Source organism: Paraburkholderia sp. CI3 (assembly GCF_050436505.1).
In the GTDB taxonomy this organism is placed as follows: Bacteria; Pseudomonadota; Gammaproteobacteria; order Burkholderiales; family Burkholderiaceae; genus Paraburkholderia; species Paraburkholderia tuberum.
Window position 1 is genome coordinate 4,137,368 of sequence record NZ_JBNDMI010000004.1, and the last position, 171,040, is coordinate 4,308,407.

The window sequence follows — 171,040 nt, forward strand, 5'->3', positions numbered from 1 at the left end:
TCAGTTGGCGCGCCTCGAGAAGATCAAGATCGAGAAGGAACTGGCCGAGCTGCGCGACGAGAAGGCCAAGCTCGAAGAGCTGCTCGGCAGCGAACCGGCGATGAAGCGCCTGCTGATCAAGGAAATCGAAGCCGACGCGAAACAGTATGGCGACGAGCGCCGCACGCTGATCCAGCAGGAAAAGCGCGCGACGTTCGAAGCGCGCGTGGTCGACGAGCCGGTCACCGTCGTGGTGTCGCAGAAGGGCTGGGTGCGCGCGCTGAAGGGCCACGGGCTCGATACGGCCGGCTTCAGCTTCAAGGCCGGCGACGGCCTTTACGCGGCGTTCCAATGCCGCACGCCCGATACGCTGATCGCGTGGGGTAGCAACGGGCGCGTCTATTCGGTCGCGGTGGCTCTACTGCCGGGCGGACGCGGCGACGGCGTGCCGGTCACGTCGTTGATCGAGCTCGAATCGGGCAGTCATTTGATGCACTACTACGCGGCGTCGGCGGAACAGGCACTGCTGCTCGCGTCGAGCAACGGCTTCGGCTTCATCGCGAAGGTCGGCGATATGGTGAGCCGCGTGAAGGCCGGCAAGTCGTTCATGACGATCGACGCCGGCGCCGCGCCGCTCGCGCCGATGCCGATGCTGCCGGACGCGGCGCAGGTCGCGTGTCTGTCGTCGGGCGGGCGTCTGCTCGTGTTCGGCCTCGACGAGATGAAGACGCTGTCGGGCGGCGGCCGTGGCGTCACGCTGATGGCGCTCGACGACAACGAAACGCTCGTGCAGGCGCTCGCGATCAATCAAGCAGGCGTGATGCTGATCGGCACGCGTCGTGGCGGCCGCGTCGACGAGGAGAAGCTGGCCGGCGCCGAGCTTGCGGCGCATGTCGGCAAGCGTGCGCGCAAGGGACGCGCGCCCGCCAGCAAGCTGAAGCTCGACGGCATGCGTCCGGTGCTGCCGGCCTAGTGGAGTCGATTTAACGAAGTTTGACGCTGTAGAACCGTGGGCGCCTGCTAGCATGCGGGGCGCTCGCGGTCTGTCGCAGCAAAGTCCGTCGCGCGAAGGGCGTGGAAGCAAACGGGGCGCGGCCGCGTCGCGGCCAGATGAACGTGCCGCGATCACAACGACAAAACACGACGCAATAGACGTCGATACCCGGAACTGCCTGCATCACGTATGGTCGAACGCGCTCAGTTGGTGCTGAGCCGGATCGCGTGTCCTAAACGGTGTGGCGTCGTCGGGAGAGGAAAACTACATGAACAAGGCTATCGAAGTCGCGCTTTTTCTGCATCTGCTCGGGGTGGCGGTGTGGGTCGGCGGTATGGTGTTCGCGCATTTCTGCCTGCGTCCTGCGCTCGGCGATCTGTCGCCGCAACTGCGCCTGCCGCTGTGGGAGTCGGTATTTGGCCGCTTCTTCAACTGGGTCGGGGTGTCGGTGCTAGTGATCCTGATCAGCGGCGGCTTCCTGCTGATGCAATTCGGCGGCGCTCATGCTAGCTGGCCGCTGCATGCGATGGCCGGTCTCGGCATCGTGATGATGCTGATCTTCGGGCATATCCGCTTCGCCGTATATCCGCGCATTCGCCGCGCGGTGCAGGCGCAGAAGTGGCCCGATGGCGCGCAGGCGGTCGGCACGGTCCGCCGTCTCGTGCTGATCAATCTCGTGCTGGGCGTCGTGACGATCGGCTTCGCTGTGCTGTCGCGCGGGTTCTGATCGCCGGACCGCCGGACCGCCGGACCGCCGGACCGCCGGATCGCCGGACCGCCGGATCGCCAACGGCGCAGCAGGCTTCGTGCGGCCCGCGACGCATCACGTCGTGGCGCCGTACGCGAGCCACAAACCGCACGCCACCGCCACCGTTCCATACACGGCATACACCGGCACCTTCAGCTTCGCGAAGCACATCGCGGAGAACGTCGCGGTCAGCAGATAGATCGGCTCCAGCGGTACGTGCACGGCAATGCGCAGTACCGCGACCGCGAGAAACGCGGTCGTGACCGCGCGCAGAATCCTCATGCCGTGCTCGAAGCGCGGGTTCACCTTCAACTGATGCAGATGCGGATCGCGATGACTGTCGAGTCATCAGATGCCGCTGCGCGAGCACGACGAGGCAGCCTGACGGCACGAATAGCGCGAGCGTCGCGATCAGCGCGCCGAGCCAGCCATCGACGAGATAACCGAAGAACGGGACCACGTTCAGCAGGGGTCCCGGGGACAACGGCGACAGCGTAAACGCGAGCGTGAAGTCGTTATCGGACACGCCGACCACCGGCGTGACGAACAGCGTCTTCAGCACCGGCAACGCCGAGAAGCCGCCGCCGAACAGCGTCATGCCGGCGCCCGCGAGGCGCGGCCACAGCAGCGCGAGGTCATAGCGATGCGGCAGCGGCAGCGCAAACAGCACGAGCAGCACACCGAGCGCGGCCAGCAGCCGATAGTCGCCGCGCTGCAGCGACACGGCGAGTCGCGAGTCGCGCTCCCGACTCGCGAACCAGCCGGCGCCGAAGGCCGCGCCGAGCATCACCACATACACCGCGGCGCTGTGCGCATAGAGCAGCGCGATGCTGCCGAGCAGCGCCGCCGTCCATTCGAGCTTGCCCCGCACCAGCGCGCGGGTTTGCTTGTACCAGGTGACCGCGATCAGCGTCGCGAGCACGACGCTGAAGTGATGCAGCAGGGTTTGCGACGCGATCGTGTGCACGATGGGCGTGCGATAGAAGATCGCGAACAGCGTCATCAGCGTGAAGAAGGGCAGGACGCTCGCCACCCCGGCGACCCATGCGCCCGCGCGTCCGCGCAGCGCGTGCCCGAGCTGCACGGCGACGTTGCAGCCGACGGGTCCCGGCACCATCCACGCGAGCGCGATCAGGTCCGAGAACGCCACGCGCGAGAGCCGCCCCTCGCGTTCCACGTAATGATGCTCGAGCTGCGCCATCAACGCGAGACCGCCCCACGACAGCGCCGACAGGCCGCACACGACCCGGAACAGCGTCCATAGCGGTTCCCGTTGCCCGCGGCGGGCAGCCTCATCGCTCGTGATGGTCTGCATCGGCGCTGCACGGGCCCGCCGTGCGGGCGCCCGTCCTTTAATTGTTGCTCGATAGGCTGCTTGCGCTGTGGGCTTCGTGCGCGACGCGGCGGCCGCCGACGCTGTTCATGCCGCATACCCCGAAGCGCTCGAGCAGTGCCGGGATCGCCTCCACTGGCACCGGCCGCGAGAACAGGAAGCCCTGTGCCTCGATATGGCCGAGCGCGGCCAGCCACGCAATCTGCTCTTCGGTCTCCGTGCCTTCGACCACCACCGTGAGCCCGAGCGAGCGCGCGAGGTTGACGATCGCGGTGACCATTACGCAGACGCTGCGGTCGCCCGGAATCGCCTGGACGAACGAGCGGTCCACCTTCAGCGTATCGACGGCAAAGCGGTTGAGATAGGACAGCGAAGAGTAGCCGGTGCCGAAATCGTCGAGCGCGATGCGTACGCCGAGACGCTTCAGCGCGAAGATTTTTTCGGAGACCACTTCCGGAAATTCCATCATCGTCGTTTCGGTGATTTCGAGTTCGAGGCGACGCGCGGAGATGCCGGTTTCCTCGATCGCGCGCGAGACCGTTTCGAGCAGGTCGCCGCGCCAGAACTGCACCGCCGAAATGTTCACCGCGAGCGATAGCGTGTCGTAGCCCTGCTGCTGCCATTGCGCGAGCTGACGGCATGCGGTCTCGATCACGAAGTCGCCGATCGGCACGATCAGGCCGGTCGACTCGGCCACGGGGATGAACTCGTTGGCCGGGATCAGTCCGTGCTGCGGATGGTTCCAGCGCACGAGCGCTTCGAAGCCGGTGATGCAGCGGCGCTTCAGATCGATCTTCGGCTGATAGGCGAGGAACAGTTGCCCCTCGGCCAGCGCGACGCGCAACTGCTGTTCCCACTTCATCAGATGGTCCGCGCGATGCGACAGATGCGGCGAATAGAACTGGTAGCAGTTCTTGCCGGCGTCCTTCGCGCTGTACATCGCGAGGTCGGCTTTCTTCAGCAGGTCGATCTCGCTTTCGTTGGCGACCGAGTACAGCGCGATGCCGATGCTCGCATGCAGCACGAACGCGCTGCCGCGCACCTCGAACGGCTTCGAGAACGCTTCGCCGGCGGCTTCGGCGAGCGCGACCGCGCGCTTTTCGACATCGTCGCCCTTGATCACGACGACGAACTCGTCCCCGCCGATGCGGCTCAGCGCGCCGTCGTCGCCGACCGCGGTGGCGAGGCGCGAGGCTGTCATCTGCAGCACGATGTCGCCGGCGTTGTGGCCGAGCGTGTCGTTGACGGTCTTGAAGTTGTCGAGGTCGATAAAAAGAATCGCGAGGCGACCCAGGTTGAACGGCTGCGCGACGTCATGGCGCAGCGCCTGCAGCGTCGCGTAGCGATTGCGCAGGCCGGTCAACAGATCGTATTCGACGAGTTCCGTCATCTCGCGCTCGCGGCCCAGCAGTTTGCCTATCAGGCCGGTCGCGACCGCGAAGAAGCTGAGCATCGCGAGCGAGATGAAGCCCGCCATCAACAGATAGACGTTGCGCGTGTGGTTGTAATCGGCGAATTCTTCGCCCTGCGAAAGACCGACGAGCACGCCGAGCGGATAGCCGTCGATGTGCCGGTACGACACGATGCGCGTGACGTTGTCGATCGAATCGACGTAGGTGCCCGACACATGCTCCGAGGTCGGATACGTGCCGCTCGCGGTGAACGTGCTGCTCGTCCTGCTGGCGTTGCCGGTGCGGCGCGCGAGCACGGTGCCGCTGTCCGAGATCACCGCGATCACGCCTTCGCGGCCGATCGCCGCGTTGTTGTAGAAGTCCGACGTAAAGTAGCTCGGGTCTTCGGAGACCACGATGACGCCCGCGAACGAGCCGTCCGGATGATTGAGACGCCGCGTCATCTGCAGCGTCCAGTGACCCGACACGCGGCCGAGCACGGGCTTGCTGATGTACAGCTGGTCGTCGTTTTCGTGCTCGTGGACCTTGAAGTGCTCGCGGTCCGACAAGTCGATGTGAGCGGGGTTGAGTTCGGCCGTATTGGCGATCAGTCTGCCGTGCTCGTCGATTATCGACACCTGCACGAGCGTTTCGCTTTGCACGACGCCTTTTTCGACCGTGCTCGCGAGATCGAAATGATTGGGCGTCTTTTCGAACTCGTACTTGACGAAGCGCGTGATCTGATCGACCTGGTGAATCGCCTTGATGGTGTGCTGCTCGAGCGCCGCGGAAAGTATGGCGGAAGACGCCATCGCTTCGCGGTACGTCGCGTCCCTTTCTACCGACAGCCGCGCGAAGATCACGGTCCACAGCAGGATCAGTACGAGTACCCCGAGGGCGGGAATGACGAGCAATGCGCGCCGGCGCGTGACCAATGGATCACGTCGCGGCCTGGCTTCGCGCGGCTCGGAGAAGCGGGACTGAGTCATCGCGCGGGCCTTGGCTGGGTGCGGGCCACTTGCAAACGCATGGGCATCGACTGCGCGAAATAGATGGATGGCTGCATGGTGACCAAGATGCCAAAGCTGCTGCGCAGGAGGAGAGGGCGTGGCGCCGCGCCGGACCGTCCACAGGTCATCGGATACGGTTCGATATTACTGAATGCCACTGGATTAAGGAAGCTTCCGGGCATGGGGTATACGCTCGCGCGGCGGGCGCCCAGGTGCGGCTGTTCACGTGGCCTGCATCGCCGGTCCTATGACGCGGCCGGTCCGTGGTTTGTCGAAGACTTCATCGGCAACGGTGCCTGCCACTCGGCAGTTTCTGGCAGGGCTTTTGCAATCCGGCCACGATGAATTCGGAGAACCAGGTATGGCGACGCCATCGCGCTGCGGCTTTTTGTGGTGTGAAGCGGCGGCATGTGGCGTGTCGCCGCGGCGTGCGCGCGAAGCCGCAGCTCGCTTACGCGAGCCGGCACGTGCCGTCGACGATCGTCACCGAAGGCCCGCCGATCCAGATCTTGCCGCGCGCATCGTCGTAGTGGACCGACACGTGGCCCGCGCGCCCGAGCGCGGTGCCCTGACGCGCCGTGTAGCGCGCGGCGGGACGACGGTGCTGCAGGTTCAGCAGACCCGCGAGCGCGGCATTGGCGCTGCCCGTCACCGGGTCTTCGCCGACACCGAAGCCGCCGCCCGCCATCAGGCAACGGACCTCGAACGTCGCGGGGCCGTCGGCGTCGTGCGGTCCATACACGGCGACGCCGTGCGTGTCGACCGAATGCACGAGCTCGGCGAGCGCCGCCGCGTCGGGTTCGAGCGCGAGGCAGGCGCGTGCCGAATCAACCCGCACGACGAGCCACGGCGCACCGTTGTCGACCGCGCATGGCGGCGCGCTGAAGTCGATCGCCTGACTACGTAAAGCCGTAGACAGCGCTTCGTAACGATGCTCGGCGAGCGGTGTCACGCGCGCGGGCGGCGCGGCGAACGCCCATGCGCCGTGCATGTTGTCGCCGCCGTCGAGCGCTTCGAGTTCGACGAGACCCACGCCGCATTGCTGGATCAGCTTGCCGGCCTGCTTCGGCTGGTAGCCGCTTTCGCGCAAAGCATGCGCGGTGCCCAAGGTCGGATGACCCGCGAACGGCAACTCGCCCCCCGGCGTGAAGATGCGCACGCGATAGTCGGCGGCCGCGTCGATCGGCTTTAGCAGAAACGTGGTTTCGGACAGATTGGTCCAGCGCGCAATGGCCTGCATTTGCGCGGTATCGAGCGCGTCGGCATCGAACACGACGGCAAGCGGATTGCCCTTGAACGGTGTCGACGTAAACACGTCGACCTGTTTGAAACGAACGGTGTGAGCGGACATCGACAGGCCCCGGCGCAAAGGACGTTGAGGGAGTTCGCGGATTCTATCCGCCTGCGCGGCGGCGATCCACCGTCGCCATAAAACAAAAACGCGCCGCCCGTGCGTGACACCGGTCGGCGCGTTTGAATCGCAATGCGGCGTGAATCAGGTGCCGATCTCGCGCGACACCGCACGCATTGTCACATCGCGTCGATGCTATTGGACCTCGGCGATCAGCTCGATCTCCACGCACGCGCCGAGCGGAATCTGCGCGACGCCGAACGCCGAGCGCGCGTGCTTGCCGCGTTCGCCGAACACGTCGGCGATCAGTTCGGACGCACCGTTGGTGACCAGATGCTGCTCGGTGAACTCGAGCGTCGAGTTGACGAGGCTCATCAGCTTGACGACGCGCGTGACGCGGTTCAGGTCGCCGACGTGCGCATGCAAGGTGGCGAGCAGATCGATCGCGATCGAGCGCGCGGCGGCCTTGCCTTCCTCGGTGGAGAGCGTCGCGCCGAGCTTGCCGACCCACACCTTGCCGTCCTTCCTGGCGATGTGGCCCGACAGGTACACCGTGTTGCCGCTTTGCGCGCTCATCACATAGGCCGCTGCCGGCGCACCCGCCGCCGGCAATTCGATGCCGAGTTCCTTGAGCTTGTCGTACACATTCGATTGAGCCATGTCGTGTCCTCGTTTCGGTGAGATTGCATGAATGCGGGCGGGGCGAAGTCCGCACGCAACGCGCGTGCAAGCTTCGCCCCGATGGCAGTGCGGCTAACGCCGTTCAGATTTTCGCGCGCACGAGTGCGGCGAGACGCGCCACGCCTTCGTCGATTTTAGCCGGTGGCACCGTGACGAACGACAGACGCAGCGTGTTGTGCTGGGCTTCGCTCGCGAAGAACGGAGCGCCCGGCACGAACGCGACGTTCTGCGCGACCGCTTCCTCGAGCAGCTTCATGGTGTCGATGCCCGCCGGCAGATTGACCCAGATGAACATGCCGCCTTCCGGACGGTTCCAGCTGACGCCTTCGGGCATATAGCGCTCGAGCGCGGTGAGCATCGCGTCGCACTGGTTGCGGTATAGCTCGCGGATGGTCGGCACGTGCGTGTCGAGAAAGCCGTCCTTGACCACCTCGTGCACGATGCGCTGCGTGAAGCTCGGCGTGTGCAGGTCGGTGGCCTGCTTGGCCTGCACGAGTTTGAAGATCAGCTCCTCGGGCGCGATGATGAAACCGACCCGCAGACCCGGCGCGAGCACCTTCGAGAACGAGCCGAGATAGACGATGTGATCGGGCGCCATCGACAACATCGTCGGCAGCGGTTCGCCCGCGTAGTCGAGCGCGCCATAGGGATCGTCCTCGATCACCGGGAACGGCGCGGTCTTCGCGAACTCGGCGAGCGCGCGGCGGCGTTCGACCGGCAGACGGCGGCCCGTCGGATTCTGGAAATTCGGCTGCGCGTACAGCAGACGCGCGCCATTGGTCAGTTCCGGCTTCAGCCCCTCGGGGATCAGGCCCTGCTCGTCGGTCGGCACCTGCACGTAGTGCGGCTCGTACATCGAGAACGATTGCAGCGCGCCGAGGTAGGTCGGCGTTTCGACCAGCACCGGGCTATCGACGCAGATCAGCACCTTGCCGAGCAGGTCGAGCGCCTGTTGCGAGCCGGTCGTGATCAGCACCTGCGACGCACGGATCTGCGCGCCGTTGATCGAGTAGCGCTGCGCGACCCATTCGCGCAGCGGCAGATAACCTTCGGTCGCGCTGTACTGCAGCGCCGCGGCGGGCGTGTCGCGCAGGATGCGGTCGGACGCCTCGCGCATGCGCTCGGCCGGAAAGGTGGCCGGCGAGGGCAGGCCGCCGGCGAAGGAGATGACTTCGGGCCGTTCCGTGACCTTCAGGATCTCGCGGATCGCGGAGCTCGTGAGCTTGCGCGCGCGTTCGGACAATTGCCACGTCGGGGCTTTCAGGTCGCTTTGGTCCATGATCTCCTCTGCTGGTATTTCTGGAACCGGTCAAAATTTCAATTATCGCGCGACTGGCCAACCATTGCCGCTGGGGTGTCACCGGGGTTGCCACGGGGGTTGCACAATCACGCGCTGTTTATCCGAGGGTTCGAGAACCCTCGGGTGTTTCGAATTCGGCGACGAGCGCCGCCGCGCCGTCGGTCGGCTGTACGTCGAGCAGGTGCGCGGCGCCGAGCCAGCGCAGTTGCTCGCCAATCAGCTCTGGCCGCGGATGCACGGCTTTCAACGCTTTCAGCGCGAGGTTCGTCGGCGCCATCGACTGCGACGGATGCCGCGTCGAGTCCCACTGGATCAGCGAGGGCAGCACGCCGTCGCCGGCGCCTTGCCACGCCGGGAACGACCCGTCGTCGGGCACCGTCAGGCCCCACGTGAAATCGCCGCGCGTCATCGGCACGACCGGCGCGATGCGCTGCGGATACTGCGCTTGCCACGTCGCCAGATGCTTCGGCCGCTCGACGCGCGCGACCCAATGCGACAGATACGGCCCGTTTTCCAGTCGCGCCTGCGTCGCCGGGTCGTCGAGCGCGAACAGGCGCGGGCGCGGCGCGGTGCCATCGGTTGCGTCGGCCGCGGCGTGCGGATCGATTGCGATCACTTCCAGGTAGACCCCGCCCCACAGGCCGAGCAGGCGATTGTGGGTCCGCATCAGCGGATGCGCGCCGCCGCCGGCCGGCGCGACGCCGAGCGTATCGGCGACGTACTGGACGCCTTCGTCCAGGGTGCGCGCGGAGACGACGAGGTGATCGAGACTGAGCGATTGGGCTGTCAGGGTGGTCATGGCGGATCGACGGAAAACGCTGTTCTTCGCAAGGGCCAGTTGCGCGCCACGCTTGAAGGCTGCGCTGCCGGGGCCGTAAGCATAACCGTTTGCCGGATCGGCGGGCCATGCGGATGGATTTACATGGCGTCACCAGCCTCGCTGGATTCAAATGTAACGGCCGTGACCTGCACAGTAACGGTACAATCGGCGCGATACTATTCGGTACAGTTGGAGTCCGTCATGTCCGTCCCACTTACCCAGATTCCTGCCCCGCACGACACCGCGTCGTTGACGCTGGTCGAACAGCTCGTCCAATGGGCGCGGCGCCGCATCGAGGAGCGCGTGTTCCGCCCCGGCATGCGCATGCCGTCGATCCGCAAGCTCGCGCTCGACAAGGGCGTGTCGCGCTTCACGGTGGTCGAAGCGTACGAGCGGCTCGTCGCGCAGGGTTTTCTGGAGTCGCGGCGCGGCTCCGGCTTCTATGTGCGCGAACGCCAGGGCGGCGCGGCGAGCGTCACCGAGCTGCACCCGCGCGTCGAGACGCTGCCCGCGCCGGCCAATATCGACGTCGTCTGGCTGCTGCGCAACATGCTGCACACCGGCGCGCGGCCCGAGCGCAGCCCGGGCCTCGGCTATCTGCCGGCCCGCTGGCTCGACGGCGACCTGATCACCAACGCGCTGCGCACGCTCGGCCGGCAAAGCGGCATGCAGATGCTCGGCATCGGCACCGCGCAAGGTTTCCTGCCGCTGCGTCAGCAGTTGCAGACGCGGCTCGAGGAACTGGAGATCGGCGCGTCGCCCGAGCAGATCGTGATGGTGTCGGGCATCACCCAGGCGATCGACCTCATTTCGCGCATCTACGTGAAGCCGGGCGATGCGGTGATCGTCGGCGATCCGGCGTGGTTCCAGATGTTCGGCTGCTTTGCGTCGCAGGGCGCGCGGCTCGTCGGCATGCCGTACACGCCGGGCGGCCCCGATCTCGACGCGCTCGAAGCGCTGGTCCAGGAATGGCGCCCCAAAATGCTGGTGATCAACTCGGTGCTGCAGAACCCGACCGGCACCTCGCTGAGCGCCGCGCAGGCGTTCCGCATCCTGCGGCTTGCCGAGGCGTACGACTTCATCGTCGTCGAGGACGACATCTACGGCGACCTGTGCCCGCCCAGCTACGCGGGTACGCGGCTCGCGAGCCTCGATCAGCTAAAGCGCGTGATCTACCTCGGCAGTTTCTCGAAGACGCTTGCGCCGAATCTGCGCGTCGGTTTCATCGCATGCGCGGCAGAGGTCGCGATGGTGGTCGCCAATCAGAAGATGCTGGTCGGCATGACGAGCCCGGAGTTGAACGAGCGCGTGATCTACAAGATCCTGACCGAGGGCCACTACCGGCGGCACGTCGAGCGCATTCGCGCACGGCTCGACGGCGTGCGCGAGAAGGCCGTACGGATGATCGAGAAGACCGGCATGAAGCTGTTTCTGACGCCGACGGCCGGGATGTTCCTGTGGGCCGACACCGGCGTCGACGCAGGCGCGCTCGCCGCGGCCGGGCACGAAGCCGGCTATCTGCTGACGCCGGGCGGGCTGTTTTCGCCGCAGCAGTCGCCGAGCACGTGGATGCGCTTCAACATCGCCAATTGCGGCGATCCTGAATTACCGGCGTTCCTAAGCCGTTATCTCGACGGCGTCGCGCGCCGCGCCTCTTGAAACCGCGCCGGAGCGTCCCCATTTGCGCGGACGATCCGGCGGTCCGGCGCTCCGGCACGGCGGGCCCGAACCGCGGTTGGAATCCGCTTCGGCCGCCGCTCATCCCCCAATTCGCAACAGAGAGGAAGTCCGACCATGGCACAAGAAACCATGAGCTTTCAGGCAGAAGTGAAGCAACTTCTGCAACTGATGATCCATTCGCTGTACAGCAACAAGGAAATCTTTCTGCGCGAGCTGATTTCGAACGCGTCCGACGCGGCCGACAAGCTGCGCTTCGAGGCGATCGAAAACAGCGCGCTGTACGAGAACGATCCGAACCTGCGGATTCGGGTGTCGTTCGACAAGGCCGCGCGCACCGTCACGATCGACGACAACGGCATCGGCATGAGCCGCGACGAGACGATCGCGCACCTCGGCACGATCGCGCGTTCGGGCACCAGGGAATTCTTCGGCAAGCTGTCGGGCGACCAGCAGAAGGACGCGGCGCTGATCGGCCAGTTTGGCGTGGGCTTCTACTCGGGCTTCATCGTCGCGGACAAGATCACCGTCGAGACGCGCCGCGCCGGTTTGCCGGCCTCGGAAGGCGTGCGCTGGGAAAGCGCGGGCGAAGGCGATTTCGCGGTCGAGACGATCGAGCGCGCCGCGCGCGGCACGACCATCACGCTGCATCTGCGTGCCGATGAGGACGAACTGCTGTCGTCGTATCGGCTGAAGTCGATCATCCAGAAGTACTCGGACCACGTCGCGCTGCCGATCCTGATGAAGAAGGAAGAGTGGGACGCGGAAAAGAGCGAGATGGTCACGAAGGACGAGGACGAGACCGTCAACCAGGCGAGCGCGCTGTGGACCCGTCCGAAGAACGACATCACCGACGACCAATACAAGCAGTTCTACCAGCACATCTCGCACGATCATCAAGATCCGCTGACGTGGACGCATAACCGCGTCGAAGGCCGCAGCGAGTACACGCAACTGCTGTACGTGCCGGCGCACGCGCCGTTCGATCTGTGGAACCGCGAGCAGCGCGGCGGACTGAAGCTGTACGTGAAGCGCGTGTTCATCATGGACGACGCCGAGCAACTGCTCCCCACGTACCTGCGCTTCGTGAAGGGTGTGGTCGATTCGGCCGATCTGCCGCTCAACGTGTCGCGCGAAATCCTGCAGGAAAGCCGCGACGTGAAGGCGATCCGCGAAGGCGTGACGAAGCGCGCGCTGTCGATGCTGGAAGAACTGGCCAACGCGGACAACGACGCCGATAAGGAAAAGTACGCCGGCTTCTGGAAGGAATTCGGCCAGGTGCTGAAGGAAGGCATCGGCGAGGACTTCGCCAATCGCGAGCGCGTGGCGAAGCTCGTGCGCTTCGCGACGACGCATACGGGCTCGGCCGAGCAGACCGTGTCGCTGGCCGACTATGTCGCTCGCATGAAGCCCGAGCAGACGAAGATCTACTACGTGACCGCCGACACGTGGCAGGCCGCGTCGAACAGCCCGCATCTCGAAGTGTTCCGCAAGAAGGGCGTCGAAGTGCTGTTGCTGACCGATCGCGTCGATGAATGGATGCTGTCGTTCCTCAACGAATTCGACGGCAAGCCGCTGCAAAGCGTCGCGCGCGGCGACCTCGATCTCGGCGCGCTGAACGACGAGGAAAAAGAGGCGCAGGAGAAGATCGGCGAAGCGTTCAAGCCGCTCGTCGAGAAAATGAAGGAAGCGTTGAAGGACAAGGCGAAGGACGTGCGGCTGACGTTCCGCCTGACCGACTCGCCGTCGTGCCTCGTTGCCGACGACGGCGAAATGAGCGGTTACCTGCAGCGCATGCTGAAGGCCGCGGGCCAGCAGGCGCCTGAGTTCCATCCGATTCTCGAAGTGAATCCGGAGCACGCCCTCGTGAAGGGTCTGCATGCCGATAGCGCGAATTTCGATGACTGGTGCCATCTGCTGTTCGATCAGGCACTGCTCGCCGAAGGCGGCGCGCTGGAAGATCCGGCGAGCTTCGTGAAGCGGACCAATGCGTTGCTGCTGTCGCGCGCGGGTTGAGCGTGAGCCGAAAGCGTTGATGTCGTTGCTGGATTGACGCCCGGTAGTTGAGAAATGCGCTGCTTCGGCAGCGCATTTTTTTGCCTTCTGGTTTGCGTCGGCTGCCCTGGCTGAAGGAGCGCGCACGATCGCCGCGGTCGTTGCCGCGAAAAATTACCGTCGGAGCACGCCGCTATAATCCGACACCATGCCTATCCGTTTCGATCCCGCCGACGCCCACTGGCGCGTCGCGCCTTTGGCCACTTTCAGCGCCGCCCAGAAAGACTGGCTGACCCGCGGCGGTTCACTGACCGCGCACCTGCGAGCGCTCGGCGCGGTCGCGGTGCGCGTGACTCGCGAAGCCATCGCGCTGCCGTGGCCCGACGAAGCCGCCGCGCTCGGACTCGCGCCGCGCGCGCCGGTGTGGGTGCGCGAAGTGGTGCTGTCGGTCGATGGCGTGCCGTTCGTCGCCGCGCATAGCGTGACGCCGCGTGCCGCGAGCGTCGGCATCTGGCAGGCGACGCGCCGGCTGCGCACCCGGCCGCTCGCGGAGTTGCTGTATAGCGATAGTAGTGTCGCGCGTTCGTCGCTGGTGAGCCGCAGGGTGGGGCAGCGGCATCCGTTGTATCGGTTGGCCGCGCATGAAATCGACGGCGGCGATCGGCATGCGCCGCATGCGCTGGTGGCGCGTCGCTCGGTGTTCGAGCGGCATGGCGCGCCTTTGATGGTGACCGAATGCATGTTGCCGGCACTGTGGGAGCATTTGCGTGCGTTGGACGCGGCCGCTCGCGCGCACGCTGCCGCGTCAGGCACCGGCGCGGCGCATATCGCGCACGCGCGGGTGCGCGAGCACGGTCGTCCGCTCGATCACACCGCGTCGCGTGCGCACAGCGTGCCGCGCGGCGCCGACGAGCGGAGCCGCTGATGTCGTTCAAGCGTTGCTTTGCGCCTGTCGTCGACGCTGATACGCGGGTCTTGATCCTCGGTAGCTTGCCGGGCGAGGTGTCGTTGGCTCACGGCCAATACTACGCACACCCGCAGAACAAATTCTGGTTACTGGTCGGTGAAGCGATAGAACGGGATCTGGTTGGTATGGACTATTCGACGCGTCTCGAGACGTTGCTCGAACACCATATCGGACTATGGGACGTCGTTGCCGAGGCTCGTCGAGCAGGAAGCCTGGATAGCCGGATTCGCGACCATGCCAGCAACGATCTGATTGCTCTCATCGATACGCTGCCGAAACTGGCTACCATCGCCTTCAACGGGGGGACGGCGGCCAAAATCGGGATGAAAGCGTTGGGCGAGCGGGGAGTGCAATATCGGCTTGTCCGTTTGCCATCGAGCAGTCCCGCCCATGCCTCGGTTTCATACGCTCAAAAGCTGGACATATGGCGACGGCTCACCTGCGTCTGATCGACCGACAGGATGCCATTCGCGGTTCATAGATCGAGCGCAAGAAACCGTGTGCCTTCGACTGGATTCTCGTAGTAGGGCGCGGTTTCGACGAACCCTAACCGCTCGTAGATGAGCTGTGCAAAACGGGTTTGCGGAACCGAGTCGAGAACCAGCGTCGAGAATCCCAATGTCTTCGCTTTCCCGATCACCGATGTGACCAGCGTTTCGCCAAGCGACAACCCTCTGAATGCTTCACGAACATAGAGCCGTTTGATTTCCGCAGTCTCTGCCGTATGGCGCAGCAGCCCCGCGCAACCGGCGAGCTCGCCGCCGGCGTCGGCGACGAAGAACATGCCGGATGGCAGCGTATAAACGTGTTCGAACGCGTCCATTTCTGCATCGAATCCGCGGTACGACAGATCCATATCCAGCCAGCGGACATACTCGTGGATCACGGCGACGAGGTCGTGCGTATCGGCGGGGAAAACGGCTTCGCGAACGATCGGCCGCGGCGTTTGCATGGCGGCTCTCAGATCCATACGTCGTTTTCGGCCGTTCTTTCGTTGGTCGTATCGCCGGTATTGACGACGCCGCGCGGTTCGATGAGCAGCAGCTTCACCTCGGATTCGGCATACGGCTTGTGCTCGACTCCCTTTGGTACCACCGCCATTTCTCCGGGAAACAGTTCGATCGAACGGTCGCGGAAGTCGATGCGCAACCGGCCTGCGAGGACGATGAAGGTCTCGTCGGTATCGGCATGCCGATGCCAGACGAAATCGCCGACTATCTTTACGACCTTGAACTGATAGTCATTCATTTCAGCCACGACGCGCGGCTGCCAGTGGTCGTCGATCTGACTGATCTTGTCGAGCAGGTTGATGGTCTTGTATTGGCCGCGTTGCTCGGGTGTCGGCTGGGAATCGCTTTGCATGGTGGCTCCATTCGGGTGATACCTGGAACAGAGCATAGTCCCGCCGCCGGCGAGTGTCTTGAACGATCGTGCAAGCTTGCGTTAGCCGGCGCGCCGATCGCTCGTCATCGCGAGCCAACGTGCGGGCGGGATCCCGTATGCGTGGCGAAAATGTCGGGTCATGTGGCTCTGGTCGGCGAAGCCGGCTGCTGCCGCCGCGTCCACGAGGGAAACGCTGCGCAGCATCATCGCGCGCGCGGCTTCGAGCCGGCGCATGACCAGGTAGTGATAGGGGCTGGTGCCGTAAAAAGTTCGGAAATCGCGCGACAGGCTCCAGCGGTCCTGCCCGCTGACGACGGCAAGTTCATCGAGCGTGACGGTGTGCGTGCACGATGCGTGCAGATATTCGCGTGCTCGCTGCGCTGCCGCGAAATCCGCGGACTTGCGCGTCTGCCGCGCGCCCGAGGCGTTATCCAGCGCGAGCGCGAGACCGGCGAGCGCGTCGTCACGTTCGAGCGGCTCCGCGTCGCCACGCATCTGGCGCAGCGCTGTCTGCGTGGCTTCGAACAGGCGCGAATCGGTCGTGACGCCGCCTTCGACGAACGGCAGGGGGCGGCCGCCGAGGACTTCCTGGATTGCAGCGGGCTGCACGTAAATCATCTGATAACGAAATCCCTCGTTCGTGCCGGCCTGACCGTCGTGCACTTCGTCGGGATGCAGGACCATCGTCTGTCCAGGTAGGCTGGTGCGCAAACCGCGCCGGTAATGGAAGCATTGGACGCCGGCGAGGGTCAGGCCGATCGCGTAGGTGTCGTGCCGATGCATGGAGTACGCGTTGCCGTGGAAAAACGCTTCGATGCGTTCGACTCCGTGAGTGGATTCCGAACGGGAAATCCAGTCGGATTGGGCTTTCCGGGTATCGCCGTCCATCACACGCTCCGGCTTGGTTTGGCAGATCTGCGGGAACATCGATATCGGAGGATTGTACCGGTGCGAATGTTCGCACGCTTGGCATGCACGATGGCGCGACTGACGTCAGTGTCTCGACGCGGGTCCGGTCCTGAGCAATTGCCTACTCACTCAGTAACCGTTTTACTTCATCAAGGAGGGAATCCGTCGTGTAGCCCCACAAAACAGGATCGAACTGGCGGCCAAACCGCTCCTTGAACTCTGAGTCCAACGTCTCTGGATAGTCGGCTTTGAATGAATCTATGTCAGATATGAGCGCGTCAATGTCAGTCGTTGACATTTTCGTCTGTCCCGAGCAATTGCCTACTCACTCAGTAGCCGCTTCAATTCGTCAAGGAAGGAAGCAGTAGTGTAACCCCACAACTCCGGGCCGAACTGGGAGCCATACGCCTCTTCGAATGCATCGTCCAGATTGCTAAAGTTCTCTCTCTCTCGAAGTTTTCAATTTCAGCAAGTATGTTCTTTAAACTTTCTTGTGAACTATCTCTTCTGTAGCAACCTACGATCACTTTGATGGTGTTACCCCAGTACGAAAAATCCTCGTTAAGGTACACACCAAAGAGCTGGTTTAGTTCGGGGTACAGCGGATTTTCATTCATAACTGCGTCTGATAAGTCGATGAACGCCGTCAGGACGTAATAGGGCAATGCCTCGGTCAGCTTCGTCGTGCCCTGCTGGGTCAATGTGGCCGTGTCCTGGCCCGTCCAGACCTGACGCAAACCAGCCGCCGCCGTATCAGAACCATGTACGCCGAACACGACACACCCTGCCTCGGTGAGCATGGTCGGTTCCGGGATCACACACAACGCACTTGCGCCGACCATTTCCAGCACGCCGCCGACGATTTGCAACCCGCCCCATAGCCGGTTGGAAAGCATTTCGGTCTGGGTGATTGACTGCCTTGCCAATACCGCCGCCAATTGCGGCGCACTGAGCACCATGCGCACGCCGTCCGCATCCTGTTGATACGACGTTCCGAACTTCTCCGTGGCTGTCGGGACTGCCACGCTAGCAGGCGACAACAGGTAGAGGAATGGGCGACGGATGAAAATTCGGGATCTGATGTATTCAGGCGTACTGCAGGACTGTCCGCATTGCAGGAAGTGGATCGATCCGTGACATTCGAACAGGCGATCGTCGGCAAAACCGGCCTTCTGGAACTGACCATCCACATTGCTGGTGAACACGAACCCGCCGCTTCTTTTCGCCGATGCCCAGCGGCGCAAGATCTCGAAACCCGCGTGCGGGACGGTGCGCCGGTACAGGTTGAGCCGATGGCCGTAGAAACCCCATGCGCGGACCGGATCACGCAGGAAGGCTGTTCCATTGGCAATGTCATGGAAATTGATTCCGCCGGTCTTCAACGCCGGATAAGCCGCCCAGAATCCGTGATCGCCTCGAAAGTCGGGTAGTCCGGAATCGACGCCCATGCCTGCGCCCGCCGTGATCAGAATGCCGTCGGCTTCGCGTATCCAGTCAGCCGCGATCGTCATTTGCTCTGTTGTGTCCATGCGTGCTCCCGTTGTTCACATTCCGAATTCTCCTCGCAGCCCGAAAATGAGGCAGAATCCAACCGTGCGACCCGCTGCGCGACGCAGTCCGCCGTGTTCGCTTAATCGTTCCGCTTTGGCGTTCCAGGGCCCCGCGTCGCCATCCGCCACGCACAGCGTTTGTGTCCTAGCGTTGTCGTTTTCCTGATCGACGTTTGCGCATCCTGCCCATATCACGTGCGAGATGCCTCTCAACCGCCCGCCCAGAGCCTAGCAATGACGACCCAGCAACCGACCATCATCTACACCCTTACCGACGAGGCCCCGCTGCTTGCGACGGCCGCGTTCCTGCCGATCATCCGGACCTTCACCAGGCCGGCCGGCATCGAGGTCGAGACCAGCGACATCTCGGTCGCGGGCCGCATCCTCGGTGAGTTTCCCGAGTTTCTGACCGAAGCGCAGCGGGTGCCCGACAACCTCGCGGAACTCGGTCGCCTGACCTCGTTACCCGATACCAACATCATCAAGCTGCCCAACATCAGCGCATCGGTGCCGCAACTGACGAGCGCGATCAGGGAACTGCAGGCGAAGGGCTACAAGGTGCCCGACTATCCGGAAGATCCGAAGACCGACGAACAGAAGGCGATCCGTCAGCGCTACTCGAAGTGTCTCGGCAGCGCGGTGAACCCGGTGCTGCGCGAGGGCAACTCGGACCGTCGCGCGCCGGCCGCGGTGAAGAACTACGCCCGCAAGCACCCGCACAGCATGGCCGAATGGAGCATGGCGTCGCGCACGCACGTCGCGCACATGCGGCACGGCGACTTCTATCACGGCGAAAAATCGATGACGCTCGATCGCGCGCGCGACGTAAAGATGGAACTCGTCACGAAGAACGGCAAGACGATCGTGCTGAAGCCGAAGGTCGCGCTGCAGGACGGTGAGATCATCGACAGCATGTTCATGAGCAGGAAGGCGCTGCTAGCGTTCTATGAAGACCAGATGGAAGATGCGCGCAAGACCGGCATGATGCTGTCGCTGCACGTGAAGGCGACGATGATGAAGATCTCGCACCCGATCGTCTTCGGCCACGCGGTGAAAGTGTTCTACAAGGACGCGTTCGCGAAGCACGGCAAGCTGTTCGAGGAACTTGGCGTGAACGTCAACAACGGCCTCGTCAATCTGTACGAGAAGCTCGAGACGCTGCCGGAATCGCAGCGCGAGGAGGTGATCCGCGACCTGCACGCATGCCACGAGCATCGTCCGGAACTGGCGATGGTCGATTCGGCGAAGGGCATCTCGAACCTGCACGCGCCGAACGACGTGATCGTCGATGCGTCGATGCCGGCGATGATTCGCCTCGGCGGCAAGATGTGGGGCGCCGACGGTCGTCCGAAAGACACCAAGGCGGTGATCCCGGAGAGCACGTTCGCGCGCATCTACCAGGAGATCATCAACTTCTGCAAGACCAACGGCGCGTTCGATCCGGTCACGATGGGCACCGTGCCGAACGTCGGCCTGATGGCGCAGAAGGCGGAAGAATACGGCTCGCACGACAAGACCTTCGAAGTGCCGGAAGACGGCGAGGCGCGCATTGTCGATCTAGCCAGCGGCGAGGTGCTGCTCACGCAGAACGTCGAGCAGGGCGACATCTGGCGCATGTGCGAGGTGAAGGACGCGGCGATCCGCGATTGGGTCAAGCTCGCGGTCACGCGCGTGCGCAATTCCGGCATGCCCGCGGTGTTCTGGCTCGACCCGTATCGCCCGCACGAAGCGGAGCTGATCAGGAAGGTCGAGGCCTACCTGAAGGATTACGACACCACGGGCCTCGACATCCAGATCATGTCGCAGGTGCGCGCGATGCGTTACACGCTCGAGCGCGTCGTGCGCGGGCTCGATACGATCTCGGTCACCGGCAACATCCTGCGGGATTATCTGACCGACCTGTTCCCGATCATGGAGCTGGGCACGAGCGCGAAGATGCTGTCGATCGTGCCGTTGATGGCGGGCGGCGGCATGTACGAGACCGGCGCGGGTGGTTCGGCGCCGAAGCATGTGAAGCAGCTCGTCGAAGAGAACCATCTGCGTTGGGACTCGCTCGGCGAGTTCCTCGCGCTCGCGGCGTCGCTCGAAGAACTGGGCATCAAGACCGGCAACAACCGGGCGAAGATCCTCGCGAAGACGCTCGACACCGCAACCGGCAAGCTGCTCGACAACAATCGCAGCCCGAGCCCGAAGACGGGCGAGCTCGACAATCGCGGCAGCCAGTTCTATCTGGCGATGTACTGGGCGCAGGAGCTGGCCGCGCAAACGGACGACGCCGCGCTCGCCGCGCAGTTCGCGCCGCTCGCGACGCAGCTGACCGCCAACGAGCAGGTGATCGTGGCGGAGCTCGCGTCGGTGCAGGGCGCGCCGGCGGACATCGGCGGCTATTACAAGCCGGACTTCAACAAGCTCGAAGAGGTGATGCGGCCGAGCCGCACGCTGAACGAGGCGCTCGGGGCGGTACGCGTCGAATGACGTGATGCGTGAAGTGAGGTGATGTGAAGACGAGCCGCCGGCGGGCGGCCAATGCTACCGGCGAACGCGTTCAATACTGCACGACGATCGCGACCCGCCGGTTGGCCGCTCTTGCCGCCGCGTCATTGCCGGCGACCAGCGGAAAATTGTCCGCCCGTCCGATCGCGGCCAGCCGATGCGGCTCGATCCCGCGCTCGACCAGATACCTGACCACGGCCCCCGCGCGAGCCGACGACAGCTCCCAGTTGGACGCATACTTCGCGGTCGAAATCGGCACACTTTCGGTATGCCCTTCGACGAGCACATTCCCCGTCGCATCCTTTGGCAGTCCCTGCGCGATCTGATTGAGTACATCGAACGAATCGACGACCTTCTTGTCATCGTTTGCGCGTGGCGTAATGGCGCAGGTTGGTCGCGACCCAGCGGCCGCCAAAATTTTTGGTTCTTCGAGGATGCCGAACTAAATTCGGCTTCGTCGTGGGCGTGTTGTGAGTTCGTTGAAAGCAGTTTGTGAGCGGTCGATTTGAATGAGCGAACCGCAGCGAATGCTATGCTCTCGTTCGACCAAAAATATTGCGCCTGTCGCGCGACATCCCTACATGACGAATCTGATCAAGCGCGCTTCGGCCGAGGCGCGCGCTTTCCGTAACCGCGACGCCCAAGCCATCGGCGGAAAACAGAAAATGGCCCACAAAAAGGCGCCCAAATCCACGCGCAACGCGAGCGGCACCGTCGAGCACGACGCACACGACGCACACGACGCGCCGCAAATCGAAGCGCCGCGCAAGCCGCGCTTCGCACCGGTGACGTTCTCCGAAGAGGGCGGCGTGCGCTACCTGCATTTCGGTACGGAATGGGTGCAAGGCGCGATGCGTCTGCGCAAGCCCGATCACATCGAACTCGAATACGCGCAGCAGATGATGGCCTGGCTGCTATTCCTCGAAACGCCGAAGCGCATCGTGCAGCTCGGGCTCGGCGCCGCGTCGCTGACCAAGTTCGCGCACCGCTTCCTGACGAGCGCGAAGGTCGAGGCCGTCGAACTGAATCCGGCGGTCGTCGTGGCCGCGCGCACGATGTTCGAACTGCCGCCCGACGACGCGCGTCTGAGCGTGCATGAAAGCGACGCGTGGGACTTCGTCAACGAGAGCGCGAACCACGGCACCATCGGCGCGCTGCAGATCGACGTCTACGACGCGACCGCGCGCGGCCCAGTACTCGACAGCGTCGGCTTTTACCGTGCGGCACGTGCGTGTCTGACCGACGCGGGCATCGTCACGGTGAATCTGTTCGGCGATCATCCTAGCTTCGTGCGCAACATGAAGCGTCTGAACGAAGCCTTCGACGGTCGCGTCGTCGCGCTGCCCGAAGTGCACGACGGCAACCGTATCGCGATCGCCTTCTCGGGCCCCGCGCTCGACGTGCCGTTCACCGCGCTAGAGGCGCGCGCGAAGCTGATCGAAGCCGAGCTCGGCTTGCCGGCGCGCAAATGGATCAAGGGCCTGCGCGAATCGACGGGGCAGACGGACGCATCGTTTGCGATCTGATCAGCGCACGGAGAATGAAGCGGCCGTCCCGGCGTATCGGTCGGCACGGCCGCTTTGCTTCCGGTATTTTTTTCACGTCTACGCCGCAACGTCATCCAGCCTGCATCGTTGGCGCTTCCGTCGCGTTGTTGGACGCCGACGCGCCTCGGGTCGTCCCTGCTTGACCGGGAGTTCGCCACTCCTATACTCTTTCGAAGCTTTCGGGGAGCCCGTGGCTGACCGCGGGACGACCACCCGCTGAGTTCCACCTCCCGTCGACCGCGGGCAGATAAATTCTAAATAGGAAACAGGAGACGTCATGGCTCACGACGCCGACGTGAAGAAAGCCAGCAAGCACTGGCTCTGGCTATTGCTGCTACCGTGGATCGCGATGATCTGGGTGCCGTCCTACAACCGGATCGAGCCGCAGCTGTTCGATTTCCCGTTCTTCTACTGGTATCAGCTGATGTGGGTGCTGATCAGCGCGGTCATCACCGCGTTCGTCTATTCGAAGACCAGGTCCCGCTATACGGGTCGCACGAACGGGGGCGCGCAACGATGAACCCCATTGCAACTTTCGTCTTCGTTCTGTTTTTCATCGGCGTCACGATTCTCGGCTTCGTCGCGGCCCACTGGCGGCGCGGCGATCTCGCGCATATCGAAGAGTGGGGTCTCGGCGGCCGGCGCTTCGGCACGATCGTCACGTGGTTCCTGCTCGGCGGCGACCTGTACACCGCCTACACGTTCATCGCGGTGCCGGCGCTCGTGTTCGGTGCGGGCGCAACGGGCTTCTTCGCGCTGCCATACACGATCCTGATCTATCCGTTCGCGTTCGTCGTGTTCCCGAAGCTGTGGAGCGTCGCGAAGCGGCACGGCTACGTGACCTCGGCGGACTTCGTGTCGGCCCGCTACGGCAGCCGCATGCTCGCGCTCGCCGTCGCGGTGACCGGCATCGTCGCGACGATGCCGTACATCGCGCTGCAACTGGTCGGTATCGAAGTGGTGATCGGCGCGCTCGGTTTCGACACGACCGGCTTCGTCGGCGATCTGCCGCTGATCATTGCATTCGCGATCCTCGCGGCCTACACGTACACGTCGGGCCTGCGCGCGCCGGCCATGATCGCGGTCGTCAAGGACGTCCTGATCTACGTGACGATCTTCGCCGCGATCATCGTGATTCCGCCGCAGCTGGGCGGCTTCGGCCATATCTTCGGCGCGGTCCCGCCGGCCAAGCTGCTGCTGAAGTCGCCGGACGTGTCGAGCCTGAACGGCTATAGCGCGTACGCGACGCTCGCGGTGGGTTCGGCGCTCGCGCTGTTCCTGTATCCGCACTCGATCACCGCGGTGCTGTCGTCGAAGTCGGGCAACACGATCCGCCGCAACATGGCGTTGCTGCCGGCGTATTCGCTGGTGCTCGGCCTGCTCGCGCTGCTCGGCTTCATGGCGCTCGCGGCCGGCGTGAAGGACATGCCGGAGTTCGCGCCGTACTTCAAGGCCTTCGGCCCGAACTTCGCAGTGCCGGCGCTGTTCCTGCACTTCTTCCCGTCGTGGTTCGTCGGCGTCGCGTTCGCGGCGATCGGTATCGGCGCGCTGGTGCCGGCGGCGATCATGTCGATCGCGGCGGCGAATCTGTACACGCGCAACGTGCACAAGGAGTTCGTCAACCGCAACATGACGCACGAGCAGGAGACCAACGTTGCGAAGCTGGTGTCGCTGATCGTCAAGGTCGGCGCGGTGGCGTTCATTCTCGGTCTGCCGCTCACGTACGCGATCCAGTTGCAACTGCTCGGCGGGATCTGGATCATCCAGACGCTGCCGGCGATCGTGCTGGGTCTCTACACGCGCGTGCTCGACTACCGGGGTCTGTTGCTCGGCTGGGCGGCAGGTATCGCGACCGGCACGTGGATGGCGATTTCGTTGAACCTCGCGAGCTCGATCTTCACGATCCATCTGTTCGGCATGGCGATTCCGGGCTATGCGGCCGTGTGGTCGCTGGTCGTGAACCTCGTGGTGTCGGTCGTCGTGAGCCTGGTCGTGCGCGCGGTGGGCATGCAGCGCGCCGAGGACCGTACGCGTCCGGAGGACTACCTGGACATCGTCGAAGGCTGATTCCAGCTGCAAATCACGTTCTGAAACACGCAACGCCCGCCGAAGGAAGTTGGCGGGCGTTTGTGTTTACGGGGCACTCCAGGGCAGGATAGCGGAACCGTCCTTTCACGCGTTCGCCGCGCGCCGCCATGGCTGCTGCAGATACTCCCACCGTGATCTCCCGCCGCGCGGCACTCAGCCGGATGGTGCGCGCGGTCACGTCGCCGTATTACCGCTACCGGCACGCGAAGGTACTGCATAGCCTGCGCGTCGGCCTCGCGATGCTGGTGTCGATTCTCGCGACGACCGGCATCGATATTCCGCACGGCATCTGGTCGTCGGTGACGTTGCTGATCGTGATCGGCGGCTTGCAGCATCACGGCAATATCCGCAAGAAAGCGGCCGAACGCGCGGCCGGCACGCTGCTCGGCGCATCGATCGGGCTCGTGCTGATCGTGCAGCAAAACTTCATCGGCTCGCTGCCGCTCACCTATGTGCTGATGGCGATCGTCGCGTCGATCTGCGCGTGGTTCGCGATTGGCTCGTCCGGCTATATCGGGCTGTTGACCGCCATCACGATGTGCATCGTCGCGGGCCACGGCGACAATCTGATCGACGTCGGCCTGTGGCGCACGCTGAACGTGCTGATCGGTATCGTCATCGCGCTGGCGTTTTCGTTCGCGTTTCCGCTGCACGCGACGTATTCGTGGCGCTACGGCCTCGCCGCCAATCTGCGCGAATGCGCGGGCATCTACGCGCGGCTGCTCGACGGCGAAACGATCACCGAGGAGGAGCAGATCAAGCGCTTCCTGCGGATCAACAAGCGGCTCGTGCAACTGCGCTCGCTGATGCCGTCGGTCGCGAAGGAAATCGACGTGCCGCAGTCGAGGCTCGAGGAGATCCAGCGGCTGCATCGCTCGGTGCTCAGCTCGCTGGAACTGCTTGCCACGGGGCCGCTGATGAACGCCGATGCCGCCGCGCGCACCACCTATGCAGCGCATTGCGGCGCCGAGGTGCGCGCCGTGCGGGCGATCCTGTTGTCCACCGCGCGCGGGCTGCGTTTTGGCCGTCCGTCGCGCTTTGGCATTCCGGCCGCGGCGCCGCCCGCGAAGGGGTACGGCGACGTGGCCACCGCGTTGCCGCCCGACTGGCAAGGGCCGTACTGGCTCGGTCAGCGGCTCGCGGAGCAGGTAGACCGGTTGCGCGCGCTATTGCTGGAGACCGAGCCGAACTGGAACATCGAGCGGCACGAGCGGGCGACGCGTGGTAGGTAGGTGCTAGGGTCTGTTTACATATGGAACGCACGTGCGTTGCCGCGAGAAGGGCCGCTCGCAAGGATTGCGACGCCGCGAATACTCGACGTATTCGCAAGGAGCATGACGCAGCGAGCGGCCCTTCTCGCGGCAACCCCAGTTCTGAATTTCATTCCAGGGGAATGCCCGCTATCGGCCGCATGGCGGCGTCGCGCGTCGCTCACGTGGCGCGGCCACGCAGCGCTCCTTACTCCTTGCCCTGCGCCCCGAAGGAAGTCCCCTTGGGGGACGGCCGATAGCGGGCATTCGCACGTGCGTTCCATATGTAAACAGACCCTAGCGCTGGCCTGCCCCTAAGCCTCAAACCTGCGGCGGCAGCGTGACCATCCACATCATGCCGAAGCGGTCTATCACCATTCCGAAGCCCTTGCTCCAGAACGTTTGCTGGAACGGCATCACGACCTGGCCGCCATCGGCGAGCGCGTTGAAGCATTTTTCCGCCGACGCGCCGTCATCGACGGTCAGCGACAGACTGAAGCCATTGAACGGGCCGGCCGCCGGATCGCAGTTGCCGTCGGAAGCCATCCACGTGCTCGAGCCCAGCTGCACGCTCGCGTGCATGATCTTGTCGGCGAGTTCGGGGCGTGGCGGATTGTGCGCGTCCGGCGGCGCTTCCTTGAACAGCATCTTGAAGGTCACCTGGGCACCGAGCTTGTCGGTGTAGTAATCGAGCGCTTCCTGGCAACGGCCGTTGAAGAACACATAGGGCTGAACGTACATGATCGTCTCCATGGTCAGGCGTTGGGCGGGCGCCGTCGTTCCTCGCCAGCGGCGGTGGGGAGAGGCGTGGAGTCGATTGTAGTCGGTGGCGGCGCGTCGATTGTGACGCTATGTCGCCGGTGGCGATGCAGCGCAAACGAAAAGCGGCGCTGAACCGTGAGGTCCAGCGCCGTCCGTCATCGATTGCATTCGCGCGGAGCCGCGCGGCGAGCGTGAGCGTCACTCAGCCAGCCAGGCCCGCCGCCTCCGGCGCCTCAGCGCAGCGTGTCGATCAGCTTTTCCAGCTTCACCGCGTCCGCGGCGAACGTGCGGATGCCTTCGGAGAGCTTCTCGGTCGCCATCGCTTCGTCGTTGAGGAGGAAGCGGAACGACTTCTCGTCGACCGGCACGCGCTCGATGTCCGCGTCGTGCGATGTCTCCGGCGACAGCTTGCGTTCGACCTTGTCGGTGCTCTCGTGCAGTTTCTGCAGCAGGTCGGGGCTGATTGTCAGCAGATCGCAGCCGGCCAGTTCCAGAATCTGCGAGGTCGTGCGGAAGCTCGCGCCCATCACCTCGGTCTTGTAGCCGAACTTCTTGTAGTACGCGTAGATGCGGCGCACCGACTTGACGCCCGGATCGTTGGCGCCGCCGTCTTTCGCTTCGTCCCACGCGCTGCCGGCGTCCTTCTTGTACCAGTCGTAGATGCGGCCGACGAACGGCGAGATCAGCTGCGCGCCAGCTTCCGCGGCGGCGGCGGCCTGCACGAGCGAGAACAGCAGCGTCATGTTGCAGTGGATGCCTTCCTTCTGCAGCGCCTCGGCCGCGCGCACGCCTTCCCACGTCGACGCGAGCTTGATCAGCACGCGGTCGCGCTCGATGCCGTGTTCCTTGTACAGCGCGATCAGCTCGCGGCCTTTCGCGATCGAGCCTTCGACGTCGAACGACAGGCGCGCGTCGACTTCGGTCGACACCCGCCCCGGGATGATCTTCAGGATTTCGGTGCCGAAGGCGATCAGCAACTGGTCGATGATCGCGCCGGCCGGCTTCGACGCATGCGCCTTCACGGTCTTTTCGAGCAGCGGCCGGTAGTCGTCTTTCTGCACGGCCTTCAGAATCAGCGACGGATTGGTGGTCGCATCACGCGGCTTGTACTGCGCGAGCTGCTGGAAGTCGCCGGTGTCGGCCACCACGGTGGTGTATTGCTTGAGTTGGTCGAGTGCGGTTGTCATGTTCGGGCCTTCAGGGCGCGTGTGCGCCATGGTTCAGGAGAAGTGAGGACGCCGCCGCGCCGGCAGGGGGAATCAGCCGGCGCCGGCGGCCGCGGGTCAAGCCGCAGCGCGTCCCACGATGGCTTGGGAAACGCTGCCGGATACGTCTATTCTATGGCGGATCGCCGAGGACGGTATGAACACCGCGTGTGGACAGCCGGGCGGGGATATCCTTTCACGCGCGCCGCGCGTTCAGCACGACTTGCGTCACCACGCCCGCGACGAGCCCCCAGAACGCCGAGCCGATCGACAGCAGCGTGAGTCCCGACGCGGTCACCATGAACGTGACGAGCGCCGCCTCCCGCTGCCTCGTATCCTGCATCGCATTGGCGAGCCCGCTCATGATCGAGCCGAACAGCGCGAGCGCCGCGACCGACACGACCAACTCCTTCGGGAACGCCGCGAACAGCGCGGCGATCGTCGCGCCGAACACGCCCGCGAGCAGATAGAAAATGCCGCCCCATACGGCCGCTGTGTAGCGCCTGGCGGGGTTTTCGTGCGCTTCAGGGCCGGTGCAGATCGCCGCCGTGATCGCGGCAAGATTGATGCCGTGCGAGCCAAACGGCGCGAGTAGCAGCGACGCGACGCCGGTCGTCGCGATCAGCGGCGCGGACGGGGTCGTATAGCCGTCGGCGCGCAGCACCGCGATGCCCGGCACGTTCTGCGAAGCCATCGCGACCACGAACAGCGGAATGCCGATGCTCACGCAAGCCGCCACCGAAAACGACGGCATCGTCAGCACCGGGTGCGCGCGCGACGTGAAAGTGGCTGAAGTCGAGCAGCCCGAGGCCGCCGGCGGCTGCCGTGCCGGCCACGAGCGTGGTCGGAATCGCATAACGCGGCACGAACCGTTTGACGATCAGGTAGGTAAAGAACATCGTTAGCACGAGCGCGGTCTGGTACTGCGCGGCACGGAAAATCTCGATGCCGATCTCGAACAGGATGCCCGCGAGCAGCGCTGCCGCAAGGCCGGACGGAATCCGCTTCATCAGCGCGTCGAACCAGCCGGTGACGCCGACCAGCGTCAGCAGCGCCGCGCAGAAGATGAACGCGCCGATCGCCTGCGCATACTCGACATGCGGCAGCGACGACACCAGCAGCGCCGCGCCCGGCGTCGACCACGCGATCACGATCGGCGCGCGAAAGCGCAGCGACAGGCTGATCGTGCACAGGCCCATGCCGATCGACAGCGCCCAGATCCACGACGAAATCTGCGCGTCGCTCAGATGCGCGGCCTGGCCCGCCTGGAACATCAGCACGAGCGAGCTCGTGTAGCCGGTCATCGCCGCGACGAAGCCCGCGACGATCGTCGACAGCGACGTATCGGCGAGCGGATTGAAGCGCCTCTGCGGTGTGGCGGCGGGAGACAGCTGGGGCGACGGGGACGAACTCATGCGAAGGCTTTCTTGTTGTGGAAGTTGAAGCGTCGGGACGTGGATTCTGGAACGGCGGGCGTTACTTGCTCAGCACCCGCATGGCCGTCTCGAGGCCCGCGAGCGTCAACGGATACATGCGGTGGCCCAGCACTTCGCGGATCGCGCTGACCGACTGCCGGTACGGCCACAGCGCTTCCGGCTCCGGGTTCAGCCACGCGAAGTGCGGGAAGTGATCGGCGAGCCGGCGCAACCACACCGCGCCGGCCTCGGCGTTGTTGTACTCGACCGAGCCGCCGGGCTGCAACACTTCGTACGGGCTCATCGTCGCGTCGCCGACGAAGATCAGCTTGTAGTCGGGCGTGAACTTGTGCAGGACGTCCCACGTCGGTGTGCGCTCGGCGTGGCGGCGGCGGTTGTGCTTCCACAGGAAGTCGTACACGCAGTTGTGGAAGTAGTAGAACTCGAGGTGCTTGAACTCGGCCTTCGCGGCGGAGAACAGCTCCTCGGTGCGCTTCACGTGATCGTCCATCGAGCCGCCGACGTCGAGCAGCATCAGCACCTTCACGTTGTTGTGCCGCTCGGGCACCATCTTCAGATCGAGCCAGCCGGCGTTCGCGGCGGTGCTGCGGATCGTGTCGGGCAAATCGAGTTCTTCCGCCGCGCCTTCGCGGGCGAACCGGCGCAACCGTCGCAGCGCGACCTTGATGTTGCGCGTGCCGATTTCGACCTGGTCGTCGTAGTCGCGATACGCGCGCGCTTCCCATACCTTGACGGCCGTGCGATTGCCGGCCGCGTCGCCGCCGATGCGCACGCCTTCGGGGTTATAGCCGCCGTGACCGAACGGCGACGTGCCGCCCGTCCCGATCCACTTGTTGCCGCCCTCGTGGCGCTCTTTCTGCTCGTCGAACAGTTCCTTCAGGCGCTCCATCAGCTTGTCGATGCCGCCCATCGCCTCGATCTGCGCCTTTTCCTCGGGCGACAGATCGCGTTGCAGCTTCTTCTTCAGCCAGTCGGGCGGAATCTCGAACGCGAGCTCAGAGGTCGCCGCGACACCGTTGAAAAAGGCGCCGAACGCCTGGTCGAACTTGTCGAAGTACTGCTCGTCCTTCACGAGCGTGATGCGCGAGAGGTAGTAGAACTCGTCGAGCGACGGCGCGATCACGTTGGCCTTCAGCGCTTCGAGCAGCGTCAGGTATTCCTTCACCGAGACCGGCAGGCGGGCGGCGCGCAGCGAGTAGAAAAAGTCGATCAGCATGCTGGATGTCCTGCGGCGCGGCGCCCGCTCAACGGTTGTTGCGGTTCATGAACAGCAGCCGCTCGAACAGGCTCACGTCCTGTTCGTTCTTCAGCAGCGCGCCGTGCAGGGGCGGCACGATCTGCTTCTGATCGGCCGAGCGCAGTGCTTCGGGCGGAATGTCTTCGGCGAGCAGCAGCTTGAGCCAGTCGAGCAGTTCGGAGGTGGACGGCTTCTTCTTCAGCCCCGCGACGTTGCGCAGCTCGAAGAAGCTCTGCAGCGCCGCGGCGAGCAGATCCTTCTTGATGCCGGGGTAATGCACGTCGACGATCTGCTGCATCGTCGTCGCATCCGGAAACCTGATGTAGTGGAAGAAGCAGCGGCGCAGGAACGCGTCGGGCAACTCCTTCTCGTTGTTCGACGTGATGATCACGAGCGGGCGATGTCTGGCGCGCACCAGCTCGCGCGTCTCGTACACGTAGAACTCCATGCGATCGAGTTCGCGCAGCAGGTCGTTCGGGAATTCGATGTCGGCCTTGTCGATCTCGTCGATCAGCAGCACGCTCTGCTCGTCCGATTCGAACGCCTGCCACAGCACGCCCTTGACGATGTAGTTGCGGATGTCCTTCACGCGCTCGTCGCCGAGCTGCGAATCGCGCAGACGCGACACCGCGTCGTATTCGTACAGCCCCTGCTGTGCCTTGGTGGTCGACTTGATGTGCCATTGCAAGAGCGGCATGCCGAGCGCGGCGGCGACTTCCTCGGCGAGCATGGTCTTGCCGGTACCGGGTTCGCCCTTGATCAGCAGCGGACGCTTGAGCGTCATCGCGGCGTTGACCGCGAGCTTGAGGTCGTCGGTGGCGACGTACTGCGATGAGCCTTCGAAACGCATGACGAGATGCTCTTGTGCGGGAAAAAACCCAGTATAAGTCAGAAGGCCTGTTGGCCTGAAACCGGCTCACGTATGGTGTCAGCCGCGCAGTGACGCGGCGGCGGTGCCGCTGTGGCGTCGTTGCGAAGCCGCCGTGGGCATGGCGTGGGGCCCGTCCCGGCGGGCGTTGCGCGGCCCCCGTGTCTGGTGGACGTTCGGCGCGGCGTCGCGGTACAATGAGCCCGATTTTTTTGGCCTGCGCGGCTACCCTACAAGAAGAACGGCGCGGACCGCTGCCTTTGTGGGCAACCGTTTCCCCTCAAGCCAGGTTACATCTATGAATAAATTCGTCGGCAAACACGTCGTGATCGTAGCGCTGTCGGTGCTCGCGGGGTATGCGGCCAATGCGCAGGCAGCGGATGTCGTAGGCAACGCCAAGGCGGGCCAGGACAAGGTCGCGATGTGTATCGGCTGCCACGGCATCCCTGAATACCGCACGGCTTATCCAGAGGTTTTCCGCGTGCCGAAGCTCGGTGGCCAGAATCAGGCCTACCTCGAAAACGCGCTGCGCGCCTACAAGAAGGGCGACCGCCATTTCGCCACGATGCACGCGATCGCGGTGACGCTGTCGGATCAGGACATTGCCGATGTCGCCGCGTACTACGCAGCGCAAACTGCCGCTTCGAAAAACAATCCCGACAAGTGATCGGCGTCGGTCACCAGCACATCCAATTCGCGGGATAGGAGATTTCATGATCAAGCCCCAACAGGCACTCCACACGGTATTCAAGGCGGTCGGCGCGGCGGCGGTAATCGGTCTGGCCGCAGCGAACTCAGCACACGCGGCCGACGCCGGCAAGGGTAAGGTGCTCGCCGACAGCCACAACTGCGCGGCCTGCCACGGGCCCAACCTGAACAAGCCGGTGAGCCCGGAGTATCCGAAGCTGGCCGGTCAGTACGCCGACTATGTCTACTGGGCGCTGCGTCAGTACCAGATGGGTACTGGCAATCCACACCTCGGCCGCAACAACGCGATCATGCAGGCACAGGTGCAAAGCCTGTCGCTAGGCGACATGAAGGACATCGCCGCCTACATCGAATCGCTGCCAGGCGACCTCGTGCAGAAGAAGTAAGCGTCGGGCGCCGGTTTCGCGCCGAAGCTTCAAAAGCAAAACACCCCGCCTTGGCGGGGTGTTTTGCTTTGAGGGCGTCGTACCTCGGCGTGCTGGCGTCGTGCCGCGCCGGAGTTTCCAGTCGCCTCAGTCGCGCGTCGCGCGCCGTTCGATGCGCTGCAGATACGCGTCCGTGTCCGGCGGCGTGCCGGTGCGCTGCGCTTCCCAGATGGTTTCGCCGAGGCAGTCCATGATCGCGTGCTGCGCCTCGTGCGTCGAGCCGAGGCGCGCGGCGAGCCGCTCATGCGCGGCTCGAATGCCGGGCGGCTGATCGATCGACAACTGCTCGGAGATCGCCAGGTGCATCGACAGGTGCAGGAACGGATTGGTCTGGCCGCGCTCTGGCGAATAGTCCTGCGCCTGGGCGGCGGGACCATCGGCGAGATCGGCGTGATATTCGGGATGCTCGACGATCCAGTCGGCGGCGATCGCCTCGAGCGGCGTCAAAATCTCGCCCTGGCGCTGTTTGCGCCAGGTGTCGGTGAAAAAGAGGCGAACTTCGTCGCGGCTGGGATTGAACATCGTGGAATCGGTGCGTGGGAGTGGAGGCGCGGAGCGCGACGGTGCGGGTCCGCAGTGCGCGCTGAGCGTAAGGCACTATTTTACGCGGCGGCCGCGTGGGCTGCAGGCGCGCTGCACTGCCTCGGGTTTCGAGCTGGACCGGCCTTATAGATCGGGTGGCGGGGTCTTCGGCCGGAACTCGCACAGCGGCTCGATCGCGCAATGCCAGCATTCGGGGCGGCGCGCCTTGCATACGTAGCGTCCATGCAGGATCAGCCAGTGGTGCGCATCCTGCCTGAATTCGGCGGGCGTGAATTTTTCGAGTGCCGCTTCGACCGCGCGCACGTCCTTGCCGGGCGCGAGGCCGGTGCGGTTGGCGACGCGGAAAATGTGCGTGTCGACCGCGATGGTCGGATGGCCGAATGCGGTGTTCAGGATCACGTTGGCCGTTTTGCGGCCGACACCGGGCAGCCCTTCGAGTGCCTCGCGATCCTCGGGCACCTCGCCGCCATACCGGTCGAGCAGAATGCGGCAGGTCGCGATCACGTTCTTCGCCTTCGTGCGATACAGACCGATCGTCTTGATATAGCTCGCGACACCTTCCTCGCCGAGGTCGAACACCTTCTGCGGCGTGTTCGCGACCGGAAACATCCTGCGCATCGCCTTGTTGACCGACACGTCGGTCGCCTGCGCCGACAGCAGCACCGCGATCAGCAGTTCGAACGGCGTCGTGTACTCGAGCTCGGTGGTCGGATGCGGATTGAGGCTCTGAAGCGTTTCGTAGATCGCGCGGCGTTTGTTCGCGTTCATGCGGAGCGGGTCCGTGTGAGTGGGCCGGGTTGCGTCGGCGTGGTCAGCGCGCGGTTGGCGGCGAGTTGGACGGCGGATTGGACTCGTTTGACTCATTTGACTCGTCGGACTGCTGCTCCGAGCCGGGCGTGTCGCCACCGCTGGCAAGACCGAGACGGCGGCGGCGCGCTTCGGCGGCGTCGATCTGTGCCTGCACGTCGGCGCTGACGTTCTCGGTGTTCAGCGGTCCCTCGCCTTTCGCGGCCAAGTCTTCCTTCTTCTTGCGCGCGCGTTCGAGCGCGGCCTGGATGATCGCGCGTTTCTTCGCTTCCGCGTCGTCCGCAATCGGGGCGGCGGGAGCCTCGGACGGCACTGTCGCGCCGCTTGCCGCAACCGCGTCCGGCGCAGCCGGTGGCGCGCTTGCGGCTCGCCGCGCCGCAGCGCGCGCTTCGGCGGCGTCGCGCTCGCGCGCGAGACGGGTCTCGCGGCGGTTATGACGCGCCCGCGCCGCGTCCGCGTGGCTTTGGCTCCATGCATCCCAGCCGGTGGCCTCGCCGGTCACGGGGAGCATCGTGATGCAGTCGACCGGGCAGGGCGGCACGCACAGGTCGCAGCCGGTGCATAGCTCGGCGACCACGGTGTGCATCTGTTTCGGTGCGCCAACTATCGCGTCGACCGGACACGCCTGCATGCACAGCGTGCAGCCGATGCACACCTGTTCGTCGATAACCGCCAACGGACGCGGACGTTCGACGCCATTGGCCGAATTGAGCGGAATCACCGGTTTGCCGAGCAGCGCGGCGAGGCGCGCGATGCCCTCGGCGCCGCCGGGCGGGCACTGGTTATAGTTCGCCTCGCCATTGGCGACGGCTTCGGCATACGGACGGCATGCGGGATAACCGCACTTCGTGCATTGCGTTTGGGGCAGCAGATCTTCGATGCGATCCGCGAGTGTTTTGACGTCTGTCACGGTTGCGGCGCGGGGGTTTGCCGTGCGATCGCACGACCTGAACTAAATAGCACATTATCGCCGATTTCCCGGATTGCCATTCGCAATCCATGTGCCATAATCGAAGCGCTTCATTCGAAAGACCGCAGAAAAGGGTGTGTTTCCCAACCACGACGCGCCCGCTAAACGCCGCCACAAAAAGGCTCGAGGAGAGGCCGGCGGCGCGATCCGGAGAACGCGGCTCACGAAGACGATGCCACCATGAATCAGCCGAAAATCAAAAGAGATCCTGAAGGCACGAGGCGCCGCATCTTGCTCGCGGCGGCGGAAGAGTTCGCAAATGGAGGGCTGTTCGGCGCGCGGGTCGATCAGATCGCTCGCCGCGCGGAAACCAATGAACGAATGCTCTACTACTACTTCGGTAGCAAGGAGCAGCTATTCACCGCGGTACTCGAGCACGCGTTCAGCGCGCTCAACGAAGCGGAACGCACGCTCGAACTCAACGGAATCGCGCCGGTCGAGGCGGTTACGCGTCTCGCGCATTTCGTGTGGGACTACTACCGCGATCATCCCGAGTTGTTGAGGCTCATCAACAACGAGAATCTGCATGAAGCACGCTATATGCAGAAGTCCACGCGCATACGCGAAATGATTTCGCCGATCGTCGCCACGCTCGGCGGCATTCTCGAACGTGGGCAGCGCGCGGGGCTGTTTCGCACGAACATCGACCCGCTGCGCTTTTACGTGACGCTCTCGGGCATGGGCTACTACATCGTGTCGAACCGTTTCACGCTCGAGGCGACGCTCGGCCGCGATTTCAGCAGCGCCGCCGAACGCAGCGAGGTGATTCAGATGAATACCGAACTGCTGCTCGCGTATTTGTTGAGAAAGTAACGGGCAGTGCCGCGGTGATCATGGCCGCGGCAAAAAATCAGTATCACGAACAAAGCGCGATAAAAAAGCCAACGGCCTCGAACGGGACCGTTGGCTTTTTATATGCTAATGCAAGTTTGATGCTCAGGCTTCGACTTTTTCTTTCGCCGTTTTTGCTGCCTTGTTGTGCTCGAGAATGAAGTCGCGCAATTGCGGGTAAATGATCGTGCGCCAGCGGCGGCCCGAGAAAATGCCGTAGTGGCCGCATTTCTCCGCAGTGAAGTGACGCTTGTTCTTCGCCGGAATGCCGCTGCACAAGTCGTGCGCCGCGTAAGTCTGGCCGTCGCCGGAAATGTCGTCGAGTTCACCTTCGATCGTAAACAGCGCGGTCGTCGTGATGTCCTGCGGCCGCACCGGTTCGCCGTTGACGACCCACGTGCCCTCGGCAAGACGGAACTCCTGGAACACGACGCGGATCGTGTCGAGGTAATAATCGGCATCCATGTCGAGCACCGCGTTGTACTCGTCGTAGAACCGGCGGTGCGCTTCGGCGTCGTCCTCGTCGCCGCGCAGCAGGCTCTGGTAGAAATCCCAGTGCGACGCCGCGTGACGCTCCGGATTCATCGCGACGAAACCAGTGTGCTGCAGGAAGCCGGGGTAGACCTTGCGGCCCGCGCCGGGATAGTTCGGCGGCACCGTGAAGATCACGTTGTTCTCGAACCACTCGTACGAGTGCTGCGTGGCCAGCGAATTGACCGAGGTCGGGCTCTTTCGTGCGTCGATCGGGCCGCCCATCATCGTCATCGTGCGCGGCGTGTCCTCGCCGCGGCTCGCCATCAGCGAAATGGCGGCGAGCACCGGCACGGTCGGCTGGCACACCGAGATCACGTGCAGATTCTTCGCGCCGATATGGCGAATGAATTCCTGGATATACGCGATGTAGTCGTTCAGACCGAACCAGCCGGCTTCTAGCGGCACCATGCGCGCGTCGAGCCAGTCGGTGATGTAGACCTTGTGGTCTTGCAGCAACGTGCGCACGGTATCGCGTAGCAGTGTGGCGTGGTGTCCTGACAACGGTGCGCAGACGAGCACGACCGGTTCGTCTTTCAGTTGGCTGACAGCTTCGCTGTCGTCCGCGAAGCGCTTGAAGCGCATGAGACGGCAGAACGGCTTTTCGATGAACGTCTGCTCGACGATCGGAATGTTATGGCCGTCTTTGACAATCTGGTGAATATTGAACTCGGGCTTTTCGTAGTCCTTGCCGAGCCGGTAAAGCAGTTCGTAGCCGGCGGAAAGGCGCGTGGCGCCCGGCACATAGGCTAGCGGACTGGCCGGATTCGCAAATGATTTCGATGCGGCCTGAGCCCAGGCGGTGAGGGGGCTCAACATCGCCCGCTGGAATTCATGAAATTGATAGAGCATGTTTGCTCCGTTTTAAGCGGTTCGCATGGGGCTTCGCAAACACGCGTGAGGCGTTGCGGCGGGCCATTGTGGTTGTAGGCACATTATTGTCGGCCGACAGTCAGATCGATAATATCGAACAAGGCAAATTTGTGCAATGCAACAATATTCGCATTCAGTGTACGCAAATTGTCACTGCGTCATGCTAATGGCGATGCTGCTCCGCCGCTATCAGGGCTTGCCTGATCCTCAAGCTCCATCGCGCGGATGCCGTTATGCGCCGGATGGCCGGTCGCCTGCGCCATCTCCTGCTCGTGCTTCATCAGGTTCAGTCCGGTGTGCACGAGCGCCACGTGGGAGAACGCCTGCGGAAAATTGCCGACGAGACGTTTATCGACCGGGTCGTACTCCTCGGACAGCAGGCCGACGTCGTTGCACAGCGCGAGCAGCCGCTCGTACATCTCGATGGCTTCCTGCACGCGTCCCTGCAGCGCAAGGTTATCCACCATCCAGAACGAACACGCAAGAAAGGTGCCTTCCCCCGGTGGCAAGCCGTCGTCGTATTCCGTGGTGCGGTAGCGCAGCACGAAGCCGCCGTGCATCAGGTCCCGCTCGATCGCCTCGACCGTGCCCTTGATGCGCGGATCGTGCGGCGGCAGGAAGGCGACCAGCGGCATCAGCAGCACGCTCGCGTCGAGCCGATCGCTGCCGTAGTACTGCGAGAACGCGTTGAGCTGCGGATTCCACGCCTTCTCGCAGACCTCGGCGTGGATCGTGTCACGCATCGCGCGCCATTCGTCGAGGGGGCCGTCGAGCTTGAACATTTCGGCCGAGCGGATCGCGCGGTCGAACGCGACCCACGCCATCACCTTCGAGAACGTGAAATGCTCGGGGCCGCCGCGCGTCTCCCAGATGCCTTCGTCGGGTTCGCGCCAGATCGTGCTCAGGTGCTCGAGCATCGCGCGCTGCACGCTCCACGCGGTGACGTCCGCCTGCAGGCCGCCGACGCGCGCCAGATGCAGCGCGTTCATCACCTCGCCGTAGACGTCGAGCTGACGCTGCCCGACCGCATTGTTGCCGATGCGCACTGGTTTCGCGCCCTCGTAGCCGGGCAGCCAGTCGATTTCGGATTCGGGCAGGCGCCGCTCGCCGCCGATGCCGTACATGATCTGCAACTGGTCCGGCGCGCCCGCCATCACGCGGCCGAGCCAGCTGCGCCAGGCGCGCGCTTCGTCGTAGTAGCCGCCGCGCATCATCGCGAGCAGCGTGATGGTCGCGTCGCGCAGCCAGCAGTAGCGGTAGTCCCAGTTGCGCGTGCCGCCGAGCCGCTCGGGCAGCGACGTGGTGGGCGCCGCGACGATGCCGCCGGTCGGCTCGTAGGCGAGCGCGCGCAGCGTGATCAGCGAGCGGCGGATCGGCCCGGCCCAGCGTCCTTCGACGGTGCCGCGCGCCGCCCATTCGAGCCAGTGGTTCTCGGTGCGCGCGAGCGACGTGTGCGGATCGCGCGCGGGCGGAATGCGCAGATGCGACGCCGCGTACGCGAGCGAGAACGGCACGCGCTCGCCCTCGGTTACCGTGAATTCCGCGACGGTCTTCATGTCTTCGCCGTGCAGCTCGACCGGCGTGCGCAGCACCGCGTTGTCGGGGCCGACGATCGCCTTGATGCCGCTGTCGTGCTTGAGCTTGTCGACCCACGGAATCGAGAAGCCATAGTCGAAGCGCAGCACGAGTTCCATCTTCATGCGCACGGTGCCGCGCTTGCCGACGACGATGCGGATCAGCTCCGACCAGCCGTTGCCGGGCGGCATGAAATCGATCAGCGTGACGGCGCCGTCGGGCGTTTCGAAGTCGGTTTCGAGGATCAGCGTTTCGCCGCGATAGCGCCGCGTGATGGTCGGCGCGCCGTGCTCGCCGTCGGTAGCGGGGGCGAGCAGCCAACGGCCGTTGTCGGGCGAGCCGAGCAGCGCAGCGAAGCAGGCGCCCGAGTCGAAGCGCGGCCAGCAGAGCCAGTCGACGGAACCCTCGCGGGAGATGAGCGCGGCGGTATGGCCATCGCCGATGAGTGCGTAGTCTTCGATATGTGCAGGCATGGAAAGCGTGTCGGAAAACGAGTCGTTATTACGGACGGCGACAGCAGCCGCGCTTCGAGTGGGTGTTATTACCGGACCACGATCGGCAGTGTTTGGTTCACCGCACAGTGCGGCAAAACGCGGGTTGGAAAATTGTCAAATCCATGCATACAATCAAATTTCATGCCGATGTCCGGCGACCTGCCGGACTGCGAATCGGCCTTGCTCATGGCGGTTGCAGACGCCGTTTCCGAGGACGAAAGCCATGCTGAACCCTTCGAAATCCGATTGCATCACGATTCTCTCGGCCGCCAGCCAGCTTGCCGGCGACTCCATGTTGCCACTCGATCATGGCCGGCTCGGCCTGAGCCGCAACGGCATGCTGGCTGCCGCCTCCTTCCTGGTCGAGCGGGCCTGCTTCCGGCGCTATCAGCAGGATGCCGATCATTATGCGGTCGGCGCGCTGTCGTTGCAGGGGCGCCTGCGGCTCGAACAGCTGGCGAACGGTTGAGCGGTAGCGCCGAGCGTTCGTAGCGCAGGTTCCTGGCGTATCCGCGCCGGCCATTCGCCGCATCCCTTCGTACCGCGCCTTCGCATTTCCTATCCGTATCTTCACGCCGCGTCGCGTCAGGTCGATCGTTCGCGTGGCGCGGGCGGTCGCGCGCGTCCATCTTGCGCGCGATGCCCGCTTCCCGCATATGTCACGGCGTGACATTTGCCGCGCTCTCACATGGGCGAGTGGCGCTGGCACCCAGCGAACCTTCCCTTCGTGCGAAACCACCTCGATACCGGACGCAAATCTCACGCCCGGCGTCGCGGCGCCTGTCGCTCACAGATGCGACGAGCCCACGCCGAAGATCCCGATGATGCCGATGATGATCAGGTAAAGCGCGACGATGTAGTTCAACAGGCGCGGCATGATCAGGATCAGGATGCCTGCGATCAACGAAACGAGCGGGCCCAGGCTGAGAGTGACGTTCATGGAGACTCCGTGGTTGAGACGCGTGATGCGCGATTGAGAAAACGATTGAAAAACGTCCCGCCGCGCGGGACCCAAGCCGCTGGCGCAGACCGTGCCGCAGCGGTGGATTCACTGCATGATCCGACCTGACGCTCTTATACTGACTTCGACAACAACAACGTGGAACGACGCTCGATTCGCGGCGCGGCAGACCAGACACCGTTACAACCGCTCGTACCCCGGCTCATACGCGAGCCCGTACCAGACAACCGATGTCGAGGAGGTCTCATGCTTCACAGTCGCCGTGCCGTCGGGCGTATTGCCGTGCGCCCAGTTCCGACTTCCGCTTTTACTTCTGTTCTTGCCAGTGTTGCCTTTCAGGGTTCCCGTCCGCGTGGCGCTGACCGCGCCGCTCCATCTGCCGCGGATTGCACGGCGGAAAGCACCGCCCGGCGCGCAACGCGGCCAGTGCCGTTGCAGGCCGCCCGTTCGATAATAAGAGGTTTCGCGCTCATGGTTTCGATTGTTGCTTCGCACACGTATGCGCAAGATTCTGGCCCGGTCCCCGCGGACGGCGTCTATACGATGCTGGTCGGTACTTACACCAGCGGCAAGAGCGAGGGCATCTACGTCTTTCGCTTCGATACGAAGACGGGCGCGGCGACCCGGGTGTCGGTCGCGCAGACGGTCAATCCGTCGTTTCTGGTCGTGAGCCGCGACCGCCGCTTCGTCTATTCGGTCAACGAACTGCCCGGTGACAACGGCCCGGCCACGCAGCGCGGCGGGATCAGCGCGTTCGGCTTCGATGCCGCGCGCGGGCAGCTGACGTTTCTGAACAAGGTGTCGTCGGACGGCAATGATCCGTGCTATCTCAGCATCTCGGCGGACGGCAAGTATCTTCTGAGCGCGAACTATTCGGTCGCGCCCGATCCGGGCGGCAGTTTCGCGGTGTTTCCGCTGCAGGCGAACGGCCAGGTCGGCACCTCGGTGCAGACCGTGCATCACGAGGGCGGCGGTCCGGTGAAAGGGCGCCAGGACAACTCGCACGTGCATTCGACCGTGTTCTCGCCTGACGGCCGCTATCTGTTCGCGCAGGACCTCGGCGCCGACAAGCTGTACTCGTATCGCTACGCGCCGCAGAGCAGCGCCGGCGCGGGTCCATTCATCGCGACGGAGTGGGGCTACACGCAGCAGAAGGCCGGCACGGGTCCGCGCCATCTGATCTTTGGCGCGGACGGCAAGCACGCGTATCTGACGAGCGAACTCGCGGCGACCGTCAGCACGTTCGACTACCACGACGGCAGGCTGAAGCTCGTGCAGACGCTGCCATTGAGCGAGCCTGACTTCAAGGGGAAGGTGGGCGCGGCGGCGATCCATATGTCGCCGGACGGACGCTTCGTGTATGCGTCCAATCGCGGCGACGCGAACGAGATCGTGATCTTCTCGGTCGATCCCGCCACTGGACACCTGAAGCAGATCGGCCGGCAGTCGAGCCTCGGCAAATCGCCGCGCGAGTTCACCATCGATCCGACCGGCAACTGGCTGATCGTCGGCAATCAGCTGAGCGACACGGTCTATGTGTTCAAGCGCGATCCGCAGACGGGGCTGCTCGATCCGAATCCGAAGCAGCATTTCGATCTCGGCTCGCCGGTCGACTTCAAGCTGGTATCACCGTCGTGACGCGCGGCACGCGCGGGTAAAGGAAAAACGGACAGCTCACATCGTGAGGCTGTCCGTTTTTTCTTCCGGATCATCGCCGACCCGGTTAGCGATTCACCGGGCGCTCATTCCGCCGGCCCCGGCGCCAGCACTTCGCGGCTGCCGTTGATGCTCATCGCCGACACGAGGCCGGCTGTCTCCATCTGCTCGACGAGCCGCGCCGCGCGGTTATAGCCGATGCGCAACTGCCGCTGCACCGACGAGATCGACGCGCGCCGCGTGCGTACGACGAACGCGACCGCTTCGTCGTACAGCGGATCGGCTTCCGCATCCGGCGCTTCGCCGAACAGGTCCTGGGCCGCGCCGCCATCGGCGGCCGGGCCGTCGAGAATGCCTTCCTCGTATTGTGGCTCGCCGAACTGCTTCAGATATTCGACGATCGCATGCACTTCCTCGTCGGCGACGAACGCGCCGTGCACGCGCTGAGGGTAGCCGGTGCCCGGCGGCAGGAACAGCATGTCGCCCTGGCCGAGCAGCGACTCGGCGCCCATCTGGTCGAGAATCGTGCGCGAGTCGATCTTCGACGACACCTGGAACGCGACGCGCGTCGGAATGTTCGCCTTGATGAGACCGGTGATGACGTCGACGGACGGCCGCTGCGTCGCGAGGATCAGGTGGATGCCGGCCGCACGCGCCTTCTGCGCGAGCCGCGCGATCAGCTCCTCGATCTTCTTGCCGGCGACCATCATCAGGTCGGCGAGCTCGTCGATGACGACGACGATCAGCGGCAGCGGCGCCAGCGGCTCGGGCGCATCGGGCGTCAGCGAGAACGGGTTGCCGAGCTTCTTGCCCTTCGCCTCGGTGTCGCGGATCTTCTGGTTGAAGCCGGCGAGATTGCGCACGCCGACGGCCGACATCAGCCGGTAGCGCTTTTCCATTTCGCCGACGCACCAGTTCAGCGCATTGGCCGCGAGCTTCATGTCGGTGACGACCGGCGCGAGCAGATGCGGAATCCCTTCGTAAACCGAAAGTTCGAGCATCTTCGGGTCGATCATGATCAGGCGCACTTCCTCTGGCGTCGCCTTGAACAGCAGCGAGCAGATCATCGCGTTGATCGCGACCGATTTGCCCGAGCCGGTCGTGCCGGCCACCAGCATGTGCGGCGCCTTCGCGAGATCGGCGACGACGGGATGGCCGGTGATGTCCTTGCCCATCGCAAGCGTGAGTCGCGAGTGCGAGTTCTGGTAGACGCTCGCCTCGAGAATTTCCGAGAGGCGGATCGTTTGGCGCTTCGCGTTCGGCAGTTCGAGGCCCATGCAGGTCTTGCCCGGAATCGTTTCGACCACGCGAATCGACGTGAGACCGAGACCGCGCGACAGGTCCTTCATCAGACCGACAATCTGGCTGCCGCGCACGCCGAGCGCCGGTTCGACTTCGAAGCGTGTGATGACCGGACCCGCCGATGCGCCGACCACCATCACCGGCACCTTGAATTCCTGCAGGCGCTGCTCGATCAGCAGGCCGGTTTCGCGGAGCTTTTCATCCGGGATCGGTTCGATGTCGGCATCGGCGGGGGCGAGCAGATCGAGCGTCGGCAGTTCGACCATCGATGCGGCGGGCGCGTGGAACTCGAAGCCGTTGACCGGCGCGTGGCCGCGCAGCGGCGGGCGGCCGGCGGGCTCGGTAGTGGGTTGGTCGGCGGATTGGGCCTGCGGTTGCGGTGTTAGCGCGGGTAAAGACGACGGAGCGGGCGACGGAGCGGACGACGGTTCGGCGGCCGGCGTGTTCGCGACAGGCGTTGCGCTTGCGCCGACCGAAGGCTCGATGCTGGTCGCCGGCGCGGCGAAGCCCGGGAAACGGACTACGTTCGAGACGACGGCCGGTGCGGTTGCCGGCATAGCGAGGTTCGCCGCACTCGTCGAAGTCGACGACGGCGAGTCGTTTGCGGGGGTGTTCGCGGGCTCGTTCGCGGGCTCGTTCGCGGGCTCGTTCACAGCGGGCAGGGCAGGGGCGTGCGACGTCGCGGGCTCACCTGACTGCGCACTTTCGCTCGCGAGTTCCGAGACTGTCGCGCCGGACCACGGCGGCACGCTTGCGCTCGACGGCGCGGCGGCCTCCGTCTGCGGCGAGTCCGCTGACGCGGCCGCGCGTTGAGCCGCGGCGGGGCCGAGCTTGCTCTCCCAAGGCACGAGCGTCTCGTGGATAACGATTTCGGCTGCCGGAGCCAGCGCTTGCGGAGGCGTCGCGGTGTCGGCGGTGGCCGGTTCGACGGTTCGCGCGGATTCCTCCCTCTGCGATGCCGGGACGCTGGTGCTTGTCGCTGTCTGCGTCGAATCGTTTTGGACCGCCGGTGCGTCTTCTTGCGAAGCATCGTCCCGTAGGCTGGCTGCGAAGCGCTCGAATGGCGTCGCCGTCGGCGACTCATGTTGCGGCGCGCTTGCGGCGGGTTCGGTGGCGGCAGGCTCAGCCACAGCGGATGCCGATGGCTCGACAACCGCGGATTCGACAGCCGCAGCAGCCACGGCGGCCACCGACTCGATTGCAGTCGTCGTCTGCGGCGCAGCCGTAAGCGGCGCATGAATGACGGGCGGTTCGGTCGGCCATTGCGCAACCGCTTCGTTGCCGCCCTCGACCGACGTCTCGGACTCGGCCACCGCACGCTCAGCCGGCAACTCGACCGATGCGGTTTCTTGCTGCGACTGCGCCGGCGACACCATCCGCGCCGAACTCTCCACGCTCTGCGCCTGCGGCGCCGCAACCGTCTCGCCGTTTTCGACAGGTAGCACGTCCCGCTGCGTTGGTGGCACATCGAACGTCGTCGACGCACGCTCTGCATCGTCAATCTTCGCGCTATCGGCGCCACGGCTGCGCGCCAGGCTCACGCCGGCCATGTCGGTCCAGCGCGCGGCGTTTTCCGCGATGCTGCGCAGCGTTTCCTCGACGCTCGCGGGCGGCGCGACCGTCGACGCGTTCGTCATCGTTCGCGTGAAGTTCGGTGTAGGCCGGCGCACGGTCGACGGCGAGGTCGCGCCGTTGGCGCGCGAAGCGGCCGGGAACGGTTGACGCGGCGTCGCGCCGCGATTGAGCGGTGCGCTGCCGTCGGCCGGACGTGACAGCGACGACGGGCGGCTTGCGCGGCCCGCGGCATTCACCGATCCCGCTGTGATGCCGATACCGGCGCCCGACGCGGCGGCGCGGCCCGCCATTGCCTGTGCCGCTCGCGCCGACACGCCGGCCGCGTTGGCGGCCGTCGCCGCCAACGCGGCACTGGAGCCGAACGACGCGGCCGCACGCTGATCTCCGACCGAGCGCCGCCCGACCTGCGCAGCGCCATCACGAGCCGACATGCCCGATGCGGCCGATGCACCCGCCGCACCCAGCGATGCCGCCGCCGTCGCCGCGCGCGGCTCCGTGGTGCGCAGCCAGCCGGCCGGCGCGACCGGCTCGGTCGGCACGAATGGTGCGGCGGATCTGTCCGCAGCCTTGTCCGCATGCAGCGCCTGCGTTGCCGTCGACGTTGCCGGTCGCGGCGACGCGCTCGACCCCGTGCGTAACACCGGCTCGGTCTGCTTGACCGGCCCGCGCGCCGCATCGGCTCGCCAGCTTGCGCCGGCGCCACGGGCGGAAGCGTCCTTGCTACCCGCGATGCCAGCCGCCGCGGTGCCGGCAGCAGCTGCGGAGCCCGCGCCGCGCCCGCTCGCGGGCGGATGCCATACCGTCGGCCGCGCGTAGCGACCCTTGCTATTGCGCGGCGCCATCGTGTTGGTAGCAGGCGACACATGCGACGGCGCGCCGTCGTCGACGTTGCGGTGGCGGCGCGCATCCTCGTCGCGCTTCGCGAGTCCCCGCGACAGACCGAGGCCGAACGCGCCGTCGGCCCAAACGGCGACGTCGCTCCAGCGGAAGTCGACGAGCCACGGCAGGCTGATCACGAGCAGCGCGAGCGCCGCGAGCGGCGTGCCGATATGGCCGAGCAGATGTCCAAGCCCCGCGGCAAGCGGATGACCGAAACCATTGATGCCGGCGATGCCGATCAGCGAGCCCTCGAGCGTGCAACTCGCGATCAGCACGCAGACGAAGCCGAGCCACAGCCGGATCGTGCCGGGGCCGCGCAGACCCGCGCCGCCCGGCAGCATCGACTTCACGAGGCGCCACAAAAGAGGAATGAGCCAGACGGCCGACCCGCCGAACCAGCCGAAAACTACCGTGTGCATACCAGACATCTACGAATGACGGAGCGCGCGAGAAGCGCAATCCGTCGAGTTTAAACGGCGCAGCGCGCGGCTTCGAAGGCCGGCGCGAATCCCGAACGCGGCGCAAACTCGCATCACTTGTCGCTGCGATCGAACATCAGGGTGTCGCCGTTGTCGAGGATCAGCTGCATCTGCTGCGGCGCTCGCATCTGCACGCCGGTGCGATCGATGCGCTCGAGCGCATCGAGGAACGGCTTCTCGATGTCGCCGCCCGGCGAGACGCACGCCATGCGTGTGCCGGCGAGGGAACCGAAGCTCAGCTTGCCGTCCTTCAGCATGTACGAACCCATGAAGCGGTTGCAGCCGGAAAAGCCGCTCGCGTGACGCCGGCCGCCTTCGGTCGACAACGTCAGCGTGAGCGGCTTCTGATCCTTCGACGGCACCGCGCGCGCCGTGCCGTCGGCGTTCTTCCACGAGCTCAGCACCCAACTGGTGTCGTCGAGCAGTTGCGCGGCGGCGGGATTGAACGGATCAGGCGGCGGCGCCGACGAGTCCGGATGCTTCGGGATCGCGCACGCACCGAGCAGCGCGACGATGCCCAACGCGGCGACGGCCGTGCGCAGGCACGGAATGATGCGCGCAAGAGGTCGCGGGCGGGAGCGGATGAGCATGGCGTCGTTCCTGTTCAAACTGGCGAAGGCGTAAGGGTAACGTACTAAGCTTGTCGTGCGCGAGCGATGCTCGCGGTGACGTGATCGCGGCTGCGAACGTCGACGCGGCGGCACGGTTCCGCTCGACCGCCACGGCCTCGCGAGCGCACCGAAAGCGCACCCTGAGCGCCGCGCGGCAAGGGGCCCGCATGTTAACATCGCGGTCTATCCAATCCCACCCTCATCCCGACTTTTATCTGGAGTTCCCATGCAGTTCGGCCAACGGATCGGCACGCCCCTTTCTGAATCCGCGACGCGCGTGATGCTGCTCGGCGCCGGCGAACTCGGCAAGGAAGTGATCATCGCGCTGCAACGGCTGGGCGTCGAAGTGATCGCCGTCGACCGTTACCCGAACGCGCCGGGCCATCAGGTCGCGCATCGCGCGCATGTGATCGACATGACCGACCGCGCCGCGCTGCGCGCGCTGGTCGAGCAGGAGCGCCCGCATCTGATCGTCCCCGAAATCGAGGCGATCGCCACCGACGAGCTCGCCGCGATCGAAACCGAGGCGCTCGCCGAGGTGATCCCGACCGCGCGTGCCACCCAACTGACGATGAACCGCGAAGGCATCCGCCGCCTCGCTGCCGAAGAGCTTGGTCTACCGACCTCGCCGTACGCATTCGCCGATTCGCTCGACGAGCTGCGCGCGGGCATCGCGAAGGTCGGCTATCCGTGCGTCGTGAAACCGGTGATGTCGTCGTCGGGCAAGGGGCAGTCGGTGCTGCGCAGCGACGCCGACGTCGAACCCGCCTGGCAGTACGCGATGGCGGGCGGCCGCGTGAATTTCGGGCGCGTGATCGTCGAGGGTTTCATCGACTTCGACTACGAAATCACGCAGCTCACCGTGCGCGCGATCGACCCGGCGAGCGGCGCGGTCGGCACGTATTTCTGCGATCCGATCGGCCATGTGCAGGTCGCGGGCGACTATGTCGAATCGTGGCAGCCGCAGCCGATGAGCCCGCTCGCGCTCGAGCGTTCGCGCGAGATCGCGCACAAGGTGACGGCGGCGCTCGGCGGCCGCGGCCTGTTTGGCGTGGAACTTTTCGTGCGCGGCGACGACGTATGGTTTTCGGAAGTCAGCCCGCGTCCGCACGACACGGGGCTCGTCACGCTGTGCTCGCAGCGCTTCTCGGAGTTCGAACTGCATGCGCGCGCGATCCTCGGCCTGCCGGTCGATACGTCGCTGCGTGCGGCGGGCGCGTCGGCGGTGATCTACGGCGGTCGTGACGAGGCCGGCATCGCGTTCGAAGGCGTCGCGGCCGCACTTGCGGTGCCCAATGCGGATCTGCGCCTGTTCGGAAAGCCGGAAAGCTTCGTCAAACGTCGCATGGGCGTCGCGCTCGCGACCGGCGAGAACATCGAGCAAGCGCGCTCGCGTGCCAGGCAGGCGGCGGCCGCGGTGCGGCCGGTGTCGGCGAAGTAACGGGCAGGCGGCGAGGCGCGGCGCAAAAGTGTGCGGGACGCACACGAAAGAGCCCACCGCATTCGTTTCTGGCTTATCGAAGCAAAGAGATCGGAGTAGAGGATCGTATGGCGCTTGAATCTCGCAGCAATCCATGGCGCGGCGCGCTTCGCCGGGTCGGCGCACTCGGCGTGGCGTTCGCGCTGTGCGCCGGCATCAGCGGCTGCGGGCTCGCGGCCGCGCCGTGCCGGATCGCTTCGGCGGGACTGAAGATCGTGCCGGTGGTCGGCCACGTCGCCGCTGCGCCGACCGATGCGTGTGCCGGCGTGATCGATCCTTGAAGCGTCGTTGAGCTGTCCGTGAATCGCCCATGAGCTGCCTGTGACTCGGCCGTGACTCGGCTGTGACCGGCGTCGCGGCCGGTGTTGCCTTCCCTGCCTGACCCCCGCAACAATCGAGGTGTTCGATGAAGACATGGCGTGTTGCAATCCTCACGGCGGCAGCATGGACGGTGGCCTGGCTGGCGGCATCTTCCGGCGGCGCATCGGCCGCGCCATTGCAGTTCAAGCACATCGAGGGCAAGAACCATCAGACGCGCAAATACACCTGCGCGACCGGCAAGATCCTGCAAGTCACCTACTGGAACGCGCAGAACGGCCAGAGCTTCGCCGTGCTGCCGGTGAAAGGCGCGTCGATGCTGTTCGTCATTACGATCTCGGCGTCCGGTGCAAAGTACCAGGCTGGCAGCTACACCTGGTGGACCAAGGGTCCCCGCGCCAATCTATATGACCTGATGAGCGGCGAGAACGCGCCGCCGATTCTCTCCGACTGCGTGACCGTGATTCGCTGATTTGCTGATCGGCGGACACGTGCACCGCATGCGGCGGCTTCATCCCCTACCGCCGCCGGCTTCTTCTCGCGCCTGGCTTCCTGTCCCCCGCGCCGCCTCGTGCGCTCGCGCGCATCGTTTCCGTTCGAGTAGTAAGCTGTCCGGCATGGCGTTCGCCATGCCGTTTGCCATGCCGCGCGCGCGGAGCGGTGTTTCGCGCGCAGCCGTCGTTGTCGTCTTCGATTGTCCGTTCCCCGAGTCATCAAGCGAGACCCTCAATGAAAGCATCGGACCTGTTCGTCAAATCGCTGGAAGCCGAAGGTGTCGAGTATGTGTTTGGCATCCCCGGTGAAGAAAATCTCGATCTGCTGGAGTCGCTGCGCCGCTCGAAAATCCGTCTGATCCTCACGCGCCACGAGCAGGCGGCCGGCTTCATGGCCGCCACCTACGGGCGGCTCACCGGCCGCACGGGAGTATGTCTGGCGACGCTCGGCCCCGGCGCGACCAACTTCGTGACCGCGGCCGCCTACGCGCAGCTGGGCGGGATGCCGATGCTGATGGTCACGGGCCAGAAGCCGATCAAGTCGAGCAAGCAGGGGCACTTCCAGATCGTCGACGTGGTGCGGATGATGGAGCCGCTCACCAAGTACACACGGCAGATCGTGTCGATCGGCAATATTCCGGCGACGGTGCGCGAGGCGGTGCGCCGCGCCGAGGAGGAACGCCCGGGCGCCACGCACCTCGAATTGCCCGAGGACGTTGCGCACGAGGAGGGCGACGGCAAGCCGATTCCGAAGAGCTACAGCCGCCGCCCGGTCGCCGAGGAGAAGGCGGTCGCGCGCGCTGTCGAGGCGATCACCGCCGCGAAGCATCCGCTGCTGATGATCGGCGCGGGCGGCAACCGCAAAACCACGACGAAGATGCTGCGTGAGTTCGTCGACCAGATCGGCATTCCGTTTTTCACCACGCAGATGGGCAAGGGCGTGATCGACGAATCGCATCCGATGTGGCTCGGCAACGCGACGCTCTCCGACGGCGACTTCGTGCACCGCGCGATCGAGCTCGCCGACTGCATCATCAACGTCGGTCACGACGTGATCGAAAAGCCGCCGTTTTTCATGCGCAGCGGCGAAGCGGGCGAGAAGACCGTGATCCACGTGAACTTCCTCGGCGCCGAAGTCGATCCGGTGTATTTCCCGCAGATCGAAGTGGTCGGCGATATCGCCAACGCGGTGTGGCAGCTCAAGGAAAGCCTGAAGACGCGTCAGGAGCATTGGGACTTCACACGCTTCAAGGAGATCAAGGAGCACTTCGAGGCGCATCTGGTGAAGGGCCAGCACGACGATCGCTTCCCGATGTACCCGGTGCGGATCGTCAACGACGTGTACGAGACCACGCCGGTCGACGGCATCGTGTGTCTGGATAACGGCATGTACAAGATCTGGTTCGCGCGCTACTACCGCGCGCACGAGCCGAATTCGCTGCTGCTCGACAACGCGTTGGCGTCGATGGGCGCGGGGCTGCCGTCGGCGGTCGCGAGCAAGATCGTGCATCCGGAGCGCAAGGTGATCGCCGTGTGCGGCGACGGCGGCTTCATGATGAATTCGCAGGAGCTCGAAACGGCGGTGCGGCTGAAGCTCGATCTGGTGATCCTGATTCTGCGCGACGACGCGTTCGGCATGATCCGCTGGAAGCAGGAGAACATGAACTTCCCGGACTACGGCATGACGCTTGCGAACCCGGATTTCGTCGCCTATGCGCAGAGTTATGGCGCGCAGGGGCATAGGATCGAGGCGGCCGAGCAGTTCGCGCCGCTGTTGCGCGAGTGCTTCGCGACGCCCGGCGTGCACGTGATCGACGTGCCGATCGACTATTCGGACAACGAGCGCGTGCTCAATCGCGAGATCAAGCGGCTGTCCGCGCGGCTTTGAGCCTCTGCATCGAATCTAGGAGAACGCGACATGTTGCAGACAACCTATCCGTACTACCTCGCCAACGAGCCGGTGGCCGCCAACACCGATCTCGAAGTCACCGACAAATTCAGCGGCGAAGTCGCCACGCGCGTCGCAATGGCCGACGCGGCCGCGATCGACAAGGCGATCGGCCTGGCGGTCGATGCGATGCCCGCCATGCGCGCCTACCCGCCGTTCAAACGCCAGGCGGTGCTCGAACATTGCGTCAAGCGCTTTCGCGAGCGCTACGATGAACTCGCGCTCGCGCTGTGCATCGAGGCGGGCAAGCCGATCAACGATTCGAAGGGCGAAGTCACGCGCCTGATCGATACGTTCAAGGTCGCCGCGGAGGAGAGCGTGCGGATCGACGGCGAGATCATCAATCTGCAGATTTCGCCGCGCGCGAACGGGTATCACGGCTATGTGAAGCGCGTGCCGATCGGGCCGTGCTCGTTCATCTCGCCGTTCAATTTTCCGTTGAACCTGACCGCGCACAAGGTCGCGCCGGCGATCGCGGCCGGCGTGCCGTTCGTGCTGAAACCGGCGAGCCGCACACCGGTCGGTGCGCTGATCATGGGCGAAATTCTCGCGGAAACCGATCTGCCGAAGGGCGCGTTCTCGATTTTGCCCGCGCATCGCGACGGCGCCGACCTGTTCACGACCGACGAGCGCTTCAAGCTGCTGTCGTTCACCGGGTCGCCCGCGGTCGGCTGGGAGTTGAAGCGCAAAGCCGGCAAGAAGAAGGTGATTCTGGAGCTGGGCGGCAACGCGGCGGCGATCGTCGACGCTGACCAGGGCGGCAAGCTCGACTACGTGGTCGACCGGCTCGCGTTCGGCGCGTTCTATCAATCGGGGCAGAGCTGCATCGGCGTGCAGCGGATTTTCGCGCACACGAGCGTCTACGACGCGCTGCGCGAGAAGCTGATCGCGAAGACGAAGTCGCTCGTGATGGGCGATCCGAAGAACGAAAAGACCTTCGTCGGGCCGATGATCTCCGAATCGGAAGCGAAGCGGCTCGCTGGCTGGATGGAGGGGGCGGTGCAGGCGGGCGCGCAGATCGTCGCGGGCGGCAAGGTCGACGGCGCGATGTTCGAGGCGACGCTGCTGGAAGGCGTGAAGCGCGACACCGATCTGTATCGCAAGGAGGCGTTCGGACCGGTTGCGATACTCGAGCGCTTCGACGATTTCGAGGCGGCGCTCGCGCAGGTCAACGACAGCGACTTCGGCCTGCAGGCCGGCGTGTTCACCGATTCACTCGCGCATGCGCATCGCGCGTGGGATGCGCTCGAAGTGGGCGGCGTCGTGATCAACGACGTGCCGTCGTTCCGCGTCGACAACATGCCGTATGGCGGCGTCAAGGATTCGGGGCTCGGGCGCGAGGGCGTGCGCTACGCGATCGAGGACATGACCGAGATGCGGCTGATGGTGATGCGCGAGACGTGGTGAGGGGCGATCTGACGTGAGCGGGGGCGGGCGACCGTTCGCAATGGGGCCAGTGCGGGCGCGGGGACGGCTGACGAGCGCCGCGCGCCGCCCGCCGCCCGCCGAAGTGCCCGGCTGTCACGCCACTGTCGTCTGTGCGCACTACGCTGCGACCGAAGCAACGGCCGCGAGCCGCCGGCCGGCCAGCCGTCACGAGCGTTTTTGCTGAAGTGCTACAATGCTCGGCTTTCGGCGGATGCTTCCGCCAGCCGGAGCCGGCCGCATTATCCGAACTCAGACGGGTCTCGCGCGGAACGACGTGGCTCCGCCTTCATCCTGATGCCCTCCGCGGTCCCGACCGCTGTCGCGCGCATCGCGCCACGCGCCTTTTTAGCGAAAGCCACCATGTCCGACACAGCCGTCACGCCCAGCACCGAGACTTTTGATCAATTCGGCCTCGCGCCCGACATCCTGAAGGCCATCAAGGAATCGGGCTACACGTCGCCCACGCCGATCCAGGCGAAGGCGATCCCGGTCGTGCTGGCGGGCCGTGACGTGATGGGCGCCGCGCAGACCGGCACCGGCAAGACCGCGAGCTTCTCGCTGCCGATCATCCAGCGCCTGCTGCCGCAGGCCAGTACGAGCGCGTCGCCGGCGCGCCATCCGGTCCGCGCGCTGATCCTCACGCCGACCCGCGAACTGGCCGACCAGGTCGCCGCGAACGTGCAGGCCTACGCGAAGCACACGGCGCTGCGCAGCGCGGTCGTGTTCGGTGGCGTCGACATGAATCCGCAGTCCGAGCAGCTGCGCCGCGGCGTTGAAATCCTGATCGCGACGCCAGGCCGTCTGCTCGATCACGTGCAGCAGAAAACCGCGAACCTGGGCCAGGTGCAGATGCTCGTGCTCGACGAAGCCGACCGCATGCTCGACATGGGCTTCCTGCCCGACCTGCAGCGCATCCTGAACCTGCTGCCGAAAGAGCGCCAGACGCTGCTCTTTTCCGCGACGTTCTCGGGCGAAATCAAGAAGCTCGCCGCGACGTATCTGCGCAACCCGCAGACCATCGAAGTGGCGCGCAGCAACTCGACCGCGACCAATGTCACGCAGATCGTCTACGAAGTCGCCGAGGGCGACAAGACCGGCGCGGTCGTGCAGCTGATCCGCGAGCGTGGCCTGAAGCAGGTGCTCGTGTTCTGCAACAGCAAGATCGGCGCGAGCCGGCTCGCGCGCAGCCTCGAACGCGACGGCGTGGTCGCGACCGCGATTCACGGCGACCGCACGCAGAGCGAGCGCATGCAGGCGCTCGATGCGTTCAAGCGCGGCGAAGTCGAGGCGCTTGTCGCGACGGATGTCGCCGCGCGCGGTCTCGACATCGTCGAACTGCCGACCGTGATCAACTTCGACCTGCCGTTCAACGCCGAAGACTACGTGCACCGGATCGGCCGCACGGGCCGCGCGGGCGCATCGGGCGACGCGCTGTCGCTGTGCAGCCCGAACGAGCGCAAGCAACTGGCCGACATCGAGAAGCTGATCAAGCGTCCGCTCGACTTGCAGCGCCTGACCGTCGATGCGCCGGTGCGCCATCATCACGAGGACCGTCCGCCGCGCCGCGATCGCAGCGAATCGCGCGACGAGCGCGGCCGCCGTCGCACGGGCGGGGCGTCGGGTTCGTATGACCGTGCGTATCATCATCGCGCGCAACCGGTCGACGATTTCTTCCTGAAGCCGTACGAGCCGTCGCCGGCATCGGTGCGCACGATCGAGGAGACGGCCGCGTCGAACGGCGCGCCGCAAAAGACGGCGCCGAAGCGGCAACTGGCCGCGTTGCTCGGTGGCTTCGGAATGCCGAGGAAGACGCCTTCGTCGTCGTAAGACGGGCTGTCGGGTTCAGAGCTCGGGGTGCAACGCCTCGAGCGTAAAAACGGTGGGGCCGAGCGGTTCGATGTCTCGGAAAACGCAGCAGGCTTCACGCGTGCGCATCATCGGGATGCGCGAATCTTCATCCGTTTTGCCCAGGCCGCGGTCGCGGCGCTGTAGAACTGCTCCAGCGTCGTGGGCGGCTCGCTTCCCAACTTCAGTCCCAGATGCCGTGCCGCCGCGCCTAGTGCTTCGAGCGGCTTGTCGCTATCGAGCGCGGTCGCGCCGTTCTGCTTGCTCAGTTTCTCGCCGTGCTCGTTCGTGACGACCGGCACATGCAGATACTCGGGCGTTGCCACACCCAGACAACGCTGCAGATAAATCTGCCGCGCCGTCGAATCCATCAGATCCGCGCCGCGCACGATGTGCGTGATGCCCGCGTCCGCATCGTCCACCACCACCGCCAGCTGATATGCCCACTGATCGTCCGCGCGGCGCAGCACGAAATCGCCGACCTCGGTCGCGAGATTTTGCGTCTGCGGACCCTGCCAGCGGTCGTCGAACGTGATCACGGCGGGCTCGCCGTCGGGTACGCGCAGGCGCCACGCGCGCGCCGGCTTGCCATGCAGACCCGTGCGGCAGGTGCCGGGGTAGGCGAGTGTAGTGTTGCGCGCGTGCGCGTGCAGCAGCGAATCGGCGATTTCCTTGCGCGTGCAGCCGCACGGATAGACGAGACCGGTCGATTTCAACTGCTCCAGCGCGTGCTGATAGCGCGCCATGCGCTGGCTTTGCCAGACCGGCGTTTCGTCCGCGCGCATGCCGAAGCGTTCGAGGGTCGCGAGGATGTCCTCGGCGGCACCCGGCATCGTGCGCGGTCCGTCGATATCTTCGACGCGCACGAGCCACGCGCCGCGCTGCGCGCGCGCGTCGAGCCAGCTCGCGAGCGCGCTGACCAGCGAGCCGAAATGCAGCGGGCCGGTCGGCGACGGCGCGAAGCGTCCGCGATAGGTCATGGTTTGGGGACGACAGGCGAGGCGCCCGCGTCACGGAGCCCCCCGGCTGTCATTACGCGGCGCACGCGGCCTTGCTGTCCGGATGGCACGCCGGACAGGTCTTGCCCGCGACGTACATCGGCGATTGCTGTTGCTCGGGCGTGACCACCGCGCGGCAGCCGAAGCATTGCGCGGTCGCGGTCGGTTCGAGTTGCGGATTCAGCGCGGTGCGGTAGTCGAACACGAAGCAGTCGCCGTGATAATGCGCGCCGCCCACTTCCTCGAAGTATTTGAGGATGCCGCCTTCGAGCTGGTACACGTTCTCGATGCCGACCTCCTTCATATGGATCGCGGCCTTCTCGCAGCGGATGCCGCCCGTGCAGAACGACACCACCGTCTTGTCTTGAAGATCGGCACGGTTGTTCTCGATTACCTCGGGGAATTCGCTGAACTTCGTGATCCGATAGTCGAGCGCGTTGTCGAACGTGCCGACGTCGACTTCGAACGCGTTGCGCGTGTCGAGCATCACGACCGGACGGCCTTCGTCGTCGTGACCGCGGTCGAGCCAGGTCTTCAGCGTCGGCGCGTCGACGAACGGTGCGCGGCCGAGCTCGGGGCGGATCGCCGGCTTTTTCATCGTGATGATTTCGCGCTTGAGCTTGACCAGCATGCGCGTGAAGGGCTGCTTGTCCGACAGGCTTTCCTTGAACTGCAGATTCGCGAACTTGCCTTCGAACAGCGCGTCGTGGCGAATGTAGTTGATGAATGCGTCGGTGCTCTCGCGCGTGCCGGCGATGAACAGGTTGATGCCTTCCGGCGCGAGCAGGATGGTGCCGCGCAGGCCGAGCGCATTGCAGCGTTCGGTGACGAACGGGCGCCAGGCGGCGGTGTCTTCGATGGTCGCGAATTGATACGCGGCGAGATTGACGATACTCATGTGTTCTGCGGTAAAGATGGCCGGCGTGGCGAGGGTTCGCGCGCGTTTGCCGGTTAAATAGCCACGTCGAGAGAGGCGAAACCCCTATTATCCCTCAACCCGGCATTTTCCCCGACCTGGCCGAATGGCTAACGAGTTGCGCTAGCGCAAACAGCGCTCGCTCCGACCTCGTCCTGGCCGGATGGCCAACGCGCCGTTTTGACCTGAAATCCGCAGAAGGGTGGAGTTACAATGTCGCCCATGTCAGATCCCCGCTTCGTTCATCTCCGCGTTCACTCCGAATTCTCGATTGCCGACGGCATCGTGCGTCTCGACGACATCGTCGCGGCGGCGGCCAAAGACGGTCAGGGCGCGCTCGCGCTTACCGACCTCGGCAACGCGTTCGGCCTCGTCCGTTTCTACCAGGAAGCGCGTGGCAAAGGGATCAAACCCATTGCCGGCTGCGACGTCTGGATCACCAATCCTGACGACCGCGACAAGCCTTCCCGCCTGCTGCTGCTGGTCAAGGACCGCCGCGGTTACCTGAACCTCTGCGAATTGCTCAGCAAGGCCTCGCTGACGAACCAGTATCGCGGCCGCGCGGAAATCGAAGCCGGCTGGCTCGAATCCGGTCTGGGCGAAGGGCTGCTCGCGCTGTCGGGTGCGCAGCAGGGCGACATCGGTCTCGCGCTGGCGGCCGGCAACGAAGAGGCGGCGAAGCGCCACGCGCAGCATTGGGCGAAGGTGTTCCCAGGCGGCTTCTATATCGAGCTGCAGCGCTATGGCCAGCCTGGCGGCGAGCAGTACGTGCAGCAGGCGGTCGCGCTCGCGGCATCGCTGAAACTGCCGGTCGTCGCGACGCACCCGATGCAGTTCATGACGCCGGACGACTTCACCGCGCACGAAGCGCGCGTGTGTATTTCCGAAGGCGACATTCTCGCGAATCCGCGTCGCCAGAAGCGCTTCACGGCCGAGCAGTATTTCCGCACGCAACAGGAAATGGCCACGCTGTTCGCGGACATTCCTTCGGCGCTGGCGAACACGGTGCAGATCGCCAAGCGCTGCAATCTGACGCTCGAACTCGGCAAGCCGAAGCTGCCGCTCTTTCCGACCCCCGACGGCATGTCGCTCGACGACTACCTGGTGCAGCTGTCGAAAGAGGGCCTCGAAAAGCGGCTCGAACAGTTGTATCCGGACGAGGCCGAGCGCGACTCGCAACGCCCGACGTACTACCAGCGCCTCGAATTCGAGTGCGGCACGATCATCAAGATGGGCTTTCCGGGCTACTTCCTGATCGTCGCGGACTTCATCAACTGGGCCAAGAACAACGGCGTGCCGGTCGGGCCGGGCCGGGGTTCGGGCGCGGGTTCGCTGGTCGCCTATGCGCTCGGCGTGACCGATCTCGATCCGCTGCGCTACAACCTGCTGTTCGAGCGTTTCCTGAATCCGGAGCGGGTGTCGATGCCCGACTTCGATATCGACTTCTGCCAGCACGGCCGCGATCGCGTGATCCAGTACGTGAAGGAGAAATACGGCGCGAACGCGGTGTCGCAGATCGCGACATTCGGCACGATGGCGGCGAAGGCGGCGGTGCGCGACATCGGCCGCGTGCTCGATCTCGGCTACATGTTCACGGACGGCATCGCGAAGTTGATCCCGTTCAAGCCGGGCAAGCACGTGACGATCGCCGACGCGATGAAGGAAGAGCCGCTGTTGCAGGAGCGCTTCGACAACGAAGACGAAGTGCACCAGCTGCTCGAACTCGCGCAGCGCGTCGAAGGCTTGACGCGTAACGTCGGCATGCACGCGGGCGGCGTGCTGATCGCGCCGGGCAAGCTGACCGATTTCTGCCCCTTGTACACGCAGGGCGACGAAAGCGGCGTCGTCAGCCAGTACGACAAGGACGACGTCGAAGCGGTCGGCCTCGTGAAGTTCGACTTTCTGGGCCTGACCACGCTGACCATTCTGGATTGGGCCGAGCGCTACATCCGCCGCCTCGATCCGTCGAAGCAGGACTGGTCGCTCGCCCAGGTGCCGCTCGACGACCCGGCGTCGTTCTCGATCCTGAAGAAAGCGAATACGGTCGCCGTGTTCCAGCTGGAAAGCCGCGGCATGCAAGGCATGCTGAAGGACGCGCAGCCCGACCGCTTCGAAGACATCATCGCGCTCGTCGCGTTGTACCGCCCGGGTCCGATGGACCTGATCCCGAGCTTCTGTGCGCGTAAGCACGGCCGCGAGGTGGTGGAATATCCGGACCCGCGCGTCGAACCTGTTCTGAAAGAGACCTACGGCATCATGGTCTACCAGGAGCAGGTGATGCAGATGGCGCAGATCATCGGCGGCTACTCGCTGGGCGGTGCCGACCTGCTGCGTCGCGCGATGGGTAAGAAAAAGCCCGAGGAAATGGCCAAGCACCGCGAAATTTTCGCGGAAGGCGCGGCCACCAACGGCCTCACGCGCGAGAAGTCCGACGAAATCTTCGACCTGATGGAGAAGTTCGCGGGCTACGGCTTCAACAAGTCGCACGCGGCCGCCTACGCGCTGCTTGCGTACTACACCGCGTGGCTGAAGGCGCACCATCCGGCCGAATTCATGGCGGCCAACATGTCGCTCGCGATGGACGACACGGACAAGGTCAAGATCCTGTTCGAAGACTGCCTCGCGAACAGGATGGCCGTGCTGCCGCCGGACGTGAACCTGTCCGCGTATCGCTTCGAGCCGGTCGCCGAAGCCGACGGCAAGCGCTCGCGCACGATCCGCTACGGTCTCGGCGCGATCAAGGGCAGCGGCCAGAACGCGATCGAAGAAATCCTGCGCGCACGCGAGGAAGGCCGCTTCATCGACATCTTCGATTTCTGCAACCGCGTCGATCGGCGCATCGTCAATCGTCGCACGATCGAGGCGCTGATTCGCGCCGGCGCGTTCGACACGCTGCATCTGAACCGCGCGCAGCTGATCGCGTCGGTGTCGCTCGCGATGGAAGCGGCCGAGCAGGCGGCGGCCAATGCGCAGCAGGCCGGCCTGTTCGACATGGGCGACGCGCCGTCGCAAGGCCACGAACTCGTCGACGAACCGGAGTGGCCGGAAAAGCGCAAGCTGCAGGAAGAGAAGGCCGCGCTCGGTTTCTACCTGTCGGGCCATCTGTTCGATGCATACAAGGACGAAGTGCGTCGCTTCGTGCGCCAGAAGATCGGCGAGCTGAAGGAAGGGCGCGACAAGCTGGTCGCGGGCGTGATCGTGTCGCTGCGCACGCAGATGACCCAGCGCGGCAAGATGCTGATCGCGCTGCTCGACGACGGCACTGGCCAGTGCGAAGTGACGGTGTTCAACGAGGTCTTCGAAGAGCACAAGCAGTTGTTCAAGGAAGACGAGCTGCTGGTCGTGCAGGGCCAGGCGCGCAACGACGCGTTCACGGGCGGCATCCGCTTCACGGTCGAAACGGTGATGGATCTCGGCCGCGCGCGCTGCCGTTACGCGGACTCGCTGAAGGTGCAGATGAACGGCAACGCGGACGCGCAGGCATTGCGCCGGGTGCTCGAAGCGCACACCGCCGGCAAGGACGAGCCGTCCGCCACAGCCGCGCCGCGCGGCAATGGCGGTGGGCGTGGCGGCTTCGGCGGCGACGGCGGCCGTCAGCGTCAAGCGGTGCAGATTCCGAACGGGCTCGCGGTGCAGGTCGTTTATCGCAGCGAGCATGCGCAAGGCGAAATGCGTCTGGGCGACGCGTGGCGCGTGAAGCCGACCGATGAACTGCTCGCCGCGCTGCGCGGCGAGTTTGCGGGAAGCTCGATCGAAATCGTGTATTGAGCGAGGTCCGCGGTGTGGATGGGCCGGTGCCGCGTGTACCGGCTAACTTTAGCGCCCGCCCGTTTTTTCCAGGCGCGCCAGCTTCAGAAACCGGTAGTACACCGTCTCCGCATTGAACAGCGCGATCATCAGCCCGGTGCGGCCATCCAGAAAACCGCGCCGCAGCAGATAAGTCCGCACGAACGCCCACAGGCCGCGCCCGAGCGCGAGTCGAATGCTGCCTTTCTGCCCGGCCTCGTAACGCTGCCGGGCGCCGGCCGTCGAATACGCGTCGAGCTTGCGCAGCACGCCCTCATAGTCCTCGTACGAGTAGTGCATCAGCTTGCCGGTCAGGCGTTGCGCGGGCGTGTCGAACACGAGGCGCTCGTGCACGAGGTCGTCGGAGAAGCGCGCGGTGCCGCGTTTGAAGAGGCGCGGAATCCAGTCCGGATACCAGCCGCTGTGATGGACCCAGTGGCCGCAGAAACTCGACAGACGGTCCACCGCATAAACGTCGGCGGCGGGTGCGGCGAGCGTCGCGCGAATCGATGCGGCAAGTTCCGGTGTGACGATTTCGTCGGCGTCGAGCGACAGGATCCAGCTTGTCGTCAGGGCATCGACCGCGCGGTTCTTTTGCGGGCCGAAGCCCGGCCAGTCCGTCTGTTCGATGACACGCGCGCCGTGCGCGCGAGCGATGTCGGCGGTGCCGTCGGTGCTACCGCCGTCGATCACGACGATCTGGTCGGCAAAGGCCACGGCCTGCAGGCATTCGGCGAGCCGCGCCGCCGCGTTCCGGGTGATGATGGCAACGCCAAGAGTGGTTTCTTGCATACCTGAGTTGCGTGGAGGACGAAGTGACGGAGCGGGTCGCGACCCGGCAATCGAGCAGCGAGTATACACATCTCATCCGGCCCCACACCACGGCGCCGATCCGCCAGGTGTTGCGCGCATGCCGTCGCGCGCCGAGCGCCGGCCGTCATCTGCAACCGATTACAATGCTCTCTTTTGATGTTTCACGCGGCCGCCCAATCATGCGCCGCGTGCTCGCCGTTCCGCATTTCCAGAGGATTCCTTGAGCGCGAAGCCAACGTTAAGCAAACCCATGGGTGCAGGCGATGCGTCGTCGCCGGCCGTCGTCCTGCGGCGCCTGTGGCCTTTCATCAAGCCGCTGCTGTGGGTCGTGGTCGGCGCGATCATCGCGATGGCGGTGAGCGCCGGCACCGACGCCGCCATTCCCGCGCTGCTCAAGCCGCTGCTCGACAAGGGCTTCGGCTCGCACGCAATCGACAAGACCAAATGGCTCGTGCCGATCGCGGTGATCGGCCTCGCGCTGATTCGCGGCGTGTCGCAGTACGCTTCCGGCTATCTGCTCGCTTACGTGTCGAACAAGATCCTGCTCGAGCTGCGTCTGAAGATGTTCGACCGCATGATCCACACGAGCGTCGCGTTCTTCCAGCGCGAAACCGCGAGCACGGTGATCAACGCGATCGTCTTCGAGGTCAATCAGATCCTGAACGTGCTGCTGAGCGTGATGGTCACGCTCGTGCGCGACTCGCTGACGGTGATCTTCCTGCTCGGCTATCTGTTCTATCTGAACTGGCGCCTGACGTTGATCGTCGCGGTGCTGCTGCCAGGCATCGGCTGGCTGGTCGGCAAGATCAATCGCCGGCTGCGGCGACTGAACCGCGAGCATCAGCTGCTCACCAACGAGCTGTCATATATCGTCGAAGAAACGGTGGGCGGCTACAAGGTCGTCAAGGTGCATAACGGCGAGCAATACGAGACGGACCGCTTCACCGCGATGAGCCGGCGCCTGCGCGGCTACGCGATGCGCATGACGGTCTCCGGTGGCCTCGCGCAGCCGTTGACGCAGTTCCTGGCGTCGATCGCGCTCGCGGTCGTGATCACGATCGCGGTGGTGCAGTCGTCGTCGGATCAGACGACGGTCGGCGGCTTCGTCGCGTTCGTCACGTCGATGCTCCTGATCATCTCGCCGCTCAAGCATCTGATGGACGTGAACCAGCCGTTGCAGCGCGGCATGACCGCGGCCGAGCTGATTTTCGGCCTGATCGACGAGCCGGCCGAGCCGGAAGGCGGCGGCAAGCCGCTCGCTCACGCGCGCGGCGAGGTCGAGTTCCGCGACGTGTCGTTCACCTACGGCACGAACTCCACGCACAACCGCCATACGCTCGACCAGGTGTCGTTCAAGATCGCGCCGGGCGAGATGGTCGCGCTCGCGGGTCCGTCGGGCAGCGGCAAGACCACGCTGGTGAATCTGTTGCCGCGCTTCTTCGATCCGACCGGCGGCGCGATTCTGGTCGACGGCGTCGCGCTGCCCGAGTACGACCGGCACGCGCTGCGCAGCCAGATCGCGATGGTGAGCCAGGACGTCGTGCTGTTCAACGACACCATCGCGCACAACGTCGCGTACGGTCAGGAAGTCGATGCGGAGAAGGTCAAGGCGGCGTTGCGCGCGGCGAACCTGTGGGACACCGTGCAGGCGATGCCGCAGGGCATCGAGACGCTCGTCGGCGACAACGGCATGATGCTGTCGGGCGGCCAACGCCAGCGTCTCGCGATCGCGCGCGCGATCTACAAGAACGCGCCGATCCTGATTCTCGACGAAGCGACGTCGGCGCTCGATTCCGAGTCCGAGCGCCACGTGCAGGCGGCGCTCGAAACGCTGATGAAAGGCCGCACCACGCTCGTGATCGCGCACCGCCTGTCGACGATCGAGCGCGCCGACCGCATCCTCGTGATGGAGGCGGGGCGGATCGTCGAGCGCGGCAGCCATCGCGAGCTGCTCGAGCACGACGGCTTGTACGCCCATCTGCATCGCATCCAGTTCCAGCAAAGCCCGGTTTGATCCGGCACATTGCGAACGGGAGCGCGGGCTGGTGTTGCGTCTAAGTCTCAATTTATTGCGCTTTTTCGGCGCTAATCGCATGCTGGCGGCCAATCACGGTCCGCCTCGCGGAAATCGACTGCCCATGTCTCACAACGATCCGAGCAAGCCGCTCGTCTCCATCGCGCTCGCGACGTACAACGGCCGCACTTATCTGCCCGAGCTGCTGGCTTCGCTCGAAGCGCAGAGCTGGCCCCATCTCGAAGTCGTGGTATCCGACGACGCCTCCTGCGACGGCACCCGCGAACTGCTCGCGTCCCATACGGGACGCGTGCCGGTGCGGCTCGTCGGCGATGGCACGCGGGCCGGCATCGTTGGCAATTTCGAGCGCGCGCTCGCCGGCTGCCGCGGCGACTACATCGCGCTCGCCGACCAGGACGACGTCTGGGCGCCCGAGAAGGTCACCGATCTGATGCGCGAGCTGCGCCGCGTGGAAAGCGCGGGCGACGCCGCCGCGACGCCGGCGCTCGCGTTCTGCGACATCGAGCTCGTCGACTCGACGCTGTGCTGTATGTCACGCTCGCTGTTCGATATCACCGCGAAGTCGCGCTGCGCGACGCGACTGCGCGATTTTTTGCTGAGCAACCATGTGCCCGGCTGCGCGATGCTCGTCAATCGCGCGACGCTCGAACGCGCGCTGCCGTTCCCGCCCGGCATCGTGATGCACGACTGGTGGCTCGCGATGGTGGTCGCGTCGTTCGGCGAGATTCGCCACGTCGCGGCGCCGCATCTGAAGTATCGGCAGCATGACGGCAATGCCGTCGGCGCAAGCGCGACCAATGAGCGCGGCGCGGCGCGCGACGAATGCGGCGCCGAGGCGGCACGGCGGCGCGGCGCGAGCCGGCAGCGGCAGATCGAAGCCATCGCGGATCAGGTGCGGGTGTTCGTGCGACGCTTCGGCGCCGAGCTGCCCGTCGATGCGCGTCACGACATGTATGCGTTTTCGCGCGGTGTCGCGAGCTGGCGCGGCGCATTCGAGTTCGTGATGATCAGCCACACCGGCGAGACCTTCGTGCGCTCGGTGAAGATGCTGCGGCGCTTGCGCGCGAGCGTGCTGAGCTTCGGCGTCTAGGTGCGAAGGCCGAGTCTCGCGCGACGCTTGCGGCGGCGGGGTGCGTCGCGCGGACTTTCGTGACCGATGTGGCGTCGCCAGGCACCGCGAGATCCTATCGTCGTCTTCAGGCCTTTCTGCCCCGCACGACCCGCTTGATCCAGATGCCCGGCGCGTAGACCATCGGGCAACTCGCATACAGGAACATCCGAATCCGCAGCCCGAGCTTCACGCCGGCGCTGCGCGTCACCAGCCCGAGGCGTTCGCCGAGGCTGCCCGCTTCGAACATCGCATGGATGAACTGCTCGCGCGCGAGCTTCGGCGCCATCGCCGCGCGCATGCGTTCACCGACGCCGGCGATCTGAGCGTCGCGCTGCAGTTGCGCGAGCTCCGCGAGTCCGTAGCGATTGCTTTGCCGCATCCGCGCGATCAGCTCGTCGACCGACTGGTAGCGGCGCTTGCGCGAAAGTCCGCCGCGCCGATAGCGCACCAGCGGCTCGTGCAGACTGATCGCGCCGCCCGACAGGATCGCGCGCAGCACCATGATCTGATCCTCGGCCGCGGCGCCCGGCAGCATCGGCCCGAAGCGCTCGATCAGGCGTCGCGACCACGTATGTGCCGCGCCGATCAGCCATGGACGCTCGACGAGCCAGTCGTCGAAGCTGCGATAGCGATCGAGCTCGGTCGGGCTCACGCGCTCGTGCACGTGACCCGCTTCGTCCATGTCGGCGAGATCGGTGGCGATCAGGTCGGGGCGGCGCCCATGCGCGAGCCAGCAGTCGACGACGCGCTCGCAGCGCTCGGGCGCCGACATGTCGTCGCCGGCGGCGACGAACAGCAGTTCGCCGTGCGCGAGCTGCGCGAGTTGCGACAGGTGCGCGCTGATGCCCTGGTTCACGGTATTGCGCCGTGCGACCACGCGATGCGGGCCCGCGTAGCCGGCGAGCGCCGCTTCGATCGCGGCGTAGGTGGCGTCGCTGGACGCGTCGTCGGAGACGATGATTTCGAGCGGCTCGTAGGTTTGCGCGAGCGCGCTGCGCACGGCGTCGCCGATCTGCTCTGCCTGGTTGTAGGCGATCACCAGCATCGAGACGAGCGGGCGGGTGGTGTCGGCGGTTGCGGCGGACGGCGGGCTATCGGTCATGGAGTCGGGACGAAGGCGATTGGCCTAGATTCTAGCCGCTGACGGTCGCGCCGCGCGACGCACGCGGCAAACCCGGGCACTCCGAGCCGAAGCCGGCGAAAGCCATCCTTTACAATTGCCGCTGCCCCGAAACTGCGCACCCACGGCCTCGCCCGCGCGTGCGCCTCACCGAGACCGATCCTTGTCAGAGCCAACCCGCGACGCAGCCCTCGACCCGAACCGCCGCCCCCTCACCGACATCGCGCTGACCGCCCAGGCGCTGAAGAACAGCGGTGGCGCCGAGCGTTACACGCGCGACGTGATCGCCGGCCTGCATCGCATGGGTTTGCGCCCGACGCTGTACGCGCGCGAGATCGACCGCGCGCTGCCCGAGGCCGCGTGGATCGATGCGCAGCCGCTCGACGTACGCTGGGCGCCGCGCAAGCTGCGCAACCTCGCGTTCGACTGGCGTCTGAAGCAGCGGTTGAAGCGGCATCGTCCGGCGTGCGTGTTCTCGATCAATCACTCGACGCATGCCGACGTCGCGTTGTGCGGCGGCACGCATCCGGGTTCGCTCGAAGCCGCGGGCCGCGCGCCGCGCCGCAGCGACGAATGGCAGATCGAGCTCGAGCGGCGCGTCTACACGCGGGCGCGCTCGATCGTCGCGCATTCGCAATTGATGAGCCGCGAGTTGCAGCGTTTTTATGACGTGCCGGCCGCGCGGATCGACGTGCTCTATCCGCCCGTCGATACCGCACGCTTCCGGCCGCTCGACCCCGCCGCGCGCGCGGCCGTGCGCCGCCAGCTCGGCGTGCCCGACGATCGCGTGATGTTCGTGTTCTCGTCGACGAGTCACGAGCGCAAGGGCTATCCACTGCTCGAAGCGTTTTTCTCGCGCACGACGCTGCCGGTCTGCCTCGTCGTCGCGGGACGCCCGGTGCCGAAAACCGGCGAGACAATTCGTTACGCGGGTTACAGCAAGGAGATCGAAAAACTGTTCGCGGCCGCCGATTTCACGGTCGTCGCGTCGGCGTACGAGCCGTTCGGGCTCGTCGGCGTGGAGTCGGTGATGTGCGGCACGCCGCTCGTGATCGCCGACAACGTCGGCTCGGCGGAGACCGTGACCGGTGCCGCGAAGATCGAGTTCTCGCGGCAGACCGCGGGCAGTTTCGAGCGCGCGATCGGCCAGGCGGTCGAGCGCGTGAAGAGCGGCGCCGCGCGCATCGCGACGCCGCGCGACAGCCTCGTGTACGACCCGAGCGTCGACGCGCACGTCGCGGCGCTTTACGAGGTGTTCACGCGGGGATGAGGGCGGCGCTCCGCGCTCGGGTTGCCGCTTCTCGTCAAATCAAAATCAATCGCGCGGCTGCGTCTCGCGCACGACCGCGGCTGGCGCCGGCGTGGTCCGCGCTTCGCTTCGCAACTCGCGCTTGCGTGCATCGATCACCGCCAGCAGCGTCGCCACCAGCGAGGCGAGCAGCACCGCCACCATCATCGGCACCAGCACGTCGATAGTGAGCCCGAAGATCACCGTGCTCGCCGCGACCGCGAGACCCGAGTACGACGCGGCGCGAATCGCCAGATCGGTCGCATGCCGGTGTCGCCAGAAATACACCGTGATCCCGTAGTAGAACAGCAACAGGCAGATCACGCCGACCGCGCCCATCTCGGCGAGCGTCGAGAAAAAGTCGCTATGCGCGCGCTCGTTGACGATCTCGGCCTTCACTTCGCCGCGCTTCGCCATCACGCCGAGCTCGTCGACCAGATGGCCTTTGCCGACGCCCCACACCGGATGCCGCTCGAACATCATCCGCGAAGCGTTCCACAGTTGCAGGCGCAGGCCGGTGGCCGTGTCGTCCTCGCCCTTGCGCATCATCGACACGTCGTTCGGCACCTCGGCAAAGCGCTTCTGAACCCGTTCGGTCGACAACAGACCGCCCGCCCCAATCACGATGACGAGCGTCGCGATCAGCAGGCGCTTCTTGTGCGTGAACCAGTGGTACTGCATGCCGAGCAGCACGACGAACACCGGCACGGCGACCCAGCCGCCGCGCGAGCCCGACAGAAACGATGCATAGCCGCCCGACACCAGCGCGAGCACGCGTGGCACCAGCACGCGCCAGTCGCGCGGATTGTCCCAGCCAAGCGTGAACACCGACAGGAACCCGAGCAGCAGCGCGGTATCGCCGAACGGAATCGCGTTCGTGTACGAGTTGTTCAGGCGGTTCGCGTCGGTCCAGCCGCCGGGCGGCTGATCGATGAACGCCCATGCGCCGACCGCGAGCGCGCCGGCCGCGCAGCCCCAGCCGATCATGCGCAGATTGCGCGACGGCAATTGCCGCAGCAGCAGGAACACCAGAAGCGCGAGCACGAAACGCGACGCATTGTCGAACTCGCGTGGCAGCCAGTAGCCGAGCACCAACTGCTGCGCGCCGATCCCGACGACGAACGCGAGCATGCCGATCGTGAACCAGCGGTAGGTCCGCAACGCGGAGAAATAGCCCGGCATGCGCCGGTTGACGATGGCCGCGCCGAGCGCGAGCGCGACGAGCGCGAAAAAGCAGTAGCCGGTGCCGCCGCGCCACATCAGATTGACCGCGGGCGCGAGAAACAGCAGAGCCGACGTGAGCCAGACCAGACTGGAAGCAAAAATCATAGGTCTACGTTATCGATGAAAACACTACCGTTCCGGTGGTGAAATTGCAGGGGGTGCCGGACCATTTGAGTTTATCAAGACGGTAGAGCGATCCGGATTATAACCATGCGCTTCCTTGCGAAATGCTTGCTGCCGCACGCGGCAAGGTTCCGCTGGTCCGCGGCATGCGGGTGGGGCGGGCGCGGGCGGCGTCTGTCGTGCGAGCAGGCGGGGGCGGTACAATCGCGCGACATTCATGGCCGGGGCGCGGCGCATGCCGCGCCCCGCGCCCAGCTCAACGGACCGACTCGATGTTCTCAATCATCATCCCGACCTGGAACAACCTGCCTTATCTGCGCCTCGTGATCAGAAGCCTGCGCCGTCATTCGACGCATCCGCACCAGCTCATCGTGCATGTGAACGACGGTTCGGACGGCACGCTCGCGTGGGTGCGCGACGAGGGCATCGAGCACACGGCGTCGCCCGGCAATATCGGCATCTGCCATGCGGTCAATATCGCGGCGGCGCGCGCGACGCAGGACTACATCGTCTACATGAATGACGACATGTACTGCTGCCCCGGCTGGGACGACGCGCTTGTCAAGCGTCTCGCGCAGATGCCGGCCGACAACCTGTTCATGTTGTCGGGCACGATGATCGAGCCGGTCGATTCGGGCAATCCATGCGTGGTCGTGCGCGACTTCGGCCGCGACACGCAGGCGTTTCGCGCCGACGAACTGGTCGCCGCCGCGGCCGGTCTCGTGCGCGCCGACTGGCGCGGCGCGACGTGGCCGCCGACGCTCGTGCATCGGGACTGGTGGATCAAGGTGGGCGGCTACAGCAGCGAACTGAGCCCCGGCATGAGCAGCGACAACGATTTCTCGATGAAGCTGTGGGACGCGGGCTGCCGCGTGTTCGTCGGCGTCGGCGACAGTCTCGTCTATCACTTCCAGCAGAAGAGCACCGGCAAGATCGTGAAGAACGACGGGCGTCGCCAGTTCCTCAACAAGTGGGGGATGACACAGGCGACCTTCGACCGCTATTACCTGCGCCGCGGCACCGCCATCGACGGCACGCTCGCGGTCAGCGAGCCCGAGCGCACCGGCCGGCTGCGCCGTGCACTGCTGAAGTCGCGCATCAAGCGCGCGTTGGGCTGACGGGCGTCGAGCCGAAAACGGCTGCTTGACGCGCTCCGTGTGTCAAACGCCGCGCGTTACGAGCGGCAGCACCGTCAGATCCGGATGCGTGCCGTCGACGATGCTGCGTCCCACGTGCACCGCTTCGTAGAGCGCGTCGTCGAGGCTCGCGAAGCTCTCCTCGCCGTCCGCGTGAAACGGCACCGCTTGGCCGGGAAGCTGGGGGTTGGCGCCCGGATGGCAGACGTAGCCTAGATACGTGTAGCGGCTGTTTTTCGCGGCCGCATCGGCGGCATGCGCCGGGTCGGGCGGATCCTTCGCGACAGGTGACACGTGTATCTCGAAGCCCTCGTATTGCACCGTCTGCCAGCTTGCGGTTTGGTCGGCCATGACCGCCTCCGTCTGGGTCTGTCCTGTCCAAAAGTCTAGGTGATTTGCCGCCAAAACGCGCGGGCGGCCGGCTACGGCCAAACCATGACGGCTTCGACTATGGAGGCGCTCCTGGGAAGTGGGTTGATGAAGCGCATTCTGCTGAGATCGGCGACGTTTTGATAATTGGGCCGCAGTTGGAGAGATTTTCGTTTAATTTTTGAAATTAGGCGGTCTGCAGGATCGCGTCCGCCAGAACGCCCCAGCTGGTTCTCCTCGGATAAAATGTTGCGCTTTGCCTAAATCCGACTTCGCTCATGTGGTTCAAAAACCTTCAGCTGCACCGTCTGCCCGCGCCGTGGTCCGTTAACCCTGAACAGATGCAGAAGTGGCTCGCGCCGTACGCGTTCGCGCCCGGCCAGAGCATCGAGATGCAGGCCCAAGGCTGGGCGCCCCCGCGCGACGGTGACTCGCTGGTCTATGCAATGAACGGTCAGATGCTGCTGACGTTCCGTGCCGAGAAGAAACTGCTGCCCGCGTCGGTCGTCACCCAGGTCACGCGCGAGCGCGCGGCCGAGCTCGAGGAGCAGCAGGGCTTCAAGCCGGGCCGCAAGCAGATGCGCGACCTGAAGGAGCAGGTCACCGACGAACTGCGGCCGCGCGCGTTCAGCATCCGCCGCGATACGCGCGTGTGGATCGATTGCACGAATGGCTGGCTCGTGATCGACGCGGCGTCGCAGGCGCTCGCCGACGATGTGCGCGGTCTGCTCGTGAAGTCGATCGACCAGTTGCCGCTGATGACGGTGCGCGTCGCGCAGTCGCCGGTCGCGGCGATGACCGGCTGGCTGCTCGACGGCAACGCGCCGGCGGGTTTCACGCTCGATCAGGACACCGAGCTGCGTTCGCCCGCCGAGGGCAACGCGACGGTGCGCTATGTCGGCCATGCGCTGGACGCCGAAGACATGCGCCGCCACATCGAGGCGGGCAAACAATGCATGCGGCTTGCGATGACGTGGAACGATCGCGTGTCGTTCGTGCTGACGCCGTCGCTGACGATCAAGCGCGTCGCGCCGCTCGACGTGCTCAAGGAAGCGAGCGACCCGACCGCGCAGAACGACGACGAGCGCTTCGATTCCGACGTCGCGCTGATGACGGCCGAGCTCGACCGCATGCTGCGCGATCTGCTCGATGCGCTGGGCGGCGAGCAGGGCGAGCAAGGGCTCGCGTTGCCGCAGGCCGTCGCGGCCTGAGCGTCAGATTCCCGCGCTGTCGAGCGCTTCGACGAGGGTCCAGTAAGGCGTGATCGAGCGCAAGCGGATCGGGTAGGTCCGCTGCAGCAGCGCGAGCGTCGCGTCGGTATCGGTGAGCTGATAGATGCCCGACACGCGCAGATCGGCGACGTCGTCGGCATAGCGCAATACGCCGGCGTGATGGCGCGCGAGTTCGTCGACGAGATCCGCGATACGCATGTTGTTCGCGTAGAGCAGGCCACGCGTCCACATCGCCTCGCGCGGGTCGAGCGCTTGCGGCGCCGCGACGCCGAAGCGTGTCAGCGTGCACCGTTGGCCTTGCGTCAGCACCAGCGCCGCGCCCGATGCCGGCCTCACCAACGCGTCGCCGCGAAACGCGGCCACGCGTGTGAAACCATCCCCTTGCCTCACGCTGAACTGCGCGCCGCGCGCTTCGACGACGCCTTCGGCCGTCTGCACGAGCAAAGGCGCATGAGTCGTTCGGGCGCCCGGTGCGCCGCCAACATCGCTCACGGGCCGCACCATGATTTCCCCTCCGAGCAGATCGACGCGCCGAACGTTCGCCTCGAACGCGGCGTTGATCGCGCTCGCGCTGCCCAGCGTGATCTGAGTGCCGTCCGCCAGCAGCACGTCGTCCAGTTCGCCAGTCGCGGTGTGGAATTCGGCGGTCCACATCTGCCACGGCAAGCGGCTCGCGAGCCAGCCCGCGGGCGCGGCGATCGCAAGCCCCGAGAGCGTTTTCAGCGCGCGCCGCCGTCCCTGCGACACGCCGGCAGCATCCGCGTCTTCGCGTAGCGCGGGGCCGACGTCCGCGGGCACGGCGCCGGTTTCGCGCCGTAATTGCTGCGCTCGCCGAAGCATTTGGTTAAAGATGCGGTACTCCGGACGCATTTGACAAATGTGATTTAAATTGAATTTAGCAGATCAGGATTTAACGATTTATATCTGCTAATAATGATTTGCGGCGGATATTCGGATCGAGTTCACATCGAATTGACTGAATACCTTATTCCAAGGGAAGCGTGGGCCCCGGTTGCGTGAGAGCATGCAGACCCATTGTCATCGATACAAAAAATTTAGGCTATGTGTGGATCGTTTCTTTTCGTGAATTCTTAAGCAGAAATGCGACTAATTGCGCTGCAATAGAACGTGGCATTTTTGTCACGAATTACAGCGTGCCGGGTTTAGCTGACGAGCGTGTAAATCTGATGAAACTCTTCGCATGCGCGCGGCGCTGACGACGGTCTGCGCACAGCAGGCCACTCATGAACCCCGGTAAAACTCCGTGCGCTGCCGCACCTTCGATGCAGACGAAAAAACGACAGGCGTATCAAAGGCTTGCGGATTTTTCCGGGAAGTTATGCACAGATTTGCCAACAAAAACTGTGGGTAACTTCGAGCGTGTCGTCGCGCGTCGAGGCGCCGTTAGTCTTCGAGCGCCCACGCGCGCCTGCGGCGCAGCAGCGCCGAGCCGATCGATACCGCCGCGCCGATGCCGCCCATCGTCAGCGACAGCGCGACGATCAGTGGGCCGGTTTGGGTGCGCGCCGAGACCACGCCGACGAGCAGGCCGGCGAGCGGCTGCGTCAGGTTGTTCAGCAGAATCGCGACGCCGATGGTCTTGCCGTAGTCCTCGGGCGGGATGATCTGCAAACGCGCGCTGCGGATGTAGACGTTGAACATCTTGTCGAAGCCGACGATCAGCAGGAAGCCGAGCGCATAGCCCCACGGCGACGCGCTCGCGCCTGCGATCACGCCGCCCGCGCAGATCGTCACGAATGCGACGAGACCGAGCACGCGCGCCGGCCATCCGGCGCGCGCAACCGTCAGCAGCACCAGCACCGTGGCGAGCGCGCCGGCCGTTTGCAGACCGGCGTAGTAGCGGCTCGATTGCGCATGCAAACCCGTCACCATCGCCGCCGACGTCGCAAGCGTGACACCGATGACGAGGTTCTCCGCGGCCGCGAGCATGACGACCTTCTTCAGGCCCGGCAGCGTCCACACGTGATCGAGCGCGATGCGCAGCGGCGTGGTCCAGTGGGCGGCGGGCGTGAGCGATCGAGCGGACACAGGCGAAGGCGCGCGAAAGCCGCTCAGTCGCTGCCAGACGAACAGTGCGGCGTCGGCGCACAGAAACAGCACACCGGTCGCGGCGACCACCCATTCCCAATGCCACACACCGAGCAGCAACGCGGCGAGCATCGGCCCAAGCACGAAGCCGAGCTGATCGGCCAGTTGCGAATACGCGAGCACCTTCTGGATCTGCTGCGTGCTGAAGATCTGCGGCAGCATCACCTCGCGCGCGACGAGCCCTTGGCTCGTCAGCACGCCGCACGCGGCCGACAGCGCGATCAGCCAGCCGATGCCGCCGAACAGCGCATACGCGGCGATACCGCCGAAGCATGCGAGCGCACGCACCGCCTGGCTCAGCCGCATCAGGCGCAGCGGTGGAAAGCGGTCGCAGAGCGCGCCGAAGAACGGGAACACGAGGTAGCGCGGCAGCGTTTCGATGAAAAACGCGAGCCCCGACCACGAGACCTGGCGCGTCGTTTGAAACACCACGAGCGGCACCAGGAAGAGCAGGATCTGATCGGCGAGACGCGCGATGAACAGCGAGCAGAAGAAGGCCTGATGGTTGACGCGCACCGTGGTTGTCTCGCCGTGTTGGGGTCGAGACCGATCCTATCAAAAGATCGCGCGGGCGAGGCGGGGCGCCCGCTGGCCGCCGTCCTATTCGCCGCGATACGCCTGTTCGAGCGGCGCGATATCGAGCTTGACCATCTTCATCATCTGCGCCATCACGCGGCTTGCCTTTGCGCGATCCGGGTCGCGCAGCATCTGCAGCAGCACGTTGGGCGCGATCTGCCACGACACGCCGAAGCGGTCCCGCAGCCAGCCGCAGGCCCACGGCTCGCCGCCGCCGTCGAGCAGCTTCGACCAGTAGCGATCGATTTCCTCCTGCGAGTCGCAGTGCACGAGCAGCGAGATGGCCGGCGTGAATTTGTATTGCGGGCCACCGTTCAGCGCCATGAACTCCTGGCCTTCGATTTCGAAGGTGACGGCGACGACCTTGCCCGCCGGTCCTGGGCCGGCGTCCGTGGCGTGCAGCGTGGTGGCGATGCGCGACGCCGAAAACACCGACGTGTAGAACTCCACGGCTTTTTCCGCGTTGCCGTCGAACCACAGGCACGGCGCGATTTTCTGCATGACGTTGCTCCTTCGGGACTGGTGTCGGTGGGCGTGGGCGTGCGATTGTCCGACGCCCATCGGCCGCTCACTTCTTCTCTTGGGACGAACACTCCATCGCGGCCATCGCCTGCTGGATTTCCTCGGCGCTCAGGTCGCGCTTGTGCGTCGCGAGCGACCAGTTGTGGCCGAACGGGTCCTTGACCTGGCCGTAGCGGTCGCCCCAGAACATGTCGGTGACGGGCATCGTGACGGTCGCGCCCGCGTCGACCGCCTGTTTGAAACTCGCGTCGACGTCTGGTACGTAGTGGTGAATCGTGACCGGCGTGCCCTTCAGCGTGTTCGGGCCGAAGGTCTGGTGCTCGGGCCATTCGTCGGTCAGCATCAGCATGGAGTCCCCGATTTTCAGGGTCGCGTGCATCACCTTGCCGTCGGGACCCGGCAGACGGATCTGTTCGACGGCATTGAAGGCTTTCGTGTAGAACGCGATCGCTTCGGCGGCGTTCTTGCAGATCAGGTACGGCGTGAGCGAGTGCATCCCGTCCGGGATCGGTTTGGCTGCGGCGCTGGACATGACGGTGACTCCTTGAAGTAACGGTTCCTCAGTGGAAAGACCGGCTGCGTGAGCTGGGTCTTCAACGTTACGACGAGTTGGTCACCGTGGGATCGACACTCCGAAAAAAATATTTTCGGGCGCGGGGGAGGGCGGCCCGCCATTTATCCCGCCGGATTGTCCTCGTCCGCCGGCGGCGCGGACGACGGCGCCGTGCTGCCCGCCGGCGCGCCGAGGATGCTGATCTGGAACGTGGGCGTCGCGGCGAGCGACTGCAGCGTCGCGTCCTCGGGGATGCGCTCGTCGAGCGGCAGGATCACCGAGCCGCCAATGACCGCGCGCCGGCTGTTGTCGGCCGGGCGCAGGCCCCACACGTCCTGATAGACGACGGGGACCGTGGCGCCGTTGCGCGTCGTGTTGCCGAGGTACAGCATCACGTGGCCGCCGATGTAGATCAGCGTGCGCAGCGGCACGCCATGCCGCGCCAGATAGTCGAGCCGTTCGGCGGGTGTCGACTCCGACAGATCGACCATGCGGCCGGCGCTCATCTGCGTCGACGAATGGCGCGGCAGCCACACGCCGAACGCGGCGAAGATGCTTTGCAGTTCCGACGAACAGTCGTTATAGAGCCCGCTATTGCCCCAGCCGTACGGCCGGCCGATCAGCGCCTTCAACAGCATCGCGAGATGGCGCGGCGTCGCGGCGAGCGGCATCGGCGTGATCTGCGTGGCGTCGAGCGACGCGGTGCGGATCAGCGCGCGGCCGTCGACGTCGCGCGCGGGAACGAGGAGTTGGAGTGTGCCTGCATTGGTGCTGGTCGCGGCTGGCGATGCCGAGGCACCCGCCACCAGCGGCAGCATCGTCCCGGCCGGGGCAGCGAAGCGGAACACGCCGTGGCTGTCGTTGACCGCCGCCGACGCGACGATCACCGCGCCTAGCGACTTCCCGGCCGCCGCGCGCCATTGATCGATGAAACCATCGTCGGCGAACGCGACGCCGTCGCTGCGCACCCAGCCCTGCACGTCGGGCGTCTGCACGTAATGCCACGCGCCGTCGACGCTGCTACCGAGCACGTAGAGCGGCGTGCCGGGCCGCACCGCCGAGATCTGCAGGTTGTCGAACGGATAACCCTCGCCGGCCAGGCGATGGTCGTAGAACGACGGATCGGTGGTAGGCAACTCGCGCACCATCAGGTTGCCGGTCGCGATCGCGCGCCGCTCGGGCTGATAGACCGGCGTTTGCGTGAACTGCGCGAGGTTGATGTTGCGCGCGATCGCGTCGATCCACGCCTTGTCGTGCGGCCGGAAGTTTTCGCCGTAACCGATGATGCTGCCACGCTTGCCGGTGTTGTCGAACCTGTCGATGCGGCGCTGTTGCAGTGCGGCAATGTCCTCGCCCTGCTCGCGAAACACGCGTGTCGTCACCCAGGCGGGATTCCACGGCGACGGCGCGTTCTCGCCCGTGCCGAAGTAGCGCGCGAACAGCGCGTCGAAATGTGCGCGCTGCTCGGCGGCGCTGAGAAACGGCCGATCGTAGTCGGGGCTGTTCGGATCGAGCCAGTGATCGACGTTCTGGTCGTAATGGGCGAGCGAAAACAGCGTGACGTTGTCGACGAACGCGTGCGTGCCGCGCGGCGGCGTTGGCGTGCTGCACGCGGCGAGCGTCGTGACGGCGACGCACAGCACGACGGCGCGGCAGGCACGGCGGGAGAGAACGGCGACGGGCATAAAGATTCGGCGTATGAGGTGCACGGCCAAGATGATACGGTGTCGGCGATGCGCACGGCGCATCGGATGTTGGGCGGGGGCGCGCGCGGCTTCGATTACACTCGCTTCATCCGTCCACCCGCGCGTCGCCACGCGCGACAATCGCCAGGGAGTCCGCCATGAAAACCAGCGCACGCAATCAGTTCAGCGGCGAAGTCACCGACCTCAAGCACGGTGCCGTCAACGACGAAGTCACGCTGCGCACGCCGGACGGTCTCGAGGTCGTCGCGATCATCACGCACGGCAGCGCGAAGTCGCTCGGGCTGGCGACCGGCAAGCAGGCGTTTGCGCTCGTGAAGGCATCGTCGGTGATCGTAATGGTCGATGTCGCAAGGCAGCAGGTGTCGGCGCGCAACTGCATCGAAGGGACCGTCGCGGCGGTGACGACGGGCGCCGTCAATTCGGAAGTGACGATCAGTGCCGGCAGCGCGCAGATCGCGGCGATCATCACGAACGACAGCGTCGAGCGCCTCGGCCTCGCGAGCGGCAAGGCGGCGACGGCGGTTTTCAAGGCGTCGAGCGTGATTATTGGGGTCGATCAGTAAAAGGCCCGGGCCTCTGGGACGGGTACTCAACGAGTTCTCACTGATCGCGGATGGCGCGAACGATGATCCCGTCCCATCCAAAAACAATCCTGTGAGCGTCCATCCGGAAGATCGCAAAACAATTGTCGCTATCTACGACAACGGTTGTAGCGGGCAACCCGGTTTCATTCACGCGAAGGTCGAACTGTTTCTTCAACGCCGAAAGCGTGTCAATTCGTTTGACGGTAAAACCTGTGTTGGGCTTGCAGGTTTCACTGTCGAAGCTCATGGATTGCGGCGTAATTGTCATCGTCATGCCGAGAATCCGTTTTGCTTCGGGGATGCCACCAGAAATATCGGCATAGTCAACTACATCGGTCACGACCCAATTGCCGATGAAATCATTAATCGTAGCGTGTGGTGGTGTTTGTGCCGCGCACACGCTTGCCGAGGTGGTCAGCGTGAGAGCCACATACGAAAAAAGCTTGTGGCCTGTCATTGTGCCGACTGCCGGAAGGGCGCGGATTCTTGTTGACGGCGGCTCATTAGTCCCCGGCTTATCTTCGCGGGACCTATCTTTCGGCCATTGCGATCACGCGGGGTAATCATCACATTAAGCATCATTTTTTCTGCTACCGCTAGCATGTCTCCGGTATTTGCGGGACCTAACGCGTCGCGTGTGTTCTGACGTGACGAGTTATAAGCAAAAGACACGGCAGCATTGAACTGTGCCTGAGTCAATTCGTGCTGCGTGACCACAGCTTTAACTGCTGCCTCAGCGTCACGAATCCGATTTTGCAGGATAGCGTTTGCCTGTTCGGGAACAACCGTTCGCGCTAGTTCTTCCGCCGTACACGGACCGAAGTGGGCTAATGTGCCGATGCCCCAGGTGCAATTACCATTCTTTGGCGCATCGTTGTAGTAGTGCATAACGACACCTTCATTTAGACGAAGGGCGGTATAGCCTGCTTCACTCATGGATTTATCTGAATTTGCGTTTGGCATCGAAATATCTTAAAAAAACGAATCGAATGGAGTGGGTAATATAGCAAAAATAGAGTCGACAGAGACACGTTCGATTTAAACTAATGCGAAATGAATATTGATTATATTAAGATAGAAACTAGGAAGGGATAGTCGAGAACCGAGGGGGACGGCGAGCGTAGACGCGCGGCGCGTGTCACAGCGTTCGACACCCGCGCGCGGGGATTGCGCTTGCTTTACACTTCACCCCTTACCGCTTTCCATCCCGCTCTGATCACGGACGCCGTCATGTTCGAAGTTTCCTCCACCTCGCATCTGCCCAAAGCCGCGCAATATGAAGAACTGGTCGCGCAGGCGCGCGCACTGCTGGCCGGCGAAACGGACTGGATCGCCAACGCCGCGAATTTCTCGTCGTTCGTCTTTCATTCGTTGAGCGATCTGAACTGGGCCGGCTTTTACTTTCACGACGGCCGCGAACTGGTGGTCGGCCCTTTCCAGGGCAAGCCCGCGTGCGTGCGCATTGCGCTCGGCAAGGGCGTCTGCGGTACGGCCGCGCAAACCCGTCAGACCCAGGTTGTGCGCGACGTGCACGAGTTTCCCGGCCATATCGCATGCGATTCGGCGTCGCAATCGGAAATCGTCGTGCCGCTCGTCGCGCCCGACGGCACGCTGATCGGCGTGTGGGATGTCGATAGCCCGGTCGTCGCGCGCTTCGACGAGCAGGACGCGAAGGGCATGGAAGCGTTGTGCGCGGTGTTCATCGAGGCAGCGCTGCCGCGCGGCGTGTAGCGTTGCCGAATCGCGCCGGGCGTGGCGCGCAGCACTGAGGTGCAGACCGTGCATCTCAATCTTTGAGACGCTCTAGCGCATCACCGCGATGCACCGCGTGTCTGGCGCTTTTCTCGCTTGTCACTTCGTAGTGCGGGTCCGATTTCGATGCGGCGACGGCAACATCGTGTTCGTGCCGAACAGCCAGATCTGGAGCAATCCGGTGATCAACGACAACTGTGGCGGCACACAGCGCATCGAGGTCGAGGTGGAACTCGCGCAGCGCAAGGACGTGGATGCGGCGATCGGGCAACTGCAGAAACTCGTGGCCGACGAGCCGCGCGTGCTGAGCGGTTCCACGCTTGCACCGGTGGTGTCGGTTGCGGATTATCCGGCGGATGGCGGCGCGACGTTGAGGATCGCCGCGTGGGTCAGGTCGCCGGATGCGTCGTTGGCTGGCGGCGATCTGCACGACAGGGCGCAGGCCGTGTTGGAGCTGCGGGGTGTGAGGTAGCGGCTTAGGGTTAGGGGTTAGTAGGGGCATGACATACGGCCTCGACGCGATTGCCGGCCGGGTCGATCAGAAATGCCGCGTAGTAGTCGCGGTGATAGTAAGGCCGCAAGCCGGGCTGGCCGTCGGATTTGCCACCAGTCGAGAGTCCCGCTTTGAAGAATGCATCGACATGCTCACGGGACGGCGCTTTGAAGCACCAGTGACGTTTGTTTTCTCCTATTTCATTTGGATCGAGATACACGGCCAGATAGGTCGATGAGATGTCGTCGGTCGTGCAACGCTCGCCGTAGCCTAACGCGGTGGGACGGTCGAAGACTTTGCTCGCGCCGAGAGCCGTCATGATGGCGTCGTAGAAACGTCGTCCTGCCTCGATGTCGGGAACGCCGATCGACACGTGATCAAGAAGCTGCATTGGATGTCTCCCTATTGAAGCTGCACTGAGTTTATACGCGCAACTCGCTCCAACAGGCATTTCCGACTCAATCGCCAAGGTCTTCTTCCATAAGCGGCGGGCCGCTCAGTTCAAGGGTCATCAGATAGCGTTCGTCCTCCGGTCGGTTTTCGTGAACGAACCGTCGAATGTCAAGCGCAACCTGATATTTGCTGGTTACCTGCCTAACGGCGACGTGGAATTCAAACGGCAGATCATCGATAACATACATAACGATTGAGCGCAGAATCGACATGAGTGTTCATCAACTTGCACACGCGACTTTTTCAATCTCGGGCGAATATGTGGTGCCTGGGTTTTGGAGAAAATATTTTGCCGTTGTGCCCGACGTGGCGATTGCGAAGGGTGATCCGGTAGTCGATCCAACGGGACAGGGGCGAGTCTTGACGCGGCGCACCGGAGTGTGGAGTGTGCGAAGTAAAGAGGTTGTCCGTAGCGACTTGCTGGAGCCGCATCTTCGTTATCTCGTTAGCCACTTGAATCTTTCAAGGGACGATTTCCAGCGATTGCTGGCAGACAAGAATGCGAAAGTGCGCTTCTTCTGCTACTGGTACAACGCGAGCGGGGACCGGGTGTCTGACGTGCCAACAGACATTCGCATCATGATGGAAGCAATGGGCGGCACGGTAGAGATTGACGAGTATCGCTAGAGCAGGCACGAATGGAGGGGCTAGTGGCAATCGAACTCGAAGCGCCATCCGCACCGTTCCACGCTCGCGGCGACTCGCCAGTAAAGGGTTTGAGCGGCTTTCGATGAACGTGAATAAACGTCAATCACCTCACATTAAAACAATGTCGTACTGCTCCTGACTCAAATTCGACTCCACCTGCAACGACACCGGCTTGCCGATGAAATCGATCAGCATTGCCAGATGCTGCGACTCTTCCTCGAGAAACAGATCGATCACCTGCTGCGAAGCGACCACGCGAAACTCGCGCGGATTGAACTGCCGCGACTCGCGCAAAATCTCCCGCAACACGTCATAGCAGACCGTGCGCGCAGTCTTCACTTGCCCTTTGCCCTGGCAAATCGGGCAAGGCTCGCACAGCACATGCGCGAGCGACTCACGCGTACGCTTGCGCGTCATCTCGACGAGCCCGAGTTGCGAGAAGCCATTGACGGTCACCCGCGTGCGATCGCGCGACAACGCCTTCTTCAATTCGCCTAGCACCTGGTCGCGATGCTCGACGTTTTCCATATCGATGAAATCGATGATGATCACGCCGCCAAGATTCCTTAGCCGCAGTTGCCGCGCGATGGTATGCGCGGCTTCGAGGTTGGTCTTGAAGATCGTGTCGTCGAAGTTGCGCGCGCCGACGTAGCCGCCGGTGTTCACATCGATCGTCGTCATCGCCTCGGTCTGGTCGATCACGAGGTAGCCGCCCGACTTCAGATCCACGCGACGCGATAGCGCGCGCTGAATCTCGGCCTCGATGTTGTACAGATCGAACAGCGGCCGCTCGCCGGTGTAGTGGTGCAGCTTCGACGATACCGCCGGTGTGAACTCGGTCGCGAAATCGGCGAGCATCTGATGCGTCTCGCGCGAATCGACCTGGATGCGCGATGTGTCATCGTTGACGAAATCGCGCAGCACGCGCTGCGCGAGATTCAGATCCTGGTAGAGCAGGCTGGTGGGCGGCATGCGCTGGGCCTGCGACAGAATCGTCGCCCACGTCTTGCGCAGATACGCGACGTCGGCCGCGAGCTCTTCGCTCGTCGCATCCTCGGCGATCGTGCGCACGATGTAGCCGCCTTTCTCGTCGGCGGGCAGCACGGCGGTCAGACGCGCACGCACGGCCTCGCGCTCGGCTTCGCTTTCGATTTTCTGCGAGATGCCGATGTGCGGCTCCTGCGGCAGATACACGAGCGTGCGCCCGGCGATGCTCACTTGCGTGGACAGCCGCGCGCCCTTGGTGCCGATCGGGTCCTTGACGACCTGCACCATCAGCGTCTGACCTTCGAAGACGATCTTTTCGATCGGCTGATGCGGTGTTTGATGTTGCGCTTCGCCGGCGATGCGCGGATGCCAGATGTCGGCGACATGAAGAAACGCGGCGCGTTCGAGGCCGATGTCGATGAACGCCGATTGCATGCCGGGCAGCACGCGCACGACCTTGCCGAGATAGACATTGCCGACGCGGCCGCGCGACAGCGTTCGTTCGACATGAAGTTCCTGGACGGCGCCCTGTTGAACGAGCGCGACGCGCGTTTCCTGCGGCGTGACATTGATCAGGATTTCTTCATTCATGGTGTTGTTCTAGAAGTCGATGCGCGCTGCACGCAGGAGGGCAGCGGTTTCAAAAAGCGGCAAACCCATAATACCCGAATAGGACCCGTCTATATGCTCGATAAACTCCGCCGCGCGTCCCTGCACGCCATACGCCCCCGCCTTGCCGAGCGGCTCACCGCTCGCCGCGTAGCGACGCAACGCGTCTGCGTGCACTGCAGCAAAACGCACCTTCGAGACCGACAACGCCGCGGGCAGCAGCGAGCCGTTGGCATCGATCACGGCGAGCGCGGTCAGCACTTCGTGCGTGCGGCCCGCGAGACGTGTGAGCATCGCGACCGCATCGTCGGCATCGATGGGCTTGCCGAGAATCGCGTCGTCGATCGTGACGGTGGTGTCGGCGACGAGTATCGGCCGCACCTCGTGACCGCCGTCGAGGAGCCGCGCGCGGGCCGCCTGCGCCTTCGCGATGCACACGCGCTGCACGTAGTCGCGCGCGTGTTCGCCGGGCCGTTCGGCTTCGAGCGCTTCGGCGTCTTCATCGGGGCGCGGCAGCAGCAATTCGAAACGCACGCCGAGCTGTTGCAGCAGCTCCTGGCGGCGCGGACTTTGCGAGGCGAGGTAGACGAACGGATGCAGCGAAGCGGAGGGCGTGGGCATGAACGGGTCTCGATGGAGCGGGAAACGGATGGCGCGGGGTGGTGAGCGCGGGTGGGCGTGGAAGAGTGAGCGGGGCGAGGTTGACCCGGTGATCCGATCGATGCGCTGCATCCACTAGCGGCATCGATGCACAGCGCGTCGGGCGCATCATCGCATGAAGCGGCGGCAATGCGCTCAAGCGTATGGAGCCGAGCACCCGCGACGCGTCAGCAGCAACGAATCGTTGCCAGGCGTCGCCGCGCGAGGCTCCAGCACCTACGCGCGATGATACGGATGATTTTGCGTGATGGTCCACGCGCGATAAAGCTGTTCGGCCAGCAGCACGCGCACCATCGCGTGCGGCAGCGTGAGGCTCGACACGCGCAGCATCATATCGGCGTGTGCCTTCAGCTCGGGATCGAGCCCGTCCGCGCCGCCGATCAGAAAGGCCACGTCGCGGCCGTCTTGCTGCCAGCCCGGCAACGCGCCCGCGAGCTGCATCGTGGTCCAGTCCTTGCCGCGTTCGTCGAGCGCGACGATGCGTGCGTTCTTCGGCAACGCGGCTTCGATCTTCTGCCGTTCGGCAGCCATCACGCTTTCGGCCGAACGGCCCGACGAGCGCTGCTCCGGTTTGATCTCGCGCAGTTCGATGCGCAACTCGGGCGGCATGCGTTTCGCGTATTCGTCGAAGCCGGTCGCGATCCAGTCCGGCATCTTGTGGCCGACGGCGAGGATGTGCAGTTTCATCGCGAGGACAGTAGCGCTGTGCCCGACACGGCCCGCTTACTTGCGGCGCGCCGTGGTCTTGCGCGCGGGCTTCGCGGCCGGCGCTTCCTCGTCTTCCTCGTCGTCGGGCTCGCTTGCGCGCGCGCCGCCGAACGGATTCGGCGTCGACAGCTTGATGCGCACCGGCTTGTCGCCCCAGATTTCCTCGAGGTTGTAGTACTGGCGCAGCGCCGGCTGCAGGATGTGCACGATCGCGTCGCCGCAATCGACCAGCACCCATTCGCCGATATCCTCGCCCTCGGTGCTGATGATCTCGCCGCCGGCTTCCTTCACGCCTTCGCGCACGCTCGACGCGAGCGCCTTGGTTTGCCGGTTCGACGTGCCGCTCGCGACGATCACGCGATCGAACAGCGAGGTCAGGTGGCTGGTGTTGAACACTTTGATGTCTTGCGCCTTGACGTCTTCGAGAGCGTCGACGATTACGCGTTGCAGTTTGCGAATATCCATGGAGTTACCGGTGGTACAGATGATGTTGAAGAATATAGTCCCACACCGCGGCGGGGACGTGACTCGCGGCCCGATCCTGGCTTGTGCCGCCCGCACCCGCGTGGGCGAGCCGCTGGTTGACCTGCTCGCGCAGATGCGCGCGAATGTCGGTGGCCGATACGTTGAACGCGAGCGTCGTGTCGATCAGCAGATGGCCGCAGGGTGTGGCCTGCAGCACGTCGGCGCGCGCACGGCGCGCGGCGATTTCCTTGGCGACTGCGGGGGCGACCGACGCGAGGTCGAAGCCGGGCCGCGTGGCCGCGCCGATATGCGCGAGCTCGAACAGGCGCCGCCAGTCGCGCCATGTGTCGAGATGCACCAGTTGATCCGCGCCGATCAGCAGCGTGATCGATGCGTCGTCGCCTTCGCGCTCGCGCCAGCATTGCAGCGTCTCGACCGTGTAGGTCGCGCCATCGTGCTCGATTTCGTCGGTCGCGACGCGTACCGTCACGCCGGGGATCGCGAGCGACGCGGCCGCCGCGCGCGTCATCGCGAGCCGATGTTCGGCGGGCGACACATCGGCTTTCTGCCACGGCTGGCCGGCCGGCAGCAGCACCAGTTCGGTCAGCCGCAGCACGTCGGCGAACCGCCGCGCCAGCGCGAGGTGGCCGTCGTGGATCGGATCGAATGTGCCGCCCAGCAGACCGATCCGGCGAGGCAGGGCGACAGGGTGAGCGTTCGGCTTCAGGTGAGGGTCCTTTGTCGTGACCGTAAGCGAGACAGGTGGCGCGTCATACCCACTCGCGCGGCACGAGGAAATCGCTGTACAAACGCGCTTCCGGCGTGCCCGGCTCGGGGTGCCAGTCGTAGCGCCAGTTCGCCACGGGCGGCATCGACATCAGGATCGATTCGGTGCGTCCGCCGCTCTGCAGCCCAAACAGTGTGCCACGGTCGAAGACCAGATTGAACTCGACGTAGCGGCCGCGCCGGTAGGCCTGGAACGCGCGCTCGGCTTCGCCGTACGGCGTGTCGCGGCGCCGCTCGATGATCGGCAGGTACGCCTTGAGAAAGCCTTCGCCGACGCTTTTGAGCATCGCGAACGATTGCTCGAAGCCCGGCGCCGAGAAATCGTCGAAGAAAATCCCGCCAATGCCGCGCGGCTCGTTGCGGTGCTTCAGGAAGAAGTACTCGTCGCACCAGCGCTTGAAGCGCGGGTACAGATCCGCGCCATACGGCGCGAGCGCGTCGCGGCACACCTGATGGAACTGCCGCGCGTCCTCTTCGTAGCCGTAGTAGGGCGTCAGGTCCATGCCGCCGCCGAACCAGAACACCGGTTCTTCGCCTTCCCTCGTCGCGATCAGCAGGCGCACGTTCATGTGCACGGTCGGGCAGTGCGGATTGTGCGGATGCAGCACGAGCGACACGCCCATCGCCTCGAAGCCGCGCCCGGCCAGTTGCGGCCGCGCGGCGCTTGCCGAGCCCGGCAGCGCGTCGCCCGCGACGTCCGAGAAGCCGATGCCGGCGCGCTCGAAGAACTGGCCGCCTTCGAGAATCCGCGTGACGCCGCCGCCGCGCAGCTTCTCGCCGGGCGCGCGCTGCCACGCGTCGGTAGCGAACGCGGTGCCGTCGAAGGCGCCGAGCGTGTCCGCGAGATGCGATTGCAGGCCTTGCAGCCAGCTGCGCACGGCTTGTGCGTCGTAGCTCGAATTGCTCATGAATGCAGGTGCTTGGGCGGCACGCTCGTCGTGCCGCGGGTTCTTCGAAAGAAAGCGATGGCCGCGTTGGCGCCGGGTGTCTGCGAACTCGGACCGCTGGTTCGGATTGTGCTTGGTTGCCGGAGGCGAACATGAGAGGCGGCTTGCCGCTTCAGTCGATTCGCGGGCTCCGGGCCCGTCTGCCGCGACGAGCGGGAAAGATTCAGTGTAGCGCGCGTCGTGTAACGTGCCCGCACTGCGGCGCCTGTGGCACCGGCAGTGCGCCGCCCGCACGGCGTCCAGCGCTAGCGAAGCTTACTTGCCGTCGTGCTTGCGGTTGAGCGCGCGATAGCCGATGTCTCGGCGGTATTGCATGCCGTCGAACGCGATCTGGTTGATCGTGTGGTACGCGGCCGCCTGCGCGGTGCGCACCGAATCCGCGAGACCGACGACGCACAGCACGCGCCCGCCCGAGGTGGTCAGCTTGCCGTCCGTCAGCGTGGTGCCGGCGTGGAACGTGACTGAATCCGCGGTTTCGGCGGGAATGCCGTTGATGCGGTCGCCCTTCCTCGGCGTGTCCGGGTAGTTGTGCGCGGCGAGCACGACACCGAGCGCGGTGCGGCGGTCCCATTCGAGCTCGACGGTGTCGAGCGTGCCGGCGATCGCGTGTTCCACCACCTTCGAATAGTCGCCTTTCAGACGCGCCATGATCGGCTGCGTTTCGGGGTCGCCCATCCGGCAGTTGAATTCGAGCGTCTTCGGGTTGCCTTGCGCGTCGATCATCAGGCCCGCGTACAGGAAGCCGGTGTAGCGGATACCTTCCTTCTCCATGCCGCGCACGGTCGGCAGGATGATTTCGCGCATCACGCGCGCATGCAGCTGCGGCGTGACGATCGGCGCGGGCGAGTAGGCGCCCATGCCGCCCGTATTCGGGCCCTGGTCGCCGTCGAGCAGACGCTTGTGATCCTGGCTCGACGCGAGCGCGAGCACGTGCTTGCCGTCCACCATCACGATGAAGCTCGCTTCCTCGCCGGCAAGGAACTCCTCGATCACGACGCGCGCGCCGGCGTCGCCGAGCTTGTTGTCCGACAGCATCATGTCGACCGCGGCGTGCGCTTCTTCCAGCGTTTGCGCGACCACCACGCCCTTGCCGGCGGCGAGGCCGTCGGCCTTGATCACGATCGGCGCGCCCTTGGCGTCCAGATACGCGTGCGCGGCGGCGACGTCGGCGAAGGTTTCGTACTCGGCCGTCGGGATGCCGTGGCGCTTCATGAACGCTTTGGCGAAATCTTTCGAGCTTTCGAGCTGGGCGGCCTCTTTGGTCGGCCCGAAGATCTTCAGGCCGCGCGAGCGGAACAGGTTGACGATGCCTGCCGCGAGCGGCGCTTCCGGCCCGACCAGCGTGAACGCGATCTGTTCTTTTTCGACGAAATCAGCGAGCGCGGCCGGCTCGGTGATGTCGATGTTGAGCAGACGCTCATCCTGAGCGGTGCCGCCGTTGCCCGGCGCGACGTAGACGAGCTGGACCCGCGGCGATTGCGCGAGCTTCCATGCCAGCGCATGTTCGCGACCGCCGGAACCGACGACGAGTAACTTCATGTGAATCCCCGAGACTTGAAAACCATAAACGGCCGAGCGGTGTGCTCAGCCGTGCAATAAACCATCAACAGCAAGGGCAAACGATGCCAGAGCCCGGCGCGCCATCACTCGCCGGCGATCGACGCGTTTGTATAGACTTCCTGCACGTCGTCCAGATTTTCCAGCGCGTCGAGCAGTTTCTGCATTTTCACGGCATCGTCGCCGGTGAATTCGACTTCGGTCTGCGGCTTCATCGTGACTTCGGCAAGTTCGGCCTTGAAGCCCGCCGTTTCGAGTGCAGCCTTCACTTTCGAAAAATCGTTCGGCGGGCACAGCACCTCGATACTGCCGTCCTCGTTCGTCACGACGTCGTCGGCGCCCGCTTCGAGCGCGGCTTCCATCAGCGCGTCTTCGGCGGTGCCGGGAGCGAACAGGAACTGGCCGACGTGATCGAACATGAACGACACCGAGCCGTCGGTGCCCATGTTGCCGCCGTTCTTCGAGAACGCGTGACGCACTTCCGCGACCGTGCGGGTGCGGTTGTCGGTCATCGTGTCGACGATCACCGCCGCGCCGCCGATGCCATAGCCTTCGTAGCGGATTTCCTCGTAGTTCGCGCCGTCCGCGCCGCCGACACCGCGCTGGATTGCGCGGTTGATGTTGTCTTTCGGCATGTTGGCGTCGTACGCCTTGTCGACCGCGAGCCGCAGACGCGGGTTCGAGTCGATTTCACCGCCGCCCAGACGGGCCGCAACCTGGATTTCCTTGATGAGCCGCGTCCAGACCTTGCCGCGCTTGGCATCGGCCGCTGCTTTCTTATGCTTGATGTTGGCCCATTTCGAATGACCCGCCATACATTTCTCCGTCGCGCGCGCCAGCGGGGCGCACGCATAGTGCAATTGTCGTTGCGATCTCGGGCGCCTCGCGTGTTGCGCCTCGATGTCAATCCGTCAGGTGAAAGGCTGCCGGCCGCTCGTGCTTGTCGCTCGTGTTGGCCCGTCGAGGCGGCCACCTGTGCCGCCGATCTCAGCCTGGCCGTTCCCGCGCGTCGTTCCGCGCTTGCCCGCCGGTGGGCGTTCGTGCCGGTTCGTGCATGATCGGCCGGCCGGCCAGGCGCAGCCGCAGGGCGGCAGCGCGGTGGAGCGGGGCAGCTTGCGCGGCCAGGCGCCGCATGACCTGATGCGAAAGCGCGGGGCGCCAGTCGAAATTGCAGGCGGTGGTGCGAGTGATCGTGCGGGTCGAGCCGCTCCGTCGAGCGGATTCGAATTTTATCATGCCGGGAGGGTGCGGCAGAGGGGGCCGCGTCGCGAAACCGGCCGCAAATGCAATGAAATCGACGCGAAAATGAATGGAGGCGGTGCGGATGTGTCGCCGGGAGGGCCGGATGCGGGCGAAAGCGGGGCCGGTTCCGGGGCGGCGGCATCGCCAGGCCACCCCCGTTGGCCCCCGGCGCGTCAGTTCTTCGTACCGAACAACCGGTCGCCCGCGTCGCCCAGGCCCGGCACGATGTACGCATGCTCGTTCAGATGCGAATCGAGCGACGCGATGAACAGCTTGACGTCCGGGTGCGCGTCCTGGAACACCTGCACGCCCTCGGGCGCGGCGACGAGCGCGAGGAACATGATGTTCTCGGCCGCCACGTTGCGGCGCTTGAGCACATCGACCGCGTGCACGGCCGAGTAGCCGGTCGCGACCATCGGATCGCAGAGGATGAACACGCGGTCTTCGAGGTCCGGCAACCGCACCAGGTATTCGACCGGCCGATGATCCTCCGCGCGATACACGCCGATATGGCCGACGCGCGCCGACGGCACCAGCTCGAGCAGGCCGTCCGACATGCCGACGCCCGCGCGCAGCACCGGCACGATCGCGAGCTTCTTGCCGGCGATCACCGGCGCGTCGATCTCGACGAGCGGCGTGGTGATGCGGCGCGTGGTCATTGGCAGGTTGCGGGTGATTTCGTAGCCCATCAGCAGCGTGATTTCGCGCAGCAGTTCGCGGAACGTGCGCGTCGACGTGTCCCGGTCGCGCATGTGCGACAGCTTGTGCTGGATCAGCGGGTGATCGAGGATGAAGAGATTGGGGAAACGGCTGTCCTGGGTCATGGCGGGCTCGCGCGCGGCGGCAAGGTGGATCGGTTCGGCGCGCTCATCCGTTGGCTCAGTCCGCGCTCGAAGGTCGGACGAACGGTGGAAAAGTGCGCCACCGCGCAGTTTACCGAAAGAGTACCGCCCGGCGATACCTGAGATTGCAGCGACGCGGCACAGTCCGGCACCGATTCTTCTAGAATCTGGGGAAACTTCGCCAGGAGGGCATACACATGGACATGGGAATCGCAGGACGCCGCGCGCTGGTTTGCGCGGCGAGCAAAGGTCTGGGACGCGGCTGCGCGGAAGCGCTCGCCGCCGAGGGCGTCGACCTGACGATCGTCGCGCGCACCGCCGAAACGCTCGAAGCGACCGCCGAGGCGATCCGCAAGCAGAGCGGTGTCGAGGTGAAGACCGTCGCATGCGACATCACCACGCCTGAAGGGCGGGCGGCCGCGCTCGCGGCCTGCCCGCAGCCGGACATTCTCGTCAACAACGCGGGCGGTCCGCCGCCGGGCGATTTCCGCAACTTCACGCACGAGGACTGGATCCGCGCGCTCGAAGCCAACATGCTGACGCCGATCGAGCTGATCCGTCAGACCATCGACACGATGAGCGCGCGCGGCTTCGGGCGCATCGTCAACATCACGAGCTCGGCGGTGAAGGCGCCGATCGACGTGCTCGGTCTGTCGAACGGCGCGCGCTCCGGCCTGACCGGTTTCGTCGCGGGGCTCGCGCGCAAGGTCGCGCCGACCGGCGTGACGATCAACAACCTGCTGCCGGGCCTGTTCGACACCGACCGTATCGCGGTCACGTTCGAGGCGCAGGCGAAGACGCACAACATTTCGATCGACGAAGCGCGCAAGCAGCGCATGAAGACGATCCCCGCCGGCCGCTTCGGTAATCGCGAAGAATTCGGCCGCGCCTGCGCGTTCCTGTGCAGCACGCACGCGGGTTACATCACCGGGCAGAACTGGTTGATCGACGGCGGCGCCTATCCTGGTACGTACTGAGCTGGTACGTACTGAGCAGGCACGTACCGAGCCGCCGCGCGCGAACGACACCCGTCACATTACAACAACGATAGTCACAACGGTTTGAGGAGCCTTACGTCATGAGCACCCGCATAGCGCTGATCGCGCACGATCACAAGAAGGACGACATCGTCAAACTGGCCGGCGAATACGTCGACACGCTCGCGCGCTGCGAGATCGTCGCAACCGGCACGACCGGCGGACGCATCAGCGACGCGCACGGCCTGACGGTCGAGCGCATGCTGTCGGGCCCGCACGGCGGCGACCTGCAGATCGGCGCGCAGCTCGCCGAAGGGCGCGTCGACATGGTGATTTTCCTGCGCGACCCGATGACGCCGCAGCCGCACGAGCCGGACATCAACGCGCTAGTGCGCGCGTGCGACGTGCACAACATTCCGTGCGCGACGAACATTTCGACCGCCCGCATGGTGCTCGACGTGCTGACGCTGCGCCTGTCCGGCGAGGCGTGAGCGCGCGCGTCGCCGCATCCACATCCATACAGATGAAGGAGACGTGATGGTCAAGGCAATCCGTTTCGACAAAACCGGCGGCCCCGAAGTCATGAAATGGGTCGACGTCGAGGTGGGCGAGCCCGGCGCGGGCGAGATCCGCATTCGCCAGACGGCGGTCGGCCTCAACTACATCGACGTGTATTTCCGCTCCGGTCTGTATCCGCTGCCGCTGCCGGGCGGGCTCGGCATGGAAGCGGCCGGCGAGGTCAGCGCGGTGGGCCCCGGCGTGACCGGTCTGAAGGTCGGCGATCGCGTCGGGTATGTCGCGCGGCCGCCCGGCGCGTATGCGCAGGAGCGCGTGCTGCAGGCCGCGCTGGTCGTCAAGCTGCCCGATGCGATCAGCGACGAGCAGGCCGCGTCGGTGATGCTGCAAGGCTTGACTGCGCAATATCTGCTGCGCCGCACGTATCGCGTGAAGGCCGGTGACACGATCCTCATTCAGGCCGCAGCGGGCGGCGTCGGCCTGCTCGTGTGCCAGTGGGCGAAGGCGCTCGGCGCGACGGTGATCGGCACGGTCGGTTCCGACGAGAAAGCCGAGATCGCGAAAGCGCACGGCTGCGATCACGCGATCGTCTATACGCGCGAGAACTTCACGAAGCGCGTACGCGAGATCACCAACGGCGCGGGCGTGCCGGTCGTCTACGATTCGATCGGCAAGGACACCTTCGAAAAATCGCTCGACTGTCTCGCGCCGCTCGGCCTGTTCGTGAGCTTCGGCAACGCGTCGGGTCCGCTGCCGCCGATCGACTCGTCGGAATTCGCGGGACGCGGCTCGCTGTTCTTTACACGACCGACGCTCTTCACCTATATGGCGAAACGCAGCGACTACGAGGCGATGTCGGCCGAGCTGTTCGACGTGCTGAGCTCGGGCAAGGTCAAGACCAGCATCAATCAGCGCTATGCGCTGCCGGACGTCGGGCAGGCACATGCGGACCTCGAAGGGCGCCGCACGACGGGGTCGACGATCCTGCTGCCATAAAAAGTGTCAGCGCGGCCTCGGGCTGCGCTGCACGTCATCCATCAGGGCCGTTTCATCGCGAGATGAAACGGCCTTGTCCGTTTACGCGATTTTTACGCGCACCCCGCGATCTTTGACCAGCTCTTTAGGCCGATCGGCATACCGTTCTATCCATCCAAAGTCCGTGAATGGAGAACGAGAATGGATGTGCTGTATGTCGGGGGCCTGGCGCTGTTTGCCGTGCTGACCTTTGGGCTGATTGGCGGCTGCGAGAAGCTGATGCAGTTGCGCCGCGGACAAGGAGCGCGCTGATGACCTGGATGCTGTGGCTGGCCGGCGCGTCGACCGCGCTGCTGTTCGTTTATCTCGTGTATGCGCTGCTGCGCGCGGAGGACATTGAATGAACACGAACGATGTCCTGCAGGCGAGTCTTTTTATCGTCGTGCTACTGGCCGCCGCGGTGCCGATGGCGAGCTATCTCGGCGCCGTGATGGACGGCAGTTCGCGCGTGGTGCGCTTCGGCGCGCCGCTCGAACGGCTGCTTTACCGTATCGCGGGCGTCGATCCAGCGGCGGAAATGGGCTGGAGGCACTACGCGGTCGCCACTCTCGCATTCAACGTGCTCGGCGCGGCGTTCCTGTACGTGCTGTTGCGCGTGCAAGGGTGGCTGCCCGGCAATCCGCAGCAGTTCGGCGCGATGTCGGTCGACAGCGCCTTCAACACCGCGGTCAGCTTCGTGACCAACACCAACTGGCAGGACTACACGCCCGAGCAGACCGTCGGCTATCTGACGCAGATGCTCGGCCTGACCGTGCAGAACTTCCTGTCGGCGGCGACCGGCATCGTCGTCGTGTTCGCGTTGATGCGCGGCTTCGCGCGCCATACCGCGCAGACGATCGGCAACTTCTGGGTCGACATCACGCGCGTGACGATGTACGTCCTGCTGCCGATGGCGGCGATCATCGCCGCACTGCTGATGAGTCAGGGCGTGATCCAGAACTTCAAGGCATATCAGGAGGTGCCGACGCTGCAGACCACCACCTACGCCGCTCCGAAGCTCGACGCGCAAGGCAATCCGGTGAAGGACGCGAAGGGCGATCCGGTGATGCTCGACACGCCCGTGAAGACACAGACCATCGCGATGGGCCCGGTCGCGTCGCAGGAAGCGATCAAGATGCTCGGCACCAACGGCGGCGGCTTCTTCAACGGCAACTCCGCGCATCCGTACGAAAACCCGACGCCGTTCTCGAACTTCGTGCAGATCATCTCGATCCTGATCATCCCGGCGGCGCTCGCGCTCGTGTTCGGCCGCGTGATCGGCGACCGGCGGCAGGGCGTCGCGGTGCTCGCGGCGATGACGATCGCGTTCGGCGTTTGCGTGTTTGGCGAGATCAGCGCCGAGCAGAGCGGCAATCCCGCGTTCACGGCGCTCAACGTCGATCAGTCGGCGAATGCACTGCAGGCGGGCGGCAACGCGGAGGGCAAGGAAACGCGCTTCGGCATCGCGCAGTCGGGCATCTTCACGGTCGCGACGACGGCGGCTTCGTGCGGCGCGGTCGACAACATGCACGATTCGTTGACGCCGCTCGGCGGCCTGTATCCGATGCTGCTGATCCAGCTCGGCGAAGTGATCTTCGGCGGTGTCGGTTCCGGCATGTACGGGATGCTCGTGTTCGCGCTGCTCGCGGTGTTCGTCGCGGGACTGATGATCGGGCGCACTCCTGAATATGTCGGCAAGAAGATCGAGGCCTACGAGATGAAGATGGTGTCGATCGTCGTGCTGCTCACGCCGCTGCTCGTGCTGGTGGGCACTTCGATCGCGGTGCTCAGCGCGGCGGGCAAGGCCGGCATCGCAAACCCCGGTGCACACGGCTTCTCCGAGATCCTCTATGCGTTCAGCTCGGCGGCGAACAACAACGGTAGCGCGTTCGCGGGTCTCACGGTGAATACGCCGTTCTACAACTGGCTCACCGCGATCGCGATGTGGTTCGGGCGCTTCGGCACGATCGTGCCGGTGCTCGCGATCGCCGGTTCGCTCGCCGCGAAGAAGCGCATCGCCGTCACCGGCGGCACGCTGCCGACGCACGGACCGCTGTTCGTCGTGCTGCTGCTCGGCACGGTGCTGCTGGTCGGCGCGCTGACCTACGTCCCGGCGCTCGCGCTCGGTCCCGGCGTGGAGCATCTGATGATGATCGGCGTGCAGTGACCCACGGCAGTGACCCACGGCAGCGAGCCAACGACCGAACAGGCGCTTGCACACCGCAAGCCTGCAAGCGCCCACGGACATTCGAGGATTCAATGACTGAACATAACGCTACCCGGTCCATGTTCGACCCGGCGCTGCTGCGCCCGGCGATCGTGGACTCCTTTAAAAAGCTCACGCCGCGCACGCAGTTTCGCAACCCGGTGATGTTCTGCGTGTACGTCGGCAGCATCCTGACGACCATTCTGTGGATCGCCGCGCTCGGCGGTCAGGCCGAGGCGCCCGCGGGCTTCATCCTCGCGGTCACGCTGTGGCTGTGGTTCACGGTGCTGTTCGCGAACTTCGCGGAGGCGCTCGCCGAAGGCCGCTCGAAAGCGCAGGCCGCGTCGCTGCGCAGCGCGAAGAGAGACGTGATGGCGAAGAAGCTCAACGAGCCGCATCCGAAGTCGCCGATCCGCATCACGACCGCGACCGATCTGCGCCGTGGCGACGTCGTGCTGGTCGAGACCGGCGACGTGATCCCGGCCGACGGCGAAGTGATCGAGGGCGTCGCTTCGGTCGACGAATCGGCGATCACCGGTGAATCGGCGCCGGTGATCCGCGAGTCGGGCGGCGACTTTTCGTCGGTGACCGGTGGCACGCGGGTGCTGTCGGACTGGATCGTCGTGCGCGTCACGGCCAATCCGGGCGAGGCGTTCCTCGACCGCATGATCGCGATGGTCGAAGGCGCGAAGCGTCAGAAGACGCCGAACGAAATCGCGCTCACCATCCTGCTCGTCGCGCTGACCATCGTGATGCTGCTCGCCACCGCGACGCTGCTGCCGTTCTCGATGTTCTCCGTCGAAGCCGCGAAAGCGGGCCACGTGGTGACGATCACCGCGCTCGCCGCGCTGCTCGTGTGTCTGATCCCGACGACGATCGGCGGCCTGTTGTCGGCGATCGGCGTAGCCGGGATGAGCCGCATGATGCAGGCGAACGTGATCGCGACCTCGGGCCGTGCCGTCGAAGCGGCCGGCGACGTCGACGTGCTGCTGCTCGACAAGACGGGCACGATCACGCTCGGCAACCGCCAGGCGTCGCAGTTTCTGCCGGCGCCGGGTCTGACCGAAGAGGCGCTTGCCGATGCCGCGCAGCTGTCGTCGCTCGCCGACGAAACGCCGGAAGGCCGCAGCATCGTCGTGCTCGCGAAGCAGCGCTTCAATATCCGTCAGCGCGATATGGCCTCGCTGCATGCGGTGTTTCTCGCGTTCACGGCGCAGACCCGCATGAGTGGCGTCGATCTCTCCCCCCAGGGGACTTCCTCCGGGGCGCCGAACCGTGAAATCCGCAAGGGCGCGGCCGATGCGGTCAAGCACTACGTCGAAGCGAACGGCGGCCGTTTCCCGAACGAAGTCAGCAACGCGGTCGCCGATGTCGCGCGACGCGGCAGCACACCGCTGGTGGTCGCCGAGAAAGGCGAGCAGGGCGCGCGCGTGCTCGGCGTGATCGAGTTGAAGGACGTCGTGAAGGGCGGCATCAAGGAGCGCTTCGCCGAGCTGCGCAAGATGGGCATCAAGACCGTGATGGTGACGGGCGACAACCGCCTGACCGCCGCCGCGATCGCGGCCGAAGCGGGCGTCGACGACTTCCTTGCCGAGGCGACACCCGAAACGAAGCTCGCGACGATTCGCGCGCATCAGGCCGAAGGGCGTCTGGTCGCGATGACCGGCGACGGCACCAACGACGCGCCCGCGCTCGCGCAGGCCGACGTCGCGGTCGCGATGAACACCGGCACGCAGGCGGCAAAAGAGGCCGGCAATATGGTCGACCTCGATTCGAATCCGACCAAGCTGATCGAGATCGTCGAGATCGGCAAGCAGATGCTGATGACGCGCGGGTCGTTGACCACATTCTCGATCGCCAACGACCTCGCCAAGTACTTCGCGATCATCCCGGCCGCGTTCGCGTCGACGTATCCGGCGTTGAACGCGCTGAACGTGATGCATCTGGCGACGCCGACCTCGGCAATCATGTCGGCGGTGATCTTCAACGCGCTGATCATCGTGCTGCTGATTCCGCTGGCGCTGAAGGGCGTGCGCTATCGCGCGCTAGGCGCTGCGATCCTGCTGCGCCGCAATCTGCTGATCTATGGCCTTGGCGGGATCATCGCGCCGTTCATCGGCATCAAGCTGATCGATATGGTGCTCGCCGCGTTCGGCTGGGTTTGAGCGCGCAGCGCGTCATTACGCCACAACCAGAAGTGATGAAAAGGGAAAGAGACCCATCATGAAAAATCTGTTCCGTCCGCTGATCGTGATCTTCGCGGTGCTGACCGCGATCACAGGACTCGCCTATCCCGCCGTGATGACCGCGTTCGGCCAGGCGGCGTTCCACGAACAGGCCAACGGCAGCCTCATCGAGCAGAACGGCAAGGTGGTCGGCTCACAGCTGATCGGCCAGCAGTTCGACGCGCCCCAGTACTTCTGGGGCCGGCTGTCGGCGACGAGCCCGATGCCGTACAACCCGCAAAGCTCGGGGGGCTCGAACCTCGGGCCGACCAACCCGGCGCTGCTCGACGAGATCAAGGGCCGTCTCGCGGCGCTGAAGGCGGCGGGCACCGACATGTCGAAGCCGGTGCCGGTCGATCTGGTCACGTCGTCGGGCAGCGGGCTCGATCCGGAGATCAGTCCGGCCGCGGCCGCGTATCAGCTCGAGCGGGTCGCGCAGGCGCGTCATCTCGCGCCGAACGACGTGCAGGCGCTCGTCGAGCGCTACACGACGGGGCGCCAGTTCGGCGTGCTCGGCGAGCCGCGCGTGAATGTGCTGAAGCTCAATCTCGCGCTCGATGAAATGAAGCGTGGCTGACACTGAACGCAGCGACGACGCACCAGCCGCAATGGCGGTTCATCGATGAAACAGCGGCGTTTCGCGTGGCGCCGCGCCGCCATTTGCGGGCCGGCGCGGGCCGTGCCACCATGCAGACACCGCCGCTCGTACGACTATCAAACCCACTGAGCATGAACCGCCCCGACCCTGACCAACTGCTCGACAAGCTGCAGCGCGACGAAGAAAAACGCCAGCGCGGCCGGCTGAAGGTTTTCTTCGGCGCGTCGGCCGGCGTCGGCAAGACCTATGCGATGCTGCAGGCCGCGAGCCGCCGCCAGCAAGAAGGTGTCGACGTGCTGGTCGGCATCGCCGAAACGCACGGGCGCAGCGAAACCGCCGCGTTGCTCGCGGGGCTCGACGTGCTGCCGCTCGCGCAGATCGAGTATCGCGGCCGCAAGCTCGGCGAGTTCGATCTCGACGCCGCGCTCGCGCGCAAGCCGCAACTGATCCTCGTCGACGAACTCGCGCATTCGAACGTGCAGGGCGCGCGTCATCTGAAGCGCTGGCAGGACGTCTACGAACTGCTCGACGCGGGCATCGACGTTTATACGACCGTCAACGTGCAGCACCTGGAGAGCCTGAACGACGTGGTCGGCCAGATCACCGGCATCCGGGTGTGGGAGACCGTGCCCGATCGCGTGTTCGATCATGCCGACGAAGTCACGCTCGTCGATCTGCCGGCCGAGGAACTGCTCGACCGCATGCGCGACGGCAAGGTCTACATGGCGCAGCAGGCCGAGCGCGCGGTGCGCAACTTCTTTCGCAAGGGCAACCTGATCGCGCTGCGCGAACTCGCGCTGCGCCGCACCGCCGATCGGGTCGACGCGCAGATGCGCGAGTACCGCGCCGATCGTTCGATCCAGCGTATCTGGCAGGCGCGCGAGCGGCTGCTGGTGTGTGTCGGTCCTGGTCCCGAAGCGCCGGCGCTGGTGCGCTCGGCGGCGCGCCTCGCCGCGAGCCTGAAGGCCGACTGGCTCGCGGTCTATGTCGAAACGCCCGCGTTGCAGCGCCTGCCCGACGCCCGACGCGAACGCACGCTGAACGCGCTGAAGCTCGCCGCCGAACTCGGCGCCGAAACCGCGACGCTCGCCGCCACCGATGCGCTCGACGCGTTGATTGGTTACGCGCAGGCGCGCAACGTATCGAAGCTGGTGGCGGGCGCATCGTCGCGCACGGGCGCGAGCCGCTGGCTGCGCCGGCCGCTGGGCGAGCGCATCGCCGAGAAGAGCGGCGATCTCGATCTCACGCTGATTCGCGTGTCGTCGGAGCGCGACGGCGGCGAGCAGCGGCGGCTGTTGAACACGACCGCGAACGCGTGGCGCGAGGCGTTGAGCGCGGCCCGCGAGCGTCGCTCGCCGCCGCGCGCGTACGCGTTCGCGCTCGCGATCGGCGCGGCGATCACGTTGCTGTCGAGCCAGTTGATCGACCGCATCGATCTGACCAACCTCGTGATGTTGTATCTGCTCGGCGTGATCTTCACCGCGGTGAAGCTCGGGCGCGGGCCCGGTGTCGTGCTGTCGTTCGCGAGCGTCGCCGCGTTCGATTTCTTCTTCGTGCCGCCGCGCATGTCGCTGTCGGTCTCCGACACGCAATACCTGCTGACGTTCTTCGGCATGCTGCTGACCTCGCTCGTGATCAGCCATCTGACTTCGAGCCTGCGCCACGAGGCGAGCGTCGCGCGACGCCGCGAGCAGCGCACCGGCGCGATGTACGAGATGGCGCGCGAGCTCGCCGCGGCGCTCGCGACCGAGCAGATCGTCGGCATCGGCACCCGGCACGTGAGCGAGGTGTTCGGCGCGCGTGTGGCGATCCTGCTGCCCGACAGCGCCGACCAGATCAAACAGAAGATCGAGGACCCCGACGCGGCGATCACGCTCGAAGGCGACGCGCTCGATCTCGACGTCGGCCAATGGGTCTACGATCAGCAGAAGCCGGCCGGCCACGGCACCGATACGCTGCCGGCTGCCGCGGCGCTGTATCTGCCGCTGAAGGCGCCGATGCGCACGCGCGGCGTGCTCGCGGTGGTCGTGCGTGACGAGCGCGAGCTGACCGTGCCCGAACAGCGCCGCATGCTCGATGCGTTCGCCGCGCAGATCGCGCTCGCGCTCGAACGGGTGCACTACGTCGATATCGCGCGCGATGCGCTCGTCAACATGGAGTCGGAGCGGCTGCGCAATTCGCTGCTGTCGGCGATTTCGCACGATCTGCGCACGCCGCTGACGACGATCGTCGGGTTTTCGTCGATGCTCGCGCAGGGGCGGCAGGCGGGACAGGGGCGGACAGAAGGCGAGGTGAATGCTTCTTTGCGGACCGACGCGCAATCCGCCGCGCGGCGTGACGACGAACTCGTCGACGCAATCCACGAAGAAGCGCTGCGCATGACCGGCATCGTCACGAATCTGCTCGACATGGCGCGCTTGCAGGCCGGCAGCCTGCAACTGAACCAGCAATGGACGCTGCTCGAGGAGACCGTCGGCGCCGCGCTGCGCGCGTGCAAGCGTGTGCTCGCGGATCATCCGGTGCAGGTTACGCTGCCCGCCGATCTGCCGCTGCTGCATCTCGACGCGGTGTTGATGGAGCGCTTGTTCTCGAACCTGTTCGAGAACGCGGCCAAATACACGGCGTCCGGCACGCCGCTCGCGATCGGCGCGCAGCAGATCGACGCGGACGGCACGCCGTTCGTGCGCGTCACGATCGACGACAACGGCCCCGGCCTGCCCGCCGGCATGGAAGCGCGCGTGTTCGAGAAGTTCACGCGCGGCGAGAAGGAGTCGGCGAAACCAGGCATCGGCCTTGGGCTCGCGATCTGCCGCGCGATCGTCGAGGCGCACGGCGGTACAATCGGCGCGCTCAACCGGCTGGCCACGGATGGCCACGTCGAGGGCGCGCGCTTCTGGTTCACGCTGCCGGTCAAGACGCCGCCCGACGCACCCGAGACGTTTGATACGCTCGAAGACGAAGGCGCAGCCACCGACACCGACCTCAACCCGCTCACCCGCCCCGCCCATGAGTGACCTGAGCATCACCGTCGTTCTGATCGAAGACGAGAAGCAGATTCGCCGCTTCGTGCGCACGGCGCTCGAAGGCGAGGGCATCGCCGTGTACGACGCCGAGACCGGCAAGCAGGGGCTCGTCGAAGCGGCGACGCGCAAGCCCGATCTGGTGATCGTCGATCTGGGCCTGCCCGACACCGACGGCCTCGACGTGATCCGCGAGCTGCGCGGCTGGAGCGAGCTGCCGGTGATCGTGCTGTCGGCGCGTACCCAGGAAAGCGAAAAGGTCGCCGCGCTCGACGCCGGCGCCGACGATTACCTGACCAAGCCGTTCGGCGTGTCCGAGTTGCTTGCGCGGATCCGCGCGCATCTGCGGCGGCGCAATCACGGCGGCGCGAACGAATCGCCGCAGGTGCGCTTCGGTGCGGTCACCGTCGACCTCGCGCTGCGCCAGGTTACGCGCGACGGCGCCGCGGTCCATCTGACGCCCATCGAATACCGGCTGCTCGCGACGCTCGTGCGCCATGCGGGCCGCGTGCTCACGCACCGGCAGTTGCTGCGCGACGTGTGGGGGCCGTCGCACGTCGAGAGTCACCACTATCTGCGCATCTACATGGCGCATCTGCGCGGCAAGCTCGAGCGCGATCCGGCGCAGCCGGAGCATATCGTCACGGAGACCGGCGTCGGGTACCGGCTGGTGGGCGCGGTGTGAGTTCGTCCGCGATGCCGCTTCGTTATAATCTCCCGACGTAAGGACGACCTTGCGCCTGCATCAATCATCGGGGACGGCCCCATTTTTCATGGAGCTGTGTCGATGTCCTGGTTTCTTCTCCTGATTGCCGGTCTGCTCGAAGTCGCGTGGGCGGCCGGTCTCAAAACTTCCGAAGGTTTCACCCGCTTGTGGCCGTCCATCTTCACGGTCGTGACCGCGCTCGGCAGCTTCGTGCTGCTCGCGCTCGCGATGCGCCAGTTGCCGCTCGGCACAGCCTATGCTGTTTGGACAGGGATCGGCGCGGTCGGGGCGTTCATCTTCGGCGTCGTGATGATGGGCGAGGCGTTGACGGTCGCGCGCGTCGCCAGTGCGTCGCTGATCGTGATCGGCCTCGTCGGCCTGAAGCTGTCGTCGGGGCACTGACCGGGCGGCCACCTCCGCTCGGGGCGCGGCCGCCATTGCCTGCAAGCCACAGCGAAGGCTTCGCCGCTCTACGTTCTGCGAATTATCGTAGCTATAATGAGACAGAAACGACCTTGAGATTGCCCGCGGCCTGGCTGGCGCGGCCAGCTTGGCGAGCCTGATGGCTTCGGCGCGGAACGCCCGGTCGTTCCCGCCGCGGCGCCTGGCACGCACTGAACGCGTGGAGGCGGCCATGCTTGAATCACTTTCACTTGCAGCGGGCCTTTCATGGGGCAGCGGTCTGCGCCTCTATCTGACGGTCCTCCTGGCCGGCGTGTTCGAACGTCTTGGCCTGATTCACTTGCCGAACACATTGTCCGCGCTGTCATCGCCATGGGTGATCGGTGCGGCGGCCGTGCTGACGCTGGCCGAATTCCTCGCCGACAAGATCCCCGCGTTCGATTCGCTGTGGGATGCGATCCACACCTTCATCCGCATTCCGGCCGGCGCCGTGCTGGCCGCCGGCGCGCTCGGCCACGCCGATCCGACGCTGCTGAGCGTTGCCGCGCTCGCGGGCGGCACGCTCGCCGGCACCGCGCATCTCGCGAAGGCGGGCACGCGCGCGCTGATCAACCTGTCGCCGGAGCCGGTGTCGAACGTCGTCACGTCGACCGCCGAGGACGGCCTCGTGGTCGGCGGCGTACTGCTTGCGCTGTTCGTGCCGCTCGTGTTTCTGGTCTTGATGGTAGGCTTCCTGCTGCTCGCGGCGTGGGCATTGCCGCGATTGTGGCGTGGCGTGCAGGGCGGTTTTCGCGGCATGGCCACGCACATGGTGTCGCGATTTGCGAGGAGCAGGCACGATTGAGCGAAGCACTACCAGGATCCAAGGCGGGTTCAAGAACGCGCGCCGACACGAGACCGGCGCGGCGGCTTGGCGGCATCGATCTGTTGCGCCAGGCCATGCGGATGACGGCGCGCGACTGGCGCGCGGGCGAACTGACGATGTTGCTGCTCGCGCTCGTGCTGGCGGTCGCGGCGTTGTCGAGCGTCGGGTTTCTGGGCGATCGGCTGCATCAGGGGCTCGAGCGCGATGCGCGGCGCATGATCGCCGCCGACTTCATCGTGCGCGCCGATCATCCGGTCGATCCGCAATTCGCCGCCGAGGCGCACGCCCTAGGCCTGCGCACCGCCACCACGGCGATCTTTCCCAGCATGATCAATTCGACCGGCGCGCAGCCGGCGTCGCGGCTCGCCGCCGTCAAGGCGGTGTCGCCCGGCTATCCGTTGCGCGGCGCGCTGCGCATCGCGGCGGCGCCGGGAGCGGCCGATCATCCGGCGACGTCGATTCCGGCGCCGGGCACCGTGTGGGTCGACCAGCAGTTGCTCGACGCGCTGAAGCTGAAGATCGGCGATACGGTGAAGGTCGGCAATCGCAACTTCACGGTCGGCGCGCTGATCACGCGCGAGCTCGATCGCGGCTTTTCGTTCGTCAACTTTTCCCCGCGCCTGATGCTGAATGCCGCTGACGTACCGTCGACGGGCCTGATCACCTATGGCAGCCGCGTCACGTACCGGCTGCTGGTCGCCGGTTCAGACGACGCGGTCGCGCGCTTCGCGCAGTTTGCGCATGAGCGCGTCGACGGCGGCAAGCTGCGCGGCGTCGCGCTCGAGTCGCTGCAGGACGGCCAGCCGCAGGTGCGTCAGGCGCTCGATCGCGCGGGCCATTTTCTGACGCTCGTGTCGCTGTTGACCGCGCTGCTCGCGGCCGTCGCGATCGCGATGGCCGCGCACCGCTATATGCGCCGGCATCTCGACGGCTGCGCGGCGATGCGCTGTCTCGGCGTGAGCCAGGCCGCGCTGCGTGCGCTGTTCACGCTCGAATTCGTCGGGCTGGGCGTACTCGGCGGCGTGCTCGGCGTGGCGCTCGGTTATCTCGGGCATCTCGCGCTGCTGACGTGGCTCGGCGGCCTGATCGACGTGGTGCTGCCGCAGCCGACGCTGTGGCCCGCGCTCGAAGGCATCGCGGCCGGCCTCGTGCTGCTGCTGGGCTTCGCGCTGCCGCCGCTGTTGCCGCTCACGCGCGTGCCGCCGGTGCGCGTGCTGCGGCGTGAATGGGGCGAGGAGGGACGCACTGCGTGGGCCGCCTACGCGCTCGGCATCGTGCTGTTCGCGGGGCTGCTGATACTCGCCGCGGGGGAATTGAAGCTCGGGGGCATCGTCGCGGGTGGATTCGCGGGCGGGCTGCTGGTGTTCGCCGGCATCGCGCGGCTCGCGTTGTGGGGCGCGGCGCGCGTGGTGCGCAGCGAGCGCGTCAATGCGGGCATCGGCTGGCGCTATGCGCTGGCGTCGCTCGAGCGGCGCAGCAGTACCAGCACGCTGCAGATCACCGCGCTCGGCATCGGCCTGATGTGCCTGCTGCTGATCGCGATGACGCGCAACGACCTCGTGCAGGGCTGGCGCAAATCGACCCCGCCCGATGCGCCCAACGAGTTCATCATCGACATCCAGCCCGATCAGCGCGACGCGGTCACGCAGTATCTGGACACGCACGGCATCGCCGGCGCGGCGCTGTCGCCAATGGTGCGCGGGCGGCTCGTCGCGATCAACGGTAAGGCGGTCAATCCGGATTCGTTCAAGGGCGAGGATGCGCGGCGACTGGTCGACCGCGAGTTCAACCTGTCCTACACGACGCAACTGCCCGACGACAACCGGATCGCCGCGGGAACCTGGTTCGGCGAGACGACGAAGCCGCAGATCTCGATCGAGCAGGGTCTCGCGAAGCTGATCAACGTGAAGCCCGGCGACGTGCTGCGCTTCGACGTGACGGGGCTGACTGTCGAGGCGCCGGTGACGAGCGTGCGCAAGCTCGACTGGGGTTCTTTCAAGGTCAACTTCTTCGTGCTGATGCCGCCGGTTTCGTTGCAGGATTTTCCGGCGACGTTCATCACGAGCTTCCATCTGCCGGTGGACAAACAGTCGACGATCGATGGCCTGATCGCCGCGTATCCCAATCTGACCGCGATCGATACCGGCCCGATCCTCGCGCAGGTGCAGCGCGTGTTGCAGCAGGTGATCGGCGCGGTGCAATTCCTGTTTGCGTTCACGCTCGCGGCCGGCGTGCTGGTGCTGTACGCGGCGCTCGCCGGCACGCGCGACGAGCGTATGCGAGAATCCGCGCTGCTGCGTGCGCTGGGCGCATCGCATCGTCAGGTGCGGGCGGTGCAGGTGGCCGAATTCGTCGCGGTCGGCGCGCTTGCCGGCCTGATGGCGGCGCTCGGCGCGCAGATCGTCGGCTCGATGCTGGCCACGCACGTGTTCGAGTTTTATCTGGACTTCGATCCGTGGCTGCTGCCGGTGGGCATTGCGGCCGGCATCGCGTGTGCCGGTGTCGGCGGGTGGCTGAGTTTGCGGCATGTGTTGGCGCGGCCGGCGCTGCAGTCGCTGCGCGACGCGTGAGTTTTCCTGGTGATGTCTTTTTGCTGTTGAGCAGGGTATGAGCGATTTGAACGACGAAGTGTCCTCGGACAAGCCGACGGCCTTCGAACTGGTGGGTGGCGAGACGCGGGTGCGCGACCTGGTCGACCGGTTTTACGACCTGATGGATCTCGAGGCGGATTTCGCCGGGATTCGCGCGCTGCATCCGGCGTCGCTCGAGGGGTCGCGCGACAAGCTATTCTGGTTTTTGTGCGGCTGGCTCGGCGGTCCCGATCATTACATCGGCCGCTTTGGCCATCCCCGTCTGCGCGCGCGGCATCTGCCGTTCGCGATCGCGTCGAGCGAGCGTGACCAGTGGTTGAGGTGCATGGCATGGGCGATGGAGGATGTCGGCTTGCCGGAACCGCTGCGCGAGCGCCTGCTCGGCTCCTTCTTCGAAACCGCCGACTGGATGCGCAACCGCAATGGCTGACACGCCGCCGCACGCCACCTCGGCACCGTATTCGGTCGAAGCCGACCATGCGGCGCTCGCGCCGCGGGCGCGCGAGGTTCTCGACTGCTGGTTCGGTGCGCCGGGCACGCCGGAGCACGGCACGGAGCGCAAACTCTGGTTCAAGCGCGATGACGCCGTCGATACGATGCTGCGCGAACGTTTCGGTAACCTGATCGATGCGGCGAACGCGGGTGAGCTCGACGCATGGCAGAGCACGCCGTTGGGTGCGTTGGCGCTCGTCATCGTGCTGGACCAGTTTTCCCGCAACTGCCATCGCAATACGCCGCGCGCCTTCTCGACCGACGGCAAGGCGCTGCAAACCGCGCAACGGATCATCGCGAGCGGCGCCGATCGGCTGTTGCCGGACGTGCAGCATCGCGCGTTCGCGTATCTGCCGTTCGAGCACGATGAAACGCTCGCGAGCCAGCAGGAGTCGCTGCGTCTGTTCAAACAGCTTGCGGCGGAGCCGGGCGGTGACGGCTACTATCAGTACGCGCTGCGCCACGCGAAAGCGATTGAACGATTTGGCCGCTTTCCACATCGCAACGGGTTGCTCGGACGTGAATCGAGCGACGAGGAGATCGCGTTCCTGCGCGAGCCCGGTTCGTCGTTCTGAATCGACGCGGACGCGCGCGAGACACTCGGCCGGCGCGACGCGTTGCGCGGCTCTATTCGTCGCCGTGCAGCTTGCCCGCCATCGGCGTGCGCACGAAGACGCGCAACAGCTCATCCGAATCGCCCGGTCGCGCACCGGACCAGAACAGCCGCCATTCGCCGGCCGGCGGCCGCGCGTTGTCGCGGCGGCTTTCCTCGATCAGCCAGGTGCAGGCGGTCGTGCGCGGATCTTCGCTCGGCTGATGCACGATGCCCGTGTAGTAGAAGAGCATCGGCGCTTCGGATTCGCCGAGTCCGGCGCTTGCCATGCAGTCGCCGTCGTTCCATTCGATATCCATCTTCGCGCCGAGGTCCCGGAACACCGAGCGGTAGCTTTTCGCGTAGTCGAGCCACGGCAGCAACAGCGTGCTGACGAGCCCCCAGACGAGCATCGCGCCTGCGCACCAGCTGAGCGCGCCGCGCCATTTGCCCGCGTACTTGAACGACGGCAACAGCCACAGCCAGCCGATCGTCAGCAGCAGCGCGCCGACGATCAGCGCGGGCGAAATCGGCAGCACCCAGTCGAGCGGCAGCCAGCGGCCGAGCAGATGCAGCGACGCATGCGTGCTCGCGGGGGTCGTCATGATCGACCAGACGATCCACACGAGCACGGCCGCGCTGCCGAACAGCACTCGGCTAGTCATATCCCAGCCGGTATGCAGGCGCGCCGGCAAACGTTCGACGCCCTGCATCGCGACCAGCGCGAGCGGCGCGATGAACGGCAGGATGTATAGCTCGCGAACCGTCGCCGAGCTTTGCAGCACCGCGAAACCGATACCCGCGAACAGCACCGGCAACGCGACGCCCGGATCGCGCGAGCGCCGCCATGCGCCACCGGCGAGCGCGGCCAGCGCGAGCGGTACGACCGGAAAGCCGACGCTCAGCACGGTGCGCAGCACGAACAGGTGGCTCTCGTTTTCGGAGCCGAGCTCGGCGACCGAAAAACCGAAGAAACGCCCGACGTTGTTATCCCACAGCCACACCTTGAAGAGTGCCGCTGAGCGCAGGTAGAAGCAGATCGGCCAGATCAGCGCGAACGGCGCGCAGACGAGCGCGGCGAGGACGAGCGCGCCGGCGAAGCCGCGGCTGCGGCATGCGGGATAGAGTAGCAGCGCCGCGCAGGTGGTGGCGCCGAACACGAGCGGTACGAACAGCCCCTTGGCGAGCAGCGACACGCCGACGCCCGCGCCGAACATCGTCGCGCCGCTGATGATCGCGTGACGCCGCTCGCGGGCATCGAGCGGTTCGGTGTGCCGGGCGGCTTGCGAGTGCATCGGTAAATACGACGCGGCGCGCGGGTCGTCACGCAGATGCACGAGTACGAGTTCGAACAGTCCGCAAAAGCCGAGCGCGGCGCCGGCCATCAGCGCGACGTCGGTCATCATGTCGTGCACGTGCTTGACGACGACGAGCGTGCCGCCGAACAGCGCGAGCGTGCCGATCACGCGCAGGTCGAACCAGCTCGACGCAGCGACCGCGCGACGCGCGACCCGCGCGGTGCAATACACCGTCAGGCCCGCGAACAGCGCACTCGCGAGCCGTGCCGCATCGTGCAGCGGCAGATAGCGGCCGAACATCCACGCGAGGCCCGTGGCGACCCAATCGTAGATCGGCGGCTTTTCGACGAAGGGCTGGCCGGCATTGGTCGGCACGACGAGGTCGCCGGTATCGAGCATGTGCTGGACGATGCCGAATGTGTAGGTTTCGTCCTGCTTCCACGGTTCGTGGCCGAGAATGCCGGGGGCGAGCCACGCGCACAGGATCGCCAGCGCGACCAGCCACAGCAGCGGGCGGATCGCCGCGAGCGCGCGCCAACGCTGCAGGCCGCGCGTTGCGCGGTCGGCAGAACCGGCGGAGCCCGATGGATGGGCGGTGTCGGCGCTGTATACCGCTGCGGCCGAAGCCGCGGGGTCCCCGGCCGCCGGCTGGCTCTGCGCGCCGGCAAACGGGTGCGCGGTGCCGGCGGAAAGCGAAGCCTCGTGCGCGCCACCTGCTGGAGCGGCCGAGGTCGGGGCCGTCGCGTTGGCACTGTGCGCGCGCCAGCGCGTGGACTGCTTGTGTTGCATGGAAGTCTCTGGTCAGCGTACGCGGCGGCGTTGGCCTCGTACTTATGCTTTGCTTACGTCGCCTGCGGATGCATACGATCTGGTCGATTGTAGCGCCGCATTATTACTGAAGATTACACACGAACGAACGCGCGCGCATTCGATGCGCGGCGGTGCCGGTTTCATGAGAAATCGACCAGGGTTCGTGGGGAAAGAGGAGAGGGGGGAGCGGGCTGGAAAGGCGCGGCCGTAGTGGACCGCGCCAAGTGTTTAAGGCTTGCGCCGCGTTGCGTGCGGCGTTCGCTCAGCGGCCGCCGGCGACGTCGAACAGCGCGCCCGTCACGTACGACGACGCGTCGCTGAGCAGCCACACGATGGCCTCGGCGACTTCTTCGGCGCGGCCGGGGCGGCCGAGCGGCGTGGTCGCGCCCAGTTGCGCGGCGCGCTCGGGCTTGCCGCCGCTCGCATGGATCTCGGTGTCGATCAGGCCCGGACGCACCGCGTTCACGCGCACGCCCTGCGGGCCGAGTTCTTTCGCGAGGCCGAGCGTCATCGTGTCGATTGCGCCTTTCGACCCCGCATAGTCGACGTATTCGTTCGGCGAACCGAGCCGCGCCGCCGCCGACGAAACATTGACGATCGCGCCGCCCGCGCCGCCCCGCTGGGTCGACATGCGCCGTGCCGCTTCCCGTGCGCACAGATAGGCGCCGAGCACGTTGACGTCGAACACGCGTTTCAGACGCGCGAAGTCCATATCGGCGAGCTGGCTCGACCGCGCGACGATACCCGCGTTGTTGACGAGCGCATCGATGCGGCCGAAGGATTGCTGCAGCGTATCGAACATGCCGGTCACGTCGGCTTCGTTCGCGACATCGCCGGCGATCGGCACCGCGCGGCCGCCTGCGTGTTCGACCTCTGCGACCGTCTGCTGCGCGGCGGCGAGGTCACGCACGTAGTTCACGCCGACGCACCACCCGCGCGCGCCAAGCAGACGCGCGGTGGCACGGCCAATGCCGCGGCTGCCGCCGGTGATCAGAACAGCTTTCGTCATCGCAACCTCGTCGCTGGGGTGGTGCGTGCGCGGCGCGCTTCGCTCGGGTTCGGCGGACCCGCGATTCAGATCGCGTCGCTTTGGACCGCCGCCCATTTGTCGCGCGCGGGCGGCGCGTAGCGTTGCAGCTTGCCGATCAACGCGAGCGGATCGGCGTCGATCTGCAGCATGTCGAGATAGGTCTTGCGCAAGAAGCCTTCGTCGACCGTGTGCTGAAGCAGGTCGATCAGCGGCGCGTAGAAGCCGTCGGTGTTCAGGAGTGCAACCGGTTTGCCGTGGTAGCCGAGCTGCGCCCACGTGAAGACCTCGAACAGCTCCTCGAGCGTGCCCGCGCCGCCGGGCATCGCGACGAACGCGTCGGACAGCTCGGCCATCATCTTCTTGCGATGATGCATGTCCGGCACCACGTGCAGTTCGGTCAGGCCGTTATGCCCCACTTCCTTGCTGACGAGCAGTTCGGGAATCACGCCGATCGCGCGGCCGCCTTCGGCCATCACGGTATCGGCGATCACGCCCATCAGCCCCACCTTGCCGCCGCCATAGACGAGCGCGAGATCGGCCTCGACCAGCGCACGGCCGAACGCGCGCGCCGCCTGCGCATACAACGGTTTGGCTCCCATCGAGGAGCCGCAATAGACACACACCGACTTCATGCTCAACTGTCCTTCGATTCGTTGCGAGGCGCGGCGCCTTCACGCGGCGGCAGGTAGTCGTAGAACTCGCGCTTGGGCAGCGTGCCCGATACGAGGTCGTCGAACAGCTGCCGCGAGCGGCCGCGGAGGTAGGGCGCCATCAGCGAGACGATCTGCACGCTGACCTGATGCAGCTCTTCGCGGATCGCTTCCTGCTCGTTGTATTTGCGCGGATTCATCACGAACTGATATGACAGCCAGTACGTGCCGATCACGCCGACGTTGGTCGCGATCACCTGCATTTCCTGCGGCGTCGCGACCATTTCGCCGTCGGCCACGAGCTGTTCGCAGAACTGGCTCGCGAAGCGCACCTTATGGCTGATGATCTGCTTGAAGTGCGTCTCGAGCGTGCGGTTGCGCGCGAGGAGGTCGTTCAGGTCGCGGTACAGGAAGCGGTAGCGCCACGTGAAATCGACCATGTACTGCAGATACGACCACATCTCGTCGATGGTTGCGCGATGGTCGTCGGGGAAACGCAGACGCTTCTCGATCTCCTGCTCGAACTGGCTGAAGATGCTGTTGATGATGTCGTCTTTGTTGCGGAAGTGGTAGTACAGGTTGCCTGGGCTGATTTCCATTTCCTCGGCGATCGTCGTCGTCGTGACGTTCGGCTCGCCGATTTCGTTGAACAGCTTCAACGACAGTTCGAGAATCCGTTCGCGCGTGCGGCGGGGAGGTTTGGCTTCCATGTCGTCCGGCCCTGGTTATGCCGGGCTGGGCGCGTGGCGGCGTGCCGCTGCTGCGTGTTCCACCCGGATGCAGTTGGTATATTGAGCTCTCCCGAACCCGCCGACACGCGGCGGGCCCCCCGAAAGGGCAGGATGAGGCGAGGCGCGGATCCGTTTGCGCGAGCGCTTTCCTGTGAGACCGTTAAACGATTATAAACCGAGCGTTCTAATACCCAACCGCCTGCGCGGATTTTCATTCTGTGGGGCGTGGCGAAGCGTGCGCTTCAACCCGCATCGAACCTCAAAGCCACCCGCGAACCCAGCCGACGACCAGCGGCCCGACGATGACTCCCCACGTCATCACACACATGCCGAGCGCGACCATCACGGCCGCACTGCCGAGATCCTTCGCGCGGCGCGACAACTCGTGACGTTCGAGCGAGATCCGGTCGATTGCCGCTTCGACGCTCGAGTTGAGCAGCTCGACGATCAGCACGAGCAGCACCGAGCCGAGCAGCAACACGCGCGACACGGGATCGACGGGCACCACGAGGCCGCACGGAATCAGGATCGCGGCCAACGTGAGTTCCTGACGAAATGCGCTTTCCTCGCGAATCGCAACGCGAAAACCGGCCAGCGAGTTTTTCATCGCGTGCCATGCGCGCGTGAGGCCGCGGTTGCCTTTGTAGGGGTTGAAGGGCAGCGGGGCGAGCGGATCGTCGGGGCTGAGCGGTTCGTTGGGGGCGTCGTGGCTTGCGTCGCGAGTCGTGTCTTGGGTGGCGTCAGGTTGCACGCCACCCGCGACGCTGGCGCGGCCGGTCGTGGTCCTCGCGCCGTTCACCCGATGCACGGTATCCGCATGCCCGGTCATACCCGGCTCGCGTACGTCGTCGAACGGTTCGATGCTGGTGGTGTCGCGGGTGGACTCGACGGCGCGCAGTGCGCCGTTCGACGCGCCTTCGGCGCTGGATCGACTGCTTCGCATGGATGGCTCCGCGCGCCGCATCACGCAGCGGCGCTTTCCTCACGATACGCCGTGTCGCGCAGCGGCTTCAGATGCGCGGCGAATTGTGCGGACGCCGCTGCCCACGAGAAGCGCTCGGCCCATGCGCGCGCATGCAACCGATCGATCTTCAGCGCCTCCAGACACGCTTCGCGCAGATCCTCGTGCATTGCACCGGCGCCGCCGTCGCCGAGCACGTCGATCGGGCCGGTGACCGGATAAGCGGCCACCGGCGTGCCGCATGCGAGCGCTTCGAGCAGCACGAGTCCGAACGTGTCGGTGCGGCTCGGAAACACGAAGACGTCGGCGGCCGCGTAGACCTTCGCGAGTTCGGCCTGCGACAGCACGCCCAGATAGTTGACCTGCGGATAGCGCGACTTCAGTTCGGCGAGCGCCGGACCTTCGCCCGCGACCCACTTCGAGCCGGGCAGGTCGAGCTGCAAGAATGCCTCGACGTTCTTCTCGACCGCCACGCGTCCCACGTACAGGAAGATCGGCCGCGCGGTGTTGAGCACCTTCGAGTCCATCGGACGGAAGATTTCGAGATCGACGCCGCGCGTCCACAGCACGACGTTCGTGAAGCCGAACTTCTCGAGGTCCTGCTTGACGACGGGGGTCGGCGCCATTACCGCGAGCGACGGCTTGTGGAACCAGTGCAGAAACCTGTAGGTCGCCGCGAGCGGGATGCGAAAGCGCGCCTGCACGTACTCGGGAAAGCGCGTGTGATACGCGGTCGTGAACGGCAGCTTGTGTTCGAGCGCATACGCGCGCGCGGCCATGCCCAGTGGACCTTCGGTCGCGATGTGCAACGCGTCGGGCGCGAAACGGTCGATGCGCTCGCGCAGCCGGCGGCGCGGCAGCAACGACAGGCGTATCTCCGGGTAAGTCGGGCACGGGATGGTGCGGAATTCGAGCGGCGTCAGCAGATCGACCTGATGGCCGAGCGCGGTGAGTTCGCGCCGGGTGTTCTTCAGCGTGCGTACGACACCGTTGACCTGCGGCTCCCATGCGTCGGTGACGATCATGATCTTCATCGCGTTGTTCATCGCTGCGGGCCCTGTGGAAGTGGAGAGTGGAAGTGCTCAGGCAGTGGCGCGGGCTTTTTGCGTGCCCGCCTGGGGCGCGCGCAGCGCAGTCCAGAAGATCACCTTGAGCTCGCCTTCATAAGTCTCGACGAGCGCCGACAGACTCTCGACCCAATCGCCATCGTTGCAATAGAGCACGCCATCGATCTCGCGCATCTCGGCCTTGTGGATGTGGCCGCAGACGACGCCGTCGCAGCCGCGGCGACGCGCTTCGTCGGTCATTACGCGTTCGAACGACGAGATGAAGTTGACCGCGTTCTTGACCTGATGCTTCAGGTATTGCGACAGCGACCAGTACGGAAATCCGAGCTTGCTGCGAATGCGGTTGAACCAGCGGTTCAGCACGAGGATCATCGTGTACAGCGTGTCGCCGAGATAGGCGAGCCATTTCGCGTGCTGGATCACGCCGTCGAACAGATCGCCGTGCACGATCCACAGCCGCTTGCCGGCGAGCGTCGTGTGGAACGCTTCGCCGCGTACGTGGATGTCGCCGAACGCGAGGTCGCAGAACTGGCGCGCGGCTTCGTCGTGATTGCCGGGCACGTAGATGACCTGAGTGCCTTTGCGCGCTTTGCGCAGCACTTTCTGCACGACGTCGTTGTGCGCCTGCGGCCAGTACCAGCCTTTCTTCAACTGCCAGCCGTCGATGATGTCGCCGACGAGGTACAGGTACTCCGATTCGTTGTGGCGCAGGAAGTCGAGCAGATATCCCGCCTGGCAGCCGCTCGAGCCGAGATGGATATCCGAGAGCCAGATCGTGCGATAGCGATGCGGATCGTCGTGGCCGTCATCGGGATGATCGGCGTGGGCATCGAGTGATGGCGTCGCGGGCAGCGGCAGGCCGTGTTGAGTAGAACCCGGAGCGGGCCGGAACGCGACGGGGTCGACGCTCGGTCCGGTTTGACGAAACAGGGAAGTCGCGGACGTATTGGGGTCCATGGCTCACGCGTCGAGTGGCGGTGCCCGTATTGGGCCGGGTGCGCGTGACTTCGGCGTGACAGTCATGAGAAGTTCTTATTACGGAGGGGCCTTGGCGGGGCCTGTTTTTTCGTTGTTCTGGCTTGGTTGGCCTTTCCTTGTTGGCTTATCGGTCTATTAGCGTTGCCCCTGTGCGGGGCGGCACCTACTTTCTTTGCTGCTGCAAAGAAAGTAGGCAAAGAAGACAGCTCAAACCGCCAACTCTTAAGCGGGTCTCCTGGCTTGGAAGGGGTAGTGGTGCATCTGGAATCCGGGCCCCCGCACATTCCCCGTTCGTGACAAAGCCATCATCCGCTCCCACTCCGCACTACGTGCGTCGCGGACGGGTCTGCCTGGGAAACCAACGGCTTTGCCCGCGCGGCGGGGACCCTCGGCTGCGCCTCGGCGACGCGCCGAAACAACCAGTGGTTTTTGAGCGGGGATTCGGCGTGCGTAGCGCCGCCGGAAGAATGACTGCCTTGTCACTAGCGCGGAATGTGCGGGAGCCCGGATTCCAGATGCACCACTACCCCTTCCAAGCCAGGAGACCCGCTTAAGAGTTGGCGGTTTGAGCTGTCTTCTTTGCCTACTTTCTTTGCAGCAGCAAAGAAAGTAGGTGCCGCCCCGCACAGGGGCAACGCTAATAGACCGACAAGACAACAAGGAGAGGCCAACCAACCCAGAACAACGAAAAAAGCCCCGCCCTGCAAGGGGCAACGCCAATAGACCGATAACAAAGCAAGGAAAGGAGGACAACACCGCATTCGGCCCATCGCCCACGCGCGCTAGCGCCCCACCGCTACCACCCGCGTCCCCGCGAGCCGATCATGCAAAAACTGCCGCTGCGGATCAAAACGCCCACTCGCGGCCCACACCACGAACCAGACGCCCGCAATAACAAGCGTCTGCGGCACCCGCAACCCAAGAAGTGGATGCAACGCCAGCGGCGGCAAAAACCACAACCAGGCGAACACATACCGCGCAATCGCCCGCCCAACCGAAACCGGCGCGCCATCAGCGCCAACAACCCGTAATCGCCAGGTTTTCATCGGCAGCGTCTGGCCGCCGTGCGTCCAGAACCAGACGAAGTACACGCCAACCACGAGGCCGATCCAGCCGGCGAGCAGGTTGTGATGCGCGAGCCCGTTACGCTGCTGCGTCAGCGTGCTGAACAGATAGCCGGCGAGAAACACGACGCCGAACAGAATGACCGCTTCGTAGAGCAGTGCCGCGAGCCGTCGCCGGACGGTGGGCGCCGTGCCGCCGGGTGCGGCGGCAGGCAGGGTGGGGGTGGCGAGCGGCTGGGACACGTAATGGGTTCGGCGTCGGAATCAGGAGCCGTGGAAGATTGCCGGCGCTTCGGCAGGCGACACGGGCACCGGCGTCGCCGGTACGAAGCTGCCCGCCGCCGGAATCGCAGGCGTTGCCGGCAGCCAGGCCGCGGCCGGCGCGGAGGCAGCCGGCGCGGCGCTCGCCGCCGCGGCAGCACTGGCGCCGTGCTCGCGCGCATTCACGAACCGGTCGATGCCCTTGATCTCGTTGCGAGCCGATGGCGGCGCGCTGACGACGCTGGGGCGACGCTTGCGTTCGCTCGCGGCGAGCCGCTCCTTCGTTTCTTCGGGCAGCTGTTGGTACGCTTTCCACGCGTTCTGGCGCGCTTCGCGCGGCAACTCCTTCGAAACCTGGTAGTTTTCGCGCGCGACGCGGCGCTGATCGGGCGTCATGCGCACCCATTCACTCATGCGCTCATGCAGACGCTTTTGCGCATCCGGCGACATCTTTGCGTATCGCGACGCAATCTTGATCCACTTTCGCTTGCGTTCGTCGCTAAACGAATCCCATTGCGATGCGAATGGGGCCAGCGCGGCGTGGTCGGCGGCGCTCAGGCGTGACCACGCGAGGGGGCTATTGCTGCCCGGCAGGCCGGGCAATTCGACGGAAAGTGCGGGGGCGGGCGCGGGCGCGGCGACGTTGACGCCGGGCGACGGATTGCCCGCCGACGATGCGCTCGGGTGAAAGCGCGGATAGGTCGCGACAAACGACACCAGGGCCGCGATCGTGCATCCGAAAACAACGGCCAGGCCGCGCTTGTAACTCACCCGAGGAATCTCCCGCTCAGTGGGCGCGTGAAAGATACGCGTTGAAGCCGTGGTCGAGATAGGCATTGAGCGGCAGGTCGTCGCTTAGCATGGCGGCATCGATATCGGCAAGTTCGGCGGTCCGCTGGTGATCTTCCCAGTACGCGATGCCGATCAGGCTCACGACCAGCGCGGCCAGCGGCCACGCGAGCGCGAAGCGGCGCAGCGGCCAGCGGCGGCGCGGCTCGAAGCCTCCCTGCGGTAGCCCCGCCATCCCGGCCGGCATGCCGGCGACCGCAGGCACGAACACCGGCGCGCTGACGGCTTCGGGCTTTTTGCGCGCCAACGCGGCACGACGCGCGGCAGCGAGCCGGTCGACGGTGGCGGGAGGGAGGCTGGCGGTGGTTTCGTCGAGCGCGCGGCGCAGTTGACGCGCAAACTCGAGTTCTGTGTTTTCAAGGGAGCTCATAGCGTGATTCCTTTCGCCTTGAGCGCTTGCGCCAGCGTATGAGTGGCCCGGGAGCAGTGCGTTTTCACGCTGCCTTCGGAGCAGCCCATTGCGGCGGCAGTCTCGGCGACATCCATATCCTCCCAATAACGCATGAGAAACGCCTCCCGTTGACGTGCCGGTAATTTCTGGATCTCGTTGTCGATCGACTGCAGGACCTGCTCTCGTTCGAGCTTCTGTTCGTTGCTCTCGGCGCCAGCCGAACCCGCCTCGGCCTCGAAGGTTTCCAGCGGATCGAACTCGTCGTCGTCGGCATTGCCGAGCGACGAGAATAGACTAACCCAAGTGTTGCGTACTTTGGCACGGCGGAAATAGTCGTGCGTCGCATTCTGCAGAATACGCTGAAACAGCAGCGGCAACTCGGCCGCCGGACGGTCGCCGTATTTCTCGGCGAGCTTGATCATCGCGTCTTGCACGATGTCGAGGGACGCATCGTCGTCCCGCACGGCGTAGACCGTCTGCTTGAATGCGCGCCTTTCGACGCCCGCCAGAAAATCGGCGAGTTCCTTGTCTGATGCCATCCGGTTGGGGTCGGCGCAGCAAGCGTGCGCGTAATCGGTCGAAAAATGTCGTAAAACTCGCGGATGCTAACAAACTTTTGCTCCGATAGGGTGAAACCTCCTCAAGCTTGCATTTGCATGACGGTCGACATTCCGTCCGATCGCGCGCTCCTACGCGCGAGCAAATGGCAATATTTTCTTGACCGCGAGCGCGTCAGAAGCTATCGTCGCTGGTTCGCAACATAAGTGAGTTGTCTCAATTGAGGTGTGGCCCAAGAAGCCCGCCTGTCAACTGGACGCGCCGCTTGAACCCGAGCCACAAGCCCGGCAGAGAGCACCCGATCAATTTTTTGCCGAAAATTCGAAAGGTGAATCAATGAATATGCCCAGCGCGGAATTCTCCACGTCGGATACGACCCCCCATCACGAAGCTGACTCTATCGGCGCCACCGTGCTCATGAAGGCACTGGCCGACGAAGACGTCGAGTTCATTTGGGGCTATCCCGGCGGCTCGGTACTCTACATTTACGACGAGCTGTACAAGCAGGACAAGTTCCAGCATGTGCTCGTGCGCCACGAGCAGGCCGCCGTGCATGCCGCGGACGCCTACGCGCGCTCCACCGGCAAGGTCGGCGTGTGTCTCGTGACCTCCGGCCCCGGCGTCACCAACGCGGTGACCGGCATCGCGACCGCCTATATGGATTCGATCCCGTTGGTCGTGATCAGCGGCCAGGTGCCGACTGCCGCGATCGGTCAGGATGCATTCCAGGAATGCGACACGGTCGGCATCACGCGTCCCTGCGTGAAGCACAACTTCCTCGTGAAGGACGTGCGCGATCTCGCCGCCACCGTCAAGAAAGCTTTCTACATCGCCCGTACCGGCCGTCCCGGCCCAGTGCTGATCGACATTCCGAAGGACGTGTCGAAGACGCCGTGCCAATACGAGCCGATCAAGAGCGTTTCGCTGCGCTCATACAACCCGGTCACGAAGGGCCACTCCGGTCAGATCCGCAAGGCGGTGTCGCTGCTGCTGTCGGCGAAGCGTCCGTATATCTACACCGGCGGCGGCATCGTGCTCGCGGATGCGTCGCGTGAATTGAACCAGTTCGCCGATCTGCTCGGCTATCCGGTCACCAATACGCTAATGGGTCTGGGCGGCTACCGCTCGAGCGACAAGAAATTCCTCGGCATGCTCGGCATGCACGGCACGTACGAAGCCAATATGGCGATGCAGCACTGCGACGTGCTGATCGCGATCGGCGCGCGCTTCGACGACCGCGTGATCGGCGATCCGAGCCACTTCGCGTCGCGGCCGCGCAAGATCATCCATATCGACATCGATCCCTCTTCCATTTCCAAGCGCGTCAAGGTCGACATTCCGATCGTCGGCGACGTGAAGGAAGTGCTGAAGGAACTGATCGAGCAGTTGCAGACGGCCGAGCATGGCCCCGACGCCGCGGCGCTCGCCGACTGGTGGAAGGACATCGAAGGCTGGCGCGCGAAAGATTGCCTGAAGTTCGACCGCAAGAGCGACATCATCAAGCCGCAGTACGTGGTCGAAAAGGCGTGGGAGCTGACCGACGGCAACGCGTTCGTGTGCTCCGACGTGGGCCAGCACCAGATGTGGGCCGCGCAGTTCTACAGGTTCAACAAGCCGCGTCGCTGGATCAATTCCGGTGGCCTCGGCACGATGGGCTTCGGCTTACCGGCCGCGATGGGCGTGAAGATGGCCCATCCGGACGACGACGTGCTGTGCATCACGGGCGAAGGCTCGATCCAGATGTGCATCCAGGAGCTGTCGACCTGCAAGCAGTACGACCTGCCGATCAAGATTATTTCGCTGAATAACCGCTATCTGGGCATGGTGCGCCAGTGGCAGCAGATCGAATACAGCAAACGCTATTCGCATTCGTACATGGATGCGCTGCCGGACTTCGTGAAGCTCGCCGAAGCGTACGGACACGTGGGCATGCGCATCGAGCGCACGGCCGATGTGGAACCGGCGCTGAAGGAAGCGCTGCGCCTGAAGGATCGCACGGTGTTTCTCGACTTCCAGACCGATCCGACCGAAAACGTCTGGCCGATGGTTCAGGCCGGCAAGGGCATCACCGAGATGCTCATGGGTTCGGAAGATCTTTAACGACGGGGCGTCTGGATAACTCCAGCGCCGGCTTCGTGATGCGCGCCTTCAAAAAAGGCGAGGGCAGACGAAGCGGCGCCGCTCCGCTCGCAGACATCGACACATCATCTGGAAGAAGCGAAACATGAGACACATCATTTCCGTCCTGCTGGAAAACGAACCAGGCGCGCTGTCGCGCGTGGTGGGGCTGTTCTCCGCACGCGGCTACAACATTGAAACCTTGACGGTGGCTCCGACCGAAGACCGTTCGCTGTCGCGCATGACCATCGTCTCCGTTGGCTCGGACGACGTGATCGAACAGATCACGAAGCATCTGAACCGCCTGATCGAGGTGGTGAAAGTGGTCGACCTTACCGAGGGCGCCCACATCGAACGCGAGCTGATGCTGATCAAGGTGAGGGCGGTCGGCAAGGAACGTGAGGAGATGAAGCGGATGGCGGACATTTTCCGCGGCCGCATCATCGACGTCACCGAAAAGACCTACACGATCGAATTGACGGGGGCGAGCGACAAGCTCGACGCCTTCATCGAGGGGCTCGATTCCACGGCGATTCTCGAGACGGTCCGCACGGGCAGCTCGGGCATCGGTCGCGGCGAGCGCATTCTGAAGGTCTGACGTCGCGTTTCGCAAGGCCGGGCAACGCGGTATCGCCCGGCTGGCAATAACAACATTCGCAGTACCTGAATTTCTCTGAATCATCGAATCTAGCCAAGGAACCGACATGAAAGTTTTCTACGACAAGGACGCCGATCTCTCCCTCATCAAGGGCAAGCAGGTCACCATCATCGGCTATGGCTCGCAAGGCCATGCGCACGCGCTGAACCTGAAGGAAAGCGGCGTGAACATCACGGTCGGTCTGCGCAAGGGCGGCGCATCGTGGAGCAAGGCTGAAAACGCCGGCCTGCAAGTCAAGGAAGTCGCGGAAGCGGTGAAGGGCGCGGACGTCGTCATGATGCTGCTGCCGGACGAGCAGATCGCCGACGTGTACGCGAAGGAAGTCCACGCGAACATCAAGCAGGGCGCAGCGCTCGCGTTCGCGCACGGCTTCAACGTTCACTACGGCCAGGTGATCCCGCGTGCCGACCTCGACGTCATCATGATCGCGCCGAAGGCGCCGGGCCACACGGTTCGCGGCACCTACTCCCAAGGTGGCGGCGTGCCGCACCTGATCGCGGTTGCGCAGGACAAGTCGGGCGCGGCGCGCGACATCGCGCTGTCGTACGCAGCGGCTAACGGCGGCGGCCGGGCCGGCATCATCGAAACGAACTTCCGCGAAGAAACCGAAACCGACCTGTTCGGCGAGCAGGCTGTGCTGTGCGGCGGTACCGTCGACCTGATCAAGGCCGGCTTCGAAACGCTGGTCGAAGCGGGTTACGCGCCGGAAATGGCGTACTTCGAGTGCCTGCACGAACTGAAGCTGATCGTCGACCTGATCTACGAAGGCGGCATCGCGAACATGAACTACTCGATCTCGAACAACGCCGAGTACGGCGAGTACGTGACGGGGCCGCGCATCGTGACCGCTGAAACGAAGAAGGCGATGAAGGCCGTGCTGACCGACATCCAGACCGGCGAATACGCGAAGAGCTTCATCATCGAAAACAAGGCTGGCGCACCGACGCTGCAATCGCGTCGCCGTCTGACGGCCGAGCACCAGATCGAGCAGGTTGGCTCGAAGCTGCGCGCGATGATGCCGTGGATCGCGAAGAACAAGCTCGTCGACCAGTCGAAGAACTAAGCGTCTCGACGTAACGAGGTTCGGCGCGGCGCTTCGGTGCGGCGGCCGGACCAGTCAAAAAGCCGTCCAAGGGTGCTGAACCCTGGGCGGCTTTTGCTATCCTACGGTTTTACAAAAACACAGAAGCCATCCATGAATTACCCTCATCCGATCATCGCGCGAGAAGGCTGGCCGTTCATCGCCATCGCGGCCGTCGTTGCATTACTGGTTCACGCCTTCGGGGGGTTCGGCTTTGCGTGGCTCTTCTGGCTGATCCTGATCTTCATCGTGCAGTTTTTCCGCGACCCGGCGCGTCCGATTCCGACGCAGGCCAACGCGGTGCTGTGTCCTGCCGACGGTCGTATCGTCGCGGTAGAAACCGCGCATGATCCTTATGCGAATCGCGAAGCGCTGAAGATCAGCGTGTTCATGAACGTGTTCAACGTGCACTCGCAGCGCTCGCCCGTCGACGGTGCGATCTCGAAAGTCGAATACTTTCCTGGCGCCTATCTGAACGCGGCGGTCGATAAAGCCTCGCTCGAAAACGAGCGCAACGCGGTCGTGATCGAAATGGCCGGCGGCCAGACGGTCACGTCGGTGCAGATTGCCGGGCTGATCGCGCGGCGGATTCTTTGCTACGTCCGTGCAGGCGAGCCGCTGACCCGCGGCCAGCGTTACGGATTCATCCGCTTCGGTTCGCGCGTCGACGTGTATTTGCCGGTGGGCAGCCGTCCGCGCGTGTCGATCGGCGAGAAGGTGTCGGCGTCGTCCACGATCCTCGCCGAGCTGTAAAGCGGCATACAGGAGGTTGTCCGAATGGCCGCATTCAAACCGCGTCGACCCCGCAGCAGTGGACCGCTGCCGCGGCCGTTTCGTCGCAACAAGCCGCCGGTGGTCACGGAGTCGCCGGTCGCCGACAGCCGGCGCGCGCAGCGTCAGCAGTTCCTCAGAAAACGCGGCATCTACCTGCTGCCGAACGCATTCACCACGGCCGCGCTGTTCTGCGGCTTCTTCGCCGTCGTGCAGGCGATGAACGTGCGCTTCGAGATCGCGGCGATCGCGATCTTCGTCGCGATGGTGCTCGATGGCATGGACGGTCGCGTCGCGCGCATGACGCATACGCAAAGCGCGTTCGGCGAGCAGTTCGACAGCCTGTCGGACATGGTGTCGTTCGGTGTTGCGCCCGCGCTCGTGATGTACGAGTGGATCCTGAAGGACCTCGGCCGGTGGGGCTGGCTCGCGGCGTTCGTCTATTGTTCCGGCGCGGCATTACGGCTCGCGCGTTTCAACACGAATATCGGCGTGGTCGACAAGCGTTTCTTCCAGGGCATGCCGAGCCCGGCAGCGGCGGCACTGATCGCCGGTTTCGTGTGGCTCGCCACCGACAACCGCGTGCCGCTGAAGCTCGTCTGGCTGCCGTGGGTTGCCTTCGTGCTGACCATCTACGCGGGCGTGACGATGGTGTCGAACGCGCCGTTCTATAGCGGCAAGGCGCTCGACGTACGGCATCGCGTGCCGTTCGGCGTGATCCTGCTGGTGGTGGTCGCCTTCGTGCTCGTGTCGTCCGATCCGCCGTTGATGCTGTTCGGTCTGTTTGTGCTGTACGGTCTGTCCGGCTACGTGTTCTGGGCGTATCAGGCGGTGCGCGGCCGGGCCAATCCGGCGCGTTCGATGTCGCACGACCGTTGAGGATTTGAACCGCGCTGCATCGCAGCGACGTACGAAAAACGGCAGCCTGCAGGCTGCCGTTTTTCGTTGGTTGGTGCCGTTACGCGGTCGCTTCGGACAGCGCCGCAGGCCGCCCCGGCGCGCATTGCGTGGTGGCTGGAATGCCGCTATAGTCGTCGGATCAGTGCGTGGGCGTGGCCGATTTTGCCGGGTCGGCGAGGCCGTTCGCTGCGCCGCGCCATCATGCTTCGTTCACGCCTTTATGCGTTTTTGCGTTCCGTCCGCACCGGCCGCGATCATCGTGATCGCCCTACCTTGCCAGCGGCGGCGCTCATCGTCCCATTCCAAAACCAAGTCCCACATCTGAACGACTCCCGAGGAGGCCCCACATGTCCGACAAACTGATCATTTTCGACACCACGCTGCGTGACGGCGAGCAATCGCCCGGCGCGTCGATGACGAAGGAAGAGAAGATCCGCATCGCCAGGCAACTCGAACGGATGAAAGTCGACGTGATCGAAGCGGGCTTCGCGGCCAGCTCGAACGGCGACTTCGACGCGATCCATACGATCGCCGGCCTCGTGAAGGACAGCACGATCTGCTCGCTTGCGCGCGCGAACGACAAGGACATACAGAAGGCCGCCGACGCACTGAAGCCGGCCGATCATTTCCGCATCCACACGTTCATCGCAACGTCGCCACTGCACATGGAGAAGAAGCTGCGGATGACGCCCGAGCAGGTATTCGAGCAGGCCAGGCTTGCGGTGCGTTTCGCGCGCAAGTTCACCGACGACGTCGAATTCTCGCCGGAAGACGGCAGCCGCTCGGATTTGGACTTCCTGTGCCGTGTGCTGGAAGCGGTGATCGCCGAAGGCGCGACCACGATCAACATCGCGGACACCGTCGGCTACGGCGTGCCGGAACTCTATGGCCAACTCGTGAAGACGCTGCGCGAGCGCATTCCCAACTCGCACAAGGCGGTGTTCTCCGTGCATTGCCACAATGACCTCGGCATGGCGGTCGCGAATTCGCTCGCCGGCGTGCAGATTGGCGGCGCGCGCCAGGTCGAATGCACGATCAACGGGCTCGGCGAGCGCGCGGGCAATACGTCGCTCGAAGAAATCGTAATGGCGGTGAAGACCCGCAAGGATTACTTCGGACTCGACGTCGGCCTCGACACGACTCAGATCGTGCCGGCCTCGAAGCTCGTGTCGCAGATCACTGGCTTCGTCGTGCAGCCGAACAAGGCCGTGGTCGGCGCGAACGCTTTCGCGCACGCGTCGGGCATCCATCAGGATGGCGTGCTGAAGGCGCGCGATACCTACGAAATCATGCGCGCGGAAGACGTGGGTTGGGCCGCGAACAAGATCGTGCTCGGCAAGCTGTCGGGCCGCAATGCGTTCAAACAGCGTCTGCAGGAGCTTGGCATCGCGCTCGACAGCGAAGCCGAACTGAACACCGCGTTCGCGCGCTTCAAGGAACTCGCCGATCGCAAGGCGGAGATCTTCGACGAAGACATCATCGCCATCGTCAACGAGGAATCGGCGGAAGCGCACGAGAAGGAGCACTACAAGTTTCTGTCGATGTCGCAGCATTCCGAAACCGGCGAGCAGCCGCACGCGAAGGTCGTGTTCTCGGTAGAGGGTAAAGAAATCACCGGCGAAGCGCGCGGCAACGGACCGGTCGACGCCACCCTCAACGCGATCGAAACGGAAGTGGGCAGCGGCTCCGAACTGCTGCTGTACTCGGTCAACGCGATCACGACCGGCACGCAGGCGCAGGGCGAAGTGACCGTGCGGTTGTCGAAGAGCGGGCGCATCGTCAACGGCACGGGCACTGATCCGGATATCGTCGCGGCATCCGCGAAGGCATATTTTTCGGCGCTCAACAAGCTGTATTCGAATGCGGACAAGGTGAATCCGCAGCGCTCGGAGTAACGCGAGCATGGCGCGCCGGTAGCGCGCGATCGCTTGTGTGGATCGGAGGAGAAGCCCCGTGGTGCTCGGCACACGGGGCTTTTTTCTGCCGTCATCGCGCAGCTGCGGCAGCGCGATATGACGAAACTACTCCGCCGTCGTGCGCCGCAGCGACCAGCCGCGCGTTGCGCGGGCCTGCTCGCGGACTTGAAATCTGACGTCGACGGTAATCCCACGGCGAGGCGCATCGGCGACGAACGCGTCCAGCAGTTCGCGCACGTCGTGATCGACGAAATCGGCGCGTGTCGCATCGACGATAACCGTGGCGCCATCCGGAATCTGCTGCAGATAGTGCTTGAGCGGCACCTTACCGAGAAACGACACGTCCTTGCGAAACGACAGCAGGTAGTGATCGCCATGCTGCGCGAGCACGATCGGGCCGCGCAGGTTTGCGTACAGCGCAAACAGCATGCTAGGATGCCGAGCACGATACCGATCAGCAGATCGGTGACGAGCACACCGACGACTGTGACGATAAATGGTGCGAACGGCGCGAATCCCTGCCGCGCGAGCCCGGCGAACAACGACGGCTTGGCGAGTTTGAACCCGGTGAAGATCAGGATCGCGGCAAGGCAGGCGAGCGGGATCAGGTTGATCACGCTCGTGAGCGCGAACACACTGACGAGAAGCAACACGCCGTGAATGATCGCCGAGAGTCGGCTTTTTGCGCCGGCATGGACGTTCGCGGAGCTACGCACGATCACCGCGGTGATCGGCAGGCCGCCGATCGCACCCGCGATCAGATTGCCCACGCCCTGCGCCTTCAGCTCGCGATCGGGAGGCGCGCGGCGGCGCTCCGGATCGATCTGTTCGACCGCTTCGAGGCTCAGTAGCGTTTCGAGACTTGCGAGGATGGCGATCGTGATCGCAACGCGCCATATGTCGGGATTGATGAGCTGGGCGAACCGTGGGCCGAAGTCGGCCGACGCGAGCACGGCCTGCAGTGCCGCGAACGATTCCAGCGACGGCAACGCGACCCGCCCTTCGGCGGGCGGTGCCAACGATGGCGCGACGAGATTGAGGGCGAGCGTCGCGCCGATGCCGAGCAGCACCACCGCGAGCGGCGCGGGCATGATGCGCACGACAGCGAAGCGGCGCAGCGCGCGCGTTTCCCAGCCGGCGAGGATCGCGAGCGACAGCAGTGTGATCAGCACGGCGGTCAGTGAGATTGGGCCGAGCGGCGTTGCGACCGCCGCCGCCGACTGGACGGAGTCGGCGGTGCCGGACAGCCCCAGCGCAACGGGGAGCTGCTTGAGGACCAACAGCACGCCGATGGCCGCGAGCATCCCCTTGATCACCGGCGACGGCACGTAGGCGGCGTACCGGCCGGCCTTGAGCATGCCGAAGCCGAACTGGATGACGCCCGACAGCAGTACGGCCAGCAGGAAAGCGGAAAAGCCGCCAAGCCGTGCGATGCCGTCGACGACGATCACGACGAGGCCCGCGGCCGGGCCGCTCACGCTCAGACGCGAGCCGCTCAGCGCGGCAACCACGAGCCCGCCAATGATGCCGGACACCAGTCCGGCAAACGGGTCGACGCCCGATGCGTGAGCAATGCCGAGGCAAAGCGGCAGGGCCACCAGAAAAACGGCCGTTCCGGCGAGCACGTCGCTCTGGAGCGCGGAGAAAGAGGTTTGATTATCCATGGTGTCGAAGAGCGAGAGGTGGGACGATGGGCGACGAACAGGTATGGCCCGATGACGATTCCGCTGTCGGCTCCGTCCGCGGTTCGAATGGGACGGGCGACGCGCTTCGCTAGCCCGCGCTGTGCGCCGCGGTCGTGCAGGTCATCGCGTCGTCGGCGGTATAGCCGGAGGTGAGAACCTTGATGCGCCCGTCGTCGAGCGCAAAGATCCAGCCGTGCACGAGCGGCGCCGGCTCAGCCTCGTGCACGATCGGGCTCGCCCGTAGCTGCCGCACCTGTTCGAGCACGTTCAGCTCGGCGAGGCGATTGACGCGATCCGGCTCGGTCGCCGCGCCGTCCAGCTCCGAGTGATGCGTTTTGGCGAGCGCGCAGAGCGGCGCGATACGGCGGTTCACATGGGGCAGCGCGGGGTCCGGCGGCAGCAGCGCGGCGCGCACGCCGCCGCAGCCATAGTGGCCGCAGACGATCACATGGCCGACCTTGAGCACCCGCACCGCGTATTCAAGGACGCTCGCGACGTTGTCGTCGCCGGGATGAAACAGGTTGGCGATGTTGCGATGGACGAACAGATCGCCGGGCTCGCAATGCGTGATCGTTTCGGCGGGCACGCGGCTGTCCGCGCAGCCGATCCAAAGAATGTGTGGATTCTGTCCGCGCATCAGGTCGCGAAAAAATGCCGGATTACGCGTCGCGGTTTCATGGGCCCACGCGACGTTGGCGACCAGCAGGTGTTTGGGTCGGTTCATCGTAGCAACTCCGTATGAGAGGCAATTGACCTGGCACCGGACCGAAACCGCGTCTGCACGTGATTGCGAGCCGGTGCCCGAACGGCGTTTACAATAACCTTTCTTTCGCAAATTTGTTGGCGTAAACAGGATAAAATTCTGTTTTATGCTTAAACAATAAAAAAGCCGCCTATCGAAGGCGGCTTTTTTGAGATTTGGTGCTTCTTCCGAAGAGGGTGCTCAGTGCTCAGAACAGGTTGCGGCGGTCGGGGTCGTGCAGCGGGTCGGGGGTCTTCTGCGTGAGGCGCAAGATGCCCTGGTCATCGAAGTAGAAGTTGTACATCATGTACCAGACGTTGTCTTCGAGATAGCGATAGGTCCAGACTTCGCGCCTCATCAGCGGGAAGTACGACGTTTCGACCGGGCGGCCGAAGTTCACCAGCACGTCGCCGCGCGTCCATTTGCCGATCTCGGCGCGGTAGAACTCGTTGGGCTGCAGCACCTGGCGCACGTTGATGATCTTGCCGGCTGCGTCGATGTCGGCGGCGGTGGTAGTTTCGCCCATCGGTTGGGTCGGCCACATCAGACGCTTGCCGCCGTCGGGCAGATCATAGGTTTCGCGCGGCGGACCGAGACGCGCGATGACCGTCGATGCGTCCGCTCCCTGTTGATACTGCTGCCACGGCTGGGCGCAGCCGGCGAGCGCGAGCACGCTCAGGCAAACGAGCGCGGCGCGGCGCAGACTGGCGCTGGCCGGGGCTGTGATAGCAGCCGCCGTGGGGTGGTGGCGGTTCGGCATGTATTCCTCCGATGGCGTTTGAATAGCGGTTCTTATCATCGAAACGCACTATTTTGACACGCGCTGTGGCGAAAGAACGGCGTTGCTTGAACGTGCGTCGCCACCAAACAGTAACGGATGCGCCGGCTTGCCTATTCCGTGCGCGTCATCCTATGATCCGCGCTTCGAAGATTCAGAGCGGACGACCATGACGGTGATGTGGCGAGGGGCGGCGGCGGTTGCGCTGACGGCGATTTCGATGGCGGTGGCGGGAGTTGGCGTGGCTGAGGCGGCGAATCCGGCCTCGACGGGCGCGAGTCAGGCGTCCGCGCAGGGGACCGTTCCGCCCACCGGCAAGCCGGGGAGCCGCGCGGCCACGCTGGCGGCAAGCCCGGCCGGTAATCACGCAAGCAAGTCCGCCAGCCTGCCGGCCGGCAAACTCGCCGGCACGCCAATCCAGCTCGCGCTGATCGAAGGCATGTCCGGCCCGTTCGCGAACGCGGGCGCGGCGGTCGAGCGCAATCTGCGTTTCGGTGTCGAGCAGGTCAACGCGCACGGCGGCGTGGAGCTCGCGGACGGCGCGCATCCGTTCGAACTCGTCGTGCTCGACAGCAAGGGCAGCACGGAGGAAGCGCTGACGCAATTGCGCGCGGCCGCGGATCGCCATATCGGCTACATCCTGCAGGGCAATAGCTCGGCGGTCGCCGCGGCGCTGATCGGCGCGATCGAGAAGCAGAACAGCCGCGAGCCGGACAACCGCGAACTGTTCCTCAACTACTCCGCCGACGACCCCGCGCTCACCAACGCGGACTGCAGCTTCTGGCACTTCCGCTTCGACGCGCACGCCGGCATGCGGATGGCCGCGCTCGCCGAGGTGATCGAGCGCGACAAGGCGGTGAAAAAGGTGTACCTGCTGAACCAGGATTACAGCTTCGGACACGACGTGAGCAGCCTCGCGCGTTCGACGCTCGCGGCGAAGCGTCCCGACATCGCGGTGGTCGGCGACGAATTTCACCCGATCGGCCGCGTGAAGGATTTCGCGCCGTACATCGCGAAGATCCGCGCGAGCGGCGCGGACGCCGTGATCACCGGCAACTGGGGCAACGACCTGACGCTGCTCGTGAAGGCGGCGCGCGAGCAGGGCCTCGACACGAAGTTCTACACGTTCTACGGCAACAGCCTCGGCGCGCCGGCCGCGCTTGGCGACGCAGGCGTGGGTCACGTGATCGCGGTGGCCGAGTGGCATCCGAATGTCGGTGGCGCGGCCTCCGACGCGTGGTACGCGACGTTCCGCGCGCGCTTTCCGGCCGCCCAGGACGACTATCCGGTGCTGCGCATGCCACTGATGATCGAAACGCTCGCCGCCGCGATGAGCCGCGCCGGCAGCGCCGATCCGACGGCGGTCGCGAAAGCGCTCGAGGGCATTCGCTTCGACAACGGTATTCACGCATCGTGGATGCGCGCCGATGACCATCAGCTGATCCAGCCCCTCTACGTGATGCAGATGGACAAAGCCGGCACACCCAGCGTGCATTTCGATAACGAAGGGTCGGGCTATGGCTTTCGCACGGTGCTGGCGCTACCAGCCGAGCGCACACTATTGCCGACGGTCTGCCGGATGCGGCGCCCCTGAGCGCCCGCGAGCGACACTCAATCCGCCTTGCTGGCCCGGGGTTCGCGGCCGGAATCGGCTGTGCTACAATACGCGTCCCGTTGTTGGGCTGGGTTCTGATTCAGTTAATTCAGCCACGAACGGGACTCAGTAAATTGTGAAACGGGTATCCCACGGCACGGCCTTTCTTCCGTGACCGCCTGTCCAGTTATCAAGGAAATTGACATGTCCGCAGTTGAAGCAAGCAAGAAGTCCGAAGTCGTCGCGCAATTCGCACGCGCAGCCAACGACACCGGCTCCCCCGAAGTTCAGGTCGCGCTGCTCACGACCCGTATCAACGAACTGACCTCCCACTTCAAGGAGCACACGAAGGATCACCACAGCCGCCGCGGTCTGCTGCGCATGGTGAGCCGCCGTCGCAAGTTGCTCGACTACCTGAAGGGTAAGGACGCGGATCGTTACCGCAGCCTGATCGAGAAGCTGGGTCTGCGTAAGTAATCGGCCAGTCGTTCAGCAAGATGCCTGTGTCAGTTTCGCTGATACAGGCATTTTGTTTTTGCGCGGAGCGCTTCGTGTAACGCGCACCGCCTGTGATCCGCGGCGTATGCCGGTTCGCGCGGCGTCTATGGGCAAGCGCAGTAGCAGAACAGCAGTAGAAGAAGCAGTAACAGGAAACAAGGCCGGGCTTCAGGGCGGAGTTTTGTGTCATTCCAGCGGTTCGCGCGCAGTCGCAGCACGTGACTCTCTGGAATGGCATAGCACGACTCTTCCCATGCGGCGCCGGCCTGGCGTTGCCGCGCCGCTCCGGTCCGCGCGGCATTACGATGAGGAAAAGCAATGACTATGTTCAATAAGATCGTCAAAGAGTTTAAGTGGGGGCAGCACAACGTTCGCCTCGAAACCGGTGAAATCGCTCGCCAGGCGGGCGGCGCGGTGATCGTCGACGTCGAAGATACCGTGGTGCTCGCCACCGTGGTCGGCGCGAAAACCGCGAAGCCGGGCCAGGACTTCTTCCCCCTCACCGTCGATTACATCGAAAAGACTTACGCCGCCGGCAAGATCCCGGGTGGCTTCTTCCGTCGCGAAGGCCGTCCGTCGGAAGGCGAGACGCTGATCTCGCGCCTGATCGACCGTCCGCTGCGTCCGCTCTTCCCGGAAGGCTTCTACAACGAAGTGCAGGTCGTGATTCACGTGCTGTCGCTGAATCCGGAAATCCCCGCCGACATCCCTGCGCTGATCGGCGCCTCGGCGGCGCTCGCGGTGTCCGGTCTGCCGTTCAACGGCCCGGTCGGCGCGGCGCGCGTGGCCTACATCAACAACGAATACGTGCTGAACCCGACGCGTCCGCAGATGAAAGAATCGGCACTCGACCTCGTCGTCGCCGGCACGGAACGCGCGGTGCTGATGGTCGAATCGGAAGCGCAGCAATTGAGCGAAGAAGTGATGCTCGGCGCCGTCGTGTTCGGTCACGAGCAGATGCAGACCGCGATCGACGCGATCCACGAACTCGTCCGCGAAGGCGGCAAGCCCGAGTGGGACTGGCAGCCCGCCGCAAAGAACGAAGCGCTGATCGCACGCGTGACCGAACTCGCGCAGGCCGATCTGCTCGCCGCTTACCAGATCCGCGACAAGCAGGCTCGCTCGACCAAGCTGAAGGAAGTCTACGCGGCGACCTCGGCGAAGCTCGAGGAAGAAGCGGCGGCAGCGGGCACCGTGGCGGCCGACAAGGCGTCGGTCGGCAACGTGCTGTTCGACATCGAAGCGAAGATCGTCCGTACGCAGATCCTGAACGGCGAGCCGCGTATCGACGGCCGCGACACGCGCACCGTGCGCCCGATCGAAATCCGCACCGGCGTGCTGCCGCGTACCCACGGCTCGGCGCTGTTCACGCGCGGCGAGACGCAGGCGATGGTGGTCGCGACGCTCGGCACGAAGGGCGACGAGCAAAACATCGACGCGCTCGAAGGCGAGTACCGCGAACGCTTCATGCTCCACTACAACATGCCTCCGTTCGCGACGGGCGAAACGGGCCGCGTCGGTTCGCCGAAGCGCCGTGAAATCGGTCACGGCCGTCTCGCCAAGCGCGCGCTCGTCGCGTGCTTGCCGAGCGCCGACGAGTTCGGCTACTCGATCCGCGTCGTGTCGGAAATCACCGAGTCGAACGGATCGTCGTCGATGGCTTCGGTGTGCGGCGGCTGCCTCGCGCTGATGGACGCCGGCGTGCCGATGAAGGCGCACGTCGCCGGTATCGCGATGGGCCTGATCCTCGAAGGTAATCGCTTCGCGGTGCTGACCGACATTCTCGGCGACGAAGATCACCTCGGCGACATGGACTTCAAGGTCGCGGGTACGGAACAAGGCGTGACCGCGCTGCAGATGGACATCAAGATTCAGGGCATCACGAAGGAAATCATGCAGGTCGCGCTCGCGCAGGCGAAGGAAGGCCGCATGCACATCCTCGGCAAGATGACCTCGGCCGTGGCCGGCGCGAACACCCAACTATCGGAGTTCGCACCGCGCATGATCACGATCAAGATCAACCCGGAAAAGATTCGCGACGTGATCGGCAAGGGCGGCTCGGTGATCCGCGCGCTTACCGAAGAAACCGGCACGACGATCGACATTTCGGATGACGGCGTCGTCACGATCGCGAGCACGAACAGCGAAGGCATGGCCGAAGCGAAGCGTCGTATCGAAGCGATCACGATGGAAGTCGAAGTGGGCCAGGTGTACGAAGGCACCGTGCTCAAGCTGCTCGACTTCGGCGCAATCGTGAACATCCTGCCGGGTAAGGATGGTCTGCTGCATATCTCCGAGATCGCGAACGAGCGCATCAAGGACATCAACGACTATCTGAAGGATGGCCAGCAGGTGAAGGTCAAGGTCATCCAGACGGACGAGAAGGGTCGTGTGCGTCTGTCGGCGAAGGCATTGCTGAACGACGCGCCGCAAGGCGAGCCGACGCCGCAGTAAGGCGGTAGCGGACAAACGGCCGGCCGTGTCATGCGCGCCGGCCGTTTTTCATGCAGGATGGATTGCGTTGCGCATTCGAATCGCAGCGCGGTGCTATGGCAGACGGCAGCAACGGGTAGGTAACGCAATCCAATCTTGGAGTTGACGCAGATGAAAGCGATCGAAATCACTGAATTCGGTGCGCCGGAAGTCCTCAAGCTGGCGGAGCGTCCGACGCCGCAGCTCAAGGCTGGCGAGGTGCTGATCAAGGTGGCGGCATCCGGCATCAATCGTCCGGACGTGTTTCAGCGCAAGGGCGGCTATGCGCCGCCGCCGGGAGCGTCGGATCTGCCGGGGCTGGAGGTGGCGGGCGAGATCGTCGGCGGCACGATCGACGCGAAGAACAACCCGTTCGGTCTGAAGATCGGCGATCGCGTGTGCGCGCTGCTCGCGGGCGGCGGCTACGCGGAATTTGCGGCCGCGCCGCTGCTGCAATGCCTGCCGGTGCCGACGGGGTTGTCGGATATCGAAGCGGCTTCGCTGCCCGAGACTTTTTTCACGGTGTGGAGCAACGTCTTCAATCGCGCGCAGCTCGGCCAGGGCGAGGGCGGTGCGAATGAAACGCTGCTCGTGCAGGGGGGGGCGAGCGGCATCGGCGTGACGGCGATCCAGATTGCGCACGCGCTCGGCTTCCGTGTGTTCGCGACCGCGGGCTCGGACGAAAAGTGCCGCGCGTGCGAAGCGCTCGGCGCCGAACGCGCGATCAACTACAGGACTGAAGATTTCGTCGAAGTCATCAAGTCGCTGACCAACGATCGTGGCGTCGACGTGATCCTCGACATGGTGGCAGGCAGCTACGTGCCGCGCGAATTGTCGGCTCTCGCCGACGGTGGCCGTATCGTACTAATTGCGCTGCTCGGCGGCGCGAAGGCGGAGCTGAACCTGAACGAAGTGTTGCGCCGCCGTCTGACGGTTACCGGTTCCACACTGCGACCACGGCCGATCGAGTTCAAGGCGCAGATCGCCGCGCAACTGAAGGAGCGCGTATGGCCGCATCTCGAAGCTGGGCGCATCAAGCCGGTCGTGCATCGCGTGTTTCCGGCCGCCCAGGCTGCCGACGCGCATGCGCTGATGGAAAGCGGCACGCACGTCGGCAAGATCGTGTTGACGTGGGGTCAGGAGGCTTGACGTCATCGGTTTGACCCGATCCACCCCACGCAGTAAAATTGCGCGTTTTGCGCGCGCCGGATCAATCCGACGGGCGGGCCGCGAGCGCAGGAACAAACTGCAGCGAGGCGCGAGCGAAGTCCGCCGGCAGCAGGCCGGACTGGCAAGACAGGACAATACGAGACGATGTCGAATCAACAACGAGCCAAACTGGTAGTCGGTAACTGGAAGATGCATGGGCGGCTCGCCGCCAACGCCGCGTTGCTGCAGGCAGTGGCACAGGGCGCCAGTGAATTGCCGGCCGACGTGCGCGTCGGTGTGTGCGTGCCGAGCCTCTATCTCGGGCAGACTCAGTCGCTGCTCGAAGGCAGCCCGGTCGGGTGGGGCGTGCAGGACGTGTCCGCGTTCACGCATGGCGCCTATACCGGCGAAGTGGCTGCGCCGATGGTGACGGACTTCGGCGCCACGTTTGCGATCGTCGGGCACTCGGAGCGCCGCGCGTATCACCGCGAAAGCGCCGAACTGGTCGCGGTGAAAGCGCAGCGTGTGCTCGAGGCGGGTTTGACGCCGATCGTGTGCGTCGGCGAAACGCTCGAAGAACGCGAAGCGGGTTGCACCGAGCAGGTCGTCGGCGGTCAGCTCGACGAGGTGCTCTCGAAGCTGTCGGCTCAGGAAGCGGCTCGCCTCGTCGTCGCGTATGAGCCGGTGTGGGCAATTGGCACCGGCAAGAGCGCATCGGCGGCACAGGCGCAGGCCGTGCATGGGTTCCTGCGCGCACGTCTTGCGGCCAAGGGTGCGGCGGACGTGCCGTTGCTATACGGCGGCAGCGTTAAGCCGGACAACGCGGAAGAACTGTTCCGTCAGCTCGATATCGACGGCGGCCTGATCGGCGGCGCGTCGTTGAAAGATCAGGATTTCCTGGCGATCTGCAAGGCGGCCGCTGCGACCAGCGTGGCTGGTTAAGCTGGGCGTCTCGGCGAGGATGACTCCATTTCGCGCAACACACAGTGTGCGGCGCGGTTAAATAAAGACTCAGGTGAGTGTGATGCTGTATTTGAAAACATTGATTATCGTCGTTCAGTTGTTGTCGGCGTTCGGGGTCATCGGACTTGTGTTGCTGCAGCACGGCAAAGGTGCCGATATGGGCGCGGCTTTCGGCAGCGGCGCGTCGGGTAGCCTGTTCGGTGCGACGGGTTCGGCGAACTTCCTGTCGCGTACCACGGCAGTGCTCGCAGCGCTGTTCTTTGCCACGACACTGGCACTCACTTACCTTGGTGCGTATCACGTGAAGCCGTCGGCAGGCGTGCTGGGCGCGGCAGCTACTGCGCCGGTCGCGGCTTCGGCGCCGGCTGCGGGCTCGGCCCCGGTGGCGGCATCGCCTGCAGCGCCGGCTTCGCCTGCGTCGGTTCCGGCGACGGGCGTGCCGAAATAAATTTTCGGCGGACGTGGTCTTGTGCGTTGAACAATCTGCTTAAGCAAGTTACAATTCAAGTCTTGAAGCGATTCGCGGGTTTTGCAAGTTGTTTTCCCGGATTGCATATAGTGCCGACGTGGTGAAATTGGTAGACACGCTATCTTGAGGGGGTAGTGGCGAAAGCTGTGCGAGTTCGAGTCTCGCCGTCGGCACCAAATGTTATCTAAATGCCAGCCGTTTGCTTCGCTTCGGCTGGCATTTTCACTTCTGGCGTATCGCTGTACGGCTTACGTCATGCGCGTTGAGGAAGTGATTTCGCGTCAGGGGTGCTATGCTCCTGACGGCACTCAGAACCAACCGATTGAGGATTGTCTTGAACCTCGCAGCCTATTTCCCCGTTTTGCTGTTCCTTATTGTGGGCACCGGTTTAGGCGTAGCACTGGTCAGTATTGGCAAGCTCCTCGGTCCCAACAAGCCCGACACCGAGAAAAACGCACCGTACGAGTGCGGCTTCGAAGCATTCGAAGATGCGCGCATGAAATTCGACGTGCGCTACTACCTCGTCGCCATTCTCTTCATCATTTTCGACCTTGAGACCGCATTCCTGTTCCCGTGGGGCGTGGCGTTGCGTGACATCGGCTGGGCTGGGTTCACGGCAATGATGATTTTCCTGCTCGAGTTCCTGCTTGGCTTTGCCTACATCTGGAAGAAGGGCGGCCTCGACTGGGAATGATGGATTAATCGCCGGTTTGCGTGGGTGGCCAGGCTTGCCGCCCCGTCTGGAGTGGAAAGCAAATGAGTATCGAAGGGGTCTTGAAGGAAGGGTTTGTCACCACTACGGCGGACAAACTGATCAACTGGACGCGCACCGGCTCGCTGTGGCCGATGACGTTCGGTCTTGCGTGCTGCGCGGTCGAGATGATGCATGCGGGCGCTGCCCGTTATGATCTCGACCGTTTCGGCGTCGTGTTTCGTCCGAGTCCGCGTCAGTCGGACGTGATGATCGTCGCCGGCACGCTGTGCAACAAGATGGCGCCTGCTCTGCGCAAGGTTTACGACCAGATGGCGGAGCCGCGGTGGGTGATCTCGATGGGCTCATGCGCGAACGGCGGTGGCTATTACCACTACTCGTACTCGGTGGTGCGCGGCTGCGACCGGATCGTCCCGGTCGACGTGTACGTGCCGGGTTGTCCGCCCACGGCGGAAGCGCTGGTATACGGCGTGATCCAGCTGCAAGCCAAGATTCGCCGCACTAACACCATCGCCCGTCAATAAGGCCAACGCCTCCCCACAATATGGCAAGCAAACTCGAGACCCTGAAAGCGAACCTCGAGGCGGCCTTTGGCGGCCTCCTGTTGAGCGTGACCGAGTCGGTCGGTGAATTGACGATCGTCGTCAAGGCCGGCGACTACCTCAACGTGGCAAAGCGTCTGCGCGACGATCGCTCGCTCGGTTTCGAGCAGTGTGTCGACCTGTGCGGCGTCGATTATCAGACCTATGCCGAAGGCGCTTACGACGGCCCGCGTTTTGCGGCAGTGCTGCATCTGCTGTCGGTACAAAACAACTGGCGTCTGCGGCTGCGCGTGTTCGCGCCGGACGACGACATGCCGATCCTGCCGTCCGTCGTCGATATCTGGAATTCGGTCAACTGGTACGAGCGCGAAGCGTTTGACCTGTACGGCATCGTCTTCGAAGGTCACCCGGACCTGCGCCGCATTCTGACCGACTATGGTTTCATCGGTCATCCGTTCCGCAAGGATTTCCCGGTCTCCGGCTACGTCGAGATGCGTTACGACCCGGAAGAGAAGCGCGTCGTTTATCAGCCGGTGACGATCGAGCCGCGGGAAATCACGCCGCGCGTGATCCGCGAGGATCGCTATGGCGGTCTGAAACACTAAGAGAACGTCATGGCAGAGATCAAGAACTACACGCTCAACTTTGGTCCGCAGCACCCGGCAGCGCACGGTGTGTTGCGTCTCGTGCTCGAACTCGACGGCGAAGTGATCCAACGCGCCGATCCGCACATCGGTCTGCTGCATCGCGCGACTGAAAAGCTCGCCGAAAGCAAGACGTTCATCCAGTCGGTGCCGTACATGGACCGTCTCGACTACGTGTCGATGATGGCCAACGAGCACGGCTACGTGCTCGCCATTGAAAAGCTGCTCGGCATCGACGTGCCGCTGCGCGCGCAATACATTCGTGTGCTGTTCGACGAAGTCACGCGCGTGTTGAATCACCTGATGTGGATTGGCTCGCACGCGCTCGACGTCGGTGCGATGGCGGTGTTCCTGTATGCGTTCCGCGAGCGCGAAGACCTGATGGACGTGTACGAGGCGGTGTCGGGCGCGCGCATGCACGCGGCCTACTATCGCCCGGGCGGCGTCTATCGCGATCTGCCTGACGCAATGCCGCAATACAAGGCGTCGAAGATTCGCAATGCGAAGGCGTTGTCGAAGATGAACGAAAACCGTCAGGGTTCGCTGCTCGACTTCATCGACGACTTCTTTACGCGCTTCCCGAAGTGTGTCGACGAATACGAAACGCTGCTCACCGACAACCGGATCTGGAAGCAGCGTCTGGTTGGTATCGGCGTGGTCAGCCCGGAGCGCGCGCTGCAGCTCGGCATGACCGGCGCGATGCTGCGTGGCTCGGGCATCGAGTGGGATCTGCGCAAGAAGCAGCCGTATGAGGTTTATGACAAGCTCGACTTCGACATTCCGGTCGGCGTGAATGGCGACTGCTATGACCGCTATCTGGTACGCGTCGAAGAAATGCGCCAGTCCACGAGTATCGCGAAACAGTGCATTGAGTGGCTGCGCAAAAATCCGGGCCCGGTGATGACGGACAATCACAAGGTTGCGCCGCCGTCGCGCGTCGGCATGAAGTCGAACATGGAAGATCTGATCCACCACTTCAAGCTGTTCACCGAAGGCTTCCATGTGCCCGAAGGCGAGGCGTATGCCGCAGTCGAACATCCGAAGGGCGAGTTCGGCATCTATCTGATCTCGGACGGCGCCAACAAGCCGTATCGTTTGAAGATCCGCGCCCCGGGCTATGCGCACCTGTCCGCGCTCGACGAAATGGCGCGCGGCCACATGATCGCCGACGCCGTGACGATCATCGGCACGCAGGACATCGTGTTCGGCGAAATTGATCGCTAGGACGTATTCATCGACGCGCGTCTGCGGTCGTCGCACCGCCACGCGGGTCAAGCAAAGGAACGCCGGGTCTGTCGCAGTATGACGTGAGCGACAGGTTTTCGTTCGGTAGGAATTGAAAGAGTCGTGTCTGAAAATGATCTCAGCTGAAGGCCTGAAAGAAATCGATCGTGCGGTCGCAAAGTACCCCGCGGATCAGAAACAGTCCGCCGTGATGTCGGCGTTGGCCATTGCTCAAACGGAGCATGGCTGGCTGTCGCCCGAACTCATGCAGTTCGTCGCGGATTATCTCGGCATGCCGGCAATCGCCGTGCAGGAGGTAGCGACCTTCTACACGATGTACGAGACCTCGCCGGTCGGCAAGTTCAAGATCACGCTCTGTACGAACCTGCCGTGCCAGCTCGGCCCGGACGGCGGTTCCGAAAGCGCCGCTGAATACCTGAAGCAGAAGCTCGGCATCGACTTCGGCGAAACCACGCCCGATGGCAAATTCACGCTAAAAGAGGGTGAGTGCATGGGTTCGTGCGGCGACGCGCCGGTGATGCTGGTGAACAACCAACGCATGTGCAGCTTCATGAGCCGCGAGAAGATCGACCAGCTGCTCGAGGAACTTTCGAAATGACGGCTTTACACGATCGTCACATCAAACCGCTGATTCTCGCCGGACTGAACGGCGACAACTGGCATCTCGAAGACTATGTGGCTCGCGGCGGTTACGCCCAGCTGCGCCGCATCCTGGAAGAAAAGATCGCGCCCGAGCAGGTGATCGCCGACGTCAAGGCGTCGGGTCTGCGCGGCCGCGGCGGCGCGGGCTTCCCGACCGGTCTGAAGTGGAGCTTCATGCCGCGTCAGTTCCCGGGCCAGAAGTACCTCGTCTGTAATTCGGACGAGGGCGAGCCGGGTACGTTCAAGGACCGCGACATTCTGCGCTTCAATCCGCATTCGCTGATCGAAGGTATGGCGATCGGCGCGTACGCGATGGGCATCACGGTCGGCTACAACTATATTCACGGCGAAATCTGGGAAGTCTATAAGCGCTTCGAAGAAGCGTTGGAAGAAGCTCGCCGCGCCGGGTTCCTCGGCGACAACATCATGGGCTCTGGCTTTTCGTTTGAGCTGCATGCGCATCACGGTTACGGCGCGTACATCTGTGGCGAAGAAACCGCGCTGCTCGAATCGATCGAGGGCAAGAAGGGGCAGCCGCGCTTCAAGCCGCCGTTCCCGGCGAGCTTTGGCGTGTACGGCAAGCCGACCACGATCAACAACACCGAAACGTTCGCGGCGGTGCCGTTCCTGCTTGCCATCGGCCCGCAGAATTACCTTGAAATCGGCAAGCCGAACAACGGCGGCACGAAGATTTTCTCGGTGTCGGGCGACGTCGAGCGTCCGGGCAATTACGAAATTCCGCTCGGCACGCCGTTCGCGACGCTGATGGAACTCGCCGGCGGCATGCGTGGCGGCAAGAAGATCAAGGCTGTGATTCCTGGTGGTTCGTCGGCGCCGGTGATTCCGGGCGAGATGATGATGCAGACCGACATGGATTACGACTCGATCGCGAAGGCCGGCTCGATGCTCGGCTCGGGCGCAGTGATCGTGATGGACGAGACGCGCTGCATGGTGCGCTCGCTGCTGCGCCTGTCGTACTTCTATTACGAAGAGTCGTGCGGTCAATGCACGCCTTGCCGTGAAGGCACGGGCTGGCTGTATCGCGTCGTGCATCGTATCGAGCATGGTCTCGGCCGCCAGGAAGATCTGGATCTGCTGAACTCCGTCGCGGAAAACATCATGGGCCGCACGATCTGCGCGCTCGGCGACGCGGCCGCGATGCCGGTTCGGGGCATGCTCAAGCACTACTGGGACGAATTCGAATATCACGTCGCCCACAAGCATTGCCTCGTCGGCGGCCATGCCGGCGCGGCGGCGCCCGAAACAGTGGCTGCCTGACGGTGGCTGCCTGAGTCGGCCCGCCAGGTTCGGCTGACGGATAACTACCAGACGAACACCTCAACCGCAGGATTCATGGCCCGAAGCGGGCGATGAACAGGCGAACGATTGAGCGGTAACAGGTTAAGGAAGATTGACCATCATGGTTGAACTGGAAATAGACGGCAAGAAAGTCGAGGTGCCTGAAGGCAGCATGGTGATCCAGGCTGCGCATAAGGTCGACACCTACATTCCTCACTTCTGCTATCACAAGAAGCTGTCGATTGCGGCCAACTGCCGGATGTGTCTGGTCGATGTCGAGAAGATGCCGAAGGCCGTGCCCGCGTGCGCGACCCCGGTGTCGGCTGGCATGATCGTGCGCACCAGGTCGGACAAGGCGGTGAAAGGCCAGCAAGCCGTGATGGAATTCCTGCTGATCAACCATCCGCTCGACTGCCCGATCTGCGATCAGGGTGGCGAATGCCAGTTGCAGGATCTGGCCGTTGGTTACGGCAAGTCGTCGTCACGCTATAGCGAAGAAAAGCGAGTGGTGTTCCACAAGAACGTGGGTCCGCTGATCTCGATGGAAGAGATGTCGCGCTGCATTCACTGCACGCGTTGCGTTCGCTTCGGCCAGGAAATCGCCGGGGTGATGGAACTCGGCATGCTGGGCCGCGGCGAGCATGCGGAAATCACATCGTTCGTCGGCAAGACGGTCGACTCCGAGCTGTCGGGCAACATGATCGACCTGTGCCCGGTCGGCGCGCTCACGAGCAAGCCGTTCCGCTACAGCGCCCGTACGTGGGAGCTGTCACGCCGCAAATCGGTGAGCCCGCACGATTCCGTCGGTGCGAACCTCATCGTGCAGGTGAAGAACAATCGCGTGATGCGCGTTCTCCCGTTCGAAAACGAAGCGATCAACGAGTGCTGGATCTCGGACAAGGACCGCTTCTCGTACGAAGGCCTGAACAGCCCCGAGCGTCTGACCAGACCGATGCTCAAGCAAGGCGGCCAGTGGGTCGAAACCGACTGGCAGACCGCGCTCGAATACGTGGTCAAGGGTCTGAAGGGCATCAAGAGTGACCACGGCGCGAACGCGCTTGCCGCACTGTCGAGCGCGCACAGCACCGTCGAAGAACTGTTCCTGTTGAAGCAGATCGCGCAAGCGGTCGGCACGCCGAACGTCGACTTCCGTCTGCGTCAGTCGGATTTCTCGGCGCCCGTTACTGGCGCGCCGTGGCTCGGCGGCACGATCGCCGATCTGTCGAACGTCGATGCGGCGCTCGTGATCGGCTCGGATCTGCGCCGTGACCATCCGCTGCTCGCCGCGCGTTTGCGCCAGGTCGCACGAGGCGGTTCGGCACTTACGCTGCTCCAGGCCACCAACGACGACGCGATGATCCCTCAGGCGCAACGCGTGGTCGCGGCGCCGTCGGCATGGCTCGAGATGTTGGCAGGCCTCGCCGGCGCGGTGGGCGAAGCGAAGGGCGTCGCGCTGCCGGAAGCATTCGCGGGCACGCAGCCGACGGACGCGCACAAGCAGATAGCGAAATCGCTGACTACCGGCGAGCGCCGCGTCGTGCTGCTCGGTAACGAAGCGGTCCGTCATCCGGACTTCGCGGCGATCCACGCCGCGGCGCAATGGATTGCCGAGGCAACCGGTGCAATGCTCGGTTTCCTGACCGAAGCGGCCAACACGGTCGGCGCGCACCTCGTGAACGCGCTGCCGGGCGAAGGCGGTCTGAACGCGCACGAAGTGTTCGAGCAGCCGCGCAAAGGCTATCTGCTGTTGAATCTCGAGCCGGAATTCGACACGGCCAATCCGGCGCGGGCGCTTGCGGCGCTGAAGCAGGCCGAAATGGTCGTCGTGATGTCGCCGTTCCAGACCGGCGCCGACTATGCCGACGTGCTGCTGCCGATCGCGCCGTTCACCGAATCGGGCGGTACGTTCGTCAATGCCGAAGGCACGGTGCAGGCGTTCAACGGCGTCGTGCGTCCGCTCGGCGACACGCGTCCGGCCTGGAAGGTGTTGCGCGTGCTGGGCAGCCTGCTCGGCGCGCCGGGCTTCGAATACGACACGGTCGAAGAAGTGCGTGCGGCCGCGCTCGGCGACGGCGATCTGAAGTCGCGTCTATCGAACCGCACCAGCGTCGCGGTGACGCGCGGCCAGGCCGCGAAGGCGGCGGAAGGCAAGTTCGAGCGTCTCGCGAACGTGCCGATCTATCATGCCGATGCGCTCGTGCGTCGCGCGGAGTCGCTGCATCTGACCGCGGCGGCCCGTACGGCGAATTCGGTCGGCCTGCCCGCTGCGCTGTTTGACAAACTGGGTTTGAAAGAGGGCGACGCGGTGCGCGTTCGTCAGGGCGAGCAAGCGGTGCAGTTGCCGGCCGTGCGCGATGCGAATCTTGCGGAGACGGTCGTCCGCGTATCGGCGGCTACGCCTGCCGGTGCAGCGCTGGGCAGCCTGTTCGGTGAACTGGTGGTGGAGAAGGCGTAAATGAGCTTGTTCGATACGATCAACTCGGGCGGCGCCCAACTTCTCGGTGTGGCATGGCCCACGGTGTGGGCGCTCGTGCGCATCCTGGTGGTGGCCGTCGCGATCCTGCTGTGCGTCGCTTACCTGATCCTGTGGGAGCGCAAGCTGATCGGCTGGATGCATGTGCGTCTCGGTCCGAACCGCGTCGGTCCCGCCGGGCTCTTGCAGCCGATCGCCGACGTGCTGAAACTGCTGCTGAAGGAAGTGATCCAGCCCGCTCAGGCAAGCCGCTGGATCTACGTGATCGCGCCGATCATGGTGGTGGTGCCGGCCTTCGCGGTCTGGGCGGTGATTCCTTTCCAGGCGGGCGCGGTGCTCGGTGACATCAACGCGGGTCTGCTATACGCGATGGCGATCTCGTCGATCGGCGTGTATGGCGTGATTCTGGCCGGCTGGGCGTCGAACTCGAAGTACGCGTTCCTCGGCGCGATGCGCGCCGCCGCGCAGATGGTCTCGTACGAAATCTCGATGGGCTTCGCGCTGGTGGTCGTGCTGATGACGGCCGGCACGCTGAACCTGTCGGGCATCGTCGGCTCGCAGGAGCAGGGCTTCTTCGCCTCGCACGGCCTGAACTTCCTGTCCTGGAACTGGCTGCCGCTGCTGCCGATGTTCGTCGTGTACTTCATCTCGGGCATCGCCGAAACGAACCGCCACCCGTTCGACGTGGTGGAGGGCGAATCGGAAATCGTCGCGGGCCACATGATCGATTACTCGGGTATGGCGTTCGCGCTGTTCTTCCTCGCCGAGTACATCAACATGATCGTGATCTCGGCATTGGCTGCAACACTGTTCCTCGGCGGCTGGAGCGCCCCGTTCGGGTTCCTGTCGTTCATCCCGGGCATCGTCTGGCTCGTCGCCAAGGTTTTCTTCCTGTTGTCGGTGTTCATCTGGGCGCGTGCCACGTTCCCGCGCTATCGCTATGACCAGATCATGCGTCTCGGCTGGAAGGTTTTCATTCCGGTCTGCGTGGTGTGGCTCGTGGTGGTCGGCTTCTGGATCATGTCGCCGTTGAACATCTGGAAATAAAGGGCGGACGAACCTATGACCGCAATCCAAAACTTCTTCAAGACTTTCTTCCTCACGGAACTGCTGAAAGGCCTCGCGCTGACCGGACGCTACGCGTTCCAGCGCAAGATCACCGTGCAGTTCCCGGAAGAGAAGACCCCAATCTCGCCGCGTTTCCGCGGTCTGCATGCGCTGCGCCGCTATGAAAACGGCGAAGAGCGCTGCATCGCGTGCAAGCTGTGCGAAGCAGTGTGCCCGGCGCTCGCGATCACAATCGAATCGGAAACGCGCGCGGACAACACGCGCCGCACGACGCGCTACGACATCGACCTGACCAAGTGCATCTTCTGCGGTTTCTGCGAAGAAAGCTGCCCGGTCGATTCGATCGTCGAGACGCACATTCTCGAGTATCACGGCGAGAAGCGCGGCGACCTTTACTTCACGAAGGAAATGCTGCTGGCCGTTGGCGACCGCTACGAAGCAGAAATCGCCGCCAACAAGGCAGCCGACGCACCGTATCGTTGAAGCGTTTTCCCGCTTGCAGCAAATGCGGCAGTCAAAGCAGTAACACGGCCTGCAGTCGGGCCGACCGCCGCGGCCTGAACGCCGCGGCACGGCGCACCTGTGTGGCGGTTCTGGCGGTTTCGTCCGCTTTTGCCAGCCACGGGTGCCAAAGAACAATGCCTGACGATGGCCTAACGATGAACCGGTAATCATGGAATTCACGACCGTACTGTTCTACATCTTCGCGCTGCTCCTGGTGGTTTCAGGGCTGAAGGTGATCACCTCGCGCAACCCGGTGTCGTCCGCACTGTTTCTCGTGCTGGCGTTCTTCAACGCAGCGGCGATCTGGATGCTGCTGGAGGCCGAGTTCCTCGCGATCCTGCTGGTGCTGGTCTACGTCGGCGCGGTGATGGTGCTGTTCCTGTTCGTCGTGATGATGCTGGACGTCAATCTCGACGTGCTGCGCAAGGACTTCAAACGCTTCGTGCCGATGGCCTCGGCGGTGGGCGCGATCATCGTGATCGAAACCGCGCTGATCCTGTGGCACGGCTACGGCGCGACCACCACGGCGCTGCACGACACGGCCGCGGCTGCCGCTGGCATGGGCGACTGGTCGAACACGCGCCTGATCGGCAAGGTCATCTATACCGACTACATCTTCGCGTTCGAAATTGCCGGCCTGATCCTGCTGGTTGCCATCATCGCGGCGATCGCGCTGACCACGAGCCACAAGAAGGACAGCAAGCGTCAGAACGTCAGCGCACAGGTCAAGGTGCGCGTGCAGGACCGCGTGCGCGTTGTGAAGATGCCGTCAGAGAAAACCGCGGCGACCCTCGCTGCGGAACAAGCGGCTGCCGCGGCAGCTGCAGCAGCAGCCGACTCGGCGCCGGCCAAGAACAGCTGAGCGGACAGGAGATAGAAATCATGTTGACCCTTGCCCATTACCTTGTCCTCGGCGCGATCCTGTTTGCGATCAGCATCGTCGGCATTTTCCTGAACCGCCGCAACGTCATCATCATCCTGATGGCGATCGAACTGATGCTGCTCGCGGTGAACACCAATTTCGTCGCGTTCTCGCACTACCTGGGCGACGTGCATGGCCAGATTTTCGTCTTCTTCGTGCTGACGGTTGCGGCAGCCGAAGCGGCGATCGGTCTCGCAATTCTGGTGACCCTGTTCCGTAGTCTCGACACGATCAATGTCGAGGATCTCGATCAGCTCAAAGGTTAATTTCAGGAAAAGCGGTTATGTCCACGATACTCAATGAAAACCTGCTGTTGGCAATTCCGCTGGCACCGCTCGCTGGTTCCCTGATTGCGGGGCTGTTCGGCAAGGCGATAGGGCGGGCGGGTGCGCATTCGGTCACGATCCTCGGCGTCGCGATTTCGTTCATCCTGTCGGTCATGGTCTTTTTCCAGGTGATGGACGGCGCGAGCTTCAACGCTACCGTTTATCAATGGATGTCAATCGGCAAGACCCAGCTCGAAGTCGGTTTCCTGGTCGACTCGCTGACCGCGATGATGATCTGCGTGGTGAACTTCGTCTCGCTGATGGTGCATATCTACACGATCGGCTACATGGCCGACGACGACGGCTACCAGCGCTTCTTCTCGTACATCTCGCTGTTCACGTTCTCGATGCTGATGCTCGTGATGAGCAACAACTTCCTGCAGCTGTTCTTCGGCTGGGAAGCGGTGGGTCTCGTTTCGTACCTGCTGATCGGCTTCTACTTCAAGCGTGAGAGCGCGATCTACGCGAACATGAAGGCGTTCATCGTGAACCGCGTCGGCGACTTCGGTTTCCTGCTCGGCATCGGTTTGCTGTTCGCGTTCGCCGGCTCGATGAACTACGGCGAAGTCTTCGCGAAGCGTACCGAACTCGCGGCACTGAACTTCCCGGGTACCGACTGGGGACTGCTGACGGTGGCTTGCATCTGCCTGTTCATCGGCGCGATGGGTAAGTCGGCTCAGTTCCCGCTGCACGTGTGGCTGCCGGACTCGATGGAAGGCCCGACGCCGATCTCCGCGCTGATTCACGCGGCGACCATGGTGACGGCCGGTATCTTCATGGTCACGCGCATGTCGCCGCTCTTCGAACTGTCGGATACGGCGCTGTCGTTCATGATGGTCATCGGTGCGATTACCGCGCTGTTCATGGGTTTCCTCGGGATCGTCCAGAACGACATCAAGCGTGTGGTCGCTTATTCCACGCTGTCGCAGCTCGGTTACATGACGGTCGCGCTCGGCGCGTCGGCATATTCGGTCGCCGTGTTTCACCTGATGACGCACGCGTTCTTCAAGGCGCTGCTGTTCCTCGGCGCGGGTTCGGTGATCATCGGCATGCATCACGATCAGGACATGCGCAACATGGGCGGCCTGCGCAAGTACATGCCGATTACGTGGATCACGTCGCTGATCGGTTCGCTCGCGCTGATCGGCACGCCGTTCTTCTCGGGCTTCTACTCGAAAGACTCGATCATCGACGCGGTGAAACTGTCGCATCTGCCGGGCTCGGGTTTCGCGTACTTCGCGGTGGTCGCAAGCGTGTTCGTGACCGCGTTGTATTCGTTCCGTATGTATTTCATGGTGTTCCACGGTGAGGAGCGCTTCCGCAATCCGAAGCACCCGGAATCGCCGATGGGCGCGGAGGCCGAGTCGCGTGGGCATGACGACCATGGTCATGGTCACGACGACCACGCTCACGAGCCGCACGAAACGCCGTGGGTCGTGTGGGTGCCGCTCGTGCTGCTGGCGATTCCGTCGATCGTGATCGGCGCGATCGGCATCGGTCCGATGCTGTTCGGCGACTTCTTCCAGCACGGCGTCGCGTTCGACAAGGTGATCTACATCAGCGAGAGCCATCCGGCGCTGCATGAGATGACCGAAGAATTCCAGGGCTGGGCGTCGATGGGTCTGCACTCGGTGTCGGGCCTGCCTGTGTGGCTCGCGCTCGCAGGCGTGGTGGTCGCATGGTTCCTGTATCTGGTCCGTCCGGATCTGCCCGCTGTCATCAAGCGCGCATTCGGCCCGATCTACACGTTGCTCGATAACAAGTACTACATGGACAAGATCAACGAAGTCGTGTTTGCGCGAGGCGCGGTGGCCATTGGCCGGGGTCTGTGGAAGGAAGGCGACGTGGTCGTGATCGACGGCATCGTCAACGGCAGCGCACGCTTTATCGGCTGGTTCGCGAGCGTGATCCGCTTCCTCCAATCCGGCTACATCTACCACTATGCGTTCGCCATGATCATCGGCATGCTGGGGCTCCTGACCCTGTTCGTAACGCTCGGCGGCAAATAAGGCGAGGGACACTCATGCACGCTTATCCGATTCTGAGCATCGCGATCTGGTTGCCGATCTTTTTCGGTCTGCTGGTCCTCGCGATCGGCAACGACGAGAACCCCGCTCCCGCGCGCTGGATTTCGCTGATCGGCTCGGTTCTGAGCTTCCTCGTCACGCTGCCATTGATCACCAGCTTCGATTCGAGCACCGCCGAGCTGCAGTTCGTCGAGCAGGCGAACTGGATCGAGCGCTTCCACATCACGTATCACCTCGGCGTGGACGGCATTTCGATGTGGTTCGTTGCGTTGACCGCGTTGATCACGGTGATCGTCGTGATCGCGGCGTGGGAAGTGATCACGAAGAACGTCGGCCAGTACCTCGCGGCCTTCCTGATCCTGTCGGGCATCATGGTCGGCGTGTTCAGCGCGGCCGACGGCCTGTTGTTCTACGTGTTCTTCGAAGCGACGCTGATCCCGATGTACATCATCATCGGCGTGTGGGGCGGGGCGAACCGCGTGTACGCGGCATTCAAGTTCTTCCTGTACACGCTGGCGGGCTCGCTGCTGATGCTGGTTGCGCTGATCTATCTGTACAACCAGACCGGCTCGTTCGACATCGCCACGTGGCAGCACGCGCAGATAGCGATGACGCCGCAGGTGCTACTGTTTATCGCGTTTTTCCTGGCCTTCGCGGTGAAGGTGCCGATGTGGCCGGTGCACACGTGGTTGCCGGACGCGCACGTGGAAGCGCCGACCGGCGGCTCGGTCGTGCTGGCCGCGATCATGCTGAAGCTCGGTGCGTACGGTTTCCTGCGCTTCTCGCTGCCGATCACGCCTGATGCGAGCCATTTCCTCGCACCGGTCGTCATCACGCTGTCGCTGATCGCGGTGATCTACATCGGTCTCGTCGCGATGGTGCAGGCCGACATGAAGAAACTGGTCGCGTATTCGTCGATCGCGCACATGGGTTTTGTCACGCTCGGCTTCTTTATCTTCAATCAGCTCGGCGCGGAAGGCGCGATCGTGCAGATGATCTCGCACGGTTTCGTGTCGGGCGCGATGTTCCTGTGCATCGGCGTACTGTACGACCGCATGCACTCGCGTCAGATCGCCGATTACGGCGGCGTCGTCAACGTGATGCCGAAGTTCGCGGCGTTCGTGATGCTGTTCGCGATGGCGAATTGCGGCTTGCCGGGCACTTCCGGTTTCGTCGGCGAATTCATGGTGATTCTGGCCTCCGTCCAGTACAACTTCTGGATCGCGAGTGGCGCGGCAGTCACGCTGATTCTCGGCGCGGCCTACACGCTGTGGATGTACAAGCGCGTGTACTTCGGCGCGGTCGCGAACGACCACGTGAAGAACCTGCTCGACATCGACCGTCGCGAATTTTTCATGCTGGCTGTGCTCGCCGCACTGACGCTGTTCATGGGCCTGTACCCGAAGCCCTTTACCGATGTGATGCACGTATCCGTGGAAAACCTCCTCTCCCACGTTGCCCAATCGAAGCTGCCGTTGCCTCAGTAACGACGAGCGGAGGAATTTAAGACCATGCAAAACGCCCCTATGACTGCTCTGTTGCCCGACGCACTGGTGATGTTCGCCATTGTCATCGCGTGGCTCAACGACACGTTCGTCGGCCAGGAGGGTCGCCGTACCACGTATTTCATCGCGTTCTACTCGACGCTCGTCGCCGGGATCTGGTTCGCGATCAATGCGTTCGACCCTCAAGTGCATTACTTCTTCGACCACATGTACGTGGTCGATCCGTTCGCCAATGTGATGAAGGCAGTGGTGTCGCTCGGCTATGCGGTGACGATCGTTTATTCGCGTCGCTACCTCGAAGACCGTAGCCTGTTCCGCGGCGACTTCTTCCTGCTCGGCATGTTCTCGCTGCTCGGCCAGATCGTGATGATCTCGGGCAATAACTTCCTGACGCTGTATCTCGGTCTGGAACTGATGTCGCTGTCGCTGTACGCGGTGATCGCGCTGCGTCGCGAAGTGGCGTCGTCGAACGAAGCGGCGATGAAGTACTACGTGCTCGGCGCGCTGGCTTCCGGCTTCCTGCTGTACGGTGTTTCGATGCTGTATGGCGCGACCGGCTCGCTCGACCTGAACGAAGTGTTCAAGGCGATCAGCACGAGCCACTACGATCCGACCGTGCTGCTGTTCGGCGTCATCTTCATCGTGGCGGGCGTGGCGTTCAAGATGGGTGCGGTGCCGTTCCATATGTGGGTGCCTGACGTGTACCAGGGCGCACCGACGGCGATGACGCTCATCGTCGGTGGCGGCCCGAAGGTCGCGGCGTTCGCGTGGGGTCTGCGTTTCCTCGTGATGGGCCTGCTGCCGCTGGCGGTCGAATGGCAGCAGATGCTGGTGATTCTGGCGGCGCTGTCGCTGATCGTCGGCAACATCACCGGGATCGTGCAGCGCAACGTCAAGCGGATGCTCGCGTATTCGGCGATCTCGAACATGGGCTTCGTGCTGCTCGGCCTGCTCGCCGGCGTGGTCGACCAGAAGACCACGGGCGCCGCGAACGCGTACGGCTCGGCGATGTTCTACAGCATCGTCTACCTGATCACGACGCTCGGCACCTTCGGCGTCATCATGCTGCTCGCGCGCCGCGACTTCGAAGCGGACACGCTGGAGGACTTCAAGGGCCTCAATCAGCGCAGCGCGGTATTCGCGTTCGTGATGATGATCATGATGTTCTCGCTCGCGGGTATTCCGCCGGCAGTCGGCTTCTATGCGAAGCTCGCCGTGCTGCAAGCGACGATGAACGCCGGCCTGACCTGGCTCACCGTGCTCGCCGTGATCACGTCGCTGTTCGGCGCGTTCTACTACCTGCGTATCGTCAAGCTGATGTACTTCGACGAGCCGCAAGACAAGTCGCCGATCGTGGCGGACACGAGCACGCGCGCGTTACTCGCGTTGAACGGCGTCGCCGTGCTGGTGCTCGGTATCGTGCCGGATCCGCTGTTGCGCGCCTGCTTGCAGGCGATCCAGCACACGCTGCTGCTCTGATGTCCGCTGCGGGCTGGTTTATCGTGCTGTTGGCGCTGGTTGGTGCCAACCTGCCGTTCCTGAATCAGCGCCTCTTCGCCGCGGTGCCGTTGAAAGCGGCGAAGAAAAGCGCCTGGCTCCGGATTGCCGAATTGATCGTGCTGTATTTCGTGGTCGGCGCGCTGGGCTTTTTGCTCGAAGCGCGCGCGGGAAATCGCTTCGAGCAGGGCTGGCAGTTCTACGCGATCACGTTCGCGCTGTTCGTCGTGTTCGCTTTTCCCGGCTTTACCTTCCAATATCTCGTCAAACGCCGCTGACGGCGTCTCGCCGTCGCGCGCGCCTGGCTGTTCTGAGGTCCGCACATGGCTGAGCTTCCCAATCACGACGCCGCGCTAACCGAGACTTGTATCGACAGCAAGACGGTCCATCAAGGACCGTTCATGACGGTCAAGTACGATACGGTCCGACTGCCCGACGGCAAACAGGCAACGCGCGAATACGTTCAGCATCCGGGCGCCGTCATGGTGATCCCCTTGTTCGACGACGCTCGCGTGCTGCTCGAAAGTCAGTATCGCTATCCGATGGGCAAGGTGATGGTCGAATATCCGGCCGGCAAGCTCGACCCGAACGAGGGCGCGCTGGCCTGCGCGGTCCGGGAACTGCGCGAGGAAACCGGCTATACCGCGCGCGAGTACGTGTACCTGACTCGGATTCACCCAATCATTTCTTACTCGACCGAATTCATTGATATCTATCTCGCGCGGGGCTTGACCGCGGGTGAGCGCAACCTCGATGAAGGCGAGTTTCTCGAACTTTTCACCGCGACCGTGGAGCAGGTATCCGAGTGGGTGCGCACGGGCAAGATCACCGATGTGAAGACGATCATTGGTACCTTCTGGCTCGAGAAAGTGCTGTCGGGTACGTGGCCGACCGAGGCGCCCGAAACGGTATAAGTTCGCGTCTGCCCGATAGCTGATCCGCGTTGCAGGTGAACGGAGCCCCTGTTGGTCGATGACCGGCAGGGGCTTTTCATTGGCTTCGCGGTTTCTTTCTGGCTCGAAAAATAAGCCGTCTCCTATGCCATCTGGCTGGCTCGTCGTGGCGCCGGCGGCCGGCTAATATGAACCTCTCGATCACCGAATTCGTCGTCGATTTTGTTTTGGATGACTGAAGTTAAAGACCGCAGTGATCTCATTTCTGCTCCGGCACAGGTTGTCAATTGACAACCTGTGCCGGAGCGACTAAATTGGAGGTCTCGATGGTTCGAGCAAGGCACATGAAGAAAGAGATCGAGGCCGCATTGGCATACGCGGAGCAGCACGGCTGGCGCGTTCAGGACGGCGGAAGAGGTCATGCGTGGGGAAAAATCCATTGCCCGTACAGAGACGCCGAATGTCGTTGCGGGGAGTTCTGTATATCGAGCGTCTGGAGTACGCCGAAGAATGCCGGCAATCACGCCAGGCACTTGCGGCGCATCGTCGGCAACTGCACGGCACGGCGCTAGTGGGTTCGTAGGTATCACGCAGGTATCAAGCAGGAATCGCAACAACCTGGGCTCAACGAAGACAGGAGTAACGTATGGAATATGTGTTCACGTTGAAATACCGCCTCGCCGCGGAAGAATGCGATGCAGACGCAATCGTCGAGCGGTTGGGCGAAGCGGGGTGCGACGACGCCACGATTGGCGTCGGGCAACCCGGCCGCCTCGGGCTGCTTTTCACCCGTGAAGGCGCGAGCGCGCTCGCGGCTGTCACCAGCGCGCTCAAGGACGTGAAAGGTGCGGTGCCGTCCGCGCAACTGATCGAGGCGGGACCTGACTTCGTAGGGCTGACCGACGTGGCCGAGGTGGCCGGCGTGTCGCGGCAAAACATGCGCAAGCTGATGCTGAACAACGCAATCGACTTCCCGTCGCCGGTCCACGAAGGCAGTGCGTCGGTGTGGCATCTGGCGGACGTGCTCGAATGGCTGACCGCGCGCGGCGGGTACGAGATTGAGATCGGTGTGGCGGATGTCGCAAAACTCGCGAAGCAGATCAATTTGACGAAGGAGGCCCGTCAGATTGAACCGCGTGTGAGCCGTCAACTGAGCAATCTCGTGGCGTAGCAGTGCGCCGCAAGCGGGCCGTAGAGCGGAGCAGATGTGGCACCGCTTCTAGCCGGGCCGCCTTCGGCAGCATATGCCGTAAAGCGTTAAAATCGCCCACCCGCGTCATATTCCCTTGCGGCTGCTGGCGGTTGCGCGTCGGCTCTAAAGCTTTGCGAACGATCGTTCACAAATTTCCATTTTGCGCTAAACTGGCACGCAAGCCCTGATTCCACATGAAGGTCCTCGATTTACAGTGTCCGCATGGCCATCGGTTCGAAGGCTGGTTCGCTTCGACCGATGACTTCGAGTCGCAGCAGTCCCGCAAGCTCGTCGAATGTCCGATCTGCGGTGCGAACGAGGTGAGCCGTTTGCCTTCGGCACCGCGTCTGAATCTGTCGGGCGCGACCGACTCCAAGGCGCCGGCGGGCGTGGAGCAAATGCAGGCGCACCTGATGCGCGCGCTGCGCGAGGTACTGGAGAAGACGGAGAACGTGGGCGACCGCTTCGCCGAGGAAGCACGGCGCATTCACTACAACGAAGCGCCTGTGCGCAGTATTCGCGGTGTCACGACACCGGAGGATGCGCGTGCCTTGGTCGAGGAAGGCATCGAAGTGATGCCGCTGCCGGTCCCAGCTGTGCTGAAGGAACCACTGCAATAGCGCGGTGGCTCCAGGCGGTCGGGCGGTGGCGGCCAGGAGACACTACGCATGAATCTGGACTATTCCCCCGCTGAAGACGCGTTCCGCGCCGACATCCGCGCCTGGCTCGAAGCGAATCTGCCTCGCGAGCTGAGCGACAAGGTTCTCAATCACAAACGGCTTTCCCGCGAAGACTTCGCAAGCTGGCACAGGCTGCTCGGCACGCGAGGCTGGTCGGCAGTCGCGTGGCCGCGCGAATACGGCGGCCCCGGCTGGGACGCGACGCAACGACATATCTGGGAAGAAGAGTGCGCGCGTATCGGCGCACCTTCCGTGCTGCCTTTCGGTGTGTCGATGGTTGCGCCGGTGCTGATGAAGTACGGTAACGAGGCGCAGAAGCGCCACTATCTGCCGCGTATTCTCGACGGCACGGACTGGTGGTGTCAGGGCTACTCGGAACCGGGATCGGGTTCCGACCTTGCGTCGCTGCGCACCCGCGCGGAGCGCGTCGGTGATCAATACGTGGTCAACGGCCAGAAGACCTGGACCACGCTCGGCCAGCACGCCGACATGATGTTCTGCCTCGTGCGCACCGACAGCGGCGCCAAAAAGCAGGAGGGCATCTCGTTCCTGCTGATCGATATGAAAACCCCGGGCATCACGGTGCGGCCCATCATCACGCTCGACGAAGATCACGAAGTCAACGAGGTGTTCTTCGAGGACGTCAAAGTGCCGGTCGACAGTCTCGTCGGCGAAGAAAATCGCGGCTGGACGTATGCGAAATATCTGCTCGGCCACGAGCGTACCGGCATTGCGCGAGTCGGAGCGTCGAAGCGTGAGCTGGCGTTTCTGAAGCGTGTCGCGCTGAATCAGAAAAAGAACGGCAAGCCGCTGCTGCACGATCCGGTGTTTGCGGCGAAGGTAGCGAGTCTCGAAATCGAGTTGATGGCGCTGGAAGTCACCGTGCAACGGGTGGTAGCCAACGAGGCGGGCGGTCGCGGCCCGGGCCCGGAAGCGTCGATGCTGAAGATCAAGGGCACGGAAGTGCAACAGGGGCTCACCGAGCTGATGTTCGAAGCAATCGGCCCGCTGGCCGCGCCGTTCGACGTGCCGTTCCTCGAAGGCGAACGCGAGCACAGTCTTGCCGGCGACGACGATGCCGCGCCGCTTGCCGCGTACTACTTCAACTTCCGCAAGACGTCGATTTACGGCGGCTCGAACGAAATTCAAAAGAACATCATCGCGCAGATGATTCTCGGACTTTGAGGAGCGGCGCATGGACTTCACTTTCAACGACGAACAACAGCAATTTGCCGATGCGCTGCGCCGCTATCTCGACAGGAGCTACGGCTTCGAAGCGCGCCAGCAGATCGTGCGCTCGGAGGCGGGCGTATCGGCTGTGCACTGGGCCGCGTTCACCGAACTGGGGCTGACCGCGTTGCCGGTGCCCGAAACGCAGGGCGGCTTCAACGGTGGTCCGATCGACATGCTCGTGGTCATGCAGGAGCTCGGCCGCGCGCTCGTCGTCGAGCCGTTTTGGGCGACCGCGGTCGGCATCGAAGCGCTGCGCCTTGCCGGCACCGGCGACGGCGAAGATGCCGCCCTGCTCGAACGGGCGGCCCAGGGCGAAGCGAGGCTGGCCGTGGCGTTTCACGAGCCGCATGCGCGCTACGATCTGTTCGACGTCGCGACGACCGCGAGCGGGCAGGGTGCGCAGCACACGCTGAGCGGCACCAAATCGGTCGTGCTGCACGGCGCGCAGGCGGACCACTGGATCGTGCCGGCGCGCCTCGATGGCGAGATCGCACTCTTTGTCGTCGCGCGTGACGCGGCCGGCGTCACGCTCACCGAGTACCGCACGATCGACGGTCAACGCGCCGCGACGCTCGAATTCAATGGCACGCCCGCGCGCCGGCTCGCCAGCGAACACGCGGGGGCGGCAACCCTCGAGCAGATCGCCGACTACGGCACGCTGCTGCTGTGCGCGGAAGCGCTCGGCGCGCTCGACGCGCTCAATCACGCCACCGTCGAGTACACCAAAACGCGCCAGCAGTTCGGCCAGCCGATCGCGCGTTTCCAGGCGTTGCAGCATCGCATGGTCGAGATGCTGATCCACGCGGAGCAGGCGCGCTCGATCACGTATCTGGCTGCGATGCGCTACGCGAGTGAAGACGCGAACGAGCGCCGTCGAGCGATCTCGGCGGCAAAAGTTCGGGTCGGCCAGGCCGCGCGTTTCGTTGGTCAACAGGCGGTGCAGTTGCACGGCGGCATGGGTGTCACGAACGAAGTGGCGGCCGCGCATCTGTTCAAGCGCCTCGCGATCATCGAGACCACGCTCGGCGACGTCGATCATCATCTCGCGCGGTTTGCCACGCTGCCCGGATTTGCGGTCGCCGAAGACTGATCGGGCCGTTCCACCGGACAAAGGAGGTGCACGATGAAAATCAGTTTCGAAGACATGGAAGTGGGCTCGAGCCGCGAAATCGGCAAGCACATGTTCACGCGCGAGGAGATTGTCGAGTTCGCGCAGAAGTTCGATCCGCAGCCGTTTCATCTCGACGAAGCCGCCGCGGCCGAATCGCCGTTCCGCGGCCTCGTCGCGAGTGGTTGGCACACCTGCTCGGTAATGATGGGCATGCTCGTGCGCAAGGTACTGGCGGATTCGACATCGATGGGTTCGCCCGGGATCGACGAGATCCGCTGGCTCAAGCCGGTACGAGTCGGCGACACGATCACGATGATGAACGTCATCGTCGACAAGCGCGTGTCGCAGAGCAAGCCGGATCGCGGCATCGTGTCGACACGCTGGGAGGGCATCAATCAGCACGGCGAAACGGTGATCACCGTGCGCTCGAACGGCATGTTCGGCCTGCGCAATCCGGGAGCGGCGGCATGACGGCGAGCGCGGCGACGCTGGTCGCTTTCGACAATGCGGGTGCTTTGCGCGCGCTCATCGGCGCCGAGCCGCTCGTCAGCGAGTGGCTGAGCGTCGATCAGGAGAGGGTCGACCGTTTCGCCGAGGCAACCGGCGATCATCAGTGGATTCACATCGATCCCGAGCGGGCCAAACGCGAATCGCCGTTTGGCGGCCCGGTCGCGCATGGGTTTTTGACGCTGTCGCTGATTCCGGCTTTGCTCGGCAAAACGGTGAAGATCGAGCAGCGCATGGGTGTCAACTATGGCTTGAACCGCGTGCGTTTCATGTCGCCGGTACTCGTGGGGTCGTCGCTGCGCGGGAAGTTCGCCGTCGAGTCGGTGACCGACGTCGACAACAGCGGCGTGCAACTCGCGTGGAACGTGACGCTGGAGTGTCAGGGCAGCGAACGACCGGTGTGCGTCGCGGAGTTCATCACGCGGCATTACTTCTAGCGTTTTCCCTTCGCAGACGAAATGAAAAAGCGCGAGCCGGCAGGCATGCCGCTCGCGCTTTCTGTTTGTGTCGAGCCGCGTCAGCGAGACGGCCGAAACTAGTGTTTCGCGTACTGCGTCGCGCCAAACAGCACCTCTTTCGCCTTGTCGTCCATTAGCGGCGCGCGCGCCGACGCCAGCACGTCGACGCCGCGCACCACCGCCGGCCGCGCAGCGATCTCTTCATGCCAGCGCTTCACGTTCGGCAAGGTATCGAGCTCGATGCCCTGATTTTTCCACGAACGGGTCCACGGAAACGCGGCGATGTCCGCGATCGTATAGTCGTTGCCCGCGAGGTACCGCGTCTTGCCGAGTTGCGTGTCCATCACGCCGTACAGACGTCGCGCCTCATTGGTGTAGCGATTGACCGCGTATTCGATCTGCTCGGGTGCATACACGCGGAAGTGATGCGTTTGCCCCAGCATCGGACCGAGGCCGCCCATCTGGAACATCAGCCATTGCAGTGCCGCGTAGCGCGCGGCCGGATCGCTCGGTAGAAACTTGCCGGTTTTCTCGGCCAGATAAATCAGGATCGCGCCCGATTCGAATAGCGCGAAGGGCCGGCCGTCGGCGCCTTTCGGACCTTCGGAATCGACGATCGCGGGAATCTTGTTGTTGGGACTGATGGCGAGAAATTCCGGCTTGAACTGGTCGCCGGCACCGATGTTCACGGCATGCACGTTGTAGGGTAGGCCCGTTTCCTCGAGCATGATATGAATCTTGTGGCCGTTCGGGGTCGCCCAGCTATAGACGTCGATCATCCTGGCTCCTTTGTTCGTCGAAGCGGCGCCGCAAAGAGGGCGCCGCCGTTGCCGAAAATTAGAGCATAGATCGCGCGACGCTGCTTGCCGCGGGCTCAGTCCCCACGCTCACACCGAGCCGAAGCACTCAAACGCGTGTGACCGGCATCTCAACGCGAGCCGCCGCGCCCGCACCCATATGACGCGCAAGTTCGAGCTTGGCGATCGCGTTGCGATGCACTTCGTCGGGGCCGTCGGCGAAACGCAGCGTGCGCGCCGACGCATAGGCATACGCGAGCGGAAAATCGTCGCTGACGCCGCCGCCGCCATGAGCCTGAATCGCCCAGTCGATCACCTGACACGCCATGTTCGGCGCGACCACCTTGATCATCGCGATCTCGCCGCGCGCACCCTTGTTGCCGACGGTATCCATCATGTACGCGGTCTTCAGCGTGAGCAGACGCGCCTGCTCGATCATGCAGCGCGCCTCGGCAAGACGCTCCTGCGTGACCCCTTGCGACGCCACCGGCTTGCCGAACGCGACACGCTGCAGCGAGCGCTTCGCCATCAATTCGAGCGCGCGTTCGGCGAGACCGATCAGGCGCATGCAGTGGTGGATGCGTCCCGGGCCGAGACGGCCTTGCGCGATCTCGAAGCCGCGGCCTTCGCCGAGCAGCATGCTGGTAGCGGGCACGCGCACGTTGTCGAGTGTGATCTCCATGTGGCCGTGCGGCGCGTCGTCGTAACCGAACACCGTGAGCGGGCGATGCACGGTGATGCCGGTGGCGTCGGCGGGCACGAGGATCATCGACTGCTGCTGATGGCGCGGCGCGTCGGGATCGGTCTTGCCCATCACGATATAGACCTTGCAGCGCGGATCGCCCGCGCCCGACGACCACCACTTGTGACCGTTGATCACGTAATGGTCGCCATCGCGCACGATGCTGGTCTGGATGTTCGTCGCATCCGACGACGCGACCTCTGGCTCCGTCATCAGAAACGCCGAACGGATCTGCCCTTGCAGCAGCGGTTCGAGCCACTCGCGCTTGTTCTCTTCGCTGCCGTAGCGCTCGATCGTCTCCATGTTGCCGGTGTCCGGCGCGTTGCAGTTGAACACTTCCGGCGCCCACGGCACACGGCCCATGATCTCGCACAGCGGCGCGTATTCGAGATTCGTCAGGCCCGCGCCGCGCTCCGATTGCGGCAGGAACAGATTCCACAGACCGGCGTCGCGCGCCTTCTGCTTGAGTTGCTCGACCAGTTCGGTCGGCACCCATGCGTTGCCGTTCTGGCGGTTGCGCGCGATCTCCGCATAGAACGCCTGTTCGTTCGGGTAAATGTGCTCGTCGAAAAAGGCGAGCAGCTTTCCGCGCAACGCCTGGACCTTCGGGGTGTAATCGAAATTCATCTTGGACCTCGCGGGTAACGGACTGCGAATGATGGGGAGCAGGGCGCGCCCTTGTGTCTAGAGAACCTTCTGCGCATAGTGCCAGGCGAGTTCGGCCATCGGCTTCGCGCGCCGGCCGGCGTCGAGCGCCTGTGCGTTCGATGCGGTACCGTCGACGACGCGCTTCATGATCCCTTGCAGGATCGCTGCGATGCGGAACATGTTGTAGGCCAGATAGAAATTCCAGTCGCCACGAATCTCGAAACCGGTGCGTTGGCAATAGCGCTCGACGTACCGCGCTTCATCGGGAATGCCGAGCGCGGCCCAATCGAGTCCCGCGATGCCGCGGAACTGCGTGGGGTCGACATGCCACGCCATGCAGTGGTAAGCAAAGTCGGCGAGCGGATCGCCGAGCGTCGACAGTTCCCAGTCGAGCACCGCGAGCACGCGCGGCTCGTTGCGATCGAAAATCAGATTGTCGAGCCGGTAGTCGCCATGCACGACCGACACGCGCTCGTTCGTTTCGGCCGGCATATGCTGCGGCAGCCATTCGATCAGCCGGTGCATCGCGTCGATCGGCTCGGTCTCGGACGCCAGATACTGCTTGCTCCAGCGGCCAATCTGGCGCGCGAAGTAATTGCCTGGCTTACCGTAGTCGGCGAGGCCGGCGGTGGCGGCGTCGACACTGTGCAACGCCGCGATCACGCGATTCATTTCGTCGTAGATCGCCGCGCGCTCGGTGGGCGTCATGCCGGGCAGCGATTGATCCCACAGCACGCGACCTTCCACGAACTCCATCACGTAGAACGCGCGACCGATCACGTTTTCGTCCTCGCACAGCGCGAGCATGTGTGCGACCGGCACGTCGGTGTCGGCTAGCGCGTGCATCACGCGATATTCGCGTTCGATCGCATGCGCGGACGGCAGCAGCTTCGCCGCGGGTCCGGGCTTCGCGCGCATCACGTACGCGCGCGACGGCGTGATCAGCTTGAACGTGGGATTGGATTGTCCGCCCGCGAATTGCTCGAGCGTGAGCGGCCCCTCGAATCCGTCGACATGTCCGGCCAGCCACGCGGCGAGCGCGTCGTTGTCGAAGCGTTGCCGCTCGTTGACCGGGCGGGTGCCCTCGAAAGCCGAGTAGTCCTGTCTGCGTGCGGGTTCGCCGGTCTGCGTGGCTTGCGCCATGTGTCTCCTCCAGTTCGGTGTCAGCTACGCTGGTATCGGATGAATTGTGCGTAGAGCATTTCCATCGTGGTGTTGCGAACGTCGCGATGCAACGGCGACGGCGGTGAATAGTTGAGCATGCGCAGCACCCAGTCGCGCGGCGCGGCGCCGACGTCGAGCGCATTGATGCAGCCGGTCGCCTGCGCCAGATGACCGAAGAACGTGCGGCCGCCGGCCGTCAGCGCGTGCGACAGGATCGCGCGATTGACGCCGCCGTGCAGCACCAGCAACGCGGTGTCCCACGACGTGTCTTCGCGCAGCGCCGTGACGGCCGGCAGAACGCGATCGAACAGCTCGCCGATCGTTTCGCCGTCGAGAAAGCGCATGCTCTCCGGCACGATGCCGTCGAACACGCCGAGAAACGCGGCCTCGATATCGCTCGGCGGAATGCCGCCGAGCCGTCCGCCGCGAATTTCTTGCCACGCGGGCTCGATTTCGGGCTCGATCTGCTGACCCGTTTCGGCAAGCACGCGCCGCGCGGTTTCGATCGTGCGGGGCAAGCCGCTGACGATCACGCGGTCGAAGCGCACCTGCTGTTCGGCGAACACGCGGCCCGCCGCGCTCGCCTGCTCGCGGCCGTTCGCGTTCAGCGGCACGGTTTCGGGATCGATCGCGCGGCCGGTGTCGTCGAAGTAGGTGACGTCGCCGTGACGCATCAGGAAGATGCGGCGCCGTTTCGGCAGTTGGTAGTCGGGCATGTCGGGCGGCTCTCTCGTCGATTATTTGTAGATGGGGGCGCGTTTTTCGAGGAACGCGGTGATGCCTTCGAGACCGTCGCGATGATGCAGCGACGCGACGAAGTTATCGCGCTCGGCGACCAGATGATCCGCGAGCGGCTGCGTACCGGCCGCGGCGATCAGCCCCTTGATGCGCGCGACCGAATTGGGCGAAATCGCGCCGAGCTCGTCGGCCCACGCGAGCGCGTTATCGAGCGCGGTGCCGGCTTTGGTGAGCCGGTTGACGACGCCGAGTTCGTGCAGACGCGCGGCGCCGATCGGCTTGGCTTCGATCAGTACCTCGGTGGCCAGCTGGCGCGGCAGCGCCTCGGCGAGAAACCACGAGCCGCCGCCGTCGGGCGTCAGGCCGACGCGTGCGTACGACATCGCGAATTTGGCGTTGTCCGCGGCGACGATCAGATCGCAGGCGAGCGCGAGCGAAAATCCGGCGCCGGCCGCCGCGCCTTCCACCGCGGCAATGACCGGCTTCGACGATAGCCGCAGTGCCGAAATCCATTGAGCGAGCATGTCGATGCTATCGGCTTGCACGGAGGGATCTTTCGCGCGATTTTCGAGCAGGCGGTTCAGGTTGCCGCCTGCGCAAAAGAAGTTATCGGCGCCGGTGATCACGACGGCGCGAATCGACGGATCGCGCTCGACGGTATCGAATGCCTCGATGCCCGCGGCGTACATGTCCGGATGCAGCGCGTTGCGCGCGCCGGGGTTCGACAGCGTGAGGACCAGCGTGGATTCGCTGCTGGCCGGGCGTGAAGCGAGCAGGGCGGCGCTCATGATTGGGTCTCCGTTGGGATGTCGGCGGCGTCGCGTTGCGTGAGCGCGAGGCCGAGTTGCGCGCGTCTTGCGAGCCATGGCGACGGACGATAGCGCGGTTCGCCGAGCACGCTGTGCATGTTGCGCAGGATCGCGAGAATGGTGGTGGCGCCGAGCGCGTCGCCGAGCGCGAGCGGTCCGCGCGGATAGCCGAGGCCGAGCATGACGGCGAGGTCGATGTCCTCCGGCGTCGCGATCTGCTTCTGCGCGATGTCGCAGCCGATGTTGACGATCGTCGCGACCACCCGCTGCGCGACGAAGCCGGTCGAATCGCGGATCACGGTGACGGGGATGCCGTCGGCGGCGAACAGCGCATGCGCGCTATCGCGCGCGGCGCGTGTCGTGGCCGGCGTGGTCATCAGCGTGCGGCGTTGCGCGCCGACGAGCGGGAACAGTGCGTCGACGGCGACGACGCGGCTCGCGTCGAGCGCTTCGTCGACCGCGGCCGTGGTCGCGTCGTGGCCGAACGGCGTGACGACGATCAGCGAACCGGCGGCGGGCGTCGCGCCTTCGTCGAGCTTTACGCCCGCTTTGCCGACCAGTTGCACGACTGCCTCATACGCGTCGCGGTAGCGTTGGCTGACCCACACGCTTTGCGGCAGCGTGGTCGGCGCGGGCGCTTCGGCGGCAACCTGCTGCTTACCGTCCACGTAGCGATAGAAACCTTCGCCGCTCTTGCGGCCGAGCAGTCCGCCCGATAGCCGCGTGCCCGTGATCGGCGACGGTGTGTAACGCGGTTCTTCGTAGAACTGGTGATAGATCGACTCCATCACCGGATGCGACACGTCGAGCGCAGTCAAGTCCAGCAGCTCGAACGGCCCGAGGCGAAAGCCGGCCTGCTCGCGCATGATGCGGTCGATGTCCGCAAAGCTCGCGACGCCTTCGCCCGCCACGCGCAAGCCCTCGGTATTCATGCCGCGGCCCCCGTGATTGACGATGAAGCCCGGCATGTCCTTCGCGCGCACCGGCGTGTGGCCCATGCGGCGCGCGAGTTCCATCAGCGCGTCGCCGGCTTCGGGGTCGCTGCGCAGGCCGTCGATCACTTCGACGACCTTCATCAGTGGCACCGGATTGAAGAAGTGATAGCCGACCACGCGCGACGGAACGGTGCAGCCCGCGGCTATCGCGGTGATCGACAGCGACGACGTATTCGACGCGAGGATGCAGCGGCCGCTGACCACGGTTTCGAGCTCGCGAAACAGCGCCTGCTTCACCTCGAGCTTTTCGACGATCGCCTCGATGACGAGATCGCAGCCGACCAGCTCGCTGATCGCCTGCACGCCGCTCACGTTGGCGAGCGCGGCGAGCGAGCGCGACTGCTCCAGCTTGCCTTTGGCCGTCAATTTGGCGAAAGTCTCCGCGAGATAGTCGCGCGCGGCGCCGACGGCGGCCGCGTTGGTGTCGTAGAGCCGCACGCGCAGGCCAGCGAGCGCCGCGATTTGCGCGATACCGCGGCCCATCGCGCCGGTGCCGACAATGCCGATGGTCTCGATGCTGAAATTGCGAGAGTTCATTGTGATGCCCGACTCCATGGTTATTTTGGAATGGCACGATCGTGCAATTTCTTGGATGATTCGATGGAAAGCCGCTGCTTCAACCTCGACGCGCGGTCTCACACACCATGACACAAGGAGACACCCCATGATCAAGCTGTGCGGTTTTGCGCTGTCCAACTACTACAACAAGGTCAAGTTCGTGCTGCTCGAACATGGCATCGAGTTCGAGGAGCAGTTCGTGAAGCCGAGTCAGGAAGAAGCGCTGCTCGAGCATTCGCCGCTCGGCAAGGTGCCATATCTGCAGACCGAGCACGGCGACCTCTGCGAGTCGCAGTGCATCGTCGAATATCTGGCTGCGCGTTTTCCCGACAAGCGGATCTTCTGCGCCGATCCGTGGCAGGCCGCCAAGGAACGCGAAATGATCTTTTTCGTCGATGTACATCTCGAGCTGACAGTGCGCAATCTGTACAAGGAAGCGTTTTTCGGCGGCACGGTCAGCGACGCGACGAAAGGGCGCGTCGAGAAGCTGCTCACGCATCACATCGCCGGTTTCAAACGGATCGCGAAGTTCTCGCCGTATCTGTGCGGCGAGCAATTCAGCGTGGCGGATACCGCCGGCTACGTGAGCCTGCCGCTCGTCGGTATGGCGACACAGACCATTTACGGCCGCGATTTTCTGCTCGAAGCGGGGATCGACTGGAAGCGCTACGTGAAGACGATCAACCCGCGGCCGGCTGCGCAGCGCGTGACGGAGGATCGCAAGGCCTGTGTCGCGGCGTCGCGTGTGTCCTGAGGGGATGAGCGCAGTGCCATGAAGCGCGCATGGGTGCGAAGCGCACACCCGTGCCGCGCAGCGCGATGGCAAGTAACGTGGGTTCGTTCGTGGCATCGCGCAAGGCATCCTAGAGCCGCGCGAGCCGTTCGAGCGCGGTAGCGAGCGTGCCTTCCTGCTTGGCGAAGCAGAAGCGCACCACGCCCGACTCGTGCGCCTCGTGATAGAACGCCGAGACCGGAATCGCCGCGACGCCGATTTCGCCGGTCAGCCATTGCGCGAATTCGGCTTCGGGCAGGTCGCTGATCGCCGAATAGTCGACGCACTGAAAATACGTGCCCGTGCACGGCAGCAGCCTGAAGCGCGAATTCGCGAGGCCCGCGTGGAAGAAATCGCGCTTGCGCTGATAGAACGCCGGTAGCTCCACGTACGGCGCCGGGTCCTTCATGTAATCGGCGAGGCCGATCTGCATCGGTGTGTTGACGGTGAACACGTTGAACTGGTGCACCTTGCGGAACTCGGCGCTCAGCGCGGCGGGCGCGGCCACATAGCCGACTTTCCAGCCCGTCACGTGGTAGGTCTTGCCGAAGCTCGACACGACGAAGCTGCGCTGCGCGAGTTCCGGATAACGCGCGACGCTTTCATGCGGCGCGCCGTCGTAGACCATGTGCTCGTACACCTCGTCGGACAGGATCAGCACGTTGGTGCCGCGCACGATCTCCTCGAGCTTGCGCATGTCCTGTTCGCGCCACACGGTGCCGGTCGGATTGTGCGGCGTGTTGATCATGATGAGCCGCGTCTTCGGCGTGATCGCGGCGGCGAGCTTGTCGAACGGGATCGCGTAGTCGGGTGCGTCGAGCGTGACGAAAACCGGCTTGCCGCCCGCGAGTTCGATCGACGGCAGATAGCTGTCGTAGGTCGGTTCGATCACGATCACTTCGTCGCCGGGATGGACAGTGCAGAGAATCGCGGTCAGCAACGCCTGTGTGGCGCCCGCGGTCACGGTGATTTCGCTATTGGCGTCGTAGTGGCGGCCGTACAGATTCGCGATCTTGTCCGAAATCGCCTGACGCAGCGGCAGCACACCGGCCATCGGCGGATACTGGTTGTGACCGTCGCGCATCGCGTTCGCGACCGCGTCGACGATGCGCGGATCGCAGGCGAAGTCGGGAAAGCCCTGACCCAGATTCACCGCGCCTTTTTCCGCGGCGAGCGCGCTCATCACGGTGAAAATCGTCGTGCCGACGTTCGGCAGGCGAGACGGAAACGTGGGGCTCGTGGGCGTGTCGTGCGGTGCGTTCATGGCGTCGTGGGTAGCAGGGCGATAAGGTGGGCCGGTTCTCGAACTGTCGTTGCGAAGGGCGAAGCCTGATTGTAGGGAATCGCGACACGCTGTGCGCGCCGCGGGTGTCACGTTGATCGTCAGAAGCCGCCTGACGATGAACCTTCAACATGCGCTCGGCTCAACGCGCCACACGGACGGTCGGATTCACGCGTTGACGGGCTCGCCCCCAGCATTCTGCGCGATGCCGATTTCCGCGACGAACGGTGCCGGTTGCGCGATCCTGAAGCCGAAGTCGCGCGCGATCCGTTTCGCGAGCTTCAGCACCGCACGGTCTTTCGACACGAGCCAGTCGGCCTGCGCCGCATGCGCAAGCTCGAGAAACTTCTGATCGTCGCGATCCTTGCATTGGGGCAGCGGCCGCGCGTCGGCGGCGGACTCGGTCGGCTCACATGGCTCGACCAGTTGCGCCAGCCGCGCGACGACCGCGAGCGCAGCGGCTTTGTCGACATTGCGGTGCGCGAACTGCGGATAGTCGAGCACGTAGGCGAGCTCGGCGAGGCAGCGCGCGTCGATCAGCGCGGCGAGCGCGCCGCTTTCGAGCGCGGCGGCGATCGGCCGCGTGTGAGGGTCGTCGAATACGAGTATGTCGATCCAGACATTGGAATCGAGTACGACGCGCAACGCGCCGCTTGAGGCGAGGGAACCGGGCATTCGTTACAATCGGGCTTTCGTCTTTGACCGCCAGGCACGGCGTGCCTGCAAGCCTCTATGATAATCGTTCTGTCGCCGGCGAAATCGCTCGACTACGACACCCCGCCGCACGTCAAAAAGCACACGATCCCCGATTTCGTCGATGACGCCGCCGAACTGATCAGCGGCCTGCGCCGTTTGTCGCCGCAACAGATCGCTTCGCTGATGAGCATTTCCGATCAGCTCGCGCACCTCAATTTTCAGCGTTACGCGGACTGGTCGCCGCAATTCGGCACGCACAACGCCAAGCAGGCGGTGCTCGCTTTCAACGGCGACGTGTACGAAGGTTTCGATGCGAAGACGTTGTCGTCGGCCGATCTCGACTATGCGCAGAATCACGTGCGGGTGCTGTCGGGCCTCTACGGCCTGCTGCGTCCGCTCGATCTGCTGCAGCCGTACCGGCTCGAAATGGGCACGCGTTTCGTCAACCCGCGCGGCAAGGATCTGTACGCGTTCTGGGGCGAGCGGATCACGCACGCGTTGAACGCGCAGTTGAAGAAGAATGCGGCCACCTCGCGCGTGCTGGTCAATTGCGCATCGGGCGAATACTTCAAGTCGGTCAAGCCGAAGCTGCTCGACGCGCCGGTCGTCACGCCGGTATTCGAAGACTGGAAGGGCGGCCGCTACAAAATCATCAGCTTCCATGCAAAACGCGCGCGCGGCTTGATGGCGCGCTTCGCGGTGGAAAATCGCCTCGATCGTCCCGAGCAGTTGAAGGACTTCGAGACCGAAGGCTACGCGTTCTGTGCCGAAGCCTCGAACGACTCCACTTTCGTATTTCGCCGCCGCGTTGCGGAATAAGCGTGCCGCTGCGCTAAAAAGGCAGCGTGAATTCAGGCAGGGAAGACTCCGATGACGTTATCGATTACGAGCAATTTCGACGCGGGCGCAGTTGATGTGTTGTCCTGCGAGGACGCCGGCAATATTCGCCTGCGCGTACGGCCCGACAGCCACGCCGAGTTTGCGCAGTGGTTCTATTTCCGCCTGTCGGGCGCGGCGGGCGAGCGCTGCGTGATGACCTTCGAGAACGCCGCCGCGTGCGCGTTCGCGGAGGGCTGGCGCGACTATCGGGCGGTCGCGAGCTACGACCGCGTGAACTGGTTTCGCGTGCCGACGTCGTACGACGGCCGCGTGCTGACGATCGACCATACGCCCGATTTCGACAGCATCTACTACGCGTACTTCGAACCGTACAGCGAGGAGCGTCATGCGGAGTTTCTCGGCGCCGTACAGCAGATGCCGCACGCGTCGCTGACCGAACTCGGCAAGACGGTCGAAGGCCGGCCGATTTCGCTGCTCACGCTCGGCACGCCGCCCGCCAACGATGCCGCCAACGCCGTGCCCAAAAAGAACATCTGGCTGATTGCCCGGCAGCATCCGGGCGAGACGATGGCGGAATGGTTCATCGAGGGGTTCGTGAAGCGCCTCGTCGGTTGGGGCGATTGGGCGGGCGACCCGGTCGCGCGCAAGCTCTACGATCATGCGGTGTTTCACATCGTGCCGAACATGAATCCGGACGGCAGCGTGCGCGGCAATCTGCGCACCAACGCGGCCGGCGCGAACCTGAATCGCGAATGGATGGAGCCGGATGCCGCGCGCAGTCCCGAGGTGCTGGTGGTGCGCGACGCGATTCATGCGATAGGCTGCGACCTGTTCTTCGATATTCATGGCGACGAGGCATTGCCGTATGTGTTCGTCGCGGGCTCCGAAATGTTGCCGGGCTTCACCGAGCGGCAGGGCCGCGAGCAGACGGCGTTCATCGAGGCGTTCAAGCACGCGAGTCCGGATTTTCAGGACAAGTATGGCTATGCGGCGAGCAAGTATCGCGAGGATGCGTTGAAGCTCGCGTCGAAGTACATCGGCAACGAATTCGGCTGTCTGTCGTTGACGTTGGAAATGCCGTTCAAGGACAACGCAAATCTGCCCGACGAGCGGGTCGGCTGGAACGGCGAGCGCAGCGCATCGCTTGGCGCCGCAATGTTGCAAGCGATCCTGCGACACGTGGAGACGTTCGCCTGAAGAAGCGGACGGATGGACACAAAAAACGAGGCACGCACGGCAAAAGTGCGTGCCTCGTTTTTTATTGGGGCGACTGATCGGACGGTGGCGCGGCTCGATCAGCGCCAGATGTCATTGGCTCTTCTTCTTCTTCGAGTTCTTGTTTGCCGATTTGCTCGACGTCGTGCGCGACGATTGGCCCGAGCCTGTCTTCGACGACTTCTTCGACGTCTTGCCGCCGACCGCGTGCTTGCCTTTGCCGCCTTTGTGCTGGCCCGATCCCGCGCTATGCGCGCGGTTTGGCGGTACCGGATCGTTCCAGCTGAATGCGAGCATCTGCGAGCCGACGTAGCCGCAGCGGAATTTCAGATCGGCCGGCTCGCCCGAGTTGTCCTGGCGCACGCCGACGCCCTCGACGGTGACGATGCTGTCCACCTTGACGCGCTGCTTGCCTTCGTCGAACGAGTCGTTCCATGGCGTGACCGACGAGTGCGCACTGTCGAACGAACTGGACGGGAATTCGACGTGGTCGAAAGCGGTCGACGTGCTCGCGACGAAGTCGCCATGCGCGGCGCAGTCCGCGACGAGCGGATCCGCATGCATTTCGGTGATAAATCTTTTGACGAGGTCGTTGTGCTGTTCGAGCTGATCAGCGAATGCGGGAGCCGCGCAGATGAGCGAGAGACTCGCTGCGCAGGCTGCCAACCGGCCGATCACCCGCAGCAACCGGCTCGGTACATTGGTGCGATCCATCTAGTTCTTTAGACGCAAATGGGAGATGAGGCAAATAAGATGCCGCGCGCAAGGGTTGAGTTCAATGTTGCTGCAAATATTCTGCCTTGTCCTGATGGGGGCGCCCGGAAAGTCTCCAGTGATGAGGCGCTGATTATCACAGATGCGCCGCACGCGACGTCAAAGCGCGCATTCTCAGGTGCGCGGGCCGCCCAGACGATAGCGCCGCACGTCGTAGGTGGTCACCCATGCGGGACGGTAGACCGCGATCAGCGCGGTCGCCATGCCAGTGAACCATGCTTCGCCGGTGGCGAGCAGCAGCACGCTGAGCGCGTAGCCGATCGGCACCACGGTCATCGAACCGCCGGACACGACGATATGGATGCCGAGCGCTGCCGCGGCCGTCAACGACACGGCAATGGCGGGCGAAACGAAGCCCTGGCCGAAGATGAACATGAAAAGATTGCGCGGTAGCCACGCGGTGCAGATGCGCTGGAGCAAGGTCGAGATGGCGACGGGCAGGGCTCCGTACACGAGGAACGTCAGCGCGATGCCCTGCCACGGCGCATCGAAGACGACGGCGGCCAGCCCCGCGACCACCGCCATCGCGATCAGGGCGAGCCCCCAGTCGAACAGCGTGACGACGAGCGTGGCGCCGAGCAGGTGCATCACGGTGCCGTCGTCGAGCCAGGCGTTGCTCGACCACAGCACCGACACCGCGACGATTATCGCGAGCCAGACATGCTGGAGCGTGCCGTCCTGAAGTCTTTTGAAAGGTTTTTTCCACAGCGCGAGCGCGATCACCATCGCAGTGGCAATCCAGCCACCGACAGCGACCCAAAACGGAAGCGGTGTGTAGAGGAAACCCATGTGTCTCATATTACTCGTTGGACGACAAAAGGTGTGAGCGGATTCCATGCCAGCCTACCCTCGACGCTGCGCGCATGCGGGCGTTCCAACCCATGCGCGCGGCGTGCCCCGAGCCCCGCGTCATGCGGAACCCGGCCCGACCGACTTCCGCGCGGGCCGGCCGGGAGGGGCCTCACTGTACGACGTGGCGGGCTCCGCGGCCATCGGTAGCGCGCTGCTGGTGTCGCTGCCCGGCAACGGATACTGGAAGCGCGCACGTGTGCGGCGCCGGAGCGGAACTGGGCCAGGCTGCCCGCGGATGACCGGCCGCGCGCTGTGCTCGCCGTTGTTGCGCAGCACTTGCAAATGATTCGTGAGCCATCCGTTGTAAAGCGCGACCGCCGCGGCGCGATTGGGCGCACCAAGTTGCTGGAATATGCTCGTCAGGTGGATCTTGACCGTACCTTCGCTAATGCCGAGCGTGCGCGCGATCATCTTGTTGGTGCTGCCCATGTGCACGCAGCGCATGATCTGCTCCTGCCGCGGTGACAGCCCGCCCGAGAGTTTGTTGCGGCGGGGCGGCGGACTTTCTTCGTCGAACGTACGGATCGCGGTGTCGGTCGGCAGCGGCGGATCGATCGCCAGCGCGCCGGGCGGCACGTAGTGACCGCCGAGCAGCACCATTTCCAATGCGCGCACGATCAGGCAGGGATCGGTGTCGCGTGGAACAACGCCGAGCACACCTTCGTCCATCAGCGCGCGCACGAGCGCGGGCAAAGTCCCGTCGGTGAGCACGCTGATGCGCAGGTCCGGAAAGTGGCTGAGCAACGCACGCACCTGCGCAACCGACATCCAGTCCTCCCAGTCGATCACGACGAGATCAGGCCGATAACGCTTGAACGGACGTTCGAGCAGACGCCATTCATCGGCTTCTGTGAAGCGTGCCAGCCGGTCGATCTGCCGCAGCAAGGACTTGAGTCCATCACGTCGTTCTGCGTTTGAATTGAGAATCGCGAAGCGCATGCATGTCTCCAGATGTATCGGGCGAAATGGCGCGACGCATCTGTGGGACTCGTGGAGCTGACTCGATCACGGCGATGCGTCACGGTGCCTATGATGACAAATTCCCTTCGTTTTGACGGCTGTCCAAAAGGCATAAGAAATGCGGACAATCAACAAAAAAGCCCCGTATATACGGGGCCTTTTTGCGATAGGGCAGGGATGTCGACTTCGGTGTCAATGGAAATGGGGTTGCGCGGGCTCGGCGTCTTCGGGCATTTCCGCGTGGACGATTTCGCCGAGCGGGTCCGCATACAGCGGCACGCCGCAGTCGTCGCAATATTCCGGCTCGAAGCGGCCCGCGTGGCGGCGCACATCCGTGATGCCGGTTTCCTTGAGCAGCGCGACGATTTCCTCGAGCGGTTCGTCCGAGTCGGTGATTTCCTCCGGCTCCTCGTCGATGCCCGCCTCGCCGTTTTCGCGGCCGTAGAGTGGCCACACGACACCGTAGATCACGTCGTTGCTGCCCTTGCGCGTGAAGCCGACGCGGTACTCGTCGATGCGCCGTTCGCCGAAGCCGGCGACCACCGCGCGCAGATCCTGCGGCGCCGCGCCAATAGTGTCGAAAAGATAACGCACGGCGGTACGCACGGTGTGCGGACGCACACTTTCATCGGCGTCGCGGCACGCCGAGTAGTACGCATCCGGCAGCAGACATTCGAATTCGCAGCCCGGCAGCACAACCGACAGATTCGCGCCGCCTTGGGTGGCCCATTGCTCGAGACATTGGCCGCGCTCGATGCGAGTGCCGTGCTCTTCTTCCTGCCAGCGGAACGTCGCGTCGCCGACGGGAGCGGCGACTACGGCGAGCAAAAAGCGCGGGTCCGCCAGAATCGGCGAGGTCTCCGGCAGTTCGCCGAAATTGAGCTTCGCGTTGCCGCCGCTGACCGCGGCTTGCGCAAGTTGCTGGGCGATGCGCCACGTTTCGACGTGATGGCGCGGCAACTGGTCGATGCTGAACAGGAACGGAGCCATTGCCACGCGCGTGTTGGCGGCGAGCACGTGCGCTTGCAGGTGCGCGCGCAGGGCGTCGGCGGCGTCGGACTTGAGCGGGCCGGACGGAATCACGTAGCGGGTCCAGGCGAGCACAGGCGCGGCGATCAGCAGCGCTTCATAAGACACGCCTTCATGTTCGATCACGAACGATTCGCTGTGCGTTTCCGCCATGTCGGCCAGCGCGCCGTAGGCATCCGGATGGTTTTGCTGCAGATGGTCGAGCGCGGCGTCCAGCGTAGTCTGGTTGGCGTTGCGCACGACTTTGGCCAGCAGCGCGTCGAGCTTCGCTTCCCAGAAGCGATCTTCGGTACGGCTGCCCGACGCGAAAAGCGCGAGCGAGAGACCGACGAGCTTGTCGGCGTCGGGAGGGAGACGTTTGGTGATTCGCGAGCGCATAAATCCAGAAAAATTGGGGGCACGGAACCTTATATTGTAGTCTTTTCCAGGCAGCTATATGGATTGGCCAGCAATCTCCGGGCAATTTGGGCGCTTTCATCTCAAAAAATGCGGTCGCCACGGGCACAGTCGCAAGCGACTCGCAACACCCTGGCGGGATGGTATAAGACACCCCGGACGCCCAACTCGCTTCTATACTGACGGCGTTCAGCGGGCGCCTGACGGGCGTGTGTCATGTCATTGCCACGGTCTGGCGCATTAGGAGATTCATCGTGAAATCTGACCAACTGATCGAGCGACTTGCCGCGGTATTCGCATTGATTGTGCTCGTGGGTGGGTCGTTGCTGGTGCTGGCGCCATTTACGACCGCGCTGCTGTGGGGCGCCATCCTCAGCTACAGTTCCTGGGGACTCTACCGGCGACTCACTGGCGTGGTCGGCGGGCGGCGCAAGCTGGCCGCGACCTTGATCGTGCTGATTATTCTGGTCGTGGTGCTCGGGCCGTTCGTCTATGCGGGTTTCGCGTTCGGCGCGCATGTTCACGACATCGTTGCGCTGGTGCAAAGACTTTTCGAGTCGGGGTTGCCCGATCTGCCGCCGTGGGTGCAGCGGATCCCGCTGGTTGGTTCGAGCATCGGGGCCTTTTGGGAGCGCTTGACCAGCAGCAATTCCGAGTTGATCGCGCAATTGCGCACGCTCGCCGCTCCGGCTGGGAAGTGGATTCTGGCGGCGGCGCTTGCGGTGACGCATGGGCTGGGGCTGCTGGCGTTGAGCATCGTGCTCGCGTTCTTCTTTTATACCGGTGGCGAGGGGGCGGCCGCCTGGCTGAAAGCCGGCATGCGTCGAGTAGCCGGTGAGCGCGCCGAGTATCTGCTGGCGCTGGCGGGCAGCACGGTGAAGGGGGTGGTCTACGGGATTCTTGGTACGGCCCTCGTACAGGCGGTTCTCGCGGGATTCGGTTTCTGGATGGCGAGCGTACCGGCGCCGGCGTTGCTCGGGCTCGTGACGTTTTTTCTGTCGGTGGTGCCGGGCGGTCCGGTCATTGTCTGGTTGCCGGCAGCGATCTGGCTGTATCAGGGCGGGTCGACTGGATGGGCGATTTTTGTGGTCATATGGGGCCTGCTGGTAGTCGGCATGGCCGACAACGTCATCAAGCCGATCCTGATTGGCAAAAACAGTGACATGCCGTTGATTCTGGTGATGCTCGGCATCCTCGGCGGCGCGTTTGCGTTTGGTTTTCTTGGTGTTTTCATCGGCCCGACGTTGCTGGCGGTCGCCTATACCGTGCTGCATGATTGGACGATCGGCGCATCCGCCGCCCAGACGCTGGCGCCCGAAGTGAAAACCCCATCGATAGACGATCCGGGCCGTATGGGAAAGATCCCCTAAGGAAAACCCCAGGATTTCGCTTGCAAGTCCCGATGTCGGCGACTAGAATTCCGCTCTTTCGTGCTCCGGACGCCGGGGTGCGGAGAAGCGGGAAGCCTTTGATGGCGTGGGCTTCAGCGGTGTGGGCAGGTTAAGCGAGTGATAAAAACCTGTTGACGATCCGACGGAAGTTCTCCATAATTTCGCTTCTCTGCTGCAGACGCAGCGACGCAAACGAAGC

157 protein-coding genes, 1 tRNA gene and 5 pseudogenes (1 of these 163 only partly in view) are annotated in these 171,040 nt (G+C 64.4%); 87 read left to right on the forward strand and 76 right to left on the reverse strand.

What is annotated here, in order from left to right:
- Together parC and OKW29_RS40475 are read left to right on the forward strand one after the other, a co-directional pair.
- Nucleotides 1-952, forward strand: the 3' end of a protein-coding gene (parC, locus tag OKW29_RS40470) for a DNA topoisomerase IV subunit A (protein WP_429294820.1). It extends 1,370 nt beyond the left edge of the window; 952 of the gene's 2,322 nt are visible here — the last part of the coding sequence; its start codon lies off the left edge, out of view; it ends in the stop codon at nucleotides 950-952.
- A gap of 289 nt (nucleotides 953-1,241) precedes the next feature.
- Nucleotides 1,242-1,700, forward strand: coding sequence for a CopD family protein (locus tag OKW29_RS40475; RefSeq protein WP_184045759.1), 459 nt, complete (start codon nucleotides 1,242-1,244; stop codon nucleotides 1,698-1,700).
- Nucleotides 1,701-1,796: 96 nt separating this feature from the next.
- On the opposite strand, the pseudogene OKW29_RS40480 reads toward OKW29_RS40475, so the two are convergent.
- From OKW29_RS40480 to OKW29_RS40505, 6 genes and pseudogenes are all read right to left on the reverse strand, one after another.
- Nucleotides 1,797-3,036: pseudogene (locus OKW29_RS40480) on the reverse strand (chromate transporter).
- A 37-nt stretch (nucleotides 3,037-3,073) separates the two neighbouring features.
- Nucleotides 3,074-5,434 (reverse strand): bifunctional diguanylate cyclase/phosphodiesterase, encoded by a 2,361-nt coding sequence (locus tag OKW29_RS40485; protein ID WP_429294821.1) that lies wholly within the window; start codon nucleotides 5,432-5,434, stop codon nucleotides 3,074-3,076.
- 472 nt (nucleotides 5,435-5,906) lie between these two features.
- Nucleotides 5,907-6,806, reverse strand: coding sequence for a PhzF family phenazine biosynthesis protein (locus OKW29_RS40490; RefSeq protein WP_429294822.1), 900 nt, complete (start codon nucleotides 6,804-6,806; stop codon nucleotides 5,907-5,909).
- 195 nt (nucleotides 6,807-7,001) lie between these two features.
- Nucleotides 7,002-7,466, reverse strand: coding sequence for a RidA family protein (locus tag OKW29_RS40495; RefSeq protein WP_184059485.1), 465 nt, complete (start codon nucleotides 7,464-7,466; stop codon nucleotides 7,002-7,004).
- A gap of 103 nt (nucleotides 7,467-7,569) precedes the next feature.
- Nucleotides 7,570-8,766, reverse strand: coding sequence for a PLP-dependent aminotransferase family protein (locus OKW29_RS40500; protein ID WP_090803607.1), 1,197 nt, complete (start codon nucleotides 8,764-8,766; stop codon nucleotides 7,570-7,572).
- A 118-nt stretch (nucleotides 8,767-8,884) separates the two neighbouring features.
- Nucleotides 8,885-9,577, reverse strand: coding sequence for a VOC family protein (locus OKW29_RS40505; protein WP_429295020.1), 693 nt, complete (start codon nucleotides 9,575-9,577; stop codon nucleotides 8,885-8,887).
- Nucleotides 9,578-9,808: 231 nt separating this feature from the next.
- On the opposite strand from OKW29_RS40505, the gene OKW29_RS40510 reads away from it, so the two are divergent.
- From OKW29_RS40510 to OKW29_RS40525, 4 genes are all read left to right on the forward strand, one after another.
- Nucleotides 9,809-11,266 carry a PLP-dependent aminotransferase family protein gene (locus OKW29_RS40510; protein ID WP_429294823.1) on the forward strand — a complete coding sequence of 486 codons (1,458 nt, stop codon included), beginning with the start codon at nucleotides 9,809-9,811 and terminating at the stop codon, nucleotides 11,264-11,266.
- Nucleotides 11,267-11,401: 135 nt separating this feature from the next.
- Nucleotides 11,402-13,300 carry a molecular chaperone HtpG gene (htpG, locus tag OKW29_RS40515; protein ID WP_429294824.1) on the forward strand — a complete coding sequence of 633 codons (1,899 nt, stop codon included), beginning with the start codon at nucleotides 11,402-11,404 and terminating at the stop codon, nucleotides 13,298-13,300.
- A gap of 187 nt (nucleotides 13,301-13,487) precedes the next feature.
- Entirely contained in the window at nucleotides 13,488-14,204 is a 717-nt protein-coding gene (locus OKW29_RS40520; protein WP_429294825.1) for a chorismate--pyruvate lyase family protein, read from the forward strand.
- Nucleotides 14,204-14,695, forward strand: coding sequence for a DNA-deoxyinosine glycosylase (locus OKW29_RS40525; RefSeq protein WP_187627063.1), 492 nt, complete (start codon nucleotides 14,204-14,206; stop codon nucleotides 14,693-14,695). Before OKW29_RS40520 ends, OKW29_RS40525 begins: the two co-directional genes overlap by 1 nt.
- Nucleotides 14,696-14,721: 26 nt before the next feature.
- On the opposite strand, the gene OKW29_RS40530 is transcribed toward OKW29_RS40525, so the two are convergent.
- From OKW29_RS40530 to OKW29_RS40555, 6 genes and pseudogenes are all read right to left on the reverse strand, one after another.
- The gene (locus tag OKW29_RS40530) at nucleotides 14,722-15,216 is read right to left on the reverse strand and encodes a GNAT family N-acetyltransferase (RefSeq protein ID WP_429294826.1); all 495 of its coding nucleotides are present in this window, start codon (nucleotides 15,214-15,216) and stop codon (nucleotides 14,722-14,724) included.
- Nucleotides 15,207-15,608, reverse strand: coding sequence for a cupin domain-containing protein (locus OKW29_RS40535; protein WP_429294827.1), 402 nt, complete (start codon nucleotides 15,606-15,608; stop codon nucleotides 15,207-15,209). Before OKW29_RS40535 ends, OKW29_RS40530 begins: the two co-directional genes overlap by 10 nt.
- Before the next feature lie 81 nt (nucleotides 15,609-15,689).
- On the reverse strand, nucleotides 15,690-16,517 hold the full coding sequence (locus OKW29_RS40540) for an AraC family transcriptional regulator (protein ID WP_429294828.1): 828 nt from the start codon (nucleotides 16,515-16,517) through the stop codon (nucleotides 15,690-15,692).
- A gap of 142 nt (nucleotides 16,518-16,659) precedes the next feature.
- Nucleotides 16,660-16,836 (reverse strand): contact-dependent growth inhibition system immunity protein, encoded by a 177-nt coding sequence (locus OKW29_RS40545; protein ID WP_429294829.1) that lies wholly within the window; start codon nucleotides 16,834-16,836, stop codon nucleotides 16,660-16,662.
- 43 nt (nucleotides 16,837-16,879) lie between these two features.
- Nucleotides 16,880-17,497 (reverse strand): contact-dependent growth inhibition system immunity protein, encoded by a 618-nt coding sequence (locus OKW29_RS40550; RefSeq protein WP_429295021.1) that lies wholly within the window; start codon nucleotides 17,495-17,497, stop codon nucleotides 16,880-16,882.
- Nucleotides 17,498-17,635: 138 nt separating this feature from the next.
- A pseudogene (locus OKW29_RS40555) lies at nucleotides 17,636-18,067 on the reverse strand (SIR2 family NAD-dependent protein deacylase); the annotation flags it as partial.
- A 255-nt stretch (nucleotides 18,068-18,322) separates the two neighbouring features.
- Between OKW29_RS40555 and OKW29_RS40560 the strand changes: the two are divergent.
- The gene (locus tag OKW29_RS40560) at nucleotides 18,323-20,563 is read left to right on the forward strand and encodes an NADP-dependent isocitrate dehydrogenase (protein WP_187611030.1); all 2,241 of its coding nucleotides are present in this window, start codon (nucleotides 18,323-18,325) and stop codon (nucleotides 20,561-20,563) included.
- Nucleotides 20,564-20,633: 70 nt separating this feature from the next.
- Here the strand turns inward: OKW29_RS40560 and OKW29_RS40565 are convergent.
- A pseudogene (locus tag OKW29_RS40565) lies at nucleotides 20,634-20,924 on the reverse strand (OmpA/MotB family protein); the annotation flags it as partial.
- Nucleotides 20,925-21,162: 238 nt separating this feature from the next.
- On the opposite strand from OKW29_RS40565, the gene OKW29_RS40570 reads away from it, so the two are divergent.
- From OKW29_RS40570 to OKW29_RS40585, 4 genes are all read left to right on the forward strand, one after another.
- Nucleotides 21,163-22,107 carry a spermidine synthase gene (locus tag OKW29_RS40570; protein WP_429294830.1) on the forward strand — a complete coding sequence of 315 codons (945 nt, stop codon included), beginning with the start codon at nucleotides 21,163-21,165 and terminating at the stop codon, nucleotides 22,105-22,107.
- A 298-nt stretch (nucleotides 22,108-22,405) separates the two neighbouring features.
- Nucleotides 22,406-22,648, forward strand: a complete 243-nt coding sequence (locus OKW29_RS40575; protein WP_429294831.1) for a DUF3311 domain-containing protein — start codon at nucleotides 22,406-22,408, stop codon at nucleotides 22,646-22,648.
- Nucleotides 22,645-24,195, forward strand: a complete 1,551-nt coding sequence (gene mctP / locus OKW29_RS40580; protein ID WP_429294832.1) for a monocarboxylate uptake permease MctP — start codon at nucleotides 22,645-22,647, stop codon at nucleotides 24,193-24,195. The genes OKW29_RS40575 and mctP overlap by 4 nt, the downstream gene beginning before the upstream one ends.
- Before the next feature lie 128 nt (nucleotides 24,196-24,323).
- A complete protein-coding gene (locus OKW29_RS40585; RefSeq protein WP_429294833.1) occupies nucleotides 24,324-25,448 on the forward strand; it encodes an FUSC family protein in 1,125 nt (374 codons plus the stop codon).
- Nucleotides 25,449-25,787: 339 nt separating this feature from the next.
- On the opposite strand, the gene OKW29_RS40590 is transcribed toward OKW29_RS40585, so the two are convergent.
- The 5 genes and pseudogenes from OKW29_RS40590 to OKW29_RS40610 all read right to left on the reverse strand — a co-directional run bounded on the left by OKW29_RS40590 (nucleotide 25,788) and on the right by OKW29_RS40610 (nucleotide 30,956).
- Complete coding sequence (locus OKW29_RS40590) at nucleotides 25,788-26,207, reverse strand: VOC family protein (protein ID WP_429294834.1); 420 nt, start codon at nucleotides 26,205-26,207, stop codon at nucleotides 25,788-25,790.
- Nucleotides 26,208-26,461: 254 nt separating this feature from the next.
- Nucleotides 26,462-27,415 carry a transaldolase gene (tal, locus tag OKW29_RS40595; RefSeq protein WP_429294835.1) on the reverse strand — a complete coding sequence of 318 codons (954 nt, stop codon included), beginning with the start codon at nucleotides 27,413-27,415 and terminating at the stop codon, nucleotides 26,462-26,464.
- Nucleotides 27,416-27,629: 214 nt separating this feature from the next.
- Nucleotides 27,630-28,848 (reverse strand): annotated as a pseudogene (locus OKW29_RS40600) (benzoate/H(+) symporter BenE family transporter).
- Nucleotides 28,849-28,909: 61 nt separating this feature from the next.
- Nucleotides 28,910-30,085, reverse strand: a complete 1,176-nt coding sequence (locus OKW29_RS40605) for a vWA domain-containing protein (RefSeq protein WP_018419886.1) — start codon at nucleotides 30,083-30,085, stop codon at nucleotides 28,910-28,912.
- 28 nt (nucleotides 30,086-30,113) lie between these two features.
- Nucleotides 30,114-30,956, reverse strand: a complete 843-nt coding sequence (locus tag OKW29_RS40610; RefSeq protein ID WP_090803635.1) for an AAA family ATPase — start codon at nucleotides 30,954-30,956, stop codon at nucleotides 30,114-30,116.
- Between the two features lie 316 nt (nucleotides 30,957-31,272).
- Here OKW29_RS40610 and OKW29_RS40615 point away from each other — a divergent pair, with 316 nt between their 5' ends.
- Together OKW29_RS40615 and OKW29_RS40620 are read left to right on the forward strand one after the other, a co-directional pair.
- Nucleotides 31,273-31,641 (forward strand): c-type cytochrome, encoded by a 369-nt coding sequence (locus OKW29_RS40615; RefSeq protein ID WP_184021535.1) that lies wholly within the window; start codon nucleotides 31,273-31,275, stop codon nucleotides 31,639-31,641.
- Nucleotides 31,642-31,687: 46 nt separating this feature from the next.
- Nucleotides 31,688-32,068 (forward strand): c-type cytochrome, encoded by a 381-nt coding sequence (locus OKW29_RS40620; protein WP_429294836.1) that lies wholly within the window; start codon nucleotides 31,688-31,690, stop codon nucleotides 32,066-32,068.
- A 126-nt stretch (nucleotides 32,069-32,194) separates the two neighbouring features.
- Here OKW29_RS40620 and OKW29_RS40625 read toward each other — a convergent pair whose 3' ends face one another.
- The 3 genes from OKW29_RS40625 to rsxB all read right to left on the reverse strand — a co-directional run bounded on the left by OKW29_RS40625 (nucleotide 32,195) and on the right by rsxB (nucleotide 34,367).
- Nucleotides 32,195-32,629, reverse strand: coding sequence for a DUF1841 family protein (locus OKW29_RS40625; RefSeq protein WP_018419890.1), 435 nt, complete (start codon nucleotides 32,627-32,629; stop codon nucleotides 32,195-32,197).
- Between the two features lie 144 nt (nucleotides 32,630-32,773).
- Complete coding sequence (gene nth, locus OKW29_RS40630) at nucleotides 32,774-33,418, reverse strand: endonuclease III (protein ID WP_187611024.1); 645 nt, start codon at nucleotides 33,416-33,418, stop codon at nucleotides 32,774-32,776.
- 43 nt (nucleotides 33,419-33,461) lie between these two features.
- Entirely contained in the window at nucleotides 33,462-34,367 is a 906-nt protein-coding gene (rsxB, locus tag OKW29_RS40635) for an electron transport complex subunit RsxB (protein WP_429294837.1), read from the reverse strand.
- A 240-nt stretch (nucleotides 34,368-34,607) separates the two neighbouring features.
- On the opposite strand from rsxB, the gene OKW29_RS40640 reads away from it, so the two are divergent.
- Nucleotides 34,608-35,240 (forward strand): TetR family transcriptional regulator, encoded by a 633-nt coding sequence (locus OKW29_RS40640; RefSeq protein ID WP_013088849.1) that lies wholly within the window; start codon nucleotides 34,608-34,610, stop codon nucleotides 35,238-35,240.
- A gap of 123 nt (nucleotides 35,241-35,363) precedes the next feature.
- Here the strand turns inward: OKW29_RS40640 and OKW29_RS40645 are convergent, their stop codons facing one another.
- Nucleotides 35,364-36,641 (reverse strand): polyhydroxyalkanoate depolymerase, encoded by a 1,278-nt coding sequence (locus OKW29_RS40645; protein ID WP_090803645.1) that lies wholly within the window; start codon nucleotides 36,639-36,641, stop codon nucleotides 35,364-35,366.
- A 179-nt stretch (nucleotides 36,642-36,820) separates the two neighbouring features.
- Nucleotides 36,821-38,710 carry a glycoside hydrolase family 15 protein gene (locus tag OKW29_RS40650; protein WP_429294838.1) on the reverse strand — a complete coding sequence of 630 codons (1,890 nt, stop codon included), beginning with the start codon at nucleotides 38,708-38,710 and terminating at the stop codon, nucleotides 36,821-36,823.
- Between the two features lie 244 nt (nucleotides 38,711-38,954).
- On the opposite strand from OKW29_RS40650, the gene OKW29_RS40655 reads away from it, so the two are divergent.
- Complete coding sequence (locus tag OKW29_RS40655) at nucleotides 38,955-39,200, forward strand: hypothetical protein (RefSeq protein ID WP_090803648.1); 246 nt, start codon at nucleotides 38,955-38,957, stop codon at nucleotides 39,198-39,200.
- Nucleotides 39,201-39,518: 318 nt separating this feature from the next.
- On the opposite strand, the gene OKW29_RS40660 is transcribed toward OKW29_RS40655, so the two are convergent.
- Entirely contained in the window at nucleotides 39,519-39,671 is a 153-nt protein-coding gene (locus OKW29_RS40660; RefSeq protein WP_013088853.1) for a DUF3096 domain-containing protein, read from the reverse strand.
- 267 nt (nucleotides 39,672-39,938) lie between these two features.
- Between OKW29_RS40660 and OKW29_RS40665 the strand changes: the two genes are divergently transcribed.
- Entirely contained in the window at nucleotides 39,939-41,330 is a 1,392-nt protein-coding gene (locus OKW29_RS40665) for a lactonase family protein (protein ID WP_429294839.1), read from the forward strand.
- Between the two features lie 104 nt (nucleotides 41,331-41,434).
- Here the strand turns inward: OKW29_RS40665 and OKW29_RS40670 are convergent, their stop codons facing one another.
- Together OKW29_RS40670 and OKW29_RS40675 are read right to left on the reverse strand one after the other, a co-directional pair.
- Nucleotides 41,435-45,523, reverse strand: a complete 4,089-nt coding sequence (locus OKW29_RS40670) for a DNA translocase FtsK (RefSeq protein WP_429294840.1) — start codon at nucleotides 45,521-45,523, stop codon at nucleotides 41,435-41,437.
- A gap of 113 nt (nucleotides 45,524-45,636) precedes the next feature.
- Nucleotides 45,637-46,173: an META domain-containing protein gene (locus OKW29_RS40675; protein WP_429294841.1), complete on the reverse strand. Its 537-nt coding sequence runs from the start codon at nucleotides 46,171-46,173 to the stop codon at nucleotides 45,637-45,639.
- A 247-nt stretch (nucleotides 46,174-46,420) separates the two neighbouring features.
- Between OKW29_RS40675 and purT the strand changes: the two genes are divergently transcribed.
- The 6 genes from purT (at nucleotide 46,421) to OKW29_RS40705 (ending at nucleotide 53,689) form a co-directional block, all read left to right on the forward strand.
- On the forward strand, nucleotides 46,421-47,635 hold the full coding sequence (purT, locus tag OKW29_RS40680; protein WP_429294842.1) for a formate-dependent phosphoribosylglycinamide formyltransferase: 1,215 nt from the start codon (nucleotides 46,421-46,423) through the stop codon (nucleotides 47,633-47,635).
- Between the two features lie 107 nt (nucleotides 47,636-47,742).
- Nucleotides 47,743-47,955, forward strand: a complete 213-nt coding sequence (locus tag OKW29_RS40685; protein ID WP_090803657.1) for a DUF6726 family protein — start codon at nucleotides 47,743-47,745, stop codon at nucleotides 47,953-47,955.
- Between the two features lie 125 nt (nucleotides 47,956-48,080).
- Nucleotides 48,081-48,464 (forward strand): MliC family protein, encoded by a 384-nt coding sequence (locus OKW29_RS40690; protein WP_429294843.1) that lies wholly within the window; start codon nucleotides 48,081-48,083, stop codon nucleotides 48,462-48,464.
- A 257-nt stretch (nucleotides 48,465-48,721) separates the two neighbouring features.
- Nucleotides 48,722-50,374 (forward strand): acetolactate synthase large subunit, encoded by a 1,653-nt coding sequence (locus tag OKW29_RS40695; protein WP_429294844.1) that lies wholly within the window; start codon nucleotides 48,722-48,724, stop codon nucleotides 50,372-50,374.
- Nucleotides 50,375-50,404: 30 nt separating this feature from the next.
- On the forward strand, nucleotides 50,405-51,841 hold the full coding sequence (locus OKW29_RS40700; RefSeq protein WP_429294845.1) for an aldehyde dehydrogenase family protein: 1,437 nt from the start codon (nucleotides 50,405-50,407) through the stop codon (nucleotides 51,839-51,841).
- Nucleotides 51,842-52,222: 381 nt separating this feature from the next.
- Entirely contained in the window at nucleotides 52,223-53,689 is a 1,467-nt protein-coding gene (locus tag OKW29_RS40705) for a DEAD/DEAH box helicase (protein WP_429294846.1), read from the forward strand.
- 107 nt (nucleotides 53,690-53,796) lie between these two features.
- On the opposite strand, the gene gluQRS is transcribed toward OKW29_RS40705, so the two are convergent.
- On the reverse strand, nucleotides 53,797-54,687 hold the full coding sequence (gene gluQRS, locus OKW29_RS40710; protein ID WP_429294847.1) for a tRNA glutamyl-Q(34) synthetase GluQRS: 891 nt from the start codon (nucleotides 54,685-54,687) through the stop codon (nucleotides 53,797-53,799).
- A gap of 52 nt (nucleotides 54,688-54,739) precedes the next feature.
- A complete protein-coding gene (locus OKW29_RS40715) occupies nucleotides 54,740-55,603 on the reverse strand; it encodes a sulfurtransferase (RefSeq protein ID WP_429294848.1) in 864 nt (287 codons plus the stop codon).
- A 231-nt stretch (nucleotides 55,604-55,834) separates the two neighbouring features.
- On the opposite strand from OKW29_RS40715, the gene dnaE reads away from it, so the two are divergent.
- Nucleotides 55,835-59,389, forward strand: coding sequence for a DNA polymerase III subunit alpha (gene dnaE, locus OKW29_RS40720; protein ID WP_429294849.1), 3,555 nt, complete (start codon nucleotides 55,835-55,837; stop codon nucleotides 59,387-59,389).
- 48 nt (nucleotides 59,390-59,437) lie between these two features.
- Here the strand turns inward: dnaE and OKW29_RS40725 are convergent, their stop codons facing one another.
- Entirely contained in the window at nucleotides 59,438-60,199 is a 762-nt protein-coding gene (locus OKW29_RS40725) for a glycosyltransferase family 2 protein (protein WP_090803668.1), read from the reverse strand.
- 241 nt (nucleotides 60,200-60,440) lie between these two features.
- Here OKW29_RS40725 and msbA point away from each other — a divergent pair, with 241 nt between their 5' ends.
- Nucleotides 60,441-62,234 carry a lipid A export permease/ATP-binding protein MsbA gene (gene msbA, locus OKW29_RS40730; protein WP_429294850.1) on the forward strand — a complete coding sequence of 598 codons (1,794 nt, stop codon included), beginning with the start codon at nucleotides 60,441-60,443 and terminating at the stop codon, nucleotides 62,232-62,234.
- Between the two features lie 124 nt (nucleotides 62,235-62,358).
- Entirely contained in the window at nucleotides 62,359-63,345 is a 987-nt protein-coding gene (locus tag OKW29_RS40735; RefSeq protein WP_429294851.1) for a glycosyltransferase family 2 protein, read from the forward strand.
- 106 nt (nucleotides 63,346-63,451) lie between these two features.
- Here the strand turns inward: OKW29_RS40735 and OKW29_RS40740 are convergent, their stop codons facing one another.
- Nucleotides 63,452-64,468 (reverse strand): glycosyltransferase family 2 protein, encoded by a 1,017-nt coding sequence (locus OKW29_RS40740; protein ID WP_429294852.1) that lies wholly within the window; start codon nucleotides 64,466-64,468, stop codon nucleotides 63,452-63,454.
- Between the two features lie 181 nt (nucleotides 64,469-64,649).
- Here OKW29_RS40740 and OKW29_RS40745 point away from each other — a divergent pair, with 181 nt between their 5' ends.
- Nucleotides 64,650-65,756 carry a glycosyltransferase family 4 protein gene (locus OKW29_RS40745; RefSeq protein WP_429294853.1) on the forward strand — a complete coding sequence of 369 codons (1,107 nt, stop codon included), beginning with the start codon at nucleotides 64,650-64,652 and terminating at the stop codon, nucleotides 65,754-65,756.
- 45 nt (nucleotides 65,757-65,801) lie between these two features.
- On the opposite strand, the gene OKW29_RS40750 is transcribed toward OKW29_RS40745, so the two are convergent.
- A complete protein-coding gene (locus OKW29_RS40750) occupies nucleotides 65,802-67,103 on the reverse strand; it encodes an O-antigen ligase family protein (protein WP_429294854.1) in 1,302 nt (433 codons plus the stop codon).
- A gap of 290 nt (nucleotides 67,104-67,393) precedes the next feature.
- Between OKW29_RS40750 and OKW29_RS40755 the strand changes: the two genes are divergently transcribed.
- Entirely contained in the window at nucleotides 67,394-68,239 is an 846-nt protein-coding gene (locus OKW29_RS40755) for a glycosyltransferase family 2 protein (RefSeq protein ID WP_429294855.1), read from the forward strand.
- Nucleotides 68,240-68,281: 42 nt separating this feature from the next.
- Here the strand turns inward: OKW29_RS40755 and OKW29_RS40760 are convergent, their stop codons facing one another.
- On the reverse strand, nucleotides 68,282-68,608 hold the full coding sequence (locus OKW29_RS40760; RefSeq protein WP_429294856.1) for a hypothetical protein: 327 nt from the start codon (nucleotides 68,606-68,608) through the stop codon (nucleotides 68,282-68,284).
- Between the two features lie 296 nt (nucleotides 68,609-68,904).
- On the opposite strand from OKW29_RS40760, the gene OKW29_RS40765 reads away from it, so the two are divergent.
- Complete coding sequence (locus OKW29_RS40765; RefSeq protein ID WP_429294857.1) at nucleotides 68,905-69,837, forward strand: recombination-associated protein RdgC; 933 nt, start codon at nucleotides 68,905-68,907, stop codon at nucleotides 69,835-69,837.
- Nucleotides 69,838-69,840: 3 nt separating this feature from the next.
- Here the strand turns inward: OKW29_RS40765 and OKW29_RS40770 are convergent, their stop codons facing one another.
- The 5 genes from OKW29_RS40770 to OKW29_RS40790 form a co-directional block, all read right to left on the reverse strand.
- Nucleotides 69,841-70,698: a FecR family protein gene (locus OKW29_RS40770; RefSeq protein WP_429294858.1), complete on the reverse strand. Its 858-nt coding sequence runs from the start codon at nucleotides 70,696-70,698 to the stop codon at nucleotides 69,841-69,843.
- Between the two features lie 564 nt (nucleotides 70,699-71,262).
- Complete coding sequence (locus OKW29_RS40775) at nucleotides 71,263-72,483, reverse strand: MFS transporter (RefSeq protein ID WP_429294859.1); 1,221 nt, start codon at nucleotides 72,481-72,483, stop codon at nucleotides 71,263-71,265.
- An 84-nt stretch (nucleotides 72,484-72,567) separates the two neighbouring features.
- Entirely contained in the window at nucleotides 72,568-73,044 is a 477-nt protein-coding gene (locus OKW29_RS40780; RefSeq protein WP_429294860.1) for a VOC family protein, read from the reverse strand.
- Between the two features lie 67 nt (nucleotides 73,045-73,111).
- Nucleotides 73,112-73,597 carry a VOC family protein gene (locus tag OKW29_RS40785; protein ID WP_429294861.1) on the reverse strand — a complete coding sequence of 162 codons (486 nt, stop codon included), beginning with the start codon at nucleotides 73,595-73,597 and terminating at the stop codon, nucleotides 73,112-73,114.
- 143 nt (nucleotides 73,598-73,740) lie between these two features.
- Nucleotides 73,741-75,303 carry an SH3 domain-containing protein gene (locus OKW29_RS40790; protein ID WP_429294862.1) on the reverse strand — a complete coding sequence of 521 codons (1,563 nt, stop codon included), beginning with the start codon at nucleotides 75,301-75,303 and terminating at the stop codon, nucleotides 73,741-73,743.
- A gap of 158 nt (nucleotides 75,304-75,461) precedes the next feature.
- On the opposite strand from OKW29_RS40790, the gene OKW29_RS40795 reads away from it, so the two are divergent.
- On the forward strand, nucleotides 75,462-75,887 hold the full coding sequence (locus OKW29_RS40795; protein WP_184021673.1) for a TOBE domain-containing protein: 426 nt from the start codon (nucleotides 75,462-75,464) through the stop codon (nucleotides 75,885-75,887).
- 37 nt (nucleotides 75,888-75,924) lie between these two features.
- Here OKW29_RS40795 and OKW29_RS40800 read toward each other — a convergent pair whose 3' ends face one another.
- Both OKW29_RS40800 and OKW29_RS40805 read right to left on the reverse strand, forming a co-directional pair.
- A complete protein-coding gene (locus OKW29_RS40800) occupies nucleotides 75,925-76,365 on the reverse strand; it encodes a hypothetical protein (RefSeq protein WP_429294863.1) in 441 nt (146 codons plus the stop codon).
- Nucleotides 76,362-76,871: a lysozyme gene (locus OKW29_RS40805; RefSeq protein WP_429294864.1), complete on the reverse strand. Its 510-nt coding sequence runs from the start codon at nucleotides 76,869-76,871 to the stop codon at nucleotides 76,362-76,364. Before OKW29_RS40805 ends, OKW29_RS40800 begins: the two co-directional genes overlap by 4 nt.
- A 267-nt stretch (nucleotides 76,872-77,138) precedes the next feature.
- On the opposite strand from OKW29_RS40805, the gene OKW29_RS40810 reads away from it, so the two are divergent.
- Both OKW29_RS40810 and OKW29_RS40815 read left to right on the forward strand, forming a co-directional pair.
- Nucleotides 77,139-77,639 carry a GAF domain-containing protein gene (locus tag OKW29_RS40810; RefSeq protein ID WP_429294865.1) on the forward strand — a complete coding sequence of 167 codons (501 nt, stop codon included), beginning with the start codon at nucleotides 77,139-77,141 and terminating at the stop codon, nucleotides 77,637-77,639.
- A 166-nt stretch (nucleotides 77,640-77,805) separates the two neighbouring features.
- A complete protein-coding gene (locus OKW29_RS40815; RefSeq protein ID WP_429294866.1) occupies nucleotides 77,806-78,132 on the forward strand; it encodes a hypothetical protein in 327 nt (108 codons plus the stop codon).
- A 10-nt stretch (nucleotides 78,133-78,142) separates the two neighbouring features.
- Here OKW29_RS40815 and OKW29_RS40820 read toward each other — a convergent pair whose 3' ends face one another.
- The gene (locus tag OKW29_RS40820) at nucleotides 78,143-78,544 is read right to left on the reverse strand and encodes a VOC family protein (RefSeq protein WP_429294867.1); all 402 of its coding nucleotides are present in this window, start codon (nucleotides 78,542-78,544) and stop codon (nucleotides 78,143-78,145) included.
- Nucleotides 78,545-78,611: 67 nt separating this feature from the next.
- Nucleotides 78,612-78,818 (reverse strand): hypothetical protein, encoded by a 207-nt coding sequence (locus tag OKW29_RS40825; RefSeq protein WP_429294868.1) that lies wholly within the window; start codon nucleotides 78,816-78,818, stop codon nucleotides 78,612-78,614.
- Between OKW29_RS40825 and OKW29_RS40830 the strand changes: the two genes are divergently transcribed.
- Nucleotides 78,817-79,233 (forward strand): DUF4279 domain-containing protein, encoded by a 417-nt coding sequence (locus OKW29_RS40830; protein ID WP_429294869.1) that lies wholly within the window; start codon nucleotides 78,817-78,819, stop codon nucleotides 79,231-79,233. The two genes, OKW29_RS40825 and OKW29_RS40830, sit on opposite strands and share 2 nt — an antisense overlap.
- Nucleotides 79,234-79,362: 129 nt before the next feature.
- Here OKW29_RS40830 and rng read toward each other — a convergent pair whose 3' ends face one another.
- The 9 genes from rng to upp form a co-directional block, all read right to left on the reverse strand.
- On the reverse strand, nucleotides 79,363-80,832 hold the full coding sequence (gene rng / locus OKW29_RS40835) for a ribonuclease G (protein WP_184072000.1): 1,470 nt from the start codon (nucleotides 80,830-80,832) through the stop codon (nucleotides 79,363-79,365).
- A gap of 9 nt (nucleotides 80,833-80,841) precedes the next feature.
- Entirely contained in the window at nucleotides 80,842-81,471 is a 630-nt protein-coding gene (locus OKW29_RS40840) for a Maf family protein (RefSeq protein WP_429294870.1), read from the reverse strand.
- Between the two features lie 255 nt (nucleotides 81,472-81,726).
- Nucleotides 81,727-82,197: a 23S rRNA (pseudouridine(1915)-N(3))-methyltransferase RlmH gene (gene rlmH, locus OKW29_RS40845; RefSeq protein WP_429294871.1), complete on the reverse strand. Its 471-nt coding sequence runs from the start codon at nucleotides 82,195-82,197 to the stop codon at nucleotides 81,727-81,729.
- 36 nt (nucleotides 82,198-82,233) lie between these two features.
- A complete protein-coding gene (gene rsfS, locus OKW29_RS40850; protein WP_018419969.1) occupies nucleotides 82,234-82,683 on the reverse strand; it encodes a ribosome silencing factor in 450 nt (149 codons plus the stop codon).
- A gap of 4 nt (nucleotides 82,684-82,687) precedes the next feature.
- The gene (locus OKW29_RS40855) at nucleotides 82,688-83,410 is read right to left on the reverse strand and encodes a nicotinate-nucleotide adenylyltransferase (protein ID WP_221307877.1); all 723 of its coding nucleotides are present in this window, start codon (nucleotides 83,408-83,410) and stop codon (nucleotides 82,688-82,690) included.
- Between the two features lie 43 nt (nucleotides 83,411-83,453).
- Complete coding sequence (gene hemF / locus OKW29_RS40860; RefSeq protein ID WP_429294872.1) at nucleotides 83,454-84,377, reverse strand: oxygen-dependent coproporphyrinogen oxidase; 924 nt, start codon at nucleotides 84,375-84,377, stop codon at nucleotides 83,454-83,456.
- Between the two features lie 294 nt (nucleotides 84,378-84,671).
- Nucleotides 84,672-85,955, reverse strand: coding sequence for a phosphoribosylamine--glycine ligase (gene purD / locus OKW29_RS40865; RefSeq protein WP_184021714.1), 1,284 nt, complete (start codon nucleotides 85,953-85,955; stop codon nucleotides 84,672-84,674).
- A gap of 104 nt (nucleotides 85,956-86,059) precedes the next feature.
- Nucleotides 86,060-86,788, reverse strand: a complete 729-nt coding sequence (locus OKW29_RS40870; protein ID WP_018419973.1) for a YebC/PmpR family DNA-binding transcriptional regulator — start codon at nucleotides 86,786-86,788, stop codon at nucleotides 86,060-86,062.
- A gap of 600 nt (nucleotides 86,789-87,388) precedes the next feature.
- On the reverse strand, nucleotides 87,389-88,039 hold the full coding sequence (upp, locus tag OKW29_RS40875; protein WP_026225693.1) for a uracil phosphoribosyltransferase: 651 nt from the start codon (nucleotides 88,037-88,039) through the stop codon (nucleotides 87,389-87,391).
- Between the two features lie 215 nt (nucleotides 88,040-88,254).
- Here upp and OKW29_RS40880 point away from each other — a divergent pair, with 215 nt between their 5' ends.
- From OKW29_RS40880 to OKW29_RS40950, 15 genes are all read left to right on the forward strand, one after another.
- The gene (locus tag OKW29_RS40880; protein WP_090803723.1) at nucleotides 88,255-89,034 is read left to right on the forward strand and encodes an SDR family oxidoreductase; all 780 of its coding nucleotides are present in this window, start codon (nucleotides 88,255-88,257) and stop codon (nucleotides 89,032-89,034) included.
- 101 nt (nucleotides 89,035-89,135) lie between these two features.
- Entirely contained in the window at nucleotides 89,136-89,525 is a 390-nt protein-coding gene (locus tag OKW29_RS40885; protein ID WP_013088898.1) for a methylglyoxal synthase, read from the forward strand.
- A gap of 46 nt (nucleotides 89,526-89,571) precedes the next feature.
- Complete coding sequence (locus tag OKW29_RS40890; RefSeq protein ID WP_429294873.1) at nucleotides 89,572-90,546, forward strand: quinone oxidoreductase family protein; 975 nt, start codon at nucleotides 89,572-89,574, stop codon at nucleotides 90,544-90,546.
- A gap of 180 nt (nucleotides 90,547-90,726) precedes the next feature.
- Nucleotides 90,727-90,837, forward strand: a complete 111-nt coding sequence (locus tag OKW29_RS40895) for a hypothetical protein (RefSeq protein ID WP_018431541.1) — start codon at nucleotides 90,727-90,729, stop codon at nucleotides 90,835-90,837.
- A complete protein-coding gene (kdpF, locus tag OKW29_RS40900) occupies nucleotides 90,837-90,929 on the forward strand; it encodes a K(+)-transporting ATPase subunit F (protein ID WP_013088901.1) in 93 nt (30 codons plus the stop codon). The genes OKW29_RS40895 and kdpF overlap by 1 nt, the downstream gene beginning before the upstream one ends.
- A complete protein-coding gene (gene kdpA, locus OKW29_RS40905; RefSeq protein WP_184072018.1) occupies nucleotides 90,926-92,731 on the forward strand; it encodes a potassium-transporting ATPase subunit KdpA in 1,806 nt (601 codons plus the stop codon). The genes kdpF and kdpA overlap by 4 nt, the downstream gene beginning before the upstream one ends.
- Nucleotides 92,732-92,823: 92 nt before the next feature.
- The gene (kdpB, locus tag OKW29_RS40910) at nucleotides 92,824-94,935 is read left to right on the forward strand and encodes a potassium-transporting ATPase subunit KdpB (protein WP_429294874.1); all 2,112 of its coding nucleotides are present in this window, start codon (nucleotides 92,824-92,826) and stop codon (nucleotides 94,933-94,935) included.
- 58 nt (nucleotides 94,936-94,993) lie between these two features.
- The gene (kdpC, locus tag OKW29_RS40915) at nucleotides 94,994-95,572 is read left to right on the forward strand and encodes a potassium-transporting ATPase subunit KdpC (RefSeq protein ID WP_184021726.1); all 579 of its coding nucleotides are present in this window, start codon (nucleotides 94,994-94,996) and stop codon (nucleotides 95,570-95,572) included.
- Nucleotides 95,573-95,724: 152 nt separating this feature from the next.
- Nucleotides 95,725-98,607 (forward strand): DUF4118 domain-containing protein, encoded by a 2,883-nt coding sequence (locus tag OKW29_RS40920; RefSeq protein ID WP_429294875.1) that lies wholly within the window; start codon nucleotides 95,725-95,727, stop codon nucleotides 98,605-98,607.
- A complete protein-coding gene (kdpE, locus tag OKW29_RS40925) occupies nucleotides 98,600-99,298 on the forward strand; it encodes a two-component system response regulator KdpE (RefSeq protein WP_176109149.1) in 699 nt (232 codons plus the stop codon). Before OKW29_RS40920 ends, kdpE begins: the two co-directional genes overlap by 8 nt.
- Before the next feature lie 102 nt (nucleotides 99,299-99,400).
- A complete protein-coding gene (gene sugE, locus OKW29_RS40930; protein WP_184072024.1) occupies nucleotides 99,401-99,721 on the forward strand; it encodes a quaternary ammonium compound efflux SMR transporter SugE in 321 nt (106 codons plus the stop codon).
- A 232-nt stretch (nucleotides 99,722-99,953) separates the two neighbouring features.
- Nucleotides 99,954-100,565 (forward strand): DUF4126 domain-containing protein, encoded by a 612-nt coding sequence (locus OKW29_RS40935; protein WP_090805650.1) that lies wholly within the window; start codon nucleotides 99,954-99,956, stop codon nucleotides 100,563-100,565.
- 101 nt (nucleotides 100,566-100,666) lie between these two features.
- The gene (locus OKW29_RS40940; RefSeq protein WP_429295022.1) at nucleotides 100,667-103,156 is read left to right on the forward strand and encodes an ABC transporter permease; all 2,490 of its coding nucleotides are present in this window, start codon (nucleotides 100,667-100,669) and stop codon (nucleotides 103,154-103,156) included.
- Between the two features lie 37 nt (nucleotides 103,157-103,193).
- Nucleotides 103,194-103,607, forward strand: coding sequence for a group II truncated hemoglobin (locus OKW29_RS40945; protein ID WP_184021737.1), 414 nt, complete (start codon nucleotides 103,194-103,196; stop codon nucleotides 103,605-103,607).
- Nucleotides 103,600-104,244, forward strand: a complete 645-nt coding sequence (locus OKW29_RS40950) for a DUF924 family protein (protein ID WP_429294876.1) — start codon at nucleotides 103,600-103,602, stop codon at nucleotides 104,242-104,244. The genes OKW29_RS40945 and OKW29_RS40950 overlap by 8 nt, the downstream gene beginning before the upstream one ends.
- Nucleotides 104,245-104,296: 52 nt before the next feature.
- On the opposite strand, the gene OKW29_RS40955 is transcribed toward OKW29_RS40950, so the two are convergent.
- The 11 genes from OKW29_RS40955 to OKW29_RS41005 form a co-directional block, all read right to left on the reverse strand.
- Nucleotides 104,297-106,348: an ArnT family glycosyltransferase gene (locus OKW29_RS40955; protein WP_429294877.1), complete on the reverse strand. Its 2,052-nt coding sequence runs from the start codon at nucleotides 106,346-106,348 to the stop codon at nucleotides 104,297-104,299.
- Nucleotides 106,349-106,631: 283 nt separating this feature from the next.
- Nucleotides 106,632-107,378 carry an SDR family oxidoreductase gene (locus tag OKW29_RS40960; protein WP_429294878.1) on the reverse strand — a complete coding sequence of 249 codons (747 nt, stop codon included), beginning with the start codon at nucleotides 107,376-107,378 and terminating at the stop codon, nucleotides 106,632-106,634.
- A gap of 65 nt (nucleotides 107,379-107,443) precedes the next feature.
- Complete coding sequence (locus tag OKW29_RS40965) at nucleotides 107,444-108,031, reverse strand: TIGR00730 family Rossman fold protein (protein WP_184021749.1); 588 nt, start codon at nucleotides 108,029-108,031, stop codon at nucleotides 107,444-107,446.
- 2 nt (nucleotides 108,032-108,033) lie between these two features.
- Nucleotides 108,034-108,759, reverse strand: coding sequence for a TetR/AcrR family transcriptional regulator (locus OKW29_RS40970; RefSeq protein WP_018419991.1), 726 nt, complete (start codon nucleotides 108,757-108,759; stop codon nucleotides 108,034-108,036).
- Between the two features lie 280 nt (nucleotides 108,760-109,039).
- Nucleotides 109,040-109,723, reverse strand: a complete 684-nt coding sequence (locus OKW29_RS40975; protein ID WP_429294879.1) for a diacylglycerol kinase — start codon at nucleotides 109,721-109,723, stop codon at nucleotides 109,040-109,042.
- Nucleotides 109,724-109,743: 20 nt separating this feature from the next.
- The gene (locus tag OKW29_RS40980; RefSeq protein ID WP_429295023.1) at nucleotides 109,744-110,775 is read right to left on the reverse strand and encodes a glycosyltransferase family 4 protein; all 1,032 of its coding nucleotides are present in this window, start codon (nucleotides 110,773-110,775) and stop codon (nucleotides 109,744-109,746) included.
- Between the two features lie 48 nt (nucleotides 110,776-110,823).
- A complete protein-coding gene (locus OKW29_RS40985) occupies nucleotides 110,824-111,765 on the reverse strand; it encodes a UDP-2,3-diacylglucosamine diphosphatase (RefSeq protein ID WP_184072037.1) in 942 nt (313 codons plus the stop codon).
- 803 nt (nucleotides 111,766-112,568) lie between these two features.
- On the reverse strand, nucleotides 112,569-113,093 hold the full coding sequence (locus OKW29_RS40990) for an RDD family protein (RefSeq protein WP_187617969.1): 525 nt from the start codon (nucleotides 113,091-113,093) through the stop codon (nucleotides 112,569-112,571).
- A 21-nt stretch (nucleotides 113,094-113,114) separates the two neighbouring features.
- Complete coding sequence (locus OKW29_RS40995; RefSeq protein WP_429294880.1) at nucleotides 113,115-113,882, reverse strand: DUF3106 domain-containing protein; 768 nt, start codon at nucleotides 113,880-113,882, stop codon at nucleotides 113,115-113,117.
- 16 nt (nucleotides 113,883-113,898) lie between these two features.
- Complete coding sequence (locus tag OKW29_RS41000; RefSeq protein ID WP_429294881.1) at nucleotides 113,899-114,330, reverse strand: DUF3619 family protein; 432 nt, start codon at nucleotides 114,328-114,330, stop codon at nucleotides 113,899-113,901.
- Nucleotides 114,327-114,890 (reverse strand): RNA polymerase sigma factor, encoded by a 564-nt coding sequence (locus tag OKW29_RS41005; protein WP_090803748.1) that lies wholly within the window; start codon nucleotides 114,888-114,890, stop codon nucleotides 114,327-114,329. Before OKW29_RS41005 ends, OKW29_RS41000 begins: the two co-directional genes overlap by 4 nt.
- A 355-nt stretch (nucleotides 114,891-115,245) precedes the next feature.
- Between OKW29_RS41005 and OKW29_RS41010 the strand changes: the two genes are divergently transcribed.
- The 6 genes from OKW29_RS41010 to OKW29_RS41035 all read left to right on the forward strand — a co-directional run bounded on the left by OKW29_RS41010 (nucleotide 115,246) and on the right by OKW29_RS41035 (nucleotide 122,332).
- Nucleotides 115,246-117,009 carry an acetolactate synthase 3 catalytic subunit gene (locus OKW29_RS41010; protein WP_429294882.1) on the forward strand — a complete coding sequence of 588 codons (1,764 nt, stop codon included), beginning with the start codon at nucleotides 115,246-115,248 and terminating at the stop codon, nucleotides 117,007-117,009.
- Nucleotides 117,010-117,133: 124 nt separating this feature from the next.
- On the forward strand, nucleotides 117,134-117,625 hold the full coding sequence (ilvN, locus tag OKW29_RS41015) for an acetolactate synthase small subunit (protein ID WP_018420000.1): 492 nt from the start codon (nucleotides 117,134-117,136) through the stop codon (nucleotides 117,623-117,625).
- 106 nt (nucleotides 117,626-117,731) lie between these two features.
- The gene (gene ilvC / locus OKW29_RS41020) at nucleotides 117,732-118,748 is read left to right on the forward strand and encodes a ketol-acid reductoisomerase (RefSeq protein WP_008920617.1); all 1,017 of its coding nucleotides are present in this window, start codon (nucleotides 117,732-117,734) and stop codon (nucleotides 118,746-118,748) included.
- 132 nt (nucleotides 118,749-118,880) lie between these two features.
- The gene (locus OKW29_RS41025; protein WP_184059342.1) at nucleotides 118,881-119,519 is read left to right on the forward strand and encodes a phosphatidylserine decarboxylase; all 639 of its coding nucleotides are present in this window, start codon (nucleotides 118,881-118,883) and stop codon (nucleotides 119,517-119,519) included.
- 24 nt (nucleotides 119,520-119,543) lie between these two features.
- On the forward strand, nucleotides 119,544-120,416 hold the full coding sequence (pssA, locus tag OKW29_RS41030; RefSeq protein ID WP_018420002.1) for a CDP-diacylglycerol--serine O-phosphatidyltransferase: 873 nt from the start codon (nucleotides 119,544-119,546) through the stop codon (nucleotides 120,414-120,416).
- 368 nt (nucleotides 120,417-120,784) lie between these two features.
- Nucleotides 120,785-122,332 (forward strand): 2-isopropylmalate synthase, encoded by a 1,548-nt coding sequence (locus OKW29_RS41035; RefSeq protein ID WP_018420003.1) that lies wholly within the window; start codon nucleotides 120,785-120,787, stop codon nucleotides 122,330-122,332.
- A gap of 126 nt (nucleotides 122,333-122,458) precedes the next feature.
- On the opposite strand, the pseudogene OKW29_RS41040 reads toward OKW29_RS41035, so the two are convergent.
- The 3 genes and pseudogenes from OKW29_RS41040 to OKW29_RS41050 form a co-directional block, all read right to left on the reverse strand.
- Nucleotides 122,459-124,017 (reverse strand): annotated as a pseudogene (locus OKW29_RS41040) (SulP family inorganic anion transporter).
- Between the two features lie 109 nt (nucleotides 124,018-124,126).
- Entirely contained in the window at nucleotides 124,127-124,762 is a 636-nt protein-coding gene (locus OKW29_RS41045) for a carbonic anhydrase (RefSeq protein ID WP_429294883.1), read from the reverse strand.
- A gap of 226 nt (nucleotides 124,763-124,988) precedes the next feature.
- A complete protein-coding gene (locus OKW29_RS41050) occupies nucleotides 124,989-125,540 on the reverse strand; it encodes a hypothetical protein (protein WP_429294884.1) in 552 nt (183 codons plus the stop codon).
- Between the two features lie 187 nt (nucleotides 125,541-125,727).
- On the opposite strand from OKW29_RS41050, the gene OKW29_RS41055 reads away from it, so the two are divergent.
- The 30 genes from OKW29_RS41055 to OKW29_RS41200 all read left to right on the forward strand — a co-directional run bounded on the left by OKW29_RS41055 (nucleotide 125,728) and on the right by OKW29_RS41200 (nucleotide 154,162).
- Complete coding sequence (locus tag OKW29_RS41055) at nucleotides 125,728-127,152, forward strand: branched-chain amino acid ABC transporter substrate-binding protein (RefSeq protein ID WP_429294885.1); 1,425 nt, start codon at nucleotides 125,728-125,730, stop codon at nucleotides 127,150-127,152.
- Between the two features lie 204 nt (nucleotides 127,153-127,356).
- Entirely contained in the window at nucleotides 127,357-127,629 is a 273-nt protein-coding gene (gene rpsO, locus OKW29_RS41060; RefSeq protein ID WP_008920609.1) for a 30S ribosomal protein S15, read from the forward strand.
- 339 nt (nucleotides 127,630-127,968) lie between these two features.
- Nucleotides 127,969-130,104, forward strand: coding sequence for a polyribonucleotide nucleotidyltransferase (pnp, locus tag OKW29_RS41065; RefSeq protein WP_176078899.1), 2,136 nt, complete (start codon nucleotides 127,969-127,971; stop codon nucleotides 130,102-130,104).
- A gap of 150 nt (nucleotides 130,105-130,254) precedes the next feature.
- Complete coding sequence (locus tag OKW29_RS41070) at nucleotides 130,255-131,271, forward strand: NAD(P)H-quinone oxidoreductase (RefSeq protein WP_187627009.1); 1,017 nt, start codon at nucleotides 130,255-130,257, stop codon at nucleotides 131,269-131,271.
- Between the two features lie 165 nt (nucleotides 131,272-131,436).
- A complete protein-coding gene (gene tpiA, locus OKW29_RS41075) occupies nucleotides 131,437-132,213 on the forward strand; it encodes a triose-phosphate isomerase (RefSeq protein ID WP_429294886.1) in 777 nt (258 codons plus the stop codon).
- Nucleotides 132,214-132,295: 82 nt separating this feature from the next.
- A complete protein-coding gene (gene secG, locus OKW29_RS41080) occupies nucleotides 132,296-132,682 on the forward strand; it encodes a preprotein translocase subunit SecG (protein WP_184010188.1) in 387 nt (128 codons plus the stop codon).
- A gap of 112 nt (nucleotides 132,683-132,794) precedes the next feature.
- Nucleotides 132,795-132,879 (forward strand) — tRNA-Leu (locus OKW29_RS41085).
- 158 nt (nucleotides 132,880-133,037) lie between these two features.
- A complete protein-coding gene (locus OKW29_RS41090; protein WP_018420012.1) occupies nucleotides 133,038-133,397 on the forward strand; it encodes an NADH-quinone oxidoreductase subunit A in 360 nt (119 codons plus the stop codon).
- 62 nt (nucleotides 133,398-133,459) lie between these two features.
- Nucleotides 133,460-133,939 (forward strand): NuoB/complex I 20 kDa subunit family protein, encoded by a 480-nt coding sequence (locus OKW29_RS41095; protein ID WP_006052903.1) that lies wholly within the window; start codon nucleotides 133,460-133,462, stop codon nucleotides 133,937-133,939.
- A gap of 20 nt (nucleotides 133,940-133,959) precedes the next feature.
- Nucleotides 133,960-134,562: an NADH-quinone oxidoreductase subunit C gene (locus OKW29_RS41100; RefSeq protein WP_090803764.1), complete on the forward strand. Its 603-nt coding sequence runs from the start codon at nucleotides 133,960-133,962 to the stop codon at nucleotides 134,560-134,562.
- Between the two features lie 9 nt (nucleotides 134,563-134,571).
- The gene (locus tag OKW29_RS41105) at nucleotides 134,572-135,825 is read left to right on the forward strand and encodes an NADH-quinone oxidoreductase subunit D (protein ID WP_429294887.1); all 1,254 of its coding nucleotides are present in this window, start codon (nucleotides 134,572-134,574) and stop codon (nucleotides 135,823-135,825) included.
- Nucleotides 135,826-135,958: 133 nt separating this feature from the next.
- The gene (gene nuoE / locus OKW29_RS41110) at nucleotides 135,959-136,444 is read left to right on the forward strand and encodes an NADH-quinone oxidoreductase subunit NuoE (RefSeq protein ID WP_027197216.1); all 486 of its coding nucleotides are present in this window, start codon (nucleotides 135,959-135,961) and stop codon (nucleotides 136,442-136,444) included.
- On the forward strand, nucleotides 136,441-137,766 hold the full coding sequence (gene nuoF, locus OKW29_RS41115) for an NADH-quinone oxidoreductase subunit NuoF (RefSeq protein ID WP_184028513.1): 1,326 nt from the start codon (nucleotides 136,441-136,443) through the stop codon (nucleotides 137,764-137,766). Before nuoE ends, nuoF begins: the two co-directional genes overlap by 4 nt.
- A gap of 142 nt (nucleotides 137,767-137,908) precedes the next feature.
- Nucleotides 137,909-140,242: an NADH-quinone oxidoreductase subunit NuoG gene (gene nuoG, locus OKW29_RS41120; protein WP_429294888.1), complete on the forward strand. Its 2,334-nt coding sequence runs from the start codon at nucleotides 137,909-137,911 to the stop codon at nucleotides 140,240-140,242.
- A complete protein-coding gene (nuoH, locus tag OKW29_RS41125) occupies nucleotides 140,243-141,307 on the forward strand; it encodes an NADH-quinone oxidoreductase subunit NuoH (protein WP_018420018.1) in 1,065 nt (354 codons plus the stop codon).
- A 15-nt stretch (nucleotides 141,308-141,322) separates the two neighbouring features.
- Nucleotides 141,323-141,811, forward strand: coding sequence for an NADH-quinone oxidoreductase subunit NuoI (gene nuoI / locus OKW29_RS41130; protein WP_090803773.1), 489 nt, complete (start codon nucleotides 141,323-141,325; stop codon nucleotides 141,809-141,811).
- Between the two features lie 190 nt (nucleotides 141,812-142,001).
- Complete coding sequence (locus OKW29_RS41135) at nucleotides 142,002-142,694, forward strand: NADH-quinone oxidoreductase subunit J (protein ID WP_090803774.1); 693 nt, start codon at nucleotides 142,002-142,004, stop codon at nucleotides 142,692-142,694.
- A 20-nt stretch (nucleotides 142,695-142,714) separates the two neighbouring features.
- Entirely contained in the window at nucleotides 142,715-143,020 is a 306-nt protein-coding gene (gene nuoK / locus OKW29_RS41140; RefSeq protein ID WP_006052894.1) for an NADH-quinone oxidoreductase subunit NuoK, read from the forward strand.
- Nucleotides 143,021-143,037: 17 nt separating this feature from the next.
- Nucleotides 143,038-145,089, forward strand: a complete 2,052-nt coding sequence (nuoL, locus tag OKW29_RS41145; RefSeq protein WP_429294889.1) for an NADH-quinone oxidoreductase subunit L — start codon at nucleotides 143,038-143,040, stop codon at nucleotides 145,087-145,089.
- A gap of 14 nt (nucleotides 145,090-145,103) precedes the next feature.
- Nucleotides 145,104-146,594 (forward strand): NADH-quinone oxidoreductase subunit M, encoded by a 1,491-nt coding sequence (locus OKW29_RS41150; protein ID WP_090803779.1) that lies wholly within the window; start codon nucleotides 145,104-145,106, stop codon nucleotides 146,592-146,594.
- Between the two features lie 24 nt (nucleotides 146,595-146,618).
- The gene (nuoN, locus tag OKW29_RS41155) at nucleotides 146,619-148,091 is read left to right on the forward strand and encodes an NADH-quinone oxidoreductase subunit NuoN (protein WP_184028613.1); all 1,473 of its coding nucleotides are present in this window, start codon (nucleotides 146,619-146,621) and stop codon (nucleotides 148,089-148,091) included.
- Complete coding sequence (locus OKW29_RS41160) at nucleotides 148,091-148,387, forward strand: DUF2818 family protein (RefSeq protein WP_018420024.1); 297 nt, start codon at nucleotides 148,091-148,093, stop codon at nucleotides 148,385-148,387. Before nuoN ends, OKW29_RS41160 begins: the two co-directional genes overlap by 1 nt.
- Nucleotides 148,388-148,432: 45 nt before the next feature.
- Complete coding sequence (locus OKW29_RS41165; protein WP_090803782.1) at nucleotides 148,433-149,023, forward strand: NUDIX domain-containing protein; 591 nt, start codon at nucleotides 148,433-148,435, stop codon at nucleotides 149,021-149,023.
- Nucleotides 149,024-149,328: 305 nt separating this feature from the next.
- Nucleotides 149,329-149,574, forward strand: a complete 246-nt coding sequence (locus OKW29_RS41170; protein ID WP_090805657.1) for a hypothetical protein — start codon at nucleotides 149,329-149,331, stop codon at nucleotides 149,572-149,574.
- A 74-nt stretch (nucleotides 149,575-149,648) separates the two neighbouring features.
- Nucleotides 149,649-150,173, forward strand: a complete 525-nt coding sequence (locus OKW29_RS41175) for a helix-turn-helix transcriptional regulator (protein WP_184028637.1) — start codon at nucleotides 149,649-149,651, stop codon at nucleotides 150,171-150,173.
- Nucleotides 150,174-150,388: 215 nt separating this feature from the next.
- A complete protein-coding gene (locus OKW29_RS41180) occupies nucleotides 150,389-150,814 on the forward strand; it encodes a DUF1178 family protein (protein ID WP_429294890.1) in 426 nt (141 codons plus the stop codon).
- A 48-nt stretch (nucleotides 150,815-150,862) separates the two neighbouring features.
- Nucleotides 150,863-152,059 (forward strand): acyl-CoA dehydrogenase family protein, encoded by a 1,197-nt coding sequence (locus OKW29_RS41185; protein ID WP_429294891.1) that lies wholly within the window; start codon nucleotides 150,863-150,865, stop codon nucleotides 152,057-152,059.
- A gap of 10 nt (nucleotides 152,060-152,069) precedes the next feature.
- The gene (locus OKW29_RS41190; RefSeq protein WP_429294892.1) at nucleotides 152,070-153,197 is read left to right on the forward strand and encodes an acyl-CoA dehydrogenase family protein; all 1,128 of its coding nucleotides are present in this window, start codon (nucleotides 152,070-152,072) and stop codon (nucleotides 153,195-153,197) included.
- Nucleotides 153,198-153,230: 33 nt separating this feature from the next.
- Complete coding sequence (locus OKW29_RS41195; RefSeq protein ID WP_090803790.1) at nucleotides 153,231-153,689, forward strand: MaoC family dehydratase; 459 nt, start codon at nucleotides 153,231-153,233, stop codon at nucleotides 153,687-153,689.
- Complete coding sequence (locus tag OKW29_RS41200) at nucleotides 153,686-154,162, forward strand: MaoC family dehydratase (RefSeq protein ID WP_184072126.1); 477 nt, start codon at nucleotides 153,686-153,688, stop codon at nucleotides 154,160-154,162. The genes OKW29_RS41195 and OKW29_RS41200 overlap by 4 nt, the downstream gene beginning before the upstream one ends.
- A gap of 98 nt (nucleotides 154,163-154,260) precedes the next feature.
- Here OKW29_RS41200 and OKW29_RS41205 read toward each other — a convergent pair whose 3' ends face one another.
- The 6 genes from OKW29_RS41205 to OKW29_RS41230 form a co-directional block, all read right to left on the reverse strand.
- The gene (locus tag OKW29_RS41205; RefSeq protein ID WP_429294893.1) at nucleotides 154,261-154,962 is read right to left on the reverse strand and encodes a glutathione binding-like protein; all 702 of its coding nucleotides are present in this window, start codon (nucleotides 154,960-154,962) and stop codon (nucleotides 154,261-154,263) included.
- Nucleotides 154,963-155,089: 127 nt separating this feature from the next.
- Nucleotides 155,090-156,349, reverse strand: a complete 1,260-nt coding sequence (locus OKW29_RS41210; protein WP_429294894.1) for an acyl-CoA dehydrogenase family protein — start codon at nucleotides 156,347-156,349, stop codon at nucleotides 155,090-155,092.
- 57 nt (nucleotides 156,350-156,406) lie between these two features.
- Nucleotides 156,407-157,513 carry a phosphotransferase gene (locus OKW29_RS41215; RefSeq protein WP_429294895.1) on the reverse strand — a complete coding sequence of 369 codons (1,107 nt, stop codon included), beginning with the start codon at nucleotides 157,511-157,513 and terminating at the stop codon, nucleotides 156,407-156,409.
- Nucleotides 157,514-157,533: 20 nt separating this feature from the next.
- Nucleotides 157,534-158,250 (reverse strand): histidine phosphatase family protein, encoded by a 717-nt coding sequence (locus OKW29_RS41220; protein ID WP_429294896.1) that lies wholly within the window; start codon nucleotides 158,248-158,250, stop codon nucleotides 157,534-157,536.
- A 21-nt stretch (nucleotides 158,251-158,271) separates the two neighbouring features.
- Nucleotides 158,272-159,060 (reverse strand): oxepin-CoA hydrolase, alternative type, encoded by a 789-nt coding sequence (locus OKW29_RS41225; RefSeq protein WP_090803799.1) that lies wholly within the window; start codon nucleotides 159,058-159,060, stop codon nucleotides 158,272-158,274.
- Nucleotides 159,057-160,631 (reverse strand): 3-hydroxyacyl-CoA dehydrogenase, encoded by a 1,575-nt coding sequence (locus OKW29_RS41230; RefSeq protein WP_429294897.1) that lies wholly within the window; start codon nucleotides 160,629-160,631, stop codon nucleotides 159,057-159,059. Before OKW29_RS41230 ends, OKW29_RS41225 begins: the two co-directional genes overlap by 4 nt.
- 109 nt (nucleotides 160,632-160,740) lie before the next feature.
- Between OKW29_RS41230 and OKW29_RS41235 the strand changes: the two genes are divergently transcribed.
- Complete coding sequence (locus tag OKW29_RS41235; RefSeq protein WP_429294898.1) at nucleotides 160,741-161,388, forward strand: glutathione S-transferase family protein; 648 nt, start codon at nucleotides 160,741-160,743, stop codon at nucleotides 161,386-161,388.
- 109 nt (nucleotides 161,389-161,497) lie between these two features.
- Here the strand turns inward: OKW29_RS41235 and OKW29_RS41240 are convergent, their stop codons facing one another.
- Together OKW29_RS41240 and OKW29_RS41245 are read right to left on the reverse strand one after the other, a co-directional pair.
- A complete protein-coding gene (locus OKW29_RS41240; RefSeq protein WP_184072131.1) occupies nucleotides 161,498-162,670 on the reverse strand; it encodes a pyridoxal phosphate-dependent aminotransferase in 1,173 nt (390 codons plus the stop codon).
- A gap of 186 nt (nucleotides 162,671-162,856) precedes the next feature.
- A complete protein-coding gene (locus tag OKW29_RS41245) occupies nucleotides 162,857-163,363 on the reverse strand; it encodes a putative toxin-antitoxin system toxin component, PIN family (RefSeq protein ID WP_429294899.1) in 507 nt (168 codons plus the stop codon).
- Nucleotides 163,364-163,420: 57 nt separating this feature from the next.
- Here OKW29_RS41245 and yaaA point away from each other — a divergent pair, with 57 nt between their 5' ends.
- Both yaaA and OKW29_RS41255 read left to right on the forward strand, forming a co-directional pair.
- Nucleotides 163,421-164,203 carry a peroxide stress protein YaaA gene (gene yaaA, locus OKW29_RS41250; RefSeq protein ID WP_184072133.1) on the forward strand — a complete coding sequence of 261 codons (783 nt, stop codon included), beginning with the start codon at nucleotides 163,421-163,423 and terminating at the stop codon, nucleotides 164,201-164,203.
- Between the two features lie 51 nt (nucleotides 164,204-164,254).
- A complete protein-coding gene (locus OKW29_RS41255) occupies nucleotides 164,255-165,421 on the forward strand; it encodes a M14 family metallopeptidase (protein WP_429294900.1) in 1,167 nt (388 codons plus the stop codon).
- A gap of 111 nt (nucleotides 165,422-165,532) precedes the next feature.
- Here OKW29_RS41255 and OKW29_RS41260 read toward each other — a convergent pair whose 3' ends face one another.
- The 4 genes from OKW29_RS41260 to OKW29_RS41275 all read right to left on the reverse strand — a co-directional run bounded on the left by OKW29_RS41260 (nucleotide 165,533) and on the right by OKW29_RS41275 (nucleotide 169,432).
- Nucleotides 165,533-166,153: a BspC domain-containing protein gene (locus OKW29_RS41260; protein ID WP_429294901.1), complete on the reverse strand. Its 621-nt coding sequence runs from the start codon at nucleotides 166,151-166,153 to the stop codon at nucleotides 165,533-165,535.
- Between the two features lie 174 nt (nucleotides 166,154-166,327).
- Nucleotides 166,328-167,002, reverse strand: coding sequence for an energy-coupling factor ABC transporter permease (locus tag OKW29_RS41265; RefSeq protein WP_184028785.1), 675 nt, complete (start codon nucleotides 167,000-167,002; stop codon nucleotides 166,328-166,330).
- 120 nt (nucleotides 167,003-167,122) lie between these two features.
- Entirely contained in the window at nucleotides 167,123-168,004 is an 882-nt protein-coding gene (locus tag OKW29_RS41270; RefSeq protein WP_429294902.1) for a LuxR C-terminal-related transcriptional regulator, read from the reverse strand.
- 213 nt (nucleotides 168,005-168,217) lie between these two features.
- Nucleotides 168,218-169,432: a DUF2863 family protein gene (locus OKW29_RS41275; protein WP_429294903.1), complete on the reverse strand. Its 1,215-nt coding sequence runs from the start codon at nucleotides 169,430-169,432 to the stop codon at nucleotides 168,218-168,220.
- Between the two features lie 272 nt (nucleotides 169,433-169,704).
- On the opposite strand from OKW29_RS41275, the gene OKW29_RS41280 reads away from it, so the two are divergent.
- Entirely contained in the window at nucleotides 169,705-170,820 is a 1,116-nt protein-coding gene (locus OKW29_RS41280) for an AI-2E family transporter (protein ID WP_429295024.1), read from the forward strand.
- Nucleotides 170,821-171,040 lie beyond the last annotated feature (220 nt).

What these genes read in the sequence shown, in the direction of transcription:
- OKW29_RS40545 (WP_429294829.1), bottom strand. Translation starts at nt 16,836, where the DNA reads ATGTCAACGACTGACATTGACGCGCTCATATCTGACATAGATTCATTC.
- gluQRS (WP_429294847.1), bottom strand. Translation starts at nt 54,687, where the DNA reads ATGACCTATCGCGGACGCTTCGCGCCGTCGCCGACCGGCCCGCTGCAT.
- OKW29_RS40695 (WP_429294844.1), top strand. Translation starts at nt 48,722, where the DNA reads ATGAAAGCATCGGACCTGTTCGTCAAATCGCTGGAAGCCGAAGGTGTC.
- OKW29_RS40840 (WP_429294870.1), bottom strand. Translation starts at nt 81,471, where the DNA reads ATGCCCACGCCCTCCGCTTCGCTGCATCCGTTCGTCTACCTCGCCTCG.
- OKW29_RS40510 (WP_429294823.1), top strand. Translation starts at nt 9,809, where the DNA reads ATGTCCGTCCCACTTACCCAGATTCCTGCCCCGCACGACACCGCGTCG.
- OKW29_RS41240 (WP_184072131.1), bottom strand. Translation starts at nt 162,670, where the DNA reads ATGAACGCACCGCACGACACGCCCACGAGCCCCACGTTTCCGTCTCGC.
- OKW29_RS41190 (WP_429294892.1), top strand. Translation starts at nt 152,070, where the DNA reads ATGGACTTCACTTTCAACGACGAACAACAGCAATTTGCCGATGCGCTG.
- OKW29_RS40955 (WP_429294877.1), bottom strand. Translation starts at nt 106,348, where the DNA reads ATGCAACACAAGCAGTCCACGCGCTGGCGCGCGCACAGTGCCAACGCG.
- rng (WP_184072000.1), bottom strand. Translation starts at nt 80,832, where the DNA reads ATGAATGAAGAAATCCTGATCAATGTCACGCCGCAGGAAACGCGCGTC.
- OKW29_RS41215 (WP_429294895.1), bottom strand. Translation starts at nt 157,513, where the DNA reads ATGGCGCAAGCCACGCAGACCGGCGAACCCGCACGCAGACAGGACTAC.
- OKW29_RS40770 (WP_429294858.1), bottom strand. Translation starts at nt 70,698, where the DNA reads ATGCTTCGGCGAGCGCAGCAATTACGGCGCGAAACCGGCGCCGTGCCC.
- rlmH (WP_429294871.1), bottom strand. Translation starts at nt 82,197, where the DNA reads ATGAAACTGCACATCCTCGCCGTCGGCCACAAGATGCCGGACTGGATC.
- OKW29_RS40800 (WP_429294863.1), bottom strand. Translation starts at nt 76,365, where the DNA reads ATGACAGGCCACAAGCTTTTTTCGTATGTGGCTCTCACGCTGACCACC.
- OKW29_RS40870 (WP_018419973.1), bottom strand. Translation starts at nt 86,788, where the DNA reads ATGGCGGGTCATTCGAAATGGGCCAACATCAAGCATAAGAAAGCAGCG.
- OKW29_RS41270 (WP_429294902.1), bottom strand. Translation starts at nt 168,004, where the DNA reads ATGCGCTTCGCGATTCTCAATTCAAACGCAGAACGACGTGATGGACTC.
- OKW29_RS40530 (WP_429294826.1), bottom strand. Translation starts at nt 15,216, where the DNA reads ATGGATCTGAGAGCCGCCATGCAAACGCCGCGGCCGATCGTTCGCGAA.
- OKW29_RS40740 (WP_429294852.1), bottom strand. Translation starts at nt 64,468, where the DNA reads ATGACCGATAGCCCGCCGTCCGCCGCAACCGCCGACACCACCCGCCCG.
- kdpC (WP_184021726.1), top strand. Translation starts at nt 94,994, where the DNA reads ATGAAAAATCTGTTCCGTCCGCTGATCGTGATCTTCGCGGTGCTGACC.
- OKW29_RS40620 (WP_429294836.1), top strand. Translation starts at nt 31,688, where the DNA reads ATGATCAAGCCCCAACAGGCACTCCACACGGTATTCAAGGCGGTCGGC.
- OKW29_RS40715 (WP_429294848.1), bottom strand. Translation starts at nt 55,603, where the DNA reads ATGAGTATCGTCAATCTCGCCGCGTATCAATTCGCGACCATCGAAGAC.
- kdpF (WP_013088901.1), top strand. Translation starts at nt 90,837, where the DNA reads ATGACCTGGATGCTGTGGCTGGCCGGCGCGTCGACCGCGCTGCTGTTC.
- OKW29_RS41045 (WP_429294883.1), bottom strand. Translation starts at nt 124,762, where the DNA reads ATGAACCGACCCAAACACCTGCTGGTCGCCAACGTCGCGTGGGCCCAT.
- dnaE (WP_429294849.1), top strand. Translation starts at nt 55,835, where the DNA reads ATGTCGCCCATGTCAGATCCCCGCTTCGTTCATCTCCGCGTTCACTCC.
- tpiA (WP_429294886.1), top strand. Translation starts at nt 131,437, where the DNA reads ATGTCGAATCAACAACGAGCCAAACTGGTAGTCGGTAACTGGAAGATG.
- OKW29_RS40615 (WP_184021535.1), top strand. Translation starts at nt 31,273, where the DNA reads ATGAATAAATTCGTCGGCAAACACGTCGTGATCGTAGCGCTGTCGGTG.
- OKW29_RS40520 (WP_429294825.1), top strand. Translation starts at nt 13,488, where the DNA reads ATGCCTATCCGTTTCGATCCCGCCGACGCCCACTGGCGCGTCGCGCCT.
- nuoI (WP_090803773.1), top strand. Translation starts at nt 141,323, where the DNA reads ATGACCGCAATCCAAAACTTCTTCAAGACTTTCTTCCTCACGGAACTG.
- OKW29_RS41055 (WP_429294885.1), top strand. Translation starts at nt 125,728, where the DNA reads ATGACGGTGATGTGGCGAGGGGCGGCGGCGGTTGCGCTGACGGCGATT.
- ilvC (WP_008920617.1), top strand. Translation starts at nt 117,732, where the DNA reads ATGAAAGTTTTCTACGACAAGGACGCCGATCTCTCCCTCATCAAGGGC.
- OKW29_RS40750 (WP_429294854.1), bottom strand. Translation starts at nt 67,103, where the DNA reads ATGATTTTTGCTTCCAGTCTGGTCTGGCTCACGTCGGCTCTGCTGTTT.
- OKW29_RS41255 (WP_429294900.1), top strand. Translation starts at nt 164,255, where the DNA reads ATGACGTTATCGATTACGAGCAATTTCGACGCGGGCGCAGTTGATGTG.
- OKW29_RS40485 (WP_429294821.1), bottom strand. Translation starts at nt 5,434, where the DNA reads ATGACTCAGTCCCGCTTCTCCGAGCCGCGCGAAGCCAGGCCGCGACGT.
- nuoK (WP_006052894.1), top strand. Translation starts at nt 142,715, where the DNA reads ATGTTGACCCTTGCCCATTACCTTGTCCTCGGCGCGATCCTGTTTGCG.
- OKW29_RS41005 (WP_090803748.1), bottom strand. Translation starts at nt 114,890, where the DNA reads ATGGCATCAGACAAGGAACTCGCCGATTTTCTGGCGGGCGTCGAAAGG.
- upp (WP_026225693.1), bottom strand. Translation starts at nt 88,039, where the DNA reads ATGACCCAGGACAGCCGTTTCCCCAATCTCTTCATCCTCGATCACCCG.
- OKW29_RS41220 (WP_429294896.1), bottom strand. Translation starts at nt 158,250, where the DNA reads ATGCCCGACTACCAACTGCCGAAACGGCGCCGCATCTTCCTGATGCGT.
- OKW29_RS41185 (WP_429294891.1), top strand. Translation starts at nt 150,863, where the DNA reads ATGAATCTGGACTATTCCCCCGCTGAAGACGCGTTCCGCGCCGACATC.
- OKW29_RS41200 (WP_184072126.1), top strand. Translation starts at nt 153,686, where the DNA reads ATGACGGCGAGCGCGGCGACGCTGGTCGCTTTCGACAATGCGGGTGCT.
- OKW29_RS41175 (WP_184028637.1), top strand. Translation starts at nt 149,649, where the DNA reads ATGGAATATGTGTTCACGTTGAAATACCGCCTCGCCGCGGAAGAATGC.
- OKW29_RS40945 (WP_184021737.1), top strand. Translation starts at nt 103,194, where the DNA reads ATGAGCGATTTGAACGACGAAGTGTCCTCGGACAAGCCGACGGCCTTC.
- OKW29_RS41000 (WP_429294881.1), bottom strand. Translation starts at nt 114,330, where the DNA reads ATGAGCTCCCTTGAAAACACAGAACTCGAGTTTGCGCGTCAACTGCGC.
- pnp (WP_176078899.1), top strand. Translation starts at nt 127,969, where the DNA reads ATGACTATGTTCAATAAGATCGTCAAAGAGTTTAAGTGGGGGCAGCAC.
- OKW29_RS40820 (WP_429294867.1), bottom strand. Translation starts at nt 78,544, where the DNA reads ATGCAGCTTCTTGATCACGTGTCGATCGGCGTTCCCGACATCGAGGCA.
- OKW29_RS40890 (WP_429294873.1), top strand. Translation starts at nt 89,572, where the DNA reads ATGGTCAAGGCAATCCGTTTCGACAAAACCGGCGGCCCCGAAGTCATG.
- purD (WP_184021714.1), bottom strand. Translation starts at nt 85,955, where the DNA reads ATGAAGTTACTCGTCGTCGGTTCCGGCGGTCGCGAACATGCGCTGGCA.
- OKW29_RS40880 (WP_090803723.1), top strand. Translation starts at nt 88,255, where the DNA reads ATGGACATGGGAATCGCAGGACGCCGCGCGCTGGTTTGCGCGGCGAGC.
- OKW29_RS41275 (WP_429294903.1), bottom strand. Translation starts at nt 169,432, where the DNA reads ATGCGCTCGCGAATCACCAAACGTCTCCCTCCCGACGCCGACAAGCTC.
- OKW29_RS41010 (WP_429294882.1), top strand. Translation starts at nt 115,246, where the DNA reads ATGAATATGCCCAGCGCGGAATTCTCCACGTCGGATACGACCCCCCAT.
- OKW29_RS41205 (WP_429294893.1), bottom strand. Translation starts at nt 154,962, where the DNA reads ATGATCGACGTCTATAGCTGGGCGACCCCGAACGGCCACAAGATTCAT.
- OKW29_RS40645 (WP_090803645.1), bottom strand. Translation starts at nt 36,641, where the DNA reads ATGCTCTATCAATTTCATGAATTCCAGCGGGCGATGTTGAGCCCCCTC.
- OKW29_RS40475 (WP_184045759.1), top strand. Translation starts at nt 1,242, where the DNA reads ATGAACAAGGCTATCGAAGTCGCGCTTTTTCTGCATCTGCTCGGGGTG.
- OKW29_RS41025 (WP_184059342.1), top strand. Translation starts at nt 118,881, where the DNA reads ATGAATTACCCTCATCCGATCATCGCGCGAGAAGGCTGGCCGTTCATC.
- kdpE (WP_176109149.1), top strand. Translation starts at nt 98,600, where the DNA reads ATGAGTGACCTGAGCATCACCGTCGTTCTGATCGAAGACGAGAAGCAG.
- OKW29_RS41180 (WP_429294890.1), top strand. Translation starts at nt 150,389, where the DNA reads ATGAAGGTCCTCGATTTACAGTGTCCGCATGGCCATCGGTTCGAAGGC.
- OKW29_RS40780 (WP_429294860.1), bottom strand. Translation starts at nt 73,044, where the DNA reads ATGCAGAAAATCGCGCCGTGCCTGTGGTTCGACGGCAACGCGGAAAAA.
- OKW29_RS41050 (WP_429294884.1), bottom strand. Translation starts at nt 125,540, where the DNA reads ATGCCGAACCGCCACCACCCCACGGCGGCTGCTATCACAGCCCCGGCC.
- OKW29_RS41095 (WP_006052903.1), top strand. Translation starts at nt 133,460, where the DNA reads ATGAGTATCGAAGGGGTCTTGAAGGAAGGGTTTGTCACCACTACGGCG.
- OKW29_RS40825 (WP_429294868.1), bottom strand. Translation starts at nt 78,818, where the DNA reads ATGTCGATTCTGCGCTCAATCGTTATGTATGTTATCGATGATCTGCCG.
- OKW29_RS41260 (WP_429294901.1), bottom strand. Translation starts at nt 166,153, where the DNA reads ATGGATCGCACCAATGTACCGAGCCGGTTGCTGCGGGTGATCGGCCGG.
- OKW29_RS40690 (WP_429294843.1), top strand. Translation starts at nt 48,081, where the DNA reads ATGAAGACATGGCGTGTTGCAATCCTCACGGCGGCAGCATGGACGGTG.
- OKW29_RS41245 (WP_429294899.1), bottom strand. Translation starts at nt 163,363, where the DNA reads ATGCCCGGTTCCCTCGCCTCAAGCGGCGCGTTGCGCGTCGTACTCGAT.
- OKW29_RS40725 (WP_090803668.1), bottom strand. Translation starts at nt 60,199, where the DNA reads ATGCAAGAAACCACTCTTGGCGTTGCCATCATCACCCGGAACGCGGCG.
- OKW29_RS41225 (WP_090803799.1), bottom strand. Translation starts at nt 159,060, where the DNA reads ATGAGCGCCGCCCTGCTCGCTTCACGCCCGGCCAGCAGCGAATCCACG.
- nuoL (WP_429294889.1), top strand. Translation starts at nt 143,038, where the DNA reads ATGTCCACGATACTCAATGAAAACCTGCTGTTGGCAATTCCGCTGGCA.
- OKW29_RS40805 (WP_429294864.1), bottom strand. Translation starts at nt 76,871, where the DNA reads ATGCCAAACGCAAATTCAGATAAATCCATGAGTGAAGCAGGCTATACC.
- OKW29_RS40785 (WP_429294861.1), bottom strand. Translation starts at nt 73,597, where the DNA reads ATGTCCAGCGCCGCAGCCAAACCGATCCCGGACGGGATGCACTCGCTC.
- OKW29_RS41265 (WP_184028785.1), bottom strand. Translation starts at nt 167,002, where the DNA reads ATGGGTTTCCTCTACACACCGCTTCCGTTTTGGGTCGCTGTCGGTGGC.
- OKW29_RS40795 (WP_184021673.1), top strand. Translation starts at nt 75,462, where the DNA reads ATGAAAACCAGCGCACGCAATCAGTTCAGCGGCGAAGTCACCGACCTC.
- OKW29_RS40685 (WP_090803657.1), top strand. Translation starts at nt 47,743, where the DNA reads ATGGCGCTTGAATCTCGCAGCAATCCATGGCGCGGCGCGCTTCGCCGG.
- OKW29_RS41170 (WP_090805657.1), top strand. Translation starts at nt 149,329, where the DNA reads ATGGTTCGAGCAAGGCACATGAAGAAAGAGATCGAGGCCGCATTGGCA.
- nuoG (WP_429294888.1), top strand. Translation starts at nt 137,909, where the DNA reads ATGGTTGAACTGGAAATAGACGGCAAGAAAGTCGAGGTGCCTGAAGGC.
- OKW29_RS40540 (WP_429294828.1), bottom strand. Translation starts at nt 16,517, where the DNA reads ATGGACGGCGATACCCGGAAAGCCCAATCCGACTGGATTTCCCGTTCG.
- OKW29_RS40895 (WP_018431541.1), top strand. Translation starts at nt 90,727, where the DNA reads ATGGATGTGCTGTATGTCGGGGGCCTGGCGCTGTTTGCCGTGCTGACC.
- mctP (WP_429294832.1), top strand. Translation starts at nt 22,645, where the DNA reads ATGAACCCCATTGCAACTTTCGTCTTCGTTCTGTTTTTCATCGGCGTC.
- OKW29_RS41150 (WP_090803779.1), top strand. Translation starts at nt 145,104, where the DNA reads ATGCACGCTTATCCGATTCTGAGCATCGCGATCTGGTTGCCGATCTTT.
- OKW29_RS40940 (WP_429295022.1), top strand. Translation starts at nt 100,667, where the DNA reads ATGACGGCGCGCGACTGGCGCGCGGGCGAACTGACGATGTTGCTGCTC.
- secG (WP_184010188.1), top strand. Translation starts at nt 132,296, where the DNA reads ATGCTGTATTTGAAAACATTGATTATCGTCGTTCAGTTGTTGTCGGCG.
- OKW29_RS40490 (WP_429294822.1), bottom strand. Translation starts at nt 6,806, where the DNA reads ATGTCCGCTCACACCGTTCGTTTCAAACAGGTCGACGTGTTTACGTCG.
- OKW29_RS41235 (WP_429294898.1), top strand. Translation starts at nt 160,741, where the DNA reads ATGATCAAGCTGTGCGGTTTTGCGCTGTCCAACTACTACAACAAGGTC.
- nuoF (WP_184028513.1), top strand. Translation starts at nt 136,441, where the DNA reads ATGACGGCTTTACACGATCGTCACATCAAACCGCTGATTCTCGCCGGA.
- OKW29_RS41210 (WP_429294894.1), bottom strand. Translation starts at nt 156,349, where the DNA reads ATGAATTTCGATTACACCCCGAAGGTCCAGGCGTTGCGCGGAAAGCTG.
- OKW29_RS40735 (WP_429294851.1), top strand. Translation starts at nt 62,359, where the DNA reads ATGTCTCACAACGATCCGAGCAAGCCGCTCGTCTCCATCGCGCTCGCG.
- OKW29_RS41100 (WP_090803764.1), top strand. Translation starts at nt 133,960, where the DNA reads ATGGCAAGCAAACTCGAGACCCTGAAAGCGAACCTCGAGGCGGCCTTT.
- OKW29_RS40650 (WP_429294838.1), bottom strand. Translation starts at nt 38,710, where the DNA reads ATGCCTGCACATATCGAAGACTACGCACTCATCGGCGATGGCCATACC.
- OKW29_RS40960 (WP_429294878.1), bottom strand. Translation starts at nt 107,378, where the DNA reads ATGACGAAAGCTGTTCTGATCACCGGCGGCAGCCGCGGCATTGGCCGT.
- OKW29_RS40970 (WP_018419991.1), bottom strand. Translation starts at nt 108,759, where the DNA reads ATGGAAGCCAAACCTCCCCGCCGCACGCGCGAACGGATTCTCGAACTG.
- OKW29_RS41135 (WP_090803774.1), top strand. Translation starts at nt 142,002, where the DNA reads ATGGAATTCACGACCGTACTGTTCTACATCTTCGCGCTGCTCCTGGTG.
- nuoN (WP_184028613.1), top strand. Translation starts at nt 146,619, where the DNA reads ATGCAAAACGCCCCTATGACTGCTCTGTTGCCCGACGCACTGGTGATG.
- OKW29_RS40535 (WP_429294827.1), bottom strand. Translation starts at nt 15,608, where the DNA reads ATGCAAAGCGATTCCCAGCCGACACCCGAGCAACGCGGCCAATACAAG.
- OKW29_RS40965 (WP_184021749.1), bottom strand. Translation starts at nt 108,031, where the DNA reads ATGAAGTCGGTGTGTGTCTATTGCGGCTCCTCGATGGGAGCCAAACCG.
- OKW29_RS40705 (WP_429294846.1), top strand. Translation starts at nt 52,223, where the DNA reads ATGTCCGACACAGCCGTCACGCCCAGCACCGAGACTTTTGATCAATTC.
- OKW29_RS40575 (WP_429294831.1), top strand. Translation starts at nt 22,406, where the DNA reads ATGGCTCACGACGCCGACGTGAAGAAAGCCAGCAAGCACTGGCTCTGG.
- pssA (WP_018420002.1), top strand. Translation starts at nt 119,544, where the DNA reads ATGGCCGCATTCAAACCGCGTCGACCCCGCAGCAGTGGACCGCTGCCG.
- OKW29_RS40950 (WP_429294876.1), top strand. Translation starts at nt 103,600, where the DNA reads ATGGCTGACACGCCGCCGCACGCCACCTCGGCACCGTATTCGGTCGAA.
- kdpA (WP_184072018.1), top strand. Translation starts at nt 90,926, where the DNA reads ATGAACACGAACGATGTCCTGCAGGCGAGTCTTTTTATCGTCGTGCTA.
- htpG (WP_429294824.1), top strand. Translation starts at nt 11,402, where the DNA reads ATGGCACAAGAAACCATGAGCTTTCAGGCAGAAGTGAAGCAACTTCTG.
- OKW29_RS41105 (WP_429294887.1), top strand. Translation starts at nt 134,572, where the DNA reads ATGGCAGAGATCAAGAACTACACGCTCAACTTTGGTCCGCAGCACCCG.
- OKW29_RS41035 (WP_018420003.1), top strand. Translation starts at nt 120,785, where the DNA reads ATGTCCGACAAACTGATCATTTTCGACACCACGCTGCGTGACGGCGAG.
- OKW29_RS41070 (WP_187627009.1), top strand. Translation starts at nt 130,255, where the DNA reads ATGAAAGCGATCGAAATCACTGAATTCGGTGCGCCGGAAGTCCTCAAG.
- OKW29_RS40810 (WP_429294865.1), top strand. Translation starts at nt 77,139, where the DNA reads ATGTTCGAAGTTTCCTCCACCTCGCATCTGCCCAAAGCCGCGCAATAT.
- OKW29_RS40675 (WP_429294841.1), bottom strand. Translation starts at nt 46,173, where the DNA reads ATGCTCATCCGCTCCCGCCCGCGACCTCTTGCGCGCATCATTCCGTGC.
- OKW29_RS40550 (WP_429295021.1), bottom strand. Translation starts at nt 17,497, where the DNA reads ATGGTGCTCAGTGCGCCGCAATTGGCGGCGGTATTGGCAAGGCAGTCA.
- OKW29_RS40590 (WP_429294834.1), bottom strand. Translation starts at nt 26,207, where the DNA reads ATGTACGTTCAGCCCTATGTGTTCTTCAACGGCCGTTGCCAGGAAGCG.
- nth (WP_187611024.1), bottom strand. Translation starts at nt 33,418, where the DNA reads ATGAACGCGAACAAACGCCGCGCGATCTACGAAACGCTTCAGAGCCTC.
- OKW29_RS40610 (WP_090803635.1), bottom strand. Translation starts at nt 30,956, where the DNA reads ATGCGTTTCGAAGGCTCATCGCAGTACGTCGCCACCGACGACCTCAAG.
- OKW29_RS40760 (WP_429294856.1), bottom strand. Translation starts at nt 68,608, where the DNA reads ATGGCCGACCAAACCGCAAGCTGGCAGACGGTGCAATACGAGGGCTTC.
- OKW29_RS41195 (WP_090803790.1), top strand. Translation starts at nt 153,231, where the DNA reads ATGAAAATCAGTTTCGAAGACATGGAAGTGGGCTCGAGCCGCGAAATC.
- OKW29_RS40935 (WP_090805650.1), top strand. Translation starts at nt 99,954, where the DNA reads ATGCTTGAATCACTTTCACTTGCAGCGGGCCTTTCATGGGGCAGCGGT.
- yaaA (WP_184072133.1), top strand. Translation starts at nt 163,421, where the DNA reads ATGATAATCGTTCTGTCGCCGGCGAAATCGCTCGACTACGACACCCCG.
- OKW29_RS40665 (WP_429294839.1), top strand. Translation starts at nt 39,939, where the DNA reads ATGCTTCACAGTCGCCGTGCCGTCGGGCGTATTGCCGTGCGCCCAGTT.
- OKW29_RS40980 (WP_429295023.1), bottom strand. Translation starts at nt 110,775, where the DNA reads ATGAAGATCATGATCGTCACCGACGCATGGGAGCCGCAGGTCAACGGT.
- OKW29_RS40920 (WP_429294875.1), top strand. Translation starts at nt 95,725, where the DNA reads ATGAACCGCCCCGACCCTGACCAACTGCTCGACAAGCTGCAGCGCGAC.
- sugE (WP_184072024.1), top strand. Translation starts at nt 99,401, where the DNA reads ATGTCCTGGTTTCTTCTCCTGATTGCCGGTCTGCTCGAAGTCGCGTGG.
- OKW29_RS40560 (WP_187611030.1), top strand. Translation starts at nt 18,323, where the DNA reads ATGACGACCCAGCAACCGACCATCATCTACACCCTTACCGACGAGGCC.
- ilvN (WP_018420000.1), top strand. Translation starts at nt 117,134, where the DNA reads ATGAGACACATCATTTCCGTCCTGCTGGAAAACGAACCAGGCGCGCTG.
- OKW29_RS40885 (WP_013088898.1), top strand. Translation starts at nt 89,136, where the DNA reads ATGAGCACCCGCATAGCGCTGATCGCGCACGATCACAAGAAGGACGAC.
- OKW29_RS40765 (WP_429294857.1), top strand. Translation starts at nt 68,905, where the DNA reads ATGTGGTTCAAAAACCTTCAGCTGCACCGTCTGCCCGCGCCGTGGTCC.
- OKW29_RS40830 (WP_429294869.1), top strand. Translation starts at nt 78,817, where the DNA reads ATGAGTGTTCATCAACTTGCACACGCGACTTTTTCAATCTCGGGCGAA.
- OKW29_RS40755 (WP_429294855.1), top strand. Translation starts at nt 67,394, where the DNA reads ATGTTCTCAATCATCATCCCGACCTGGAACAACCTGCCTTATCTGCGC.
- purT (WP_429294842.1), top strand. Translation starts at nt 46,421, where the DNA reads ATGCAGTTCGGCCAACGGATCGGCACGCCCCTTTCTGAATCCGCGACG.
- rpsO (WP_008920609.1), top strand. Translation starts at nt 127,357, where the DNA reads ATGTCCGCAGTTGAAGCAAGCAAGAAGTCCGAAGTCGTCGCGCAATTC.
- rsfS (WP_018419969.1), bottom strand. Translation starts at nt 82,683, where the DNA reads ATGGATATTCGCAAACTGCAACGCGTAATCGTCGACGCTCTCGAAGAC.
- OKW29_RS40625 (WP_018419890.1), bottom strand. Translation starts at nt 32,629, where the DNA reads ATGTTCAATCCCAGCCGCGACGAAGTTCGCCTCTTTTTCACCGACACC.
- OKW29_RS40790 (WP_429294862.1), bottom strand. Translation starts at nt 75,303, where the DNA reads ATGCCCGTCGCCGTTCTCTCCCGCCGTGCCTGCCGCGCCGTCGTGCTG.
- OKW29_RS40640 (WP_013088849.1), top strand. Translation starts at nt 34,608, where the DNA reads ATGAATCAGCCGAAAATCAAAAGAGATCCTGAAGGCACGAGGCGCCGC.
- OKW29_RS40975 (WP_429294879.1), bottom strand. Translation starts at nt 109,723, where the DNA reads ATGCGAAGCAGTCGATCCAGCGCCGAAGGCGCGTCGAACGGCGCACTG.
- OKW29_RS41165 (WP_090803782.1), top strand. Translation starts at nt 148,433, where the DNA reads ATGGCTGAGCTTCCCAATCACGACGCCGCGCTAACCGAGACTTGTATC.
- OKW29_RS41230 (WP_429294897.1), bottom strand. Translation starts at nt 160,631, where the DNA reads ATGGAGTCGGGCATCACAATGAACTCTCGCAATTTCAGCATCGAGACC.
- OKW29_RS41160 (WP_018420024.1), top strand. Translation starts at nt 148,091, where the DNA reads ATGTCCGCTGCGGGCTGGTTTATCGTGCTGTTGGCGCTGGTTGGTGCC.
- OKW29_RS40525 (WP_187627063.1), top strand. Translation starts at nt 14,204, where the DNA reads ATGTCGTTCAAGCGTTGCTTTGCGCCTGTCGTCGACGCTGATACGCGG.
- nuoH (WP_018420018.1), top strand. Translation starts at nt 140,243, where the DNA reads ATGAGCTTGTTCGATACGATCAACTCGGGCGGCGCCCAACTTCTCGGT.
- OKW29_RS40985 (WP_184072037.1), bottom strand. Translation starts at nt 111,765, where the DNA reads ATGGACCCCAATACGTCCGCGACTTCCCTGTTTCGTCAAACCGGACCG.
- OKW29_RS40585 (WP_429294833.1), top strand. Translation starts at nt 24,324, where the DNA reads ATGGCTGCTGCAGATACTCCCACCGTGATCTCCCGCCGCGCGGCACTC.
- OKW29_RS40660 (WP_013088853.1), bottom strand. Translation starts at nt 39,671, where the DNA reads ATGAACGTCACTCTCAGCCTGGGCCCGCTCGTTTCGTTGATCGCAGGC.
- OKW29_RS40655 (WP_090803648.1), top strand. Translation starts at nt 38,955, where the DNA reads ATGCTGAACCCTTCGAAATCCGATTGCATCACGATTCTCTCGGCCGCC.
- OKW29_RS40605 (WP_018419886.1), bottom strand. Translation starts at nt 30,085, where the DNA reads ATGCTGATCGACTTTTTCTACTCGCTGCGCGCCGCCCGCCTGCCGGTC.
- tal (WP_429294835.1), bottom strand. Translation starts at nt 27,415, where the DNA reads ATGACAACCGCACTCGACCAACTCAAGCAATACACCACCGTGGTGGCC.
- OKW29_RS40670 (WP_429294840.1), bottom strand. Translation starts at nt 45,523, where the DNA reads ATGCACACGGTAGTTTTCGGCTGGTTCGGCGGGTCGGCCGTCTGGCTC.
- OKW29_RS40700 (WP_429294845.1), top strand. Translation starts at nt 50,405, where the DNA reads ATGTTGCAGACAACCTATCCGTACTACCTCGCCAACGAGCCGGTGGCC.
- nuoE (WP_027197216.1), top strand. Translation starts at nt 135,959, where the DNA reads ATGATCTCAGCTGAAGGCCTGAAAGAAATCGATCGTGCGGTCGCAAAG.
- OKW29_RS40500 (WP_090803607.1), bottom strand. Translation starts at nt 8,766, where the DNA reads ATGGACCAAAGCGACCTGAAAGCCCCGACGTGGCAATTGTCCGAACGC.
- hemF (WP_429294872.1), bottom strand. Translation starts at nt 84,377, where the DNA reads ATGAGCAATTCGAGCTACGACGCACAAGCCGTGCGCAGCTGGCTGCAA.
- kdpB (WP_429294874.1), top strand. Translation starts at nt 92,824, where the DNA reads ATGACTGAACATAACGCTACCCGGTCCATGTTCGACCCGGCGCTGCTG.
- OKW29_RS40495 (WP_184059485.1), bottom strand. Translation starts at nt 7,466, where the DNA reads ATGGCTCAATCGAATGTGTACGACAAGCTCAAGGAACTCGGCATCGAA.
- OKW29_RS40570 (WP_429294830.1), top strand. Translation starts at nt 21,163, where the DNA reads ATGACGAATCTGATCAAGCGCGCTTCGGCCGAGGCGCGCGCTTTCCGT.